The 230,686-nt window shown below is 72.6% G+C and carries 42 protein-coding genes and 5 pseudogenes (2 of these 47 running past the window's edge); 31 read left to right on the top strand and 16 right to left on the bottom strand.

The features are described from left to right. From G443_RS04445 to G443_RS24860, 23 genes and pseudogenes are all read left to right on the top strand, one after another. Positions 1-1,421: the end of a type I polyketide synthase gene (locus tag G443_RS04445; RefSeq protein ID WP_051314316.1), read on the top strand. It extends 11,422 nt beyond the left edge of the window; 1,421 of the gene's 12,843 nt are visible here — the last part of the coding sequence; the start codon falls outside the window, past its left edge; it ends in the stop codon at positions 1,419-1,421. Between the two features lie 46 nt (positions 1,422-1,467). Next, the gene (gene mhpA, locus G443_RS04440) at positions 1,468-3,075 is read left to right on the top strand and encodes a bifunctional 3-(3-hydroxy-phenyl)propionate/3-hydroxycinnamic acid hydroxylase MhpA (RefSeq protein WP_245588935.1); all 1,608 of its coding nucleotides are present in this window, start codon (positions 1,468-1,470) and stop codon (positions 3,073-3,075) included. A gap of 44 nt (positions 3,076-3,119) precedes the next feature. Beyond that, positions 3,120-4,010 (top strand): SAM-dependent methyltransferase, encoded by an 891-nt coding sequence (locus tag G443_RS04435; protein ID WP_026420361.1) that lies wholly within the window; start codon positions 3,120-3,122, stop codon positions 4,008-4,010. 148 nt (positions 4,011-4,158) lie between these two features. After that, complete coding sequence (locus tag G443_RS04430; protein ID WP_026420362.1) at positions 4,159-4,923, top strand: thioesterase II family protein; 765 nt, start codon at positions 4,159-4,161, stop codon at positions 4,921-4,923. A gap of 32 nt (positions 4,924-4,955) precedes the next feature. Next, positions 4,956-7,703: a helix-turn-helix transcriptional regulator gene (locus G443_RS04425; protein ID WP_026420363.1), complete on the top strand. Its 2,748-nt coding sequence runs from the start codon at positions 4,956-4,958 to the stop codon at positions 7,701-7,703. Positions 7,704-8,482: 779 nt separating this feature from the next. Next, a complete protein-coding gene (locus tag G443_RS04420; RefSeq protein ID WP_253860133.1) occupies positions 8,483-11,098 on the top strand; it encodes an ATP-binding protein in 2,616 nt (871 codons plus the stop codon). Next, positions 11,056-11,430: a helix-turn-helix domain-containing protein gene (locus tag G443_RS04415; RefSeq protein WP_253860132.1), complete on the top strand. Its 375-nt coding sequence runs from the start codon at positions 11,056-11,058 to the stop codon at positions 11,428-11,430. The genes G443_RS04420 and G443_RS04415 overlap by 43 nt, the downstream gene beginning before the upstream one ends. A 941-nt stretch (positions 11,431-12,371) precedes the next feature. Beyond that, positions 12,372-27,491 (top strand): type I polyketide synthase, encoded by a 15,120-nt coding sequence (locus tag G443_RS04410; RefSeq protein WP_253860131.1) that lies wholly within the window; start codon positions 12,372-12,374, stop codon positions 27,489-27,491. Positions 27,492-27,531: 40 nt separating this feature from the next. Continuing rightward, positions 27,532-40,869, top strand: a complete 13,338-nt coding sequence (locus G443_RS04405) for a type I polyketide synthase (RefSeq protein ID WP_051314059.1) — start codon at positions 27,532-27,534, stop codon at positions 40,867-40,869. A gap of 57 nt (positions 40,870-40,926) precedes the next feature. Next, a complete protein-coding gene (locus G443_RS04400; RefSeq protein ID WP_253860130.1) occupies positions 40,927-56,448 on the top strand; it encodes a type I polyketide synthase in 15,522 nt (5,173 codons plus the stop codon). Then, positions 56,442-57,713 (top strand): beta-ketoacyl reductase, encoded by a 1,272-nt coding sequence (locus G443_RS25965; protein WP_253860129.1) that lies wholly within the window; start codon positions 56,442-56,444, stop codon positions 57,711-57,713. The genes G443_RS04400 and G443_RS25965 overlap by 7 nt, the downstream gene beginning before the upstream one ends. Positions 57,714-57,741: 28 nt before the next feature. Next, entirely contained in the window at positions 57,742-81,759 is a 24,018-nt protein-coding gene (locus G443_RS04390) for a type I polyketide synthase (protein WP_253860128.1), read from the top strand. Between the two features lie 2 nt (positions 81,760-81,761). Beyond that, positions 81,762-96,692: a type I polyketide synthase gene (locus G443_RS04385; protein WP_253860292.1), complete on the top strand. Its 14,931-nt coding sequence runs from the start codon at positions 81,762-81,764 to the stop codon at positions 96,690-96,692. A gap of 257 nt (positions 96,693-96,949) precedes the next feature. Further along, a pseudogene (locus G443_RS04380) lies at positions 96,950-106,864 on the top strand (type I polyketide synthase); the annotation flags it as partial. Positions 106,865-106,870: 6 nt separating this feature from the next. Next, positions 106,871-121,120, top strand: a pseudogene (locus G443_RS04375) (type I polyketide synthase); the annotation flags it as partial. 135 nt (positions 121,121-121,255) lie between these two features. After that, a pseudogene (locus G443_RS25955) lies at positions 121,256-121,908 on the top strand (beta-ketoacyl synthase N-terminal-like domain-containing protein); the annotation flags it as partial. A gap of 78 nt (positions 121,909-121,986) precedes the next feature. Continuing rightward, positions 121,987-130,297 (top strand): annotated as a pseudogene (locus G443_RS04370) (type I polyketide synthase); the annotation flags it as partial. An 11-nt stretch (positions 130,298-130,308) separates the two neighbouring features. Next, on the top strand, positions 130,309-130,557 hold the full coding sequence (locus tag G443_RS26020) for a hypothetical protein (protein WP_504919248.1): 249 nt from the start codon (positions 130,309-130,311) through the stop codon (positions 130,555-130,557). A gap of 27 nt (positions 130,558-130,584) precedes the next feature. Continuing rightward, positions 130,585-151,194, top strand: a complete 20,610-nt coding sequence (locus tag G443_RS04365) for a type I polyketide synthase (protein ID WP_272500007.1) — start codon at positions 130,585-130,587, stop codon at positions 151,192-151,194. Positions 151,195-151,196: 2 nt separating this feature from the next. Beyond that, positions 151,197-161,975, top strand: a complete 10,779-nt coding sequence (locus tag G443_RS04360) for a type I polyketide synthase (RefSeq protein ID WP_026419201.1) — start codon at positions 151,197-151,199, stop codon at positions 161,973-161,975. A 35-nt stretch (positions 161,976-162,010) separates the two neighbouring features. Further along, complete coding sequence (locus G443_RS04355) at positions 162,011-166,912, top strand: type I polyketide synthase (RefSeq protein ID WP_253860124.1); 4,902 nt, start codon at positions 162,011-162,013, stop codon at positions 166,910-166,912. A 43-nt stretch (positions 166,913-166,955) separates the two neighbouring features. After that, positions 166,956-176,300 (top strand): type I polyketide synthase, encoded by a 9,345-nt coding sequence (locus G443_RS04350; RefSeq protein WP_372492947.1) that lies wholly within the window; start codon positions 166,956-166,958, stop codon positions 176,298-176,300. Positions 176,301-176,314: 14 nt separating this feature from the next. After that, positions 176,315-181,726, top strand: a pseudogene (locus G443_RS24860) (type I polyketide synthase); the annotation flags it as partial. A gap of 83 nt (positions 181,727-181,809) precedes the next feature. On the opposite strand, the gene G443_RS04330 reads toward G443_RS24860, so the two are convergent. Next, positions 181,810-182,268: an enediyne antibiotic chromoprotein gene (locus G443_RS04330; RefSeq protein WP_035275784.1), complete on the bottom strand. Its 459-nt coding sequence runs from the start codon at positions 182,266-182,268 to the stop codon at positions 181,810-181,812. A 366-nt stretch (positions 182,269-182,634) separates the two neighbouring features. Here G443_RS04330 and G443_RS04325 point away from each other — a divergent pair, with 366 nt between their 5' ends. The 3 genes from G443_RS04325 to G443_RS04315 are packed head-to-tail and all read left to right on the top strand — an operon-like array spanning position 182,635 to position 185,362. After that, complete coding sequence (locus tag G443_RS04325; protein ID WP_035291605.1) at positions 182,635-183,414, top strand: ABC transporter ATP-binding protein; 780 nt, start codon at positions 182,635-182,637, stop codon at positions 183,412-183,414. Next, positions 183,399-184,688: a hypothetical protein gene (locus G443_RS04320; protein WP_253860122.1), complete on the top strand. Its 1,290-nt coding sequence runs from the start codon at positions 183,399-183,401 to the stop codon at positions 184,686-184,688. Before G443_RS04325 ends, G443_RS04320 begins: the two co-directional genes overlap by 16 nt. Next, positions 184,685-185,362 carry a hypothetical protein gene (locus G443_RS04315; protein ID WP_253860121.1) on the top strand — a complete coding sequence of 226 codons (678 nt, stop codon included), beginning with the start codon at positions 184,685-184,687 and terminating at the stop codon, positions 185,360-185,362. The genes G443_RS04320 and G443_RS04315 overlap by 4 nt, the downstream gene beginning before the upstream one ends. Before the next feature lie 417 nt (positions 185,363-185,779). Here G443_RS04315 and G443_RS04310 read toward each other — a convergent pair whose 3' ends face one another. Both G443_RS04310 and G443_RS04305 read right to left on the bottom strand, forming a co-directional pair. Continuing rightward, positions 185,780-188,773 (bottom strand): non-ribosomal peptide synthetase, encoded by a 2,994-nt coding sequence (locus G443_RS04310; protein WP_035291608.1) that lies wholly within the window; start codon positions 188,771-188,773, stop codon positions 185,780-185,782. A gap of 30 nt (positions 188,774-188,803) precedes the next feature. Then, a complete protein-coding gene (locus G443_RS04305; protein ID WP_211256659.1) occupies positions 188,804-189,814 on the bottom strand; it encodes a TauD/TfdA family dioxygenase in 1,011 nt (336 codons plus the stop codon). A gap of 199 nt (positions 189,815-190,013) precedes the next feature. On the opposite strand from G443_RS04305, the gene G443_RS04300 reads away from it, so the two are divergent. Then, positions 190,014-190,697: an O-methyltransferase gene (locus G443_RS04300; RefSeq protein ID WP_026417934.1), complete on the top strand. Its 684-nt coding sequence runs from the start codon at positions 190,014-190,016 to the stop codon at positions 190,695-190,697. On the opposite strand, the gene G443_RS04295 is transcribed toward G443_RS04300, so the two are convergent. Genes G443_RS04295 through G443_RS04280 form a run of 4 tightly spaced genes read right to left on the bottom strand, consistent with a single transcriptional unit; the run spans position 190,684 to position 194,033 of the window. Next, on the bottom strand, positions 190,684-191,757 hold the full coding sequence (locus G443_RS04295; RefSeq protein ID WP_026417935.1) for an HAD-IIIC family phosphatase: 1,074 nt from the start codon (positions 191,755-191,757) through the stop codon (positions 190,684-190,686). The genes G443_RS04300 and G443_RS04295 overlap by 14 nt on opposite strands. A gap of 29 nt (positions 191,758-191,786) precedes the next feature. Continuing rightward, complete coding sequence (locus tag G443_RS04290; RefSeq protein ID WP_026417936.1) at positions 191,787-192,890, bottom strand: acyl-CoA dehydrogenase family protein; 1,104 nt, start codon at positions 192,888-192,890, stop codon at positions 191,787-191,789. Beyond that, complete coding sequence (locus G443_RS04285; RefSeq protein WP_026417937.1) at positions 192,883-193,167, bottom strand: acyl carrier protein; 285 nt, start codon at positions 193,165-193,167, stop codon at positions 192,883-192,885. The genes G443_RS04290 and G443_RS04285 overlap by 8 nt, the downstream gene beginning before the upstream one ends. Further along, the gene (locus tag G443_RS04280; RefSeq protein WP_026417938.1) at positions 193,164-194,033 is read right to left on the bottom strand and encodes a 3-hydroxyacyl-CoA dehydrogenase family protein; all 870 of its coding nucleotides are present in this window, start codon (positions 194,031-194,033) and stop codon (positions 193,164-193,166) included. Before G443_RS04280 ends, G443_RS04285 begins: the two co-directional genes overlap by 4 nt. 174 nt (positions 194,034-194,207) lie before the next feature. Between G443_RS04280 and G443_RS04275 the strand changes: the two genes are divergently transcribed. Together G443_RS04275 and G443_RS04270 are read left to right on the top strand one after the other, a co-directional pair. Then, positions 194,208-195,245: an ABC transporter ATP-binding protein gene (locus tag G443_RS04275; protein ID WP_026417939.1), complete on the top strand. Its 1,038-nt coding sequence runs from the start codon at positions 194,208-194,210 to the stop codon at positions 195,243-195,245. Continuing rightward, positions 195,242-196,078, top strand: a complete 837-nt coding sequence (locus G443_RS04270; RefSeq protein ID WP_081715295.1) for an ABC transporter permease — start codon at positions 195,242-195,244, stop codon at positions 196,076-196,078. The genes G443_RS04275 and G443_RS04270 overlap by 4 nt, the downstream gene beginning before the upstream one ends. A 675-nt stretch (positions 196,079-196,753) precedes the next feature. On the opposite strand, the gene G443_RS04265 is transcribed toward G443_RS04270, so the two are convergent. Both G443_RS04265 and G443_RS04260 read right to left on the bottom strand, forming a co-directional pair. Continuing rightward, entirely contained in the window at positions 196,754-197,611 is an 858-nt protein-coding gene (locus G443_RS04265; protein WP_026417941.1) for a CPBP family intramembrane glutamic endopeptidase, read from the bottom strand. Between the two features lie 44 nt (positions 197,612-197,655). After that, positions 197,656-198,573 carry an alpha/beta hydrolase family protein gene (locus G443_RS04260; protein ID WP_026417942.1) on the bottom strand — a complete coding sequence of 306 codons (918 nt, stop codon included), beginning with the start codon at positions 198,571-198,573 and terminating at the stop codon, positions 197,656-197,658. A gap of 65 nt (positions 198,574-198,638) precedes the next feature. Between G443_RS04260 and G443_RS04255 the strand changes: the two genes are divergently transcribed. Together G443_RS04255 and G443_RS04250 are read left to right on the top strand one after the other, a co-directional pair. Next, positions 198,639-199,169 carry a helix-turn-helix domain-containing protein gene (locus G443_RS04255; RefSeq protein WP_026417943.1) on the top strand — a complete coding sequence of 177 codons (531 nt, stop codon included), beginning with the start codon at positions 198,639-198,641 and terminating at the stop codon, positions 199,167-199,169. A gap of 1,731 nt (positions 199,170-200,900) precedes the next feature. Further along, the gene (locus tag G443_RS04250) at positions 200,901-202,661 is read left to right on the top strand and encodes a BTAD domain-containing putative transcriptional regulator (RefSeq protein ID WP_030106890.1); all 1,761 of its coding nucleotides are present in this window, start codon (positions 200,901-200,903) and stop codon (positions 202,659-202,661) included. A gap of 114 nt (positions 202,662-202,775) precedes the next feature. On the opposite strand, the gene G443_RS04245 is transcribed toward G443_RS04250, so the two are convergent. The 7 genes in view from G443_RS04245 to G443_RS04215 are tightly spaced (at most 6 nt apart) and all read right to left on the bottom strand, a layout consistent with a single transcriptional unit that may run on beyond the window. Continuing rightward, positions 202,776-203,666: a GHMP family kinase ATP-binding protein gene (locus tag G443_RS04245; RefSeq protein WP_030228529.1), complete on the bottom strand. Its 891-nt coding sequence runs from the start codon at positions 203,664-203,666 to the stop codon at positions 202,776-202,778. Then, positions 203,663-204,892: an ATP-grasp domain-containing protein gene (locus G443_RS04240; RefSeq protein WP_026417945.1), complete on the bottom strand. Its 1,230-nt coding sequence runs from the start codon at positions 204,890-204,892 to the stop codon at positions 203,663-203,665. Before G443_RS04240 ends, G443_RS04245 begins: the two co-directional genes overlap by 4 nt. Then, on the bottom strand, positions 204,882-206,339 hold the full coding sequence (locus G443_RS04235; protein WP_051313656.1) for an argininosuccinate lyase: 1,458 nt from the start codon (positions 206,337-206,339) through the stop codon (positions 204,882-204,884). The genes G443_RS04240 and G443_RS04235 overlap by 11 nt, the downstream gene beginning before the upstream one ends. Beyond that, entirely contained in the window at positions 206,336-207,388 is a 1,053-nt protein-coding gene (locus G443_RS04230) for a pyridoxal-phosphate dependent enzyme (protein ID WP_035291611.1), read from the bottom strand. The genes G443_RS04235 and G443_RS04230 overlap by 4 nt, the downstream gene beginning before the upstream one ends. Beyond that, complete coding sequence (panD, locus tag G443_RS04225) at positions 207,385-207,804, bottom strand: aspartate 1-decarboxylase (RefSeq protein ID WP_026417947.1); 420 nt, start codon at positions 207,802-207,804, stop codon at positions 207,385-207,387. The genes G443_RS04230 and panD overlap by 4 nt, the downstream gene beginning before the upstream one ends. A 6-nt stretch (positions 207,805-207,810) precedes the next feature. Next, the gene (locus G443_RS04220) at positions 207,811-223,554 is read right to left on the bottom strand and encodes a non-ribosomal peptide synthetase (protein WP_051313658.1); all 15,744 of its coding nucleotides are present in this window, start codon (positions 223,552-223,554) and stop codon (positions 207,811-207,813) included. Then, on the bottom strand, positions 223,551-230,686 hold the final stretch of the coding sequence (locus G443_RS04215) for a non-ribosomal peptide synthase/polyketide synthase (protein WP_051313660.1). It continues 20,425 nt past the right edge of the window; 7,136 of the gene's 27,561 nt are visible here — the last part of the coding sequence; its start codon lies off the right edge, out of view; its stop codon occupies positions 223,551-223,553. The genes G443_RS04220 and G443_RS04215 overlap by 4 nt, the downstream gene beginning before the upstream one ends.

Below are 230,686 nucleotides of genomic sequence, written 5' to 3'. Positions count from 1 at the left end.
CCCTGCCCGCCGCCGTGGCCACCGGCGAGGAACAACTGGCGCTGCGGGCGGGCCGAGCCTTCGTGCCCCGCCTCACCAGGGCCACGACCACCGGCCAGGGCCAGGCGTGGTCATCCCCACCCGGCGGGACGGTTCTGGTCACCGGCGGCACCGGTTCCCTCGGCGGGACCATCGCCCGACGTCTCGTCACCGACCACGGGGCCCGGCACCTCCTCCTGGTGTCACGGCGCGGCCCCTCCGCCGAGGGCGTCGACGCACTGGTCGCCGACCTCACCGCGCACGGCGCCGCCGTTCAGGTCGTGGCGTGCGACGTGGCCGACCGCGACGCGCTCGCGGCCGTGCTCGCGGCCGTGCCGGACGACCACCCCGTGACCGCCGTCGTTCACGCGGCCGGCGCGCTCGATGACGGCGTCCTGACCGCCCTCACCCCGGACCAGATCGACGCGGTGTTCCGACCGAAGGTCGACGCCGCGTGGCACCTGCACGAACTCACCAGGGAGATGGACCTGACCGCGTTCGTGCTGTGCTCCTCCGCGTCCGGCACGCTCGGTAGCGGTGGCCAGGCGGGGTACGCGGCGGCCAACGGCTTCCTCGATGGGCTCGCCGCCTGGCGCGCGGCGGCGGGTCTGCCCGCCACCTCGCTGGCCTGGGGGCTGCTGGCGGGCGCCGGGATGATCGGTGACCTCGCCTCCGCCGACCGCCTTCGTGGGGCCCGGGGCGGCATGCTGGTCCTCGGCCAGGACGAGGCGGCGGACCTGTTCGGAGTGGCCCTCGCCGGGCCCCGACCCGTCCTGGTGCCGGCGAGGTTGGACCTGGCGGAGTTGGCGGAGGTGCCGCCGCTCCTGCGTGACCTGGTCCGCCGGCCGAGGAGCACGGCGCGCAGGAACGGGACGAGCTCGGGCGCTCGGCCGCGGTCGTTCGACGCGATGTCCCCGGCGGACCGCGCCGAGGCGCTGGTGGACCTGGTCCGCTCCGAGTCGGCAGTCGTGCTGGGCCACGACCAGACCGACGCGATCGAGGCCGACCAGGCGTTCAGCGATCTGGGTTTCGACTCGCTCACCGCCATCGAGCTGCGCAACCGCCTGGTGCGGGCGACGACGGTCCAGCTGCCCGCCACGCTCGTCTTCGACTACCCGACCCCCGCCGCGCTCGCCCACCACGTGTGGGAGCGGCTCGGCCCGGCCGAGCAGGACAGGAGCAGCACCGGCATGTCGGTGCTGACCGACCTCGACCGGCTCGCCGAGTCCCTCCTGGCCGTCGAGGCGGGCACCGAGTTGCACGGTCAGGTGGGGGCGCGGCTGGAGGCCATCACCGCCAGCTGGCGGGCCACTGCCGCCGCGGCCGGTGACCCCACCGACCTGGGAGAGGCCACCGACGACGAGCTGTTCGGGATCATCGACAACGAACTGGGCCTCGCGTGAGCGGCGTCTGCCGGCGCCGCGACGGGCGAGGCGAGGAGGGAGCGACGTGCTGAGCGGGGACGCGACGCGGACGGACGTGCTGATCGTCGGCTACGGGCCGGTCGGCGAGGTGCTGGCGATCCTGCTCGCCCAGCGGGGACACGAGGTCACCGTGGTGGAGCGGTACCCGACGCCGTATCCGATGCCGAGAGCCGTGGCCTACGACGGGGAGGGCGCGCGGATCCTGGCGGCGGCGGGTGTCGCCGACGAACTCGACGGCATCCGCGAGCTCACCCGCGACTACACGTGGAACAACGCGGCGGGGGACACCCTCCTCCACCTGGAGCCCCCCGCGCTGGACCGCACCGGGTGGCCGGCCTCGACCTCGATGTACCAACCGGGGCTCGAACAGGTCCTCGCCGACCGGGGTGCGCGACTGCCGAACCTGACGGTGCTGCGGGCGCACGTCGCGGTGGACCTCGTGCTCGACGACGAGCGGGTCCTCGTGACCGCGCGGTCCGCCGAGGGAGGTGAACGGAGGATCTCCGCGAGCTGGGTGGTCGGCTGCGACGGCGCGAACAGCTTCGTTCGGGAGCACGTGAGCACCACGGTCGCGGACTTCGGTTTCTCCACCGACTGGCTGATCTGCGACGTCGTGCTGAACGAGCCGCGCGTGTTCAGCCCCAACAACCTCCAGATCTGCGATCCCGCCAGGCCGAGAACGGCGGTATCCGCCGGGCCGGGGCACCGCCGGTGGGAGTTCATGCGGGTTCCGGGGGAGACCCTGGACGATCTCGACCGGGAGGAGACCGTGTGGCGCCTGCTCGGGCTCTTCGACCTGACGCCGGAGAACGCGGCGCTGGACCGGTTCGCGGTCTACTCCACCCAGGCCCGCTGCGCGAACCGGTGGCGCTCGGGCCGTCTGCTCCTCGCGGGCGACGCCGCCCACGTCATGCCGCCGTTCATCGGCCAGGGCATGTGCTCCGGCTTCCGCGACGCCGCCAACCTCGCGTGGAAGCTCGGACTGGTCCTGTCCGGCCACGCCGGGGAGGCCCTGCTGGACTCCTACACGGTGGAGCGCCGCGCCCACGTGCGCGCCGCCATCGAAGCGTCGATCACGATGGGCAGGATCCTCTGCGAGACCGACCCGGCCGCGGCCGCGGGGCGCGACGCCTACCTCCTCGGCGCCCAGCGCAGGGGCAGGCCCGTGCAGGGCCCGCACCAGGGACTCGCCGACTCGCTCCGAGACGGATTCCTGCACCGCAACGACAGTGGTGTGGTCATTTCCCCCGCCGGGGAGCTGGTCCCGCAGGGCACGGTGGCGCGCGCCGCCGAGCGCGGTCCCTTCGACACCGTTGTCGGGACCGGTTTCGTCCTGCTCCTGGTCGACCGCCCCGAGGAGGTGCTCGACCACGAGGACATCGAGTTCCTCCACGACCTCGGGGTCCACATCGTCCAGGTCCTACCGGCCGGGACCCCGGCCGACCAGGCCGGCCAAGACGCCGTGGTCGACGTCGACGCCGTCTACCTGTCATACCTGGCCGAGACGGCCGCCGCGGCCGCGCTCGTCCGGCCCGACTTCTACCTGTTCGGCTCGGTGGGTGCCGCCGACGGCGTTTCCCGCCTCGTCCGGGACCTGCGCCGCCAGCTGGCCGCGCCGGCACCCGCGCGGTGACGTGCCGCACCGACCCATCCGCCGATTCGAGAGGCAGCGCTGACATGGCGGAAAGCGTCCGAGAACTGGGCAAGCTCCTGGCCAGCGTGGTCCCGCTGGACCCGGTGATGCGGGTTCGCCACCTGTACTCGCTCATCCCGGCCGACCTCGAGTTCGCCGGGAGATCGACCTCCTACATGAACTACGGGTACTGGGAGGACGGATGCGAGGACCTCGACCAGGCGGCCGAGGCGCTCGCGCGGCTCCTCGGGGAGCGGGCCGACATCCAGGCGGGCGACACCGTGCTCGACGTCGGGTTCGGCCACGGCGACCAGGACTTCCTGTGGTTGCGCGAACGCGAGCCCCGGCGGGTGCACGGCCTGAACATCACCCCCCACCACGTGGCCAGCGCCAGGGCCCGGGCGGAACGCGAGGGCGTACTGGACCGGCTGGACTTCCGCGAGGGGTCGGCCACCGACCTGCCCTACGCGGACGACACCTTCGACCGCGTCGTCGCGTTGGAGTGCGCCTTCCACTTCCGGCCGAGGACCGCGTTCCTCGCGGAGGCGTTCCGAGTCCTGCGCCCCGGTGGGACGCTGGCCGTCATCGACATCCTCCCGGTCGACCCGACGACACCCAGGTCAGCGCTGCGCTCACCGCAGTTCAGCTGGATCGCGACCACTCTCGACGACGCGAACTGGCACGGCGGTGAGGAGTACCTGGCCCGGCTCTCCGCCGCCGGGTACACCGACCTGTCCCTGGAGTCCATCCGGGACCGGGTGTACGAGCCCTACCGGGAGCACATGGTGCGCAGGCTCTCCGACGACGCGTTCGTCGACGCGCTCGCACCGGGGCAGCACGAGACGCTCACCCGGGTGTGGGAGGGGCAGGACCTGCTGAAGGAGGACCTGGAGCTGCTCGACTACGTGGTCGTCCTCGCGCGGAAACCCGGGTGAGCACGGGGTCCCACTAGGGTTCCACGATCGAACATAGGGGTTTGCCCGCGTTTGACCGACGGCTAGCGTCCAGTTGTCACAGCGCGGTTCGGTCCGATGCTCGAACGCAGGCCGGCCGCCGAGGCGACCACGGGGAGGCCGACGCGGGATGAGCGCCACTGGAATCGACGAGGGACTGTGGTTGCGCCGGTTCAAACCCGCTGATCCGGGAGCCGTCCGGCTGGTGTGCCTGCCGCACGCCGGCGGCTCGGCGAGTTTCTTCTTCCCGATGGCGACCGCGCTCTCCCCGGGGGTGGAGGTCGCGGCGGTGCAGTACCCGGGCCGGCAGGACCGCCGGCACGAACCCTGCGCCGGGAGCGTGCGCGAACTCGCGAACATGATCTTCGAGGTGCTCGGGCCGTCACTCACGAAGCCGACCGCCCTCTTCGGGCACAGCCTGGGAGCCAGCGTCGGCTTCGAGCTGGCACGGCTCATGACGGACGCCGACGCGCCCCCGGTCCACCTGTTCGCCTCCGGTCGCCGGGCTCCGTCGTCGCATCGCGACGAGAGCGTGCACAAGCTCGACGACGACGGCCTGCTCGCCGATGTCCGCGCGTTGAGCGGCACGGACGCCCGGATCCTCGGCGACGACGAACTGCTGCGGATGGCACTGCCGGCGATCCGGGGTGACTACCGCATCGCCGAGACCTACGCCTACACCCCGGGACCGCCGCTCAGCTGCCCGATCACGGTCCTCACCGGCGACGCCGACCAGAAGACGACCAGCGCGGAGGCCGAGGCGTGGGCCGAGCACACCACCGGTGATTTCGAGGTCAACACGTTCCAGGGAGGCCACTTCTTCCTCACCGCCCACCAGAAGACCATCCTGGCCAGGATGTCCGCCCGGCTCGCCGGCGCGAAGGCGGGGCGCTGAGGACGCAGCCGGAACGCGGACAGGGGGATGCGGTGAGGTTGGTCGAACGCGACGAGCAGCTCCGCTGCCTGAGCGACGTGCTGGCCGAGTCCGCCGCTGGACGGGGCGCGGTGGTGTCACTGGAGGCGCCGGCCTCCTGCGGCCGCACCGCGCTGCTGGACGCCTTCACCCGCCGTGCCCGTGAACACGGCGCCCTCGTGCTCACGGCCACCTGTTCGGCCACCGAACAGGACCTGCCGTTCGCGGCGCTGAGCCAGCTGCTGCACCACCCCCGGGTGCCGGGGGAACTCGCGGACCTGCCCGAGGTGGCGCTCCCCCCGGACGCGGTCACCCCGGAGCTGGCGCGGATCCTGCACGCCGTGTGGCGGGCGTTGCTGGTGCTGGCCACCGAACAACCGGTGGTACTGGCCGTCGACAACGTCGCCAGCGCGGACCAGGCGTCCCGGCTCTGCCTGCTGCACCTCGCGGCGAGGTTGGGATCGGCGCGGGTGCTGGTGGCGATCACCGACGACGTCGAACCGAGCCGGCGGCACCTGGGGTTCCGCGCGGAGCTGTCCCGGCACGCCCACTTCCGCAGGCTGCGGTTCGGCCCGCTCAGCAGAGGTGGGGTCGAGGCCCTGCTCACCGCCCGCTGGGACGAGTCCACGGTCGCGGACCGGATCGCCGAGGTCTTCCGGATCAGTGGCGGGAACCCCCTGCTGGTGCGGGCACTCGCCGACGACTACGAGGCGGCCGGTACCGCGCGGCGCGACGGCTACGGCCTCGCCGTGCTCAGCTGGCTGCACCGTGGGGAACCGGCGGCGACCGACGTGGTGCGGGGGCTCGCCGTGCTCGGCGAGGACACCTCGACAGCGGAGCTGGCCACCCTCCTCCGCGCTTCTCCCGACACCGTGGACCAGGCGCTGGGAGCCTTGACCACGGCCGGTCTCCTGGAGAAGGGACGCCTGCCGCACCCCGTCGCGCGGGACGCCGTGCTCGACGCGTTGCCCGCGGCGGACCGTGCCGAGCTGCACCGGCGGGCCGCCCGGGTTCGCCACGAACACGGCGGTCCGCTCTCCTCGGTGGCGGACCACCTCCTCGAGGCGGGACGGGGCCCAGCCCCGGACCAGGACGAGGAATGGGTGGTGGACGTCCTGCTGGACGCGGCCGACTCCGCGGCGGCCGAAGGAGATCTGGCGCGCGCGGTCGCCTGCCTCAGCCGAGCCCATGACGCGTGCCGCGACGACCACCGGCGGATCCTGGTCCTCGCTCGGCTCGCCGACGTGGAATGGCAGTCCAACCCGTTGACCACGGCCGCCACCTGCCTCACCCGACTCGTCGAGGGCGCGAGCTCCGGAGTGCTCGGTTCGCGGGAACAGCTCGTCGTCATCCGCTACCTGTTGTGGCACGGTCGGCACGATGAGGCGGACGAGGTGCTCGCCGAGGTTCGCGCCTCGGATGCCAACGGGGTGGACGGCCAGCTCGCGGACTTCGAGACCTGGTTGACCCTGGCCCACCCGAGGATGGCGCGCCGGCACCGTCCGGTGTCGGCGCCGCGTGACCGGCTGACCGAGGTGACGGCGGACGACCCGTGGCTGCGCGTGACTGCCGCCATGTCGGAGCTGGTGGCGGCCGGACGTTCCCGGGACGCCGCGGACAGCGCGGAACGATGCCTGTCCGGACTGCGCTTCCGGCAGCGGAGCTGCTGGTCCGAGGAGGCCGCCGCGCTCGCGCTGCAGATCCTCGCCGGCGTCGACCGGCTCGACACCGCTGCCCGCTGGTGCCACCGCCTCCTGGCAGAGGCGTCCGCCGACGCCGTCACGTGGCGGGCGACGATCACCTCCGCGCTCGCGGACATCGCGCTGCGCACCGGCGACCTCGTCGGTGCCGTCACCCACGGACGTGCCGCCCTCGCCCTGCTCCCTCCGAAAGCATGGGGTGTCACGGTCGGTGCACCGCTGAGCAGCATCGTGCTCGCGGCGACCCGGAAGGGCGAGTACGCGGTCGCCGCCGACCACGTCCGCCAACCAGTTCCCTCGGCCCTGTTCGAGAGTCGCCACGGGCCGCGCTACCTGTACGCGAGGGGCCACTACCACCTGGCGGTCAACCACGGTCACCGGGCACTCGCTGACTTCCTGTCATGCGGGGAACTGCTGCGAGGTTGGGGATTGGACCTGACCTCGATGGTGCCGTGGCGGACCAGCGCGGCCGAGGCGTGGTTGCACCTCGGCAACCACGACCAGGCCAGGCAGCTCGCCTACGAGCAGACCGCCCGGTCCGACGCGGGGAACCCCCGCACGCGGGCGTTGTCGCTGCGCATGCTCGCCGCGACCAGTCCTGCCGACCGACGACCGGAACTGCTCACCGAGGCACTGGAACTCCTCGAGCAGTGCGGCGACCGCTACGAGCAGGCGCAGGTGCTCACGGACCTCAGCCACGGCCACCACGTCCTCGGGGAGAACCGCCGTGCGCGCATGGTGTTCCGCCGGGCGTGGCACCTCGCGGAGGTCACCGGTGCGGCCCTGTTGTTGCAGAAGCTGCTCCGCGCCGACGAACATCCCGCGGTATCGCCCACGCCGCCGCCCCTGGCCACCCGTCGGTGTGCGGATACGACGGCGCTCACCGCTTCGGAACACCGGGTCGCCTCACTCGCGGTGCTCGGCTGTTCGAACCGGGAGATCGCGGCGAAACTGCACATCACGGTGAGTACGGTCGAACAGCACCTCACTCGCATATACCGGAAGTTGAATATCAAACGACGGAGGGACCTGCCCGTCGAGCTCGGGGTCGGAATCCTCTGAGTCGACATACCGGTTCGCGCTGAATATCACCATCGATTCGGTTGGTCTCGAACCTGACGTGCTCAGTACTTTTTCTGATGCGTCGGGTCGGTGCGTGTCGGCGTGGGGTTCCGGGGATCGTTTGCCCATCACTGGCGGAAACGTGGTTATGGGTGGTGTGAGCTCGTGATGGGGACGTTGGTGGTCGACTTCCGCGTAGTACGCGGATGTCTGATTCCTGTGCGGTGACTTTCGGTGATCGTCGTCCAGGGTGCTCCTTCCGGTGGTGCGCGACGGTAGGTGACCGGCCGGCTGTCCTCGGGTGACGACCGCTCGCTTCCGACGTGACCGTGGCTTCCTCCGGTGGCGGAGCGCGTTCGGCTGATCACCTCGAGTGCGGTGAATTCACCGATCGATGAATTCACCGGCTTGGGCTATCGGTATTTTGGGTGGCTTAGCGGGGGTCCTCCTGTTCGTGCCTGGTTCGATCGGGCTGATAACGATTGGGTGGCGGGCGGGTTTCCGAACGAACTCGACGAGCAACTGGTGATCAATGGATCACGCTCGGTAGTATTTGGTGGCCATTTGTTGCCCGGTGTTTGGCGGAAATAATTGCGGCTGCGAGGGCAGGGCGATATGGTTCGCCGCAGGGGAGGAACAAGTGTTCCTCAGCGTGCGGCAGGGATGTGCGACTGAGGGTTTGACGTGGCGACAGGCCCACGCGCGATGGGGCATCGCGCGGGGACGTTCGGAAACTGCTGCCTGTCGAACATCTTTCCCACTGGGGCGGATCAGGCGAGGTGCTTGTTGTGCTGGTCGAACGGCGGTTCGAGTTCGAGCTGCTAGAAGGGCTGTTCGCGGAGACGGCCGAGGGCCAGGGGCGGATAGCCCTGGTCGACGGTGTGGTCGCAAGCGGCAAGACGGAACTGCTGCGGACGTTCGCCGACCGACGCGCCGCGCACGGCGCGGTGGTCCTCAGCATGACGGGGGCACGCGGTCAGGGCGATCGACCCTTCGGTGGTATCCGCTCGCTCGTCGGGACCATGCGGGTGCCCGCGGCCCGGACGGCCTCGTTGCTGCGCCTGACAGCCGGGAAGCGGGCGGTCCTCGGTGACGAACCGCCTGAGGTCAGCACCTTCGACATCGCGCAGGACCTCCTCGAGCTCGTCCTCGAACTGTCGCGGAAGGACACGGTGCTCATCACCGTGGACGATGCGCAGCACGTGGACGCCCCGTCGATGGAGTGCGTCCTCCACCTCGCCAACCACACCCGCTCGGCCCGCATCATGCTGTTGGTCGCCGAGGCGGTCTACGACAGCTCGACCCATCCCGCCTACCGGATCGAGCTGATCCGCCAGGCGAACTTCCGCCGCGTGCGACTCGCTCCGTTGTCCTCCGACGGTGTGGCCGAGATCCTGGCGCGCCACATCGCCCCCGACATCGCCGACCGGCTCGCCCCCGCCTGCCACGCCATCACCGCTGGGAACCCGCTGTTGGTGCGCGCGCTGATCGAGGACCAACTGGACGCGCCCCAGCCGGTCCATACCTCCCCGGACACCCGTCCGGTCATCGGCGATGCCTTCCGGCAGGCCGTGTTGACCTGCCTCAGGCGCAGCGGGCCCGACGTGCTCGGCGTCGCCCGAGCGGTCGCCGTCCTCGGCGCCGACACGAGCGTGGGACGGGTGTGCGCGCTACTGCGCCAGCCGCGCGTCGACGTCGAACGCGTCCTCCAGACCCTGCGGCTCGTCGGGTGCTTGGAGGACAACGACTTCAAGGACCCGTTGTTCCGCCAGGCCGTGCTCGACTGCGTGACACCAGCCGAGCTGTCGGGACTGCACCGGTCGGCCGCCCGCGTCCTGCACGAGGACCAGGCCGGGACCGCCAACGTCGCCCAGCACCTGCTGGCCACCGACTGCGCACCGGACAGGTGGGCGGTGAGGCGGTTGCGGCAGGCCGCCGAGGACGCGTTGCGTTCGGACCAACCCGCCGCGGCGATCGGTTTCCTCGAGCGCGCGCTCCTCGGTTGCGGCGAGGGAACCACGAGCGCGGAGCTGCGTTTCGCGCTGCTGGGCGCCGAGTGGCGGGGCAACCCCGCGAACGCCGCCCGCCACCTCCCCCGACTGGTGGAGCACGAGCGCGCGGGAGAGCTGGACGTCAGCCACACGGTGCGCCTGCTGCGCTACCTGCTGTGGAGCGGACGACGCCAGGATGCGTCGGACGTGCTCAACCGGCTCGGTGACGAGTACCGCGCCAGTGCCGGCCACCTCGCCGACCCGCTGAAACACCTCGGGCTGTGGCTCGCGCACTCCCACCCGGAACCCGCCGCCCGCTGGGCGGAGGCGAGTGGGGAGACCTGCCTGGACTCGTCGCCGGCGAGCTGGCCCGCCATGGCCTCCGTGGTGCTGAACACGGTCCTCTCCGGCGACAGCGGGGGCACCTCCGTAGCCAACGCGGAACGGGTGCTGCGAGCCACCGTGCTCGGTGACCGCACCGTGGAAGCGGCCTGGTACGCGCTCCAGGCGATGATCTACTCCGACCAACTGGACACGGCACTGCGGTGGTGCGACACGCTGCTCGCCGAGTCGAAGGTGCGGGGCGCGACCTGGTGGGAGGCGATGTTCTCGGCATGCCGTGCCGAGATCGCGCTGCGCTACGGCGAACTGCCCCGGGCCGCGAGCTACGCGAACCGGGCGATCTGGGCCGTCGGGGTCGAGGGCTGGGGAGTCGGGATCGGCATGCCCCTCGGGGTGCTGGTGTCCGTGGGAAGCGTCGTGGGTGACCACGACGCCGTGCAGCACCACCTCCGGCAACCGGTCCCCGAGGAGATGTTCGGCACGGTGTTCGGCGTGACCTACCTCCGCGCCAGGGGGCGGTACTACCTCGCGAACGGGTGGTACGCCGCGGCGCTCAAGGACTTCCAACGCTGCGGCGAGCTCATGGCGAACTGGGGGTTCGAGGCCCCGGGCTGGCACCGTGGCGCACCGACGCCGCCGAGACCCACCTGCGACTCGGCAACGTCGCCAAAGCCCGGGCGCTGGCCGAGGAACAGCTCGGGCACAGCGGCCCCGCCAGTCCCAGGGTGCACGGGTCGGCCACCCGCATCGTCGCCGCCACCTCCGATGCCAGCAGCAGGTTGCGCCTGCTCAAGGACGCGGTGGAGCTGTTGCAGGCCAGCGGAGACCGGTTGGAACTGGCCCACACGCTCCTCGATCTCAGCAAGGCCCACCAGGCGCTCGGCCAGGCGGCCAAGGCTCGGATGGTGTCCCACCGCGCGGGCCGTCTCGTGCAGGCCTGCCGACTGGAGATGGCGCCGGTCCCCAGCGAGCGGAGTGACAGACCCACGACCACCAGCCACGCGCAGTCCGTGCCGACGGTGTCCAGGCCAGTGGCCCCCCGCTCCTCCGAGCAGGTCCTGATCGGGGCTCTCACCACCTCGGAACACCGTGTCGCGGCGCTCGCCTCGCTCGGCTTCACCAACCGTGAGATCTCCGGGAAGCTGCACATCACCGTGAGCACCGTCGAGCAACACCTGACGAAGATCTTCCGAAAGCTCAAGGTCACCAAACGAACGGACCTACCCGCCGACCTGCGGCTCGACGTGAACCCCGTCGGGAAGTCCGGGAACGAGTCGCTGTTGCCCAGGGACCGCGACACCGGGCGCCACGAGGCGGCCCGTTCGGCCTACCGGGACCGGGGGACGGTCGGTGCGAGCGGTCCGAGGACGGGAACGCACGACCGCTCCGCCTGACGTGGGCCAGCGGAGGACTCCCCGGACCCGGTCGTGACCGACCAGGGGGCACGTCGGCTCCGGTCCGGGCCGACGTCCCGAGCTCGTCTGGGCGGTCGCGCTCGACGTGGACCTCCGGCCGGGCCATACCGCGGCCTCCGCTCGCCGGGATCGACCAGTGGCTCGCGCTCGTGGTCAGCGGTGCGGGCCCGCCGTGCGGTCCCTCCGCCCGTCGATCCGCCGTCGCCGCCGGGCAACCGCTGTCCCCGTTCCTGAGCATCGCGACGGCGTGGCCGCCGTCGCGATGCGCACGTCCAGATCCGGGGACCCGGCGCACCGAGGGGATCGCTAACGCGTCGTTTCACGGGTCATTGTTCTCGGGTACCGTGATGAATCGGTTCCCTTTCATCCTCACCCGCCGACGCACCCGATCGAAAACGCCACGCGGGAATGCGGACCGGGAAAATCGGCGCCCCATTCCGAATTCGCGCGGCGCCGTCCCCGCACTGTGGGGACGGGCGTTTCCCGGTGGCCGCCGCCCGTGCCGTCGTGGTCCGCGCGCCGCCCGTCGACCTCGTACCCGAGCTCGGCATCCTCCTGATCGTCATCACGTCGTCGCTGGTAGTGGGGCTGCCCGCGGAGTGCTGGCGTCCTCGGACGCGCCGTCGGGCGCGGAGCCAGCGCGAGCAGCGGGAGCCGTGCGCGGGGTAGTGGGACGACAGGGGTGGGGGGTGTCCCCTTAGGGGTTGTTCGTCGGCAGTCCCCACCGTAGGTTTCCCGGTAAGTGGACAACCCGGTGTGCGACACCGGTCGATGTGCGGGAATTCGCGTGTTCGCGGTAGTCGCCTCGGTGTTTCCCAACTGTTCCGGAGGCCGCAGGTTGTTGCCCAATGGGAGGGGCGGGTCCGACCGTCGCGAGTGGTCGGTCCTCTCCTGTTGATCGCGGCGATGGGGTTGGGTTGATGGACAACGAAGAGAAGCTGCGCGACTACCTGAGACGCGTCACGACGGACCTCCGCAGAACACGGCAGCGCCTCCGCGACGTCGAGGACGGCGAGCGCGAACCCATCGCGATCGTCGGCATGAGCTGCCGCTACCCAGGCGCCGTGGCCAGCCCGGAGGACCTGTGGCGCCTCGTGGCCGCCGGCGGCGACGGAATCGGTCCCTTCCCGACGAACCGGGGGTGGGACCTCGAGCGCCTGTTCGGCGGCACCCGGGACGTGTTCGACGTCCAGGGGGGATTCCTCCACGACGCCGCCGAGTTCGACGCGGACTTCTTCGGTATCTCGCCGCGCGAGGCCCTGGCGGTGGACCCGCAGCAGCGGCTGCTGCTGGAAACCTCGTGGGAGACCTTCGAACGGGCCGGGATCGACCCGTTGACCCTCAAGGGCAGCCGGACCGGCGTCTTCGCCGGCCTGATGTACCACGACTACGGCACCGGCGCCGGCGACGTACCCGACGACGTGCGGGCGTTCGTCGGCGTCGGGAACTCGGGCAGCGTCCTCTCCGGCAGGGTCGCCTACACCTTCGGCTTCGAGGGACCGGCCGTCACCATCGACACCGCGTGCTCGTCCTCCCTCGTCGCCCTGCACTGGGCGTCCCGCGCGCTGCGCGCGGGGGAGTGCACCCTCGCCCTCGCCAGCGGCGTGACCGTCATGCCCAACACCACCGTGTTCACCGACTTCATCCGGCAACAGGGGCTCGCCAAGGACGGCCGTTGCAAGTCCTTCGCGGCGGCCGCCGACGGCACCGGTTGGTCGGAGGGAGTTGGGGTCCTGCTGCTGGAGCGGTTGTCCGACGCCCGGCGCAACGGCCACCAGGTACTCGCTGTCATCCGGGGTTCCGCCGTCAACCAGGACGGTGCCTCCAACGGGTTGACCGCCCCGAACGGGCCGTCGCAGCAGCGGGTCATCCGACAGGCACTGGCCCAGGCCGGCCTGGACACGGCCGATGTGGACGCCGTCGAGGCGCACGGTACCGGGACGACCCTCGGTGATCCCATCGAGGCGCAGGCGCTGCTCGACACCTACGGGAGGGAACGGCCGGACGACCGCCCGCTGTGGCTCGGCTCGGTCAAGTCGAACCTCGGGCACACCCAGGCCGCCGCGGGCATCGCCGGTGTCATCAAGATGGTGATGGCCATGCGGCATGGTGTCCTGCCGAAGACCCTCCACGTCGACGCCCCAACCGGTCAGGTGGACTGGACGAGCGGTGCCGTGCGCCTCCTGACCGAGCCCGTGCCGTGGTCACCCGGCACGGGGGTTCGACGGGCCGGCGTGTCCTCCTTCGGGGTCAGCGGTACGAACGCCCACGTCATCCTCGAGCATTCCCCGGACGAGACGGCCGTGGTCGAGCGGGCCGCCCCACCCGTCATCCCGTGGGTCCTCTCGGCCAGGACGGACGCCGCGCTGCGTGCCCAGGCCGCCACGCTGAGAGCCCACCTCGAGGGAGCGGCGGTCGAGGACGTGGACGTCGCCTGGACCCTGGCGACCAGCCGCGCCGCGCTGCGCGAGCGTGCCGTCGTGTTCGACGCCGCGGGCCTCGACGATCTCGGGACCGCCGTGCGGGGAACGGCGGCACGGGGGAAGACCGCGTTCCTGTTCTCCGGGCAGGGCTCCCAGCGACCAGGCATGGGCCAGGAACTGCACGCCGAGTACCCGGCCTTCGCGCTCGCCTTCGACGAGGTGTGCGCCGAACTGGAACGGCACACCGGCCACTCGGTCCGCGACATCGTGTTCGGCGGTGGGGAGCTGATCGACCGCACCGAGCACGCCCAGGCCGGGTTGTTCGCCGTCGAGGTGGCGCTGTTCCGGCTCCTGGAGTCCTGGGGACTCACACCCGACTACCTGCTCGGCCACTCCATCGGCGAGTTGGCGGCCGCCCACACCGCCGGGGTGTTGACCCTGCCCGACGCGTGCGCCCTGGTCGCGGCCAGGAGCAGGCTGATGGGCGCGCTGCCGGCGGGCGGCGCCATGGTGGCTCTGCGAGCCACCGAGGACGAGGTCCTGCCGCTGCTCACCGACCGGGTGTCGCTGGCCGCCGTGAACGGCCCCACCTCGGTGGTGCTGTCCGGTGACGAGGACGCCGTCGCCGGGGTGGTGGCGCGGTTCGACGGGCGCACGGCACGCCGCCTGCGCGTCAGCCACGCCTTCCACTCGGCCCGGATGGCGGACATGCTGGCCGAGTTCCGGACCGTCGCGGCCAGCCTCACCTTCCTCCAGCCCCGGACACCCGTCGTGTCCAACCTGACCGGCGAAGTGGTGTCGGAGGAGCTGCGCGACCCCGAGTACTGGGTGCGGCACGTGCGCGAGACCGTCCGGTTCGCCGACGGCATGGCCTGCCTCGCCAGGCGGAACGTGTCCACGTTCGTCGAACTCGGCCCTGACGCCGTGTTGACCGTGCTGGCCCAGGACTGCCTACCCGGCGACGACCTGGCGTTCGTGAACACGCTGCGCCGGAACTCCCCGGAGCCGCGTGCGGTCGTGGCCGCCGTCGCGGCCCTGCATGTGCGTGGCGTGCCAGTGAACTGGCCCGCCTTCTTCGCGGGGTCCGAAGCCCGCCTGGTCGACCTGCCGACCTACGCGTTCCAACGCCGCCACTACTGGCTGCGGCCGGCCGACGGCGCCCCGGGCGACCCCTCGTCGCTCGGCCTGGCGGCGGGTGGACACCCGTTGCTCGCCTCCGTGGTCCACCACGCCGACACCGGAGAAGCCCTGTTCACCGGTCGCGTGACCAGGGCGGAACACCCCTGGCTGGCGGACCACCATGTGGCGGACCAGCCGGTCCTGCCCGGAGCCGCGATGGTGGAACTCGCCCGGCACGTCGCGCAGCGGTTGGGGCACGGGACACCTGAGGAGTTGACGCTGGTCCGGCCGGTGGTGGTGCCGGACCGCGGCGACCTCCACCTCCAGGTCACCGCCACGGCGGAGGACGACGCCGGGAACCGGGCGATCAGCGTGTTCGTCCGCGCGCCGGGCGAGCAGGACGAGACCTGGGTCCGCCACGCGACCGGAGTCCTCGGTCGGGACCGGGTGCGGCCGACCACGGCGGACTGGTCGGTCGTCTGGCCGCCCCCGGGATCGGTGGAGATCCCGGTCGCTGACCACTACGCGCGACTCGCCGAGTCGGGGATGCACTACGGGCCGGCCTTCCGGGGGTTGCGAGCCGCGTGGCGCCGAGGGGACGAGGTCTTCGCCGAGGTCCGGATCGGGGAGGACCTGCCGGTCACCGGCTACGGGCTGCACCCCGTGCTGTTGGACACCGCCCTGCACGCGGTCCCACTCCTCGGCGAGGCCGAGCTGTCACTGCCGTTCTCCTGGTCCGAACTGGCGTTCCTCGACGGGGCCGGCGCCGAGCTGCGCGCGCTGCGGGTCCGGGTCTCCGCCACCGACACGGGCACCGGCGTCTCGGTTCGACTCGCGGACGCGACGGGCGCACCGGTCGCCACCGTCGACGCACTGGCCCTGCGCCCGATCTCGACCGGCCCGTTCGTGGAACCGAGCCGGAACTCCCTGTACGAAGTGGCCTGGGTGCCGGCGCCGGAATCCGGCGACGACACGACGCGCGACGCAGTCGTGGTCACCGTCGCCCCCGGCAGCGGCGCCGTCGCCGAGGACACCCACGGTGCGGTTTCCGAGGTCCTCGCCGTCCTGCGGAAGGTCCTCGTCGACGAGGACTCCCGTCTCGTCCTGGTCACCCGAGGCGCGGCGACAGGTGAGAACCTCCCGCACGCGGCAGTGTGGGGGCTGGTGCGTTCCGCGCAGTCGGAACACCCGGGCCGGATCGTGCTGGTCGACGCCGACGGAGACGTCGACGTGCCCGCCGTCCTGGCCGTGGGCGAGCCACAGATCGCCGTGCGCGGCGACGAACTGCTGGTACCACGCCTGGCGCGGGTGCCAGCCGCCCCCACCGGCCCCGACCTGGCGACGGACGGCACGGTGGTGGTGACCGGCGCGGGCGGGGCGCTGGGTGCCACGCTCGCGCGGCACCTGGCCGAACGGGGTGTGCGGAACCTGCTGCTGCTCGGCCGCCGTGGCCCGGACACACCAGGAGCGGCGGAACTCGTCGCCGAACTCGCCGAGTCACGGAGCCGTGCCCGCTTCGTCGCCTGCGACGTCGCCGACCGCGACAGCCTCGCCGCCGCCCTCGCCACCGTGCCAGAGGAACACCCGCTGACCGGCGTGGTGCACACCGCCGGTGTCCTCGACGACGGCCTGGTCGAGTCGCTCGACGCCGACCAGGTCACCAACGTCCTGCGGCCCAAGGTGGACGGGGCGTGGAACCTCCACGAACTGACCCGGGACCTGGACCTGGCACTGTTCGTGGTGTTCTCGTCGGCCGCGGGGACCCTGGGCTCGGCCGGACAGGCGAACTACGCGGCGGCCAACGCGTTCCTCGACGGGCTCGCCGCCCAGCGGAGGAGCTTGGGGCTGGTCGGCCAGTCGCTCGCGTGGGGTCCGTGGGCGGGCGAGGGCATGGCCGACACCCTCGCCCCCGCGGACCGCCAGCGGATGGCACGTGACGGGGTGCGCGCGCTGTCCCGGGCCGACGCGCTCGGTCTGTTCGACGCGGCACTCGGAACCGACCGCGCGGTGGTCCTCCCAGTGGATCTCGACCTGCCAGCGGTCCGCGCCCAGTCCGAGACCGCGCCGGTTCTGCGGGACCTGGTCGGTACCTCCCGCCCGCGACGGGCCGGCACCGGACCGGACCTGGTCGGACTACCCGAGGAGGAGCGGCCCCGGGTCGTCCTGGAGCTGGTCCGGGCACAGGTCGCCGTCGTGCTCGGGCATGGCTCGGGTGATGACGTGGCTCCCGACCAGACATTCTCGGATGCGGGGTTCGATTCGCTGACCGCGGTGGAGCTTCGGAACCGCCTCAACTCGGTGACCGGGCTGCGTCTGTCGGCCACCGTCGTGTTCGACTACCCGACCCCCGCCGAGCTGGCTGAGTTCGTACTGGCGGAGGTCCTCGGCCGGCAGTCCGTGGTCGTCGCGTCCGCTCCGATCGTGTCGGACGTGGACGAGCCCATCGCGATCGTCGGCATGAGTTGCCGGTACCCGGGGGGTGTGTCCACCCCGGACGAGCTGTGGGACCTCGTCGCCTCGGGGAGGGACGGCACGGGGCCGTTCCCCGCCGACCGTGGTTGGAACGTCGAGGGTTTCGGGGGTTTCCTGACCGGGGCCGCCGAGTTCGATCCGGCGTTCTTCGGGATCTCGCCGCGTGAGGCCCTGGCGATGGATCCGCAGCAGCGGCTGCTGCTGGAGGCCTCGTGGGAAGCCATCGAGAACGCCGGAGTCGACCCGCTCTCCCTGCGCGGGAGCGACACCGGGGTGTTCGCCGGGCTGATGTACCACGACTACGTCACCCACCTGGCCGGGCTGGCCGAGGTCGAGGGCTATGGCGGAACAGGTAACTCGGGCAGCGTCGCGTCTGGTCGGGTTGCTTACACGTTCGGGTTCGAAGGACCGGCCATGACGGTGGACACGGCGTGTTCCTCGTCGTTGGTGGCCCTGCACCTGGCTGCCCAGGCGTTGCGGTCCGGCGAGTGCTCGATGGCCCTGGCCGGGGGTGTGACCGTGATGGCGACGCCGGGGACGTTCGTGGAGTTCGAGCGTCAGGGCGGTCTCGCGGGTGACGGCCGGTGCAAGTCGTTCTCGGCCTCGGCGGACGGGACCGGGTGGTCCGAGGGTGTCGGTGTCCTGCTGGTGGAGAAGCTCTCGGATGCCCGCAGGCTGGGGCATCCGGTGTTGGCGGTGGTGCGGGGCACGGCGGTCAACCAGGACGGGGCGTCCAACGGGTTGACCGCGCCGAACGGTCCCTCGCAGCAGCGGGTGATCCGGCAGGCCCTGGCCAACGCCCGGGTGGCCCCGGAGCACGTTGACGTGGTGGAGGCGCACGGCACCGGGACGACGCTGGGTGATCCGATCGAGGCGCAGGCGTTGTTGGCGACGTATGGGCGGGATCGGGATCGGGCGTTGTTGTTGGGTTCGGTGAAGTCGAACCTGGGTCACACGCAGGCCGCCGCGGGGGTGGCGGGTGTGATCAAGATGGTGCAGGCGATGCGGCATGGGGTGGTGCCGGCGACGTTGCACGTGGATGAGCCCAGTCGTGAGGTGGATTGGGAATCGGGTGCGGTGGATCTGGTGCGGGAGCCGGTGTCCTGGCCGGAGACCGGTCGTGCCCGGCGGGCGGGGGTGTCCTCGTTCGGGATCAGTGGCACCAACGCCCATGTGATCCTCGAAGGAGTCGAACTCGGGGACGAGCCGGCTCCGGCGCAGGCCCTACCGGTGACCCCGTGGGTGGTCTCGGCCAAGTCCGAGCAGGCCCTGACCGCGCAGGTCGACAGGATCCGTGCCCACGTGGAGACCACTGGTTCGGATCCGGTGGACGTGGGCTACTCGCTGACCAGGAGGTCGGTGTTCGACCACCGGGCGGTTCTGGTCGGTGACGAGGTCATCCAGGGCAGTGCCGCCGCGGGTCGGTTGGCGGTGTTGTTCACCGGTCAGGGCTCGCAACGCCCCGGAATGGGCCGGGAACTGGCCGAGGCGTTCCCGGTGTTCGCCGAGGCCTTCGACGCGGTGTGCGCCGAACTCGACCGGCACCTCGACCGACCGATCCGTAACACCGTCTTCCACGGTGATGGTGATGCTGGGGTCCTGGATCGGACGGTGTACGCCCAGGCGGGGTTGTTCGCCCTGCAGGTGGCCCTGTTCCGGTTGATCGAGTCCTGGGGGGTGGTCCCGGACTCCCTGCTGGGTCATTCCATCGGGGAGCTGGCCGCGGCGCACGTGGCCGGGGTGTGGGACCTGCCCGATGCCGCTCGGGTGGTGGCGGCACGGGGCCGGTTGATGCAGGCCCTACCCGAGGGTGGGGCGATGGTGGCGGTGGAGGCCACCGAGGACGAGGTCATTCCCCTGTTGGTGGGGGCGGGGGTGTCGCTGGCGGCGGTGAACGGCCCGGCGGCGGTGGTGCTCTCCGGTGAGCGCTCGGCGGTGGCCGGGGTGGTGGACCGGTTGGGTGACCGCCGGGTGCGGTGGTTGCGGGTCAGCCATGCCTTCCACTCCGGGTTGATGGACCCGATGCTGGCGGAGTACCGGGCGGTGCTCTCCTCGGTGGTGTTCCGGGAGCCGGTGGTGCCGGTGGTGTCCACGGTGACCGGTGCACTGGCCGGGACTGGGTGGTGTGACCCGGAGTACTGGGTGCGGCAGGTCCGGGAGACCGTCCGGTTCGCCGAGGGCATGGCCGCGTTGGGCGGGGTGGGGGTGTCCCGGTTCCTGGAGTTGGGTCCGGACGGGGTGCTCTCGGCGATGGGGCAGGACTGCGCCCCCGAGGCCGTGTTCGTTCCGGTGTTGCGCCGGGACCGCCCCGAACCGGAGACGGTGGTGGGGGCGTTGGCGCGGGTGTTCGTGCGGGGCACGGACGTGAACTGGGCCGCCCTGTACCCGGGGGCTCGGCTGGCGGAGGTGCCGACGTACGCGTTCCAACGCCAGCGCTACTGGCCTGACGGCTCCGCCGCCTGGTCGGGTGACGTGTCAGCCGTGGGACTCCGGCCGGCGGAGCACCCCCTGCTCGGTGCGGCCGTGCGCGTCGCCCGGACCGACGAGTTCCTTTTCACCGGGCGGTTGTCCGAGGGTTCTCATCCGTGGTTGCGCGATCACGTGGTGTCGGGTTCGGTCCTGGTGCCGGGGACGGCGTTCGTGGAACTGGCGGTGCGGGCCGGCGAGCAGGTGGGGTGCGGCGTCGTCGACGAGCTGACGGTGGAGACGCCGTTGGTGCTACCCGAGCGGGGCGGTACCGCGGTGCAGGTGTCCGTCGCGGCGCCGGACGACGAGGGCCGACGGGCGTTCACCATCCACTCGGCCACGGTCGACGAGTGGGTGCCGCACGCGGCAGGCGTGCTCTCGGCGGGGGAGCCCGCCTCGGAGGACCTCACGGACTGGCCCCCCGCCGACGGCGTCGCCGTCGATGTCGCGGGCCTCTACGAACGCCTTGATGAGGTTGGTCTGTCCTACGGCCCGGTGTTCCGGGGCCTTCGGGCGGCCTGGCGCCGTGGCGAGGACGAGGTCCTCGTCGAGGTCGCCCTGCCCGACGGCGTACCCGTCGACGGGTACGGGGTGCACCCGGCGCTGCTGGACGCGGCCCTGCACGGGATCGCGCTCTTCGGTGACGAGACGGCGTCGTTGCCGTTCTCGTGGTCCGACGTGTCGGTGTTCGCTGTTGGTGCCACCGCCGCCCGGGTCCGGATCCTCCGGGAGGGGACCGGTTTCTCGCTGCTGATCGCTGACGGGTCAGGTCAGCCGGTGGCCGTGGTGGGCTCGTTGGCACTGCGCCCGGTCGCTCCCGTCACCGCCCACCGGGACGGGCTGTTCGGCGTGGACTGGGTTCCGGTCTCGGGGGCTGCCCTGACCGGGCCGCACGAGGTGCTCTGGTTGGAGCCCGGTGGCCAGGTCCGGGAACGCCTGGCCGAGGTCCTCGCCCTGGTGCAGGACACCGAGGACGAGCGGTCGTGGATCGTGGTGACCCGGGGTGCCACCGAGGGACGGGACCTGACCCAGGCCGCGGTGTGGGGACTGCTGCGGACCGCCCAGTCGGAACACCCCGGGCGGTTCGTCCTCGTCGACCTCGACGAGGACCGCACGGACCTGCCCGAACTCGTCGCCGAGGAACCCCAACTGGCCGTGCGGGACGGGCGCTTGGTGGCACCGAGGCTGGCTCGACTGGTTCCGGAACGGGCCGAACCACCGGTGGTGGATCCACGGGGCACGGTGCTGATCACCGGTGCCAGTGGTGCCCTGGGCACGGTCGTGGCCAGGCACCTGGTGGAACGGTACGGCGTGCGCCATCTGCTGTTGCTCAGCCGAGGTGGCTCCGGTGGTGCCGGGCTGGCCGAGTTCGACGTGGACGTGCGGGCGGTCGCGTGCGACGTGGCGGACCGCGAGGCGCTCGCTCGGGTGATCGCCGACAACACGGCGGAGCACCCCCTGGTGGGTGTCGTGCACGCGGCGGGAGTGCTCGATGACGGGGTGCTCTCGTCGTTGACCCCGGAGCGGTTCGATGCGGTGTTGCGTCCGAAGGTGGAGGGCGCGTGGAACCTGCATGAGGTGACCCGGGATCTGGACCTGGCGATGTTCGTGGTGTTCTCGTCGGTGGCCGGGGTGCTGGGTTCTCCTGGGCAGGGCAACTACGCGGCGGCGAACGCGTTCCTGGATGGCCTGGCCCAGTACCGGCGTGGCCTGGGTTTGGCGGGTCAGTCGTTGGCGTGGGGGCCGTGGGCCGAAGGTGGCATGGCCGACACCCTCTCCCACGTGGGAACCCGCCGCATCGCTGCCTCCGCGTTCCCTCCCATCACACCCGAGCACGGAGTCGAGCTCCTTGACCTCGCGTGGAGGACGGACCGACCCCTCGTCGTGCCGACACGCCTGGACGTTCGCGCCCTGCGTGACGGGCCTCCGCCGCTCCTGAGGGGCCTGGTCCGGTCCCAACGTCGTCGAGCGGTCGGGTCGGTACCCCTCGACGAGCTGACGGGCCTCACCCCGGACGAGCAGCATGAGCGGCTGCTGGAGCTGGTGCGCTCGCGAGTCGCGGCGGTCCTGGGGCACACCTCCGGTGATGCCGTGCGCGTCGACCAAGCGTTCAACGAGATGGGCTTCGACTCGTTGACCGCGGTCGAGTTGCGGAACCAGTTGAACGCGGCGACTGGTCTCCGGTTGCCGGCGACGTTGGTGTTCGACTACCCGACGCCGGCGGTGCTGGCGGAGTTCCTCCTCGCCCAAGTGGTGGATTCGAAGCCGGCGGGGGTGGAGGTCACGCCGACGGTGTCGTCGGTGGACGAGCCGATCGCGATCGTGGGGATGTCCTGCCGTTACCCGGGTGGGGTGTCCACTCCGGACGAGCTGTGGAACCTGCTGGTCGAGGGGGGCGACGGAGTCACGGGGTTTCCGAGCGACCGAGGATGGGACATCACCGGTCTCGGCGGGTTCCTCCCGGACGCCGGGGACTTCGATGCCGCCTTCTTCGGGATCTCGCCGCGTGAGGCCCTGGCGATGGATCCGCAGCAGCGGCTGCTGCTGGAGGCCTCGTGGGAGGCATTCGAGAACGCGGGTGTCGATCCGGGTTCGCTGCGGGGCAGCAGGACCGGAGTGTTCGCCGGCGTCATGTACCACGACTACGCCACCGGGGCCGGCGCCGTACCGGATGACGTCGAGGCGTTCCTCGGACTGGGGAACACGGGCAGCGTGTTGTCCGGTCGGGTCGCTTACACGTTCGGGTTCGAAGGACCGGCCATGACGGTGGACACGGCGTGTTCCTCGTCGTTGGTGGCCCTGCACCTGGCTGCCCAGGCGTTGCGGTCCGGCGAGTGCTCGATGGCGCTGGCCGGGGGTGTGACCGTGATGGCGACGCCGGGGACGTTCGTGGAGTTCGAGCGTCAGGGCGGTCTCGCGGGTGACGGCCGGTGCAAGTCGTTCTCGGCCTCGGCGGACGGGACCGGGTGGTCCGAGGGTGTCGGTGTCCTGCTGGTGGAGAAGCTCTCGGATGCCCGCAGGCTGGGGCATCCGGTGTTGGCGGTGGTGCGGGGCACGGCGGTCAACCAGGACGGGGCGTCCAACGGGTTGACCGCGCCGAACGGTCCCTCGCAGCAGCGGGTGATCCGGCAGGCCCTGGCCAACGCCCGGGTGGCCCCGGAGCACGTTGACGTGGTGGAGGCGCACGGTACCGGGACGACGCTGGGTGATCCGATCGAGGCGCAGGCGTTGTTGGCGACGTATGGGCGGGATCGGGATCGGGCGTTGTTGTTGGGTTCGGTGAAGTCGAACCTGGGTCACACGCAGGCCGCCGCGGGGGTGGCGGGTGTGATCAAGATGGTGCAGGCGATGCGGCATGGGGTGGTGCCGGCGACGTTGCACGTGGATGAGCCCAGTCGTGAGGTGGATTGGGAATCGGGTGCGGTGGATCTGGTGCGGGAGCCGGTGTCCTGGCCGGAGACCGGTCGTGCCCGGCGGGCGGGGGTGTCCTCGTTCGGGATCAGTGGCACCAACGCGCATGTGATCCTCGAAAGCCCGGAGATGGCAGAGGACGTCAAGGTCGAAGCCAGTGTGGTGCCCGCTCCGGTGGTGACCCCGTGGGTGGTCTCGGCCAAGTCCGAGCAGGCCCTGACCGCGCAGGTCGACAGGATCCGTACCCACGTGGAGACCACTGGTTCGGATCCGGTGGATGTGGGCTACTCGCTGGCCACCGGCCGAGCCGTGTTCGACCACCGGGCGATCGTCCTCGGTGACGAGGTCGTCCAGGGCAGTGCCGCCCCGGGGCGGTTGGCGGTGTTGTTCACCGGTCAGGGCTCGCAACGCCCCGGAATGGGCCGGGAACTGACCGAGGCGTTCCCGGTGTTCGCCGAGGCCTTCGACGCGGTGTGCGCCGAACTCGACCGGCACCTCGACCGCCCGATCCGTAACACCGTCTTCCACGACGGTGATGGTGGGGTCCTGGATCAGACGGTGTACGCCCAGGCGGGGTTGTTCGCCCTGCAGGTGGCCCTGTTCCGGTTGATCGAGTCCTGGGGGGTGGTCCCGGACTCCCTGCTGGGTCATTCCATCGGGGAGCTGGCCGCGGCGCACGTGGCCGGGGTGTGGGACCTGCCCGATGCCGCTCGGGTGGTGGCGGCACGGGGCCGGTTGATGCAGGCCCTACCCGAGGGCGGGGCGATGGTCGCGGTGGAGGCCACCGAGGACGAGATCATTCCCCTGTTGGTGGGGGCGGGGGTGTCGCTGGCGGCGGTGAACGGCCCGGCGGCGGTGGTGCTCTCCGGTGAGCGCTCGGCGGTGGCCGGGGTGGTGGACCGGTTGGGTGACCGTCGGGTGCGGTGGTTGCGGGTCAGCCACGCCTTCCACTCCGAGTTGATGGACCCGATGATGGCGGAGTACCGGGCGGTGCTCTCCTCGGTGGTGTTCCGGGAGCCGGTGGTGCCGGTGGTGTCCACGGTGACCGGTGCACTGGCCGGGACTGGGTGGTGTGACCCGGAGTACTGGGTACGGCAGGTCCGGGAGACCGTCCGGTTCGGTGCCGCCGTGGAGCGGACTCGGGAGTTGGGGGTGTCCCGGTTCCTGGAGTTGGGTCCGGACGGGGTGCTCTCGGCGATGGGGCAGGACTGCGCCCCCGAGGGTGTGTTCGTTCCGGTGTTGCGCCGGGACCGCCCCGAGCCGGAGACGGTGGTGGGGGCGTTGGCGCGGGTGTTCGTCCACGGGACCGAGGTCGACTGGGCCGGCTATTACGGGGGGTGTGGGGCACGTCGGGTTCCGCTGCCCACCTACGCCTTCCAACGGAAGCGCTACTGGCTCCGGTCCGGTGAGCCCGCCGGCGATCCCCGGCGGCTCGGCCTCGACGCCGGCGAGCACCCCCTCCTCGCGGCTCGGATCCACAGCGCGGACAACGACGAATGGCTCTTCACCGGCAGCCTCTCCACGACGGATCTCCCCTGGCTCACCGACCACAGCGTGCACGGCACGCCCCTGGTTCCCGGATCGGTCTTCGTCGACCTCGCACTGCACGTCGGACACCACACCAATCACCCGCGAGTCGAGGAGCTCACGCTCGAGGCCCCTCTCGTGGTCTCCGCCGACGCGGAGGCACGACTCCAGGTCGTGGTAGGCGAGGTCGACGACGGCGGGCGCCGGAGCGTGCGGATGTACTCCCGGTCGGGGCCCAGCGACGACTGGGTCCGGCACGCGAGCGGCACACTGGTCGCGGCGGTCGAACCGTCGGACACCCTCGGCGCCTGGCCGCCCGACGCGAACCCCGTGGACGTCGACGTCCTCTACGAGGACCTGGACGCCCTCGGCCTCTCCTACGGGCCCTCCTTCCAGGGACTCCGGGCCGCCTGGCGCGACGGTGGCACCGTCTACGCCGAGGTCCAACTCCCCAGCGATCTCGACGTCACCGGCTTCGGGCTCCACCCGGTTCTCCTCGACGCGGCTCTGCACGGCATGGCACTCGACAGCACCGGGGAGGCGGCGCTCCCCTTCTCCTGGTCCGGGGTCTCGCTGCTCGCCGAGGGAGCCACCGCCCTCCGGGTGCGGATCTCCCGGCAGGAGTCGGACACCACCCTGCTGCTCGCCGACGACACGGGCGCCACGGTGGCGGTGGTGTCGTCGCTGACCCTGCGCCCGGCGTCCCCGGAGCGACTCGGCGCCGGCGTCCCCTCGCCGTACTCCGTGGACTGGGTGGACGCGCCCCACCCCGGCGACCAACCAGGGAGGGTCGCCCTCCTCGGTGCGGACCACCTCGGGCTGACCGCCGCCCTCGCCGCCGCCGGCCTGGGGTTCGGGGAGTACGACTCCGTTGGTCCGCTCGCCGAGGACGCGCACGCGGGCGACGTGGTGCTCACCTGCGTCGCCTCCGGTTCCGACCCGGGATCCCCCGTGGCCGAGGTGTACGACCGGACCGGGGAGGTGCTCTCGCTGCTGCGGGCGTGGCTGGCCGACGAGCGCCTGGCCGCCACGCGCCTCGTGCTGGTGACGCGGGGCGCGACCGAGGGCCACGACCTCGCGCATGCCGCCGTCTGGGGTCTCGTCCGGTCGGCCCAGCTCGAACACCCAGGTCGGTTCACCCTCCTCGACCTCGACGCGACCGAGGAGTCCTCGGACACCGTCCCCGCCGCCCTGGCCACGGCCGGTCCCCAGGTCGCGGTCCGGACGGGCCGGGTCATCGTGCCCGTGCTCGCCCGTGCCGTGGTCGGTGCTCCCCCCTCGGGGCCTGATCCCGCGGGCACCGTGCTCGTCACCGGCGCCGGCGGCGCGCTCGGCGCCACCGTCGCCCGGCACCTCGTCACCCACCACGGGGTGCGGCAGCTCCTCCTCGCCGGTCGTCGCGGGGCGGACACCCCGGGAGCCGCCGATCTCGTCACCGAGCTCCGCGCGCTCGGTGCCCGAGCACGGTTCGTCGCCTGCGATGTGGCGCGACGGGAGCAGCTCGCCGCCGTGCTGGCCGACATACCCGATCACGCCCCACTGACCGGAGTCGTGCACGCCGCCGGCGCCCTCGACGACGGGGTCATCTCCGCACTGACACCCGAACGCCTGGCCACGGTGTTCCGCCCCAAGGTCGACGCCGCGTGGCACCTGCACGAACTGACCGAGCACCTCGACCTGTCGATGTTCGTGCTGTTCTCCTCGGCCGCCGGGACCCTCGGTTCACCGGGACAGGGCAACTACGCTTCGGCGAACGCGTTCCTCGACGCGCTCGCCAGGAAGCGGCGGGCCTCCGGGCTCGTCGGTTCGGCGCTGGCGTGGGGCCCGTGGGCCGGTAGCGGTATGGCCGGCCGGTTGACCGATGCCGAAGTCGCCAGGCTCGCCAGGGCCGGAACCCCGCCGATGACCGACGAGCAGGGGTTGGCGCTGTTCGACGCCGCGCTGCGCGCCGACGACGTGGTTCCGGTGCCGGTGCGGTTGGACCTGCCCGCACTGCGTGAGCGGGCGGCGCAGGGCGACCTCCCCCCACTGTTCGCCGGTCTCGTCCCGGACCGGAAGCGCCGGGCGGTGGCGTCCAGGGACACCGGGCGTGCCCTCACCGACCGGCTCACCGGACTCGGCGAGGCCGAGCGGGAACGTGTGCTGTTGAACCTGGTGCGCACCGAGACCGCCGCCGTCCTCGGACACCCCTCGCTGGAGGACGTGCCGCCGAACCGCCCGTTCAGCGAACTGGGGTTCGACTCGCTGACCGCCGTCGAGCTGCGAAACCGGCTCGACGCCGCCACCGGGCTCCGGCTCGCGACCGGCACGGTGTTCGACCACCCCAGTCCCGAGGCGCTCGCCACGCGACTGCTCACCGAGCTGGACCCGGGCACCGCCGCCGTCAGGTCCGCGTTCGCCGGGCTCGACCGGCTGGAGGAACTGTTCACGACGCTCACGCCGGCCGACGACGAACGAACCTCCCTCGCACGACGGCTCACGGCACTGGCGGCCCGGGTGTCCGGTGCGCCGGGGACGACCGGCATGCCGGTCAGCGAGGACCTCGGTGACCGGATCGGCGAGGCCAGCGACGACGAACTCTTCGAATTCATCGACAACAAGCTGGGTGGGCAGCGGCGATGACGGCACTGATCCCACGGGCGCAGCGGAGGGGGCACGCCTGATGGCGAACGAGGAGAAGCTGCGCGAGTACCTCAGGCGCGTCACGGTCGACCTCCACGAGACCAGCGAACGTCTGCGGGAACGCGAGGAACGCGACAACGAGCCGATCGCCATCGTCGCGATGAGCTGCCGCTACCCGGGCGGCGTCCACTCCCCGGACGACCTGTGGGACCTCGTCGTCGAAGGACGGGATGCCATCTCCGGGTTCCCCACCGACCGGGGGTGGCCCCTGGAGGAGGTACTGGACCCGACCGGGACCCGGTCCGGTGCCTCCCACACCACGGAGGGTGGCTTCCTCACGGGCGCGGGCGACTTCGACCCCGAACTGTTCCGCATCTCGCCCAGCGAGGCACTGGCCATGGACCCCCAGCAGCGGCTGCTGTTGGAGATGTCCTGGGAGGCCTTCGAACGCGCCGGCATCGACCCGCTCTCCGTTCGGGGGGAACCGGTCGCCGTGTTCACCGGCGTGATGTACCACAACCACGCCGCCACCCTCGGTGAGGTTCCCGAAGGGGTCGCGGCCCACCTGGGCACCGGGTCGGCCAGCAGCGTCCTGTCCGGGCGGGTGTCCTACGTCTTCGGTATCGAGGGACCGTCCGTCACCATCGACACCGCGTGTTCCTCCTCCCTGGTGGCCCTGCACCTCGCCACCCAGGCGCTGCGCGCGGGGGAGTGCACGATGGCTCTCGCCGGTGGCGTCACCGTGATGCCGACACCCGGTGCCTTCGTCGAGTACAGCAACCAGGGCGCCCTCGCCGCCGACGGGCGCTGCAAGCCCTTCGCCGCCGCCGCCGACGGGATGGGCTGGTCCGAGGGCGTTGGCGTACTGCTGCTCGAACGACTCGGCGACGCGGTCCGCAACGGGCACGAGGTGCTCGCCGTGGTGCGGGGTTCCTCGGTGAACTCCGACGGGGCCTCCAACGGGCTGACCGCGCCGAACGGGCCGTCGCAGCAACGGGTCATCCGGGCGGCGCTCGACGCGGCCGGCCTGGCGCCGTCACAAGTGGACGCGGTGGAGGCGCACGGGACCGGGACCGTGCTGGGCGACCCGATCGAGGCCGAGGCGCTGCTCGCCACCTACGGCCAGGGCCGGCGGGCCGACCGCCCCCTGTGGCTGGGCTCGGTGAAGTCCAACCTCGGGCACGCCCAGGCAGCGTCAGGCGTCGCCGGAGTGATCAAGATGGTGCAGGCCATCCGGCACGGGATCCTGCCGAGTTCGCTGCACGTCGACGCGCCCTCCCCGAGGATCGCGTGGGACTCCGGCCAGGTCGCCCTGCTCACCGAACGGCGGCCCTGGCCGGAGACCGGCGAAGCCAGGCGGGCCGGCGTCTCGTCGTTCGGCATGAGCGGGACGAACGCGCACGTCGTGCTGGAGGAGGCCGGGGGTACCGCCGAGGACGCGGTGAGCCCAGCGGACTCCCGGCACCACCTGCCCTCGGTGCCGTGGGTGCTGTCCGGCACCTCGCCTGACGCGGTGCGCGCCCAGGCCGCTCGCCTGCTGTCCCACCTGGACGAGCGCCCGGCGTCGGCTGTCGACATCGGCTACTCGCTCGCGACCACCCGCGCCGCGCTCGAACACCGGGCCGTCGTCGTGGCCGAGGACGACAGGGGCTTCCGCGCCGGACTCGCTGCCGTGGCCGAGGGGGACCCAGCTCGGACCGTCGTGCGGGGCACCGCGTCGGCCCGACCCAGCGTCGTCTTCGTCTTCCCCGGGCAGGGCACGCACTGGGTCGGGATGGCGGCCGGACTGCTGGACTCCTCGCCGACCTTCTCCGCCCGGTTCGCCGAGTGCGCCGCGGCGCTCGCCCCCCACGTGGACTGGGCCCCCGAGGACGTGCTCCGCCAGGCCCCCGGCGCGCCCGGGCTCGACCGCGTCGACGTCGTGCAACCCGTGCTGTGGGCCGTCATGGTGTCCCTCGCCGCCGTGTGGCGGTCCCACGGCGTCCACCCGGCGGCCGTGGTCGGGCACTCGCAGGGCGAGATCGCCGCGGCCTGCGTCGCCGGCGCGCTCAGCCTCTCCGACGGGGCCAGGGTCGTCGCGCTGCGCAGCCGGGCACTCGTGCCGCTGTCCGGGCACGGCGGCATGCTCGCGGTCGTCCAGTCCGCTGACTGGGTCGAGGAACGGCTCGAACCCTTCGGCGGACGGCTGTCGATCGCGGCCGTCAACGGTCCGAACTCGGTCGTCGTCTCCGGCGACCGCGACGCGCTCGACGAGCTCCAGGTCCTGCTGTCCAGGGCGCGGGTGATGCGCTGGGTGGTGCCCGGCGCCGACTTCGCCGCGCATTCCCGGCAGATCGAGTCACTCGCGGAGGAACTGTCCGACCTGCTGGACGGGGTGACCCCCCGCCCGTCCACCGTGCCCTTCTGCTCCACCCTCACCGGCGGCCACCTCGACGCCGCCCGGCTCGACGGCGACTACTGGTACCGGAACCTGCGCCACACGGTGGACTTCGAGTCGGCGGCCATGGCGCTGCTCGCCGACGGCCACCGGGTCTTCCTGGAGATCAGCCCGCACCCCGTGCTGGGCCTGAGCCTGCAGGAGATGTTCGGCGATCTCGGCGCGGTGGCGCTCGGAACCCTCCGGCGCGACGAGGACGACACGCGGCGGATGGTGCTGTCGCTCGCCGAGGCGCACGCCAACGGCGTCGCGATCGACTGGTCCACTGTCTTCGGCCCCACCGGCGCGCGCCGGACCGACCTGCCCACCTACGCGTTCCAACACCGCACGTACTGGCTGGCCTCCACCACGGGCCACCCGGGCGCCGGCGCCGGCGCCGGCCGCGCCTCGGTGCTCGACTCCTGGCGGTACCGCGACACCTGGCCGAGGACCGCCGAACCCGAACCTCGGGAGGGGACGGAACGGACGTGGCTGGTGGTCGTCCCGGCCACGGACGACGCACCGGATCTCGTGGAGGACTGCCTGACCGCGCTGGGCACCTCCGATTCGCGGGTGCTCAGGATCGGAATCGACGCCGACCGCCCGGCGATCAGCGGCGCCCTGCGCGAGGCCGTCGCTGACGCTGACGTCGCGGCCGTGCTCTCCTTGGTGGCGCTCGCCGGGGGAACCCGTGCCGAGCACGAGTCCGTTCCTCGCGGGCTGGCGGACACCCTCCTGCTCTCGCAGGCCCTCGCCGACGCCGGTCTGGACGCGCCGCTGTGGATCGCGACCAGCGGTGCCGTCTCCACCGGCCCGGCCGACCCGGTCCCACACCCGGAGCACGCGCTGCTGTGGGGCTTCGGGGGTGTGCTCGGCGCCGAACACCCGGAGCGGTGGGGCGGCCTCGTCGACCTGCCCGACCGGCTCGACGAGCACTCCGGGCGGCGGCTGCGCGGGGTGCTGACCGGTACCCACACCGAGAACCAGCTGGCCGTCCGCCCGGCCGGCCTCCACGCCAGGCGGTTGGTGCGGGCCCCGCTCGGGGACGCCCCTCCTCAGCGGACCTGGACGCCGCACGGCACCATCCTGATCACCGGCGGAACGGGTGCGCTCGGTTCGCACGTGGCTCGGTGGCTCGCCCGTTCCGGTGCCGAGCACCTGCTGCTCGTGAGCCGCCGGGGCCCGGAGGCACCTGGTGCCGCCGACCTCGTCGCGGAATTGGTTGACCTCGGCAGCCGGGTCACCCTGGTCGCCTGCGACGCGAGCGACCAGGCCGCGCTCGCCCGGGTTCTCGCGGATGTTCCCGACGAGTTCCCGCTCAGCGCGGTGATGCACACCGCCGCCCTGCTCGACGACGGCCTCGTGGACTCGCTCTCCGTCGACCAGCTGGAGCGAGTGCTGCGCGCCAAGGTCGTGTCGGCGCTCAACCTGCACGAGCTCACCCGCGACCTCGACCTGTCCGCCTTCGTCCTGTTCTCCTCCATCGGTGGCGTGTTCGGCGTGCCAGGCCAGGGCGGCTACGCCCCCGGCAACGCGTTCCTCGACGCGTTCGCGCGGCACCGCAGGGCGCTCGGGTTGCCGGCCACGTCCGTCGCGTGGGGCCACTGGGCCGGGGGCGGTATCGGAGCGGGTTCCGTCGAGGAGGGTTTCGCCCGGATCGGGCTCCGAGCGATGGACCCGGCGTTGACCGTCATCGCACTGCGACAGGCGCTGGAGCACGACGAGACCTCACTGGTGGTGGCCGACTGGCAGTGGGACAGGCTCACCAGCGCGAACACCGCGCCCAGCCCCCTCGTGCGCGAGCTGCCGGAGTTCGCGGGCGCGGCGTCGCGGGCGGAGCCGGTCGTGGCGGCCCGCGTCCGCGCGGCCACCGGTGCCGACCGACGGCGGGTGGTGCTCGACGCGGTCCGCGCCGAGGCCGCGGTGCTGCTCGGGCACGACTCGGCCGAGGACGTGCCGATGACCAGGTCGTTCCAGGACCTGGGGTTCACGTCCCTGACCTCGCTCGAACTCCGCAACCGGCTGGCCGAGGCGACCGGGCTCGCCCTCCCCGCGACGCTGGTGTTCGACCACCCGACGACCGGGGAGCTCGCCGATCACCTGCTCGCCGAGCTGGTCGGCGGCGCCCCGGCAGCGGATTCCGCGGACGCCTCGCGCCAGACCCCGGGTGCCAGCGACGACCCGGTCGTCATCGTGGGGATGAGCTGCCGGTTCCCGGGCGGCGTCACCAGCCCGGACGACCTGTGGCGGCTGGTCGTCGAGGGCACCGACGCCGTCACCGGGTTCCCCACCGACCGGGGCTGGGACCTGGACGAGCTCTACCACCCCGACCCAGGGCACCCCGGGACCTCCTACGTGGACAGGGGTGGTTTCCTGCACGACGCCGCCGAGTTCGATCCGCTCCCCTTCGGGATCTCGCCGCGTGAGGCCCTGGCCATGGACCCCCAGCAACGACTGCTGCTGGAGGCCTCCTGGGAGGCCCTCGAACGAGCGGGGATCGCGCCCGACTCGCTGCGCGGCAGCCGCACGGGAGTCTTCGCCGGCACCAACGGCCAGGACTACGGCCAGCTGTTGGTCGACGCCGGTGACTCGGTCGCCGGCTACATCGCCACCGGCAGCTCGGCCAGCGTGCTGTCCGGACGGGTCGCCTACACCTTCGGTTTCGAAGGGCCGGCGATGACCGTCGACACGGCCTGTTCCTCCTCGTTGGTCTCGATGCACCTCGCGGCCCAGGCCCTGCGGACGGGGGAGTGCTCGCTCGCCCTCGCCGGCGGTGTCACCGTCACCGCGACCCCGGGCGTCTTCATCGAGTTCAGCCGCCAGCGTGGACTGTCGCCGGACGGCCGGTGCAAGGCCTTCGCCGACGGGGCCGACGGCACCGGCTGGGGAGAGGGCGTCGGGGTCCTGGTCCTGGAACGGCTGTCCGACGCCCGCCGCAACGGTCACCCGGTCCTGGCCGTCGTGCGCGGCTCCGCCGTGAACTCCGACGGCGCCTCCAACGGGTTGACCGCGCCGAACGGCCCGTCGCAGCACCGCGTGATCCGGCAGGCCCTGGCCAACGCCGGGCTGTCCACCTCCGACGTCGACGTCGTCGAGGCCCACGGCACCGGCACCACACTGGGCGACCCGATCGAGGCGGGGGCGCTCGTCTCGACCTACGGTCGTGACCGCGACGAGGACCGGCCGCTGCTGATCGGCTCCGTCAAGTCCAACATCGGGCACACCCAGGCCGCCTCCGGGGCCGCCGGTGTCATCAAGATGGTCCTGGCCCTCCACCGCGGCCTCGTACCGAGGACCCTGCACGTCGAGGAACCCTCATCGCACGTCGACTGGACCGGCGTTTCCGTGGCGACCGAGAACGTCCCCTGGCCGGCGGTCGACCGGCCGCGCCGGGCGGGCATCTCCTCGTTCGGGATCAGCGGCACCAACGCGCACCTCGTCCTGGAACACGTCGAGGAGGACCGGGAACCCGAGCGTGAGGACACCACCCCACCCGCCGTCCTCCCCTGGGTGATCTCCGCGAAGTCGGCTCCCGCGCTCGACGCGCAGGCCGCCGCCCTGCTGGACCACGTGGACACCCGACCCGACCTCGACCCCGTGGACGTCGCGTGGTCGCTGGCCACCACCCGGGCCTCCCTCGACCACCGCGCGGCGGTGGTCGGCACCTCCCGGGACGAACTGCGGGCCGGGCTCGTCGCCCTGGTCGAGGGCGGCACCAGGTCGATCGCCGCCACCTCGGGAACCGCCCGGTTCGCCGTGCTGTTCCCCGGGCAGGGATCGCAGCGGCACGGGATGGGAAGGGGCCTCCACCAGGCGTACCCTCGGTTCGCGCAGGCGTTCGACGAGGTGTGCGCCCTGTTCGGGCCGCACCTGGCGGAGCCGCTGCGCGACGTCGTCTTCGGCCAGGGCACCCCGCTCGACGACACCGAGTACACCCAGGCCGGCCTGTTCGCCGTCGAGGTCGCCCTGTACCGGCTCGTCGAATCGTGGGGACTGGTCCCGGACTTCCTCCTCGGCCACTCGATCGGCGAGGTCACCGCCGCGCACGTCGCCGGGGTCCTCTCGCTCGCCGACGCCGTCACGCTCGTCGCCGCCCGCGGCCGGTTGATGGCGGCGCTCCCGCCCGGCGGCGCGATGGTCTCGGTTCGTGCCACCGAAACCGAGGTGCTGCCCCTACTGACCGAGGCGGTGTCGCTGGCCGCCGTGAACGGCCCCGACTCGGTCGTGCTCTCCGGTGACGAGGACGCGGTGCTCGCCGTCGCCGGCCACTTCGCCACCTCGAGGCGGCTCCGGGTGAGTCACGCGTTCCACTCGTCGAGGATGGACGCGGTGCTCGACGACTTCCGCGCCGTCGCGGAAGGGCTCACCTACCACGACCCGTCCCTCCCGATCGTGTCGAACCTGACCGGTCAACTCGTGACGAGCGAGGTGACCGACCCGGCCTACTGGGTCCGACACGTGCGCGAGGCCGTCCGGTTCCACCAGGGCATCCGATGCCTCCGCGCACTCGACGTGCGCACCTTCGTCGAGCTCGGGCCCACCGGGGTGCTCAGCGCGATGGGCCGGGACTGCCTGGCACCCGAGGACACCGCCGGGGTGGACTTCGTCCCGGCGCTGCGCGGCGAGCGCGCCGAAGCCAGGACCACGATCGAGGCACTGACGCGGCTGCACGCCCGAGGCGCGGCTCCCGACTGGGCGGCGTTCTTCTCCGGGGCGGGGGCGCGGCGGGTCGCGCTCCCGACCTACGCGTTCCAGCACGAGCGGTTCTGGCCACGAGCGGCCCCGACCCCCACCCCCACCGTCGACCGGTGGCGCTACCAGATCACCTGGCGACCGGTCCACCCGAGACCGGCACACCACCTCACCGGTACGTGGCTGGTGGTGCTACCACCGGACAGCACCGGCCACCCCGTGGTCGACGGGCTCGCGGCTCGCGGCGCCGAGCCCGTCGCGGTGCGCGGGACGCGGGGACTCGCGGCCGCGCTCGCCGAGCACCCGACACCCGGCGGAGTCCTCTCCCTGCTCGGCACCGAGGACGAACCGGACGTCGCCGAGACCCTGGACCTCGTGCGCTCACTCGCCGACGTGCCGACCCCGCTGTGGTGCCTCACCTCGGGCGCGGTGTCGACCAGCGTCGACGACCCGGTGCGCCACCCCCACCAGGCGCAGGTCTGGGGCCTCGGCCGGGTCGTCGGACTCGAGGCGCCGCGGGGCTGGGGCGGGCTGGTGGACCTGCCATCGCCACTCACCGAGGACGCGCTGGAACGGCTCTGCGCGGTACTGGCGGACGGCGGCGAGGACCAGCTCGCCATCCGAGCCGGCGGTGTGCTCGCCAGGCGCCTCACCCGGGACGGGACGGGAGACCCCGGGGAGTCGTGGTCGCCGCGGGGCACCGTCCTGATCACCGGGGGGACCGGCGCGCTCGGAGGGCACGTCGCCCGCTGGGCGGCACGCCACGGCGCGGCGCACCTGGTCCTGGTGAGCCGACGGGGCCCCGAGGCTCCCGGTGCGGAGGAACTCCGAGCGGACCTGACCGACCTGGGCGCCCGAGTGACCATCGCCGCCTGCGACGTCACCGACCACGCCGCGCTGGCCGAGCTCGTGTCGTCCCTCGACGACGTGCGGGCGGTCGTGCACGCCGCCGGCGTCGCGCACCTGACTCCGCTGCTCGACGTGACCCCAGCAGAGGTGGACGCCGTGTGCGCCGGGAAGGTCGCCGGTGCCGCCGCCCTGGACGCCGCGTTCGCCGAGACCCCACTCGACGCGTTCGTCCTGTTCTCCTCGATCTCCGGCGTCTGGGGCAGCGGCGGGCAGGCGGCCTACGCCGCCGCGAACGCCTACCTCGACGCCCTCGCCGCCGACCGGCGCGCCCGGGGACTGGTCGCCACGTCCATCTCCTGGGGACCCTGGGACAGCGGCATGACCGACGCCGACGTCGAGGAGCGCCTGCGGCGCAGGGGAGTCCGCGTCCTCGCCACCGAGGACGCGCTCGCCGCACTGCGGCGGGCGCTCGCCGAGGACGACACGACGGTCACCGTCGCCGACGTCGACTGGCACCGGTTCGTACCCACCTACACGGCGGCACGCCCCAGCCGGCTCTTCGAGGAGCTGGTCGACGCGGCACCCGCCGGCCCACCCCAGCCGGCGGGCACCACCCGGTTCGACGGGCTGACCCCGGCGGAACGGGCGGCGACCACCCTGGAACTGGTCCGCGCCGAGGCCGCCTCCGTGCTCGGACACCGCGACACCGCCGCCATCCACGCCGACACCGCGTTCCACGAGCTCGGGTTCGACTCGTTGACCGCCGTCGAACTACGGGACCGGCTGGCGGCCGAGACCGGGATCCGGCTCCCCGCCTCCCTCGTCTTCGACCACCCGGCTCCCGCGCTGCTCGCCGAGCACCTCCAGCGGGCGTTGACCGGCAGCACCCCCGAGGCGGTCACCCCTGCCGCCGAGACCCCGGTCGGTGAGGACGCCGTCGCCGTCATCGGCATGAGCTGCCGGCTGCCCGGAGGAGTCGACTCCCCAGCCGCGCTGTGGCGGCTCCTCGACACCGGGACCGACGCGGTGTCCGCGTTCCCCACCGACCGGGGCTGGGATCTCGGCTCCGACCACGGGTACACCCCGGCCGGCGGGTTCCTCCACGACGCCGGCGAGTTCGACGCGGAGTTCTTCGGGATCAGCCCGCGCGAGGCCCTGGCCATGGACCCGCAGCAGCGGCTGTTCCTGGAATCCTCCTGGGAGGCCATCGAGCGAGCCGGCATCGACCCCGGGACACTGCGCGGCAGCCGCACCGGCGTGTTCGCCGGCGCGGCCGCGCTCGGCTACGCCTCGGGAACGGACGGTGCCGCCGACGACGTGGCCGGCCACTTGTTGACCGGCAACGCCACCAGCGTGCTGTCCGGTCGGATCGCCTACACCTTCGGCTTCGAGGGACCGGCCGTCACACTCGACACGGCGTGCTCGTCGTCGTTGGTGGCCCTGCACCTCGCGGTGCGGGCGCTGCGCGGCGGCGAATGCACGATGGCGCTCGCCGGTGGCGTCGCCGTGATGGCCACCCCGGACACCTTCGCCGAGTTCGGCCGGCAGGGCGGCCTGGCCGCCGACGGTCGCTGCAAGTCCTTCGCCGCGTCCGCCGACGGCACCGGGTGGGCCGAGGGCGTCGCCGTCCTGCTCGTGCAGCGGCTGTCCGACGCGATCCGCGACGGGCACGAGGTGCTCGCCGTGGTGCGGGGTTCCGCGGTGAACTCCGACGGGGCGTCCAACGGGTTGACCGCGCCGAACGGCCCCTCTCAGCAGCGGGTGATCCGGCAGGCCCTGGCCAACGCCCGCCTGTCACCGGCCGACGTGGACGTGGTGGAGGCGCACGGCACGGGCACGGCCCTGGGCGATCCGATCGAGGCGCAGGCGCTGCTGGCGACCTACGGTCAGGACCGCCCCGAGGGCCGCCCCCTGTGGCTCGGCTCGCTGAAGTCCAACATCGGCCACACCCAGGCCGCCGCCGGCGTCGCTGGTGTCATCAAGATGATCACCGCCATGCGCCACGGCACCCTCCCGCGCACCCTGCACGTCACCGAGCCAACGCCGGCCGTGGACTGGGGGACGGGGGCGGTGTCACTGCTCACCGAGCCCCGTCCGTGGCCCGCCGACGGGCGCCCCCGCCGGGCGGCCGTGTCGGCCTTCGGCATCAGCGGAACCAACGCGCACACGATCATCGAGTCCCCGCCCGCCCGGGAGGAGACCCCGGCCGTCGCGGTGCCTGCCGCGCCGCTGCTGCTGTCCGCTCGCTCGGAGGGCGCCCTGCGGGCACAGGCCTCCCGCCTGCTCGCCTACTGGGACGAGAAGCCCGGTACTCCCGTCCAGGAGGTGGCGCACACCCTCGCGACCGGGCGCACCCGGTTCCCGTGCCGCGCGGCGGTCGACACCCGCGAGCCGGGTGACGTCCTCGCCGCGTTGCGCGCCCTGTCGGAGGGCACCGAGGCACCGGGCCTGACGACCGGCACCGCGGAAACCGGACCGACCGCGTTCCTCTTCTCCGGGCAGGGCTCCCAGCGGGCGGGCATGGGACGCGCCCTCCACGAGGCGTACCCCGTGTTCGCGGCGGCCTTCGACGCGGCCTGCCCGGTCCGGGACGTGGTGTTCGACGGCGGTGACCTGCTGGACCGCACCGAGTACACGCAGCTCGCCCTCTTCGGGATCGAGGTCGCGCTGTTCCGGCTCCTGGAGTCGTGGGGCGTCCGACCCGACTACGTGATGGGGCACTCGGTGGGCGAGCTGGCGGCCGCGCACGTCGCCGGCGTGCTGTCGCTGGAGGACGCGCTGACCCTGGTGACGGCTCGCGCGCGGCTGATGGGAGCCCTTCCCGCTGGCGGAGCGATGGTGTCGGTTCGGGCCACCGAGGCCGAGGTCGCGCCGCTGCTGGGGGAGGGGGTCTCACTCGCCGCCGTGAACGGTCCGGAGTCGGTGGTGCTCTCCGGCAGCGAGGCCGAGGTCATCGAGGCGGTCGCCCGCCTCGGGGACCGGAGGACCCGTCGCCTGCGGGTCAGCCACGCCTTCCACTCCGCGCGGATGGAGCCCGTGCTCGACGACCTCCGGGCCGTCGCGCGACGCCTGACCTACGCGCGACCCAGCATTCCCGTCGTGTCCACCCTGACCGGGCGGTTGGTCGACGACGAGCTCACCGACCCCTCGTACTGGGTTCGGCAGCTGCGCGACACCGTCCGTTTCGCCGACGGCATGGCCTGGCTCGACGAGCGCGGTGTCCGGAGCTTCGTCGAACTCGGCCCGGACACCGCCGATCCCTCCGCGCTCGCCGCCGCCGTCGCCAGGGCGCACGTGCGGGGCACGCCGGTCGACTGGCGCGGCTTCTTCTCCGGCTCGCCGCGTCGCGCCGACCTGCCCACCTACCCCTTCCAACGCGAACGGTTCTGGTTGGCCGCCACCCGCGAGGGGGGCACCGACGCCCGGTTCTGGTCCGCCGTGCGCCGGCGCGACCTGGCCGCCCTGGGCGGCCTCACCGCCGACCAGCCCCTTGGCGAGGCCCTGCCCGCGCTGATGGCATGGCACGAACGGAGCACCAGCCTGTCCGCGATCGACTCGTGGCGGTACCGGGTCGGGTGGCACGCGCTCCCCGACCACCCCACCGCCCGTCTCCACGGCACCTGGCTCGTGGTGTCCCGGGGCGTCGCCGACGCGTCGGTGCTCGCTGGCGGTCTCCGCGCGGGCGGCGCCCACGTGGTGGAGGTCGCTGATCCCGTCGCCGGCACCGGACACGCCGACATCGCGGGAGTGGTGGCGCTGCTCGACCACGGTGGGGACGCCGCGACGACCGTACTCAGCCTGGTCCGGGCCCTCGACGGTTCCGGGATCACCGCTCCGCTGTGGTGCCTCACCAGGGGCGCTGTCTCGGTCACGGCGGACGACGCGCCCTCGGCCCCCGACCAGGCGCAGGCCTGGGGCCTGGGCAGGGTCGCCGCACTCGACTGCCCCGGCCAGTGGGGCGGCCTGGTCGATCTGCCCGCCGCCCTGGACGACGCGGCCCTGGGACGGGTCGTGTCCGTCCTCGCCGACGGCGGTGAGGACCAGGTCGCCGTCCGCCAGTCGGGCACCTTCGCCCGGCGGATCGGCAGGGCCGCCGCCGGTCACGGACGACGGTGGCGGACCAGCGGCACCACCCTGATCTCCGGGGGCACCGGAGCACTGGGCAGGCGGGTCGCGCGGTGGGTCGCCGAGCGGGGAGCCGACCACGTGGTGCTGGTCAGCCGCCGGGGCGGCGACACGCCCGACGCGGAGACCATCCGCGCGGAACTCGCCGACACCGGCGTCCGCGTCACCTTCGCCGCCTGCGACGTCACCGACCGGCCACGGCTGGCCGACCTCCGCCGGGAGATCGAGGACGCCGGCGACCGCGTCCGGGTCGTCGTGCACGCCGCCGGCACCGGCCAGCTGACGCCGCTCACCAGGATGAGCGCGACGGAACTGGCCGACGTGCGTGACGGCAAGGTGCTGGGCGCGGAGAACCTCGACGCGGTGTTCGACGACACCACCCTCGACGCGTTCGTGCTGTTCTCCTCCATCTCCGGGATCTGGGGCAGCGGAGGCCAGGGCGCCTACGCGGCGGCGAACGCCGCGCTCGACGCGCTCGCCGAACAGCGCAGGACCGAGGGCCGCACCGCGACCTCGATCGCCTGGGGCCCGTGGGCCGAGGGCGGTATGTCCGGCGGCGCGGACGCCGAGGAGCACCTCGGGCGGCGAGGCCTGCCCCTGATGGCTCCGCACCGCGCGCTGCTCGCGTTGGAGGAGGCGCTCGCCGACGACGAGACGGCGATCGTCGTCGCCGACCTCGACTGGGCGCGGTTCGTGCCCGCCTACACGGCGCTGCGGCCCAGCAGGTTGTTCGACGAGGTACCCGAAGCGCGAGAGCGGGAGACCGCCGAGCCGGCGGTGTCCGACCGCGTCGGCGCGCTGCGCGCGGCGCTCACCGCCGCCACCCCCGCCGACCAGGACCGCATCCTGCTCGACCTGGTCCGAGCCGAGGCCGCCGCCGCGCTCGGGCACCGGAGCCAGGACGCCGTGCGGGCCCGCGCCGGCTTCGTCGAGCTCGGATTCGACTCGCTGACCGCCGTCGAGCTGCGCGACCGGATCACCGCGTCGACCGGTCTGCGGCTGCCCGCGACGCTCGTCTTCGACCACCCCAACGCCGCCGCGCTCGCCGCGCGACTGCGCACGGACCTGGCCCCCGCACCCTCCGGTGATGTCGCCGCCGAGGTCGACAGGCTGGAACGGGCGCTGGCCGCCCACGAACCCGGCCAGCTCGCCGAGGATCTCGGCAGGCGCCTGCGCGCGCTGGTGGACCGCTGGGTCGCCCCGCCAGCCACCCAGCCGGTGGCCGGCGAGTTCCAGGACGCATCACCAGAGGACATGTTCGAGATCATCCAGCGCGAGTTCGGGAAGTCCCCATGACACACACGCGCGAACACCCGAGGACGACGGTCCCCAACGACGAGGGGTGCGGTGGCCATGTCGACTGAGCAGGAGCTGCTCGACCACCTGAAGTGGATGACCACCGAGCTCCGGCAGACCCGGCAACGCCTGCACGAGGTGGAGGCCGCCGAGCACGAGCCAGTGGCGATCGTCGGGATGAGCTGCCGCTACCCGGGCGCCGACTCGCCGGCGGAGCTGTGGCGGCTCGTCGCCGACGGTGTCGACGCCGTCCGGGGTTTCCCCACCGACCGGGGCTGGGACCTCGACGGCCTGCACGACCCGGACCCGGACCGTCCCGGCACCTCCTACACCGACCAGGGCGGGTTCCTCGACCGGGTCGGTGAGTTCGACGCGGACTTCTTCGGCATCTCACCCCGCGAGGCCCTGGCGATGGACCCGCAGCAGCGGCTGCTGCTGGAGACGTCGTGGACCGCCCTCGAGGACGCCGGCATCGACCCGGACCGGCTCCGGGGCAGCAGGACGGGGGTCTTCGTCGGTTCGAACGCCCAGGACTACAGCGCGCTGCTCACGTCGGTGGCCGACGAGCTCGGCGGCCACCTCGCCACCGGCAGTGCCGCGAGCGTGATGTCCGGTCGGATCGCCTACACCTTCGGCTTCGAGGGCCCGGTGGCCACCGTGGACACCGCCTGCTCGTCCTCGCTGGTGGCGCTGCACTGGGCCTGCGAGGCACTGCGCAGGGGCGAGTGCACGACGGCGTTGGCCGGTGGCGTCGCCGTCATGTGCACCCCCGCGGCGTTCCTGGAGTTCAGCAGGCAGCGGGGGCTGGCAGTGGACGGCCGGTGCAAGGCGTTCGCCGACGGTGCCGACGGCACGGGCTGGGGCGAGGGCGTGGGGATGCTCGTCCTGCGCACGCTCTCCGACGCGCTCCGCGACGGCGACCGGGTACTGGCGGTCGTGCGGGGCAGCGCCATGAACTCCGACGGGGCGAGCAGCGGACTGACCGTGCCGAACGGTCCGTCACAGCAGCGGGTGATCCGGCAGGCCCTGGCCAACGCCCGCCTGTCACCGGCCGACGTGGACGTGGTGGAGGCGCACGGCACGGGCACGGCCCTGGGCGATCCGATCGAGGCGCAGGCGCTGCTGGCGACCTACGGTCAAAACCGCCCCGAGGACCGCCCCCTCTGGCTCGGCTCGCTGAAGTCCAACATCGGCCACACCGCGGCCGCGGCCGGGGTCGCCGGCGTGATCAAGGTGGTCCAGGCGATGCGGCACGGTGTGCTGCCCCGCACCCTGCACGCCGAGGTGGCCAACACCCGGGTCGACTGGTCGGCGGGCGCGGTGTCGCTTCTGACCGAGAGCGTCCCCTGGCCCGAGTCGGACCGACCGCGACGGGCGGCCGTGTCGTCCTTCGGGATGAGCGGCACCAACGCGCACGTCGTGCTGGAGGAACCGCCGGCCACGACCACGACCGCCGACGCGACGGCCCGGCCGCTGCCGGTGCACGCGTGGGTGCTCTCCGCCCGGTCCGAGGCCGCACTGGCCGAGCGGGCCGAGCTGCTGGCCGCCCACGTCGACGACCATGCCCCCGGCGACGTCGGGTTCTCCCTGGCGACCACCCGCTCCCACCTGGAGCACCGGGCCGTCGTCGTCGGCCGGGACGACGTGGCGTTGCTGCGCGGGCTGACCGCCGTGGCCGAGCGGACCCCCTCGGCCACCGCCGTCGTCGGAACCGCCCGCGAGGACGCGCCGCTGGCGTTCCTGTTCACCGGTCAGGGCTCCCAGCGCCCCGGGATGGGACGGGAACTGGCCGCCGCGTACCCGGTGTTCGCGGAGGCGTTCGACGCGGTGTGCGCGGAACTCGACCAGCACCTCGACCGCCCGGTGGCCGAGGTACTGGTCGACGGCGACGTGCTCGACCAGACCATCCACGCGCAGGCGGGGATCTTCGCGTTCGAGGTCGCGCTGCACCGGCTGCTGACCTCGTGGGGGGTACGCCCGCACTTCCTGCTCGGTCATTCGATCGGTGAGGTGGCGGCGGCGCACGTCGCGGGGGTCCTCGCGCTCGACGACGCGTGCGCCCTGGTCGCCGCGCGCGGCCGGTTGATGCAGGCCCTGCCGCCGGGCGGGGCCATGGTGTCCGTCCGGGCGACCGAGGCGGAGGTCCGGGAGCTGTTGGCCCCCGGGGTGTCGGTCGCCGCGGTCAACGGCCCGCGGTCCGTGGTGCTCTCCGGTGACGAGGACGCGGTCCTCGCGGTCGCCGACCGGCTCCGGGAACGGGGCAGCCGGACGAAGCGGCTCCGGGTGAGCCACGCCTTCCACTCCGGGCGGATGGAAGGGATGCTCGACGAGTTCCGCCGGGTCGTGCGGGGACTGCGCTACGAGGAGCCCGGAATCCCGATCGTGTCCAACCTGACGGGCACCGCGGTGTCCGCCGAGATGGCCGACCCCGACTACTGGGTTCGGCACGTCCGCGAGGCAGTCCGGTTCGCCGACGGCGTCCGGTGGCTGCTCGACCACGACGTCGTCGCGTTCCTCGAGGTGGGCCCGGACGGGGTGCTGACCGGGATGGGCCAGGAATGCGCGGGCGAGGCCGACGCGCTGTTCGTCCCGACCACCCGGGTCGACCGGGACGAACCGTCCACCCTGGTGACCGCGCTCGGAGCGCTGCACACCCTCGGTGTTCCCGTCGACTGGCGGGCCTTCCACACCGGAACGGGCACCCGCCGCGTCGACCTGCCCACCTACCCCTTCCAACGCACCCGGTTCTGGCCGGACGACGCCACCCTGCCCAGCGGCGACCTCGGACGGCTGGGTCTTTCCCCGGGTGGGCACCCGCTGCTCGCCGCGACCGTCGGGCTCGCGGGCAGCGACGAGTTCGCCTTCACCGGCACCCTGTCCACCGCGACGCACCCGTGGCTCGCCGACCACGTCGTCCGAGGCACCGTGCTCCTGCCGGGCACCGCGTTCCTCGACCTCGCCCTGCACGCCGGTGAGGTCGCCGGGTGCGAGGCGGTCGAGGAACTGACCCTGCGCGCCCCCCTGGCCCTGCCCGAACACGGCCGAGTCACGCTGCAACTGCTCGTGGGAGCGGCCGACGACGACGGCCGCCGGCCCATCACGATGCACTCCCGCCCCTCGGGCGAACCCGGTGAACCGTGGACCGAGCACGCGACCGGTGCCCTGGCACCCGACGTGACCGAGCCGCCGGCCGGCCAGGAGAGCTGGCCCCCGCCCGGCGCCACCCCCCTCGACCTCGACGACCTCTACGACCAGCTGGCGCCCCGGGGGTTCCACTACGGCCCGGTGTTCCGCGGCGCGCGCGCGGCCTGGCGACGCGGCGACGAGGTGTTCGCCGAGCTGGCACTGCCCCCCACCGGCACCGCCGGGTTCGGGCTGCACCCGGCGCTGCTCGACGCCGGCCTCCACGTGCTCGGCGTGAGCGGACTGCTGACCGGCGACGCCGAGGACGACCGCGGTCGGCTGCCGTTCTCGTGGGGCGGGGCCAGGTTGCGCACCACCGGCGCCACCACGGTCCGAGCACGGATCACCGTGGTCGGACGGGACGCCGTCGCGCTCCTGCTCACCGACACCGAGGGGCGTTCCGTCGCGGCCGTCGACTCGCTCGTCCTCCGCCCCGGCGCGGCGACCGCACCCCGGCACCCCGGCGTCCTGCTCCGCGCCGGGTGGCGGGCTCAGCCCGCGTCGACCGAGGAAGCTCCCCGGTACGCGGTGCTGGACCCCGACGGCGACCTCACCGCGCTGACCACCACCCCGGAGCTGGTCATCGCGCGGCTCGTGCCCGAGGACGACCCCGACCTGGCGGCCGCGGCCCGGGAGGCGGTGCGCCGGGCACTCCGACTCGTCCAGGACTGGCTGGCCGACGACCGGTTCTCCGACTCCAGGCTCGCGATCGTGACACGACGGGCCGTGAGCTGCGGGACCGACGACGAACCGGACCCCGCCGCGGCCGCGGTGTGGGGGCTGGTCCGCTCGGCCCAGTCGGAGCACCCCGGCCGGTTCGTCCTGCTGGACACCGACGACACCGACACGGCCAGCGTGGCCGCCGCCCTGCGGGGCGAGGCCCAGCAGGTCGCCGCGCGCGCGGGGACCACCTACGTGCCGCGCCTCGCCGAGGCGGACGACGTCGTCCTCACCCCACCCGCGCGGCGGGCCTGGCGGTTGGACACCGAGGGCGGCGGCACCCTCGACGGTCTGCGGCTCCTCCCCGTGCCCGACGCCAACCGGGCGCTGCGCCCAGGCGAGGTCCGGGTCGCCGTCCGGGCCGCCGGGCTGAACTTCCGCGACGTCCTGATCGCGCTCGACCTGTACCCCGGCCAGGCCACCATGGGCATCGAGGGCGCCGGCGTGGTCACCGAGGTCGGTCCGGACGTGCCGGGCCTCGCCGAGGGCGACCGTGTGTTGGGCCTGCTGACCGGCGGGTTCGGCCCGTTCGCCGTCACCGATCACCGGTTGGTGGCACCGATCCCGGACGGCTGGTCGTACGAGCGGGCCGCATCGGTGCCGATCGTGTTCCTCACCGCCTACCACGCGCTGGTGGACCTCGCCGAGCTGCGGCAAGGGGAGGCCGTCCTCGTGCACGCCGCCGCCGGCGGCGTGGGGATGGCCGCGACCCAGGTGGCGCGTCACCTGGGAGCGGAGGTGTTCGGCACCGCCAGCGACGGCAAGCGGGGGACGCTGCGCGACCTGGGGTTCGCGGAGGACCACCTCGCCTCGTCACGCACCCTCGGGTTCGAGGAGCGCTTCCGCGCGACCACCGGCGGACGCGGCGTGGACGTCGTGCTCGACGCGCTCGCCGGCCCGTTCGTCGACGCCTCCCTGCGCCTGCTGGCCCCCGGCGGGCGGTTCGTGGAGATGGGCAAGACCGACGTCCGCGACCCCCTCGCCGTGGCCGAGGCGTACGACGGCGTGCGGTACCAGGCGTTCGACGTGATCGACGCCGGGCCGGACCGCATCGCGGCCATGCTGTCCGAACTCCTCGCGCTCTTCGACCAGGGGAAGCTGACCCCGCTGCCCGTCACCACCTGGGACGTGCGCCGGGCACCGGAGGCCTTCCGCCACCTCAGCCAGGCACGGCACGTCGGCAAGGTGGTGCTCACCGTGCCACCCGCCCCGCACCCCGACGGCACCGCGCTCGTCACGGGCGGCACCGGCGCCCTCGGCACCGCGTTGGCCCGGCACCTGGTCGCCGCGCACCAGGTCCGGCACGTGGTCCTGGCCAGCCGGGGCGGCCGCGCCGACACCGACGGGGTCGTGGTCCCGCTCACCGATCTCGGCGCGACCGTCACCTCGGTGGCCTGCGACGTGGCCGACCCCGACGACGTCGCACGCCTCGTCTCGGACATCCCCCCGGAACACCCGCTGACCGTCGTCGTGCACGCGGCCGGGGTCCTCGACGACGCCGTCGTCGCCACACTCGACGACGACGCGCTCGACCGGGTGCTGCGCCCCAAGGTCGCGGGCGCCTGGCACCTGCACCAGGCAACGGAACACCTCGACCTGTCCGCCTTCGTGCTGTACTCGTCGACCGCCGGACTGCTCGGCGCCCCAGGCCAGGGCAACTACGCCGCCGCCAACGCGTTCCTCGACCGACTGGCCGAACTGCGGCGTGCCCGGGGGCTGCCGGCGGTGTCCCTCGCCTGGGGGCCGTGGGAGCCCACCACCGGCATGGCCACGGACCCGGCGCGGCTGGCCGGTACCGGGCTGCGTCCCCTCTCCGAGGAGACGGGACTCGCGTTGTTCGACGCCGCGGTGCGGCGCGACGACCCCGTCGTCGCGCCAGTGCGGTTGCACCTCGACCCGGCGGCCGGGCAACCGGTGCCGGATCCGCTGCGCGGCCTCGTGCGGGCCTCCCGCCGCCGTCCCGCCGTCCCGTCCACCCCGGACCGCCCGACCGGCGCCGGTCTCGCCGCACTGCCCGACACCGAACGGGCGCACGCGCTGCTCGAACTGGTGCGGGTCACCGTGGCCGCGGTCCTCGGACACGCCGACACCACCGCGATCCGACCGGACCGGGCGTTCTCCGACCTCGGTTTCGACTCCCTGACCTCAGTGGAACTGCGCAACCGCATCGCCGCGGCCACCGGTTCGCGGTTGCCCGCATCGCTGGTCTTCGACCACCCCACCCCGACCGCGCTCGCCGAACGGCTCGACACCGAACTCACCGGGCTCCGCGAGCGCACCGGTCCCGCCCCGGCGGTGACCCCCTCGGCCGAGCCGGTCGCGATCGTGGCGATGAGCTGCCGCTACCCGGGAGGCGTCACCGACCCCGACGGGCTGTGGGACCTCGTGGCCGCCGGCGGGGACGGCATCGCCGGATTCCCCACCGACCGGGGCTGGCACGAGAACGAGTCGGTGACCGCACAGGGCGGATTCCTGTACGACGTCCCCGACTTCGACGCCGAGTTCTTCAACATCTCGCCCCGCGAGGCGTTGGCGATGGACCCGCAGCAGCGGCTGCTCCTGGAGACGTCCTGGGAGACGTTCGAACGAGCCGGCATCGACCCGGCGCTGGTCCGGGGCGAACGGATCGGCGTCTTCACCGGAACCTCGTCGTCCGGGTACGCCTCAGCCCTCCGGGGGCTGCCGGACGCACCAGCCGGACATGTCCTCACCGGCACGGCGGCCAGCGTCGCCTCCGGCCGCGTCGCCTACACCTTCGGCCTGGAGGGGCCGGCGGTCTCGGTGGACACGGCGTGCTCCTCGTCGTTGGTGGCCCTGCACCTCGCGGTGCGCGCGTTGCGCGCCGGCGACTGCGTGATGGCACTCGCCGGTGGGGTGACCGTCATGGCGGAGTCCGGCATCTTCAGCGAGTTCAGCAGGCAGGGCGGCCTCGCCACCGACGGCCGCTGCCGGTCCTTCGCCGCTGACGCCGAGGGCACCGGCTGGTCGGAGGGGGCGGGTGTCCTGCTGCTGGAGCGGCTGTCCGACGCCCGCCGCAACAACCACCCGGTGCTCGCGCTGGTACGCGGCACGGCGGTCAACTCCGACGGCGCCTCCAACGGCCTGACCGCGCCGAACGGCCCCGCCCAGCAGGACGTCATCCGGCAGGCGCTGCGCGACGCCGGCGTGACGGCCGACCAGGTGGACGCCGTCGAGGCGCACGGCACGGGCACGGTCCTCGGTGACCCGATCGAGGCGCAGGCGCTGCTCGCCACCTACGGCGCCGACCGGTCGCCGGAACGACCGCTGTGGCTGGGATCGGTCAAGTCGAACATCGGCCACACCCAGGCCGCCGCCGGCGTCGCCGGGGTGATCAAGATGGTGCAGGCGTTGCGACGCGAGCAGCTGCCGCGCACCCTGCACGTCACCCAACCGTCCCCGCACGTCGACTGGAGCAGCGGCGCGCTGGCCCTGCTGACCGAACCCCGCCCGTGGCGGGACGACGGGGGGTCGCGGCTGGCGGGGGTGTCGTCCTTCGGGATCAGCGGCACCAACGCGCACGCCATCCTCGAAGGGGCGCCGCCCGCCGCCCAGGAACGGGACGAGGGACCGCGCGGGGCGGTGCCGCTGGTCCTGTCCGGCCGCACCGGACCCGCGCTGCTCGCGCAGGCCGACCGCCTGCGCGACCACCTGTCCCGCCACCCGGAGACGCGGCCGGTCGACCTCGCCCGCTCGCTCGCCGACGGCCGCGCCACCTTCAGCCACCGCGCGGTCCTGACCGGCGCCGACCTGCCCAGCCTGGTGACCGGCCTGACCGCGCTGGCGTCCGGCGCCCCGTCGCCGGACGTGGTCACGGGGATCGCCGAGGTACCGGGGCGGACCGTGTTCGTGTTCCCCGGACAGGGTTCGCAGTGGACTGGGATGGCGCTGGACCTGCTCGACAACTCGCCCGTGTTCGCGCGGCGGTTCGGCGAGTGCGCGGACGCGTTGACGGCCGTGGTGGACTGGTCACCCGTCGACGTGCTCCGGGGCGTACCCGGCGCGCCGTCCCTGGACCGGGTCGACGTGGTCCAGCCCGTGCTGTTCGCCGTGATGGTGTCGCTCGCCGCCCTGTGGCGCTCCGCCGGTGTCGAACCCGCCGCCGTCCTCGGCCACTCCCAGGGGGAGATCGCCGCCGCCTGCGTGGCCGGAGCACTCCCGCTCGACGACGCCGCGAGGGTCGTCGCGCTCCGCAGCCGCGCGCTCGCCGAGCTCGCGGGCCTCGGGGGCATGGTCGCGGTCTCCGCTCCGGTCGAGCGGGTCCGGCCACTGCTCGGCGCGGGCGGGGGAACGGCGGTGGCCGCCGTGAACGGCCCGTCCTCGGTGGTCGTCTCCGGCCCGCCCGCCGCGCTCGACGAGCTCGTGGAACGGCTGCGGGCCGACGGGGTCCGCGCCAGACGAGTAGCCGTGGACTACGCCTCGCACTCCCCGCAGGTGGAACTGATCCGGGACCGGCTGCGCGACGAACTCGCGGGGATCACACCGGTCACCGGCACGGTCCCGTTCTTCTCCACGGTCGAGGTCGACTGGGCCGACCCGGACTCCCTCGACGGCGAGTACTGGTACCGCAACCTGCGCCACACGGTGCGGTTCGAACACGCGACCCGGCGGCTGGCAGAGCAGGGCTACACGGTGTTCGTCGAGGTCAGCCCCCACCCGGTGCTGGCGATGGCAGTCCAGGAGACCACGGAGGACGCCGGCGTCACCGGCGCCATCGTCACCGGAACCCTCCGTCGCGACGAGGACGGCACCACCGCGTTCCTGCGCTCGGCCGCCGCGCTGCACGTCCTCGGCGTTCCCGTGGCGTGGCGGGAGGTCGTGCGCGGCGGAAGCCGGGTGGAGCTGCCGACCTACCCGTTCCAACGCGAACGGTACTGGCCCGACGGGGCGAGGACCTCCGGTGACGTCACCGCCGCCGGCCTCGACGAACCCGCGCACCCGCTGCTCGGCGCCGCGCTCCCCCTCGCGGAGGGGGACGGGTACCTGTTCACGTCCAGGCTGTCCCGGACGTCGACGTCCTGGCTGACCGACCACCGCGTCCTGGGCACCGTCCTGCTGCCGGGCACCGCGTTCGTGGAACTCGCGCTCCGCGCGGGGGACGCCACCGGCTGCGACCGCCTCGCCGAGCTGGTGCTCGAACAGCCGCTGGTCCTCCCGGCCCACGGCGGGGTCGCCGTCCAGCTGGTGGTCGGGGCACCGGACGCGACCGGCACCCGGTCCCTCGCGGTGCACTGCCGACCCGACGGTGCCGGGGAGGACGCGCCCTGGACGCGGCACGCCACCGGATCCCTCACCCGGGACGGTGCCCAACCGGACGTCGGCGGCTGGTCGGAGGGCACGCCCGTCGACCTCACCGGGACCTACCAGCGCCTCGCCGACCGCGGCTACGACTACGGCCCGGCCTTCCAGGGGCTGCGTGCCGCCTGGAGAACGGGGGACGAGGTCGTCGCCGAGGTGACCCTGCCCCCGGAGCTGGCCGGCGAGGCCACCGCGTACGGCCTGCACCCGGCGCTGCTCGACGCCGCGGTGCAGGCGAGCGGGCTCGGCGCGTTCTTCCCCGACGACGACCGGCCCAGGTTGCCGTTCGTGTGGCGGGGCGTCCGCCTGCACGCCTCCGGTGCGTCCGAGGTGCGGGTCCGGCTCTCCCCGGCCGGGGAGGACGCGGTCCGGATCGACCTCGCCGACCCGGCCGGCGCGCCCGTCGCCACCGTGGAGGCGATGGTGGCGCGACCCGCGCCCGACGCCCTGGAGGCCCCGGCCGCGGCCCGGCACGACGACCTGTTCCGGCTCGACTGGACGGTGCCGGCACTGACCCCCGCCGAGGGGCCGACCGTCGCCGTCGCCGAACCGGACGACGGCGCACTCGCCGCGTGGCTGGCCGAGGCCGGCGTCAGGACGGTCCGGGCGGACGAGTCCCCCGACCTCGTCGCCGTCGCCTGCCCCCCGGGTGAGGGGGCCGAGCCGCTCACCGCGCTGCTCCGGACCCTGCGGGACTGGCTGGTCCAGGACCGGCATCCCACGGCCCGGCTCGTGGTGGTGACCCGCCTGGCCGTGGCGGTGACCCCGGCGGACCGGGTGGACCTGGACCAGGCCCCGGTGTGGGGGATGCTGCGGTCCGCCCAGTCGGAGCACCCCGGTCGCTTCACCCTGGTGGACATCGACGACCTCGGGATGCCCGACGGGCTCCTGGCCTCGGCCCTCGGCCTCGACGAGCCGCAGTTCGCGGTGCGGGCCGGCACCGTGCTCGTTCCCCGGCTGGCCCGAGGCACGACACCCGCGTTGACACCACCGGTGGGCGAGCCGGCGTGGCGGCTGGCGACCACGGGGCCCGGCACGCTGGAGAACCTCGCCCTCGTCCCGTGCCCGGAGGCACTGGCACCGCTCGGCCCGGACGACGTGCGGGTCGCGGTGCGCGCGGCGGGCCTCAACTTCCGCGACGCGTTGACCGCGCTCGGGATGTACCCGGGTGAACCGGGGCCCCTCGGTTTCGAGGGCGCCGGCGTCGTGACCGAGGTCGGAACCGGCGTGGCAGGACTGGCACCGGGTGACCGGGTGCTCGGCATCTTCGCCGGGTCGTTCGGGCCGGTGGCGGTGACCCGCCGCCCACTGCTCGCCCCGATGCCCGCCGGGTGGTCCTTCGGGGAGGCCGCCTCCGTTCCGGTGGCGTTCCTGACCGCCTACCACGGCCTGGTCGACCTGGCGGGGCTGCGCGCCGGCGAGTCCGTGCTCGTCCACGCGGCCACCGGCGGTGTCGGGATGGCCGCCGTCCAGCTCGCCAGGCACCTCGGCGCGGACGTGTACGGCACCGCCAGCGAGGCCAAACAGGGCACCCTGCGGGCGATGGGCCTCCCCGACGACCACCGTGCCTCCTCCCGCACCCTCGAGTTCGAGCGGCGTTTCGGTGGCGGCGTCGACGTCGTGCTGAACTCGCTGGCCGGCGAGTACGTCGACGCCTCGCTGCGGCTGCTCGGCCCCGGTGGGCGCTTCGTCGAAATGGGCAAGACCGACGTGCGGGACGCCGAGGCGGTCGCCGAAGCGCACGACGGCGTGCGCTACCAGGCGTTCGAACTGATGTCCGCCGGGGACGACCGGATCCAGCGGATGCTCACCGACATCCTCACCCTCGCCGACCAGGGCGTGGTCCACCCCCTGCCGGTGACGGCCTGGGACGTCCGGCGGGCACCCGAGGCGTTCCGGTTCCTCAGCCAGGCCCGCCACACCGGGAAGGTCATCCTGACGGTGCCCGCGCCGCTCGACCCGGCGGGCACCGCGCTGATCACGGGCGCCACCGGCGTGCTGGGCGGCCTGGTGGCCCGTCACCTGGCGAACCAGCACGGGATCCGACGGTTCCTGCTGGTCAGCCGCGGTGGCGCCACCGCGCCCTCCGCGGGCGCCCTGGCCGATGACCTCGCGGAGCTGGGCGCGGAGGCGGTGTTCGCCGCGTGTGACGTCGCCGACCGCGACGCCCTCGCGGCCGTGCTCGCGGCCGTGCCAGCGGAACACCCGCTCACCGCCGTCGTGCACGCGGCGGGCGCGTTGGACGACGGTGTCCTCACGGAACTCACCCCCCAACGGCTGGCCGGGGTGCTGCGTCCCAAGATGACCTCGGCGCGGCACCTGCACGACCTCACCGCCGGGGACGACCTGGCGGCCTTCGTCCTGTTCTCCTCCGCCGCGGCCACCTTCGGTGGTCCGGGGCAGGCCAACTACGCGGCGGCCAACGCCTACCTCGACGCGCTCGCGCACCACCGGCGCACCGAGGGTCTCGTCGGGCAGTCGATCGGCTGGGGGTTGTGGGAGCACCGCAGCGGGCTGACCGCCGCGCTCGGTGACGGCGAGCTGACCCGCATGTCCCGGTCCGGCATGTCCCCGCTGCCCACCGAGGACGGTCTCGCGTTGCTCGACGCCGCCACCGGTTCGGCCGATCCCTTCCTGCTGGCCGCGCGCCTCGACTTCGGGCGGGACAGCACCGGGACCCGGGTGCCCCCGCTCCTGCGCGGACTGGTGCTGCCACCTCCGCGACCCGTCGCCTCGACCTCGGCACCGTCGGACATCGGTCTCGCCCACCAGCTGCGGGGGCTGCCCGTGGCCGACGCCGAGCGGTTCGTGCTCGATCTCGTCCGCGCTCACGCCGCCGCCGTCCTCGGCCACGCCACCTCGAGCGCCGTGACCGACTCGAGGGCCTTCCGCGAACTGGGCTTCGACTCCCTGACGGCGGTCGAACTGCGCAACCGGCTGGCCACGGCCACCGGCCTGCCGTTGCCCGCCACGCTCGTCTTCGACCATCCGAGCCCGGCGGCACTGGCCGCCTGGCTGCGTGCTCAGGCACTGGGCCAGATCGCCGACGACGCGCCGGTGCGCGCCTCCGCCGCCGGCGACGAACCCGTCGCGATCGTCGCCATGAGCTGCCGGTTCCCCGGCGGCGTCAGCGATCCGGACCAGCTGTGGCGGTTGTTGTTGGACGGGCGCGACGCCATCTCGGGGTTGCCGGGAGACCGCGGCTGGGACGTGGCCGCGCTGCACGACCCCGACCCCGACCACCACGGCACCTCCTACGTGGCCGCCGGCGGCTTCCTCGACGACGTGGCCGCGTTCGACCCGGAGCTGTTCGGGATCTCCCCCAGGGAGGCGCTGGCGATGGACCCGCAGCAGCGGCTGTTGTTGGAGACGTCGTGGGAGGTGTTCGAACGGGCTGGGATCGACCCGCTGTCGATGCGGGGCAGCCGGACCGGTGTCTACGCCGGAGCGGCGGCCTCCGGCTACGCGGCCCTCCTCGAGGGCATGGGCGACGAGGCCGAGGGCCACCTCGTGACGGGCACCGCCGGCAGCGTCGTCTCCGGTCGGGTCGCCTACACCTTCGGGCTGGAGGGGCCAGCCGTCACGGTCGACACGGCCTGCTCGTCCTCCCTGGTCGCGCTGCACCTCGCCGTCCAGGGGCTGCGGTTGGGGGAGTGCGACATGGCCCTGGCCGGGGGCGTGACCGTGATGGCCACCCCGGGGCCGTTCGTGGAGTTCAGCCGCCAACGCGGGCTGGCGGCAGACGGCAGGTGCAAGGCCTTCGCCGACACCGCCGACGGCTTCGGCATGGCGGAAGGCGTCGGAGTGCTCCTGGTGGAACGCCTGTCGGACGCCCGCCGGCACGGGCATCCCGTCCTCGCCGTGGTGCGGGGTTCCGCGATCAACCAGGACGGCGCGTCGAACGGGTTGACGGCGCCCAACGGCCCGTCCCAGCAACGCGTGATCAGGCAGGCACTGGCCAACGCCCGGCTCACGACGTCCGAGGTGGACGTCGTGGAGGCGCACGGCACCGGCACGACCCTCGGCGATCCGATCGAGGCGCAGGCCGTGCTCGCCACCTACGGCCAGGAGCGTGACCGCCCACTGCTGCTCGGTTCGGTGAAGTCGAACATCGGCCACACCCAGTCCGCCGCCGGGGTCGCGGGCGTGATCAAGATGGTGCAGGCCATGCGGTACGGCGTCCTCCCGCGCACCTTGCACGTCGACGAACCCTCGACCCACGTGGACTGGTCCGAGGGTTCCGTGTCGCTGTTGACCGACGCGGCGGAATGGCCCCCCGGGACCGGGCCGAGACGGGCCGCGGTGTCCTCCTTCGGGATCAGCGGCACCAACGCGCACGTGCTGGTGGAACGGCCCCGCGAGGAGGACGAGGCCCCCGGGACCGGGCCGCGTCCACCGACGTCGACGCCCCCCGTGCTCCACTGGCCCGTGTCCGGCCGCTCCCCGGCCGCTCTCACCGCCCAGGCGGGCCGGCTGCTCGACCTGGTGGACGGACCAGCCGACCCCGTCGACGTCGGCTGGTCCCTGGCCACCACACGAGCGGCGCTCGACCACCGGGCCGTGGTGCTCGGCACCGGTCCGGAGGAACTCCGCCGGGGCCTGGTGGCGCTCCGGGACGGCGCCGAGTCACCGCACCTGGTGCGGGACGTCGTCTCCGCCGGGGCGACCGGGTACCTGTTCTCCGGGCAGGGTTCCCAACGGGTCGGCATGGGACGCGCGCTGCACGAGGCGCACCCGGTGTTCGCCGAGGCCTTCGACGCGGTCTGCGCCGAACTGGACGGGCACCTCGACCGCCCGGTCGCGGAGGTCGTGTTCGCCGACGCGGAGGCGGTGCACCGGACCGAGTACGCGCAGGCCGGGCTGTTCGCCATCGAGGTCGCGCTGTTCCGGTTGCTCGAGTCGTGGGGGCTCCGACCGGACTTCGTCCTCGGCCACTCCGTCGGCGAACTGGCCGCCGCCCACGTGGCCGGTGTGCTGTCCCTCGCCGACGCGAGCGCCTTGGTGGCGGCACGTGGCCGGTTGATGGGGGCGTTGCCGCCCGGCGGGTCGATGGTGTCCGTGCGGGCCACCGAGGCCGAGGTGCTCCCACTCCTGGCCGAGGGGGTGTCGGTGGCCGCCGTGAACGGCCCGGAGTCGGTGGTGCTCTCCGGCGACGAGGACGCCGTCGCCGCCCTCGTGGACCGGTTGCCTGATCGGAAGTCCCGGCGCCTGCGGGTGAGCCACGCCTTCCACTCCGCGCGGATGGACCCGGTCCTCGACGAGTTCCGCGCCGTCGCGGAGCGGCTCACCTACACCGCGCCAAGCATCTCCTCGGTCTCGTCGGTGACCGGCGCGACTGTCGGGGACGAGTGGGCCGACCCCGGCTACTGGGTGCGGCAGGTCCGGGAGACCGTCCGGTTCGCCGACGGCATCCGGGTCCTGGCCGAGCACGGCGTCACCACCTTCCTGGAGTTGGGTCCGGACGGGGTGTTGAGCGCCGCCGGCCGGGACAACGTTCCGGGGGCCCCGGGCTCGATCACGTTCGTCCCGCTGCTTCGCGGGGACCGCGCGACCGACGAGGTCGGGTGCGTCGCCAACGCGGTGGCGCGCCTGCACACCCGGGGGGCGGCGCTCGACTGGGACGGGGTCCTCGCACCGGCCCGGCCCAGCCGGGTGGACCTGCCCACCTACGCGTTCCAACACCAGCGCTTCTGGCCCGAGGCCGCCGCCCCCGCGCGAGCGTCCTCACCGGGCTCCTGGCGATACCGGGTCGAGTGGCGGCCACTGGCGCCCCCGCCCCAGCCGGTGCTGACCGGGACGTGGCTCGTCGTGGCCACCGACCCGCCGGCGACGCTGCTCGACGCGCTCGCCCGCCGAGGTGCCGACGTGCGCGTGCTGCCCGACGGGGAGGTGTCGGCCGAGGACCTGCGGTCCGCGCTCGACGGCGCCGAACCGGCCGGCGTGCTCACCATGCCCTCGAGCCCCGCCGACGCCAACGACCCCGCCGTGGCCGCCGGGATCGTGGCGCTCGCACGAGCGGTCGACGAACTCGGGCTCCGCGCCCCCCTCTGGTGCGTCACCCGGGGGCGGTGCGGGTCGGACCCGACGACGGGCCACCCGACCCGGCCCAGGCGCAGGCCTGGGGCCTCGGGCGCGTGGTCGCGCTCGAACTCCCCCGCACCTGGGGCGGGTTGGTCGACGTGCCGCCCGGGGAGGACCTCGCGGAACCCGTCACCGAACTGCTGTGCGGGCTGCTCGCCGCGCCGGGCGGCGAGGACCAGATCGCGGTCCGGCGCGACGGAGCACACGGTAGGCGGCTCACCCGCGCGCCCCAGACCGGCACCACGGCCGCACCCTGGACACCCAGGGGCACGGTGCTGATCACCGGGGGCACGGGGGCACTGGGCGCGCACGTCGCACGGTGGCTCGTGGACCGCGGCGCCGAACACCTCGTGCTCACCAGCAGGAGCGGACCGCGGGCACCGGGAGCCTCGGACCTGCGGGCCGAACTGACCGCGTCCGGTGCCCGCGTCGACATCCTCGCCTGCGACCTCGGCGACCGCGACCAGGTGGCCGAGGTGGTCGCCGGACTGCGCGCCCAGGGCGACCCGGTGCGCGCGGTCGTGCACGCGGCCGGCGTCAACCTCGCCGGGGCGATCACCGACCTCGACCGAACGGCGCTGGATCGGGCACTGTCCGGCAAGGTGGCCGGTGCGCTCCACCTCGACGAGCTCCTCGACGACGACCTGGACGCGTTCGTCCTGTTCTCCTCGATCGCCGGGATCTGGGGAAGCGCCCGCCAAGGCGCCTACGCCGCCGCGAACGCCGCGCTCGACGCGCTCGCCCGGCGCCGGCGGGCCCTCGGCCGCCGCGCCACCGCCATCGCCTGGGGGTGGTGGGCGGGCGAGAACATGGCCTCGGGAGGCGGGGACCAACTGACCAGCCTCGGACTCACCCCGATGCCCCCCGGGGACGCCCTGGCGGCCCTGGGCGGGGCACTCGACCACGACGAGGACGAGCTGGTGGTCGTCGACGTGGACTGGCGGCGGTTCGTCCCCGCGTTCACCACGTTCCGGCCGAGTCCCCTGCTCGCCGACCTCACCGAGGCCCCCGCCGCCGACGCCACCGACTCCCCTCGATCCGAGGAGGAGTCGCGGACGCTCCGAACGCGGCTCGCCGAGCTCTCCGGCCTCGAACGGGACCAACTGCTGCTCGACCTGGTCCGCGAACGGGCCGCACTCGTGCTCGGCCTCGACGACCTCTCCTCCGTACGACCAGACCGCGCGTTCCGGGACCTGGGATTCGACTCCCTGACCGCGGTCGAACTGCGGGACCGCGTCACCACCGCGACCGGGCTACGGCTACCCGCGGCCCTGGTGTTCGACCACCCGACTCCGGCGGAGCTGGCCGCGCACCTGCGGGACCGCCTGCTGCCGCCCGTCAGCCCGGCCGACGAGGCGGCCCTGCGGGCCACGCTCGCGACCGTCCCGCTGGACCGGCTCCGCGCGGCGGGTGTGCTGGAGGCGCTGTTGGAGATCACCACCAGCGCGCCACCGACGGAACCCGCCGGGCGGGACGACGAGAACACGATCGACGACATGGACGCCGAAAGCCTCATCCACCTTGCGCTGGGAGAGAACGGCTGATGACCACCGACAAGGCATGGGGGAAGTGATGGCGGGCTCTGCGGACAGGACGCTGGAAGCGCTGCGGGCGTCGCTGAAGGAGGTCGACCGGCTGCGGCGGGAGAACACCAAGCTCGCCTCAGCCGCCAGGGAGCCCATCGCAATCATCGGCATGGGCTGCCGCTACCCGGGCGGCGTCACCGACCCCGACTCGCTGTGGGAACTCGTGGCCTCCGGGCGGGACGCCGTCGGTGGCTTCCCCACCGACCGGGGCTGGGACGTCGACGCGCTCTACCAGGCCGGCGGATCCCGCACCTACGAGGGCGGGTTCATCCAGGACGCGCCGTGCTTCGACGCCGGGTTCTTCGGCATCTCCCCGCGCGAGGCGATGTCCATGGACCCGCAGCAGCGACTGTTGCTGGAAGTCGCGTGGCAGGCGGTGGAGCACGCGGGCATCGACCCGGTGTCGTTGCGCGGAACCCCGACCGGGATGTTCGCCGGTGTCTCCCCTTCCGGCTACGAGGCCGCGCTGCGCGCCGCCACCGACGAGTTGGCCGGCTACTACCTGACCGGTACCGCGAACAGCGTCGTCTCCGGACGCGTCGCCTACACCCTGGGCCTTCAGGGTCCCGCCGTCACCGTGGACACCGCGTGCTCCTCGTCCCTGGTCTCCCTGCACCTGGCGGCGCAGGCCCTGCGCAACGGCGAGTGCTCCCTCGCGTTGGCCGGTGGCGTCGCCGTGTTGACGGATCCGACCGCGTTCGCCGAGTTCAGCCGCCAGGGCGGGCTCGCCGAGGACGGTCGATGCCGGTCCTTCGCCGCCTCGGCGAACGGAACCGGATGGGCTGAGGGCGTCGGCGTGCTCGTACTGGCACGGCTGTCCGACGCCGTGCGGGACGGGCACACCGTGCTCGCCGTCCTCCGAGGATCAGCGGTCAACCAGGACGGCGCGTCGAACGGGCTCACCGCGCCCAACGGCCCGGCCCAGCAACGCGTGATCGCCCAGGCGCTGGCGAACGCGGGCCTGACAGCGGACCAGGTGGACGCGGTCGAGGGCCACGGCACCGGAACCGTGCTCGGCGACCCCGTCGAGGCGCAGGCGCTGCTCGACACCTACGGCGCGGCCAGGCGGGACGGGCGTCCGCTCCTGCTCGGATCCATGAAGTCCAACATCGGCCACGCGCAGGCCGCCGCCGGCGTCGCCGGGGTGATCAAGGTGGTGCAGGCCATCCGCCACGGTGTCCTGCCGGCGACCCTGCACGTCGACGAGCCCACCCCGCACGTCGACTGGTCCGGCGGCGTCACGCTCGTGACCGAGGCGACGCCGTGGCCCTCCGGGGACGATCCACGTCGGGCAGGTGTCTCCGCGTTCGGGCTCAGCGGCACCAACGCGCACGTGATCGTCGAGCAGGCACCCGCCGCAACCCGACCGGAGCGGCGACGCGACACCGTCCCCCCGGTCCTGCCGTGGCTGGTGTCCGCCGCCTCGGACAGCGCCCTGGGCACCCAGGCCCGGCGGCTGCGAGCACACGTCGACCAGGCCGACCCCGTCGACGTCGCCTTCTCCCTCGCCACGGGACGAGCCGCGCTCGAACACCGGGCCGTCGTGCTCGGCCGGGACCACGCGGAGTTGCTGCGCGGACTCGAGGACCTCGCCACCGGCACGGCGTCGCCGAACGTGGTGCGGGCGACAGCCTCCTCCGGCCTGCTCGCGGTGTTGTTCTCCGGGCAGGGCTCCCAACGCGTCGGGATGGGGCGTGGCCTGTACGAGGCGTTCCCGAGCTACGCGTCCGCCTTCGACGCCGCGTGCGCGGAACTGGACCAGCACCTCGACCGGCCGCTCCGCGACGTCGTGTTCGGTGATCCCGCCGCGCTCGACCGGACCGGGTTCACCCAGCCCGGCCTCTTCGCCGTCGAGGTGGCGTTGTTCCGGCTGTTCCAGTCCTGGGGGGTGCGGCCCGACTTCCTGCTCGGCCACTCCGCGGGCGAGCTGACCGCCGCCCACGCGGCCGGGGTGCTGTCCCTCGCCGACGCCGCCACGCTCGTCGCCGCGCGCGCCAACCTGATGGCGGCGCTGCCCGGCGGTGGAGCGATGATCGCCGTGGAGGCCACCGAGGCCGAGGTGCTGCCCCTGATCGGCGAACGGATCGGTCTGGCCGCGGTCAACGGACCCACGTCGGTGGTCGTCTCCGGTGACGAGGACGAGGCCGAGGCGTTGGCCGAGGAGTTCCGGTCGCGCGGCCGCAGGGTGCGCAGGCTCGCCGTGAGCCACGCCTTCCACTCGCCCCGCATGGAACCGATGTTGGCCGAGTTCCGGCGCGTCGCGGAGGGACTGGCCTTCGCCGCACCGGAGATCCCGATCGTCTCCAACGTGACCGGCACCGTCCTGTCCGCCAGGGAGATCCGCGACCCCGACTACTGGGTCCGCCACGTCCGTTCGGCGGTGCGCTTCACCGACGGCATCCGGGTGCTGCGCGAGCGCGGTGCGGGAGTGTTCCTGGAACTGGGCCCCGGCGGTGCCCTGTGCGCGATGGCCCGCGAGTGCCTGCCCGGCACCGAGAACACGGTCGTGCCGGCGCTGCGGGATGACCGCGACGAGGTCGGCACCGCCGTGGAGGCGGTCGCCCGCGTCCACGCGAACGGTCCCAGACCGGACTGGTCCCTCTTCTTCACCGGGACCGGTGCCTCGCGCACCCCGCTGCCGGCCTACGAGTTCCAACGCGACCGCTACTGGCCCACGCCACGCGGCGGAGGTGAACCCTCCGCCGAGGACAGCCGGTTCTGGGACGCCGTCGAACGCCAGGACCCGGCCGCCCTGGCTGGTGGGGACGAGGACGTCGCCCCCCTCGCGGCTGCCCTGCCCGCACTGGCCGCGTGGCGCAAGCGGCATCGGGACACCGCCGCCGCCGACTCCTGGCGTTACCGGGTCACCTGGCGGCGCGGCGACGACCCGCGACGCCCCGAGCTCACCGGTACGTGGCTCGTCGCCCTCCCCGAAGGCGCGACCGACGACGAGCAGGCCACCCGCCTGGTCGCGGCCCTGCGCGAGCGCGGAGCCGAGGTCGTCACGGTCCACGCCATCCCGGACCGGGGCCAGTTCGCGGCACGACTGGCCGAGGTGTGCCCGGAGCCGGGCACCGTCACGACCGTGCTCTCCCTGCTCCCGCTCGACGAGCGCGAGCACCACGCCCACCCGGTCCTCACCTCGGGAATGGCGGACACCCCTGTCCTGATCCAGGCACTGGACGCCGCCGGCATCGCCGCCCCCGTGTGGACCGCCACGCGCGGCGCGGTGTCCGTGGGCCGTTCGGACCCGCTCACCAGCACCTCCCAAGCCGCCATCTGGGGCTTGGGCCGTGTCATGGGGCTCGAACAGCCCCGCCGCTGGGGTGGCCTGCTCGACCTCCCCTCGGACCTCGACGACCGCGCCGTCGACCGGCTCACCGCCCTGGTGACCGACGGAACGGAGGACCAGGTCGCCATCCGGTCGTCCGGCTGGTTCGCCCGGCGCCTCGTGCGGGACGTGCGCGGCCTGGCGTCGAACACCTGGCGCGCCGGGGGCACCGCGCTGATCACCGGTGGCACCGGCGCGCTCGGCGCGCACGTGGCCCGGTGGCTGGCCGGGGGAGGGGTGTCGCGGCTGGTGCTGACCAGCAGGCGAGGCCCGGCTGCTCCCGGCGTGGCGGAGCTCGTCGCCGAGCTGGAGGCCCTCGGAGCACGGGTGCGGGTCGTCGCCTGCGACGTCGCGGACCGGGCCGCGCTCGCCGAGGTCATCGAGGACATCGACGGGGACGGGCCGCCGCTGCGGACCGTCGTGCACGCCGCCGGTGTCGGTTCCGCCGCCGCCCTCACCGAGCTCAGCGGCGCGGAGTTCGCCGCGGAGATGTCCGCGAAGGCCGGCGGCGCCGCCCACCTCGACGACCTGCTCGGCGACCGGGAACTCGACGCGTTCGTGGTGTTCTCGTCCATCTCGGCCACCTGGGGCAGCGGCGGGCTCGGCGCCTACGCCGCGGCCAACGCCTACCTCGACGCCCTGGTGGAACAGCGGAGAGCACGGGGACGGGTCGGGACCTCCCTCGCCTGGGGCGCGTGGGCGGACGGCGGCATGGTCGACGAGGACGAGCGTGAGCACCTGAGGCTGCGCGGCATCCGAACCCTCGCACCGGAGCAGGCGATCACCGCCCTCCAGCGCGCGCTCGACCACGACGACACGACGGTCACCGTCGCCGACGTGGACTGGGAACGCTTCGTGCCCGTGTTCACCGCCGCGCGGCCGAGACCGCTGCTCACCGCGCTGCCCGAGGTCACGCGGATCCTCGAGTCCACCGGCCCCGGCACCCAACCCGGCCCCGGCCACGACGGCTCGGAGGCGGCGGCCGCTCTCCGCGCCGCCCTCGGCGGGCTTCCCGGCACCGAGCGCGTCGAACGGCTCACGACCGTGGTGCGCGCGGAGGCCGCGCTCGTCCTGGGACACGGGTCCCCTGACGCGGTACGCCCCGACCGGGCGTTCCGCGATCTCGGGTTCGACTCCCTGACGGCGGTGGAACTGCGCGACCGGTTGACAGCCGAGACGGGCGTGCGGCTCCAGGCGACCGTGGTGTTCGACCACCCGACGCCGACCGCCCTCGCCACCCTGGTCGACCAGAGGCTGTTCGGCACCGTCACCGCCTCACCGACGGTGGCGGACCCCGTCGCGGCGGACGAACCGATCGCGATCGTCGGAATGGCCTGCCGGTTCCCTGGCGGCGTCGCGAACCCGGACGACCTGTGGCAGCTGGTCTCCGAGGGCGGCGACGGCATCACCGAGTTCCCGGCTGACCGGGGTTGGGACATCTCCGCCCTCTACGACGCGGACCCCGAACGAACCGGAACCTCCTACGTCACCCGAGGTGGCTTCCTGCACCAGGCGGGCGACTTCGACCCCGAGTTCTTCGGCGTCAGCCCCCGGGAAGCCCTCGCCATGGATCCCCAGCAGCGGTTGCTGCTGGAAGTCTCCTGGGAAACCCTCGAACGCGCGGGGATCGAACCAGGGCGGCTGCGGGGCGACCAGGTCGGCGTCTTCGTCGGCGCCTCCCCGTCCGGGTACGGCGCCGGCGGGCAACCCGAGGACGGCACCGAGGGCCACCTGATGACCGGCACCGCCACGAGCGTGGTCTCGGGTCGCGTCGCCTACGCACTCGGGCTCGAGGGCCCCGCGGTCACCATCGACACCGCCTGCTCGTCGTCCCTGGTGGCCCTGCACCTCGCGGTGCGGGCGCTGCGCGCCGGCGAATGCACGATGGCGCTCGCCGGTGGCGTCGCCGTGATGGTCACCCCTGCCGCGTTCGTGGAGTTCAGCCGCCAGCGGGGACTCGCCGCCGACGGTCGCTGCAAGTCCTTCGCCGCGTCCGCCGACGGCACCGGGTGGTCCGAGGGCGTCGGCATGCTGCTCGTGCAGCGGCTGTCCGACGCGATCCGCGACGGGCACGAGGTGCTCGCCGTGGTGCGGGGTTCCGCGGTGAACTCCGACGGGGCGTCCAACGGGTTGACCGCGCCGAACGGCCCCTCTCAGCAGCGGGTGATCCGACAGGCCCTGGCCAGCGCCGGCCTGTCGGCCTCGGACGTCGACATGGTCGAGGCACATGGCACCGGGACCACCCTCGGCGACCCGATCGAGGCGCACGCCCTGCTGGCGACCTACGGGCAGCAGCGGCCCCCGGGCCGGCCGCTCTGGCTCGGTTCGCTGAAGTCCAACATCGGCCACACCGCGGCCTCCGCCGGCGTCGCCGGCGTCATCAAGACGGTCATGGCGATGCGGCACGGAGTGCTGCCCAGGACCCTGCACGTCGACGAGCCCACCCCGCACGTGGACTGGGAATCCGGCGCGGTCTCGCTGCTCACCGAGGCACGCCCCTGGACCACCGACGGAGCCCCGCGCCGTGCCGGGATCTCCGCTTTCGGCATCAGCGGCACCAACGCGCACACCATCCTCGAACAGGCGCCGGACACCGAGGTACCGGCGCCGCTGCCGAGGACCAGGCGCCTACCAGCGGACGCCGTGCCGTGGCTGCTCTCCGCCCACTCCGAGCGGGCGCTCGCCGCACAGGCACACCGCCTGCTCGACCACCTGACCGAGGACCCCGACCCCCTGAACCTGGCCTTCTCCCTCGCGACGACCCGCAGCGCCCTGGAGTTCCGCGCCGTCCTGTTCGGCCCGGACCCCCGGGAGGGACTGGCCGCTCTGGCCGAGGGGACCAGCGACGGCCTCACCGGTTCCCCCACGACCGGGAGGACCGCGTTCCTGCTGTCCGGGCAGGGCTCACAACGGCCCGGCATGGGCCGTGACCTGTACACGGCGTTCCCCGCGTACGCCGACGCCTTCGACGCGGTCTGCGCCGCGTTCGACCAGCGACTGGACCGGCCCCTCCGGGACGTGGTGTTCGACGGCGGCGACCTCCTCGACCAGACCGAGTACACCCAGGCCGGCCTGTTCGCCCTGGAGGTCGCCCTCCACCGGCTCGTCGAGTCCTGGGGAGCGGCACCCGACTACCTGCTCGGCCACTCGATCGGCGAGCTCGCTGCCGCCCACCTGGCCGGGGTGCTGTCCCTCGACGACGCGGTCACCCTCGTCGCCGCCCGCGGTCGCCTCATGGGCGCACTCCCACCCGGTGGAGCGATGGTCTCCCTCCGGGTACCCGAGGCCGAGGTGGCACCGCTGCTCGACGACCGGGTGTCGGTGGCCGCCGTGAACGGGCCCGACACGGTGGTCATCTCCGGCGATGAGGACGCGGTCCTCGCCGTCGCCCGCCGCTTCGAGGAGGCCGGCCGTGACGTGCGGCGCCTCCGCGTGAGCCACGCGTTCCACTCACCGCGCATGGACGACATGCTCGACGAGTTCCGTGCCGTCGCGGACACCCTGACCTACCACAGCCCCCGGATCCCCCTCGTCTCCAACCTGACCGGACGTCCGGTCACCGACGAGGTGCGGACCGCCGAGTACTGGGTCCGCCACGTCCGCGAGGCGGTGCGGTTCTCCGACGGGGTGTCCCACCTCGCCGAGCAGGGCGTCACCACCTTCCTGGAGCTGGGGCCGGACGGGGTGCTCTGCGCGCTCGGCGCCGGCAGCCTCCCCGGCGCCGACCTGGCGTTCGTGCCCGCGCTGCGCCGGGACCGCGACGAGACGCGCACCGCCGTGACGGCCCTGGCGCACCTGCACGTGCGGGGAGCCACCGTCGACTGGTCCGCGTTCTTCGACGGGACCGGGGCCCACTCCGTCAGCCTGCCCACCTACGCCTTCCAGCACCGCCGGTTCTGGCTCTCCGGCAGCCCCGCCCGGGACCTCGCCGGCGTGGGCATCCAGGACGGCGGCCACCCGCTGCTCGGCGCCGCCGTCACCCTGGCCGAGAGGGACGGCCTGGTCATGACGAGCAGCCTGTCCCTCGGTACGCACCCCTGGCTGGCCGACCACACCGTCCTCGGCTCCGTGCTGTTGCCGGGGACCGCGTTCGTCGACCTGGCGCTGCACGCCGGGGAACGGGCGGGCTGCGGGCTCGTGGAGGAACTGACCCTCGAGGCACCGCTCGTCCTGGAGGCCCAGGACGTCCTCCAACTCCAGGTCACCGTCGGTGTTCCCGCCACGGACGGCCGCCGTCAGGTCAGCGTCCACTCGCGACTCGACGAGGACAGCGACTGGACCCGGCACGCCAGCGGTTTCCTCACCAGCGACACCGTCACGGCCCGGGACACCCTGGAGACCTGGCCGCCCGAGGGCGCCGAGCCCGTCGACCTCGACGGCTTCTACCCGGGGCTCGCCGACATCGGCTACGACTACGGCCCGGCGTTCCAGGGCCTGCGCTCGATCTGGCGCCGGACCGACGGCGACGACGTCACCGTCTTCGCCGAGGTCCGGTTGCCCGACGAGATCGACGTCACCGGGTTCGGACTGCACCCGGCCCTGCTCGACGCGGCCCTGCACGGGATCGGGCTGTCCCACGGCACCGGCGAGGGCGCGGCCGGAATCCCCTTCTCCTGGTCCGACGTCGCGGTGTTCGCGGTGGGCGCCACCACGGCCCGGGTGCGGATCACCCGCACCGGAACGGCTTTCTCGCTGCTCCTCGCCGACGGGACCGGTCTGCCGGTCGCGTCCGTCGGATCGCTGGTGCTGCGCTCGGCGTCCGGACCGCGACCCACTCACCCCCGGGACGCGCTGCACACCACCGGCTGGGTACCCGTGACCCGTGTCGCCGACGATCCCGACCATGACGTGACGGTGCTGGAGCTCGACTCCCGCACGACCGACGTCGTCGCCGGCACCCACGACCAGGCCCGCGCCGCACTGGACCTGGTCCAGCGATGGGTGGCCGAGGAGACGGGCACCGCGCTGGTCGTCACCCGGGGAGCGACGGAGGGCCGCGACCTCGCCCAGGCCGCCGTGTGGGGACTGCTGCGCACGGTCCAGTCCGAACACCCCGGTCGCTTCGTGCTGGTGGACCTGGACGAGCACACCGAACTCGCCGAGGTCCAGGACACCGTCCTGGCCTCGGGTGAGCCGCAGGTGGCGGTCCGCGACGGCGCCGTCGCGGCACCCCGGCTCATCAGGACGTCCCCGTCAGAGGAGTCCGTCCCCACCCTCGACGGCACCGTGCTCGTCACCGGTGCCCGTGGCGCGCTCGGCACGCGAGTGGCCCGGCACCTCGTGGAGGAGCACGGCGTCCGACACCTGGTTCTGGTGAGCCGCCGAGGAGGCGAGACCACCGAGTTCGATGACCTCGACGCCCACATCCGGTCCGTCTCCTGCGACGTCACAGACCGCGACGCGCTCGCCCAGGTCCTGGCCGACATCCCGGCCGAACACCCGCTGGTGGGTGTCGTGCACGCGGCCGGTGTCCTCGACGACGGCGTCGCCGTGTCCCTGACCCCGGAGCGGCTGGCGGCCGTGCTGCGGCCGAAGGTGGACGGCGCGTGGCACCTGCACGAGCTGACCCGGGATCTGGACCTCTCGCTGTTCGCCCTGTTCTCCTCGGTCGCCGGCGTGCTCGGATCACCCGGTCAGGGGAGCTATGCGGCCGCGAACGCGTTCCTCGACGCGCTCGCCCAGCACCGCCGGGACCTCGGCCTGCCCGGCCGGTCGTTGGCATGGGGCCCGTGGGCGGAAGGCGGCATGACCGGTCGGCTGACCGAGACCGACCGGAGGCGGATGGAGCGGGCCGGGTTCCCACCGCTGCCCGCGGCCGACGGCCTGGCACTGTTCGACGCGGCCCTCCGGGTCGACTCCGCCGTCGTCGCACCCGTCCGGCTCGACCTGGCAGCGCTGCGGGTGCGTGCCGGCGCCGAGGACCTCCCCCCGGTGCTGCGCGGACTCGTGCGCGTCTCCCACCGTCGGACCGCCAGGTCCACGGCCGGTGACCAGGGACTGGTAGCCGAGCTCGCCAACCGCACCTACGACGACCAGCTGACCAGGGTCGTGGAACTCGTGCGCTCCCGGGTCGCCGTCGTACTGGGCCACGGCTCCGCCGCGGACGTGCGGGTCGACCAGGCCTTCACCGAGCTCGGATTCGACTCCCTGACCGCCGTGGAACTGCGGAACCGGCTGAACGGGGACGTCGGTCTCCGGCTGCCCGCGACCTTGGTCTTCGACTACCCGACACCGTTGTCCCTGGCGGAGCACGTGCTGGCCGAGGTGCTGGACCTCCGCCCGACGGAGGCGGAGGTCGCGCCCGCGCTGTCCGGGGTGGACGAGCCGATCGCGATCGTGGGCATGGCCTGCCGCTACCCGGGGGGCGTGTCGAACCCGGACGAGCTGTGGGACTTCGTGCGGAACGGCGGCGACGGGATCGCCGGTTTCCCGACGGACCGGGGCTGGGACATCGAGCGGCTGCTCGATGTCGCCCCACCCGACGCGGACTACGAGTTCAGCCTCGAGGGCGGGTTCCTCTACGAGGCGGGCGACTTCGATCCCGGGTTCTTCGGGATCTCGCCGCGTGAGGCCCTGGCGATGGACCCGCAGCAGCGGCTGCTGCTGGAGGCCTCGTGGGAGGCATTCGAGAACGCGGGTGTCGATCCGGGGTCGCTGCGGGGCAGCAGGACCGGTGTGTTCGCCGGCGTCATGTACCACGACTACGGCGCGGGCGTCGAGGGCGTGCCTGACGGTGTCGAGGCCTTCATGGGACTCGGTAACACCGGCAGCGTCCTGTCCGGACGGGTGGCTTACACCTTCGGTCTCGAGGGGCCGGCCGTGACGGTGGACACGGCGTGTTCCTCGTCGTTGGTGGCCCTGCACCTGGCTGCCCAGGCGTTGCGGTCGGGCGAGTGCACGATGGCGCTGGCCGGCGGTGTGACCGTGATGGCCAGCCCGGTGACCTTCGCGGAGTTCATCCGCCAACAGGGGCTGTCGGCGAACGGTCGGTGCAAGTCCTTCGCGCAGGCCGCGGATGGGACCGGGTGGTCCGAGGGTGTCGGTGTCCTGCTGGTGGAGAAGCTCTCGGATGCCCGCAGGCTGGGGCATCCGGTGTTGGCGGTGGTGCGGGGCACGGCGGTCAACCAGGACGGGGCGTCCAACGGGTTGACCGCGCCGAACGGTCCCTCGCAGCAGCGGGTGATCCGGCAGGCCTTGGCCAACGCCCGGGTCGCTCCGGAGCACGTTGACGTGGTGGAGGCGCACGGTACCGGGACGACGCTGGGTGATCCGATCGAGGCGCAGGCGTTGTTGGCGACGTATGGGCGGGATCGGGATCGGGCGTTGTTGTTGGGTTCGGTGAAGTCGAACCTGGGTCACACGCAGGCCGCCGCGGGGGTGGCGGGTGTGATCAAGATGGTGCAGGCGATGCGGCATGGGGTGGTGCCGGCGACGTTGCACGTGGATGAGCCCAGTCGTGAGGTGGATTGGGAATCGGGTGCGGTGGATCTGGTGCGGGAGCCGGTGTCCTGGCCGGAGACCGGTCGTGCCCGACGGGCGGGGGTGTCCTCGTTCGGGATCAGTGGCACCAACGCCCATGTGATCCTCGAGAGCCCGGACGCGATCGACATCGGTGCCGGTGAGGACACCGGTGCCGTGCGGGACTCCCTGAACGGCGGGGACCGGCCGAGGACCGCTCCGGCGGTGGTGCCGTGGGTGGTCTCGGCCAAGTCCGAGCAGGCCCTGACCGCGCAGGTCGACAGGATCCGTGCCCACGTGGAGACCACTGGTTCGGATCCGGTGGATGTGGGCTACTCGCTGACCAGGAGGTCGGTGTTCGAACACCGGGCGGTTCTGGTCGGCGAGGAGGTCGTCCAGGGCAGTGCCGCCGCGGGTCGGTTGGCGGTGTTGTTCACCGGTCAGGGCTCGCAACGCCCCGGTATGGGCCGGGAACTGGCCGAGGCGTTCCCGGTGTTCGCCGAGGCCTTCGACGCGGTGTGCGCCGAACTCGACCGGCACCTCGACCGCCCGATCCGCGACACCGTCTTCCACGACGGTGATGGTGGGGTCCTGGATCAGACGGTGTACGCCCAGGCGGGGTTGTTCGCCCTGCAGGTGGCCCTGTTCCGGTTGATCGAGTCCTGGGGGGTGGTCCCGGACTCCCTGCTGGGTCATTCCATCGGGGAGCTGGCCGCGGCGCACGTGGCCGGGGTGTGGGACCTGCCCGATGCCGCTCGGGTGGTGGCGGCACGGGGCCGGTTGATGCAGGCCCTACCCGAGGGTGGGGCGATGGTGGCGGTGGAGGCCACCGAGGACGAGGTCATTCCCCTGTTGGTGGGGGCGGGGGTGTCGCTGGCGGCGGTGAACGGCCCGACGGCGGTGGTGCTCTCCGGTGAGCGCTCGGCGGTGGCCGGGGTGGTGGACCGGTTGGGTGACCGCCGGGTGCGGTGGTTGCGGGTCAGTCATGCCTTCCACTCCGGGTTGATGGACCCGATGCTGGCGGAGTACCGGGCGGTGCTCTCCTCGGTGGTGTTCCGGGAGCCGGTGGTGCCGGTGGTGTCCACGGTGACCGGTGCACTGGCCGGGGCTGGGTGGTGTGACCCGGAGTACTGGGTGCGGCAGGTCCGGGAGACGGTCCGGTTCGCCGAGGGCATGGCCGCGCTGGGCGGGGTGGGGGTGTCCCGGTTCCTGGAGTTGGGTCCGGACGGGGTGCTCTCGGCGATGGGGCAGGACTGCGCCCCCGAGGGTGTGTTCGTTCCGGTGTTGCGCCGGGACCGCCCCGAACCGGAGACGGTGGTGGGGGCGTTGGCGCGGGTGTTCGTCCACGGGACCGAGGTCGACTGGGCCGGTTATTACGGGGGGTGTGGGGCACGTCGGGTTCCGCTGCCCACCTACGCCTTCCAACACGAACGCTACTGGCTTCGGTCCACCGGCCGAGCAGCCAGCGATCCCTCGTCCCTGGGACTCGACGCGGGCGCGCACCCGCTGCTCGGAGCCCTCGTCGGCTCGGCCCGGACTGACGAGTTCCTGTTCACCGGGAGCTTCTCCCGCGAGACGCACCCTTGGCTGACCGAACACGAGGTACTCGGCACCGCGCTGCTACCCGGCACCGCGTTCGTCGAACTCGCCCTCCACGCCGGGCAACGACTCGACTGCCCGATCCTCGAAGAGCTGACCCTGCACGCGCCCCTCGTCCTCCCGGTGCGCGGCACCGTCACCGTTCAGCTCGCCGCGGCGGCCGCGAACTCCGACGGTCGGCGCGCGGTGGACGTCTACTCGAGGACCGGGGACGACGAGTGGTCCCACCACGCCACCGGCACCCTGCGGCCAGGCACCGCCGTTTCCGGCCAGGCACTCGTGACCTGGCCGCCGACGGACGCGGAGCCGATCACCGTCGAGGATCTCTACGATCGACTCGCGGAGTGGGGACTGTCCTACGGGCCCACCTTCCGAGGGCTGGCCGCCGCCTGGAGCCAGGGCGACGAGGTCTACGCCGACGTCCGGCTGCCCGAGGGCGTCAGCGTCGACGGGTTCGGACTTCACCCCGCCCTGTGGGACGCCGCCCTGCACGGCATGGCCCTCACCGGGGGCAACGACACGGTCGCCTTGCCTTTCTCGTGGTCCGATGTGTCCCTGTCGGCGGTCGGCGCCAGCGCGCTCCGCGTTCGCATCACCCCGTCCACCCGTGGCACCTCGTTGACCCTGGCCGACGAGACCGGTCAGCCGGTCGCCGAGGTCGGTTCCCTCGCCGTACGACCCGTGACCGGGGAGGTCCCCAGCGCCAACGCCGGCAACGCGATGTTCGCCGTCGACTGGGAGGCGACCAGCCGGGCCGAGGTCGACCCCACCCTCCGGTGGGGCGCCTGGGGCGAACACGCCGAGGAAGCGCCCGACATCGTGACGCTCGTCGTCCAGGACACGGGACGCGACGTCGTCGCGAACACGCACACCGCCGTGCACGAGGTACTGGAAATCGTGCGGCAGTGGGTTTCGGACGAGCGGTACGCCGACGCCCGCCTCGTCGTCGTGACGCGAGGAGCGACTGACGGTGGCAGTCCCACCTCGGCCGCAGTCTGGGGACTGGTCAGGTCCGCGCAGTCCGAGTACCCGGGCCGCCTCGTCCTCGTCGATGCCGACGAGGACACGCCCAACCGCGCCCACCTCGAAGAAGCCGTCGCCACCGGGGAGCCGCAGGTCGCGGTCCGTTCCGGCGAACTGAGGGTGCCTCGCCTGGTACGGGTCTCCGCCACCCCGGCGGAGACCACCATCGACCCCGCAGGCACCGTGCTCGTCACCGGCGCCAGTGGCGCGCTGGGAGCGCGGGTGGCACGTCACCTGGTCGCCGAGCACGGCGTTCGGCACCTGCTCCTGGTCAGCCGTGGCGGCGGCGTCCCGACGGAGTTGTCCGACCTGGACGCCGACGTGCGCACCGCGGCGTGCGATGTCACCGACCGCGACGCGCTCGCCCGCGTGCTCACCGATGTTCCTCCGGAGCACCCGCTCGTCGGTGTCGTGCACGCGGCAGGTGTGCTGGACGACGGGGTCATCACGTCCCTCACCCCCGAACGGGTCGACACCGTGCTGAGCCCCAAGGTGGACGGCGCGTGGCACCTGCACGAGCTGACGAGGGAACTGGACCTCTCGCTGTTCGTGGTGTTCTCCTCGGTCGCCGGGGTGCTCGGTTCCCCCGGGCAGGGCAACTACGCGGCGGCGAACGCGTTCCTGGACGCCCTCGCCCAGCACCGGCGGGACCTCGGTCTGCCTGGTCAGTCGTTGGCGTGGGGACCGTGGGCCGAAGGCGGCATGCTCGGCACGCTCAGCGACGCTGACCTGCGCAGGATGGCCCGCACCGGCATCCCGGCGCTGGACGGCGACGAAGGCCTCGCCCTCTTCGACACCGCGCTGGGGCTGGACCACGCGGCGCTCGCACCCGTCCGGCTGGACCTGCCCGTGTGGCGGGAACGAGCCGCGACGGACGGGGTGCCGCCGCTGCTCCGGCGGCTGGTCCGCACCGCGCGTCGACAGGTCGCCAGTCGCGGTGACGAGCGCGGTGACTTGGCGGTGCGTCTCAGCGGCCTTCCGGACGAGGACAGGCGCGCGGTTGTGTTGACGCTCGTGCGAGCACAGGTCGCGGCCGTGCTGGGTCACCAGTCCGGTGACGACGTCGTGCCGCACCACGCCTTCAGCGACATCGGCTTCGATTCCCTGACCGCCGTGGAACTGCGGAACCGTCTGAACACGGCCACCGGTCTGCGGCTCCCGGCGACCCTGATCTTCGACTACCCGTCCCCTGACGTGCTCACCGATTTCGTCCTCGCGGAGGTGCTCGACCTGCGAGTGGATGCGCCCGAGGTCACGCCCGCGGTGGTGTCCGGACTCGACGAGCCGATCGCGATCGTGGCCATGTCCTGCCGTTACCCGGGGGGCGTGTCGAACCCGGACGAGCTGTGGGACTTCGTGCGGAACGGCGGCGACGGGATCTCCCCGTTCCCGACGGACCGGGGCTGGCGCCTCGACACGGTGTACGGAGGGGAAGGCGAGGACAGGTCAACGGTCCTCGAGGGTGGCTTCCTCCATGACGCCCCGTGGTTCGATCCGGGGTTCTTCGGGATCTCGCCGCGTGAGGCCTTGGCGATGGACCCGCAGCAGCGGCTGCTGCTGGAGGCCTCGTGGGAGGCATTCGAGAACGCGGGTGTCGATCCGGGGTCGCTGCGGGGCAGTAGGACCGGTGTGTTCGCCGGCGTCATGTACAACGACTACTCGGCCAAGGTCGCCGAGGTCCCCGATGGCGTTGAGGCCTTCCTCGGCATGGGGAACGCCGGCAGTGTGCTGTCCGGTCGGGTCGCTTACACGTTCGGGTTCGAGGGTCCGACGTTGACGGTGGACACGGCGTGTTCCTCGTCGTTGGTGGCCCTGCACCTGGCCGTGCAGGCCCTGCGGTCCGGGGAGTGCTCGATGGCCCTGGCCGGGGGTGTGACCGTGATGGCCACTCCGGCGACGTTCGCGGAGTTCAGCCGGCAGGGCGGGTTGTCCTTCGACGGTCGGTGCAAGTCCTTCGCACAGGCCGCGGACGGGACCGGGTGGTCCGAGGGCGTCGGTGTCCTGCTGGTGGAGAAGCTCTCGGATGCCCGCAGGCTGGGGCATCCGGTGTTGGCGGTGGTGCGGGGCACGGCGGTCAACCAGGACGGGGCGTCCAACGGGTTGACCGCGCCGAACGGTCCCTCGCAGCAGCGGGTGATCCGGCAGGCCCTGGCCAACGCCCGGGTGGCCCCGGAGCACGTTGATGTGGTGGAGGCACACGGCACCGGGACGACGCTGGGTGATCCGATCGAGGCGCAGGCGTTGTTGGCGACGTATGGGCGGGATCGGGATCGGGCGTTGTTGTTGGGTTCGGTGAAGTCGAACCTGGGTCACACGCAGGCCGCCGCGGGGGTGGCGGGTGTGATCAAGATGGTGCAGGCGATGCGGCATGGGGTGGTGCCGGCGACGTTGCACGTGGATGAGCCCAGTCGTGAGGTGGATTGGGAATCGGGTGCGGTGGATCTGGTGCGGGAGCCGGTGTCCTGGCCGGAGACCGGTCGTGCCCGGCGGGCGGGGGTGTCCTCGTTCGGGATCAGTGGCACCAACGCCCATGTGATCCTCGAAGGAGTCGAACTCGGGGACGAGCCGGCTCCGGCGCAGGCCCTACCGGTGACCCCGTGGGTGGTCTCGGCCAAGTCCGAGCAGGCCCTGACCGCGCAACTCGACCGGCTGCGCGCTCACCTCCAGAACACGGCGGATCCGGTGGACGTGGGCTACTCCCTGGCCACCGGCCGAGCCGTGTTCGACCACCGGGCGATCGTCCTCGGTGACGAGGTCGTCCAGGGCAGTGCCGCCCCGGGTCGGTTGGCGGTGTTGTTCACCGGTCAGGGCTCGCAACGCCCCGGAATGGGCCGGGAGCTGGCCGAGGCGTTCCCGGTGTTCGCCGAGGCCTTCGACGCGGCGTGCGCCGAACTCGACCGGCACCTCGACCGCCCGATCCGCGACACCGTCTTCCACGACGACGGTGATGGTGCTGGGGTTCTGGATCGGACGGTGTACGCCCAGGCGGGGTTGTTCGCCCTGCAGGTGGCCCTGTTCCGGTTGATCGAGTCCTGGGGGGTGGTCCCGGACTCCCTGCTGGGTCATTCCATCGGGGAGCTGGCCGCGGCGCACGTGGCCGGGGTGTGGGACCTGCCCGATGCCGCTCGGGTGGTGGCGGCACGGGGCCGGTTGATGCAGGCCCTACCCGAGGGTGGGGCGATGGTGGCGGTGGAGGCCACCGAGGACGAGGTCATCCCGTTGGTGGGGGCGGGGGTGTCGCTGGCGGCGGTGAACGGCCCGGCGGCGGTGGTGCTCTCCGGTGAGCGCTCGGCGGTGGCGGGGGTGGTGGACCGGTTGGGTGACCGTCGGGTGCGGTGGTTGCGGGTCAGTCACGCCTTCCACTCCGGGTTGATGGACCCGATGCTGGCGGAGTACCGGGCGGTGCTCTCCTCGGTGGTGTTCCGGGAGCCGGTGGTGCCGGTGGTGTCCACGGTGACCGGTGCACTGGCCGGGGCTGGGTGGTGTGACCCGGAGTACTGGGTGCGGCAGGTCCGGGAGACCGTCCGGTTCGGTGCCGCCGTGGAGCGGACTCGGGAGTTGGGGGTGTCCCGGTTCCTGGAGTTGGGTCCGGACGGGGTGCTTTCGGCGATGGGGCAGGACTGTGCCCCCGAGGCCGTGTTCGTTCCGGTGTTGCGCCGGGACCGCCCCGAGCCGGAGACGGTGGTGGGGGCGTTGGCGCGGGTGTTCGTCCACGGGACCGAGGTCGACTGGGCCGGTTATTACGGGGGGTGTGGGGCACGTCGGGTTCCGCTGCCCACCTACGCCTTCCAACGTGAGCATTTCTGGCTGAACTCCGTCACCGACGGCGTCGACGGCGCCGGATTCGGACTGCGGAGAGCCGAACATCCGATGCTCGGCGCCACGGCGTCGTTGGCTGACTCGAACGCCGAGGTGTACGGGGGGAGGCTCTCCCTCGACACGCATCCCTGGCTGGCTGAGCACACGGTGCTCGGAACCACTCTTGTGCCCGGCGCGGTCTTCGCCGACCTGGCCACCCATATCGCCGACCAGGTCGGCTGTGCCGGTGTGGAGGAGCTGACCCTCGAGGCCGGCCTCGTCCTGCCCGGACATGGCGCCGTCCAGCTCCAACTCGTGGTCGGTGACCAGGATGAACGCGGCAGCCGACCTCTCACGATCCACTCCAGGACCGGGGATGATGACTGGGTGCGGCACGCCACCGGTGTGCTCGCGGCGAGCACACCGGTGGTGACCGAGTCGTTGTCCGAGTGGCCGCCCACGGGAGCGACCCGGGTCGACGTCACGGATCTGTACGACCGGTTGGATGAGGCGGGCCTGTCCTACGGTCCGGTGTTCCAGGGGCTGCGTCGGGCCTGGCGTCTTGGTGAGGACGAGGTGTTCGCCGAGGTCGCCCTGCCGGTGGATGTCGCGGTCGACGGGTTCGGGGTGCACCCGGCCCTGTTGGACGCGGCCCTGCACGGTATCGGCCTGTTCGGTCAGGACACGGTGTCGCTGCCGTTCGCGTGGTCGGGTGTGTCGGTGTTCGCCGTCGGTGCGACCACGGCCCGGGTGCGGATCTCCCGTGCTGGTTCCGGGTTCTCGTTGCTGCTGGCCGATGGTGTCGGCCAGCCGGTGGCGGCGGTGGATTCCCTGGCGTTGCGCCCGGTCACGGCGGGACAGGTGTCGACGTCCCGAGCGGAGTCGCTGTACGGGATCGAGTGGGTCCCGGTGTCGGGTGAGGCCCTGACCGGTGACCACCAGGTCGTGTCGTTGCCGCCGGGTGGTGAGGTGCGGGAACGGTTGGCCGAGGCGCTGGCCCTGGTTCAGGACACCGACGACGATCGGGTGCGGGTCGTGGTGACCCGGGGTGCCACCGACGGTCGGGACCTGACCCAGGCCGCGGTGTGGGGACTGGTGCGCACGGCCCAGTCGGAGAACCCGGGCCGGTTCGTGCTGGTCGACCTCGACACCGACACCGACTCCGAGGGTGTGGAGCTTCCGGAGTTGGTGGCCGGAGAACCGCAGCTGGCCGTCCGTGACGGTCGGCTGGTGGCACCCCGGCTGGCCCGGGTGGCCCCGGAACCGGGGGAACCGCTCCCCGAGGGGGGCACGGTGTTGGTCACCGGTGCCAGTGGTGTGCTGGGCGGGTTGGTGGCCCGGCACCTGGTCGAGCGGTACGGGGTGCGGCACCTGGTGCTGCTCAGCCGCAGCGGCGGTGACGGTGGTGTGGGTGAGCTCGATGCCGAGGTCCGCACGGTGGCCTGTGACGTGGCCGATCGGGACGCGGTGGCTGAGGTGGTGGCCGGGATCGGGTCGGAGCATCCGTTGGTGGGTGTGGTGCACACCGCGGGGGTGCTCGATGACGCGATGGTGTCGTCGTTGACCCCGGAGCGGTTCGATGCGGTGTTGCGTCCGAAGGTGGAGGGCGCGTGGAACCTGCATGAGGTGACCCGGGATCTGGACCTGGCGATGTTCGTGGTGTTCTCGTCGGTGGCCGGGGTGCTGGGTTCTCCTGGGCAGGGCAATTACGCGGCGGCGAACGCGTTCCTGGATGGTCTGGCCCAGTACCGGCGTGGCCTGGGGTTGGCGGGTCAGTCGTTGGCGTGGGGGTTGTGGGCCGAGGGTGGGATGGCTGGGGATGCCCAGCGGATGGCCGGGGCGGGGTTCCCGGCGTTGACGGTGGAGCAGGGGCTGGCGTTGTTCGACGCGGCCTGGGGTGTGGACCGGTCTGTGGTGGTGCCGGTGGTGTTGGACCTGCCCCGGTTGCGGGTCCAGGTCGGGGCCGGGGGCGTGCCCCCGATGCTGCGGGGGCTGGTGCGGGCACCGGCACGGCGAGCCGTGGCTCGGGGTGGTTCTGGTCTGGTGGAGGAGCTGGACGGTCTGGCCGCGCGGGAGCGGGCCGGGTTCGTGCTCGAGTTGGTGCGTGGTCAGGTCGCGGCGGTGTTGCGGTACTCCTCGGCTGCTGAGGTGCCGGCCGAGCAGGCGTTCACTGATCTGGGTTTCGATTCGTTGACGGCGGTGGAGCTGCGGAACCGGTTGAACGCGGTGACGGGGTTGCGGTTGCCGGCGACCCTGGTGTTCGACTACCCGACCCCGGCGGTGTTGGCCGAGTTCGTGGTGGGTGAGTTGGTCGGGACTCGGGCTGCGGTGGAGACCGTGGTGGCCACGGGGGTCGGGACCGATGAGCCGATCGCGATCGTGGGGATGTCCTGCCGTTACCCGGGGGGCGTGTCGAACCCGGACGAGCTGTGGGACCTGGTGGTCAACGGCGGCGACGGGATCTCCCCGTTCCCCTCGGATCGGGGCTGGGACGTGTCATCCCTGTACGGCACCGCCGCGGGGGATGACGGCCATTCGAACACCCTCGAAGGCGGGTTCCTCTACGACGCGGGCAACTTCGACCCCGGGTTCTTCGGGATCTCGCCGCGTGAGGCCCTGGCGATGGACCCGCAGCAGCGGCTGCTGCTGGAGGCCTCGTGGGAGGCCTTCGAACACGCCGGCATTGATCCCACCGGTCTCAAGGGCAGCAGGACCGGTGTCTTCGCCGGTCTGATGTACCACGACTACCTGTCCGAGTCGAGCACGGTCCCCGATGGCGTTGAGGCCTTCCTCGGCATGGGGAACGCCGGCAGTGTGCTGTCCGGTCGGGTCGCTTACACGTTCGGGTTCGAGGGTCCGACGTTGACGGTGGACACGGCGTGTTCCTCGTCGTTGGTGGCCCTGCACCTGGCCGTGCAGGCCCTGCGGTCCGGGGAGTGCTCGATGGCCCTGGCCGGGGGTGTGACCGTGATGGCCACTCCGGCGACGTTCGCGGAGTTCAGCCGGCAGGGCGGGTTGTCCTTCGACGGTCGGTGCAAGTCCTTCGCGCAGGCCGCGGACGGGACCGGGTGGTCCGAGGGTGTCGGTGTCCTGTTGGTGGAGAAGCTCTCGGATGCCCGCAGGTTGGGGCATCCGGTGTTGGCGGTGGTGCGGGGCACGGCGGTCAACCAGGACGGGGCGTCCAACGGGTTGACCGCGCCGAACGGTCCCTCGCAGCAGCGGGTGATCCGGCAGGCCCTGGCCAACGCCCGGGTGGCCCCGGAGCACGTTGATGTGGTGGAGGCGCACGGTACCGGGACGACGCTGGGTGATCCGATCGAGGCGCAGGCGTTGTTGGCGACGTATGGGCGGGATCGGGATCGGGCGTTGTTGTTGGGTTCGGTGAAGTCGAACCTGGGTCACACGCAGGCCGCCGCGGGAGTGGCGGGTGTGATCAAGATGGTGCAGGCGATGCGGCATGGGGTGGTGCCGGCGACGTTGCACGTGGATGAGCCCAGTCGTGAGGTGGATTGGGAATCGGGTGCGGTGGATCTGGTGCGGGAGCCGGTGTCCTGGCCGGAGACCGGTCGTGCCCGGCGGGCGGGGGTGTCCTCGTTCGGGATCAGTGGCACTAACGCCCATGTGATCCTCGAGAGCCCGGACGCGATCGACATCGGTGCCGGTGAGGACACCGGTGCCGTGCGGGACTCCCTGAACGGCGGGGACCGGCCGAGGACCGCTCCGGTGGTGACCCCGTGGGTGGTCTCGGCCAAGTCCGAGCAGGCCCTGACCGCGCAGGTCGACAGGATCCGTGCCCACGTGGAGACCACTGGTGCGGATCCGGTGGATGTGGGCTACTCGCTGGCCACCGGCCGAGCCGTGTTCGACCACCGGGCGATCGTCCTCGGTGACGAGGTCGTCCAGGGCAGTGCCGCCGCGGGTCGGTTGGCGGTGTTGTTCACCGGTCAGGGCTCGCAACGCCCCGGAATGGGCCGGGAGCTGGCCGAGGCGTTCCCGGTGTTCGCCGAGGCCTTCGACGCGGTGTGCGCCGAACTCGACCGGCACCTCGACCGCCCGATCCGTAACACCGTCTTCCACGACGACGGTGATGGTGCTGGGGTCCTGGATCAGACGGTGTACGCCCAGGCGGGGTTGTTCGCCCTGCAGGTGGCCCTGTTCCGGTTGATCGAGTCCTGGGGGGTGGTCCCGGACTCCCTGCTGGGTCATTCCATCGGGGAGCTGGCCGCGGCGCACGTGGCCGGGGTGTGGGACCTGCCCGATGCCGCTCGGGTGGTGGCGGCACGGGGCCGGTTGATGCAGGCCCTACCCGAGGGTGGGGCGATGGTGGCGGTGGAGGCCACCGAGGACGAGGTCATCCCGTTGGTGGGGGCGGGGGTGTCGCTGGCGGCGGTGAACGGCCCGGCGGCGGTGGTGCTCTCCGGTGAGCGCTCGGCGGTGGCCGGGGTGGTGGACCGGTTGGGTGACCGTCGGGTGCGGTGGTTGCGGGTCAGCCATGCCTTCCACTCCGGGTTGATGGACCCGATGCTGGCGGAGTACCGGGCGGTGCTCTCCTCGGTGGTGTTCCGGGAGCCGGTGGTGCCGGTGGTGTCCACGGTGACCGGTGCACTGGCCGGGACTGGGTGGTGTGACCCGGAGTACTGGGTGCGGCAGGTCCGGGAGACGGTCCGGTTCGCCCAGGGCATGGCCGCGTTGGGCGGGGTGGGGGTGTCCCGGTTCCTGGAGTTGGGTCCGGACGGGGTGCTCTCGGCGATGGGGCAGGACTGCGCCCCCGAGGGTGTGTTCGTTCCGGTGTTGCGCCGGGACCGCCCCGAGCCGGAGACGGTGGTGGGGGCGTTGGCGCGGGTGTTCGTCCACGGGACCGAGGTCGACTGGGCCGGTTATTACGGGGGGTGTGGGGCACGTCGGGTTCCGCTGCCCACCTACGCCTTCCAACACGAACGCTACTGGCTCCAGCCCACCGGCCTCTCCGGTAACCCCGGGCGGCTGGGGCTCGAAGCGAGCGAACACCCCTTGCTCGGCGCGGTCCTCGGCCTCGCGGGTAGTGGTGATCTCGCGCTGACAGGCAGGGTGTCCCTCGACTCCTGGCCGTGGCTGGCCGACCACCAGGTACTCGGATCGGTGCTGGTTCCCGGAGCCGCGCTCGCGGATCTCGCGTTGTACGCGGGGCAACAGTCGGGTTGCCCGGTACTGGAGGAACTGACCCTGGAAGCACCGCTGGTACTCCGGGAGAACGAGAAGCCCACGGTCCAGATCGTGGTCGAGGCTGGAGAGGACAGCGGCCGCAGCACGATCAACATCCACTCCAGGACCGGGGATGATGACTGGGTGCGGCACGCCACCGGTGTGCTCGCGGCGAGCACACCGGTGGTGACCGAGTCGTTGTCCGAGTGGCCGCCCACGGGAGCGACCCGGGTTGACGTCACGGATCTGTACGACCGGTTGGATGAGGCGGGCCTGTCCTACGGTCCGGTGTTCCAGGGGCTGCGTCGGGCCTGGCGTCTTGGTGAGGACGAGGTGTTCGCCGAGGTCGCCCTGCCGGTGGATGTCGCGGTCGACGGGTTCGGGGTGCACCCGGCCCTGTTGGACGCGGCCCTGCACGGTATCGGCCTGTTCGGTCAGGACACGGTGTCGCTGCCGTTCGCGTGGTCGGGTGTGTCGGTGTTCGCCGTCGGTGCGACCACGGCCCGGGTGCGGATCTCCCGTGCTGGTTCCGGGTTCTCGTTGCTGCTGGCCGATGGTGTCGGCCAGCCGGTGGCGGCGGTGGATTCCCTGGCGTTGCGCCCGGTCACGGCGGGACAGGTGTCGACGTCCCGAGCGGAGTCGCTGTACGGGATCGAGTGGGTTCCGGTGTCGGGTGAGGCCCTGACCGGTGACCACCAGGTCGTGTCGTTGCCGCCGGGTGGTGAGGTGCGGGAACGGTTGGCCGAGGCGCTGGCCCTGGTGCAGGACACCGACGACGATCGGCTGCGGGTCGTGGTGACCCGGGGTGCCACCGACGGTCGGGACCTGACCCAGGCCGCGGTGTGGGGTCTGGTGCGCACGGCCCAGTCGGAGAACCCGGGCCGGTTCGTGCTGGTTGACCTCGACCCCGACACCGACTCCGAGGGTGTGGAGCTTCCGGAGTTGGTGGCCGGAGAACCGCAGCTGGCCGTCCGTGACGGTCGGCTGGTGGCACCCCGGCTGGCCCGGGTGGCCCCGGAACCGGGGGAACCGCTCCCCGAGGGGGGCACGGTGTTGGTCACCGGTGCCAGTGGTGTGCTGGGCGGGTTGGTGGCCCGGCACCTGGTCGAGCGGTACGGGGTGCGGCACCTGGTGCTGCTCAGCCGCAGCGGCGGTGACGGTGGTGTGGGTGAGCTCGATGCCGAGGTCCGCACGGTGGCCTGTGACGTGGCCGATCGGGACGCGGTGGCTGAGGTGGTGGCCGGGATCGGGTCGGAGCATCCGTTGGTGGGTGTGGTGCACACCGCGGGGGTGCTCGATGACGCGATGGTGTCGTCGTTGACCCCGGAGCGGTTCGATGCGGTGTTGCGTCCGAAGGTGGAGGGCGCGTGGAACCTGCATGAGGTGACCCGGGGTCTGGACCTGGCGATGTTCGTGGTGTTCTCGTCGGTGGCCGGGGTGCTGGGTTCTCCTGGGCAGGGCAATTACGCGGCGGCGAACGCGTTCCTGGATGGTCTGGCCCAGTACCGGCGTGGCCTGGGGTTGGCGGGTCAGTCGTTGGCGTGGGGGTTGTGGGCTGAGGGTGGGATGGCTGGGGATGCCCAGCGGATGGCCGGGCGGGGTTCCCGGCGTTGACGGTGGAGCAGGGGCTGGCGTTGTTCGACGCGGCCTGGGGTGTGGACCGGTCTGTGGTGGTGCCGGTGGTGTTGGACCTGCCCCGGTTGCGGGTCCAGGTCGGGGCCGGGGGCGTGCCCCCGATGCTGCGGGGGCTGGTGCGGGCACCGGCACGGCGGGCCGTCGCCGAATCCGGACCTGGGCTCGCCGCCCGGCTGGCAGGGCTGACCGCACCCGATCAGGTCGCCGTTGTGCTCGACCTGGTCCGTGACCAGGTTGCTGGCGTCCTCGGTCACGCATCGGGAGCGGCCGTCCAACCGCACCACGCCTTCAGCGATCTGGGTTTCGACTCGTTGACGGCGGTGGAGCTGCGGAACCGGTTGAACGCGGTGACGGGGTTGCGGTTGCCGGCGACCCTGGTGTTCGACTACCCGACCCCGGCGGTGTTGGCCGAGTTCGTGGTGGGTGAGTTGGTCGGGACTCGGGCTGCGGTGGAGACCGTGGTGGCCACGGGGGTCGGGACCGACGAGCCGATCGCGATCGTGGGGATGTCCTGCCGTTACCCGGGGGGCGTGTCGAACCCGGACGAACTGTGGGACCTGGTCGCGGCTGGCGGTGACGCCATCGGCCCCTTCCCCCAGGACAGGGGGTGGGGTGTCGACGGGTTCGGCGGGTTCCTCGCGGACGCCGCCGAGTTCGATCCGGCGTTCTTCGGGATCTCGCCGCGTGAGGCCTTGGCGATGGACCCGCAGCAGCGGCTGCTGCTGGAGGCCTCGTGGGAGGCCTTCGAAAGGGCTGGTGTCGACCCCACCGGTCTCAAGGGCAGCAGGACCGGTGTCTTCGCCGGTCTCATGTACCACGACTACGGCATCGACGTGGCCCAGATACCGGACGGTGTCGAAGCCTTCATGGGGATGGGCAACTCGGGCAGTGTGCTGTCCGGTCGGGTCGCTTACACGTTCGGGTTCGAGGGTCCGACGTTGACGGTGGACACGGCGTGTTCCTCGTCGTTGGTGGCCCTGCACCTGGCCGTGCAGGCCCTGCGGTCCGGGGAGTGCACGATGGCCCTGGCCGGGGGAGTGACCGTGATGGCCACTCCCGCGACCTTCGCCGAGTTCACCCGTCAGGGCGGTCTCGCGGGTGACGGCCGGTGCAAGTCGTTCTCGGCCTCGGCGGACGGGACCGGGTGGTCCGAGGGTGTCGGTGTCCTGTTGGTGGAGAAGCTCTCGGATGCCCGCAGGCTGGGGCATCCGGTGTTGGCGGTGGTGCGGGGCACGGCGGTCAACCAGGACGGGGCGTCCAACGGGTTGACCGCGCCGAACGGTCCCTCGCAGCAGCGGGTGATCCGGCAGGCCCTGGCCAACGCCCGGGTGGCCCCGGAGCACGTTGATGTGGTGGAGGCGCACGGTACCGGGACGACGCTGGGTGATCCGATCGAGGCGCAGGCGTTGTTGGCCACGTATGGGCGGGATCGGGATCGGGCGTTGTTGTTGGGTTCGGTGAAGTCGAACCTGGGTCACACGCAGGCCGCCGCGGGGGTGGCGGGTGTGATCAAGATGGTGCAGGCGATGCGGCATGGGGTGGTGCCGGCGACGTTGCACGTGGATGAGCCCAGTCGTGAGGTGGATTGGGAATCGGGTGCGGTGGATCTGGTGCGGGAGCCGGTGTCCTGGCCGGAGACCGGTCGTGCCCGACGGGCCGCTGTGTCCTCGTTCGGGATCAGCGGCACCAACGCCCACGTCATCATCGAGCAGTTCACCGGTGACGCTCCTCCCAACGAGGGCGAGCCCGTGATCACCACTCCCACGGTTCCCTGGGTCCTCTCCGGGAAGTCCCCGGCCGCGCTCACCGCGCAGGCGGCGCGTCTGCTGGGCCACCTCGAGGGGGAGGAGCACTTCGACCCTGGTGCTGTCGGGCACTCGCTGGCCCTCGGTCGGGCGCGGTTCGAACACCGCGCGGTCGTCGTCGCCAACGAGCTCACGGAGTTCCGGGCCGCGCTCGCCGCGCTCTCGGCCGGTGCGACGCACGACGCCGTCGTCACCGGTGCCGCGATGGTGTCGGAGGCCAACGCGGTGTTCGTCTTCCGGGACCGGCCGGAGGAGTGGCTGGCCACCACGTCGGACCTCCTGGCGGCCTCGCCGGTCTTCGCGACACGGTTCGACGAATGCGCCGCCGCGCTCGCGGAACACGCGGACTGGTCACTCCAGGACGTGTCGCGCTTCCGTGCCGACGCTCCCGAACCCACGCGCCCCGATGTCGCCCGTTCCGGCCAGTGGGCGGCCATGGTGTCGTTGGCCGAGGTGTGGCGTGCCTGTGGCGTCCGACCCGTCTCGGTCGCCGGCGATGGGGTGGGCGCGGTCGCCGCGGCGGTCGTCGCAGGCGGACTCGATCTGGCGGAAGCCGCCCGGCTCGTCGTGGCCGGGGAGAACGCCGTCAGCACCACCGGGTCGGACATCCCAGTCCACTCCCTGGACCAGGCCGTTGACGGCGTGCCGGTTCGGGTCGATCTGGGCCAGCGGCCGGAGTCGTTCTGGTTCGCCCTGGCCGAGGCGCACACCCGGGGCGTCGCGGTGGACTGGACCGCGGTGTTCACGGGTGAGGGACCCCGTGTCGTCGACCTGCCGACCTATGCCTTCCAACGGCAGCGCTACTGGTTGAAGGCGACCGGTGGCCGTGGCCAGGACGTGACGGCCGCGGGTCTGCGGGCTGTCGACCATCCGATGATCGTCTCCGAGGTCGGTCTGGCTGGCGGTGACGGTGTGGTGCTCACCGGTCTCCTGTCGGGTGAGACGCACCCCTGGATCGGCGAGCACACGATCTCCGGTTCCGCCCTGCTGCCGGGGACCGCGTTCGTCGAACTGGCCCTGGCCGCCGCGGAACGGGTCGGATACGCGCTTCTGGACGAGCTGACGATCGAGGCGCCATTGGTCCTTCCGGCGGGTACCGCCGTCACCGTGCAGGTCGCGGTGTCGGGGGAGGACGAGTCCGGCCGTCGCACGGTCGCGGTGTACTCGGCTCCGGCTGAGGGCGACGAGGACCTGTGGACCCGGCATGCCAGCGGCTCGCTGGCGCTGTCCGCCCGTGCTGTCACCGAGGAACTGTCGGTGTGGCCACCGGAAGGCGCGGCTCCGATCGAGGTCGAGGACTTGTACGAGAGCCTTGCCCGTGGCGGGTACGAGTACGGTCCGGTGTTCCAGGGGCTGCGTCGGGCCTGGCGTCTTGGTGAGGACGAGGTGTTCGCCGAGGTCGCCCTGCCGGTGGATGTCGCGGTCGACGGGTTCGGGGTGCACCCGGCCCTGTTGGACGCGGCCCTGCACGGTGTGGCGTTGTTCGATGGCGAAGGCGGGCTGCCGTTCGCGTGGTCGGGTGTGTCGGTGTTCGCCGTCGGTGCGACCACGGCCCGGGTGCGGATCTCCCGTGCTGGTTCCGGGTTCTCGTTGCTGGTGGCCGATGGTGTCGGCCAGCCGGTGGCGGCGGTGGATTCCCTGGTGTTGCGGCCGTTCGTGCCGGTGTCCGGGCGTCAGGACGGGCTGTACGGGATCGAGTGGGTCCCGGTGTCGGGTGAGGCCCTGACCGGTGACCACCAGGTCGTGTCGTTGCCGCCGGGTGGTGAGGTGCGGGAACGGTTGGCCGAGGCGCTGGCCCTGGTGCGGGACACCGACGACGATCGGGTGCGGGTCGTGGTGACCCGGGGTGCCACCGACGGTCGGGACCTGACCCAGGCCGCGGTGTGGGGTCTGGTGCGCACGGCCCAGTCGGAGAACCCGGGCCGGTTCGTGCTGGTTGACCTCGACCCCGACACCGACTCCGAGGGTGTGGAGCTTCCGGAGTTGGTGGCCGGAGAACCGCAGCTGGCCGTCCGTGACGGTCGGCTGCTGGCACCCCGGCTGGCCCGGGTGGCCCCGGAACCGGGGGAACCGCTCCCCGAGGGGGGCACGGTGTTGGTCACCGGTGCCAGTGGTGTGCTGGGCGGGTTGGTGGCCCGGCACCTGGTCGAGCGGTACGGGGTGCGGCACCTGGTGCTGCTCAGCCGCAGCGGCGGTGACGGTGGTGTGGGTGAGCTCGATGCCGAGGTCCGCACGGTGGCCTGTGACGTGGCCGATCGGGACGCGGTGGCTGAGGTGGTGGCCGGGATCGGGTCGGAGCATCCGTTGGTGGGTGTGGTGCACACCGCGGGGGTGCTCGATGACGCGATGGTGTCGTCGTTGACCCCGGAGCGGTTCGATGCGGTGTTGCGTCCGAAGGTGGAGGGCGCGTGGAACCTGCATGAGGTGACCCGGGGTCTGGACCTGGCGATGTTCGTGGTGTTCTCGTCGGTGGCCGGGGTGCTGGGTTCTCCTGGGCAGGGCAATTACGCGGCGGCGAACGCGTTCCTGGATGGTCTGGCCCAGTACCGGCGTGGCCTGGGGTTGGCGGGTCAGTCGTTGGCGTGGGGGTTGTGGGCTGAGGGTGGGATGGCTGGGGATGCCCAGCGGATGGCCGGGGCGGGGTTCCCGGCGTTGACGGTGGAGCAGGGGCTGGCGTTGTTCGACGCGGCCTGGGGTGTGGACCGGTCTGTGGTGGTGCCGGTGGTGTTGGACCTGCCCCGGTTGCGGGTCCAGGTCGGGGCCGGGGGCGTGCCCCCGATGCTGCGGGGGCTGGTGCGGGCACCGGCACGGCGGGCCGTCGCCGAATCCGGACCTGGGCTCGCCGCCCGGCTGGCAGGGCTGACCGCACCCGATCAGGTCGCCGTTGTGCTCGACCTGGTCCGTGACCAGGTCGCTGGCGTCCTCGGTCACGCATCGGGAGCGGCCGTCCAACCGCACCACGCCTTCAGCGATCTGGGTTTCGACTCGTTGACGGCGGTGGAGCTGCGGAACCGGTTGAACGCGGTGACGGGGTTGCGGTTGCCGGCGACCCTGGTGTTCGACTACCCGACGGCTACCGTCCTCGCCGAGCACATCCGGGCCGAGATCGCTGGGGACGCCGCCGCCGTGCTCCCGGCTCCCCCGGCGATCACTGCGGGCGAGTCCGACGACGACCTCATCGCGATCGTGGGCATGTCCTGCCGGTACCCGGGTGGAGTCGGTACCCCGGACGAGCTGTGGGATCTCCTCCGCGATGGCGGCGACGGGATCACCCCGCTCCCCGGCGACCGCGGCTGGGATCTGGACCGGTTGTTCGACCCGGACCCGGACAATCCGGGTACCAGTTACACCACCGAGGGTGGGTTCCTGCACGACGCCGCCGAGTTCGACCCGGGCTTCTTCGAGATCGGGCCTCGGGAGGCGATGGCCATGGACCCGCAGCAGCGGCTGCTGCTGGAGGCGTCCTGGCAGGCCGTCGAGTCGGCGGGGATCGACCCCACGTCGTTGCGGGGCAGCCAGACGGGGGTCTTCGCCGGCGTCATGTACCACGACTACGCCTCGCAGCTCGCGCTGTCGGCGGAACACGTCGAGGGGTACCTGGCCACCGGAACGGCCGGCAGCGTCGTCTCCGGGCGCGTCGCCTACACCTTCGGCCTGGAGGGGCCGACCGTCACCGTCGACACGGCGTGCTCGTCGTCCCTGGTCGCGTTGCACCTCGCCGCCCAGTCACTGCGACTGGGGGAGTGCACGATGGCTCTCGCCGGTGGGGCGACCGTGCTGTCGACCCCGGGCAGTTTCGTCGAGTTCAGCAGGCAGCGTGGCCTGGCTCCCGACGGCCGCTGCAAGTCCTTCGCGGCGGGTGCGGACGGCACGAGCTGGGGTGAGGGCGTCGGCATGCTCCTCGTGGAAAGGCTGTCCGACGCGCGGCGCAACGGTCATCCGGTTCTCGCCGTCCTGCGCGGTTCGGCTGTGAACTCCGATGGTGCGTCCAACGGGTTGACGGCGCCGAACGGTCCGTCGCAGCAGCGGGTGATCCGGCAGGCGTTGGCGAACGCGCGGTTGTCGGCGTCCGAGGTGGACGTGGTGGAGGCGCACGGGACGGGCACCGCGTTGGGTGACCCGATCGAGGCGCAGGCGTTGTTGGCGACCTACGGGCAGGACCGGCCGGCGGACCGGCCGTTGTGGCTGGGGTCGATCAAGTCGAACATCGGCCACACCCAGGCCGCCGCCGGCGTGGCCGGTGTCATCAAGATGGTGCAGGCCATGCGGCACGGCATGCTGCCCAGGACCCTGCACGTCGACGAGCCGACACCCCAGGTCGACTGGTCGACGGGGGCCGTGCGGCTGCTCACCGACCAGGTGCGGTGGCCGGAGGAGAACCGGCCGCGCCGTGCGGGGGTGTCGTCCTTCGGAATCAGCGGCACCAACGCCCACGTGATCCTCGAACAGGCTCCCACCAGCGGAACGACCGTGTTCCTCTTCTCCGGGCAGGGCTCGCAGCGGGCGGGCATGGGCCGGGAGCTGTACGAGGCGGAGCCGGTGTTCGCCGAGGCCTTCGACGAGGTGTGCGCCGAACTCGACCGGCACCTCGACCGGCCGCTGCGCGAGGTGGTGTTCGGCGATGCCGAGGCGCTCGACCGGACCGTGTACACGCAGGCGGGGTTGTTCGCGCTGGAAGTCGCCCTGTTCCGCCTGCTGGCCCACCGCGATCTCGCGCCCGACGTCCTCCTCGGCCACTCGATCGGCGAACTGGCCGCGGCGCACGTCGCGGGGGTGTGGGACCTGGCCGACGCAGCCCGCGTCGTCGCGGCCAGGGGGCGTCTGATGCAGGCGCTTCCTGAGGGCGGCGCGATGATCGCCCTGCGGGCCACTGAGGACGAGGTCACCCCACTGTTGGGTGAAGGTGTGTCCCTCGCGGCGGTCAACGGACCGAACTCGGTCGTCCTGTCCGGGGAGGAGAACGCCGTCGTCTCGGTGGTCGCGCGGTTCGACGGGAGGAAGTCAACCCGTCTGCGGGTCAGCCACGCTTTCCACTCCGCGCTGGTGGACGGCATGCTCGACGAGTTCCACGCTGTCGTCGCGAGCGTCACGGCGAGGACGCCGAGCATCCCGATCGCCTCGTCGGTCACCGGGTCCCTGGTGACGGACGAGATGCGCGACCCCGACTACTGGGTGCGCAACGCTCGGGAGACCGTCCGTTTCCGGGACGCGGTCCTGGCGACGGGCGCGACGAAGCTCGTCGAGGTGGGGCCGGGCGATGTCCTGACGGGGATGGCGCGGGCGTGCCTTCCCGGTCAGGTGGACGTCCTCACCCTCACCGACCTGTCGACGAGGTCCCTACCGGTGACCCCGTGGGTGGTCTCGGCCAAGTCCGAGCAGGCCCTGACCGCGCAGGTCGACAGGATCCGTACCCACGTGGAGACCACCGGTCCGGATCCGGTGGACGTGGGCTACTCCCTGGCCACCGGCCGAGCCGTGTTCGACCACCGGGCGATCGTCCTCGGTGACGAGGTCATCCAGGGCAGTGCCGCCCCGGGTCGGTTGGCGGTGTTGTTCACCGGTCAGGGCTCGCAACGCCCCGGAATGGGCCGGGAGCTGGCCGAGGCGTTCCCGGTGTTCGCCGAGGCCTTCGACGCGGTGTGCGCCGAACTCGACCGGCACCTCGACCGACCGATCCGTAACACCGTCTTCCACGACGATGATGGTGCTGGGGTCCTGGATCGGACGGTGTACGCCCAGGCGGGGTTGTTCGCCCTGCAGGTGGCCCTGTTCCGGTTGATCGAGTCCTGGGGGGTGGTCCCGGACTCCCTGCTGGGTCATTCCATCGGGGAGCTGGCCGCGGCGCACGTGGCCGGGGTGTGGGACCTGCCCGATGCCGCTCGGGTGGTGGCGGCACGGGGCCGGTTGATGCAGGCCCTACCCGAGGGTGGGGCGATGGTGGCGGTGGAGGCCACCGAGGACGAGGTCATCCCGTTGGTGGGGGCGGGGGTGTCGCTGGCGGCGGTGAACGGCCCGACGGCGGTGGTGCTCTCCGGTGAGCGCTCGGCGGTGGCCGGGGTGGTGGACCGGTTGGGTGACCGTCGGGTGCGGTGGTTGCGGGTCAGTCACGCCTTCCATTCCGGGTTGATGGACCCGATGCTGGCGGAGTACCGGGCGGTGCTCTCCTCGGTGGTGTTCCGGGAGCCGGTGGTGCCGGTGGTGTCCACGGTGACCGGTGCACTGGCCGGGACTGGGTGGTGTGACCCGGAGTACTGGGTGCGGCAGGTCCGGGAGACGGTCCGGTTCGCCCAGGGCATGGCCGCGCTGGACGGGGTGGGGGTGTCCCGGTTCCTGGAGTTGGGTCCGGACGGGGTGCTCTCGGCGATGGGGCAGGACTGCGCCCCCGACGCAGTGTTCGTTCCGGTGTTGCGCCGGGACCGCCCCGAACCGGAGACGGTGGTGGGGGCGTTGGCGCGGGTGTTCGTCCACGGGACCGAGGTCGACTGGGCCGGCTATTACGCGGGGTGTGGGGCACGTCGGGTTCCGCTGCCCACCTACGCCTTCCAACACGAACGCTACTGGCCGACGCCCGCCCCGCGTTCTCCCTGGCAGCGGACCGACACCGAGTCGCGGTTCTGGAACGCGGTGGACAGCGCTGATCTCAGCGGCCTCGCGGACACCCTCGACGTCCCCGACCAGGAAACCCTCAGCGCGGTGCTGCCGGTCCTGTCCTCGTGGCGGCGTCGGACCCTCGACCTGTCCACCGTCGACTCCTGGCGGTACCAGGTCACCTGGCGTCCCGTGCGCGGTACGGGACCGGTCCACCTCTCCGGAACCTGGCTCGTGATCGGTCCGGAGGAACACCCACTCGTCGCGACGATGACCACTGCCGGAGCGGACGTGGTCACCGTCGCCGATCTCGACGGGCCGCTGCCCACCAATCCGTCCGGCGTCCTGGCCCTGACCGCCACCGACGCCCGGACCACGACGGGTCTGCTCCGGGCGTTGGAGCTCGCCGGTGTGCACGCGCCACTGTGGTGCCTCACCGGGGGTGCGGTGTCCACCGGACGCTCCGACCCGCTGCGTGACGTGGGCCAGGCACAGGTGTGGGGGCTCGGTCGCGTCGCCGCTCTCGAGATGCCGACCCGCTGGGGCGGTCTCATCGACCTCCCGGAGACTCCTGACGAGCGAGCGTTCACCCGGGTGTGCGCGGTCCTCGCCGGGCTCGGTGAGGACCAGGTAGCAGTCCGTTCGTCCGGAGTGCTGGCCCGGCGAGTGGTACCCGCACCCGCCGGTGGAACCGGTAGCTGGGCACCGCGCGGCACGGTCCTCATTACCGGAGGAACCGGGGCACTGGGTGCGCACACGGCACGGTGGGCCGCCCGGAGTGGCGCCGATCGGGTCGTGTTGACCAGCCGGCGTGGCATGGCCAGCCCGGGAGCCGAGGAACTGTGCGCCGAACTCGGCGAACTGGGCGTGCCGGCGGTGGTCGCGGAGTGCGATGTCACCGACAGGGACGCGCTCGCTCGTCTCGCTGGCACGCTCAGTGACGTGCGGGTGATCGTGCACGCCGCTGGTGCGGCCCCGATGGGGTCCCTGGCCGAGCTGGACGCCGACGGGCTCTCCGAGGCGTTGTCCGCCAAGGTCGTCGGGGCCGGCAACCTGGCCGAAGTGTTCGACGGCGGCTCGCTCGACGCGTTCGTGCTCTTCTCCTCCATTGCCGGGGTGTGGGGCGGCGGAGGACAGGCCGCCTACTCGGCGGCGAACGCCGCACTCGACGCCATCGCCGAAGCGCGCAGGGCGGCCGGGCTGCCAGCCACGTCCATCGCCTGGGGGCCGTGGGCGGAAGGCGGCATGGCGGACGGCGGGGTCCAGGCCGAGCTGAACCGGCGGGGCCTCAACGCCCTGGCCCCGGAACGAGCCATCGCAGCCATGGAGTTGGCGCTGTCCCGTGACGAGACCCACCTCATCGTCGCCGACGTCGACTGGACCCGGTTCGCTCCGTCGTTCACCACCCTGCGACCCAGCACGCTGTTCGCCGACATCCCGGGCGCGGTCGCGCCAGAGCCCGAGGTCGCGACGACGGACAACGGGCTGCGTGACCGCCTGCGGTCGGTGGCCGGGACCGAACGCCACCAGCTGCTCGTCGAGCTGGTGCGGGCCGAGGCCGCCGCGGTGCTCGGTCACGCCACGGCAGACCCGGTTGACGCATCGACGGCCTTCAAGGAGATGGGATTCGACTCACTCGCGGCGGTCGAGCTGCGGGACCGGCTCACCAGGGGAACGGGCTTGTCCCTGCCGGCCACGATGATCTTCGACTACCCCGCTCCGGAACCACTGGCACGGTTCCTGCTGAGCGAGCTGCTGGGAGCGGTCGAGGAGCAGGTGGAGGAGGTCACCCCCGAAGGGGCGCCGGTGGTGGACGACCCGATCGTCATCGTCGGCATGAGCTGCCGTTTCCCCGGCGGAGCTTCCTCCCCAGAACTGCTCTGGGACCTGCTGGTCGACGGGCGGGACGCGATCACGGCGTCCCCGGAGAACAGGGGGTGGGACCCGGTGGCCTGGGGCACCTCGTCCGAGATCAGGGGCGGCTTCCTCGCTGACGCGGGGAACTTCGACCCGGGTTTCTTCGGCATCTCCCCTCGTGAGGCCCTGGCGATGGATCCGCAGCAGCGGCTGCTGCTGGAGGTGTCGTGGGAGGCGTTCGAACGTGCCGGCATCGACCCGGAGTCGTTGCGGGGGAGCAGGACCGGTGTCTTCGCCGGCACCAACGGCCAGGACTACGGTGCGTTGTTCTTCCAGTCGGCCGACGGTGACAGCGGCCAGGGTGGTACCGGGAACGCGGCGAGCGTGATGTCCGGGCGGCTGGCCTACACCTTCGGTCTGGAGGGTCCGGCGGTCACCGTCGACACGGCGTGCTCGTCCTCCCTGGTGGCACTGCACCTGGCCGCCCAGGCGCTGCGCGCGGGCGAGTGCTCGCTCGCGCTGGCCGGTGGTGTCACCGTGATGGCGACGCCTGGTGCGTTCGTCGAGTTCGGCAGGCAGGGAGCCCTCGCCGCGGACGGGCGGTGCAAGGCCTACTCCGACTCCGCCGACGGCACCACCTGGGGCGAGGGCGTTGGTGTCCTGGCTCTGGAGCGCCTCTCGGACGCCCGTCGCCACGGGCACCCCGTGCTCGCCGTGGTCCGGGGCTCCGCCGTGAACTCGGATGGGGCCTCGAACGGCCTGATGGCGCCGAACGGTCCATCCCAGCAGCGGGTGATCCGCCAGGCACTGGCCAACGCCGGACTGCGCGTCGACCAGGTCGACGTGGTCGAGGGGCACGGCACCGGGACCGCGTTGGGTGACCCGATCGAGGCGCAGGCGCTGCTCGCCACCTATGGCCAGGACCGGGAGCGCCCCCTGTTGCTGGGTTCGGTGAAGTCCAACATCGGCCACACCCAGGCCGCGGCGGGCGTCGCGGGCATCATCAAGATGGTGTTGGCACTGCGGCACGCGACCCTGCCCAGGACCCTGCACGCCGCGGAGCCGTCGTCCCACGTCAACTGGGACACCGGTGCGGTGACGCTGCTGACCGAACAGGCTGCCTGGCCGGAGACGGGGGAGCCGAGGCGTGCTGGGGTGTCCTCGTTCGGGATCAGTGGCACCAACGCCCACGTGATCCTGGAGTCGGCTCCGCCGGCGGTGGTCGAGGCGGAGACCGCGACCAGGGCGCTGCCGGTCGTGCCCTGGGTGCTCTCGGCGAAGTCCGCCAGGGCTCTCACGGCACAGGCCGACCGGCTGTCGTCGGGCGTGGGTGGTTCGGCATCCGACCCGGTGGACGTCGGGTACTCGCTGAGCCGACGGGCTCGGCACCCGCATCGGGCGGTCGTGCTCGACCCGTCGGCGCTGTCCGACCTGTCCGGTCCGTCGGTGGTGCGCGGGGTGGTCGCCCCGGGCAAGTCCGCGGTGTTGTTCACCGGTCAGGGCTCGCAACGCCCCGGAATGGGCCGGGAACTGGCCGAGGCGTTCCCGGTGTTCGCCGAGGCCTTCGACGCGGTGTGCGCCGAACTCGACCGGCACCTCGACCGCCCGATCCGTAACACCGTCTTCCACGACGACGGTGATGGTGCTGGGGTCCTGGATCGGACGGTGTACGCCCAGGCGGGGTTGTTCGCCCTGCAGGTGGCCCTGTTCCGGTTGATCGAGTCCTGGGGGGTGGTCCCGGACTCCCTGCTGGGTCATTCCATCGGGGAGCTGGCCGCGGCGCACGTGGCCGGGGTGTGGGACCTGCCCGATGCCGCTCGGGTGGTGGCGGCACGGGGCCGGTTGATGCAGGCCCTACCCGAGGGTGGGGCGATGGTGGCGGTGGAGGCCACCGAGGACGAGGTCATCCCGTTGGTGGGGGCGGGGGTGTCGCTGGCGGCGGTGAACGGCCCGGCGGCGGTGGTGCTCTCCGGTGAGCGCTCGGCGGTGGCCGGGGTGGTGGACCGGTTGGGTGACCGTCGGGTGCGGTGGTTGCGGGTCAGTCACGCCTTCCACTCCGAGTTGATGGACCCGATGCTGGCGGAGTTCCGGGCGGTGCTCGCCTCGGTGGTGTTCCGGGAGCCGGTGGTGCCGGTGGTGTCCACGGTGACCGGTGCACTGGCCGGGACTGGGTGGTGTGACCCGGAGTACTGGGTGCGGCAGGTCCGGGAGACCGTCCGGTTCGGTGCCGCCGTGGAGCGGACTCGGGAGTTGGGGGTGTCCCGGTTCCTGGAGTTGGGTCCGGACGGGGTGCTTTCGGCGATGGGGCAGGACTGTGCCCCCGAGGCCGTGTTCGTTCCGGTGTTGCGCCGGGACCGCCCCGAGCCGGAGACGGTGGTGGGGGCGTTGGCGTCGTTGTGGGTGACGGGCATGCCCGTGGACTGGGCCGCCTACCTCGCCGAGACGAACGCGCGCCTGGTGGACCTGCCCACCTACCCGTTCCAACGCGAACGCTACTGGCCCACCGCCGCGGTGGAATCTCCCACGAAGGGTGGCGGGACCACCTCCGAGGAGGACGTGCGGTTCTGGGAGGCCGTCGACCGTTCCGACCTGTCCGGCTTGGCCGACGGCCTGGACCTCGACGGCGACCAGCCGTTGCGTGAGGTGCTGCCGAAACTGTCGTCCTGGCGGCGGGAACACCGCGAACTGTCCGTCGTCGACGGGTGGCGGTACGGCGTGGACTGGCGGCAGGTGGATTTCGATGCCAGGAAGATCAGTGGTACGTGGGTGGTGGTCGGCACTCCCGAGCTCCTCACCCACCCGGTGGTCACCGGACTGGCCGAACGAGGTGCCCGGGTGGTCCCGGTCTCCGTGGGGGAGTCGGGGCTGGACCGGGCCGGGTTCACCCGGGAACTCGGTGCTGTCCTGGCCGAGCACCCCGAACCAGCCGGGATCCTGTCCCTGCTCGGGATGAGCGAGGACTGCCTGCCCGAACTCCCCGAGATCCCCACCGGACTGATCACCACCCTGGCCCTGGCCCAGGCCCTGCACGACACCGACTGGCCCAGCCCCGTGTGGTGCCTGACCACCGGAGCGGTCTCCACCGGCCCGTCCGACCCCCTCCACAGCCCCGTCCAGGCCCAGATCTGGGGCCTGGGCCGGGTCATCGGCCTGGAACAACCCGGCCGGTGGGGCGGCCTGATCGACCTGCCCCCCACCCTCGACGACCGGGCCTTGGACCGGATCAGCACGGTCCTGACCGGCACCGAGGACCAGATCGCCCTGCGTCCCACCGGGGTCCTGGCCCGCCGCCTGGTCCACGCACCCGCCACCCGGCCCGGTGCGGCACTGGCCCTGCGGGACACCATCCTGATCACCGGGGGCACCGGGGCGTTGGCCACGCACGTGGCCCGGTGGGCCACCAGCGCCGGTGTGGACCGGGTCGTGCTGGCCAGCCGTCGGGGCCCCTCCGCGCCCGGCGCGGTGGAGTTGCGGGAGGAACTGGCCGCCACCGGTGTGGACGTCGAGGTCCTCCGGTGCGACGTGACCGACCGGCAGGCCTTGGCCGAGTTGGTCTCGGAGGTGGACAGCGGGGGCAGCCCGGTGCGGGCGGTGGTCCACACCGCCGGGGTCGGGCAGTTGACCCCGTTGCCCGAGATCACCGGGGAGGAGTTCGTTCACGTCCTGCGGGCCAAGGTGCTGGGCGCGGCGAACCTGGACGCGGTGTTCGCTGGTCGGGAGTTGGACGCGTTCGTGTTGTTCTCCTCGATCGCCAGTATTTGGGGTAGTGGCGGTCAGGGTGCCTACGCGGCGGCGAACGCGTATCTGGATGCGGTGGCGGTGCGGCGTCGGCAGCGGGGGTTGGTGGCCACGGCGGTGGCGTGGGGTCCCTGGGCTGAGGGTGGGATGGCTGAGGGTGCTGCGGGGGAGCACCTGTTGCGGCATGGTCTGCCGGCGATGCCGGCGGAGTTGGCGGTGGTGGGGTTGCGGCAGGCGGTGGTCGAGGGTGACGTGGTGGTGGCGGTGGCGGAGGTGGAGTGGGAGCGGTTCGCTCCGGCGTACGCGGCGTCGCGGGTGTGGCCGTTGATCGGGGAGTTGCCGGTGGCGGTGGCGGCGTTGGAGCGGGTGGGTGGTGGTGAGCCGGATGAGGAGCAGTCGTCGGTGTTGCGGGCTCGTCTGGTGGGGATGGGGGTGGAGGAGCAGCGGCGGTTGTTGGTGGAGTTGGTGCGGTCGGAGGCGGCGGGGGTGTTGGGTCATGCCTCGGTGGAGGGGGTGGAGTCGGGGCAGGCGTTCCGGGAGATGGGTTTCGATTCGTTGACCGCGGTGGAGTTGCGGGGTCGGTTGACGGCGGTCACGGGGTTGTCCCTGCCGGCGACGTTGGTGTTCGACTACCCCACCCCCGAGGCCGTCGTCGAGTACCTCCGGCAGACCGACCTGGTGGCTGGTGGCGACGACACCGCCGGCCTGCTCGCCGAGTTGGACAAGCTGGAGGCCGGCCTGGCCGGCACCGCACCCGACGAGCTCACCCGGGCGAAGGTCGCGGTCCGGCTCCAGGCGTTCCTCGCCAAGTGGACCGGTGAGACACCGCAGGTCACCGGCCCCGGAGTGGTGGACCAGCTGGAGGATGCGTCCGACGACGAGATCCTGTCCTTCATCAACGACGAGCTGGGCCGCGCCACCTGAGCCCCGGTCCGGCCCCCTGCCCGACTGGGGGAGGGGGCCGGACATTAGGGGTGTTGCCCCACAGGGGCATCAAATAGCTTCGGAGAGGGTCGCGATAGGGGTTCGGTCCGGACGTTCCGGTACCGCGACGAGCATTTTGTCGTCGCGTTTCCCGGATTCATTGTCCGGCGGGTGTGTCCGGCAATCCCGCCTCTCGTGGGAAACCGCGATGAAGGTGCTGTCCTGGCTGACTCGGGTGGGGTTGAATGGCGAACGAAGAAACTCTGCGGGACTACCTGAAGTGGGTTTCCGCGGAACTGCACCAGACCCGGCAACGCGTGCGGGAGCTGGAGGCCGGTGACCGCGAGCCGATCGCGATCGTCGCGATGGCCTGCCGGTTCCCTGGCGGCGTCCGCACGCCAGAGGACCTGTGGCGGCTGGTGGTCGCCGGGACCGATGCGATCACCCCCTTCCCCCAGGACCGAGGGTGGACGGTTCCACCGGGACTCAGCACTTCCGGTGAAGGGGGCTTCCTCACCGACGTCGCCGATTTCGATGCCGCCTTCTTCGGGATCTCCCCGCGTGAGGCCGTCGCGATGGACCCGCAGCAGCGGCTGCTGCTCGAGGTTGCCTGGGAGACCCTGGAGCGCGCCGGCATCGACCCGGAGTCGCTGCGTGGCACCAACACGGGCGTGTTCACCGGCACCGCCAGCCAGGACTACGTTGGCGTGCTCCGGCAGGCCCCGGAGGGCTCGGAGGGGCACACGCTGACGGGCAACGCCGCCAGCATCGTCTCCGGCCGCATCGCCTACTCCCTCGGGCTGGAAGGCGCCGCCGTCTCCGTCGACACCGCGTGCTCCACCTCCCTCGTCGCGCTCCACCTCGCCGCCGCCGCGCTCCGGAAGGAGGAGTGCGGGCTCGCGCTCGCGGGCGGGGCGAGTGTGATGTCCACGCCCACCGCGTTCCTCGGATTCGACGACCAGGGTGGTCTCGCCGCCGACGGACGCTGCAAACCGTTCTCCGCGGCCGCCGACGGCACCTCCTGGGGCGAGGGCGCTGCGTTCGTCCTCCTCGAGCGGCTCGCGGACGCGCGGCGGAACGGCCATCCGGTGCTCGCCGTCCTCCGGGGGTCGGCGGTGAACTCCGACGGCGCGTCCAACGGGCTCACCGCGCCCAACGGCCCGGCGCAACAACGGGTGATCCTGCGGGCTCTCGCCGACGCCCGCCTCGCGCCGTCCGAGGTGGACGCGGTGGAGGCGCACGGCACCGGCACGGTCCTCGGCGATCCCATCGAGGCGCAGGCGCTGCTCGCCACCTACGGGCAGGACCGGGAGCGGCCGCTGCTGCTGGGTTCGGTGAAGTCCAACATCGGGCACACCCAGGCCGCCGCGGGGATGGCCGGGGTCATCAAGATGGTGCAGGCGATGCACCACGGCATGCTGCCGAGAACGCTGCACCTCGACACCCCGACCCCCCACGTCGACTGGAGCGCGGGCGCCGTCACGCTGCTGGGCGAGGAGACCACGTGGCCGGTGACGGGCAGACCGCGTCGCGTTGGCGTGTCCTCGTTCGGCATGAGCGGCACCAACGCCCATGTGATCCTCGAGCAGGCACCGGACGAGGAGCTCCCTGGCGGCACGGGTGGCATCCCGCCGGTGTCGCCATGGGTTCTCTCCGGGCGGAGCGCGGCGGCGTTGCGGGCCCAGGAGGAACGCCTCCTCGAGTTCGTCGCCGACACCGACGCCCGGCCGGTGGACATCGGCGCCGCGCTCACCACCAGGACGTCCTTCGAGCATCGTGCGGTGGTGTTCGACCGGGAGCAGCTCACCGGCCTGGGGTCGGGTGCGGTGCGGGGCAGCGCGTCCGCCGGGTTGACTGCGGTGTTGTTCACCGGTCAGGGCTCGCAACGCCCCGGAATGGGCCGGGAACTGGCCGAGGCGTTCCCGGTGTTCGCCGAGGCCTTCGACGCGGTGTGCGCCGAACTCGACCGGCACCTCGACCGCCCGATCCGCGACACCGTCTTCCACGACGACGATGGTGGGGTCCTGGATCAGACGGTGTACGCCCAGGCGGGGTTGTTCGCCCTGCAGGTGGCCCTGTTCCGGTTGATCGAGTCCTGGGGGGTGGTCCCGGACTCCCTGCTGGGTCATTCCATCGGGGAGCTGGCCGCGGCGCACGTGGCCGGGGTGTGGGACCTGCCCGATGCCGCTCGGGTGGTGGCGGCACGGGGCCGGTTGATGCAGGCCCTACCCGAGGGTGGGGCGATGGTGGCGGTGGAGGCCACCGAGGACGAGGTCATCCCGTTGGTGGGGGCGGGGGTGTCGCTGGCGGCGGTGAACGGCCCGACGGCGGTGGTGCTCTCCGGTGAGCGCTCGGCGGTGGCCGGGGTGGTGGACCGGTTGGGTGACCGTCGGGTGCGGTGGTTGCGGGTCAGCCATGCCTTCCATTCCGGGTTGATGGACCCGATGCTGGCGGAGTACCGGGCGGTGCTCTCCTCGGTGGTGTTCCGGGAGCCGGTGGTGCCGGTGGTGTCCACGGTGACCGGTGCACTGGCCGGGACTGGGTGGTGTGACCCGGAGTACTGGGTGCGGCAGGTCCGGGAGACGGTCCGGTTCGCCGAGGGCATGGCCGCGCTGGGCGGGGTGGGGGTGTCCCGGTTCCTGGAGTTGGGTCCGGACGGGGTGCTCTCGGCGATGGGGCAGGACTGCGCCCCCGAGGGTGTGTTCGTTCCGGTGTTGCGCCGGGACCGCCCCGAGCCGGAGACGGTGGTGGGGGCGTTGGCGTCGTTGTGGGTGACGGGCATGCCCGTGGACTGGGCCGCCTACTACGGGGGCTGCGGGGCACGTCGGGTCCCGCTGCCCACCTACGCCTTCCAACACCGGCGCTTCTGGCCCACCACATCGGACTCCGCCAGCACTCCGGACAGCGATCCCGTTGACGCCCGGTTCTGGGACGCCGTCGAACGCGAGGACCGGAGCGCGCTCGCCGACCTGCTCGCCGTCGAGGACACCACACCGATCGAGGCCGCGCTGCCCGCCCTGTCCTCGTGGCGCCGTCGTCGCCGGGTGGACGACACCATCGGGTCGTGGCGCTACCGGGAGGTCTGGCGGCCCATCGCCGTCGACACCGATCCGGTGTTGACCGGAACGTGGTGGATCGTCACCGGCCCGGAACAGTCCGGGGACCAGACGGCCGAAGCACTGGCAGGCGCCCTCACCCGGCGTGGCGCCACCGTCGTGCCACTCGTGGTCACCGGGACCGACTCCGCCCTCCTCGCGGCCCAGCTCGGTGACGCTCCACGGCCCGACGGAATCCTCTCCTTCCTCGCTCTCACGGCCGACGACGCCGTGCCCGTGCCCGCCGGACTCGCCGCCACCGACGCGCTGGTGAAGGCGGTCGGCAGGACCGCGCCCGTCTGGTGCCTCACCCGGGCGGCCGTGTCCGTGGGACGGTCGGACGAAGCACCCGTCCCAGCTCAAGCGATGACCTGGGGATACGGTCGCGTCGCCGGTGTCGAACTGGCCAGGACCTGGGGCGGCCTGATCGACCTGCCCCGGACCTGCGACGAACGCGCCCTCACCCGCGTCTGCGGGGTCCTCGGTGGCGCGGAGGACCAGGTGGCCGTGCGGACCTCGGGGGTGTTCGCGCGCAGGCTGGGACGCGCCGCCAGGCTGGACGGCCCGGGGGAGCCCTGGGCACCACGCGGCACCGTGCTGATCACGGGCGCCACCGGCGCCATCGGCGGCCACCTCGCCCGCTGGCTCGCCCGGGAGGGCGCCGACCACCTCGTCCTCACCAGCCGGCGCGGCGCTGACGCACCCGGAGCGGCGGACCTGGTCGAGGAACTCGCCGCGCTGGGCGCCCGCACCACCATCGCCACCTGCGACGTCGCCGATCGGGCCGCGCTCACCGACCTGCTCTCCGCTCTGCGCGGGGCCGGCGAGACGATCACCGCCGTCCTCCACACGGCGGGTGTCCGTCAGCTGACCACGATCGATGACACCGGCCCGGACGAGTTCGCCCGGATCGTCACCGGGAAGGTCCTCGGTGCCGCGAACCTGGACGCCGCCTTCGCCGACGACGACCTCGACGCTTTCATCCTCTTCTCGTCGATCTCCGCCGTCTGGGGAAGTGGCGGGCAGGGGGCCTACGCCGCCGGGGGTGCCTATCTGGACGCGCTCGCGGCCCGGCGGCGATCCGCGGGGCTCCCCGCCACCTCGGTCGCGTGGGGTGTGTGGGACGGCGGCGGGATGAGCGACGGGGAGGTCGGCGCGGCCCTGGGCAGGCGAGGCCTGTCCCCGATGTCCCCCGACCTGGCCGTCCAGGCACTCCGGCAGGTCGTCGCGCACCGGGAGACCACCGTGACCGTGGTGGACGTCGACTGGGAGCGGTTCGCCCCCGCCTTCACCGTCGCCCGGCCGAGCCCGCTGATCGGGGATCTCCCCGAGGTCCGCCACGTCCTCGACGTCGGCGAGATCGACACGAGCGGCACGTCACGGCTGCGGACGGAACTGGAAGGCCTGCCGGCGCGGGAACGCGCGGTCGCCGTGCTCGACCTGGTTCGAGCGGAGGCCGGTCGGGCCCTCGGTTACACCGATGCGGACGAACTGCCCGCCGACCGCGCGTTCCGCGACCTGGGTCTGGACTCGATCACCGCCGTCGACCTGCGCGACCGGGTCAGCGCCGCCACCGGTCTCCGCCTGCCCACGACCCTCGTCTTCGACCACCCCACGCCGGCGGCCGTGGCCCGCCACCTCCTCGCGGAGACCTTCGGCGCGGACACCGACGGTGCCGCCGAGGTTCCGGCCGGCGTGGTCGGCGGGACCGACGACCCCGTGGTGATCGTCGGCATGAGCTGCCGCTTCCCCGGAGGCGTGCGGTCCCCCGAACAGCTGTGGGAGATGCTGACCAGCGGGGGAGACGCGATCGGGGAGTTCCCGACCGACCGAGGGTGGGATGTCGACGGCCTGTTCGGACCCGACCCCGACGTCCCCGGCACCTCGTACAGCACGCGGGGCGGTTTCCTCGACGACGCCACCCGCTTCGACGCCGCCTTCTTCGGGATCTCCCCGCGCGAGGCCGTCGCCATGGACCCGCAACAGCGACTGCTCCTCGAACTCTCCTGGGAGGCCCTCGAACGGGCCGGCATCCCCCCGGGGAGCCTGCGGGGCAGCCGAACCGGCGTGTTCGTCGGGGCCTCCCCCCAGGGCTATGGCAACGGCGTCGCCGACCTGCCGGACGAGGTCGCCGGCTACCTCATGACCGGGACCGCGACAGCGGTCCTCTCCGGCCGTGTCGCTTACACGCTCGGCCTGGAAGGCCCGGCGTTGACCGTCGACACCGCCTGCTCGTCCTCCCTGGCCGCCCTGCACCTCGCCGCGCAGGCCCTCCGAGGGGGTGAGTGCGAGCGGGCACTGGTCGGCGGCGTCGCGGTCATGGCGACACCCGGGACGTTCGTCGAGTTCAGCCGGCAACGGGGCCTCGCCGCCGACGGCCGCTGCAAGGCATTCGCGGACAGCGCGGACGGCACCGGGTGGTCGGAGGGGGTCGGCGTGCTCGTCGTGGAACGCCTGTCCACCGCCCGCGCCCACCACCATGAGGTCCTCGCCGTGGTCCGGGGGTCCGCCATCAACTCCGACGGCGCGTCGAACGGGCTGAGCGCGCCGAACGGCCCCTCCCAGAGCAGGGTGATCCGGCAGGCCCTGGCAGCCGCCCAGCTCGAGGCGTCCCAGGTGGACGTCGTCGAGGGCCACGGAACCGGAACCACCCTCGGCGACCCGATCGAAGCGCAGGCACTGCTCGCGACCTATGGCCGGGACCGGCCCGCGGACCGGCCCCTGCGGCTGGGCTCGGTCAAGTCGAACCTCGGCCACACCCAGGCGGCGGCCGGGGTCGCCGGTGTCATCAAGATGGTGCTGGCGATGCGGCACGGTGTCCTGCCCCGCACCCTCCACGTCGACCAGCCGTCCACCCGGGTGGACTGGTCGAGCGGAGCGGTGTCCCTGCTCACCGACCAGGTCGACTGGCCGGACACCGACGAGCCCCGGCGTGCCGCGGTGTCCTCGTTCGGCGTGAGCGGTACGAACGTGCACACGGTGCTCGAACAGGCCCCCGCCTCACACCGGGCACCGTCCGGCGACGTGCGGCCGCCTGCCCTGACCCCGTGGCTGGTGTCCGGTCGCACCGCGAACGCGCTGCGCGCCCAGGCGGGTCGTCTCGCCGCCCACGTCAGCGAGGGGTCAGGACTGGACATCGCCTACTCCCTGGCCACCACCCGAACCCACCTCGAGCACCGTGCGGTGGTCCTCTCCGAGGACCACGGTGGGCAGGTCGCGGCGCTCGCCGCGCTCGCCGACGGCGCCCAACCCGCCGACGTGGTCCTCGGGACCCCGACGACCGGGGGAACGGCCTTCCTCTTCGCCGGCCAGGGAGCACAGCGCCCAGCGATGGGCCGGGAGCTGTACGACACCTACCCGGTGTTCGCCGACGCCTTCGACGAGGTGTGCGCCCACCTCGACCGGCACCTCGACCGGCCGCTCGCCGACATCGTCCTCACCGGGGAGGGCCTGGACCGGACGCGTCACACCCAGCCCGCCCTCTTCGCCGTCGAGGTGGCGCTGTTCCGCCTCCTCCACTCCTGGGGCGTCCGCCCGGACGTCCTCCTCGGGCATTCCGTCGGGGAGTTGGCCGCCGTCCACGTCGCCGGGGTGCTGTCCCTCAGCGACGCAGCCGCGCTTGTCGCGACCAGGGCACGGCTGATGGACGCCCTGCCCGAGGGCGGCGCGATGGTGTCGGTACGGGCCACCGAGGCCGAGGTGCGGCCCCTGCTGTCCGAGCACGTGTCGCTCGCCGCCGTCAACGGTCCCACCACCGTGGTGGTGTCCGGGGACGAGGAGGCCGTCGCCGCCGTCGCCGACCACTTCGCCACCCAGGGCCGCAGGACGAGGCGGCTGCCCGTCAGCCACGCGTTCCACTCGCCGAGGATGCGGCCGATGCTGGACGAGTACCGCGCGTTCGCCGCTGGTCTCCCCTTCGCGGCCCCGACCATCCCGATCATCTCCACGGTCACCGGAGCACCGGTCACCACTCGGGAACTGGCCGATCCCGACTACTGGGCGCGTCAGGTCTCCGACCCGGTCCGCTTCCTCGACGCCGTACTGGCCACGCGCGAGCGCGGGGTCACCATCCTCGTCGAACTCGGCCCGGACGGCACCCTCACCGGACTCGCCTCCCACTGCCTGCCGGACACCGAGGACCTGACCCTCGTGCCCACGCTCCGCCCGGAACGTGCCGAGCCCCGTACCGTGGTCACCGCCCTCGCCAACATCCACGCCGCCGGTGGAACGGTGGACTGGGCCGCGTACTACGCGAGGTCCGGAGCGACCCACGTCCCCCTGCCCACCTACGCCTTCGAACCCGGACGGTTCTGGCTGCGGAGCCAGGCCGGCCCGGCCGGCCCACCCGGGCTCGGGACCACCGGGCACCCGCTGCTCACCGGCGTCGTCGACGAGGCGCACGCGGACGCCGTGCTGTGCACCGGCTCCCTCTCCCTGGCCACCCACCCGTGGCTCGCCGACCACGCCGTCCTGGGGACCGTCGTCTTCCCCGGCGCGGGTTTCGTCGAACTGGCGCTCCAGGCCGGAGCCCAGGCCCGCTGCCCACGACTGGACGAGCTGACCATCGAGGCCCCACTCGTGCTGCCCGCCGAGGGAACGGTGCGGCTCCAGGTGCGGGCTGGCCCCCCTGACGAGACGGGAGCACGGCCCGTCACCATCCACGGCCGCGAGGACGACGACCAGCCCTGGACGCGGCACGCGGCCGGTACGCTCGCCCCCGCCAGCCCGCAACGCGGACGTGCCCTCGCGGAGTGGCCACCCACCGGGGCGACACCGGTCCCCGTTGACGGCTTCTACGACGCGCTCGTCGAGCTCGGCTACGGCTACGGACCGGTGTTCCAGGGACTTACCTCGGCCTGGACCCACGGCGGCGACGTCTACGCCGACGTGACCCTCCCGACCGAGGACGGCGGCGGTTTCGGTCTGCACCCGGCGCTGCTCGACTCGGCGCTGCACGGCATCGGCCTCGCCGACCCCGACGAGCCCACCTCCGGCCGCCTCCCCTTCGCCTGGAACGGTGTCACCCTGCACGCACCCGGCGCCAGCGCGCTCCGGGTGCGGATCAGCCGGGCGGTTGGCGACGCCGTCGCACTCACCCTCGCCGACGCGGCGGGCGGCCCGGTCGCCGAGATCGAGTCGTTGGTGCTGCGCCCGGTGACGGGCGCACAGCTCGGCGACGCCAGCCGGTCCCGGCAGGATTCGCTGTTCGTGCTGGACTGGACCGCGGTCGACGCGCCAGCCGAGGCCAACGCCGTCACCCTGCTCGGGTCCACCCTGCCCGACGCCGACCTGCCGAGGTGCGCCGAACTCGCCGACGTGGCCAGCGACGCGGGCAACTTCGCCGTCGTGACCCAGTTCGCCTCCGACGGCGACGTCCTCACCGCCACCCACGCCGTCACCAGCGCGGCCCTCGACTTCCTGCTCGCCTGGTTCGCCGATGACGGCTTCGACCGCACCCCGCTGGTCGTGCTGACACGGGGCGGTGTCGCCTCCGGTCCGGACGAGACGGTCACCGACCTCGCGCAGGCCGCGTTGTGGGGGCTCCTGCGGTCCGCCCAACTGGAGCACCCCGGCCGGCTCACCATCATCGACATCGACGACACCCCGGAATCGGTGGCGGCGCTCCCGCACGCCGTGGCCAGCGAGAACCCACAACTGGTGCTGCGCGGCGGCCAACTCCGGGCACCCGCGCTGAACCGGAAGCGCGGCTCGGGAGCCGAACCAGCACCGGTCGACCCGGGGGGAACCGTGCTCGTGACCGGGGGCAGCGGAGTACTCGCCCGGCTCGTGGCACGGCGCATGGTGGCGCGCGGCGCCCGGCACCTGGTGCTGGCCAGCCGCCAGGGGCCCGCCGCTCCCGGTGCCGAGGACCTGGCCGCCGAACTGGCCGACCTCGGGGCCGAGACCCGGTTCGTCGCGTGCGACGTCAGCGACCGGAACGAGGTCGCCAGCCTCCTCGCCGGTATCCGTGACGAGCACCCCCTGCGGGTCGTGGTGCACACGGCCGGTGTCCTCGACGACGGTGTCCTGTCCTCGTTGACACCGGGGCGGATCGGCACGGTGCTGGCACCCAAGGCGGACGCCGCCTGGCACCTCCACGAACTCACCCGGTCCCTGGACCTGTCCGCGTTCGTCCTCTTCTCCTCGACGGCCGCCACCTTCGGCAGCCCCGGTCAGGCCAACTACGCCGCCGCGAACGCGTTCCTCGACGCCCTCGCGCACCACCGTGCCGCCGCCGGGCTGCCCGCGCTGTCCCTCGGTTGGGGACCGTGGGCGGAGAGCGGCATGCTCGGCAACCTCGATGCCGGTGGTATCGCCCGTTTCGCCCGATCCGGTCTCGTCCCGCTGTCCACCGAGCAGGGCGCCGCCCTGTTCGACGCCGTCGACCAGGCGGACGGGCCAGCCGTGCTGGTGGCCCGTCCCGCGACCAGCGGGGCACAGGTCAGCATCGACCTGGTTCCCCCGCTGCTGCGCCCCCTGCTCCCGGTGTCCGCGCGGCCCCGCACCGAGGTCCCGGCGACCACGGCGTCGGAACTGCGGCTGCGGTTGTCCTCGGCCTCCGAGGAGGACCGCGACCGCATCACCTACTCCGTGGTCGTCGAGGCCGCCGCGGCGGTGCTCGGTCACTCCTCACCGGAGGCGATCGAGCGAGGGCGGGGTTTCCTCGACATCGGCTTCGACTCACTCACCGCCGTGGAGCTGCGCAACCGGCTCAACGCGGTCACGGGTCTGCGTCTACCCGCGACGCTGGTCTTCGACCACCCGACCCCGGAGGACCTCGCCGAGCACGTGCGGGACGAACTCGTCGAGAACACCTCCGTGTCGGCGCTCTGGCTGGTCGGGGAACTGGACAGGCTGGCGACGGCCTTCGCCGCGGTGCCGGAGGGCGACGACGACCGCGCCAGGGTCACCGAGCGGCTCCGGGGACTGCTGTCCAGCTGGACCGAGCAGGGACCCGCCGCCGAGGACCCCAGCGGACTCGCGGACGCCACGGCGGACCAGATCTTCGACCTGCTCGACGAGGAGCTCGGCGTCGCCGGGCCGCGCCCTGGCCCACCGACCACCTCCAAGGAGTGACGCCCCATGGCGAACGAGGAGAAGTTCCTCGACTACCTCAAGCGCGCCACCGCTGACCTGCGGGAGACCCGCAGGCGGTTGAGGGAGGTCGAGGACCGGGACGCCGAACCCATCGCCATCATCGGCATGAGCTGCCGATACCCCGGCGGGATCACCAGTCCCGAGGACCTGTGGCGCCTCGTCGCCAACGACGGCGACGGCATCGGGGACTTCCCCACCGACCGGAACTGGGACATCGACCGCTTCTTCGAGGCGGATCCCGACGAGGCCGGCGCCTCCTACGTGCGCGGGGGAGGTTTCCTCGACGGCGCCACCCGGTTCGACTCGAGCTTCTTCGGCATCTCCCCGCGCGAGGCGTTGGCGATGGACCCGCAGCAGCGAGTGCTGTTGGAGGCGTCCTGGGAGGTGTTCGAACGTGCGGGCATCACCCCCGCGTCGGTCCGGGGCAGCAGGACCGGTGTGTTCGCCGGCCTCATGTACCACGACTACCTGCCGCTGATCCAGTCCGTACCTGACGGCGTCGAGGGTTACCTCGGCACCGGGAACTCCGGGAGCGTCCTCTCCGGCCGCGTCGCGTACTACTTCGGCCTGGAGGGCCCGGCGGTCACCGTCGACACGGCGTGCTCGTCCTCCCTGGTCGCACTGCACCTCGCCGCGCAGGCGCTCCGCAGGGGCGAGTGCTCGATGGCGCTCGCCGGTGGCGTCACCGTCATGGCGACCCCCGGCACGTTCATCGACTTCAGCCGCCAGCGGGGTCTCGCCTTCGACGGCCGGTGCAAGTCGTTCGCCGCGTCCGCCGACGGAACCGGGTGGTCGGAGGGCGTGGGTGTCCTGCTGGTCATGCGCCTGTCGGACGCGCTGGAGCGGGGACACCGCGTCCTCGCGGTGGTGCGGGGCTCCGCGGTCAACTCGGACGGGGCCAGCAGCGGGCTGACCGCCCCCAACGGCCGGTCGCAACAGCGGGTGATCCGGCAGGCCCTGGCCAACGCCCGGGTCGCCCCGGAGCACGTCGACGTCGTGGAGGCGCACGGCACCGGGACCACCTTGGGCGATCCGATCGAGGCGCAGGCCCTGCTGGCGACCTACGGCCAGGACCGGGCGGAGGAACGCCCGTTGTGGTTGGGGTCGGTCAAGTCGAACATCGGCCACACCCAGGCCGCGGCCGGAGCGGCCGGGGTCATCAAGATGGTGATGGCGATGCGCCACGGCGTGTTGCCGAGGACCCTGCACGTCGACGAGCCGACCCCCGAGGTGGACTGGTCGGCGGGAGCGGTCTCGCTGTTGACCGAAGCGGTTCCGTGGCCGGAGGCGGACCGTCCCCGGCGGGCCGCCGTGTCCTCGTTCGGGATCAGTGGCACCAACGCCCACGTGATCATCGAACAGGCGCCACCGGTCTCCGAACCGGCGGAGCGGGTTGCGCCCTCGGTCGTGCCGTGGGTTCTGTCGGCGAAGTCCTCCGAGGCACTGGACGCCCAGGCTGTTCGGCTCGCCGCTCACCTCGACGACGTCACCGTCGACCCGCTCGACGTGGCCCACACCCTCGCGACGGCCAGGACGTCCTTCGAGCATCGTGCGGTGGTGTTCGACCGGGAGCAGCTCACCGGCCTGGGGTCGGGTGCGGTGCGGGGCAGCGCGTCCGCCGGGTTGACCGCGGTGTTGTTCACCGGTCAGGGCTCGCAACGCCCCGGAATGGGCCGGGAACTGGCCGAGGCGTTCCCGGTGTTCGCCGAGGCCTTCGACGCGGTGTGCGCCGAACTCGACCGGCACCTCGACCGCCCGATCCGCGACACCGTCTTCCACGACGACGGTGATGCTGGGGTTCTGGATCGGACGGTGTACGCCCAGGCGGGGTTGTTCGCCCTGCAGGTGGCCCTGTTCCGGTTGATCGAGTCCTGGGGGGTGGTCCCGGACTCCCTGCTGGGTCATTCCATCGGGGAGCTGGCCGCGGCGCACGTGGCCGGGGTGTGGGACCTGCCCGATGCCGCTCGGGTGGTGGCGGCACGGGGCCGGTTGATGCAGGCCCTACCCGAGGGTGGGGCGATGGTGGCGGTGGAGGCCACCGAGGACGAGATCATTCCCCTGTTGGTGGGGGCGGGGGTGTCGCTGGCGGCGGTGAACGGCCCGACGGCGGTGGTGCTCTCCGGTGAGCGCTCGGCGGTGGCCGGGGTGGTGGACCGGTTGGGTGACCGCCGGGTGCGGTGGTTGCGGGTCAGTCACGCCTTCCACTCCGGGTTGATGGACCCGATGATGGCGGAGTACCGGGCGGTGCTCTCCTCGGTGGTGTTCCGGGAGCCGGTGCTGCCGGTGGTGTCCACGGTGACCGGTGCACTGGCCGGGGCTGGGTGGTGTGACCCGGAGTACTGGGTGCGGCAGGTCCGGGAGACGGTCCGGTTCGCCGAGGGCATGGCCGCGTTGGGCGGGGTGGGGGTGTCCCGGTTCCTGGAGTTGGGTCCGGACGGGGTGCTCTCGGCGATGGGGCAGGACTGCGCCCCCGAGGGTGTGTTCGTTCCGGTGTTGCGCCGGGACCGCCCCGAGCCGGAGACGGTGGTGGGGGCGTTGGCGTCGTTGTGGGTGACGGGCATGCCCGTGGACTGGGCCGCCTACCTCGCCGAGACGAACGCGCGCCTGGTGGACCTGCCCACCTACGCCTTCCAACAGGAGCACTACTGGCCCGACACATCCACCGGCTGGTCTGGTGACGTGTCGGCGGTCGGACTGCGCTCGGCCGACCACCCGCTGCTGGGAACGGCTGTCGGGGTGGCGCGAACCGACGAGTTCCTGTTCACCGGACGGTTGTCGCTGGAGTCACAACCGTGGTTGGCCGGGCACGTGGTGGGCGGATCGGTTCTCGTCCCCGGGACGGCGTTCGTCGAACTGGTCCTGCGCGCCGGCGAGCAGGCCGGGTGCGGAGTGGTCGACGACCTGACCCTGGAAACCCCGCTCCTGCTGCCCGAACGGGGCGGAGTCGCCGTCCAGGTCTTCGTCGCCGCTCCCGACGAGGACGGCCACCGGGCCGTCACAGTGCACTCGTGTGCGGACGACGAGGAGTGGGTGCGGCACGCCTCCGGCGTCGTGGGTGCCGTCGTGCCCCCCGCACGGGCCCTCGACGTGTGGCCGCCCGAGAACGCGGCCAGCATCGACGTGGAGGAGCTGTACGACGGGCTCCAGGCGGCCGGGCTCGCGTACGGGCCCGAGTTCCGCGGTGTCCGGTCGCTGTGGCGGCGGGATGACGAGGTGTTCGCCGAGGTCGTACTCCCCGAAGGTCTCTCCGCCGACGGGTTCGGGGTGCACCCGGCCCTGTTGGACGCGGCCCTGCACGGTGTGGCGTTGTTCGATGGCGAAGGCGGGCTGCCGTTCGCGTGGTCGGGTGTGTCGGTGTTCGCCGTCGGTGCGACCACGGTCCGGGTGCGGATCTCCCGTGCTGGTTCCGGGTTCTCGTTGCTGGTGGCCGATGGTGTCGGCCAGCCGGTGGCGGCGGTGGATTCCCTGGCGTTGCGGCCGGTCACGGCGGGACAGGTGTCGACGTCCCGAGCGGAGTCGCTGTACGGGATCGAGTGGGTCCCGGTGTCGGGTGAGGCCCTGACCGGTGACCACCAGGTCGTGTCGTTGCCGCCGGGTGGTGAGGTGCGGGAACGGTTGGCCGAGGCGCTGGCCCTGGTTCAGGACACCGACGACGATCGGGTGCGGGTCATGGTGACCCGGGGTGCCACCGACGGTCGGGACCTGACCCAGGCCGCGGTGTGGGGACTGGTGCGCACGGCCCAGTCGGAGAACCCGGGCCGGTTCGTGCTGGTCGACCTCGACCCCGACACCGACAGCGATGGTGTGGAGCTTCCGGAGTTGGTGGCCGGAGAACCGCAGCTGGCCGTCCGTGACGGTCGGCTGCTGGCACCCCGGCTGGCCCGGGTGGCCCCGGAACCGGGGGAACCGCTCCCCGAGGGGGGCACGGTGTTGGTCACCGGTGCCAGTGGTGTGCTGGGCGGGTTGGTGGCCCGGCACCTGGTCGAGCGGTACGGGGTGCGGCACCTGGTGCTGCTCAGCCGCAGCGGCGGTGACAGTGGTGTGGGTGAGCTCGATGCCCAGGTCCGCACGGTGGCCTGTGACGTGGCCGATCGGGACGCGGTGGCTGAGGTGGTGGCCGGGATCGGGTCGGAGCATCCGTTGGTGGGTGTGGTGCACACCGCGGGGGTGCTCGATGACGCGATGGTGTCGTCGTTGACCCCGGAGCGGTTCGATGCGGTGTTGCGTCCGAAGGTGGAGGGCGCGTGGAACCTGCATGAGGTGACCCGGGATCTGGACCTGGCGATGTTCGTGGTGTTCTCGTCGGTGGCCGGGGTGCTGGGTTCTCCTGGGCAGGGCAATTACGCGGCGGCGAACGCGTTCCTGGATGGTCTGGCCCAGTACCGGCGTGGCCTGGGGTTGGCGGGTCAGTCGTTGGCGTGGGGGTTGTGGGCCGAGGGCGGGATGACCGCTGACAGTCGACGACTCGCACGTGCCGGCTATCCGCCGTTGACGGTGGAGCAGGGCCTGGCGTTGTTCGACGCCGCGCTGACGAGTGACCGTGCCGCCCTCGTCCCCGTGAACCTCGATCTCTCGGTGCTGCGGTCGCGTGCCGCGACCGAGGGAGTGCCTCCCCTGCTGCGCTCGCTGGTCAGGGTGGCGCGTCGCCGGATCGCCCGTGGAGACGCGGGCCTGGTGGGGAACCTGGGTGGTCTGAAGGCCGAAGACCGGGTCCGCGTGGTGCTCGACCAGGTGCGGGGCCAGGTGGCGGCGGTGCTTGGTCACACCTCCGGCGATGCCGTCCAACCGCGGCAGTCCTTCACCGATCTGGGTTTCGACTCGTTGACGGCGGTGGAGCTGCGGAACCGGTTGAACGCGGTGACGGGGTTGCGGTTGCCGGCGACCCTGGTGTTCGACTACCCGACCCCGGCCGACCTGGCCGAGTTCGTGCTCGACGAGCTGAACGGTTCAGCCTCGCTGGCTGTGGCGCCGGCCCCCACGGTGGTCGGGACCGACGAGCCGATCGCGATCGTGGGGATGTCCTGCCGTTACCCGGGTGGGGTGTCCAGTCCGGACGAGTTGTGGGACCTGGTCGCGGCCGGTGGGGACGCGATCGGTGCGTTCCCCACCGACCGGGGGTGGGGACTGGAGGGCGCGGGAGGTTTCCTCCACGACGCCGCCGAGTTCGACCCGGGGTTCTTCGGGATCTCGCCGCGTGAGGCCTTGGCGATGGACCCGCAGCAGCGGCTGTTGCTGGAGGCCTCGTGGGAGGCCATCGAGAACGCTGGTATTGATCCGGGGTCGCTGCGGGGCAGCAGGACCGGCGTGTTCGCGGGGTTGATGTACCACGATTACGTCACCCGGTTGCACGGTGTCGAGGACACCGAGGGGCACAGCGGGATCGGTAACTCGGGCAGTGTGGCCTCGGGTCGGGTCGCTTACACGTTCGGGTTCGAGGGTCCGACGTTGACGGTGGACACGGCGTGTTCCTCGTCGTTGGTGGCCCTGCACCTGGCCGTGCAGGCCCTGCGGTCCGGGGAGTGCTCGATGGCCCTGGCCGGGGGTGTGACCGTGATGGCCACTCCGGCGACGTTCGCGGAGTTCAGCCGGCAGGGCGGGTTGTCCTTCGACGGTCGGTGCAAGTCGTTCTCGGCCTCGGCGGATGGGACCGGGTGGTCCGAGGGTGTCGGTGTCCTGCTGGTGGAGAAGCTCTCGGATGCCCGCAGGCTGGGGCATCCGGTGTTGGCGGTGGTGCGGGGCACGGCGGTCAACCAGGACGGGGCGTCCAACGGGTTGACCGCGCCGAACGGTCCCTCGCAGCAGCGGGTGATCCGGCAGGCCCTGGCCAACGCCCGGGTGGCCCCGGAGCACGTTGACGTGGTGGAGGCGCACGGTACCGGGACGACGCTGGGTGATCCGATCGAGGCGCAGGCGTTGCTGGCGACGTATGGGCGGGATCGGGATCGGGCGTTGTTGTTGGGTTCGGTGAAGTCGAACCTGGGTCACACGCAGGCCGCCGCGGGGGTGGCGGGTGTGATCAAGATGGTGCAGGCGATGCGGCATGGGGTGGTGCCGGCGACGTTGCACGTGGATGAGCCCAGTCGTGAGGTGGATTGGGAATCGGGTGCGGTGGATCTGGTGCGGGAGCCGGTGTCCTGGCCGGAGACCGGTCGTCCCCGGCGGGCCGCTGTGTCCTCGTTCGGGATCAGTGGCACCAACGCCCATGTGATCCTCGAGAGCCCGGACGCGATCGACATCGGTGCCGGTGAGGACACCGGTGCCGTGCGGGACTCCCTGAACGGCGGGGACCGGCCGAGGACCGCTCCGGCGGTGGTGCCGTGGGTGGTCTCGGCCAAGTCCGAGCAGGCCCTGACCGCGCAGGTCGACAGGATCCGTACCCACGTGGGAACCGCCGGTCCGGATCCGGTGGATGTGGGCTACTCGCTGACCAGGAGGTCGGTGTTCGAACACCGGGCGGTTCTGGTCGGTGACGAGGTCATCCAGGGCAGTGCCGCCCCGGGTCGGTTGGCGGTGTTGTTCACCGGTCAGGGCTCGCAACGCCCCGGCATGGGCCGGGAACTGGCCGAGGCGTTCCCGGTGTTCGCCGAGGCCTTCGACGCGGTGTGCGCCGAACTCGACCGGCACCTCGACCGCCCGATCCGTAACACCGTCTTCCACGACGACGGTGATGCTGGGGTCCTGGATCGGACGGTGTACGCCCAGGCGGGGTTGTTCGCCCTGCAGGTGGCCCTGTTCCGGTTGATCGAGTCCTGGGGGGTGGTCCCGGACTCCCTGCTGGGTCATTCCATCGGGGAGCTGGCCGCGGCGCACGTGGCCGGGGTGTGGGACCTGCCCGATGCCGCTCGGGTGGTGGCGGCACGGGGCCGGTTGATGCAGGCCCTACCCGAGGGTGGGGCGATGGTCGCGGTGGAGGCCACCGAGGACGAGGTCATCCCGTTGGTGGGGGCGGGGGTGTCGCTGGCGGCGGTGAACGGCCCGACGGCGGTGGTGCTCTCCGGTGAGCGCTCGGCGGTGGCCGGGGTGGTGGACCGGTTGGGTGACCGCCGGGTGCGGTGGTTGCGGGTCAGCCATGCCTTCCACTCCGGGTTGATGGACCCGATGATGGCGGAGTACCGGGCGGTGCTCTCCTCGGTGGTGTTCCGGGAGCCGGTGCTGCCGGTGGTGTCCACGGTGACCGGTGCACTGGCCGGGACTGGGTGGTGTGACCCGGAGTACTGGGTGCGGCAGGTCCGGGAGACCGTCCGGTTCGGTGCCGCCGTGGAGCGGACTCGGGAGTTGGGGGTGTCCCGGTTCCTGGAGTTGGGTCCGGACGGGGTGCTTTCGGCGATGGGGCAGGACTGTGCCCCCGAGGGTGTGTTCGTTCCGGTGTTGCGCCGGGACCGCCCCGAGCCGGAGACGGTGGTGGGGGCGTTGGCGCGGGTGTTCGTCCACGGGACCGAGGTCGACTGGGCCGGCTATTACGGGGGGTGCGGGGCACGTCGGGTTCCGCTGCCCACCTACGCCTTCCAACACGAACGCTACTGGCCACGAGCAGGTCTTGGTACTGGTTTCGGCTCCCTCGGGCACTCAATGCTCGGTACCGGAGTGGTTCTCGCGGGTGACGAGGGCGTCATGCTGTCCGGTGTGCTCTCGGCGGCCGACCTGCCGTGGTTGTCGGAGCATGTGGTGCTCGGCTCCGTCATGGTGCCGGGAGCGGCGCTCGTCGAGGCGGTCCTCTTCGCTGGTGAGCGGGTCGGGTGTGACCTGCTGGACGAACTCACCCTCCAGGTTCCGTTGCTGCTGCCCGAGCATGGCGCGGTGACCGTCCAGGTGTTCGTGAGTGGACCCGACGACGAGGGGCGCCGCACGGTCACCGTGCACTCGCGAGCGGACGAGAACGGCGAATGGGCGCGGCACGCGACCGGGGTGTTGTCCACCGGTTCGCCCACCCCAGGTCAGGTACTCACGGTGTGGCCCCCGGAACGGGCCACCGAGGTCGACGTCACGGACCTGTACGACCGGTTGGATGAGGCGGGCCTGTCCTACGGTCCGGTGTTCCAGGGGCTGCGGCGGGCCTGGCGGCGTGGTGAGGACGAGGTGTTCGCCGAGGTCGCCCTGCCGGTGGATGTCGCGGTCGACGGGTTCGGGGTGCACCCGGCCCTGTTGGACGCGGCCCTGCACGGTATCGGCCTGCTCGGAGGCGAAGGCGGGTTGCCGTTCGCGTGGTCCGAGGTGTCGATCTCGGCAGTGGGAGCCTCGTCGCTGCGGGTGCGGATCTGCCGCGCCGGGTCCGGGTTCTCGTTGCTGCTGGCCGACGGGGCCGGCCAGCCAGTGGCGTCGATCGGTGCTCTCTCCCTGCGTGCCCCGTCGGTGGACCGGTCCACCACGTCACCGCACCGGAACGCGCTGTTCGGCGTGGACTGGGTCCCGGTGTCCGGTGAGGCCCTGACCGGTGACCACGAGGTCGTGCCGTTGGCGGCTGGTGGTGGGGTGCGGGAGCGGTTGGCCGAGGTGCTGGCCCTGGTGCGGGACACCGACGATGATCGGGTGCGGGTCGTGGTGACCCGGGGTGCCATCGATGGTCGGGACCTGACCCAGGCCGCGGTGTGGGGTCTGGTGCGCACGGCCCAGTCGGAGAACCCGGGCCGGTTCGTGCTGGTCGACCTCGACCCCGACACCGACCCTGACACCGAGGGTGTGGAGCTTCCGGAGTTGGTGGCGGGAGAGCCGCAGCTGGCCGTCCGTGGCGGGCGCCTGGTGGCACCCCGGCTGGCCCGGGTGGCCCCGGAACCGGGGGAACCGCTCCCCGAGGGGGGCACGGTGTTGGTCACCGGTGCCAGTGGTGTGCTGGGCGGGTTGGTGGCCCGGCACCTGGTCGAGCGGTACGGGGTGCGGCACCTGGTGCTGCTCAGCCGCAGCGGCGGTGACAGTGGTGTGGGTGAGCTCGATGCCGAGGTCCGCACGGTGGCCTGTGACGTGGCCGATCGGGACGCGGTGGCTGAGGTGGTGGCCGGGATCGGGTCGGAGCATCCGTTGGTGGGTGTGGTGCACACCGCGGGGGTGCTCGATGACGCGATGGTGTCGTCGTTGACCCCGGAGCGGTTCGATGCGGTGTTGCGTCCGAAGGTGGAGGGCGCGTGGAACCTGCATGAGGTGACCCGGGATCTGGACCTGGCGATGTTCGTGGTGTTCTCGTCGGTGGCCGGGGTGCTGGGTTCTCCTGGGCAGGGCAATTACGCGGCGGCGAACGCGTTCCTGGATGGTCTGGCCCAGTACCGGCGTGATCGGGGTCTGGCGGGTCAGTCGTTGGCGTGGGGGTTGTGGGCCGAGGGTGGGATGGCTGGGGATGCCCAGCGGATGGCCGGGGCGGGGTTCCCGCCGTTGACGGTGGAGCAGGGGCTGGCGTTGTTCGACGCGGCCTGGGGTGTGGACCGGTCTGTGGTGGTGCCGGTGGTGTTGGACCTGCCCCGGTTGCGGACGCGGGGTGTGCCGCCCATGTTGCGGGGTCTCGTGAGGACACCCACCCGGAGAGCCGCACCGGGTGACGCCGGACTGGTCGCCGAGCTCATGTCGCTGGGCTCGGACGAGCGGGTCGCGACCGTGTTGAACCTCGTCCGCACGCACGTTGTCGCGGTGCTCGGACACGCCACGAACGACGCCGTCCAGCCGCACCACGCGTTCACCGATCTGGGTTTCGACTCGTTGACGGCGGTGGAGCTGCGGAACCGGTTGAACGCGGTGACGGGGTTGCGGTTGCCGGCGACCCTGGTGTTCGACTACCCGACCCCGGCGGTGTTGGCCGAGTTCGTGGTGGGTGAGTTGGTCGGGACTCGGGCTGCGGTGGAGACCGTGGTGGCCACGGGGGTCGGGACCGACGAGCCGATCGCGATCGTGGGGATGTCCTGCCGTTACCCGGGGGGCGTGTCGAACCCGGACGAACTGTGGGACCTGGTCGCGGCTGGCGGTGACGCCATCGGCCCCTTCCCCCAGGACAGGGGGTGGGGTGTCGACGGGTTCGGCGGGTTCCTCGCGGACGCCGCCGAGTTCGATCCGGCGTTCTTCGGGATCTCGCCGCGTGAGGCCTTGGCGATGGACCCGCAGCAGCGGCTGCTGCTGGAGGCCTCGTGGGAGGTTTTCGAGAACGCCGGTATTGACCCGGGGACACTGCGGGGCAGCAGGACCGGTGTGTTCGCGGGGTTGATGTACCACGATTACGTCACCCGGTTGCACGGTGTCGAGGACACCGAGGGGCACAGCGGGATCGGCAACTCGGGCAGCGTGGCCTCGGGTCGGGTTGCTTACACGTTCGGGTTCGAGGGTCCGACGTTGACGGTGGACACGGCGTGTTCCTCGTCGTTGGTGGCCCTGCACCTGGCCGTGCAGGCCCTGCGCTCCGGTGAGTGCTCGATGGCCCTGGCCGGGGGTGTGACCGTGATGGCCACTCCGGCGACGTTCGCGGAGTTCAGCCGGCAGGGCGGGTTGTCCTTCGACGGTCGGTGCAAGTCGTTCTCGGCCTCGGCGGATGGGACCGGGTGGTCCGAGGGTGTCGGTGTCCTGCTGGTGGAGAAGCTCTCGGATGCCCGCAGGTTGGGGCATCCGGTGTTGGCGGTGGTGCGGGGTACGGCGGTCAACCAGGACGGGGCGTCCAACGGGTTGACCGCGCCGAACGGTCCCTCGCAGCAGCGGGTGATCCGGCAGGCGTTGGCCAACGCCCGGGTCGCTCCCGAGGACGTCGATGTGGTGGAGGCGCACGGTACCGGGACGACCTTGGGTGATCCGATCGAGGCGCAGGCGTTGTTGGCGACGTATGGGCGGGATCGGGATCGGGCGTTGTTGTTGGGTTCGGTGAAGTCGAACCTGGGTCACACGCAGGCCGCCGCGGGGGTGGCGGGTGTGATCAAGATGGTGCAGGCGATGCGGCATGGGGTGGTGCCGGCGACGTTGCACGTGGATGAGCCCAGTCGTGAGGTGGATTGGGAATCGGGTGCGGTGGATCTGGTGCGGGAGCCGGTGTCGTGGCCGGAGACCGGTCGTCCCCGGCGGGCGGGGGTGTCCTCGTTCGGGATCAGCGGCACCAACGCCCATGTGATCATCGAAAGCCCCGACACGGTGGACATCGGTGCCGGTGAGGACACCGGTGCCGTGCGGGACTCCGCGAATGGTGGGGACCGGCCGAAGTCCGCCCCGGTGGTGGTGCCGTGGGTGGTGTCGGCCAAGTCCGAGCAGGCCCTGACCGCGCAGGTCGACAGGATCCGTGCCCACGTGGACACCACTGGTCTGGACCCGGTGGACGTGGGCTACTCCCTGACCAGGAGGTCGGTGTTCGACCACCGTGCGGTCGTCATCGGCGATGAGGTCGTCCAGGGCAGCGCCGCTGCCGGTCAGCTGGCGGTGTTGTTCACCGGTCAGGGCTCGCAACGCCCCGGTATGGGCCGGGAGTTGCACGAGGCGTTCCCGGTGTTCGCTGAGGCCTTCGACGCGGTGTGCGCCGAACTCGACCGGCACCTCGACCGCCCGATCCGCGACACCGTCTTCCACGACGACGATGGTGCTGGGGTCCTGGATCAGACGGTGTACGCCCAGGCGGGGTTGTTCGCCCTGCAGGTGGGCCAGTTCCGGTTGGTGGAGTCCTGGGGAGTGGTCCCGGACTACCTGCTGGGTCATTCCATCGGGGAGCTGGCCGCGGCGCATGTCGCCGGGGTGTGGGACCTGGCCGATGCCGCCCGGGTGGTGGCGGCGCGGGGCCGGTTGATGCAGGCCCTACCCGAGGGTGGGGCGATGGTGGCGGTGGAGGCCACCGAGGACGAGATCCTCCCGTTGGTGGGGGCGGGGGTGTCCCTGGCGGCGGTGAACGGCCCGACGGCGGTGGTGCTCTCCGGAGACCAGACCGCCGTGGACGCCGTGGCCCAGGCGTGTGAGCGGGAGGGCCGCCGGGTGCGGCGGTTGCGGGTCAGCCACGCCTTCCATTCCGGGTTGATGGACCCGATGCTGGCGGAGTTCCGGGCGGTGCTCGCCTCGGTGGTGTTCCGGGAGCCGGTGCTGCCGGTGGTGTCCACGGTGACCGGTGAACTGGCCGGGGCTGGGTGGTGTGACCCGGAGTACTGGGTGCGGCAGGTCCGGGAGACGGTCCGGTTCGCCGAGGGCATGGCCGCGTTGGGTGGGGTGGGGGTGTCCCGGTTCCTGGAGTTGGGTCCGGACGGGGTGCTCTCGGCAATGGGGCAGGACTGCGCCCCCGAGGGTGTGTTCGTTCCGGTGTTGCGCCGGGACCGCCCCGAACCGGACACGGTGGTGGGGGCGTTGGCGCGGGTGTTCGTCCACGGGACGTCGGTGGACTGGGCCGGCTATTACGCGGGGTGCGGAGCACGCCGGGTCCCGCTGCCCACCTACGCCTTCCAACACGAACGCTACTGGCCAGAGGGAGCACTGGCGTCCGGTGACTCCTCGCCGGTCGACGCGGAGTTCTGGGACGCCGTCGAACGTGGGGACGTCTCCGCGCTCGCCGGCACCCTCGGCGGTGCCGAGGACACCTGGAACACGGTTCTCCCCACCCTGAGCGCCTGGCGGCGTGGCCGTCGTGAGCGGTCCACCCTCGATTCCTGGCGATACCGGGTCGTCTGGCGCCCCGTTGAGATCATCCCCGCCCACCAGGCCGGCCGATGGCTGGTGGTCATCCCCGCCACCAGGGTGGACGACCCACTGGTCACCGCCATCAACGGCGCACACGACGACACGGTCCGGCTCGTCCTCAACGGCGATGGGCTCGACCGCGCGAGCGTCTCCGCTCTCCTGGCCGGGCACACCGACGTCACCCGGGTCGTGTCGCTGCTCGCGTTCGACGAGGACCCCGTACCCGGTTCCCCCGCGGTCCCGATCGGGCTCGCGGCGACGGTGACGCTCGTTCAGGCGCTCGGCGACGCCGGCATCACCGCACCCCTGTGGTGCGTGACCACCGGCGCGGTGAGCATCGGATCCACCGACCCCCTGCGCAGCCCGTGGCAGGAGGCCCTGTGGGGGCTCGGCCGTGTCGTCGGCCTCGAACACCCCGACAGGTGGGGTGGGCTCGTCGACGTGCCGGAGGAGCTGACCAGCCGCGTCGCGGCACGGCTCACCTCGGTGCTGTCACACGGTGCCGGCGACGAGGACCAGCTCGCGGTGCGGTCGAGGGGCGTGTTCGCCCGCCGGCTGGCCCGTGCCCCGTTGGGGGACACCCCACCCGAGCGGGAGTGGACACCGACGGGAACCGCCCTCATCACCGGCGGCACCGGCGCGATCGGCGGTCACCTGGCCCGCTGGCTGGCGGCCACCGACGTCGAGCACGTGGTGCTGACCAGCCGGCGTGGCATCGACGCGCCCGGCGCGGCCGCGTTGCGCGACGAGCTGACCTCGACCGGCACCCGGGTCACCATCGCCGCCTGCGACGTGGCCGACCCGGCGGCCCTGGCGTCACTGGTCAGCGAGGTACGCGACGCCGGGGACACGATCACCGCCGTGTTCCACACCGCCGGCATCGAGCGGGCCGAGGTGATCGGGAACCTCGATGTCGCCTCCGTCGACGAGGTGTTCGCCGCGAAGGTGCTCGGGGCGCGGAACCTGGACCGGCTGTTCGGGGATGCGGAGCTGGACGCGTTCGTGCTGTTCTCCTCGAACGCGGCCACCTGGGGCAGCGGCGGCCAGGCCGCCTACTCCGCCGCCAACGCCTACCTCGACGGCCTCGCCCAGGAGCGTGTGGAGCGCGGTCTCCCCGCCACCTCCGTCGCCTACGGGGTGTGGGACGGCGGCGGGTTGTCCGTCGGCGACGCCGGCGAGCAGCTTCGGCGCCGCGGGCTGCCCGCGATGGCTCCGGAACTCGCGATCGCCGCGCTGCGGGAGGCGGTCTCCCACGGCGAGACCTCCCTCGCCGTCACCGATGTGGACTGGGAACGGTTCGTTCCCGCCTTCACATCCGCCCGTCCTCGCCCGCTCATCGCTGACCTGCCCGACGTGCGGCGGATCCTCGCGGCGCTGGAGCGGGCCGGCGCCGAGGCCGACCAGGCCGGGGCCGAGCTGAGGGGCCGGCTGACCGGGCTGTCCGTGGCGGAGCGGGAACGGTCACTCCAGGCCCTGGTTCGCACGGAGGCCGCCGCCGTGCTCGGGCATGGCGGCACCCGGTCTGTGCCGCTGGACCGGCCCTTCCGGGAACTCGGGTTCGACTCGCTGACGGCGGTCGAACTGCGGACCAGGCTCACCCGTGCGACGGGTCTCCAGTTGCCAGCGACCCTGATCTTCGACCACCCCAACCCGGTCGATCTCGCCGCCCAGCTCCACGCCGAACTGTTCGGGGCGGCGGACACGGGCCAGGCGCTCGCCCAGCGGGACTCCGCCGACCAGGACGACCCGATCGCCATCGTCTCGATGAGCTGCCGGTACCCGGGAGGGGTCCGCTCGCCCGAGGAACTGTGGGACCTCGTCGTCGGTGGTGTCGACGGCATCTCCGCGTTCCCGACCGACCGGGGTTGGGAGGGGCCGGCCTTCGGTGGGAACGGAACCCTCACCGGGCACGGGGGGTTCCTGTACGACGCGGGCGACTTCGACCCGTCGGTGTTCGGGATCTCCCCGCGCGAGGCGCTCGGCATGGACCCGCAGCAACGGCTCCTCCTCGAACTCACCTGGGAGACGTTCGAACGGGCTGGTATGAACCCGGCGGGCACCCGAGGGGCCGACATCGGTGTCTTCGTCGGTGCCGCGCCGTCCGGGTACGGCACCGCGCCGCACCAGCTGCCCGACGACGCGCAGGGACACCTGCTGACCGGTACGGCGAGCAGCGTCATGTCGGGCCGGGTGGCCTACGTGTTCGGCCTGGAGGGGCCCGCCGTCACCGTCGACACCGCGTGCTCGTCCTCGCTGGTGGCACTGCACTGGGCGATCCGGTCCGTGCGCTCGGGCGAGTGCTCGATGGCCCTGGCCGGGGGGTGACAGTGATGGCCACCCCGGGCACGTTCACCGAGTTCGGCAGGCAGGGGGGGCTCGCCGCCGACGGGCGCTGCAAGTCGTTCTCCGACGAGGCGGACGGCGCTGGTTGGTCCGAGGGGATCGGTCTGGTCCTGGTCGAGCGGTTGTCGGACGCCCGCCGGCACGGGCACGAGGTGCTGGCGTTGGTGCGGGGTTCCGCGGTCAACCAGGACGGGGCGTCCAACGGGTTGACGGCGCCGAACGGGCCGTCGCAGCGGAGGGTGATCCGGCAGGCCCTGGCCAACGCCGGCCTGTCCACCTCGGACGTCGACGTCGTCGAGGCGCACGGGACCGGAACGCGGCTCGGTGACCCCATCGAGGCCCAGGCCCTGCTCGCGACCTACGGCCAGGACCGGGACCGTCCCCTGTGGTTGGGGTCGGTCAAGTCCAACATCGGGCACACCCAGTCCGCGGCGGGCGTGGCCGGTGTGATCAAGATGGTGTTGGCCATGCGGCACGGGGTGCTGCCCAGGACCCTGCACGCCGACACCCCGACGTCCCACGTGGACTGGTCCGCCGGTGCGGTGTCCCTGCTGACCGAGAGCGTGGCGTGGCCGGAGACCGGCCAGGCCCGTCGTGCCGGTGTGTCCTCCTTCGGGATGAGCGGCACGAACGCGCACCTGATCCTCGAACAGCCGGAACCGGATCTCGGTCCGGTGGACGGGCGGGACGAGGCGCCGGCCGGGACCGCGGTGGCGTGGGTCCTGTCGGCCGCCTCGGAGCGGGCGCTGCGCGCCCAGGCCCGTCAACTGCTGCCCGCCGTCGGTGGACAGCGCGCCGTGGACGTGGGCTACTCGCTCGTGAGCACCCGAGCCGCGCTCGGGCACCGCGCGGCGATCGTCGGAGCGGACCAAGCCGAGCTGGTCTCGGGACTGTCCGCCCTCGCGGAAGGACGGGCCTCGGCGCAGGTGGTCTCGGCGACCGCTGAGAGCGGCGAGGTCCGGCCGGTGTTCGTGTTCCCCGGGCAGGGTGCCCAGTGGGTCGGGATGGGCAGGTCCCTGCTCACCGACTCACCGGCCTTCGCCGAGTCCATGACCCGCTGCGCCGAGGCCCTGGCCCCGTTCACCGACTTCGACCTGTTCGACGTCCTCGACGACCAGGACGCCCTGGACCGGGTCGAGATCGTCCAACCCGTGCTGTGGGCGGTGATGGTGTCCCTGGCCCAGCTGTGGCGCTCGGTCGGGGTGGAACCGGTCGCGGTCGTGGGCCATTCCCAGGGTGAGATCGCCGCGGCCGTGGTCGCCGGGGCCCTGTCGTTGTCGGACGGCGCCCGGGTGGTGGCCCTGCGCAGCAGGGCGTTGCGGGCGTTGGCCGGTGCCGGCGGGATGCTGTCGGTGGCCTGCTCGGCGGAGAGGGTGACGCCCTGGTTGGGGCGGGAGCTGTCGGTGGCGGCGATCAACGGTCCGGACTCGGTGGTGGTGTCGGGGACTCCGGAGGCGTTGGAGGCGTTGGTGTCGCGGTGTGAGGCCGAGGGGGTCCGGGCCCGGCGGGTGGCGGTGGACTACGCCTCGCACTCGGCTCAGGTGGACCGGTTGGAGGCCGAGCTGGCTGAGGTGCTGGCGGCGGTGGAGCCGGGGGTGTGCGAGGTGCCGTTGTACTCGACGGTGACCGGGGGTGTGGTGGAGGGTTCGGCGTTGGGCGCCGGGTACTGGTTCCGGAACCTGCGGTCGACGGTGGAGTTCGCGGGGGCGGTGTCCTCGGCGGTGGCGGACGGGCATGGGGTGTTCGTGGAGGTCAGTCCGCATCCGGTGTTGGTGGTGGGTGTGCAGGAGCACGAGGGTGTGGTGGCGGTGGAGACGTTGCGGCGGGGTGAGCGGGAGTCGGTGCGGTTCCTGCGGTCGGTGGCTCGGGCGCATGTGCACGGGGTGGGGGTGGACTGGTCGGCGGTGTTCTCCGGTGCCCGTGTGGTGGACCTGCCCACGTACGCCTTCCAACACCAACGCTTCTGGCCCGAGCCCATGTCCCTGCCCGAGGTGGCGCCCACCGAGGACTCCGACTTCTGGGAGGCGGTGGAACGCGCCGACACGGCCGCGCTGGTCGGCGCCCTCGACCTGGGAGGAGAGGCCTCGGCCGCGTGGGAGACCGTGCTCCCCGCCTTGGCGAACTGGCGACGGGAACGGGGCCGCCGGTCGGTCGTGGACTCCTGGCGCTACCGGGTCACGTGGAAACCGGTGGTGCCCGCCGGCGGGACGTCCCCGGTCCGGGCGCTGGTGCTGGTGCCCGCCTCCCTGGCCGGGGACCCGGTGGTGTCCTCGGTGGTGGCGGGGTTGCCACCGGCCGACACGGTGATCGTCGACGGCGCGGGTGACCGGGCGGATCTGGCGGAACGGTTCGCCGGCCACGCCGAGGTGGACGTGGTGGTGTCCCTGCTGGCCTGGGACGACGAACCGGTGGCGGAGTCGTCCGTGCCGGTGGGGTTGGCGGCGACGATGGTGGTGGCGCAGGCCCTGGAGGACGCCGCGGTGGAGGCGCCGTTGTGGGTCGTGACGCGGGGTGCGGTGGCGGTGGACACGTCGGAGGGCCTGCCGGGTGTGGCGCAGGCCGCGGTGTGGGGCCTGGGACGTGTGGTGGGTTTGGAGCACCCGAGGTCGTGGGGTGGCCTGGTGGACCTGCCGGCGGAACCCGGTGAGCGTGCCCTGGAGCGCCTGGTGGGTGTCCTGACCGGGGCCACCTCCCCGGAGGACCAGGTCGCGGTGCGCGACCGGGGGACCTTCGTCCGCCGCCTCGTTCGACACCCCGTTGGCCAGCGGGAACCGGTGCGGAAGTGGAACCCCCGCGGCACGGTGCTCGTCACCGGCGGCACCGGGTCGATCGGCGCGCACCTCACCCGGTGGCTCACCGAGCACGACGTCGACCACGTGGTCCTCGCCGGCCGGCGAGGACCTGACACGCCCGGCGTCACCGAGCTCCGCGAGGAACTCGCCGGGAACGGCACCCGCGTCACCCCCGTCACCTGCGACGTCACCGACCTCGCCTCGGTGGAGTCCCTGGTGCGGGAGCTCCGCGACAGCGGCGAAACCATCACCGCGGTGCTGCACGCCGCCGGCGTCAACCAGAACACACCGCTCGTCGACACCACCCTCGCCGAACTCGACCACGTCCTGCGCGCCAAGGTGCTCGGCGCGACGAACCTGGACCGGGTCTTCGGGGACGCGGAGCTGGACGCGTTCGTGCTGTTCTCCTCGAACGCCGCCACCTGGGGCAGCGGCGGCCAGGCCGCCTATTCGGCGGCGAACGCCCACCTCGACGCGCTCGCCGAGCGGCGCCGCGCGGCGGGCCGGCCCGCGACCTCGGTCGCCTGGGCCGGGTGGCGCGGCGACGGCATGTCCGGTGGTGAAGTGGGCACCCGGCTCGAACGGCGCGGTCTGCCCGCGATGGACCCGGACCTGGCCCTCATCGCGCTCCGCGAGGCGGTCGAGCACGACGAGACCTGCCTCGCCGTCGCCGACGTCGACTGGGAGCGGTTCGTCCCCGCGTTCACCCTTGCCCGGCCGCGCCCCCTGATCGAGGACATCCCGGAGGTGCGTCGTGTCCTGGCCGAGGGGGAGCGGGCCGAGGCGGAAGCGGGTGAGGGCGGTTCGGAACTCCGGCGTAAACTGCGCGACCTGCCCGCGGCCGAGCGCGAGCGGCTGCTGGTGGAGCTGGTGCGCGCCGAAGCGGCGGCCGTCCTGGGCCACCCGACGAGCGACGCCGTGCCCCCGAACCGAGCGTTGCGGGAACTGGGCTTCGACTCGCTCACGGCGGTCGACCTGCGCACCCGCCTCAGCGCCGCCACCGGGCTGAGGTTGCCGGCCACGATCGCGTTCGACCACCCGACGGCCACCGCGCTCGCCACCCGGCTCCACGGCGACCTGATGGGGGTCGAGCAGGACGCCCCGGTGCCGACACCACCCCTCATCGCCACCGACGATGACCCGATCGCGATCGTGGGCATGAGCTGTCGGTTCCCCGGTGGCGCGGCTTCGCCCGAGGAGCTGTGGACGCTGGTGTTCGACGGGGTGGACGCGGTTGGGGGCTTCCCGACGGAACGCGGCTGGGGCTCGGAGGTCTACCACGCCGACCGCGAACGGCAGGGCACCAGCTACACCAACCAGGGCGCGTTCCTCTACGACGCGGGTGACTTCGACCCGTCGCTGTTCGGGATCTCCCCGCGCGAGGCGCTCGGCATGGACCCGCAGCAACGGCTCCTGTTGGAGGCGACCTGGGAGGTCTTCGAGCGGGCCGGTATCGATCCGTCCACCATGCGAGGGACCCCCACGGGTGTCTTCACCGGTACCAACGGGCAGGACTACGCGACCGCGCTGATGCTCTCCCAGGACTCCGGAGCTGGCTTCGGCGTCACCAGCAACGCCGCGAGCGTGGTGTCCGGGCGGATCTCCTACACCTTCGGCCTGGAGGGCCCGGCGGTCACCGTGGACACCGGCTGTTCCTCGTCGCTCGTCGCGCTGCACCTCGCCATCCAGGCGCTGCGGCAGGGTGAGTGCACGATGGCCCTGGCCGGCGGTGTGACGGTCATGGCGACCCCGGCCGCGTTCATCGAGTTCAGCAGGCAACGCGGTCTCGCGGCCGACGGGCGCTGCAAGTCCTTCGCGGACGCGGCGGACGGCACCGCGTGGGGTGAGGGCGTCGGCATGCTGCTCGTCGAGCGGTTGTCGGACGCCCGCCGGCACGGGCACGAGGTGCTGGCGTTGGTGCGGGGTTCCGCGGTCAACCAGGACGGGGCGTCCAACGGGTTGACGGCGCCGAACGGGCCGTCACAGCGGAGGGTGATCCGGCAGGCCCTGGCCAACGCCGGCCTGTCCACCTCGGACGTCGACGTCGTCGAGGCGCACGGGACCGGAACGCGGCTCGGTGACCCCATCGAGGCCCAGGCCCTGCTGGAGACCTACGGCAGGGGACGTCCGCCGGAGCGGCCGCTGTGGCTGGGGTCCATCAAGTCCAACATCGGGCACACCCAGGCCGCCGCGGGTGTCGCGGGCATCATCAAGGTCGTCCAGGCCATGCGGCACGGGGTGCTGCCGAAGACCCTGCACGTCGACAGCCCCACGTCCCAGGTCGACTGGTCCACCGGAGCCGTGTCGCTGCTCACCGACCGGGTGGACTGGGCCGTGGACGGCAGGCCGAGGCGCGGCGCGGTCTCCTCCTTCGGGGTCAGCGGCACCAACGCGCACGTGGTGCTGGAGGAGGCGCCCGCCACCGGGACGGCACCCGCCGAGGTGGGGGCCGAACCTCCGGTGCGCGCCGACTCCGTCGCCTGGGTGTTGTCCGGGCGGACCGAGCGAGCGCTGCGCGCGCAGGCGGCCCGGCTGCGCACCTACCTCGCCGAACGTCCCGACGCGTCCACCGCCGACATCGGCCACTCGCTGGCCACCACCCGGGCGGCACTGGAGTACCGGGCCGCGGTCGTGGCCTCGGACCAGGACGAGTTCCGCGGCGCCCTGTCGGCGCTCGCGGAGGGCAGCCCTTCCGCCCAGGTCGTGACCGGGCTGGCCGAGAACGGGGACGTGCGGCCGGTGTTCGTGTTCCCCGGGCAGGGTGCCCAGTGGGTCGGGATGGGCAGGTCCCTGCTCACCGACTCACCGGCCTTCGCCGAGTCCATGACCCGCTGCGCCGAGGCCCTGGCCCCGTTCACCGACTTCGACCTGTTCGACGTCCTCGACGACCAGGACGCCCTGGACCGGGTCGAGATCGTCCAACCCGTGCTGTGGGCGGTGATGGTGTCCCTGGCCCAGCTGTGGCGCTCGGTCGGGGTGGAACCGGTCGCGGTCGTGGGCCATTCCCAGGGTGAGATCGCCGCGGCCGTGGTCGCCGGGGCCCTGTCGTTGTCGGATGGCGCCCGGGTGGTGGCCCTGCGCAGCAGGGCGTTGCGGGCGTTGGCCGGTGCCGGCGGGATGCTGTCGGTGGCCTGCTCGGCGGAGAGGGTGACGCCCTGGTTGGGGCGGGAGCTGTCGGTGGCGGCGATCAACGGTCCGGACTCGGTGGTGGTGTCGGGGACTCCGGAGGCGTTGGAGGCGTTGGTGTCGCGGTGTGAGGCCGAGGGGGTGCGGGCCCGGCGGGTGGCGGTGGACTACGCCTCGCACTCGGCTCAGGTGGACCGGTTGGAGGCCGAGCTGGCTGAGGTGCTGGCGGCGGTGGAGCCGGGGGTGTGCGAGGTGCCGTTGTACTCGACGGTGACCGGGGGTGTGGTGGAGGGTTCGGCGTTGGACGCCGGGTACTGGTTCCGGAACCTGCGGTCGACGGTGGAGTTCGCGGGGGCGGTGTCCTCGGCGGTGGCGGACGGGCATGGGGTGTTCGTGGAGGTCAGTCCGCATCCGGTGTTGGTGGTGGGTGTGCAGGAGCACGAGGGTGTGGTGGCGGTGGAGACGTTGCGGCGGGGTGAGCGGGAGTCGGTGCGGTTCCTGCGGTCGGTGGCTCGGGCGCATGTGCACGGGGTGGGGGTGGACTGGTCGGCGGTGTTCTCCGGTGCCCGTGTGGTGGACCTGCCCACGTACGCCTTCCAACACCAACGCTTCTGGCCGGAGGGCGACGGGCGGCGGGACGCCCAGGTGTCCGGCGCCGACTCCGACTTCTGGGAGGCGGTGGAACGCGCCGACACGGCCGCGCTCGTCGGCGCCCTCGACCTCGACGACGACGCGGAGGAGGCGCTCGGGGCCGTCCTCCCAGCGCTGTCCACCTGGCGTCGTCGCCGTGACACGCGGAGCGGGATGGACACCTGGCGGTACCGCGTCGAGTGGAAGCCGGTCACGATCGCGACCGCCGCCCCGTTGACCGGGGCCTGGGTGCTCGCGGTCCCCGCGGGCTTCGCGGACCAGGACCTCCTCGCCGCCTGCGCGACCACCCTGGCCGACCACGGCGCGACCCCCCGGGTGCTGTCGATCGACTCGAGCCGCGAGGATCCGCAGACCATCGCCGAGCGCCTGGAAGCCCTGCTCGACGACGGCCCCGAGGTGGCCGGCGTCCTGTCGCTGCTGTCGCTCGACGAGCAGCCGCACTCGATGCACACCCACCTGCCCGCCGGGCTGCTCGGCTGCCTGAACCTCGTGCAGGCCACGGTCGAGGCGGGCCTGGCCGCCCCCCTCTGGTTCGCCACCCGATCCGCCGTATCGATCTACGACGCCGACTTCCTCGCGAACCCGCAACAGGCCCAGACCTGGGGAATGGCCCGGGTGGCCGCACTGGAACTCCCCGAACGGTGGGGTGGCCTCGTGGACCTCCCCGAGGCGGTGGACCCGGCGGCGCTGGCACGACTCGCCGCCGTGGTCGCGCAGACCGGCGGCGAGGACCAGGTCGCGATCAGGAAGGGCGGCGTCTTCGCGAGCCGCCTGACCCCCGCCCCGCTCGGGGCGTCCAAACCAACGCGTGCGTGGAAACCGACCGGGACGGTCCTCGTCACCGGGGGCACGGGCGCGCTCGGAGGTCAGGTCGCCAGGTGGCTGGCCCGCAACGGCGCGGAGCACCTCGTGCTGGTGAGCCGCAGCGGCGGGGACGCCCCCGGGGTCGGCGACCTGGTCGACGAACTCACCGGACTGGGTAGCCGGGTCACCGTCGAGGCCTGTGACGTCGTCGACCGGGACAGCGTCGCCGACCTCGTCACCCGGCTCGACCGGGCGGGTGACCCGATCCGCGCCGTCATGCACACCGCCGGTCTCGGCGCCCTCGCACCCATCGCGAGCACCACGGTGCCCGAGTTCGGCTACGTCGCCACCGCCAAGGTCGCCGGCGCGCGGCACCTCGACGAACTCCTCGACCCGGAGCAGCTCGACGCGGTGGTGTACTTCTCCTCGATCGCGGCCGTCTGGGGTGTCGGCGACCACGGGGCCTACGCGGCCGCCAACGCCTACCTGGACGCACTCGCCAGGCAGCGCCGGTCGCAGGGCGTGCCCGTGCTGTCGGTGGCCTGGGGGCCGTGGGCGGCCGGCGGCATGGTTCGTGACGAGGAGACCGAGCAGCGGCTCCGCCGCCAGGGCGTCCCGCTGCTCGCACCGGAACAGGCCGTCCTCGCCCTCGGCCTGGCCCTGGACCACGACGACGCGCTGGTCGCGATCGCCGACGTCGAGTGGCCGCGCTTCGTCCCGATCTTCACCTCGGCGCGGTCGCGGCCGCTCATCGACGACATCCCGGAGGTGCGCCAGCTCGCCGAGGTCGACGCAGCGGAGGGCGTGGACGTGGCCGAGGCGCCCAGCGCGTTGCGGGCGGAACTGGCCGCGCTGCCCGACGGCGACCGCGAGCAGGTCGTGCTGAACCTCGTCCGGGCGCACGCCGCCGCCGTCCTCGACCACGCCTCGGCCGAGGAGATCGAGTCCGGCCGCGCGTTCCGCGAGGTCGGCTTCGACTCGGTCACGGCCGTCGAGCTGCGCAACCGGCTCAACGGCGCGACCGGGTTGAAGCTCCCCGCCACGCTCGTGTTCGACCACCCCACACCGACGGCGCTCGCCGCGTACCTCAAGGCGGAGGTCCTGCAGGAACAGGCGGCACCTGACCTGCCCGACACCGGCGAGTTCGACCGGCTGGAGGCCGCGCTCACCGAACGCGCACCCGACGACGTCGACCGCGTCCGGATCGTGATGCGGCTCGAGTCGCTGCTGTCCCGACTCGGAGCGACGCGTGGGCGGCCGGCGGCCGGTGCGGAGGTCGCGGAACAGCTCAGTTCCGCGACCAACGCCGAACTGTTCGACCTGATTGACAAGGACCTGGGGATCTCGTGACTCACCTCGGACTGGAGCGGCGTTTCCATGGCGGATGAACAGAAACTTCGCGATTACCTGACGCGCGTGGTCGCCGAGCTCCAGCAGACCCGTCAACGGCTGCGGGCCGCGTCGGAGAAGGCGCCGGAGTCCATCGCGATCGTCGCGATGAGCTGCCGCTACCCGGGGGGCGTCACCACCCCGGAGGAACTGTGGCGGCTGCTCTCCGACGGCACCGACGCGGTCTCCGGGTTCCCCGTCGACCGGGGGTGGGACCTCGAGGCGTTGTACGACCCCGAGCCGGGCAAGCCGGGCAAGACGTACGCGGTGGAAGGCGGTTTCCTCTACGACGCGACGGACTTCGACCCCGGCTTCTTCGGGATCTCCCCCCGCGAGGCCGTCGCGATGGATCCCCAGCAGCGGCTGCTGTTGGAGACATCCTGGGAGGCCTTCGAGCGCGCGGGTATCCCGATGGACGCGGTGCGTGGTAGCACGACCGGGGTCTTCGTCGGTGCCTCCACCCAGGGGTACGGCATGCCGGAGGGGGCGTCGGGCTCCGAGGGGCACGTCCTGACCGGCAACGTGACCTCCGTCCTCTCCGGGCGGATCGCCTACACCTTCGACCTGGACGGCCCCGCTGTCACCATCGATACGGCGTGCTCGTCCTCCCTCGTGGCACTGCACCTCGCCGCGCAGGCCCTGCGGGCTGGCGAGTGCGAGATGGCCCTCGCCGGCGGGGTCACCGTCATGGCGGGCCCGGGCGGCATCCTCGAGTTCGCGCGTCAGCGCGGTCTCGCCTCGGACGGCCGCTGCAAGGCCTACGCCGACGGTGCGGACGGCATGGGCATGGGTGAGGGCGCGGGTGTGGTGCTCGTCGAGCGGCTGTCCGACGCCGTGGCCAACGGCCACCCCGTCCTGGCCGTCCTGCGCGGCTCCGCGGTGAACTCCGACGGTGCGTCCAACGGGCTGACCGCGCCGAACGGTCCCTCACAGCAGCGGGTGATCCGCCAGGCCCTGGCCAACGCCCGGCTGAGCGTCGACCAGGTCGACGCCGTGGAGGGGCACGGCACCGGGACCGCGTTGGGTGACCCGATCGAGGCGCAGGCGCTGCTCGCCACCTACGGCAGGAACCGGGAACGCCCGCTGTGGCTGGGTTCGGTGAAGTCCAACATCGGCCACACCCAGGCCGCGGCGGGCATCGCCGGTGTCATGAAGATGGTGCTGGCGTTGCGCCACGGCACCCTGCCGAGAACCCTGCACGCCGAGACGCCCTCGTCCGAGGTGGACTGGACCGCGGGGTCGGTGTCCCTGCTCACCGACCCGGTCCCGTGGCCGGAGACGGGGGAGCCGAGGCGTGCTGGGGTGTCCTCGTTCGGGATCAGCGGCACCAACGCTCACGTGATCCTGGAGTCGGCTCCGCCGGCGGTGGTCGAGGCGGAGACCGCGACCAGGGCGCTGCCGGTCGTGCCCTGGGTGCTCTCGGCGAAGTCGGATGAGGCCCTGACCGCGCAGACCACCCGACTCGCCCAGCTCTGGGAGAGCTCGGATGCCGGGCAGCTCGACATCGGGGCGTCCCTCGCGACGACCCGGGCGGCGCTCAGCCACCGGGCGGTCGTGCTCGACCCGTCGGCGCTGTCCGACCTGTCCGGCCCGTCGGTGGTGCGCGGGGTGGTCGCCCCGGGCAAGTCCGCGGTGTTGTTCACCGGTCAGGGCTCGCAACGCCCCGGAATGGGCCGGGAGCTGGCCGAGGCGTTCCCGGTGTTCGCCGAGGCCTTCGACGCGGTGTGCGCCGAACTCGACCGGCACCTCGACCGACCGATCCGTAACACCGTCTTCCACGACGACGATGGTGCTGGGGTCCTGGATCAGACGGTGTACGCCCAGGCGGGGTTGTTCGCCCTGCAGGTGGCCCTGTTCCGGTTGATCGAGTCCTGGGGGGTGGTCCCGGACTCCCTGCTGGGTCATTCCATCGGGGAGCTGGCCGCGGCGCACGTGGCCGGGGTGTGGGACCTGCCCGATGCCGCTCGGGTGGTGGCGGCACGGGGCCGGTTGATGCAGGCCCTACCCGAGGGTGGGGCGATGGTGGCGGTGGAGGCCACCGAGGACGAGGTCATTCCCCTGTTGGTGGGGGCGGGGGTGTCGCTGGCGGCGGTGAACGGCCCGACGGCGGTGGTGCTCTCCGGTGAGCGCTCGGCGGTGGCCGGGGTGGTGGACCGGTTGGGTGACCGCCGGGTGCGGTGGTTGCGGGTCAGCCATGCCTTCCACTCCGAGTTGATGGACCCGATGCTGGCGGAGTACCGGGCGGTGCTCTCCTCGGTGGTGTTCCGGGAGCCGGTGCTGCCGGTGGTGTCCACGGTGACCGGTGCACTGGCCGGGACTGGGTGGTGTGACCCGGAGTACTGGGTACGGCAGGTCCGGGAGACCGTCCGGTTCGCCGAGGGCATGGCCGCGCTGGACGGGGTGGGGGTGTCCCGGTTCCTGGAGTTGGGTCCGGACGGGGTGCTCTCGGCGATGGGGCAGGACTGCGCCCCCGAGGGTGTGTTCGTTCCGGTGTTGCGCCGGGACCGCCCCGAACCGGAGACGGTGGTGGGGGCGTTGGCGTCGTTGTGGGTGACGGGCATGCCCGTGGACTGGGGTGCCTGTTTCGTGGGGACGGGTGCGGGGCGGGTGGACCTGCCGACCTACCCGTTCCAACGCGAACGCTACTGGCCGGTCGTCACCGCCCCGTCCGGCGAGACCGATGCCCGGCAGCTCACCGAGGAGGACGCGCGGTTCTGGGAGGCCGTCGACCGTTCCGACCTGTCCGGCTTGGCCGACGGCCTGGACCTCGACGGCGACCAGCCGTTGCGTGAGGTGCTGCCGAAACTGTCGTCCTGGCGGCGGGAACACCGCGAACTGTCCGTCGTCGACGGGTGGCGGTACGGCGTGGACTGGCGGCCGTTGAGCGTCAACACCCGATCCGAGCTGGCGGGCACCTGGCTGCTCATCGGCTCGTCGGATCAACTGGATCACCCGGTCGTGGCGGGGTTGGCCCGGCGCGGAGCCCGTTTCGTGCCACTGCTCGTGGGGGAGTCGGGGCTGGACCGGGCCGGGTTCACCCGGGAACTCGGTGCTGTCCTGGCCGAGCACCCCGAACCAGCCGGGATCCTGTCCCTGCTCGGCATGAGCGAGGACTGCCTGCCCGAACTCCCCGAGATCCCCACCGGACTGATCACCACCCTGGCCCTGGCCCAGGCCCTGCACGACATCGACTGGCCCAGCCCCGTGTGGTGCCTGACCACCGGAGCGGTCTCCACCGGCCCGTCCGACCCCCTCCACAGCCCCGTCCAGGCCCAGATCTGGGGCCTGGGCCGGGTCATCGGCCTGGAACAACCCGGCCGGTGGGGCGGCCTGATCGACCTGCCCCCCACCCTCGACGACCGGGCCTTGGACCGGATCAGCACGGTCCTGACCGGCACCGAGGACCAGATCGCCCTGCGTCCCACCGGGGTCCTGGCCCGCCGCCTGGTCCACGCGCCCGCCACCCGGCCCGGTGCGGCACTGGCCCTGCGGGACACCATCCTGATCACCGGGGGCACCGGGGCGTTGGCCACGCACGTGGCCCGGTGGGCCACCAGCGCCGGTGTGGACCGGGTCGTGCTGGCCAGCCGTCGGGGCCCCTCCGCGCCCGGCGCGGTGGAGTTGCGGGAGGAACTGGCCGCCACCGGTGTGGACGTCGAGGTCCTCCGGTGCGACGTGACCGACCGGCAGGCCTTGGCCGAGTTGGTCTCGGAGGTGGACAGCGGGGGCAGTCCGGTGCGGGCGGTGGTCCACACCGCCGGGGTCGGGCAGTTGACCCCGTTGCCCGAGATCACCGGGGAGGAGTTCGTTCACGTCCTGCGGGCCAAGGTGCTGGGCGCGGCGAACCTGGACGCGGTGTTCGCTGGTCGGGAGTTGGACGCGTTCGTGTTGTTCTCCTCGATCGCCAGTATTTGGGGTAGTGGCGGTCAGGGTGCCTACGCGGCGGCGAACGCGTATCTGGATGCGGTGGCGGTGCGGCGTCGGCAGCGGGGGTTGGTGGCCACGGCGGTGGCGTGGGGTCCCTGGGCTGAGGGTGGGATGGCTGAGGGTGCTGCGGGGGAGCACCTGTTGCGGCATGGTCTGCCGGCGATGCCGGCGGAGTTGGCGGTGGTGGGGTTGCGGCAGGCGGTGGTCGAGGGTGACGCGGTGGTGGCGGTGGCGGAGGTGGAGTGGGAGCGGTTCGCTCCGGCGTACGCGGCGTCGCGGGTGTGGCCGTTGATCGGGGAGTTGCCGGTGGCGGTGGCGGCGTTGGAGCGGGTGGGTGGTGGTGAGCCGGATGAGGAGCAGTCGTCGGTGTTGCGGGCTCGTCTGGTGGGGATGGGGGTGGAGGAGCAGCGGCGGTTGTTGGTGGAGTTGGTGCGGTCGGAGGCGGCGGGGGTGTTGGGTCATGCCTCGGTGGAGGGGGTGGAGTCGGGGCAGGCGTTCCGGGAGATGGGTTTCGATTCGTTGACCGCGGTGGAGTTGCGGGGTCGGTTGACGGCGGTCACGGGGTTGTCCCTGCCGGCGACGTTGGTGTTCGACTACCCCACCCCGGAGGTCCTTGCCCAGGGTCTTCGCGACATCGTGTTCGGCGCCGACCCGGTTGACGTCCCCGTCGCCCCGCCGCGTGACGCGGATGACGAGCCCATCGCGATCGTCGCCATGAGCTGTCGCTACCCCGGCGGGGTGTCCTCGCCGGAGGACCTGTGGCGGCTGGTGGCCGACGGGACGGACGCCGTCGGCGAGTTCCCGACCGACCGGGGCTGGGACGTCGAGCGCCTGTACGACGAGGACCCGGACCAGCCCGGCACGACGTACTGCCGGGAAGGCGGCTTCCTCGACGGCGCCACCCGGTTCGACCCCGACTTCTTCGGGATCTCCCCCCGCGAGGCGCTGGCGATGGACCCGCAGCAGCGGATCCTGCTGGAGGCCACCTGGGAGGTGTTCGAACGGGCCGGCATCGACCCCGTGACGGCGGACGGCAGCACCACCGGTGTGTTCGTGGGCACCAACGGTCAGGACTACCCGTCCCTCCTGGCGATGTCGCCGGACGCACTCGAGGGCTACCTCGGCACGGGAAACGCCGCGAGCGTCGTCTCCGGCCGCGTCTCCTACACCTTCGGTCTCCAGGGACCCGCCGTCACCGTCGACACCGCGTGCTCCTCGTCGCTGGTCGCGCTTCACCTCGCCGCGCGTGCCCTGCGGGCGGGGGAGTGTTCGATGGCGCTCGCCGGTGGTGTGACGGTGATGGCCACCCCGTCCACCTTCGTCGACTTCAGCCGGCAGCGCGGACTGGCACCCGACGGCCGGTGCAAGTCCTTCGGGGAAGCCGCCGACGGCACCGGCTGGGCTGAGGGGGTCGGCGTCCTGCTCGTCGAACGGCTCTCCGACGCGCGACGCCTCGGCCACCCGGTCCTCGCCGTGCTGCGCGGCTCGGCGGTGAACTCCGACGGAGCGTCCAACGGGCTGACCGCGCCGAACGGGCCCTCCCAGCAGCGGGTCATCCGCCAGGCACTGGCCGACGCGGGTCTGTCACCCACCCAGGTCGACGCGGTGGAGGCGCACGGCACCGGCACGGTCCTCGGCGATCCCATCGAGGCGCAGGCCGTGCTCGCCAGCTACGGTCAGGACCGGGACGAGGACCGTCCGTTGTGGCTGGGGTCGCTGAAGTCCAACATCGGGCACGCCCAGGCCGCGGCCGGTGTCGGTGGCGTCATCAAGATGGTGATGGCCATGCGGCACGGCATGCTGCCGAGGAGCCTCCACATCGACGCTCCCACCTCGCACGTCGACTGGTCGTCCGGTGCCGTCGCGCTGTTGACCGAGCAAGTCCCGTGGCCGGAGACCGGTGAGCCCCGTCGGGCCGCCGTGTCCGCGTTCGGCGTCAGTGGCACCAACGCGCACGTCATCGTGGAGTCGCCGCCCCGGGAAGCCGAGAAACCCCGAGCGGAGGCGCCAGCGCCTCCCGTCGTGCCCTGGCTGCTGTCGGCGAAGTCCCCGGCTGCCCTCGCCGACCAGGCACGTCGGCTGCTGGCCCACGTCCAGGACCAGGACCAGGAACCGGATCGGGTGGACGTGGCCTACTCCCTGGCGACCAGCCGGGCGGCCCTGCCGCACCGTGCGGTCGTCTTCGACGAGGCGGACCTCGCCGACCTGGACACCTCGCCGGGCGTGGTCCGCGGCGTCGCCTCCGACGGCAGGGTCGCGTTCCTCTTCTCCGGTCAGGGCGCCCAGCGCGCCACGATGGGACGTGGCCTGTTCGAGGCCTACCCGACGTACGCCGACGCCTTCGACGCGGTGTGCGCCGAACTCGACCGGCACCTCGACCGCCCCGTCCGGGACGTGGTGTTCGAGGGCGGGGACCTGATCGACCAGACGGTCCACGCCCAGGCCGGGTTGTTCGCCGTCGAGGTGGCCCTGTTCAGGCTCCTCGAATCGTGGGGTGTGACACCCGACCTCGTGCTCGGGCATTCGATCGGTGAGCTCGCGGCCGCCCACGTGGCCGGGGCGATGTCCCTCACCGACGCGGCCGAGCTGGTCGCGGCCCGGGGTGCCCTCATGCAGGCCCTGCCCGGTGGTGGCGCGATGGTGTCGCTGCGCGCCAGCGAGTCCGAAGTGGCCCCGCTGCTGTCCGATCGGGTCTCCCTGGCGGCCGTCAACGGGCCCGGGACCGTGGTGCTGTCCGGCGACGACGACGCCGTCGCCGACGTGGTGTCGAGGTTCCCCGACCGGAAGTCGACCCGCCTGCGGGTGAGCCACGCGTTCCACTCGGCCCACATGGACGGCATGCTCGACGACTTCCGCGCCGTGGCGGGTCGGCTCACCCTCACCGAGCCGACGATCCCGGTGGTGTCCACCCTCACCGGCGGCGTCGTCACCGACGAGCTGCGGGACCCGGAGCACTGGGTGCGCCAGGTCCGGGAACCGGTGCGGTTCGCCGAGGGCATGGCGACCCTGCGTGACCAGGCGGTGACGACCTTCCTGGAGCTCGGGCCGGACGGCGCCCTCGCGGCACTGGCCGGTGTGGACACCCCCGTGATCCCGTTGCTGCGCCGTGGGAGGGAGGAACCCCGCGCGGTCGTCACCGCACTCGCCGAACTGCACGTGCGCGGCGGCGCCGTGGACTGGGGCACGTTCTTCGCTGGCGTCGACGCCCGGCGGGTGGACCTGCCGACCTACGCCTTCCAACACGAACGGTTCTGGCCGGCCGGGACCGCGATCTGGGCCGGTGACGCCAGCGCGTTCGGACTCCGCTCCGCCGACCACGCGCTGCTCGGCGCCGCCATGACGCTGGCCGACTCCGACGGCCTCGTCCTCACGGGACGGCTGTCCACACGCTCCCACCCGTGGCTGGCCGACCACGTCGTACTCGGATCCGTCCTGCTCCCCGGGACGGCCTTCGTGGAGCTGGCCCTCCACGCCGGACAGCGGGTGGGGTGCGGTCTCCTCGAGGAACTGACCCTGCACGCCCCCCTTGTCCTCGACGAGCACGGCGGCGCCGCGGTCCAGGTGACCGTCGGCGCCCCTGACGGCGCCGGCCGCCGACCGGTCCGGGTGAGCTCCAGCGCCACCGACGACGAGGACCAGTGGCGGCAGCACGCGACCGGGGTGTTGGCACCCCTCGCCGCCCACGTCGCCGAGGGACTCCAGGAGTGGCCACCCGCCGGTGCCGAACCCGTCGACGTGGACGACTTCTACACCGGGCTCGCCGCGGCCGGGTTCGAGTACGGCCCGGCCTTCCGGGGGGTGCGCGCGGCGTGGCGTCGCGGCGACGGAGTCGACGCTCAGGTCTTCGCCGAGGTCGCCCTGCCCGAGGACGTCAGCGTCGAGCGCTTCGGGATCCACCCCGCGCTGCTGGACGCCGCCCTCCACCCGCTGTCCCTCGCGGGTTCCGGGCAGTGGGGCCTCCCGTTCGCGTGGTCGGGTGTGCGGCTGACCGCCGTTGGAGCCACCGCTGCCCGGGTCCGCATCACCCCCGGCGGCTCCGGGGTCTCGGTGACGGTCGCCGACGTCGCGGGTGAGCCGTTGGCCACGGTCGACTCCCTGGCGCTGCGGCCCCCGCAGGGGCAGCCGGAGCCCGCCGGTCCGACCGACGACGCGTTGCTCCGGGTGGCCTGGCCGCCGCTGCCCCTGCCGGACGGGGCCGCCGACAAGCGTGTCGTCGTGCTCGGGGACCCCGCCTGGCTCGCCCCGCTCGGCCTGCCGGCGCACGGCGGGCTCGCCGAGCTGACGACCGTGCCCGACGTCGTCGTGGTCACGGTCGAGGCGGCGGGCACCGACCAGGTGAGCGCCGTCCATGACAGCTCCCGTGCCCTGCTCCGACTGGTGCGGGAATGGTTGACCGACGACCGGTTCGCCGCCGCGCGGCTCGCCGTCGTCACCCGGGGCGGCGCCGGACCCGACGGCGCGTCGGACCTCGCCGGCGCCGCCGCCTGGGGGCTGCTCCGCTCAGCCCAGACGGAGAACCCGGGGCGGCTGGTCCTCGTCGACGTCGACACCCACCCAGCCACGCCCGCCTCGGTGATCGCCGCGCTGTCCACCGGGGAGCCGCAGGTCGCGGTGCGGGAGGGTGAAGCCCTCGTTCCCCGCCTGCGACGGGCGTCGACGACCGGGGCCCTCCGCGCTCCGGCCGCGACGCCGTGGCGCCTGGACACCACTGGGGCCGGCACCATCGACGCCCTGGCGTTGGTGCCGGTGCGGGAGGCCACCGAGCCACCCTCCGGGGGGATGGTGCGCGTCGGCGTCCGCGCTGCCGGTGTGAACTTCCGAGACGTGCTGATCGCGCTGGGCATGTACCCGGGCGACGCCACGATGGGCATCGAGGGCGCCGGCGTGGTCCTCGACGTGGGACCCGACGTCACCGGCCTGGCACCCGGCGACCGGGTGATGGGCCTGCTGACCGGAGGTTTCGGTCCGGTGGCCCTCACCGACCACCGCATGCTCGCCAGGATCCCCGACGGCTGGTCGTTCACCGACGCGGCTGCCACCCCGGTCGCCTTCATGACCGCCTACTACGCCCTCGTCGACCTCGCCGGGGTGCGGGCCGGGGAGCGGGTCCTCGTGCACGCCGCCGCCGGCGGCGTCGGCATGGCCGCCGTCCGACTCGCCCACCACCTCGGGGCGGAGGTGTTCGCCACCGCCAGCCCCGGGAAGTGGCCCGTCGTGCGGGAACTCGGGGTGGACGACGACCACCTGTCCTCCTCGCGCACCGTCGAGTTCGAGCGGAAGTTCCGCGACAACAGCGGCGGCGACGGCGTCGACGTGGTCCTCAACTCCCTGACGGGCGAGTTCCTCGACGCCTCGTTGCGGCTCCTCGCCGACGGCGGCCGGTTCGTCGAGATGGGCAAGACGGACCCGCGTGACCCGGACGGCGTCTCCTACCGCGCGTTCGACCTCGTCGAGGCCGGGCCGGAACGCATCGGCCAGCTGCTGGCGGAGGTGCTGGCGCTGTTCGAACGCGGCGCGCTGCGGCCCCTGCCCGTCAGGACCTGGGACGTCCGGCGCGCACCCGAGGCGTTCCGGTACCTCGCCAAGGCACGGCACGTCGGCAAGGTCGTCCTCACCGTGCCCGCGCCGGAGCCGCACCACGGAACCGTCCTCGTCACCGGCGCCACCGGCGCGCTCGGTGGGCTGGTCGCCCGCCACCTGGTCACCGAGCACCACGTGCCCAGCCTCCTGCTGGCCGGCCGTCGAGGCGCCGACGCCCCCGGCATGGCCGAGTTGGCGGACGAACTGCGCGCCACCGGAGCCCAGGTGACCCTCGCGGCCTGCGACGTCGCCGACCGGGACGCGCTCGCGGAGCTGCTCGCCGGGATCCCGGCCGAGCAGCCCCTGACCGGTGTCGTCCACGCCGCCGGCCTGCTCGACGACGGCGTGGTGACCGCCCTCACCCCGGACCGCCTCGACGCCGTGCTGCGGCCCAAGGTCGACGCCGCCTGGCACCTCCACGAACTCACGGCACACCTCGACCTGTCCCTGTTCGTCCTGTTCTCCTCCGTGGCTGGAGTGTTCGGCGCGCCCGGCCAGGCCAACTACGCCGCGGCCAACGCCGTGCTCGACGGCCTCGCCGAACTGCGCGGAGCACGGGGTCTCGTGGCGACCTCCGCTGCCTGGGGCCCGTGGAGCGCTGGCGGCGGCATGATGGGGGAGCTCGCCGACGGCGACTCCGGTCGGGTCGCCCGGTCCGGAATCGTGCCGCTGACCCGGGACCGCGGCCTCGCGCTCCTCGACGCGGCCGTCCTCGGCCCCCACCCCGCGGTCGTCCCCGTCGGACTGGACGTGCCCGCGCTGCGCGGCCGCGCCTCCTCCGGTGGCCTGCAACCAGTGCTGCACGAACTCGCCAGGGTCGACAGCCGTCGGCGAGCCGAGACCAGCGACGACTCGGCCCTGGCACGCCGGCTCACGGGACTGCCACCCGCCGAACGGGACCGCGCCGTCCTCGACCTGGTGCGCGGGCACGTCGCCGCCGTGCTCGGCCACCCGAGCCCCGAGGCGATCGACGTCACGCGGCCGTTCTCGGAACTGGGTTTCGACTCGCTCACCGCCGTCGAGCTGCGCAACCGGCTCGGCGCCGCCACCGGTGCCCGACTGCCGGCGACGCTGGTGTTCGACCACCCGACGCCGGCGGTGCTGGCCGGGTTCGTCCTCGCGGAACTGCTCGGCGCCGCTCCGGTGACCGACGAGGAGACCCCGGCGCCCGTCCACGTCGACGAGCCGATCGCGATCGTCGGCATGAGCTGCCGCTTCCCCGGCGGTGTCGAGTCCCCGGACGACCTGTGGCGCCTCGTGCTCGCCGGTCGCGACGCGGTCGGCCCGCTCCCCACCGACCGGGGCTGGCGGTTGGACCTCCCCGACGGGCTCGAGATCCCCGCGCTCCAGGGAGGGTTCCTCTCCGGAGCCGGGGACTTCGACGCCGGGTTCTTCGGCATCTCGCCGCGTGAGGCGTTGGCGATGGACCCCCAGCAGCGGTTGCTGCTGGAAGCCACCTGGGAAAGCCTGGAACACGCGGGCATCGGGCCGTCCGGACTGCGGGGAAGCCGCACGGGCGTCTTCGCCGGGACCGCGTACTCCTCGTACGGCTCGGGGATGATGAGCACCGAGCAGATGCGGGGCCACGCGCTCACCGGGACCGCGACCAGCGTCATCTCGGGGAGGATCGCCTACTCCTTCGGGTTCGAGGGCCCGGCGGTGTCGGTGGACACCGCCTGCTCGTCCTCGCTGGTGGCCCTGCACCTGGCGGCGCAGGCCCTGCGGGCGGGGGAGTGCACCCTCGCCCTGGCCGGCGGCGTCACCGTGATGACCAACGCCGGTGTCTACGCCGAGTTCGGAACGCAACAGGGACTCGCCCTCGACGGCCGGTGCAAGGCGTTCTCCGAGGCCGCGGACGGCACGGGCTGGGCCGAGGGCGCCGGGATGCTGGTGCTGGAAAGGCTGTCCGACGCGCGGCGCAACGGGCACCGCGTCCTGGCGGTGGTCCGCGGTTCGGCCGTGAACTCCGATGGTGCGTCCAACGGGTTGACGGCGCCGAACGGTCCGTCGCAGCAGCGGGTGATCCGGCAGGCGTTGGCGAACGCGCGGTTGTCGGCGTCCGAGGTGGACGTGGTGGAGGCGCACGGGACGGGCACCGCGTTGGGTGACCCGATCGAGGCGCAGGCGTTGTTGGCGACCTACGGGCAGGACCGGCCGGTGGACCGGCCGTTGTGGCTGGGGTCGATCAAGTCGAACATCGGCCACACCCAGGCCGCCGCGGGTGTCGCGGGGCTGGTCAAGATGGTCATGGCGCTCCGGCACGGGGTGCTGCCCAGGACCCTGCACGTCGACGAACCGTCGACGCGGGTCGACTGGGATGCCGGGGCGGTGTCGCTGCTCACCGAGCAGCGGACCTGGCCCGAGACCGGACGGCCCCGCCGGGCCGCTGTCTCGTCGTTCGGGATCAGCGGCACCAACGCCCACGTGCTCCTCGAGGCGTGGTCCGAGGACCCCGACCGGAGCGAGGCGGTGGCGCCGGCCCCGGTCGTGCCGTGGGTGCTCTCCGCCCGTTCGGCCGAGGCGCTGACCGCGCAGGCAGCTCGTCTCCTCACCCACGTGGAGGACAGCGGATCCGACCTCGTCGATGTCGGGTACTCCCTCGCCGCGACCAGGTCCGCGCTGCCGCACCGCGCGGTCGTCCTCGACAGGGCTGACCTCGAGGACCTGGCAACCGCGCCGAGGGCGGTCCGAGGAGTGGCCGAGCCCGGCAGGTTGGGCCTGCTGTTCTCCGGGCAGGGCGCCCAGCGCTCCGGGATGGGGCGCGGCCTGTACGAGGTGTACCCGACCTTCGCCGAGGCCTTCGACGCCACCTGCGCGGAGCTGGACAAGCACCTCGACCGCCCGCTCGCGCCGCTCGTGTTCGGCGGCGGACCGCTGCTCGACCAGACCGAGTACACCCAGGCAGGGCTGTTCGCCCTGGAGGTCGCGCTGTACCGGCTCGTCGAGTCGTGGGGCGTGACGGCGGACTTCCTGCTCGGCCACTCGGTCGGTGAGATCGCCGCCGCCCACGTCGCAGGCGTGTTCTCCCTCGCCGACGCCTGCCGCCTCGTCGCCACCCGGGGGCGGCTGATGGCGGTGTTGCCACCAGGTGGGGCGATGGTGTCCCTGGCGGCCACCGAGGACGAGGTCCGTCCCGCCCTGGACGACCGCGTCGCCATCGCCGCGGTCAACGCACCAGGGACCCTGGTGCTCTCCGGTGACGAGGACGCCGTGGACGAGGTGCTCACGCGCTTCGAGGGCCGCCGGAACCGCCGGCTCCGCGTCAGCCACGCCTTCCACTCGCCGCGCATGGACCCGGTGCTGGCCGAACTCCGGACGGTGGTGTCCGAACTGGCCTTCGCGGAGCCCCGCCTGCCGCTGGTGTCGACCGTGACGGGCCACGTCGCCGACACCGAGGTCCGGGACCCCGAGTACTGGGTCCGCCAGGTGCGGGAGACCGTCCGGTTCTCCGACGCCCTGCGAAGCCTCGACGACCTCGGGGTGACCACGTTCCTGGAACTCGGTCCCGACGGGGGGCTCGCGGCCCTCGGGACGGACACCCTGCCGGGCGCGGTGTTCGCGCCCGCCCTGCGCAGGGGCCGGGACGAACCGGAGACCCTCGTCACCGGGCTCGCCACGACCCACGTGCACGGCCGGGACGTGGACTGGGCCGCCTACTTCGCCGGTTCCGGAGCCCGGCGCACCGACCTGCCCACGTACGCCTTCCAACACGAACGCTACTGGCTGAGCGCGGCCGAGCACCCGGCCGGCGCGGTCACCTCGGCCGGCCTGGGCGACGTCGACCACCCGCTCCTCGGCGCGGACGTCGAACTCGCCGGCGCCGGCGAACGGGTGTTCACCGGGGTGCTGGCGGTCTCGGCGCACCCCTGGCTGGCCGACCACTCCGTCCACGGGGTGGCAGCGGTGCCCACGGCCCTGCTGGCGGACCTCCTGTTGCACGTCGGCCACCAGGTGGGCGCACCGAGGCTGGCGGACGTGACCGTGGAGCGACCCCTGGTGGTGCCGGAGTCCGGCTCCGTCCGGTTCCAACTCGCCGTGCGCGCCACCGGGGAGGACGGGGACCGAAGGGCCGAACTGCACTCGTACCGGAACGACGAGTGGGTGCGCCACGCCACCGCGACGCTCACCGGCGAGTCGGACACGCCCGAGGTGGCCCTGGCCGACTGGCCACCGCCCGGTGCGGTCCCCGTCAGCCTCGACGACCACTACGAACGTCTCGCCGACGTGGGCGTGGCCCACGGTCCGCTGTTCCGGGGACTGCGCGCGGCGTGGCGCCCGGCCGGCGACGAGACGACGGTCCTCGTCGAGGTCACCCTCCCCGAGGACACCCCGGTCGAGGGCTTCACCGTGCACCCCGCGTTGCTCGACGCCGCCGCGCAGGGCAGCCGCCTGCTCGGCGGTGACCTCGACGCGCTTCCCCTCGACTGGACCGGGGTCAGCGCCCACGCCGTGGGCGCCCGGGCGCTGCGGGTCCGGATCTCCCGGCGGGACCAGGGATTCTCCTTGTTCGCGGCCGACGACACCGGTCTGCCCGTGGTCACGGTGGACCAGGTCACCTCGGCCACGCCCGTCCCCGAGGAACTGCTCGCGGCCTCCCCCGCCGACGGCACCGGCGCGGCGCTCCACGAGGTCGGCTGGTCACCGCGGTCCGCGACCGACGGCGACGAGGACCTCGTGTGGGCGGTCCTGGGCGATGGCACGCCACTGCCCACGTCGGCCGCCGGACGTCACGCCGACCTGGCCGACCTCGCCGCGCGGGAGACCATCCCCGACGTGGTGGTCACCTCGGTCACCACGCCAGGGGCAGCCGTCGTCGGAGCGACCCACGACGCCGTCTCCGCGCTGCTGGGCACCCTGCGGGAGTGGCTGGCCGACGACCGCCTCCGCGCCGCGCGGCTGGTGGTGCTGACGCGGGGCGCGGTCGCGACGACACCGGAAGCCGACATCACCGACCTGCCCGCCGCCGCGGCGTGGGGCCTCGTCCGGTCGGCCCAGACCGAGAACCCCGGGCGCCTCGTGCTGGTCGACCTGGGTGTCGACGGTGACGCCGAACGGCTACCGGCCGTGCTCGCCTCCGGCGAACCGCAGGTCGCGATCCGGGACGGGCAGCTCCTCGTACCCAGGCTCGTCACCTCCACCGCCGAGTCGGTGGTACCGGAGACCCGGCACGGCACGGTCCTCGTCACCGGCGCCGGCGGCGCTCTCGCCACGCTCGTCGCCCGGCACCTGGCCATGTCAGGGGTGCCCAACCTGCTGCTCGTCAGCCGGCGGGGAACCTCGGCGCCCGGAACGGTGGAACTCCTCGCCGACCTGCGGGAGCTGGGCACCACGGCACAGGTCGTCGCCTGCGACGTCGCGGACCGCGACGCCCTCGCGGGCGCGCTCGAGCGGGTACCGGCCGAGCGGCCCCTCACCGGGGTCGTCCACACCGCCGGTGTGCTGGCCGACGGGATGCTGGCCTCGTTGGACGCCGAGCGGGTGAGCGCCGTGCTGCGCCCCAAGGTCGACGGCGCGTGGAACCTGCACGAGCTGACCCGTGACCTCGACCTGTCCCTGTTCACCGTGTTCTCCTCGGCCTCCGGGGTTCTCGGCGCGCTGGGCCAGGCCAACTACGCCGCGGCGAACGCGTTCCTCGACGGCCTCGCCCAGCACCGCAGGGCCAGCGGGCTCCCCGCCCGGTCCCTCGCCTGGGGGCCCTGGGCCGATGGGGGCATGGCGGGACGGCTCGCCGACGCCGAGGCCACCCGGATGGCCAGGGCCGGCCTGCCCCCGCTGTCCGTGGAGCAGGGCCTGGCCCTGCTCGACGCCGCGGCCACGGTGGACCGGGCCGCGCTGGTCCCGGCGAGGTTGGACCTGCCCGCCCTGCGGGCCCGGGCCGCCGTCGAACCCCTGCCGCCCCTGTTCGGTGAGCTGGTCCCGGTCGCCGCCGGCAGGAGACGCGCCGGAACGGCGAGCGGGTCGTCCCTGACCCGCCGTCTCGCGGCGACGCCGCAGGAGGAACGCGCCACCGTCGTCCTGGACCTGGTGCGCGACCAGGCCGCCGCCGTCCTCGGCCACGGAACCGCGCAGGCGGTCGAGGTCACCAGGGCGTTCGCGGAGATGGGATTCGACTCGCTCACCGCCGTCGAGTTCCGCAACCGCCTCGACGCCGCGACCGGTGCGCGACTGCCGGCGACACTGGTGTTCGACTACCCGACCCCGGTGGCCCTGGCCGAGTTCCTGCTCGCGGAACTGCTCGGCACCACGCCGCGGGCGGCCGACGACACCCCGGTGCCGGCCCGGCCCGACGAACCGATCGCCATCATCGGCATGAGCTGCCGGTTCCCCGGAGGGGTCTCCTCACCGGAGGAGTTCTGGCGGTTGCTCACCGAGGGGACGGACGCCATCGGACCGTTCCCCGGCGACCGGGGATGGGACCTCGGCCGTCTCCACGCGGACGACGGCCCCGGCACCAGCCCGGTCCGGGAAGGCGGCTTCCTCTACGACGCCCCGGAGTTCGACGCCGGGTTCTTCGGCATCTCGCCGCGCGAGGCCCTGGCGATGGACCCCCAGCAGCGGTTGCTGCTGGAAGCCACCTGGGAGAGCCTCGAACACGCCGGGATCGATCCGGCGGGCCTGCGGGGCAGCCGCACCGGTGTCTTCGCCGGCACCAACGGTCAGGACTACGTCGGCCTGGTGCTCGGCTCGTCCGACAGCGGCGAAGGCCACCTCGCGACCGGCAACAACGCCAGCATCATCTCGGGGAGAGTCGCCTACTCCTTCGGGTTCGAGGGCCCGGCGGTGTCGGTGGACACCGCCTGCTCGTCCTCGCTGGTGGCCCTGCACCTGGCGGCGCAGGCCCTGCGGGCGGGGGAGTGCACCCTCGCCCTGGCCGGCGGCGTCACCGTCATGTCCACGCCGGGCGCGTTCCTCGAACTCGGCGCGCAGGGCGCGTTGTCCGCCGACGGCCGGTGCAAGGCGTTCGGTGAGGGCGCCGACGGCGCCGGCTGGTCGGAGGGAGTCGGGATGCTCCTCGTGGAACGCCTCTCCGACGCCCGACGCCACGGCCGCCGGGTGTTGGCGGTGTTGCGGGGTTCCGCCGTGAACCAGGACGGTGCCTCCAACGGGCTCACCGCCCCGAACGGGCCCTCCCAACAACGGGTGATCCGGCACGCCCTCGCCAACGCGGGTCTGGCCACGCGCGACGTCGACGTCGTCGAGGCGCACGGGACCGGCACCGCGCTCGGTGACCCGATCGAGGCGCAGGCGGTGCTCGCCACCTACGGGCAGGACCGGGAGCGGCCGCTGCTGCTGGGTTCGGTGAAGTCCAACATCGGGCACACCCAGGCCGCGGCGGGCGTCGCCGGCGTGATGAAGATGGTGCTCGCCCTCCAGCACGGAGCGCTGCCCAGGACACTGCACGCCGACCCGCGGTCCTCGCGGGTGGACTGGTCGGCCGGCGACGTCGACCTGCTCACCGAGCAGGTCCCGTGGCCGGACACCGCTCGGCCCCGCCGGGCCGCCGTCTCCGCGTTCGGGCTGAGCGGCACCAACGCGCACGCCATCCTCGAACAGGCCCCGGACCTCCCGGAGGCGCCGGTCGCGGGAACCCCGGCCGTCACCGCCACCCACGTGCCGCTCGTGTTCTCCGGCCGGACCCGGGACACCGTCACCGCACAGGCCAGGCGGCTCCGGTCCTACCTGCGCGATCACGAGGACATCCCCCTCGCCGCCCTCGGCCACGCCCTCTCAGCGGGGCGGGCGAGGCTGGACCACCGGGCGGGCGTGGTGGTCGCGAACCGGTCCGAGGCCCTCGCCGCGCTCGACCGGGTGATCGACGGGGGGAAGGCACCCGGCATCGTCCGGGGCCGGACCGTTCCGGCGCCCAGGCCGGTGTTCGTCTTCCCCGGCCAGGGATCGCAGTGGATGGGCATGGCCGCCGATCTGCTGGCCTCGTCCCCGGTGTTCCGCGCGGAGGTCCAGGCCTGCTCGGACGCGTTGGCCGAACACCTCGGCTGGTCGGTGCTGGACGTGCTCTCCTCGGGCGGCACCGACGAGGACGGGGCCGGTGAAGATCGGGTGGACCGGACACAACCCGTGCTGTTCACCGTGATGGTGGCCCTGGCTCGGCTCTGGCGCGCGCACGGGGTGGAACCGGCCGCCGTCATCGGCCATTCCCAGGGGGAGATCGCCGCCGCCTGCGTGAGCGGTGCCCTGTCCCTGGCGGACGCGGCGAAGGTGGTCGCGCTCCGCAGCGCCGCGTTGGTCGCCCTGTCCGGACGCGGCGGGATGATGTCGGTGTGGGAGACCGCCGACGCCGTCCGCGACCGGATCGCGCCGTGGGCGGACCGGCTGTCGGTCGCCGCCGTCAACGGGCCCCGGTTGGTCGTCGTCACTGGCGAACCTGGCGCGCTGGACGAGCTGGCCGAGGCGTGCGCCGCCGACGACGTCCGGACCAGGCGCATCGCCGTCGACTACGCCTCGCACTCCCCGCAGGTGGACGAGATCGAGAGCGAACTGGTGAGCGCCCTGGCCGGGATCAGCCCCGGCCCGGGGCGAGTGCCCTGCTACTCCACGCTCACCGGCCAGCGGCTCGACACCAGCGGCATGGACGCCGGCTACTGGTACCGCAACCTGCGGTCCTCCGTCGAGTTCCAGGCCGCGGTGCGGTCAGCGCTCGACGACGGGCACGGGGTGTTCGTCGAGGTCAGCCCGCACCCGGTGTTGACCGTCGGCCTGGGTGAGGTGTTCGCCGACGCCGAGGTCGACGCGGTCGCCGTCGGCACCCTGCGCCGGGGTGAGGGTGGTCAACACCGGTTCCTCACCTCCCTCGTCGAGGCGTACGCGCACGGTGTCGACCTCGACTGGTCGTCGGTGTTCGGTGGGCAGGACGCCCGGGTCGCGTGGGCACTGGACGTGCCGACCTACGCGTTCCAACGCGCCCGGTACTGGCCCACCCCCACCGCCACCCCGACCGATGGGGAGGCCGCGCTCGACTCGCCGTTCTGGACGGCCGTCGAGAACGCGGACCTCAGCGGCCTCGCGAGCACCCTCGAGCTCGCCGACGAGTCCGCCCAGGCCTCGCTCGGCGCGGTGCTGCCCGCGCTGACCGCCTGGCACCGGGCGCGCGGTGAGCGGTCCACCCTGGACTCCTGGCGGTACCGGCCCGACTGGCAGCCGATCTCGCCGGCCTCCGACGGACGGTTGACCGGGACGTGGCTCCTCGTCGTCCCCGGCGCCAGGGCGAACGACGAACTCGTCGACCTCACCGGCCGGGCACTGCGCGACCACGGTGCCCTGGTGGAGGAGGTGTCCGTCGGTGCCACCGACCTCGACCGGGCCCACCTCGCGCGACGGCTGCGCGCCCTCGACGAACCGCCCGAGGGGATCGTGTCGCTCCTCGCGCTCGACGAGGAACCGCTGCCGGACGCCCCGGAGGCCCCCTTCGGAGTGGCCGCCACGCTGGTACTGCTCCAGGCGCTCGGTGAGGCCGGGCTGACCGCCCGCGCGTGGTCCCTCACCCAGGGGGCCGTGTCGACGGGCGCCTCGGAACCCGCTCCCCGCCCGGCGCAGGCCGCCGTGTGGGGTCTGGGCCGGGTGGCCGCCCTGGAGAACCCCGACCGCTGGGGCGGTCTCGTGGACCTCCCGCCGGCCCCGGACGAGCGGGCGGGAACCCGGTTGGCGGCGCTGCTCGCCGAATCGGCCGGGGAGGACCAGCTGGCCGTCCGACCGGTCGGTGTGCTCGCGCGCAGGTTGCGCCGGGCACCGGGCGGCGGCGCGGCGGGCTGGGAACCGACCGGGAAGGTCCTCGTCACCGGGGGCACCGGCGCGATCGGGGGCCGGGTGGCCCGGTGGCTGGCCGAGCACGGCGCCACGCACCTGGTGCTGCTCAGCCGGCGGGGCGAATCCGCGCCGGGCGCAGCCGAACTGCGCGACGCCCTCGTCGCCACGGGGGCACGGGTCACCTTCCTCGCCACCGACGTCGGCGACCTGGACGCCCTGACTGCGGCGGTACGCGGCGCGGACGACGGGGAACCGGTGCGGGCCGTGGTGCACGCCGCCGGAACCCTGGACAACGGGCTGCTCGACACGCTCGGCACCGAACGGTTCTCGGCCGCCCTGCGCGCCAAACTGCTGGGCGCCCGGAACCTGCACGAGGCGTGCGACGGACTCGACCTCGACGCCTTCGTGCTGTTCTCGGCGTTCGCCGGTGTCGTGGGCGGAACCGGCCAGGGGCCCTACGCGGCGGCCAACGCGTACCTCGACGCGCTCGCCGAGCGACGACGGACCGCTGGTCTGCCCGCGACGTCGGTCGCCTGGGGCACCTGGGCCGAGGACGGTGCCGAGGAGGATCCGCAGGTGGCGTGGCTCCGTCGGCGCGGCCTGCCCGCCCTGCCCGCCTCGACAGCGCTCACCGCCCTGTCCAGGGCAGTCGCCCAGGCCGAGCCGCCGCTGCTGGTCGCCGACGTCGACTGGCGGCTGTTCGCCCCGGCGTTCACCGCCGCCCGGCCCAGCAAGCTGATCGCCGAGCTCCCCGAGGTCGCCGCGGTGGACGCGGGCCGGGGCGACACCGGCGGCGACCCGGACCAGGCCGAGGCGTTGACCAGCAGGCTGTCCGGGCTGTCCGACGTCGACGCCGAGCGGGTCCTGCTCGACGTGGTCCGCACCGAGGCCGCCGGCGTCCTGGGTTACACCGGTGTGGACGAGGTCGAACCCCAACGGCCCTTCCGCGATGTCGGGTTCGAGTCGCTCACCGCGGTGGAGCTGCGCGACCAACTGACCGCGAGGACCGGGGTCCGGCTCCCCGCCACGCTGGTGTTCGACCACCCGACACCAGTGGCACTCGCCGGTTTCCTCCGCACCCAGCTCGTCGGCGGAGCGGAGGAGGCACCGGCGTCGGTCTTCGACGAGTTGGACCGGTTGGAGGCCAGCCTCGCCGCGTTCACCGACGACCGGACGGCCCGTGGCCGGGTGACGGCGCGACTGCGCGGGCTGCTGGCCGCCTGGGACGAGGCGGACGGCGAGGAGAAGCAGACGGTGGCGGGACGGCTCGGTTCTGCGACGGCAGACGAAGTCCTGGCGTTTATCGACAACGAACTCGGAGCGTCCTGATCATGGCCGACGACCAGAGAATCCTCGACTACCTCAAGCGCGTCACCGCCGACCTCCACCAGGCGCGGCAGCGATTGCGCGAGTTCGAGAGCGGCGAGCACGAGCCGATCGCCATCGTGTCGATGAGCTGCCGCTACCCCGGCGGGGTCCGCTCGCCGGAGGACCTGTGGCGCCTGGTCGCCGGGGGGACCGACGCGATCTCGGCCTTCCCCGACGACCGAGGCTGGGAGGTCGGGCCGCCGCCCACCGGGAACACCGCCGAAACCGCCGCCGCCGGCCCGCCGCCGGCCCAGGGCGGGTTCCTCGACGGGGTGGCGGACTTCGACGCGGGCCTCTTCGGGACGAGTCCCCGCGAGGCGCTCGCGATGGACCCGCAGCAGCGCCTGCTGCTGGAAACCTCCTGGGAGGCCTTCGAACGGGCCGGTGTCGACCCCACGTCGCTGCGGGGCCAGCGCGTCGGGGTGTTCGCCGGGGCCAGCAGCCAGGAGTACGCGATGCTCCTGCGACAGGCCCAGGAGGACGTCGAGGGGTACACGCTCACCGGAACCACCAGCAGCGTCATCTCCGGGCGCGTCGCGTACACCTTCGGCCTGGAGGGCCCCGCCGTCACCGTCGACACGGCCTGCTCGTCGTCGCTGGTCGCGATCCACCTGGCCGCGCACGCGCTGCGGCAGCGAGAGTGCTCCCTCGCCCTGGCCGGCGGCGTGACCGTGATGGCCACCCCCGGGATCTTCTCCGAGTTCGACAGGCAGGGCGGCCTGTCCTTCGACGGCCGCTGCAAGGCGTTCGCCGCCAGCGCCGACGGAACCGGCTGGTCGGAGGGGGCCGGTCTGCTGCTGCTGGAGCGGCTGTCGGACGCCCGGCGCCACGGGCACCCCGTGCTCGCGGTCCTGCGCGGTTCCTCCGTCAACTCCGACGGCGCGTCCAACGGGCTGACCGCGCCCAACGGGCCGTCCCAGCAACGGGTCATCCGGCAGGCACTGGCCAACGCCGGGCTCTCGGCCAGGCAGGTGGACGTGGTCGAGGCGCACGGGACCGGCACGGTCCTCGGTGACCCGATCGAGGCGCAGGCGGTGCTCGCCACCTACGGGCAGGACCGGGAGCGGCCGCTGCTGCTGGGTTCGGTGAAGTCCAACCTCGGGCACACCCAGGCGGCGGCCGGCGTCGCTGGCGTGATGAAGATGGTGCTGGCCATCCACCACGGCACGGTGCCCCGCAGCCTGCACATCGACGAACCAACCCCGCACGTGGACTGGACGGCCGGGGCGGTGGAGCTGCTGACCGAGCAGGTGCCCTGGCCGGACACCGGCGCCCCGAGACGCGCCGGGATCTCCTCCTTCGGGGTCAGCGGCACCAACGCCCACACCATCATCGAGCAGGCCCCGGCCCAGGAACCGGCGACCGGCGCCGAGACCACCGCGTCGACCCCGGTGCTGCCCTGGGTGCTCGGGGCCAGGACCGAACAGGCACTCGTCGCCCGGGCCCGAGATCTGCTGGCCACCACCGCCGACGGAACCCGACCGCTGGACGTCGCGTACTCGCTGGCCACCGGTCGCTCCGCGCTCGAACACCGCGCCGTCGTGCTCGGAACCGGAGGAACCGAGCTGCGAAACGGGCTCCACGCACTGGCCGAGGGGGCCGAAGCACCGGCGGTGGTACGCGGCGCGACCTTCGAGGGCACCCGGCTCGCGGTGCTGTTCTCCGGCCAGGGCTCGCAGTGGGCGGGCATGGGCGCCGCCCTGCACGCCACGTACCCGACGTTCGCCGCGGCCTTCGACACGGTCCGCGGCGAGCTGGACCAGCACCTCGACCGGCCGCTGGACGACATCGTGTTCGGGGACGGGGACCTGCTCGACGACACCGCCCACACCCAGGTGGGGCTGTTCGCGCTGGAGGTCGCCCTGTACCGGCTGCTGGAGTCGTGGGGGGTGACCCCGGACCTCCTCGCCGGGCACTCGGTCGGCGAGATCACCGCCGCCCACGTCGCCGGGGTGCTGTCGCTCCCCGACGCCTGCGCCCTCGTGGCCGCCCGCGGACGGTTGATGGGACGCCTCCCGGCAGGCGGCGCGATGGTGTCGATCGGCGCACCCGAGGCCGAGGTCCGCCCGCTGCTCACGGCGGAGGTGGACATCGCCGCCGTCAACGGACCCGCCTCCGTGGTGATCTCCGGTGACGAGGACGCCGTCACCGCCGTCGAACGGCACTTCCAGGACCGGGGGACCCGGACCAGGAGACTGCGGGTCAGCCACGCCTTCCACTCCGCCCACATGGACGCCATGCTCGACGAGTACCGGCTCCTGCTGCGGGACATCACCTTCGCCGAACCGACCACCACCGTCGTGTCCACCGTGACCGGTCAGGTCGTCTCCGACGAGTTCGGCGACATCGACCACTGGGTCCGGCAGGTGCGGGAACCGGTGCGGTTCGCCGACGGGATCCGTGCCCTCCACGACCAGGGAGCGACGACGTTCCTCGAGGTCGGCCCCGGGGGGACCCTGACCGCCGCCGCCCGCGAATGCCTGCCCCCGGACGTGACCCGCTGCGTGCCCACCCTCCGGAAGGACCGCCCGGAACCGGCCGCCGTCGTCGCGGCGCTGGCCGAACTGCACGTCAGCGGCCACCCGGTGGACTGGGAAGGGTTCTTCGACGGTACCGGCGCCCGACGGGCGGACCTGCCCACCTACCCCTTCCAACGCCGGCGGTACTGGCCGGAGCTGACCGGGGCGTGGACCGGGGACGTCACCGCCTTCGGTCTCGGACCGGCTGAGCACCCCCTGCTCGGCGCCGAAGTCAGCCTCGCCGAGGGCGACGGGGTGCTCTTCACCGGTCGGCTCTCCGCCCGAACGCACCCGTGGCTGACCGAGCACAGGATCCTCGGGTCGGCGCTCCTGCCGGGAACCGCGTTCGTCGAACTGGCGGTCCGCGCCGGCGACCAGGTGGGATGCCCGCACGTCGCGGAGTTGACCCTCCAGGTGCCGCTGGTCATCCCGGAACGGGGCGGGGTCTCGATCCAGCTCGCCGTCGGTCAGGCCGACGACACCGGGGCCCGGCTGGTGAACCTGTACTCGCGGCAGGACGACGACCCCACCGACGCCCCCTGGACCCGCAACGCCACGGGTGCGCTCACCCCGGACGCGCCGCCGCGCCCCGACTGGTCGGTGTTCGAGACCTGGCCCCCCAGCGACGCGGTCGCCCTACCACTGGACGGCTTCTACGAGGACCTGGCCCGGTTCCGGTACGACTACGGCGGTCCGTTCCAGGGGCTGCGCGCGGTGTGGCGGCGCGGCGACGACGTGTTCGCCGAGGTCGCCCTGCCCGAGGAGCACGCGGCGCGGGCCGCGGACTTCGGTCTGCACCCCGCGCTGTTCGACGCCGCCATGCACGCCATGGCGATGAAGGACGTCGACGACGCCGGCGAGATCGGCGGCTCGCCCCTGCCGTTCTCCTGGAACGGTGTCACCCTGCACGCCGGCGGAGCCCAGACCCTGCGGGTCCGGTTGTCCCCGGCGGGCGGCGACGGAGTCGCCGTCGCGCTCGCCGATGAGACCGGCGCCCCGGTCGCCTCGGTCGAGACCCTCGTGCGACGCGCGGTCTCCGCCGACGCGGTGGGTGCCGGCCGAGGCCGGCACCACGATTCCCTGTTCCGCGTCACCTGGCCGGCCCTCACCGACGGGGACACCCTGGCGCTGGACCACCGCGCCCTCATCGGGTCCACCGACCTCGACCTGCCCGTCGCGGCACGGTACGCCGACCTCGCCGCGCTCGCCGCCGCCGTCGACTCCGGCGCGCGACTCCCGGACGCCGTACTGGCGGTGTTCACCTCGCCACCGGGGACGGACACCGCCGACTCGGCCCGCGGTGCCGCCACCGCCGCGCTGGCCCTGGTCCAGGAGTTCCTCGCCGAGGAGCGCTTCGACGCGTCCCGACTGGTGATCGTCACCAGGGGAGCGCTCGCCACCGCGCAGGACGACCCGATCACCGATCTCGCGCCGTCGACCGTGTGGGGCCTGGTTCGTTCGGCGCAGTCGGAGAGCCCGGAACGGCTGGTCCTCGTCGACATCGACGGCACGGCCGCGTCACTGGCCGCCCTGCCCGCCGCCCTCGGGTCCGGCGAGGCGCAGCTCGCCATCCGCGACGGCGCCCCCAGGGTGCCCCGCCTCGCCAGGGTCCGCGACGAACCGGCGGAGGACCTGCCCGAACTCGGGTGGGACGGCACGGTGCTGATGACCGGTGCCACCGGCGCCCTGGGCCAGGTGTTCGCCCGGCACCTCGTCGCGGAGCGCGGCGTGCGCCGGCTGCTGCTGGTCAGCAGGCGCGGCGCCCGGGCCGAGGGAATGGCGGAACTGCGGGAGGAACTGTCCGCCCTCGGCGCGACCGTGACCTTCGGCGCCTGCGACGTGTCGGACCGGGACCGGCTGGCCTCCGTACTCGCGGGGATCCCCGCTGATCACCCGTTGACCGCCGTGGTGCACGCGGCCAGCGTGTCCGACGACGGTGTCATCGCCTCGCTGGACGCTGATCGCGTCGAATGGGTGCTGCGCCCCAAAGTCGACGGCGCGCTGGCACTGCACGACCTGACCCGCGATCTCCACCTGTCCGCCTTCGTGCTCTTCTCCTCGGTGGCCGCCGTCTTCGGCGGCCCGGGCCAGGGCAACTACGCCGCCGCCAACTTCTTCCTCGATTCCCTGGCCCAGCACCGCAGGCAGCAGGGCCTGCCCGCCACCTCGCTGGCCTGGGGGATGTGGGCGGAACGCAGCGGGATGGCGGGGCAGCTGCACGACCACCACGTGGACAGGATCGGCCGTGGAGGCCTTCTCGCGATGTCCGCCGAGGAGGGCAGCGAGCTGTTCGACGCCGCGTACGCGGTGGACGAGGCGTTGGTCGTGCCCGCCCGGCTCGACCTGGCGGCGCTGCGGGCGACCGCGGCGACCGGAGGTGTCACCCCGTTGCTGCGCGGGCTCGTGCGGGCGCCGGCGCGTCCGGTCGCGGGAACCGCCTCGCTCGGCGAACGCCTCGCCGGGCTTGACCCATCGGACCGCACCGCCGTCGTCCTCGAGCTCGTCCGAGGCCAGGCGGCGTTCGTCCTCGGTCACGAGTCACCGGCCGAGATCGAGCCCCAGCAGGCCTTCACCGACCTCGGGTTCGACTCCCTGACCGCGATCGAGTTGCGCAACCGGCTCAACGGCGCCACGGGGCTCCGGCTGCCGGCGACGCTCGTCTTCGACCACCCGACACCGGCGGCGCTGGCGGAGTTCCTCGTCGTCGAGGCGGCCGGCGTGCCCGTGCTCGCCGCGCCCGTCGCGACCAGGACCCGGGACGACGAACCGATCGCCATCATCGGCATGGGCTGCCACCTGCCCGGCGGCGTGCTGTCCCCCGAGGACCTGTGGCGGCTGGTGTCCGACGGGGTCGACGCGATCGACGAGGTACCCGCCGAACGCGGCTGGGGCGTGGAGGGCCTCAACGGCGGCTTCCTCGCCGCTCCCGGGGACTTCGACCCCGCGTTCTTCGGCATCTCACCTCGGGAGGCCACCGCGACGGACCCGCAGCAGCGGCTCCTGCTCCAACTGAGCTGGGAGGCGATCGAACGGGCCGGCATCGACCCCGCCACCCTGCGCGGCTCCCGGACCGGGGTGTTCGCCGGGGCCAGCGGACTGGACTACGCGGGGCTGCTGCAACAGGCTGCCGACGGCAACGAGGGCTACATCCTCACCGGCACCGCGGCGAGTGTGATCTCCGGACGCATCGCCTACACGTTCGGGCTTGAGGGGCCCACGCTCACCGTCGACACCGCCTGCTCCTCGTCGCTGGTCGCCCTGCACCTGGCGGCGCGGGCACTGCGGGAGGGCGAGTGCTCGCTCGCCCTGGTCGGCGGGGTGCTCGTCATGGCCACCCCCACCGGTTTCGCCGGCCTCTCCGGCCAGGGCGGTTTCGCCGCCGACGGCCGCTGCAAGTCGTTCTCCGAGTCGGCGGACGGCACCGGGTGGAGCGAGGGCGCCGGAATGCTGCTCGTCGAGCGGCTCTCCGACGCCCGGCGGAACGGGCACCCGATCCTCGCCGTCGTCCGAGGCACCGCCGTGAACTCCGACGGCGCCTCCAACGGCCTGACCGCGCCCAACGGCCCGTCCCAACAGCGGGTCATCCGGGAGGCACTGGCCGATGCCGGCCTCAACCCCTCCCAGGTGGACGCGGTGGAGGCGCACGGGACCGGGACGGTGCTGGGAGACCCGATCGAGGCCCAGGCGGTGCTCGCCACCTACGGGCAGGACCGGTCCGCCGACCGGCCGGTGTACCTCGGTTCGATCAAATCGAACATCGGCCACGCCCAGGCCGCCGCCGGCGTCGCCGGTGTGATCAAGATGGTGTTGGCCCTGCGGCACGGGGTGCTGCCGAGGAGCCTGCACGCCGAGACGCCCACCACCAAGGTGGACTGGTCCGCCGGGGCCGTCGCGCTGCTGGACCGCCAGACACCGTGGCCCGAGACCGGACAGCCGAGGCGGGCCGCCGTGTCCTCCTTCGGCATCAGCGGCACCAACGCCCACGTGGTACTCGAACAGGCCCCGGTGGACACCTCCGAGCGGCAGCGCCACGACGGCGCTGGGCCCGTCCCCCTCGTGCTGTCCGCCCGCACCGCCGAAGCGTTGAGAGCCCAGGCCGACCGGCTGCGCGAGCACCTGCGGACCCTGGGGGACATCCCCCTCACCGACCTCGGGTTCTCGCTCGCCACGAGGCGGACCCGCTTCGAGCACCGGGGAGCCGTCGTCGCTGAGGACTGGGAGAGCCTGGCGCGCGGCCTGGACATCCTCGCGGAGGGCGGCCAGGGGACGAACACGGTCGTCGGCCACGCCAGGGCGACGGTCGAACCGGTCTTCGTCTTCCCCGGTCAGGGCTCGCAGTGGAGGGAGATGGCCGCGGCCCTGCTGGAGGCGTCCCCGCACTTCCGCGCCCAGGCCGAGGCCTGCGCCGAGGCACTGGCCCGGTACGTGGACTGGTCCGTGCTCGCCGTGCTGCGGGCCGAGCCGGACGCCCCGCCGCTGGAACGCATCGATGTGGTCCAGCCCGCGCTGTTCACCACCATGGTGTCGCTCGCGGCCCTGTGGCGTGCCCACGGCGTCGAGCCGGGTGCCGTCGTCGGCACGAGCCAGGGGGAGATCGCCGCTGCCTACGTCGCCGGCGGGTTGAGCCTCGACGACGCGGCCCGCGTGGTCGCCCGGCGCAGCCGCCTACTGCTCAACCGCCTCGTCGGCAGGGGCGGGCTGGTCTCGCTCGCCCTGCCGGTGGGGGAGGCGGAGGGATTGCTCGCCGAGTGGGGTGACCGACTGGCCATCGCGGGCTTCAACGGGCCGGCCCTGCTCACCATCGCCGGCGACGGTGAGTCCCTGGACGAGCTGGTGCGCCAGTGCGAGGAGCGGGGCATCCGCGCACGGCACGTCGCCGACGCTCCCACCCACTGCGCCTTCGTGGACGAGCTGCGCACGGAGCTGCTGGACGAACTGGGACAGGTGCGCCCCACCGCCGGCGACATCCCGTTCTTCTCCACCACCAGCGGGCGGTTCGTCGGCACCGAGGCACTCGATACGGACTACTGGTTCGACAACACCCGCGAGCCGGTGCGCTACGAGCAGGCCACGCGGGCGTTGCTGGAGCAGGGACACCGGGTGTTCGTCGAGATCAGCCCCCACCCGGTGATGACCATGCCCACCGAGCAGACCATCGTCGACGCCGGCGCCGACGCGGTGGTGACCGGCACGCTGCGGCGGGGGGACGGCGGTCTCCGCCGGTTCCTGACGTCCCTCGCGACCGCCCACGCCCACGGAGTGGCCGTCGACTGGGGCACCACGTTCACCGAGCACGACGCGCGACCCGTCGACCTGCCCACCTACGCGTTCCAGAACCAGCGGTACTGGCTGCCGATCCCCACCACCTCCACCGGCGACATGGCCGGTATCGGGCTCGGCGCCACCGAACACCCGATGCTGGCCGCCGGCGTCCCACTCGCCGACAGCGACGGTTTCCTGTTCACCGGCCGACTCGCGCGACGCACCCATCCCTGGCTCGCCCAGCACGGCGTGCTCGGAACCGTCCTCGTACCCGGAACGGGCTTCGTGGAGATGGCGTTGCGGGCGGGCCGCCAGCTCGGCTGCGACGTGCTGGAGGAGTTGACCCTCGAGGCGCCGCTGACCCTCTCCGAACGTGGGGCCGCCCAGATCCAGCTCGCCGTCGACGCACAGGACGAGACCGGGCGGCGCACCTTCACCGTCCACTCGCGTTCGGCCGACGCCGAGTACGAGCAGGCGTGGCTGCGGCACGCCAGTGGCGTGCTCCGCGTCCAGCAGTCGACCGAGCCCGCCGGAGGCGGCGAGCTCACCGCCTGGCCACCGCCGGGAGCGCGGAGCATCGAGATCGACGACGCCTACGACAACGCGGAGAAGCTCGGCTACGACTACGGACCGCTGTTCCGGGGCCTGCGCGCCGCGTGGGTACGCGGCGACGAGGTGTTCGCGGAGGTCGCCCTCCCCGAGGACGGGCGGGCCGACGTCGCCGACTTCGGCCTGCACCCGGCCCTGTTCGACTCAGCGCTCCAGGCCACCGGGCTGGACGAGTTCCGCGCCGGACGGGCCACCGGGGACGACGACGGCAAACCCCGCATGCCCTTCGCGTGGCGGGGGGTGACGTTGCACGCGCTCGGCGCGACCGAACTGCGGGTGCGCCTCACCCCCTCCGGCCCGAACGGCGTCGCGTTCCGCATCGCCGACACGACCGGTGCCCCGGTGGCCACCGTCGACTCCCTGGTGCTGCGCCCAGTGGAACCGGAGCAGCTCAGGGCGGCGGGCAACGGCCAACGCGAGTCACTGTTCCAACTGGAGTGGACCGGGGTCGCGGTGTCGGCCGAGGCCGTGCCCGGCCAACGGTGGACGGTGCTCGGAGCGGACCCGCACCTGCTCGACACGACGGGGACGCGGGTCGGCGGGGTACGAGTGGACGGCTACCCGGACCTGGCCACCCTCGCCTCAGCCTTGGACGGGGGCACGCCCGCCCCCGACGTCGTGATCGCCGCGTTCGGCGGTTCCGGTGTCGACGTGACAACGACGGCGCACCGGCTCGTCGGCCAGGCACTCGACCTGCTGCGGGAATGGGTCGCCGACGAGCGGTTCTCCACTACGCGGCTCGTCGTCCTGACCAGCGGCGCCCTGGCGACACGGCGGGCGGAGGACGTCCAGGACCTCGCCGCCGCCCCCCTCTGGGGGCTCCTCCGCGCCGCCCAGTCCGAGGAACCGGGCCGGTTCACCCTCCTCGACGTGGATGACACCGAGGCGTCCTGGGCGGTCGTCCCGGCCGCGATCCAGTCGGTGGAACCGCAGCTCGCGGTCCGCGGAGGACTCGTGCTCGCACCACGGATCACCGGCACCCCACCCCCCTCGGAGGCCCCGTCCGATCGTGGCCTCGACCCGGACGGCACGGTCCTGATCACCGGGGGCACGGGAATGCTGGGTCGGCTGTTCGCGCGGCACCTCGCGGAGCGGCACGGTGTACGCCACCTGCTGCTGCTCAGCAGGCAGGGCCCCGACGCGCCCGGAACGGACGACCTCGCCGCCGAACTGGCGCGGCTGGGGGCCACCACCACCATCGTGGCCTGCGACGCCTCGGTCCACGATGACCTCGCGGCGGCGGTCGCCGCGATCCCGGCCGAGCACCCGCTGACCGCGGTGGTGCACGCCGCCGGCGTGCTCGACGACGGCATGCTGAGCTCGCTGACCCCCGAACGGGTGGAGCGGGTGATGCGGCCGAAGCTCGACGCCGCGGCGCACCTGCACGAGCTGACCAAGAACCTGCCGTTGGCCGCCTTCGTCCTGTTCTCCTCCGCTGCGGCCACCTTCGGCAGTTCCGGTCAGGCGGGTTACGCGGCCGCGAACGCGTTCCTCGACGCGCTCGCCCAACACCGCGACGCCAACAACCTCGCGGCGACCTCGCTGGCCTGGGGTTTCTGGGAGGAGCTCGGCGGCATGACCGAGCACCTCAGCGACACCGACGTCCGGCGCATGAGTGGGACCGGGGTCATCGGCCTGTCGCACGAGCAGGGCATCGCGCTGTTCGACCTCGCCGCCGCGCTCGACGAACCCGTGCTGCTGCCGATGCGGCTGGACTTCGGCGCGCTCCGCTCGCAGGCTGCGGCGGGCGGGGTGCCGCCGCTGATGCGCAGGCTCGTGCGGGTACCGGTGCCCCGGGCCGCCGAGGGGGGAGCCGTCCCGTCCTCCGGGGCACTCGCGCACACGCTGGCCGGCCTCTCCGAGCAGGAACGCGACCGCGTCGTGCTGGAGATGGTGCGCACCCTCGCCGCGTCGGTCCTCGGGCACTCCTCCGCCGAGGCGGTCGGACCGGACGAGTCGTTCAAGACGCTCGGGTTCGACTCGCTCATCGCGGTGGACCTGCGCAACCGGTTGAACACCGCCACCGGCCTGAGGCTGCCGCCGACCACCGTGTTCGACTACCCGACGCCGGCCCAGCTGGCCGCCTACCTGCGCGCGGAGATCGTGCCCGAGGAGGCGGCGGACACCGTGTCGCCGGTGTTCGCCGAGATCGACCGGCTCGAGGCCCTGCTCGCCGACATCGGCACCGACCACGGTGAGCGCACGAGGATCACCCTGCGGTTGCACGACGTGCTGGCCAGGTGGGGGGAGGACCGAGGGCCAGCCGAGGGCTCCGCCCCCGCGGCGGACCTGGACGAGGCCACCGACGACGAGATCTTCGAACTGCTCGGCAAGGAGTTCGGCATCTCGTGAACCAGCGGATGCGAGCGAACGGAAGTGGGAACGCCATGGTTCAGGACGAGAAGCTGCGCTACTTCCTCAGGCGGGCGACCGAGGAGCTCCAGGAGACCCGGGACCGGCAGCGCGCCGCCGAGGAACGGGCGAGGGAGCCGATCGCGATCACCGCGATGAGCTGTCGGTTCCCCGGCGGGGTCAGCACCCCCGAGCAGTTGTGGGAGCTGGTGGTGGCCGGGGTCGACGCCCTGTCCCCGTTCCCCACCGACCGCAACTGGACCCTCGACGGCCTCTTCGTCCGCCGGGAGGAGGAACCGTCGCGGGGATACGCGTTGGAAGGGGGTTTCGTCCACGACATGCCGCTGTTCGACCCGGAGTTCTTCGGGATCTCCCCGCGTGAGGCACTGGCGATGGACCCGCAACAGCGGCTGCTGCTGGAAGCCTCCTGGGAAGCTGTCGAACGGGCCGGGATCGACATGACCACCCTGCGCGGATCACGCACGGGTGTCTTCGTCGGAACCTCCGCCGAGGGGTACGGCTCCAGCATGTACCCGCCGGAGGGGACCGAGATCTACATCGGCACGGGCACCACCCCCAGCGTCACCTCGGGCCGCATCGCCTACACCTTCGGACTGAACGGGCCCGCGATCACGATCGACACGGCGTGCTCCTCGTCGCTCGTCGCGCTGCACCTGGCCTGCCAGTCGCTGCGCAGGGACGAGTGCTCACTCGCACTGGTGGGCGCCGCGACGCTGATGTCGAGTCCCGGAGCGTTCACCGAGTTCAGCAGGCAGGGCGGCCTGTCCAGCAGCGGCCGCTGCAAGGCGTTCTCCTCGGACGCCGACGGAACCGGCTGGGGCGAGGGACTTGGTGTCCTGCTCGTCGAACGGCTGTCCGACGCGCGGCGCAACGGCCACCCCGTGCTGGCGGTGATCCGGGGCTCGGCGATCAACCAGGACGGCGCGTCCAACGGGCTCACCGCCCCCAACGGGCCCGCGCAGCAGCAGGTCATCCGGGACGCCCTGGCCAACGCCCGGCTGTCCCCCACCCAGGTCGACCTCGTCGAGGCACACGGCACGGGCACCGTCCTGGGCGACCCGATCGAGGCCCAGGCGCTCATGGCCGCCTACGGGCAGGGACGTGAGCGGCCGCTGTGGCTGGGCTCGGTGAAGTCGAACATCGGCCACACCCAGTCCGCGGCGGGAATGGCCGGGCTGATCAAACTCGTGATGGCGATCCGGCACGCCACGCTCCCACCGACGCTGCACGTGGAGAACCCCTCCGAGTACGTGGACTGGAACTCGGGAGCGATGGCCCTGGTCACGCGACCAGCACCGTGGCCGGAGACCGGTCGTCCCCGCCGGGGCGGGGTGTCCTCGTTCGGGGTGAGCGGCACCAACGCGCACGTTCTGGTCGAACAGGCCCCGGAGGACGAGCCCCACGCCGAAGGGGCGGAGACGCGGCCGGTCGCCCTGTCCTGCCCGCTGGTGCCCGTACCGGTGTCGGGCGCCTCGGCCGAGGCACTGCGAGCGCAGAGCGCACGCCTGCGCGCGCACGTGTCGGCACACCCTGACGTCAGGCTCGTCGACCTCGCGCACTCCCTCGCCCACCGGACGTCCTTCAGCGACCGGGCCGTGCTCCTCGCGGACGGCGTCCCCCGGCTGGACGAACTGCTCGGCACCCTCACGAGCGGGCAGGACTCCGCGGACATCGTGTCGGGTGTGGCGGGTTCGCCGGTCCGGCCGGTGTTCGTGTTCCCCGGGCAGGGCGCCCAGTGGGTCGGGATGGGCCGGGGACTGCTCACCAGCTCCCCGGTGTTCGCCGACTCGATGAACCGGTGCGCCGAGGCACTGGCGCCCTTCACCGACTTCGACCTGTTCGAGGTCCTCGACGACGAGGACGCCCTGGCCCGGGTCGAGGTCGTGCAACCGGTGCTGTGGGCGGTGATGGTGTCGCTGGCCGAGGTGTGGCGGGCGGTCGGTGTGCACCCGGTCGCGGTGATCGGGCACTCCCAGGGTGAGATCGCCGCGGCGGTCGTGGCCGGGGCGTTGTCGCTGTCGGACGGGGCCCGGGTGGTGGCGTTGCGCAGCAGGGCGTTGCGGGCGTTGGCCGGTGCCGGGGGCATGGTCTCGGTGCCGTTGCCGGTGGAGGAGGTCGCTTCCCGGTTGGGGCCGGGACTGTCGGTGGCGGCGGTCAACGGGCCGGAGTCGGTGGTGGTCTCGGGGGCGGCCGAGGCGGTGGAGGAGTGGTTGGCCCGCTGTGAGCGTGAGGGGGTGCGGGCGCGTCGGGTGGCGGTGGACTACGCCTCGCATTCGGCGCAGGTGGACCAGTTGGAGTCGGAGTTGGTGGAGGTGTTGGCCGGGGTGCGGCCGGAGTCCTCGCGGGTGCCGTTCTACTCGACGGTGACGGGGGGTGTGTTCGACACGGTGGGGTTGGATGGCCGGTACTGGTTCCGGAACCTGCGTTCCACGGTGGAGTTCTCGGCGGCGGTGCGGGCGTCGGTGGTGGATGGGCATGGGGTGTTCGTGGAGGTCAGTCCGCATCCGGTGTTGGCGATGGGTGTGCAGGAGCACGACGGGGTTGTCGTGGTGGAGACGGTGCGGCGGGGGGAGGAGGAGGCGTCCCGGTTCCTCCGGTCGGTGGCTCGGGCGCATGTGTGCGGGGTGCGGGTGGACTGGTCGGCGGTGTTCTCCGGGGGTGGCAGGACCGACCTGCCCACCTACGCCTTCCAGCGGCGCAGGTTCTGGATCACCGACGAGACCCCGGCCGTGGTCCCGGCGGTCGCCCCGACCGAACAGGCCGAGGCGGACACCCGTTTCTGGGCGGCCGTCGACGAGGGAGACCCCGGCGCGCTCGCCGGCGTCCTGGGCGCCGACGAGGACAACGCCGAGGCACTCGCCAGGGTGCTGCCCCTGCTCGCGTCCTGGCGCGGCCGTGCCCACCAGCAGTCCGCCGTGGACGAACTCCGCTACGAGGTCACCTGGCGGGCGAGCACCGCACCCGCCGCCGCGCCCCTGGGCGGCACGTGGCTGCTGGTCATCCCCGACACGGTGTCGGAGCACGCCGTGGTCACCGGCTGCGCGGCCGCGCTCACCGGCGCCGGGGCCCGCGTGGTCCCGCTCGTCGTCGGTGACGGGGACCTGGAACGTGAACGCCTGGCCGACCGCATCGACGCGGCGCGGACCGCGGGCGACGGCGCGGCTCCCGAGGAATTCGCCGGCGTCCTGTCACTGCTCGCCCTCCACGACGCACCACACCCGGAACACCCCGCGGTCCCCCGGGGCTTCGCCGGCACCGTCGCACTGCTGGGCGCGCTCGGGCCGGCCGGGGTCGACGCACCACTGTGGTGCGTCACACGCGGGGCCGTCTCGGTCGGGGACACCGAACTCCTCACCAACCCGGCCCAGGCCACCACCTGGGGCCTTGGCCGCGTGGCTGCCCTGGAACACCCCGACCGATGGGGCGGCCTCATCGACCTCCCCCAGGCCCTCGACGACCGGACGACCACCCTGCTCGCGGTGGCGCTGAGCGGAGCTGGTGACGAGGACCAGCTCGCCGTCCGCCAGTCCGGCGTGTTCGTCCGCCGGCTCGTCAGGCGTCCGCTCGGAACGGCCCCCGGGCGCCGCGAGTGGCGCCCGGCCGGCACCGTGCTCGTCACCGGCGGCACCGGAGCCCTGGGCGGGCAGGTCGCGCGCTGGCTGGCCCGCGCCGGCGCACCGCACATCCTGCTGGCGAGCAGGCGGGGCCCCGACGCTCCCGGGGCCGACGGGCTCCGCGCCGAACTCCATGAACTCGGTGCCGAGGCCACCATCGCCGCCTGCGACGTCGGCGACCGGGACGCGCTCGCCGCGCTGCTCGCCGAGATCCCCGAGGACCAGCCGCTGACCGCCGTCGTGCACACGGCCGCCGCTCTCGACGACGGCCTGATCGACTCCCTCGACCCGGCCCAGCTCGGCCGAGCGCTCCACGCCAAGGCCACCGCCGCCTGGAACCTGCACGAGCTGACCAGGGACGTCGACCTCGACGCGTTCGTGCTGTTCTCGTCCTTCGGTGGCATCGTCGGTACCCCGGGGCAGGGCAACTACGCCCCCGGCAACGCCTACCTCGACGCGCTCGCGCTGCACCGACGCGCGCACGGGCTCCCGGCCACCGCCATCGCCTGGGGCGCCTGGGGCGGGGGAGGCCTCGCCGACGGACCGTTCGGGGAGACCCTCAACCGGCATGGGCTCCGGGCGATGGAACCGGAGCTGGCGACCGCCGCCCTCCACCAGGCCGTCGAACACGACGAAACCTGCGTGCTGGTCGCCGACATCGACTGGGAGCGGTTCTTCGTCGCGTTCACCGCGACGCGGAACAGCCCGTTGCTCGGTGACCTCCCGGACGTGCGGCGGATCGCCCTCGCCGGCGTCGGACCGGCCGGTCCGGGCGGGCGGGAACCCGTCGAGCTCGCGCAGACCCTCGCGGGGTTGTCCGAGACCGAGCAACACTCGCTGCTGCTGGAGGTGGTGCGCGAACAGGTCGCCGCCGTGCTCGGGTTCACCGGACCGGAAGCGGTCGTGGTGAAACGGGCGTTCCAGGAGATGGGGCTTGACTCGGTCACCGCGGTGGAACTCCGCAACCGCCTCGGTGGCAGGACCGGCCTGAAACTGCCGGTGACCATGGCCTTCGACTACCCGCACGCCGAACGGCTCGCCGAGTTCCTCCGCGAGCGGATCACCCGCGACGGCGACGCCGCCACCGCTGCCGCGCTGGAGGGCCTTGACCGGATCGAGGCCGCGATGGTCTCGGCGGCTCCCGAGGGACCCGGCCGGGCCCGGGTGGTGCACCGGATGCGGGCGCTGATCGCGGCGCTGTCCGAAGAGCACGACGAGACCGACCAGGTCAGCGAGCGGATCGAGTCCGCCTCCGACGAGGAGATGTTCCAGCTCCTCGGCAGGAAGTTCGGCATCTCCTGACCAGCCGACCACGTGACACCAAGACCCGTGACGAGATAGGGCGTTGAACATGTCGAACGAGGACAAGCTCCGGTACTTCCTCAAGAAGGTCAGTACCGAGCTCGACGCGGCGCAGGGGCGGGTCCGAGAGCTGGAGGCACGGGACCACGAGCCGATCGCCGTGGTCGGCGTCGGCTGCCGGTTCCCCGGTGGCGTGCGATCGGCCGACGAGCTGTGGGGGCTGGTCGACACGGGTACCGACGCGATCGCCGCGTTCCCGTCCGACCGGGGGTGGGACCTCGACCGGATCTTCGGGCCGGGGCTCGCCGAGGGAAGCTACCGGGCCGAGGGGGGGTTCCTGCACGACGCGGCCGACTTCGACGCCGAGTTCTTCGGGATCTCCCCCCGCGAGGCCCTCGCCACCGACCCGCAGCAGAGGTTGCTGCTGGAGACAGCCTGGGAGACGTTCGAACACGCCGGCATCGACCCCGACTCCCTGCGCGGCAGCAGGACCGGTGTGTTCGTCGGCACCAACGGACAGGATTACCCGGCGTTGTTGATGGGCTCCGACGCCGGGCTCGAAGGCTACTTCGGCACCGGTGGCGCCGCGGCGGTCGTGTCCGGCCGCATCGCCTACACCTTCGGGCTCGAGGGCCCGACGTTGACCGTGGACACGGCCTGCTCGTCGTCGCTCGTGGCACTGCACCTCGCGGCACGGGCGCTCCGACGCGGCGACTGCGCGCTGGCACTCGCCGGCGGTGTGACCGTGATGGCGACACCGGGCATGTTCGCCGGGTTCAGCCAACAGCAGGGGCTGTTGGCCTCGGACGGGCGCTGCAAGTCCTTCGCCGCCTCCGCCGACGGCACCGGGTTCTCCGAAGGCGTCGGACTGGTGATGGTCGAACGGCTCTCGGACGCCCTGCGCAACGGCCACCAGGTGCTCGCCCTCGTCCGAGGGTCGGCCATCAACTCCGACGGCGCCTCCAACGGGCTCACCGCGCCGAACGGGCCCGCCCAGCAGCGGGTGATCTGGCAGGCACTCGCGGATGCCGGCCTGTCCCTGTCCGACGTGGACGCCGTGGAGGCGCACGGCACCGGCACCGTGCTCGGGGACCCGATCGAGGCGCAGGCACTGCTCGCCACGTACGGCCAGGACCGGGACCCCGACCAGCCGCTGCTGCTCGGCTCGATCAAGTCGAACATCGGGCACACGCAGGCCGCGTCCGGGATCGCCGGTGTGATCAAGATGGTCATGGCCCTGCGGCACGGTGTGCTGCCACGAACGCTCCACGTCGAGGAGCCCACCGCGAAGGTCGAGTGGGACAGCGGCGCGGTGTCACTGCTGACCGAACGCCTCGACTGGCCCGAGCGCGGCCACCCGCGCCGGGCCGGGGTGTCCTCGTTCGGCATCAGCGGCACCAACGCGCACGTGGTGCTGGAACAGGCTCCCGAGCGGCCCGCCCCCGTCGGCACGAGGACACCCGCCGTGTCGGGCACCGCCGTGGCGTGGGTGGTGTCGGCCAGGTCCGAACGGGCCCTGCGCCACCAGGCCGGCCGACTGCGGTCCTTCCTGGACCGGCACCCCGCGCTCGACCCGGTCGACGTGGGACGCTCCCTCAGCACCACCCGCGCCGTGCTGGAACACCGTGCCGCCGTGGTCGCCGCCGACCGCGCCGAGTTGCTGGCCGGCCTGTCGGCGCTCTCCGAGGGCGGCGTGGCACCGAGCCTCGTGTCGGGTGTGGCGGGTTCGCCGGTCCGGCCGGTGTTCGTGTTCCCCGGGCAGGGCGCCCAGTGGGTCGGGATGGGCCGGGGACTGCTCACCAGCTCCCCGGTGTTCGCCGACTCGATGAACCGGTGCGCCGAGGCACTGGCGCCCTTCACCGACTTCGACCTGTTCGAGGTCCTCGGCGACGAGGACGCCCTGGCCCGGGTCGAGGTCGTGCAACCGGTGCTGTGGGCGGTGATGGTGTCGCTGGCCGAGGTGTGGCGGGCGGTCGGTGTGCACCCGGTCGCGGTGATCGGGCACTCCCAGGGTGAGATCGCCGCGGCGGTCGTGGCCGGGGCGTTGTCGCTGTCGGACGGGGCCCGGGTGGTGGCGTTGCGCAGCAGGGCGTTGCGGGCGTTGGCCGGTGCCGGGGGCATGGTCTCGGTGCCGTTGCCGGTGGAGGAGGTCGCTTCCCGGTTGGGGCCGGGACTGTCGGTGGCGGCGGTCAACGGGCCGGAGTCGGTGGTGGTCTCGGGGGCGGCCGAGGCGGTGGAGGAGTGGTTGGCCCGCTGTGAGCGTGAGGGGGTGCGGGCGCGTCGGGTGGCGGTGGACTACGCCTCGCATTCGGCGCAGGTGGACCAGTTGGAGTCGGAGTTGGTGGAGGTGTTGGCCGGGGTGCGGCCGGAGTCCTCGCGGGTGCCGTTCTACTCGACGGTGACGGGGGGTGTGTTCGACACGGTGGGGTTGGATGGCCGGTACTGGTTCCGGAACCTGCGTTCCACGGTGGAGTTCTCGGCGGCGGTGCGGGCGTCGGTGGTGGATGGGCATGGGGTGTTCGTGGAGGTCAGTCCGCATCCGGTGTTGGCGATGGGTGTGCAGGAGCACGACGGGGTTGTCGTGGTGGAGACGGTGCGGCGGGGGGAGGAGGAGGCGTCCCGGTTCCTCCGGTCGGTGGCTCGGGCGCATGTGTGCGGGGTGCGGGTGGACTGGTCGGCGGTGTTCTCCGGGGGTGGCAGGACCGACCTGCCCACCTACGCCTTCCAGCGGCGCAGGTTCTGGCCCGACACCCCGGCATTGACCGGGCCCACCGCCCCGGAGGACACCGAGTTCTGGGAGGCCGTCGATCGTGCCGACAGCGCCGCCCTGGTCGGTGCCCTGGATCTCGAGGCCGGGACCGAGGCGGCGCTGGACGCGGTACTACCCGCCTTGGCCGCCTGGCGACGGGGCCGCCGCCAGCGGTCGGTGGTGGATTCCTGGCGGTACCGGGTGACGTGGAAGCCGGTGGTGCCCACGAGCGGAGGTCGGGTTGGCGGGCCACTGCTGGTCGTCGTGCCCGCCGGTAGGACACGGGACCCGGTGGTGGTGGCGACGCTGGCCGCGGTGCCGGACGCGGTGACCTTGGCGGTCGAGGAGGAGGGCACGGACCGGGCCGCGTTGGCGGCGGCGGTCGCCGAGCGCGTCGGGGCGGACGACGTGGCCGGGGTGGTGTCGCTGTTGGCCTTGGAGGAGGCGCCGGCCTCGGCGGGATCCGGCGTGTCGGTGGGGTTGGTCGGCACCGTGGCGTTGGCGCAGGCCCTGGGGGACGCGGGCGTGGTCGCGCCGTTGTGGGTGGTCACGGCTGGCGCGGTGGCCGTGGGCGGTTCCGAGGGGGCGGCGGTCAGCCCGGCGCAGGCGGCGGTGTGGGGGTTGGGCCGGGTGGTGGGCCTCGAACATCCCGAACGATGGGGTGGCCTCATCGACCTGCCCACCGCACCCGACGACCGCGCGGTCTCCCAGCTGCGGTCGCTGCTCGCCGGCGGCGGAACCGACGACGAGTTCGCTGTCCGCCCGGCCGGTGCCCTCACCCGCCGTCTCGTGCGCGGTGCCGGCGGGAACCGGCACCGGACCTGGAGGCCCACCGGAACCGTGCTGGTCACGGGCGGCACGGGAGCGCTCGGCGGTCACGTAGCACGCTGGCTCGCCGAGAGCGGGGCGGACCACCTGGTCCTGCTCAGCCGCAGCGGCCCGAACGCGGCCGGCGCCGAGGACCTCGCCGAGGAACTGGCCGAGCGGGGGACCACCGTCACCTTCGCCGCCTGCGACGCGGCCGACAGGGCCGCCCTGGACGAGGTACTCGCCGACATCCCCCGGGACCACCCGCTCACCGCGGTGGTGCACACCGCCGGAGTGCTCGCCGACGGCGTGCTCGACGCGATGGAACCAGCGAGGCTCGCGGACGTGTTCCGACCGAAGGTCGACGCGGCCGTCGCGCTCCACGAGGCGACCCGGCACCTCGACCTGGCCGCCTTCGTGCTCTTCTCCTCGCTCGCGGGCACCCTGGGCAACGCCGGCCAGGGCAACTACGCGGCCGCGAACGCGGCGCTCGACGCGCTCGCCACCCGACGACACGCCCAAGGCCTGCCCGCCACCTCGATCGCCTGGGGCATGTGGGACGGCGCCGGACTCGCCAGCACCCCGGAGGTCACCGCCCGCATGCGTCGTGGCGGCACGATCGCCATGCCCCCGGACCTCGCCGTCGCCGCGATGCACGCGGCCGTCGAGGAGAGCGGCGCGAACCTCGTCCTCGCCGACCTCGACTGGTCAAGGTTCGGCCCTGGCCTCCTGCTCTCCGGGCGTGGTGGTGCCATCGCGGACCTGCCGGAGGTCCGGGCCCTCGCCGAGAACGAACCCGGAGCTGGGCCGCTCGCGACTTCGGCCGACACCGTGGCCGGCGCGTCCCCGGCCGAGCGGGAGAAGCTCCTGCTGGACCTCGTCAGGACGACCGCGGCCGCCGTGCTCGGGCACCAGTCGGCCGAGCGGGTACCCACCGGTCGCGCCTTCCGCGACCTCGGCTTCGACTCGCTCACCGCGGTGGAGCTGCGCAACCTCCTCGGCGCGAGCACCGGGCTGCGCCTGCCCGCCACCCTGGTCTTCGACTACCCGACACCCGAGGAACTGGCCCGCCACCTGGGGCGGGAGCTCGGTGGCGGCGCCGTCACACCCGAAGCGGCCCCCGTCGCGTCCGCCACCGACGAACCCCTCGCCATCGTCGGCATGAGCTGCCGCTTCCCGGGTGGGGTCCGATCACCCCGGCAGTTCTGGGACCTGCTGATGGCCGGTACCGACGCCATCACCGGCCTGCCCACCGACCGGGGGTGGGACATCGACGCGATCTTCGCCGACGTGCCCCCCGAGGTGCGGGTCAGCGCCGGCGGGTTCCTCGACGACGTGGGGAACTTCGACCCGGGCTTCTTCGGGATCTCCCCCCGCGAGGCCCTCGCGATGGACCCGCAGCAGCGCCTGCTGCTGGAGACATCCTGGGAGGCGTTCGAGAACGCCGGGATCGACCCCGCTTCGACGCGCGGGAGCAGCACCGGCGTCTTCGTCGGCACCAACGGACAGGACTACCTGGGCCTGATGATGGGCTCCGCGCCGCACCTCCAGGGCTACGTGGCCACCGGGAGCGGTGCGAGCGTGCTCTCCGGACGGCTGTCCTACACCTTCGGGTTCGAGGGGCCGGCCGTCACCGTCGACACCGCCTGCTCCTCCTCGCTGGTAGCCCTGCACCTCGCCGGCCAGGCCCTGCGCCAGGGCGAGTGCGCGATGGCGCTCGCCGCCGGCGTGACCGTCATGTCCACGCCAGGGGTGTTCGTCGGGTTCAGCCAGCAGGGGGTGCAGGCCTCGGACGGCCGCTGCAAGGCGTTCTCCGACTCCGCCGACGGCACCGGCTGGGCCGAGGGCATCGGCGTGCTGGTACTCGAACGTCTCTCCGACGCGCGGCGCAACGGGCACGAGGTCCTCGCCGTCGTGCGGGGCTCCGCCGTCAACTCCGACGGCGCCTCCAACGGCCTCACGGCCCCCAACGGCCCGTCGCAGCAGCGGGTGATCCGGCAGGCACTCGCCAACGCCGGCCTGACCGCCCCTGAGGTCGACGCCGTGGAGGCGCACGGCACCGGAACGGCGTTGGGCGACCCCATCGAGGCGCAGGCGTTGCTGGCGACCTACGGGCGCGACCGGGACCGGCCGCTGTGGTTGGGATCGGTGAAGTCGAACATCGGCCACACCCAGGCCGCGGCGGGGATCGCCGGGGTGATGAAGATGGTGCTCGCCCTGCGCCACGGTGCGCTGCCCCGGACACTGCACGCCGAGGTGCCCTCCTCCAAGGTGGACTGGACGACGGGCGCGGTGGCGCTGCTGGCGGAGGCGACACCCTGGCCCGAGACCGGCCAGCCCCGCCGGGCGGGGGTGTCCTCGTTCGGGATCAGCGGCACCAACGCCCACCTCATCCTCGAGGGGGTGCCAACCGAGGACCGGGACCACCCCACCGGCCCTCCACGCCCCACCCCGTGGGTGCTCTCGGCACGCGGTGACGCCGCCCTCCACCGGCAGGTGGAGCGGCTGCGCGCGCACCACCACGCTGAGACGCCCACCCCGCTCGACGTCGGGCACACGCTCGCCGGGCGAACGGCGTTCGAGCACCGCGCCGTCGTCCTCGACCCGACCCGCCCCATCGACCTCCACTCGACGGGAACGATCAGGGGGGTCACCGGCGACCGGGCGACGGCCTTCCTGTTCTCCGGCCAGGGATCGCAGCGCCCGGGCATGGGTCGAGACCTGTACGACACCTTCCCGGCCTTCGCCGAGGCCTTCGACCTCGTGTGCGCCGAAGTCGACCAGTGGCTGCCCGGTCCCCTCCGGGAGGTGGTGCTCGGCGAGGGCGACCTGCTCGACCGCACCGACTACACCCAGGCGGGCCTGTTCGCGCTGGAAGTGGCGCTCTACCGCCTCCTTGAGTCCTGGGGGGTCACCCCGGACTTCCTGGCCGGTCACTCCGTCGGCGAACTCGCAGCCGCGCACGTCGCCGGTGTGCTGACGCTGCCGGACGCGGCCCGGCTGGTCGGCGCGCGGGGAACCCTGATGGCGGCCCTGCCCCCCGGGGGCGCGATGGTCTCGGTGCGGGCACCCGAGGAGGAGGTGACGCCCAGGTTGGGAGGGCGGGTCACGCTCGCCGCCGTGAACGGCCCACGGTCGGTCGTGATCTCCGGTGACGAAGCCGAGGTCCTGCGCCTGGCGGAGGCATTCGCCGCCGAGGGACTGCGGACGAAGCGGTTGTCCGTCGACCGCGCGTTCCACTCGCCTCTCGTGGACCCGATGCTCGACGAGTTCCGTGCCGTGATCGCGGGACTGTCGTTCCTACCACCGACCATCCCGATCGTCTCCACCGTGACCGGCGAGCTCGCCGACGCGCACGAACTCGCCGACCCCGAGTACTGGGTGCGGCAGGTCCGGCGGCCGGTGCGGTTCGCCGACGCCGTCACCACCCTGCAGTCCCGCGGCGCCGAGGTGTTCCTGGGACTCGGCCCGGACGGCGCGCTCACCGCACTCGCCAGCGACTGCGTCACGAACCAGGGGGCCACCTTCGTCCCGGTGTCGCGCAGGGAACGAGCTGAACCGGAAACCCTCGTGGCGGCCCTGGCGGAACTGTGGGTGCGGGGCACGACCGTCGACTGGCCCGCGTACTACGCCGGAGCGGGCGGGACCCGTGTCGAACTGCCGCCCTACCCGTTCGAACCCGAGCTGTACTGGCCGGAGACGAGCAGTGCGCCCGTCAACCGGCAGGCGGCCGAGCCGGCGGAGGACGCGGCGTTCTGGGACGCCCTCGAGCGGGCCGACCTGTCCGACATCCCAGGGCTCGACGAGGACCAGCCACTCAGGGCCGCGCTCCCGTCGCTCTCCGCCTGGCGCCGCAGGCGACGCGACCTGTTGAGGGCCGACGACTGGCGGTACCGAGTGGCGTGGCGTCCGTTCACCGAGGACACCACCGCTCTCACCGGCACCTGGCTGGTCGTCGTCCCACCCACCGGAGTGGACACGGGGCTGCTGGCCACGCTCGAGGAGGCGCTGACCGCCAGGGGCGCGGACGCGGTGACCATCGCCGCCGGCGACCTCGACGGCCACCTGACCGCACCGGTCGCCGGGATCGTCTCGTTGCTCGCCCTCGACGAGGAGCCGGACGACGTCCACCCCGTCGTCCCCGCCGGCCTGGCCGCGACCGTGGCGCTGGTGCGCGCCCTCGCCGCTGGCGGCCACACCCCGCCGGTGTGGATGGTGACCACCGGGGCGACGGCGGTCGACCCGAGCGACACCGTGCGACCAACACAGGCACTGAGCTGGGGCCTGGGGATGTCGCTGGCCCTGGAACACCCCGAGCTGTGGGGTGGCCTCGTCGACCTCCCCGCCAGGCCCGACGAGGGCGCCGCCACGCGCCTGGCCAACCTGGTCGGGCAGGGCGAGGACCAGCTGGCCGTGCGCCCCGCCGGAACGCGGGTGCGTCGCCTGGTCCGCGCCCCGGCCGAACCCGGGGGCCCGGACACGTGGCGGCCCGGGGGAACAGCGCTGATCACCGGGGGCGTTGGCGCGCTCGGCGCCCATGTCGCCCGATCGCTCGCCGAGGGAGGCGTCGAACACCTCGTGCTGCTGTCCCGGCGGGGCACGGACACCCCCGGCGCCCCGGAGCTGACCGAGGAACTGACCGCCCTCGGCGCGCGGGTCACCGTCGCCGCGTGCGACGTCGCCGACCGCGAGTCGATCACCGCCCTGGTGACCGGGCTCCGCGCGCGGGGGGAACGGATCACGACCGTGGTGCACGCCGCCGGGGTGGTCGGACAGCGCCCCCTGCTGGCCTGCGACGTCTCCGACATCGCCGGGATCCTCGCCGCGAAGGTCGCGGGGGCGCGGCACCTCGACGAACTGTTCACCGACACCCCACCGGACGCCTTCGTGCTGTTCTCCTCCGCCGCCGGGGTGTGGGGCGGCGCCGGGCAGGCCGCCTACGCCGCGGGGAACGCCTTCCTCGACGCGCTCGCCGCTGACCGACGGACCCGCGGGCTGCCGGGCACGTCCGTCGCCTGGGGCGGCTGGGCCGGTGGGGGCATGTCCGAGGGAGCCGCCGAGCAGCTCCTCGCCAGGCGTGGCCTTCCCGCCATGCCCGTCGCACCCGCCGTGGCGGCGCTCGCCCAGGCCGTCGCGCGGAACGAGACGGCCCTGACCGTGGTGGACGTCGACTGGTCCCGGTTCGCCCCCGCGTTCGCCATCGCCAGATCCCGCCCCCTGCTCGCCGAGATCGTCGAGCCCACCACCACCGGCGACGAGCAGCACCCCGAGACGACCAGCGCCGGCGGAGCGGCACTGCGGGACCGGCTGACCGCCGCGGGCACGGCCGAGCGCACCCGAATCCTGCTCGACGTGGTCCGTGCGGAGGCCGCGGTGGTGCTCGGCCACCCGGACGCCGCCGCCGTCGGGGCGGACCGGGCGTTCCGCGAGTTGGGTTTCGACTCGGTCATGGCGGTCGAGTTCCGCGACCGGCTCACCGCGGCGACCGGTCTGAGGCTGGAGGCCACCGTCATCTTCGACGAGCCATCGCCCGAGGAGCTCGCCGCCCGACTGCTGGACGAGCTGTTCGACACCGGCGGACCGGACGACCCGGTCGACCCGGCGGGGGCCCCGGACGACGACGAGGTACGGGCCATCCTGACCTCCCTGCCCGTCCGGCGGATCCGAGAAGCGGGCCTGTTGGACGCGCTGCTGCGGCTGCGCGACGAGCGCGCACCGGAACCGACCGGCGGGGACGACCAGACCGACGCGATCAGGACGATGGACGTGGCCGACCTGGTCCGGATGGCCATGCGGCCCGAGGAGGCCGACCGGCCGGGGGGGAGCGACTGATGTCGGACGGCACCGAGCAGGTGGTCGAGGCACTGCGATCATCGCTCATCGAGAACGACCGCCTGCGCAAGCAGAACCAGCGGCTCCGGTCTGCGTGGACCGAGCCCGTCGCCGTGGTCGGGATGAGTTGCCGGTACCCCGGGGGAGCCCAGTCCCCGGAGGACCTGTGGCGGCTGGTCCTGGACGGCACCGACGCGATCACCCCCTACCCGGCCGGCCGGGGCTGGGAGACGTGGTTCGGCGGCCAGGACGTACCCCCGCACGGGGGTTTCCTGCACGACGCCGACCTCTTCGATCCTTCCGTCTTCGGGATCTCGCCACGCGAGGCGGTGGTGATGGACCCCCAACAGCGCCTGTTGCTGGAGGCGTCCTGGGAGGTGTTCGAACGCGCCGGGATCGACCCGCGTTCCCAACGGGAGAGCAGGACCGGGGTGTACGTGGGCGCGTCGCCCTCCGGCTACAGCGCGGCCACGGTCGGCACCGGTGACAGCGACGGATTCGTCGTCACCGGCACCGCCAACAGCGTCCTCGCCGGGCGGATCTCCTACTGCCTCGGCCTCGTCGGCCCGGCGATGACCATCGACACCGCGTGCTCGTCGTCCCTGGTGGCACTGCACGTCGCCGCCCAGGGCCTGCGTCGCGGCGAGTGCTCCCTCGCCATCGCGGGTGGCGTCACCGTGATGGCCAACCCGGCGGCGTTCGTCGAGTTCGGCAGGCAGGGCGGGCTCGCGGCCGACGGCCGCTGCAAGTCCTTCGCCGAATCCGCCGACGGCACCGGGTGGAGCGAGGGCGTCGGCCTCGTCCTGCTGGAGCGGCTGTCCGAGGCGCGACGCAACGGCCACCAGGTCCTGGCCGTGATCCGCGGCTCCTCGGTGAACTCCGACGGCGCCTCCAACGGTCTGACAGCACCGAACGGTCCATCCCAACGCCGCGTCATCCGGCAGGCGCTCGCGGACGCGGGACTCGCCCCCGCCGAGGTCGACGTCGTCGAGGCCCATGGGACCGGCACCTCGCTCGGCGACCCCATCGAGGCGCGGGCGCTGCTGGCCACCTACGGCGCCGAACGCACCGAACCGCTGTGGCTCGGCTCGATCAAATCGAACATCGGCCACACCCAGGCCGCGGCGGGCGTCGCGGGCGTCATCAAGATGATCCAGGCGCTACGGCACGCCGTGCTCCCGAGGACCCTGCACGTCGACTCCCCATCATCGACCGTCGACTGGTCCACGGGTGCCGTCCGGCTGCTCACCACCCAACGGGACTGGCCGGCGACGAGCCGGCCGAGGAGAGCCGCGGTCTCCGCGTTCGGCATGAGCGGTACCAACGCGCACCTGGTGCTGGAGCAGGCACCCGAGCCGGCTCAGCCGGCCCACCAACCGGACACCGACCCCGTCGTCGCTGGTCCCGCCGTGCCCTGGCTGCTCTCCGGACGGACACCGGCCGCCCTCCGGGCGCAGGCGAACCGGCTGCGTTCCTGGGTCAGCGACCGCCCCGAACTGGCCGTGGAGGACGTCGGGTGGTCGCTCGCCCACACCCGCGCCGCGCTGGAACACCGGGCCGCCGTGGTGGCCGAGGACCGGGAGGCGCTGCTGTCGGGGTTGGCGGCGATCGCGGAGGGCCGGCCCGAACCGGGCGTCGTCGCCGCCGCGGCCGGCGAACGGGGACGACCAGTCTTCGTGTTCCCCGGGCAGGGCGCGCAGTGGTCGGGCATGGCAGCCGGGTTGCTGGCCCGCTCGCCCGCCTTCGCCGACGAGCTGAGGGCCTGCGACCGGGCGCTCGCCCCGTGGGTGGACTGGTCGGTGACCGACGTCATCGGGCAGGTGCCCGGCGCCCCCGAGCTCGATCGGGTCGACGTCGTGCAGCCCGCCCTGTGGGCGGTGATGGTGTCGCTCTCCGGCCTGTGGCGGGCCTGCGGGGTCGAGCCCGCCGCCGTGCTCGGGCACTCGCAGGGCGAGATCGCCGCCGCCTGCGTGGCGGGCGCGCTGTCCCTGTCCGACGGCGCCCAGGTGGTGGCGCTGCGCAGCCGCGCGCTGCTGGCGCTGGCCGGGCAGGGTGGGATGGTGTCGCTGCCCGAAGCGGAACCCCGCGCCAGGGAGCGCATCAGCCCTTGGTCCGATCGCCTCGGGATCGCGGCGGTCAACGGGCCCCGGCACGTCGTCGTCTCCGGGGACAGCGGGGCGGTGGACGAGCTCCTCGCCGCCTGCGAGGCCGAGGGGGTTCGCGCGAAGCGGATCCCGGTCGACTACGCCTCCCACTCGCACCACGTCGAGGGCCTGCGCGCGGAGATCGTGGACTCCCTCAGCGGGATCACGCCCACCTCATCCGCCGTCCCCTTCTACTCCTCGGTCACCGGCGGCCGCATCGACACCGTGGAACTGGATGCGGCTTACTGGTACCGGAGCCTGCGGTCCACCGTCGACTTCGACGGGGGAGCGCGCGCGGCGCTCGTCGACAGGCACCCCCGGTTCGTCGAGGTCAGTCCGCACCCGGTGCTCGCGATGAGCCTGGCGGACATCATCGAGGACGTGGGGAGCACCGCCACCACGCACCCGACCCTCCGCCGGGGGGACGACGACACCGGTCGGTTCACCCAGTCCCTCGCGCACGCGCACGTGCACGGCGCGGACGTGGACTGGAGCGGGATCCTCGCCGGCGCCCGCCGCGTCGACCTGCCCACGTACGCCTTCCGACGCCAGCGGTTCTGGTCCGAACAGGTCGCACTCGAAGCGCCCCCGGCGGCCGAGGAGGATGCCACGGCCGGTACCGCGCTCTGGGCCGCCGTCGAATCGGGCGACCCGGCCGCGGTGACCGAGGAGCTCGACGTGCCCTCCGAGGAGGACGATGCCGTTCGGCGGCTCCTGCCCCACCTCGCCGCCTACCGCGACCGCGACCGCCGCCGCGCCCGCGTCGACCGCTACCGGCACCGGATCGACTGGGCACCCTCGCTCGACGTCCGCCCGGACCAGGTGACCGGCACCTGGCTGGTGGTGTCGCCGGACACCGGCGACCGGGTCCGCGAGGTGCTGCGCGCCCACGGAGCGGCGGTCCGGGCCACCCAGCCGGAACGGGTCGTCGACGAACTCGCCGCATCGGATCACCTCACGGGAGTGGTCCTCGTGGGCGGCGCGGTGCGGGACCTGGTCGAGACGCTGCGGGCCCTGATCGAGTCGGGCACGGAGGTGCCGCTCTGGTGTGTCACGCGCGGTGCGGTCGAGGCCGCGCCCGGCGACCCGGCACCCGGCGGCGAGGCCGCGCTCTGGGGGGTCGGGATCGTCGCGGCCCTGGAACACCCGGACCGGTGGGGTGGGCTGATCGACGTCCCGGTGGCCCCCACCCCGGAATCCGACGCTCGGCTCGTCAGCGTGCTGGCGGAGCCCAACGGCGAGGACCAGCTCGCGGTCCGCGCCCAGGGGGTGTTCGCGCGACGGCTCGTGCCCGCGGCCCTCGGCGCCCGTCGCGCCAGCACCTCATGGCGGACCACCGGCACGGTCCTGGTCACCGGTGACATCGCCACGCGTGGCCCGTCGGTCGCGCGCTGGCTCACCGAGCGGGGTGCCGAACACGTCGTCCTCCTGCGCCGGACCACGGCGACGACCGGGCAGCTGGCGGCGACGGTCGACGTCGGGGCCGGCCCCGTTCCGACGGGCGCCCCGGTGACCGTGCTCGACGTCCCAGCCGACCCCGGGGCGCTCCTCACCCGGCTCCGCGACCAGGGGCACGCGGTGTCCGGGGCCGTTCACCTGACCACCACTTCCGACCCGGGCAGCCCCCTGGCGAACACCAGCGGCGAGGTGGTGGACGCGGCCGTGCGTGAGGAGGTGGACCTGGCGACGGCCCTCGACGTCGTCCTCGACGCACCCGAGACGACCTTCGTGGTCCTCACCTCGACCGCGGCGACCTGGGGGAGCGGTGGTTTCGCCGCGCAGGCCGCTGCCGGAGCCAGCCTCGACGCCCTCATCCGACGCCGCAGGTCCAGGGGACTGGCTGGTACGGCGCTCGCGGGACTGCCGTGGGAGGACGGCGGCGAGCGCTCCACCGCGCTGAGAACCCAGCTGGAACGGCGCGGGCTGCGGATGCCGGCACCGGACGCGGCGCTGGACGCGCTGGGTCACGCCCTGGACAACGACGACACGAGCGTCGCGGTGGCGGACGTGGACTGGGACCGGTTCGCGGCCTCCTTCACCTCCGTGCGGCAGAGCCCGCTGCTCCTCGACCTGGTCGACCCCGCCGACGCCCGGGAGGAACGACCTGCTCGTGGCGACGCGGGGGCCGAACACGCGGAGCTCACGGGGCGGCTCGCTGGTGCCACCCCCGCCGAACGGCACCGGGTGTTGCTCGAGCTGGTCCGCGAGCACGTCGCGGCCGTCCTCGGGCACCCCTCAGCCGACGCGGTCGACCCGGAGCGCGCTTTCCTGGAGCAGGGCTTCGACTCGTTGACCGCGGTCGAGCTGCGCGACGGTCTCCGCGCCGCCGTCGGCACCGCCCTGTCCGCGACGCTGCTGTTCGACCACCCGAGCCCCACCGCCCTCGCACGGCACCTCACGACCCTCGTCACCACCGACGGGGACGCGGAGCCGGTCGCCGAGGCCACCGCGCCGGTCTCGGACGGCATCCTCGGCGCCCTGTTCCAGCACAGCATGACCAGCGGCCGGCCGGACACCTACTCGAAACTGCTGCTGGAACTCGCCACCTATCGGCCGACCTACCGCGATCCGGCCGAACTGGCCGGTCCGCCGAGCATCATGCGCCTCGCGGAAGGGGGGACCCGCCCGAGCCTCGTCTGCTGCTGCACGGTGGCGATGGGATCGGGGTTCCACGAGTACGCCCGCCTCGCGGCCGGCTTCCGGGGTGACCGGGACGTCTACGCCCTGCAACATCCCGGGTTCGCGCCGGGCCAGCTGATGCCCGACACGTTCGACGTGCTGATCCGGACGCACGTCGAGACGGTGCTCGACACCCTCGGGCCGGCACCGTTCGTCCTCGCCGGTCACTCCGCCGGCGCGATGATGGCCAACTCGCTGGCCGCGGCGCTGGCCGAGCGGGGTCGGCCCCCGGTGGCGCTCGTGCTCCTCGACAGCTACCCGGTCGGTAGCCCGGTACTGGCCAAGTGGTTGCCGGAACTGTTCAGCGGCATGGCCGCGCCGGACGGTGCCTACACCCCGATGGACGACCACCGCATCACCGCCTGGGCCGGCTACATCCCCCTGCTCGACGACTGGCAGGCGGCCGACATTCCCGTGCCGACCCTGCTCGCCAGAGCGGACACACCACTCGGCGAGTGGGCCGACGACGGTTCGTGGCGTTCGTCGTGGGAGTTTCCCCACTCCGAGATCGACGTGCCTGGCGACCATTTCAGTATGCTCGGCACGCATGCCCCCCAGGTCGCCTCCGGAATTCGGCACTGGCTTTCCGAGCGGGGCTGGTGAGGGGGTGAACGGTGGTGCGGAATGACTTCCCGGTACGGGGAGGAACACCGTCGCGGCGCGACCCGCGTCCTTCGCGGTGCGGATCAGTCGAAGGAGATCGGTGCGCTCGCGAACAACAGACCCTCAGTCTGGGCGACACCCACGTGGCAACCGCCGTCGAAGGTCCCGCAGTCGATCGTCATCGTTTCGCCGGTCACGAGGTCGAGACCCTCGAAAGTGGAGGTAACGGTCAGCGGCGTGCTGGCGGCGCCGTCCTCGTCGAGGGACACCGTCGGAGCGTCGTCCACCCGGCAGAGGATGTCCCCGGTCTCGACATCACCACCGCACTGGGTCACGCTGACGGTCTCACCAGGGGTGAAACCGCTCACCTCGACGTCGACCTCGCCGCTGGCCGGCAGACCCGTGGCCGGCGCGACGGTGACGGCCGGCTCCGCCGCGACGGCGTCGTCGGACGCGAGGGCCGTACCGGCGAAGGGCAGGCCAAGCGCCGCGACCGCCGTCGCGACGCCCACGACCCGCCCGCTCCTGCTCGTGGAACGCATGTCGGTACCTCATTCCTGGGTGGACGCCAGATATTCCGAACACGGGGTGCGCGGATTTCCGCCAGCCGGGAGGAAAACGGCGGCGGAATCAGGGGAACTCGGTTCGGGTTCGGGTGTCTGGCGTTCGGTTTATTCTTCACCGGGTTCCGGTTGGGCACGTTAGCAATGCACCGGTTCGCGGTCAACAGAAGTGATTTCGGGAATGTTGTAGGGGGTGGTGCAGGGGTATTCGCCGAGTTCTTGCGGGGTTTTTGGTGCGTGGTGGTGCTGATTGCTCCCCCGCGCGGTCGTCCGATCACGGTTCGATAGGATGTGCGCGCGGCGACTGCCGCGGAAAGGGGGCCAGTTGTGCCGAATCCAGAATCCGTGCAAGTCCCCGCGGTAGCGGACTCCGCGACGGCGGCGCTCAGGATCGACGAGCTGCGCAAGGATTTCGGCGCGAAGGCGGCGGTGGACGGCGTGTCGCTCGTCGTGCCGGCGGGCAGTTTCTTCGGCCTCGTCGGCCCCAACGGCGCCGGAAAGACCACGCTGTTGTCGATGGCCGTCGGGCTGCTCCGCCCGGACGCCGGCAGCGTCACGCTCTTCGGCTCGGATGTCTGGGCGGATCCCGTCGCGGCCAAGGAGGTACTCGGGGTGCTCCCCGACGGCCTCGCCCTCCCGGAACGGCTGACCGGCGGCGAGCTGCTGGCGTTCGCGGGCAGCATCCGCGGTATGGCGCCGGAGGTGGTGTCCGAGCGATCCGCGGAGTTGCTGTCGGTGTTGGAACTCGACCGGGACGAGCGGACGCTCGTGATCGACTACTCCACGGGTATGCGCAAGAAGATCGGCCTCGCCGTCGCGCTGCTGCACCGACCCCGCCTGCTCGTGCTGGACGAGCCCCTGGAGGCCGTGGACCCGGTGTCGGCGGCCACGGTCAAGGCCATCCTGCGCAGGTTCGTCGACTCCGGTGGGTCCGTGTTGTTCTCCAGCCATGTCATGGCCGTCGTCGAGCAGTTGTGCGACCACGTCGCCGTGCTCTCGGCCGGGCGGGTGCTCTCCGCGGGTCCCATGTCCGAAGTCGGAGCGGGCGGCCTGGAGCAGCGGTTCATGGAGTTGGTCGGCGGAGAGGACACGGGAGCGGAGGGGTTGCGGTGGTTGGCGACCTGATCCGGCTGAAACTGACCCTGCTGCGCCGCTCCCTGTCCGGACAACGGGCCGCCCAGCTCGTCCTCGGCGCGCTCGTGGGTCTCCTCGCCGCCGTTGGCACCATCTGGATCGCGGGGATCACGGCTCCCGTCGCATCGGTTTCCGGTGACCTGCTCGGCGCGGCGCTCGCCGTCTGGTTCTTCGGGTGGGCCTTCGGACCGATCCTGTTCGGCAGCGGCGGAACGGAACTCCGGCCGGACCAACTCTCGTTGTTCCCGATCCGGCCACGCGTGCTCACCGTGGGCCTGGTCAGCGCCGGGGCGGTCGGCGTCGGCCCGATCGTGACGCTGGTGGCGTTGGTCGCGCTCGTGGTCCACGGCGCCGGAAGCGGTGTCGTCCCCGCCCTGGTCGCCGTGCCGGGGCTCCTGCTCACGCTCGTGCTCGTGGTCCTGGTGTCGAAGGTGATCGTCACCGGCCGCGGGCAGGTGGTGCGTTCGCAGCTCGGGGCGGCGCTGTCGGGACTGTTCACCGGTGTGCTGATGGCGGCGGGCGGTACCGTCTGGGCGATCGCGCCGGCGCTCGGCAACGCCTTCACCAGCGGCTTCCCCGCGGGCTTCTCCGTCACGGTGCACGCCCTGCCGTCGGGATGGGCGCTGACCGCGGTGGACGCGGCTGGGCGCGGGGACTGGGCGCTCGTCATGGCCGGTCTCGGTGGGCTCCTCGTCGCGGATCTCCTGCTGGTGGCCGCGCTGGCCTCGTTGCTCGGCAGGCAACTCACCTCGGGCCGCGCCCAGGGCCGGCGGACTCGCAGGGTCACCCCGTCGAAGCCGGGGCCGCTCGACCGGTGGACCGGGCGGGTGCCGGGTGTGGCGGCGAAGGAACTGCGCACCTGGTTCCGGGACGTCACGAGGACGAACTTCCTGTACTTCGCGCTCTTCTACGGCCTCCTCCAGACGGTGACCCCACTGGTGATCGGTGCTGACGTGCTGCTGCCGTGGACCGGGGTGATCGTGGCCGTCTGGGTCGCGGCGGTGAGCGCCAACATGTACGCGTCGGACGGCACCGCGTTGTGGCTGACGATGGTGACACCCCGGGGTGAGCGCGCCGACGTGCGTGGCCGGCAACTGGCCTGGCTCGTCATCGTCGCGCCGATCGCGCTGGTGCTGACCGTCGTCTTCACGGCGGTGTCAGGGTTGTCGTGGGCCTGGCCGTGGGCGCTGGCCCTCACCGCGAGCGTGTTGGGTGCCGGTGCGGGGCCGTCGTGCTCGTGGCGGTGCTGTTCCCGGTACCCATGACCGACCCCCGACAGCGGGGGAGCGGCGCCTGGGACAACCGGATCGACTTCGTGCAGGTCCTCGCGGTGCTCGGGTTGATGGCGCTCTCGACCCTGCCGACCTTCGGCACGCTGTGGATCGCCTCCGCCGTCGACTCGTCGGCGCTCAGTTGGCTGGCCGTGCTCGTCGGCGTCGCCACCGGCGCGCTGTACACCTGGGGTCTCGGTGGCCTCGCGCACCGGCGGCTCGCCGGTGGTGGGGCAGGCCTGCTCCAGCTGATGCGGTCCGGACATCGGATCGCGACCGCCAGGCCCGCGGCCCCAGCCAGTGGTCAGTCCCCTGCCGACGGTCGGCCCCAGGCCAGCGGCGCCGGCTGGCCGACCGTCGCGCTGGTGGCCTGCTTCGTGCTGTGCTGGATTCCACTGCTGCCGCAGGGCGTGGTGCCGATGATCCTCAAACTCGTGGGTTCCGACGTGCGGTCGTGGTTCCTCGCGCTATGGATGCCGGATCACCTCCAGTGGCCCGTGATCATCGGCATGATGGTGCTCGGCCTGGGCATCCTCGCCACCGGATTCGTCATCGCCGCCAAGTACGACATCCGTCCTCCGAGCCGGCGGGGCGGCACGCCAGGGCTCGGGGCCCAGGTCCGCTCCGACCTGGAGGAACAGCAACGGCGCATGAGGAGCGGGGTCTGAGGGACCCGGCGCACCGCGACCCCGGGCCGGGTGTCGAGCCGTTCGGCGCTCGGCCCGTCGCGGTCGGTGGCACCAGCTGACCCCGCACCGACCGGTGAGGCGAACCGACGAACCGGCACGCGCGTGCCCAGCCACGAGATCCTGTCCACAGGTGGGCAGGGTGCCACCGCTCGTTCCGGTCCGCGCCGAGCGAGGTGAGCCGGCGGGTCGAGTTGGTTGGCCTGATCCAGGCGCGCACCGCGACGTGCCCCGGGAGACGCCGCGCCGCGGCCAACCTCGTCGAGCACCAACCAGGACGCGCACCGGTCCGGGAATCCGAGCGGTCGGGGACGAACGCGGCAGACGATCGGGCACCAGTCATGGTCGCTCGCGCACCGGGCCCGGCGGTCGCGCGGCTGGCCGGGTTGCGGATCCGGATCAGACCGGGGTGTGGCGACTCCGCCGTACCAGTTCGGACACCCACGACAGGGTCGGGCGGCGGACGATGGTGGGCAGGTGCGACATGAACTCCTGCTCCTGGTCCTTCCCGACCACCTCGCGGGACACGGTCGCCAACATCGCCAACAGCGCCGCGGAGTCGCCCCCGAGCCGGTGGAAGTCCGCGTCGCCAGCGATGCGGTCCGCCGGAACGGCCAAGGTCGTGCTCCAGATGGTGGCGACGGCCTCCTCGACCTCGTCGCGGCGTTCCCCATCGGACGGCTCACCGGCCGCCCCGGTGAACGGGTCCGGCAGCCGGGAGACGTCCACCTTCCCGTTACCGGTGCGGGGGATCTCCCGTACCACCGAGATCACCGAGGGCACCATGTACCTGGGCAGCAGGGCGCGCACGTGCTCGGTGAGCGCGTCGACGTCCACCTCACCGCCACCTCCGGGCACGACGTAGGCGCACAGGGTCCTGTCCTCGCCCCGCGCCCTGCCGACCGCGAACGCCCGCGTCACGGACGGGTGCTCCTCGAGCGCCCTGGCCACCTCCGCCGGCTCGATGCGGTAACCATTGATCTTCAGCTGCTCGTCGTCGCGGCCCGCCGACTCCAGGACGCCGGAGGGCAACATCCGTGCCAGGTCCCCGCTGCGGTACGCGCGGGTGCCGTCGGCCAGGGTCACGAACCGCTCGCGGTCGAGGTCCGGCCGACCCCGGTAACCGCGCGCGAGCTGGGCGCCGGACAGGTACATCTCACCGACCTCACCGGGTTCGACGAACCGGCGGTCGGCGTCGAGCAGGTGGATCCGGGTGTTGTCCGTGGGGACCCCGATCGGGACCGAGACGGCCCCACCGTCCCGATCCGGGTCGAAGGTCCACGTCATGCAGCCGACCGTGGTCTCGGTCGGGCCGTACTCGTTGAAGATCCGGCACCCTTCCCCGAACGTCTCCTGCGCGCGGCGCGCCACCGGACCCCGGAGCAGCTCACCACCGGCGATGACGGTGCGGAAGCCGGTCGGGCGCAGCCCGAGCCGACCGATGAGGTCCAGGTGCGTCGGGGTCAGCTTGAGGGCCGTCGCACCGAGGTTCTCCAGCACGTCGCGCAGCACCAGGTGGTCCAGCTCGTCAGGAACCAACGCGACGGAGCCGCCGGCGAGCACCGGGAGGAAGATCGCGGTGTTCGAGAGGTCGAAGGCGAGGGAGGAGAACAGGGGGAACCTCGTGTCCGGACCGACCTCGTAGATCCGGGTTGCCCAGCTGACGAAGGTGCTCAGCGCTCGGTGCTGGATCTCCACGCCCTTGGGGCGCCCGGTCGATCCGGAGGTGTAGATGACGTAGGCGAGGTCGTCCGGAGCGACCGGCGCCGCCGGCACCCGACGACCCGAGGCGGCGACGTCCTCGAGGACCACCGCCGCGCACTCGCCCGGAATAGCCGTGCGCCCGGCGTGTTCCCGTTCAGCCAGGCAGGTGGTGACGCCGGCGTCGGTGACGAGGTCGGCGAGCCGCGCGTCCGGCTGGCCGGGGTCCAGGGGCAGGTAGGCCGCACCCGCCTTGAGGATGCCCCAGATCCCGGCCATCGCGGCCACGGTGCGCCCGGCGAGCAGACCCACCAGGGCATCGGGGCCCAAGCCCCGGTCCACCAGTTCGGCGGCGACGGCGTCCGAGCGACGGTCGAGTTCCGCGTAGCTGATCTCACCCTCAGGGCCGGTCAGGACCACCGAGTCCGGCGTGCGGGCCACCTGGGCGCGGAACTGCTCGACGACCGTTCCCTCCCTGGCCAACGGTCGATCGGTGTCGTTGCCCGCCCACGTCCGGTTCCTCCCGGGCGACAACACGTCCGCGAGGACGTCGAGCAGTTCCTCCGCCCGCCGCGCCGTTCCGGGCGAGTCGTGCCAGCCGATCGTGATCTCCGTCCGCCCGCCGCACTCGACGAAGTTCAGTTCCGGTGGACCGATCGGGCCGGAGCTGGGCAACGGGTACAGGGTGGTCGCGTGGAACGTGTCGGTGCTCAGCTCGGCCAGGTCGATCCTGCCCAGGTGCGAGAGCATCGCCAGCGCCGGGTAGCGGTTGCTCCTGGCCGAGAAGCCGTCCAACGCCGCGATCCGCGGCCGCGCTGTCTCCAGCGGCACCCGGCTCAGGGACGGGTCAACGCCAGAGAGGAGGTCCACGTTCCCCGCGAGCAGGGTGAGCAGCCGCTCGTGCGCCGTGTGCCAGTCGTCCTCGGCCGACGCCTCGTAGAGCAGGTTGGTGATCAGGTTCCCGGTCGACCGGATGTCCGGGGCGTGCCTGCGCAGGTCCACCGGCACCATGAACCGGCCGACCGGACGCCCCACGTACCGGGTGAGGGCGGACGCGATCTTGGCCACCAGGGCGGGGTGCGCGCCGTCCACCGTGCGGCGCCGCCAGAACAGGCCGGTGCGGTGCGGGGGAGCGGCACCCAACGCCGAGGGCCACTCCAGGTCGGAGACGAGCGCCGTACCCGACGGTGGAGGGGCACCGGCGATGACGTCGGCCTCGGTCAGTTCCGAACTCGCACCGCGTGGCCGCTCACCGCGCAGCACACGGAAGACGTCCTCCACCCACACCAGCACGCCCTTGCCGTCGAGCGCGGCGTGGTCGGCGCGGAACACGACCGTGGTCGGTGACCCGGTGAGCAGCAGCACCTCGCACGGCGGTCCCGTCTCGGGCATCCGGTCGTGCAGCACCGGCATCCCGGTGAAGGCGGTCCTGTCGAGCCGGCTCCCGTCAACGACCCGCAGCGGGGGAGCCACGCCGCTGTCCACCCAGGTCCGGCCCTCGCGGACGAGGCGTGTACCGGGACACGCCTCGGACGCGGCCTCGACAGCCTCGGCCAGCCGGTCCGGGTCGATCGTCCCGGTCCCCTCCACGAAGACCTGGATGATCCCGGCGACCGCGTCGGGGTACAACAGGAACCAGGTGTCCATCGGGGCGACCGGCCTGGTGTACACGTCGCCATCCCAGCCCGTCATGGGCAACCCTTCGTTCGACGGAGCATCAGCTCAGCGGTCGGTGCCGGTGATGACGTGCCCACCGCCCCGCCGCAGCGGGCGCGAACGGCGGAAGTCGAGGTGGACGAACACCCGCTGCAACCAGCGGTCCGCGCCGTCGTAGCGCGGCTCGAACGCGGTCCGCCCGTGCAGGACGAGGCGGTTGTCGGCGAACGCGAGATCACCCGGCTCCAGGGTCAACGTGCGGCACACCGAGTCCAGTGCCTTCCGCAACGAGGACATCGCGGCGGCCGCCACCTCGTCACCCGGAACCGTCGCGTGGAAGTCGACCTTGATGCTCGGGTCCTCGGGGCTACCGGTGAGGATCCCGTGCGGTTCGTCCGCGCCGGGCGGCAGGTCGAACGACGGTGGGGCGGCGGTCACGTACCTCGGCTCGTGCAGCACCGACCGCACCTCGTCGGACAGCAGCGGAAGCGCGTTGCGCACGGACGACAGGCGCAGACCGGCGACCCGGTCGTGGTCGTTGCGCAGGCACATCAGGCCCACGTAGTCCGGACGGTGCTCGTGGAAGGCGTTCTCGACGTGCATCGACAACACGACCGACCCCGCGTTGCCCTGGAACTCCTCCATGCCGTGCACCGGGACGACGTCCTGCACGAGCGCGCCAGCCTTCTCCTTGTCGAACGCGACCAGCTCGCCCATGGCCATCGCCACCAGGACGAGCGCGGAAGCCGGCACGCTGGCCTCGCGCTGCACCGATCCGGCGACCGTCGGGGTGGGCGGGAGCGTGGTCTCATCCACCGGAAGGCCACGCAGCAGCAGGAAGGCTTCCGGACCCGAGTCCCACGTGAAGCGGCGCAGCGACGACGCCAGCCGTGGTGGAAGCTGGCAGCACAGCTCCCGCGCGGTGGCGAGCCAGTTCGGGTCGTCAACCTCCCGGGAACCGTCGGCGGCGAGCGACGACGCCAGTTCGGTGAGGTCCGCGCGTTCCGCATCGGACAGAGTCAACACGGACTCGCCGCCGAGGACGTCCGTCACGTTGGTCTTCATGTACGACCCCATCCATGCGCGGCACCTGCCGGGCGAACTGATGATGCGGACCGAGTCTGCGCACGAGCCCTGGCCGCCACAACCCCTGTTGGTGGCGGAGAACCCCTGTCCCGTCGCGTTCCGAGTGGGGGCAGTGGACTCGCGCGGGGCCGCCAGTCGGAGGATTCCCGGAATCGGGTGCGATAACGCGTGGCTACCCTATTATCGCCTGGTGGCGAATCAGCTCGAATTCACGGCGGAACTGTCCGACTACGTGCGGACCGTGTCGTTGCGCGAGGACCAGGTCCTCCGTGAACTGCGGGAGGAGACCGCGCAGTACCCGGCCGGGCGGGCCATGCAGGTACTCGCGGAGGAAGGCCAGTTCCTCGCGATGCTGGTCGGCCTGTGCGAGGCGCGGACCGTGCTCGAGATCGGCACCTTCACCGGGTACAGCACCCTGTGCATGGCGCGGGCCCTACCGGCCGGAGGTCGGGTCGTCACCTGCGACATCAGCGACAAGTGGCCCGCCATCGGAGCGGAGTTCTGGCGGCGCGCGGGGGTGCTCGACCGCATCGACCCGCGGGTGGGCGACGCCGCGGACACCCTCACCGCCCTGCTCGCCGAACTGGGGCCGGACAGCGTCGACCTCGCCTTCATCGACGCGGACAAGACCAACTACCTGACCTACTACGAGCGGACGCTCCCCCTGGTCAGGCCGGGCGGGTTGATCGTCGTCGACAACACCCTCCTGTCCGGGCAGGTCATCGACGCCGCTGCCACGTCCCCCGAGGTCCAAGCGATCCGCGAGTTCAACGCGTTCCTGCGGGACGACGACCGGGTCGAACTGTCGATGCTGATGATGGCGGACGGGATCACCCTCGCGCGCAGGAAGTCGACCGGGGTCAGCGCCCGCTGAGGTCGGGCGCGGTGAGTCGCATCGTCGTCGGCGGGTCGGTGCGTCCGGGGAGGAGGTGCAGCGTCGTGATGTCGTCCTCCGGCGCGATCGCCGCGAGGCAGGCGCAGTCTTCCTCCTCGAAGCCGGCGAACCGGTAGGCGATCTCCATCATGCGGTTCCGACTCGTGCGGCGGAAGTCGGCGACCAGGTGGACGCCCGCCCTGGCGGCCTGGTCGGACAACCAGTTCAGGATGGCGGTGCCGGCTCCGAAGGACACGACCCGGCACGAGGTCGCGAGGAGCCTGAGCCGCCACACCCCCGCGTCGGTGCGCAGCAGCAGCACGCCGACCGCTCCGTGCGGACCGAAACGGTCGCTCATGGTGGTCACGAGCACCTCGTGGTCCGGTGAGTCGAGCAGCTCGCGCAGCGTGGCGTCCGAGTAGTGCACCCCGGTCGCGTTCATCTGGCTGGTGCGCAGCGTCAGCTCCTCCACCCGCGTCAGCTCCGCCGCCGTTGCCCGCCCGATGCGCATCTCCAGTTCGAGCGACCGCAGGAACTCCTCGTCCGGGCCCTCGAACGTCTCCCGCTCGGCCACGCGCCGCAGCCCCGCCTGGTACATCTGCCGCCTGCGTCGCGCGTCGACCGTCACCACCTCCGGGGAGAACTCGGGGAGTTCGAGGAGCGTCATCACCTGGTCGGCCGAGTAGCACCGCACCTCGGGGAGGTGGTACGACACTTCCGCCCGTTCAGTGGGCTGGTCGTCGACGAACGCGATGGTGCCGTGCGCGAAGGACAACGCGTCGGCGATGGCGCGGATCGAACCGGACTTGGCCGACCACCCGATCATCGGGTGCACGAAGTACTCGGCGACACCGAGTTCCTCCAGCCGCCGCCATGCGTGGTCGTGGTCGTTCTTGCTCGCGACGGACTGGAGGATGCCACGTTCGTCCAGGGTGCTGATCACCGTCCGCACCGCCTGGGCCAGCCGCACCTCGTCGTCCTCCAGCAGGGTCCCCTGCCACAGCGTGTTGTCCAGATCCCAGACCAGGCACTTGACCAGGGGCGTCCGCTCCTGCGACACGAGTCCTCCCACACCCTTCCCCGGCGGGCTCACGCCACCGTCGCGACGGCGTGCTCCGCCAGGATCAACTGGCAGATCTCGGTGCTGCCCTCGATGATCTCCATCAACTTGGCGTCCCGGTACGCCCTGGCCACCACGTGCCCGTGCGCCGCACCAGCCGAGGCGAGCACCTGCGTCGCCGTCGCGGCACCCCGTGCCGCGTGCCCGGCCGCGACGTGCTTGGCCAGCACGACCGCGGTGACGAGATCAGGGGACCGCGCGTCCCACAGGTCGCTCGCGTGCTCGCACGCCCGCGTGGCGACCTGCTCCGACACCAGCAACTCGGCGAGGTGCCGTGCCACCAGCTGGTGTCGCGCGAGTGGCTTGCCGAACTGCTCCCGGGTCCGGGCGTGGGTCACCGCCGCGTTCAGGCAGGCTCTGAGGATGCCGACACAACCCCACGCGACCGAGATCCGGCCGTAGGCCAGCGCCGTCGTGGCGAGCAGCGACAGACCCGTTCCGCCGAGCACGGCCGACGCCGGCAACCGGACCGAGGAGAACCGCACGTTCGCGTGCCCGGCCGCCCGGCAACCCAGGGGATCCGGGATCCGCTCGACGGTGACACCGGGCGTCGCGGTGGGCACCACGACCACGACGACGTCGTCCTCAGACCTGGCGAAGACGACCAACAGGTCGGCGTAGCACGCACCCGTCACCCACATCTTCTCGCCGTCGAGGACGACCACGTCGTCCTCGACGCGCACGCTCGTCGTCATCGCGGAAAGATCGCTGCCCGCGTCAGGTTCGCTGAAGCCGACCGCCGCCAGTTCGCCCGAGGTCAGCCGTGGCAGGTACGCCGCCCGCTGGTCCTGGTCACCCAGCCGTCGCACCGTCCACGCCGCCATCCCCTGCGAGGTCATGATGCTGCGCAGCGAACCGCAGAGGCTGCCGACGTACGCGGTGAACTCGCCGCTGTCCCTGCTGCCGGCACCGAGCCCACCGTAGGAGCCGGGCACCTCGGCGCACAGCAGACCCCGTCCGCCGAGGTCCCGGAGAAGGTCCTCCGGCAACCGCCCCGCGGCGTCCCACGCGTCGGCGCGGTCGGCCACGAGCGTGCCGACCAGGTCCCGCGCGCTCGTCAGGGCGTCAGGCACCGCCCGTCACGCCCTGGGCCTCGCGCAGGCGGAGCACGAGTTCCGCCATCGCCCGCACGGTGCGGAAGTTGACCTGCTTGAGGTCGCCGCCGACGATCGTGACGTCGTACGCCTCCTCGAGGTGCACCACCAGCTGCATGGCGAACATCGAGGACACGGCACCGGTCGCGAAGAGGTCCTGGTCCTCGGTGACCGCGGACTTGGTCCGCTCCTCGAGGAACGTGAGCAGCTCGGCCACCACGGTCCGCTCGGTCACCTCCGCGTGGTCAGCCATCATGACAGAGCCCTTCCGTAGTCGTAGAAGCCACGGCCCGTCTTACGGCCGAGGTTCCCCTCACGTACCTTCGCCAACAGGAGCTCGCACGGGCGGGCGCTCTCGTCGCCCGTGCGCTCGTGCAGCACCACGAGGGAGTCCACCAGGTTGTCGATCCCGATCAGGTCGGCGGTCCGCAGCGGTCCGACCGGGTGGCCGAGACATCCCCGCATCAACTCGTCGACGTCCTCGACGGTCGCGGTGCCCTCGCCGACGACGCGGGCCGCCGCGTTGATCATGGGATGCAGCAACCGGCTCGTGACGAAGCCGGGCGCGTCCCGGACCACGATGACCCGCCGAGCCATGGCCTCCAGCAGAGCGGTGGCCCGCGCCATCGTGCTCTCGGCGGTCCGGGGCCCTCGGATCATCTCGACGGTGTTGATCAGGTAGGCCGGGTTCATGAAGTGGGTACCGACCAGATCCGCCGGCCGAGGCACCCAGTCGGCCATCTCGTCGATCGGGATTCCCGACGTCGTGGAGATCAACGGGGTCCCCTCGGGGACCGCGGCGGCGATCTCCCCGAGTGCCTTCGCCTTCATCTCCGGGATCTCCGTGGTCGCCTCGACCACCGCCGTCGCGTCCGAGCACTCGGCGCCCACCGACGAGGTGGTGACCAGCTCCCCTTCGGCGCGGTCCTCGGGGAGGGTGCCCATCAGCCGGGCGTGCCGCACCTTGCCCAACACCTCCGCGCGCGCACGAGCGAGGGCGTCCGCATCCACGTCCACCAGCACGACGGGCACGCCGTGACCGACCGCCATCGCGGTGATACCGGTGCCCATCACGCCCGCACCGAGCACAGTGAGGCGATGCGGTGAGCCTTCAGTCGTCACCGAACCTCCACAGGGGTGTTCCCGGACTCCACAACGACGCTCGAACGCTAGGTCGGTCCACGCACGACCGGCAACCCCTGGGCGTTCCCCGCGCCCCCTAGTGGTCGAAGACTGCGGTACCGCGACGGCTGTAGGGGTGTTGCCCCGTTGACCGCACCCCCGACGATGTGCCGCATGAGCGACGCCGTGGTGGTCAGCGAACTCGTCAAGCGGTATGTGCCCAGCATGCCGGCCGCGGTCGACGGACTGAGTTTCTCGGTTCGCCGGGGTGAGGTGTTCGGACTGCTCGGACCCAACGGCGCCGGGAAGACCACGACGATCGGTGTGCTCACCACCCGGGTCGTGGCCACGTCCGGACAAGCCATCGTGGCGGGGAGGGACGTGACGACGGACGCGAGGAAGGCCCGCAGGGCACTTGCCGTCGTCCCGCAGCACAACAACCTCGACCGCTCCCTCGACGTGCGGCAGAACCTGCTCTACCACGCGGCGTACCACGGCGTGAGCCGCGCGGTCCGCAAACAGCGAGCGGAGGAGATCCTGGAGCGCGTCGGCCTCCGGGACCGCGCCACGGCGAAGGCAGAGGAGCTGTCCGGTGGCCAGGCCCAGCGGGTGATGATCGCGCGGGCCCTGATGCACGAACCCGAGGTGCTGTTCCTCGACGAGCCGACCAGTGGCCTCGACCCCCAGGCCCGCGTCTTCGTGCACGACGAGATCGTCAGGTTCCGGGAGGAGGGCGTGACCGTCGTGATCACCACGCACGACATGGAGGAGGCCACCAAGCTGTGCGACCGGGTCGGCATCGTCGACCACGGGAAGATGCTCAAGATCGACCCTCCGGCGGCGATGACGAGCGCGTTGCCGGGAAGCGCGACCCTGACGGTGACGATCAACGCGGACGAGAGCCAGGCGGACGCCGTCGTGACGGCGCTGTCCGAGCTGGACAACGTCGAACGGGTGGAGAAGATCAGCGCCGGCATGCCGGCACCGCCGCCGGGAATCCCGCTTCCGCCGTGGCTCCCGGTCCCCGCCCCCACCGCCGGCGGTGCCAACGGAACCCAGTTCCGGTTGTACACCTCGGTGGACTCCTCGGTGGTCGTGCCGATCATGCTCAAGGTCCTCGCGGGGATCGGCTGCGACATCACGGATCTCTCCGTGAGCAAGCCGAGCCTGGAGGACGTGTTTCTTTACCTCACCGGACGGGAGCTCCGATGACCGCCATCGACGTGCCGCCGCAGGCACCACAGTCACCGCGGCGCGACCGCGCCGAGCTGGGCACGGCGCTGCGCGTGTTCGGCGCACTGCTGAGCAGGGACTTCTACGTCACGGGCAAGGACCTCTCGGGGTTCCTGGTCAAGACCCTGCTCCAGCCGTTCCTGATGTTGTTCATCTTCGGCAAGGTCCTCGCTGACCTCGGCTTCATCGCCCCGGGCTTCGCCCAGCTGTTGTTCCCCGGTGTCATCGCGCTGAACGGGTTCCTCGGCGCGCTCCAGGCGACGGCCATGCCGATGGTCATGGACTTCTCGTTCACCAAGGAGATCGAGGACCGACTGCTCGCGCCGGTGTCGATGAGCGTCGTCGCGCTGGAGAAGGTCGTCTTCGGCGCGCTGCGCGGACTGATGTCCGGTGTCGTGATGATCCCGATCGGGTTCCTGATCCTGGACGGCGTGTCCTGGGATCCCGCTGGCCTGCTCCCCGCCTTCCTGATGCTGGTGATGTGCTCCCTCGCGGCGGCGGGCGTGGGCATGGTGATGGGCACCTTCGTCCCCCCAGCCAAGATCGACATCGTGTTCACCGCGACGTTGACCCCGCTGATGTTCACCGGCGCGACGCAGTTCCCGTGGCACGGGCTCGCGCACCTGCCGTGGTTCCAGTTCGTGTGCGCCCTCAACCCCCTGACCTACGCGAGCGAGGGCATGCGGGACGTCCTGCTGGACAACTCGGTGCAGACGATCCCGTACTGGCTGTGCTCGGTGGCGCTGGTCGGGATGACCGCGGTCTTCGTGGTCCTGGGCACCATCGGTTTCAAGCGCCGCGCGGTGTCCTGACCCTCGTGCCGGTGCGACGTGGGCGAGGGGGATGACCGACCCCTCACCCGCGCTCCGGGACGGCATCCAGGCCGGGCGCGGCTGGGCGGCCTCCTCGCAGGCCGCCCGCACCACCGCCCACTACTGGCGGAGGGGCACCTCGACGGGCGGAGCGGCTGCCCGATCCCACCGGTGGCGTGATCACCGTCCTGGGCCAGCGGACGGCGTGCCCGTGGTCGTCCGGGCGGATCACCTGGGGGATGCGGGGCGGGGTGTGCAGAGGACGTTCGATCTCCACGGAGGAGACACGGGTCACCTCCGCGAGAGCGGCGAGGAACTGCTCGGGACCCCGCGTCAGCCAGGGGGATCGTCGTCACCGACCGGGGGCGTGCCATGCGTGTCGGGCGGGTGGGGAGCGGGGCCGGGCGCCCGTAGCGACAACCCGGCGCCGACGCGTGACCGGCGTGCCGCCCGTGACGGACGTCGTCGGGCCGGCTCCGCCAGGAGGCGTTGGCGGGAACGCGTTCGGGGCAGCGCCTCGCGACCAGACCCGCGGCGTCCCGGTGCGCGCCTGGTCGTCGACGACGTGCCGTGGTGGTCGCTCCGAAGCCAGCCCGCGACGCGTGACCGGAGCCGGCCCGCAGTCCCGCGCGGGACCAGTCGTACCGCCCGGGCCGCCCGGCCCCGCGGTGGGGCTCAGACGCGCTCGACGACGCGCGGCGCGCCGCTGTCACCCGTGTGCCGCCGTTGTCCCACCGCACGGATCGGGGCGAGCAGCAGGGCGGTGACGGTGAGCGCCTGGATGCCCATGATCATGGCCTGGGTGACGGGGTGCTGGACGTTGAGCAGGACCATCGTCGCGTTGACCGCGAAGTGCGCCGCCACCGAGCCGACGACGCCGGCGCGTTCGTAGGCGCAGCAGCAGAGCATGGCCATCGGAATGGAGCTGACGGCGAAGAGCACGCCGCTGGGAGTCATGAGACCGAGCTGGTGTTGGACAGTCCCGGCGATGAAGAACAGCGGCAGGTGCCACACGGCCCAGACGGCGCCCAACACCAGGCCCACCTGGAAACGGCTCATCGACGCGCGCATCCTCGGGTACGCGGTGCCGCGCCAGCCCGGCTCCTCGGCCAGCGGTCCGGAGATCACCATCATGACGAGGAACAGCACGGGCCCCTGGGCGCTCATCATCTCCAACCCGGAGTCGAAGCTCGGCGTCGGCCCGTCACCCGCGCCAGCCAGGAACGCGCCAGCCAGCACGGTCGCCGAGGCCAATGCCAGGAGGACGGGAACCCAGACCAGCAGGGGGATCCGGAACCGCGCAGCGTGTTCCGGGACGGCCTCCCGCCGCCGTCCTCGGCGGATGCGGATCACGAGCGCCGCGATCGAGGGCCCGAACGCTCCGAACAGGTGGGGCAGGACAGCGGGCGGGTTCACCGCGGGCCCGCCCATCGCGATCGCCACGCCCCAGGACGCCCAGCTGACGACGAAGGAGATCGCCATGAACAGGACGAGGTCGTTGCGGTACGGGCTGGTAGATGGTGACGTGGACATGCCAGGTACTCCTCGTGTCGAGTGCGGGGTGTGGGAAGCGGCGGTCAGGCGCCGGGGACGGCGTCGAGCTGGCGCCCGAGCCAGGTGGTGACCAGCGCGAGCAGCTCGGGATCGACCGGTTGCCGCAGCAGCCGCCGGTAGGAGCGCAGGGTGTGGCGGCCGGGGTCACGGCGCAGGACGTGCGTGAGGTCGGGCACGCGGTGGGTCTCGGCTCCGCCCGGCACCAGCCCAGCGATGGTGGCCAGGTCGGCTGGGTCGACCTGGATGTCCTTGTCACCGGTGACGGCCAGGACGTGGGCCTTCGCGGCGGCGAGGTCGTCGCGCGTGTCGTGGACGAGCATCTCGCGCATCCACCGGGCGTTGACCGGGATCCCCGCGAGGCGCGCCACGTCCGTGTCGGTCCGCCGGAGACGGTCGAGGACGCGGTCGCCCACCGCCGCGAGCGGGCGCCGCAGCAGGCGGAGGGGTGCGGGCAGACCGCCGAAGATCGAGCCGGCCTGCCAACGCATGGCCTCCTCTCCCAGGCGGGCGTAACCGGCCAGCAGCACCACGGCCCGCACGTCCCCGTGGGCCGCGAGGGACATGGCGTGCAGGGCGCCCTCGCTGTGCCCGAGGGCTCCGACGGCGTCGGCGCGGACGGCGGGGTGCGCGGCCAGCGCCCGCACCGCGGCCTCGGCGTCCCGGCGGTTGCCGGTGAACCCAGCGGCCTGCCAGACGCCGGGCGTGGCGCCGGCGCCACGCCGGTCGTAGCGGAGCGTCCCCATCCCCTCGGCGGCGAGTGCCGAGGCCAGGGCTGGGCCGAGGTTCGTCGGCAGCTTCGGGGTGTTGCCGTCGCGGTCCAGCGGACCGGAACCGTGCAACAGCAGGACGGCGGGGTGCGGCCCGGGCCCGGCGGGCAGTGTCAGCGTGCCGGCCAGGGGAGTCCCGTCATCCGCGGTGACCGTCATGTCGAGGTCGGGCAACGTTCCACTCCATCTCACATTGTTCTCAGCGGCGAGAACGTTATCAGATGTGAGACCATCAGCTCATGGCAACCGCGGATCTTCTCCTCCACCCCGTCCGGCTGCGCATCCTGCAGACCCTGTTGGGGGCCGGCGAGCTGACCACCGGACAGCTCCGTGACCGGCTACCCGACATCCCGGCGGCGACCATGTACCGGCACGTCGCGGCCCTGGCCCAGGCCGAGATACTGGAGGTGGTGCGGGAGAGGCCCGTGCGCGGCACCGTCGAACGCAGCTACCGGGTCCGCCAGGACCGGGCCCTCGTCGACGACGACGCCCGCGGCACCATGACCAAGGACGACCACCGCCGAGCGTTCACCGTCTTCAGTGGAGCGATGCTGGCGGACTTCGACCGGTACCTCTCCCGTGACGACACCGAACCCGCCCGGGACAACCTGCTCTACCGCCAGGGCGTCGTCTGGGTCACCGACGAGGAGTTCGCCGAACTCGTCGAGGAGATCGAGGCCGCCGTCGAACGTCGCACCCGCACCGCTCCCGGTGACGGCCGCGCCCGCCACATCATCAGCCTCGGACTGGTCCCCGACAGACCAGTGTGACCTCGCGGCCCGACCCGCCGCCCCCAGCCGGACGGCAACGGCCGTTGGCGTCGCCGTGTCGCGCGGGAATTCCCGCCAGGGTGCCCCGCGTGGGCGGGTAGTCGCTGAGCGGCTTCGAAGCGGGTGCGCCGCGGTTCGCCCACGGGGCCCGACGAACCAGGAGGAGCTGGCCGGACCGGCGCTGGCCTTGATCGCGATTCGTGGACGCGCACCTCCCGGTCGGTGGGCGAGCGACGGTCTGGCTGGGCGAGACCGGGCGGAGTGGGCGGATGGCGGAACTGGTCCCACGAGGGAGCGGTCAGCTGGGGCACCACGGTGGGAGGGGGCTCGACGCCGGGGGTCCCGCTACCGGGACGGAGTCAACGGGTTCCCGACGTGGTCACGAGGGACCGGGTGCGATGGTGACCCGGTACACCGGGACGAGTTGGGCGTCGTCGAGGCGGAGGGTGACGTCCTTCGGACGTGGGTGTCGCCCAGTCTGACTCGCGGCAGCAGCCGGTGGGTGCCGGCGAAGGCGTTTGCGTCGAGGTCGACGCGGTAGGTGGCTGCTCGTCGCGGTGGCCCGCCCAGGTGTTGCGGGGGTGCTGGCCCGGTGGCCGGCGCGAGCGCCTGGACCCTTCGACTCCTCCGGGCAGGCCACCAGCCCCCTGGGCAACCCGGGCGCGCTTGGCGCTCGTGCGGCGTGGCTGGGTGGGAGACGTGGTGCCGGTAGGTCGCTCGGCGGAGCGGGGGCGCCAACACCACCCGTTGGGCCATGACCGTCCGCAGGTGGAGGGCGGCTGGAATGAGCCTCAGGAGAGACCAGTGCCGGGTATTGATGAACACGGAAAGTAACGGGCTGATAGCTCCGGGGGGCTAACGGTGCCTCTTAAGGAGAAGTGGGGTGTACCCCAGCGATAAGTTAAGTGTTCGGATGGTTAAGGACAAGCCCCCAAAAGTGTGAAATGCTAGTGTGAAGCGTGGGCTGATCGCCGAGTGCGACGATCCCGAACGCCTGCGTCCGGTGCCCACTGTTCCGGGTCGGCGCGCAAATGGGTGCCGGCAATCATCGGCGGCCGTGGTGTGCGCGTCGCGCGGGAAAGGGAACGTGGGTGGTTCGGAGGGAGCGGAGCTGCGGAGTGGTCCTGGATTGGGGAAATCGCTCACGGCGTGGTCGACGAATGGTTTCAGGTCGGCCGGGCCCCACATCCCTTGGTGGCGGGCGAGTACCCGCTCGGACGGCCGGCGGGAGTTGGAATGTGGGCGGTCCTCCCGGCGAAGGTCGTGCGCACCGGTCCGCCGGTCGGCCGCCGCGGAGTGGGACGGGGCACGGTGTTGACGGCGCTCATCGGCGGCGACGAGCCGCGAGGGCGGCCAGGCTGCGGGGCGGGCGTGGAAGGGAATGCGCCCTGGCCTCGAAGTGGCTGGGACGGGCACGCCGCATCGTACTGCGGGAATCCGGGACACGGTCCGTGTCCTGCTGGGTACCGTCGGTACTCGGAAAGCGGTGTGAGGTGTTGGAGCATGTTCGCCGGGCGGGGAAGTCGCGCGGACAGGTGTCCCGGCTTCGTGTCACCCGCGCTCGCGCATCACCTCCGAATGGGAGGGCGGTTCGGAGCCGGCGCTCGTGGGTCCGCCGTTCGCCTTTCCGTGAGCTGGATGATGGGACCCAATTGTCCACTCGTCGAAATACGGAAGTCACGTTCAATAGTTCGTGCTCTTCCAGCGAACACGGATCTGTGGGGGGTTGCGTTGTCTTCCGGCCTGTCGTTCGACGTCCTCGGGCCATTGCGGGCGAAGTTCCGGGGGAAGGACCTCCACCCGGGACCAGCACGGCAGAGCGCCCTCCTCGGTGTCCTGCTCTCCCGCCCGAACGTCACGATGTCGTCCGACGAGCTGTTGGGAGCGGTGTGGGGTGAGGCGATCCCGAGTAGCGCGAGCAAGGTGATCCCCACCTACATCTACCGGTTGCGCAGGGTGCTGGCTGGCGCCGCGGTCATCGAACGGCGGCGCCCCGGCTACACCCTGCGGATCGACCCGGACACGGTGGATGCCGTCCGTTTCGCCAGGGCGGCGGCTCCCCGGAGCACGGACCAGGTCGGATACGGCCAGGTCGCCGACGCCCTTGCGCTCTGGCGGGGCGAACCGTTCGACGGACTGCCAGGCCCGCTGCTGGCCCAGGATCGCGTTCGACTCCACCAGCTGCGGTTGGGCCTGTTGATGCGGCGGGCGGGACTGGACATCGCCGCGGGTGACCACCCAAGCGCGGTGCTCGACCTGACGGAGATACGAGAACGGCATCCGCTGCACGAGCAGGCCGCCTGCCTGCTGATGGCGGCGCTGTACCGGAGTGGCCGACAGGCCGAGTCCCTGATGGTCTACTCCAGCATGCGACTGAGGCTCCTCGACGAATTGGGCATGGAACCCGGTGAGGAACTCTTCGCGGCGCACCAAGCCGTCCTGAACCGCGACGAGCGGGCGATTGACCGCATCACGGAGCGCTTCGCTCCCGCGGCGACCGCCACGGGCCGGGTGGAGGTGTTGCGTTCCAACCTCCCCGCCGAAACCGGCTCCCTCGAGGGGCGGAACGAGGAACTCGACCGTGTCCTCAAGGTGATGTCCGGCGCGCGGGAGCGGCGACAGGTGGTGGCGATCGACGGTATGCCCGGCGTCGGCAAGACCGCTTTCGCCCTGCGGCTGGCGCACACCATCGCGGCTGACTACCCCGACGGTCAGTACTATCTCGACCTCCGAGGTCACGGCCCATCCCCCCTGTCCACCGCCGACTCGGTGCGTTCCCTGCTCGCGAGCATGGGGGTGGCGGCGGAGGATGGGCTCGACCGGGACGAGTACCAGGCCGCCGTGCTGCGCGCGAGGATGGCGAACCGCAGGATCCTCGTCGTCCTCGACGACGTGGTGTCCAGCGAGCGAATTCTGCCGCTGCTCCCCTCGTCAACCGGGTCCACGTTGATCACGGTCAGCAGGAACAAGCTGCTGGCGCTCCCCGCGACGCACACCTGCTCGCTTCCCGCCCTCTCCGACAGTGCCGCGAGATCACTGCTCGCGGGCCTGGTCGGAGCCGAGCGGCTCGACGCTGAGGCCACGGCGACCGCCCAGCTGATCCAGGCGTGCGCGGGTCACCCACTGGCTCTGACACTCGCCGCGAACAGACTGCGTCACCGACCCGTGCTGCGGATCTCCGTGCTCGCCCGACAACTGGCCAGTCGGGACACGAATTCGGTCCTGCGGGCGGAGTCGGTCAGCCTGCTCACCGTGGTGTCCTCGTCGATAGCGAGGTTGGAGGAGAGCGAACGCACCGTACTGGCGGCCCTCGCTGCCACGGGAACCGTCACGACCCCCTCCTCACTGGCCAGCCGGGTCGCTCGCGCGCGGGACGAGGTCGAGGCGTCACTTGACCTGCTGGTCGACGCCAACCTGGTCGCGCAGGTTGAGGACGAACGGTTCCTCCTGCACCCGGTAATCGGTCGTTGCGTGTCCTCGGGAGCGGTGTGACGCTCCAAGCCCCCTGCCGTGCGCCCCGGGGGACGCGGACAGCACCGGGAGGATCCGTCGCCCGACCGGGGTCCTTCGCGCCGGCGCCGTACCTCCTGCGCCGGACCGGGCGTGTCAGCTGGACGACCGGAGCGAGCGGAAGGAGACGGGACTGCCCGCGCACAGCGGTTCCGACCGTCGCAGCGCACGCCACTTCTCGGTGAAGTCCGGGTCGGACTCGTCGAGCATGACGCCGATCATCGTGCCGCTGTGCGCCACGACGACTCCCAGCCCTCCAACCTCGGCGCAGGCCGAACGCATCTGCTCGAAAGTCCGCTTGGGACGCAGCCGCTGGTTCAGTTCCGCGCTCCGCGTGCTGATGGAACCCACCTCCTTCAGGTCCCCTCGTCGCATCGCCACGCGCAGCCGGTCGAGCAGCATGGCGTATTCCCGCTGGTCCGAGGCGGAATAGGGCTTGGGCAGTTGGTTGAAGGCCACCGTGTCCACCTGGCCTCCCTCGTCGATCGCGACGATAGTGGCCGGTGGGAGTTGTCCCAGTCGCCCCCGCAGTCGCGCGGACCGGTGGTGGTAGGCCACGACGTCCCGGTACAGCACTCCGTCGGTCGGCTCGATCCTGCGGAGGAATGCCTCCACCTCCCTCGTGGACAACCGAGTTCCCAGCGCTCGGCCGACGGCCCGCGCTGTCGCCACGAGGTCAGCTGACGAGCTGGCCAAGCCCTTGCCCTCCGGAAGGTCGCTGCCGATGACCAGCAGGCCACGCGGAGGGAGACCGGCGGCCGCCAGGACGAGGCCCGCCATCCGCGCCGACTTCCACTTGCCAGCGGGCTGGACCGCGAGCTCGTCGTGGTCGCCGAGCGAGAACGTCGCGGTCGAACGCTGTCCGATCGGCAGGGTCACGAGGAAGTCCCCGTCCCTCTCGGGAAGGACACCCTGGAGGAGCTCCCCGAACGTGCCATAGGCCGCGCCGACACCGGTCCTGGTCGTGGTGGAACGGTCGGCGGTCATCGACGTGGCTCCCGCGGACCGGCCTCGACGCTGACGCGGAGGTGCGCGAGGGCCGCGTCGGCCAGGGCGCCCGAATCGCCGCCAGCCGCTGTCGTGGCGATGACGTACCCGAGGCGGTCACGGAACGAACGGGTGAGCTGGATCTCGTCCCCCGGGGCGACCGTGACCACCGCCGACTCGACCCCCTGACTAGCCGCGGCCTCCCGCTGCCCGATCACCGAGGTGACCACGCCACCCGTTCGTGCCCGCAGGAAGCGTATGGAGGCACTGGACGCCGAGCGGTCAACCGTGGGGAGGGACAGGGCGGCGGCCTTCGCGACCACCCAGTCCACCAGGTCCACCCCGCAGGCGTGCCGGACCAGTGTGGGGATCATGCCGCCAGCCAGGCGGGGGTTGACCTCGATGATGACCGGGCCGTCCTCGGACATGCGGATCTCGGTGTGGCTGGCCGACCACCCGAGTCCGAGTGCCGACCCCGCCGCCAGCGCGCATCGTCGCAGTTCGGCCGCCCATTCCGGGGGAACTGGAGCTGGTACGTCGTGCCCGAGTTCGACGAAGTGGGGATGCGGGCCCACATGTTTGCCCACCACCGCCACGACGTTCCCGTCGAATGTCTCCACGGAGAACTCCGGTCCCCGCACGTATCGCTCGACCAGGATCGGTGTCCGCGCGCCGGTGCCGAACAGTGCGCGAGCGTGGCGGGCCACCTCGGAGTTGGTCCGGCAGAGGCGTACGCCAACGGACCCCGACCCGGTGCTCGGCTTCACCACGACGGGAAGGGCGAGGTCCGTGGCCGCCAGCGAGGCGGAGTCGACATCGGTGGCGACGCGGAAGTCGGGGACGGGGACACCGGCCTCGGTGAGCGCGGCGCGCTGGTGGTGCTTGTGCCGACACCGGGCGATCGCCTCGGGATCCCCGGAGGGGAGCGAGAGGGCGGCGGCGACGGCGGTGGCAGTACCGATGAAGTACTCCGAGCTGGAGGTGACACCGGCCAGGCCCTGTTCGTCCCGCATCGTCCGGCACGCGGCGAGCACCTCGTCAGGTTCACTGGTTCGGACGACGCGCACGTCGATGTGGTCCCGCCGCAGGTAGGGATACCGTGAAGGATCGGCGGTCAGGACCACCGGGCGCAGACCCCTGGCCCGCGCCGCTGACGCGAACAGCCGCCCCGAGCCGGTGGTGTTGCTCTCGACCAGGGCGAAGGCCCGGCCCTTCTCAACTGACATGTGCGGATCCCGCCCCCATGACCCTTTCGACGGCCGAGGCCAGTTCCGCCTCGGCCGCCTTGATCCGAGCTCTCCAGTCACGCCGCCAGGCGGCATGCCGCGACAGGTCGTCCCGGGCCGAGGTGAACGCGTCGGCGAAGGCTCCGGGGCCGCCTCCGTACCGGTGGTCGCGCACGCTGTCCTCCAGCCGGGGAGCGGCGGCCGGGGTCGATCCCGGGACCTCGACGTGGGACAGCTCGTCGGCTCCCTGGTCGATCGCTTTCCGCACCGACGTGCCCACCGCACGGTGCGCCTTCCGGAACGGGACCCCGGTCAGGACCAGCTGGTTGGCCATCGCGGTCGCGGTGACGAAACCGCTCCGTGCCCGCTGGCTCATCGCAGGGGGTGCTGGCTGAGCGCCACTGACCAACACCTGGGACAACAGGACGGTGTCCCGTACCGAGGCGAGAGCCGGCCAGGCCGTGCCCACCGCCTCGGTCCCCACCTCGATGGTGTTCGTGAACGGTGTCGACTTCGTCATGGAGGCGGCAGCCGTCCACGCACCGATGACGGTTCCCGCGCCCGCCTTCACGTGTTCCAGCAGGAAGGCGTTGCGTTTCTGGGGCATCGCCGAGCTGCCACCGACGAGCCGGTCGGGAAAGTGGAGGAAGCCGAACTCCGAGGTGCTCCACAACTGGAGGTCCGTGGCCAGCCGGCTCAGCAGGACCGCGGCCCCGCACAGGGACGACAGCGTCCGGAGCACGGTATCGCGACTCGCGATCGTGTCCAGCGCGTGCAGGGGCGGGCTGTCGAAGCCGAGCAACGTCGACGTGCGGGCGGGGTCGATGTCCAGGTCGCTGCCCGCGACCGACCCGGCTCCCAGCGGACAGCGGCGAAGCTCGTCCGAGGCGTGGACCACCGCGTCGCACTCCCGGCCGAGTGCCAACGCGACACCCAGCAGGTAGTAGCCGTACGTGATCGGCATCGCGGGCTGGAAGTGGGTGTACACCGGCATCACCGTTCGGCTGTGCGCCCTCGCCCTGGCCAGCAGCACGGCGCGCAACCGAGCGAGCTCGTCGAGCAGGTCGAGCACCTCGCCCCGCAGCCGCATCGCGGTGGTCGTGGCCTTCATGTCGTTGCGGGACCTGGCGGTGTGCAGGGCTCCGCCGACCTCCTCACCCAACCGGGAGATCAGTGCGTCCTCGTACATCAGGTACAGGCCTCGGGGCACTGGTCGATCCAGGAGGGAGGCGAAGTCCTCATCCCTCAGCTCCCTGATCTCCCGCAGCAGCGCCCCGGCGGTGGCTCGGTCGAGCATCTCCCGCTCGGCGAGCATCGTGACGTGAGCGAGGTCGACGCTGGTGTTCAACCGGAGTTCGGACCGGACCGCCTCCGAGGTGCTCCCGCCGAACACCACCCGGCGGGTCCGGGGCCACAACCCCGCCCGCAACCTCCCGGTGTCGCTCATACCGCACTCCCAGCCGGTGTGCTCGACACTCCGAGGACATCGGTGTAGGACCGGCGTGCCCAGGGGAACCAGCTCCACACCGAGGTGGGTGTGGTGGGGTCGGTGGTGCGTTCCGGTGCGGTGGACGCGGTCGCGAGATCGATGCCACGCCGCGCCAGCCAGCCGTCCTCGTACACCGTGTCCAGGTATCGGTACCCCTCGTCGGGCAGCAGCACCACGGTCAAGTCGCCCGGGTTGCGGGCGCTCCACCATCGGGCCACGTGGTAGGCGGCTCCGCTGGTCGGCCCCTGGAACAACGCGTGCGACCGGTGCAGGTGCCTGGTCGCGGCGTACGCCTCAGTCTCTCCGCACCAGTGCACCTCGTCGAACACACGGTGGTCCACGTTGGTGGGGAGGACGCTGTTGCCCAGGCCACGCAGGGACCGGGGTCCGTCGGGCTGGCCGAACAGCAGACTCCCGTGGGTGTCGACCCCGACGGCCTTGGTGGCCGGAGACGTGGTCCGCAACGCCCCGACCGTTCCACAGATCGAACCACCCGAGCCGACTGGGCCCACCACACAGCCGATCTCACCGAACGCGCGCTCCAGTTGTTCCGCGACCCGCGCGTATGAGCCCGGGTTGTCGGGGTTGTCGTACTGGTTCGGGCAGAAGGTGTCCGGGAGGCTGGCACGGATCTCGGCCACCCTCCGCAACCGCGCCGCCTGGAACCCGCCGATGGGGTCGGGCCGTTCGCGGATGTCCACGGTGGCACCGAGATCGGTCAGGCGCCGGACCAGACGTGGGTCGACCACCGGATCAGTGACGAGGATCAGGTCCCGCCCGAGGAGCGCGGCCTGCATCGCCAGTGCGAGCCCGAAGGTGCCCGAGGTCGTCTCGACGATCGTGCTGCGTGGGCCGAGTTCGCCCGAGAGCGCGGCCCTGCGCAGGATGTGCCGCGCGGGCACGAGCTTCATCAGGGTGAACACGCAGCCGTAGAGATCCTTGCCGAGCCGGACCAGTCTCGGTAGTTCCGAGGCGGCGGTGATCTCGTCGAACGCGTCCGAGGTCATGCCGCACCCCCGTCCGGTGTCGCCCCGTGGACGGTTCCCGGAAGCGGCTCGGCCGGGTCGACGCCCTGCCGGACGACGCGGTTCCGTTCGTCCACGAACACCACCGACGGTACGAACCGGCGTGCTTCCTCCGCGGGCATCCGCGCGTAGGCGATGATGATGACGAGGTCACCAGGGCTGATGAGCCGTGCGGCCGCTCCGTTGATCCCGACGGTACCGCTACCCGCGGGACCCTCGATGACGTAGGTCGACAACCGCGCGCCGTTGTCGATGTCGACGACGTCCACCTTCTGCCCCGGCAGGATGCCAGCCGCGGCGATGAGGTCGGCGTCGAGCGTCAGCGAACCCACGTAGTGCAGATCCGCTCGCGTCACGGTCGCACGGTGGATCTTGGCCTGCAGCATCTCCAGGTCCATCGGACCTCACTCTCCTCGTGACGGGTCGTTCGTGCGGTGGCACCGGTCGATCTCGGCCGCCAGGATGGGACCGATCTCGGCCAGGGAGTCCGGACGCATCAGTCCGGTGTGCGGAGCGGCGACCGGGAAGACGCGGAGTTCTCCCTCCACGAAGGACTTCCAGGCCGTGGCGTTGGCCGACGGGCCCTCCGCGTCCGACGCGGTGATGACCAGCGCGTCGCACGCCACCACCTCGTGTCGAGCCTCGACGCCGAGCCGGCTGTGGTGCAGGGTGTTCTCCACCAGCGCCCGCACCTCGCTCTCGTCGAGGCCGGCGAGCGCCGTGTTGTGCTCCCGCAACGCGGTCACCACGTTCTCGTGGGTCAGCGGGCCGCCGGGATGCTCGATGTCGAACAGTTCGAGCATCCCCCGGTACATCAGGTCCAGGTGCTCCTCGGAGACCACCCGGTCCGGCTTCCCCGTGTCGGCTGGATCGGGCGGGTAGGCGTCCAACAGGACGAGGAGCGCGGTGCCCTCACCGCGCCTGGCCAGCTCGCTCGCCATGATCTGCGCGAGCTGCCCGCCGAAGGACCAGCCCAGCACGTGGTACGGGCCGTGCGGCTGCACCTCGCGGATCCGGTCCACGTACTCCCTGGCGAGTTCCTCGGCCGACTCGTGACGACGACCGGTCATCCCTGGTGCCTGGAGTCCGTAGACCGGGATGGCGGAGTCGAGGTGGGGGAGCAGCGCCGCGTAGGGCCAGCTCATACCCGACGCCGGGTGCACGCAGAACAACGGCGGTCGGTCACCGGTGGGCCGCAACGGCAGGAGCACGTCCATCGCTTCCCGCTTGTCGCCCACCCCCAGCCGGTGCGCCAGCGCGGCCACGGACGGCGCCTCGAACACCGCGCGCACCGGAAGCTCCCGTCCGAGCACCGCCCGCACCCGGTTGACGAGCCGCGTGGCCAGCAGCGAGTGCCCACCCAGTTCGAAGAAGCCACGGTCGACCGGCACCACCGGCACACCGAGCACCTCGGCGAACAGCGAGCTGAGCACCTCCTCGTGCGGGGTCGAGGGAGGCCTGCCCACCGTCGCCGTCACCTCGGGAGCCGGCAGCGACGAACGGTCGACCTTGCCGTTGGGCGTCGTGGGCAGCGCCGGCAGGAGCACCACGGCGGACGGGACGAGGTAGTCGGGCAGCCGCTCGGCGAGCCACCCACGCAGGGCGGACGGCGTCGCATCCAGGTGGGTCACCACGTAGGCGACCAACCGCCGGTCGCCCCGGTCGTCAGTGCGGACGACCACGACCGCCCGTTCCACCGCCGGGTGCGCCGTGAGGACGGTCTCGACCTCGGCCGGTTCAACGCGGAACCCACGGAGTTTGACCTGCTCGTCGACACGCCCGAGGAACTCCAGGGCACCACCGGCGTTTCGTCGGACCAGATCACCCGTGCGGTACATGCGGCCGCCGGGCGGGCCGAACGGGTCGGCCACGAACCGTTCGGCGGTCAGTCCCGGGCGACCCAGATACCCCCGCGCCACCTGGGGACCGCTGAGGTAGAGCTCACCGGCCACCCGGGACGGGACCGGGCTCAGCCGGTCGTCCAGGACGCGGGCACCGGTGCCCGCCAACGGCGCCCCGATCGGCGGCGCCGCCTCCACCGGTTCCTCCACGAGAGCGGAGGTGGCCCAGATCGTGGCCTCGGTCGGGCCGTAGACGTTCGTCAGCGACGAGGCCCGGCCAGCCAGGTCACCCGCCAGCCCGGCGGGTAACGCCTCCCCGCCAGCCAGGACACGCACCTCGGTCAGGTCCGCCGTACCGTCGATGAGCAGCTCGGACAACAGGGTGGGAGTCGCCTGCACGACCGTGACACCGCCCTGGGCGATCAGCCGCCCGACAGCGGCGGGGTCGCCAGCCTCGACGTCGGGGACCATCACCACCCGCGCGCCGTTGGCCAGGGGGAGGAACAGTTCCAGGGCGGAGATGTCGAACCCGACCGTGGTGACCGCCAGCACCCGGTCCGCCGGCGACAACCGGGCGACACCGTCCATCGCGGTGAGGAAGGTGTCCAGGGCGCCCCGCGTGACCTGGACGCCCTTCGGTTGGCCCGTCGACCCGGAGGTGTGGATCACGTAGGCCAGGGTGTCGGTGTGCACCTCGACCGCCGGGCGGGTCTCGGGCATCCGGTCGAGATCCGCCGCCCGCAGCTCCGCCTCGTCCAACGTCACCACGGGCCGTGCGCCACGGAGTACCTGTTCCAGCCGGAGCGCTGGTTGACGTGGATCCAGCGGCAGGTACGCGGCGCCAACCTTCAGCACCGCCAGCAGGGCCACCACCAGGTCCACCGAGCGTGGTAGCAGCACGGCGACCAGGGACTCGGGTGCGGCGCCGCGAATCCGCAACCAGTGCGCGAGCCGGTTCGCCGCACGGTCGAGCTGGTGATAGGACAGGTGTTGGTCGCCGCACACCACGGCACGCGCCCGTGGTGCGCGACGTACCTGGTCCTCCAAACGGGCGAGCAGCCCCACCGGTGGCACCACCTGCGGGAGGGGTGACACCGGGTCCGTCGCGTCCGCCACAAGGTCCACGATGCGCGCACGACTCAACCTGGCATCGGGATCGGTGAGCACGGCGCGCAACAGCCTGTCCCACTGCCCCACCAACTCCCGCACCGTGTCGCGGTCGAAGAGGTCCGTGGCGTACTCGACGAGCACCGCGATGCCCCCGGGATTCCCTGACGCGTCGTGCGACTCCGAGAGGTGGACCGAGAGGTCGACCCGGGAACCGCCCGTGCCCACGGGATGCGCGCTGACATCGACCCCGGCCAGGGTGACGTTGGACGCGGGGGTGTTCTGCAGGGCGAGCATGACCTGGAACAGCGGGTGGTGAGCGGGGGAGCGGACGGGATTGAGCGCCTCGACGAGGTACTCGAACGGCAGGTCCTGGTGGGCGTAGGCCTCCAGGCCGCGCGTGCGTACCTGGTCGACCAGTTCGGTGAACGTCGGATCCCCGCTGGTGTCCGTTCGCAACACCAGGGTGTTCACGAAGAACCCGACGAGCTCGTCGAGCGCCTCGTCCGTGCGGCCGGCTACCGGGCTGCCGATCGGGATGTCGTGACCCGCCCCGAGCTTGCTGAGCAACGCGGACAGCGCGGCCTGCATCACCATGAAGACCGTGGCCCCCGAGGCGCGGGCCAACGCCACCACACCGGCGTGGACGTCGGAGCCGAAGGTCGACTCGAAGGTCGCTCCCCGATACGACGCGACGGCGGGCCTGGGCCGGTCCGTGGGCAGGTCGAGCAGCGCGGGCAGGCCGGCCAGCCGGTCCGTCCAGTACCGCAGCTGTCCGCTCACCAGACTGCCGGGATCGGACTCCTCACCCAGGAGGTCCCGTTGCCACAGCGCGTAGTCCGCGTACTGCACCGGGAGGGGGCGCCAGGCGGGGGGCGACCCGGCGCGCCGCGCACCATAGGCCGTGCCCAGGTCGGCAACCAACCTGCCCGTCGACCAGCCGTCGCCGGCGATGTGGTGGGTCACCAACAGCAGGACGTGGTCCTCGGCGCCCAGGCGGAACAGCCGGGCACGGAGGGGAACCTGGTGTTCGAGTTCGAAGCCCCTGTCGACCTCCTCCGCGATCGCCGCCGCCAGTTCCTCCTCGGTCGCCGTGCGGAACTCCCAGTCGGTCGCGGTCGCAGCCGGGTCGAGGATCAACTGCCTCGCCCCGTCCTCGGTGTCGGGGAACACCGTGCGCAGCGACTCGTGCCGGACCAGGAGGTCCCGGACCGCGGCGTGGAGGGCGTCGGCGTCGAGCTCACCGTGGAAGCGGAGGGCGATCGGCACCGCGTAGGTCCCGGACGGCCCCTCGAGCTTGTGCAGGAACCACAGCCGGCGTTGGGCGAACGACAGCGGCACCGAGTCCGGGCGTTCCGCCGGCACCAGCGGCGGGCGGGTCACCCGGGTAGCGTCGAGCGCGCGAGCCAGGCCCGCGGGTGTGGGAGCGTCGAACAACAGACGGATGGGCAGCTCCACGCCGAGAGTGGACCGAACCCGGCTGATCAGCCTGGTCGCCAGCAGCGAGTGCCCGCCCATCGCGAAGAAGTCGTCATCGACACCGACCACGGGAACGGCGAGTACCTCGGCGAACAGGCCGCACAGCACCTCCTGGTCCGGTGTGCGGAATCCACCCCGACGCCCACCGCTCGCCGCGACCGAGGGAGCGGGAAGCGCCGCGAGATCGAGCTTGCCGTTGGCCGTCAGCGGGATCTCCCGGAGGGGGACCAGCGCGGCTGGCACGCTGGGCGCGGGTAGGCGCTGCTCGAGGGCGGCCTGAGCCGAGGCCAGCACGGTGGGTACTCGGCGTCCCGCCGCCGGGTCGTTGACCAGCGGAGCCCCGTCGCTGGCCGGGCGGAGGAGACCGGTGACGGCCGTGGCGTCGAGGGAGGTGGGGGACAGCACGACGTCGAACAGGTTCGGGCCGGCGGCCGACCAGGTGGGTAGGACGAGGAACCCGAGCTCGCCGCCTCGGCCGACCAGGTCCTCGGGGTCCACGGCGGTGGTGGTGCCGGTTCCGAACTCCTCGGCCAGACGGGCGTTGGGGATGCCACTGATGCGCAACGGTCCGTCCAGGGCGGTCGGTAGGTCCTGCACGCTCCGCACCTGCCCGCCCCACCGCAGCTCCGGAGCACCGGTCAGGTCGAGGGTCCGCACCGGTTCCTTGTGCAGGACGACCTCGTAGCGGTGACGGGTGAGTTCGTTGTGGTGCGTGCCCCGCTTCAACCGGATGTCCAGACCTCCGACCCTGTCGGTGAAGTCAGCGAAGAAGGCCGGCGAGACCAGCAGTTCCTTCTCCAGGAGCTGGGCGCGGTCCAACTCGCCGGCGACAGGCGGCCGACCGGTGCGGTGCCGGAACACCGCCCCGGCCAGTTCCCCGTACGTGTCCAGGTTGCGGACGTCTCCCACGATGACCCTGCCCCCGGGGGCGAGGAGGTCGAGCAGCCCGTCGAGCACCCTGGTCAGGTAGGCCCCGCTCGGGAAGTACTGCACCACCGAGTTCAGGACGACCGTGTCGAAGAACCCGTGCGGCAGTCCGTCGAACTCGTCGGCGGCCTGCCGGCGCAGCACCACGCGGTCGCCGAGACCAGCGGCCTCGACGTGCGCGCGCAGCCGGTCCACGACGGGAGCGGACAGGTCGGTGCCCCAGTACGCCTCGCAGCCACCGGCCAACTGGGAGAGCAGCAGCCCGGTCCCCACACCTACTTCCAACACCCGGCGGGGGTGCTCCTGCCGGATTCGTTCGACGGCCGAGGCCCGCCACTCCCGCATCTCGGCGAGCGGGATGGGCCGGCCGGAGTAGGAACTGGTCCAGCCGACGAAGTCCTCCCCGAACGTTTTCGCGTCGGAGCCCGAGGAGACGGAGTCGTGCACCGTTCGCCACTCGGCGATCTGCTCGACCTCGGCGTCCGCCCCTTCGGGCGCACCCCGTTCCTGATCCCTGGAGGTGTCGATGACCAGGTATCCGACCAGGTTGCGCTCTCCGGTGATGTCCTCCCGGGCGACGACCACCGCTCGGGAGACGTGGGGGTGCGCGGTCAGCACGGCTTCCGCCTCGCCGGGCTCGACCCGGTGCCCTCGAATCTTGACCTGCGCGTCGGTCCTGCCCAGGAAGTCCAGTTCGCCGTCCGGGTTCCATCGGACGAGGTCTCCGGTCCGGTAGACCCTGGACCCGTCCGGGCCCGCGACGAAGCGGGAGGCCGTCAGCGCCGGTCTGCCCAGGTATCCCCGGGAGACCTGCGCTCCCCCGACGTACAACTCACCGGGGACTCCGGGGGGCACCGGCCGCAGCCGATCGTCCAGCACGATCAGGGTGGTGCCATCCACGGGCCCACCGATCGGCACGATGTTCCCCCGCGCCGCTCCGGTCGCGTCGGCGGAGGCGACCTGGACCGTCGTCTCCGTCGGGCCGTAGAAGTTGACGACGCGACAGTTCCAGGCCGTGCTGGTCGCCTTCGCCAACGCCGCCGGTAGCGGCTCCCCGCCCGAGTGGAGTCGGGTCAGGCTGTGCCCTTCGGTCGGGGCGGGTAGCGCGGCGAGCAGCGAGGGGACGAACTGCGCGACGGTCACCCGGTGTCGCGCCATCAGTGCCACGAGGCGCCGCGGGTCGTGCACGTCCTCGTCCGTGGCGACGCACACGGCGGCTCCCGAGACCAGGGGCAGCCACATCTCCCAGACGGAGGCGTCGAACGCGGGTGACGTGCGCTGCAGGACCACGTCACCGGGTCCGACCGGATGCGCCCTCCGGAGCCAGTCGAGTTGCGCGGCCAGGTTGCGGTGTTCGACGACGACGCCCTTGGGTGTCCCCGTCGACCCCGACGTGGTGATCACATATGCCGCCTGGTCGGCGCGGATCTCCTGGCGGTGCCGCTCACCCCCGCCCTCTGCCCACGTGATGTCGTCGAGGTCGATGACCAGCCACGGCGCGTCCCCCGCCGTGGGAGGATCCTGGCCGACCAGGGCCACCACACCCGCGTCGACCATCGTCTCCCTCCGCCGCTCCTCGGGGTCGGACGGGTTCAACGGCAGGTAGGCGGCACCCGTGCGGAGGACGGCCAGCAGCGTGACCAGCAGCTCCGCCGAGCGGGGCAGCAGGACCGCGACCACCCTTTCCGGGCCGGCGCCGTGGCCGGCCAGCACCCGGGCCAGCCGCGAAGCCCGCGCGTCCAGCTCGCCGTAGCTCATCCCGACCCCGTCGCCGACCACGGCGGTCGCCTCCGGGGTCCGACACGCCTGGTCGGCGAGGAGGTCCGTGACCAGCGGGGGACTGGGCGACAGCGGAGCGCCCTCGCCCAGTGCCACCACCGCACGGTGCTCGTCGGGGGTCAGGATCTCCACCGCCCCGATCGGAAGCCCGGGATCGGTCACCACCGCCCGCAACACCCGCTCCCACCGGCGCACCAGCAGCTGGACGGTCTCCGTCTCGAACAGGTCGGTGGCGAACTCCACCACCCCGCCGAGACCGCGCGGTACCCCCGCATCGTCGTGGCCTTCGGTCAGGGAGAACAGCAGGTCGTACCTGGCGGTTCCAGTGGCCGCCAGGTGCGGGCGCACGTCGAGGTCCGGCAACCCGAAACGGGCGGCGGGTGCGTTCTGCAGGGTGAGGGCGACCTGGAACAGCGGGTGGTGCGCCGTCGTCCGCCGCGGGTTGAGAACCTCCACCAGGTGCTCGAAGGGCACGTCCTGGTGCGCGTAGGCGGCCAGCGCCGTCTCCCGGACACGGTCGAGCAGCATGGCGAAGGTGGGGTCGCCGCTGGTGTCGGTGCGCAGCACCAGCGTGTTGACGAAGAACCCGACGAGGTCGTCCAGCGCCTCGTCGGTGCGTCCGGCGATACCGCTGCCCAGCGGGATGTCGTGACCGGCGCCGAGCCGGGTGAACAGCGTCGCCAACGCCGCTTGGAGGACCATGAACACCGTCGCCCCGGCCCGCTGGGCGAGCGCGGCCAGTCCTCGGTGCAGCTCGGCGTCGAGGACGAATGCCAGGTGGTCGCCCCGGTAGGAGGCGGTGGCCGGTCGCGGACGGTCGGTGGGCAGGTCCAGCTGGTCGGGTATCCCAGCCAACTGGGCCGTCCAGTACGCGACCTGCTCGGCGAACCGGCTTGACGGGTCGTCCTCGTCCCCGAGCAGCTCCCGCTGCCACAACGTGTAGTCGGAGTACTGCACGGGAAGTGGGTCCCAGTCCGGGGACCGCCCCTGCCGCCGGGCCGAGTAGGCCGCGACGACGTCGGCGGACAGCGGCCCCAGGGACCAACCGTCTCCGGCGATGTGGTGCAGCAGCACCAACAGGACCGCCTCGTCCGGTCCCAGCAGGTAGAGGGCCGCGCGGAGCGGTGGTTCGCAGGCGAGGTCGAACGGGACACGCGCGGCCTCGGTCAGGACACGGTCCAGGTCGGTCTCCTCCACCTCCTGGACCCGCCACGGGATGTTCGTCGAACTGGTCGGGAGGACGTGTTGCCTCGCTTCGCCGTCGGCCTCCGGGAAGACCGTGCGCAGCGTCTCGTGCCGTGCGGCGAGGTCCTCGATCGCGGCTCGCAGCGCCTCCGGGTCCAGCGGCCCGCTCAGGCGCAGCGCCATCGGCATCGTGTAGGTGGGGGAAGGCCCTTCGAGCCGGTAGAGGAACCACAACCTGCGCTGCGCGAATGACAGCGGTACGACCTCCCCCCGGTCGAGGGGGCGGAGCGGCGGCCGGGCGGGTGCACCGTCGTCGACGTGTTCCGCCAGCGCGGCGGGGGTGCCGCGTTCGAAGATCCGGCGGATCGGCACCTCCCGTCCGGTGACCGCGCGGACACGGCTGACGAGTCGGGTCGCCAGCAGGGAATGGCCACCCAACGCGAAGAAGTCGTCATCCACACCTACTCGAGGGATGTCGAGCACCTCGGCGAACAGGCGGCACAACACACGCTCGGCCTCGGTGCTGGGCTCGCGCCCGGTGGCCAGCAGACCGAAGTCGGGCCGGGGTAGGGCCAGCCGGTCGAGCTTCCCGTTCGTGGTCAACGGAAGCTCGTCGAGCACCACGAAGGCGGCGGGCACCATGTAGTCGGGTAGCCAGGACCGCAACCTGGTGCGCAGGACGTCGTTGAGCTCCTTGAGCCGGCGGGTACGCGCGGGGCTGTTGGTGTGCGTCGTGATCGGTTCGGCCGTGGTCGCCCCGGCCCCGGCCAGGGCGTACAGGGCGACGGGTTCCGGACCACCGAGGGGCAGGAAGGCCACGTCGAGGCTGTCCAGCCGATCGGCCGACCAGGTCGTCACCGCACGCATCCCTCGGTCCGCCGCCATCTGGTGCAGGTCCTCTGGGTCGACCCCGGTGTTCCGTACCCGCGTTGCTCGAGCGGCGCGCCGGACACCGGAACCCGACCTCAGTTCCCGCAGCGCGTCGAGCTCACCGAGGACTCGGCGGTTGGGCGCTCCCAGGACGACCACGCCGTGCTGGTGCGTGTCCAGGACGGCGGTGAGGTCGGTGACGGCCTCCCACTCCAGACGGGGAAGGTCCTCGACCTCGGTCACCGGCCCCGTGCTCAACAGGACCTCGTAGCGGTAGCGGGACAGTTCGTTGTCGAACCGGCCGCGCTTCAGGCGGATGTCGACCCCGGTGATCCTGGGCGAGGTCCGAGCGAACTCGGTGAAGAAGCCAGGAGCCACGAGGAGTTCCTCCTCCGCCGCCACCCGCCGCTCCACCGCGGCCCGCACCTCGCCCGCGGTGGCGTCCTCCGCCGCCTCGTGGAGTGCCACCCCGGTCTGGAGGGCACGCAGCAGCCGGAGATCCCGGACGTCACCGAGGAGGACGGACCCGCCCGGGGCCAGCAGACCGAGAGCGGTGTTGAGGACATCGACCAGGTACTGGGCGTGCGGGAAGTACTGCGCCACCGAGTTGATCACCACGACGTCGAAGTACGCCGGGGGGAGGTCCGTGCCGTCGGTGGCGTCCCGGACGAGGAGTCGCACCACGTCGGCCAGATCCGGGTCGCCAGCCACCCGGCGCTGGAGGTCCGCCACGGCCGATGCGGAGAAGTCGGTGCCCCAGTAGCTCTCGCACGCGGAGGCGAGTTGGGAGAGCAGCAGGCCGTTCCCGACACCGATCTCCAGGACGCGCCTGGGCGCCAGCGAGCGCACCCGGTCGACCGCGGCCGCCCGCCAGGCCAGCATGTCCTCGACCGCCAGGGGCGTTCCGTCGTAACTGCTGCGCCAGACGGCGAAGCCTTCCCAGAAGGCGCCGTCGGCGATCTGGTCCTGGTAGAGCGCGTCGTAGAGCTGCTGCCAGGACTGGACCTGGCGGCCCTCCTCCACCTCGTCACGCCCGGCCGACCACTCGTGGTCCGGTACGACGTAGCCGACGAGCTTGTGGTCGTCGCCGTGCGCGCGAACCAGGGCGGTCGCCTCCCGGACCCCGGGCTGGCTGGTCAGGGCCGCCTCGATCTCACCGAGCTCGACCCGGAACCCACGGACCTTGACCTGGTCATCGGCGCGTCCGACGAACTCCAGGCCCCCGCCGGGCAGCCACCGAACGAGGTCGCTGGTGCGGTACATCCTGGCACCCGGCCCGGAGAACGGGTCGGCCACGAACCGTTCGGCCGTGAGCCCGCGCCGCCCCAGGTACCCCCGGCCCAGGCCGGCACCGGCGATGTACAACTCACCGACCACCCCTGGGGGAACCAGCCGCAACGCGGGGTCGAGGACGTACATGCGCACGCCGGGGATCTGGGTACCGACCTGGGGTGGACGGTCGAAGCTCGCCACGGGCCCCAGGGTGCTCCACACGGTGGTCTCGGTGGGCCCGTAGAGGTTCACGACCTCCCGACCCACCTCGCGCATGCGGCGGGCGAGATCCGCGGACAACGCCTCCCCGCCCACCAACAGCCGGACACCCCGGAGCCCGTCGGGTGCGTTGGCGAGCATCGTGCGGTAGAGCGAGGGGGTCGCCTGGAAGGTGGTGGCCCCGCTGTCGGCGAGCAACTCCGACAGGGCGACCGGGTTCCTGGCCGCGTCGGTCGTGGCGATGACGACGCACGCGCCATGCATGAGCGGGAGGTGGACGTCGACGGCGACGATGTCGAACGCGACCGTCGCCGCGGCCACGACCCGGTCCCGTGCCCCGAGGCGGAAACGTTCCCCGAACCCGGTGAGGAAGTTCGCGAAACCGCCGTAGGTGATCAGCACGCCCTTGGGTTTCCCGGTCGATCCGGAGGTGTAGATGATGTACACGGCGTGCCTGGCGTCGATCGCGGCCGCTCGGTCCTGACCGGACAGGTTGGTCGCCGGCCGCGCGGCGAGTTCCCGCTCCGTCTCCTCCGCACCCAGCACGACTGGCTGGGTGCCCCGTGCGGAGGAGGGCAGACCACGGAGCCCCTCCTCCGTGGTCACGACGACGACCGGGCTGGCGTCCTCGACGAGGAACGAGAGCCGGTCGACCGGGTGGCTGAGGTCCAGCGGGAGATAGGTGCCGCCCGCCTTCATCACCGCCAGCATCGCGGCGACCATGTCGGCCGATCGTGGCAGGGCGAGAGCGACGACGTCGTCCGCTCCAACCCCCCGCGCCACCAGCAGGCGTGCGAGGCGATTGGCCCGCTCGTTCAGGTACCGGTAGGTCGTCGTACGCCCCTCGGCGATGACCGCGACGGCGTTCGGCGTCCTGGCCGCCTGGCGTTCGACGTGTTCGTGCGGCCAGGGCTCGTGCCCGGCCACCGGGTCGGTGTGGGGGTTGCGGCCCAGGACCAGTCCATCGCGTTCGTCGAGGCTCAGGAACTCCACGGCACCGACACGCGTGGACGGGGCGTCGGCGACGACCCGCAGGAACCGGCTGTACCACTCGCCGATCCGTCGCACCGTGTCGGCGTCGAACAGGTCAGCCGCGTACTCGAGGAGGACGACCAACCCTTCCTGGTCGGGCGTGCCCTTCCCGGTGACGCTCCCGTCCATGACCGTCACGAACAGGTCGAACTTGGAGGTGCGGGCCTCCAACCCGTACAGGGACGCGTCCAGGTCGCCGAGCCGCATGACCGGCGCCTCCACGTTCTGGAGCGCGAACATCACCTGGAACAGGGCGTTCCCGCCCAGCGAACGGGTCGGGTTCAGCGCCTCGACCAGGTACTCGAACGGCAGGTCCTGGTGCGCGTAGGCATCGAGGTCGGCCGTGCGCACCCTACCAAGCAACTCGCTGAACGTCGGGTCCCCCGACGTGTCGACCCGTAGGACGAGGGTGTTCACGAAGAATCCGACGAGGTCGTCCACGGCGTCGTCCGTGCGTCCGGCGAGCGGGGTCCCCAACGGGATGTCCGTGCCCGCTCCCAGCCGGGTGAGCAGGGCGGAGAAGGCCGCGTGGAGCACCATGAACAGCGTGCTCTGGTGATCGGCCGCGACCGTCCGGAGCGCCCGGTGGACCTCGGCGTCGAGCGGCACGGTGACCGCTCCACCCCGGTAGCTGGCCGTGGCCGGACGCGGCCGGTCGACGGGCAGGTCCAGCTGGGCGGGCGCCCCGTCGAGGGTCTCCCTCCAGTACCGCAACTGCCGGGCGGCCAGGCTGCCCTCATCGGCGACCTCACCCAGCAGGGTCCGCTGCCACAGCGCGTAGTCCGCGTACTGCGCGGGTAGCGGGGCCCACCCCGGCGCGGCTCCCCGACGCCGGGCGCGGTAGGCGGTGTCGAGGTCCCGCAGCAGCGGGGCGAGGGACGAGCCGTCCCCGGCGATGTGGTGCATCACCACGACCAGTACGTGCTCGAATGCCCTCTCCTCGCCGGAGGGCCCGACCGTGAACAGCCACGCGCGTAGTGGGGGCTCACTGACCAGGTCGAACGGGTAACCGAGGACTTCGTGGACGGCGTCGTTCAACTCCTCCCCGCGCACCTCCACGGCGGTGAGCGGGATCTGGGCCTCCTCGGCCGTCAGGATCCGCTGGTAGGGCTCCCCGTCCCGGTCGGGGAACACGGTGCGAAGGCTCTCATGCCGACCGATGACGTCGGCCCACGCGCGCGACAGGGCCTCCCGGTCGACTTCCCCCCGAAGGGTGAGCGCCAACGGACTGTTGTAAGTCGAGGAGGGTCCCTCAAGCTTGGTCAGGAACCACAGCCTGCGTTGGGCGAAGGACAAGGGCACCGGGTCGGGGCGTTCGGTGGCGAGCAACCTCGGCCGCGCCGCCCCACCCGCGAGCAGGTGACGGGCCAGCGCCGCGGGGGTGGGCGAGGCGAACAGCGCCCGGATCGGCAGTTCGACACCGGTGACCGAACGAACGCGACTCGCCAGCCGGGTGGCCAGCAGCGAATGTCCCCCCAGGGCGAAGAAGTCGTCGTCCACCCCCACCCCGTCGACACCGAGCACCTCACCGAAGAGCCCGCTGAGCACTTCCTCCTGAGGCGTGGACGGTGGGCGTCGAGCGCCGCCCCCAGCGACCCGGACGGGTGCGGGCAGGGCCGACTGGTCGAGCTTTCCCGTCGGACCGAGCGGGAGGCTGTCGAGGACGACCACGTCGGCGGGCACCAGGTGGTCGGGAACCCGCTCCGCGGCGAGTCGTCGCAGTTCGTCGGGGTTCACCGCGCCGGTCACGTAGGCGACCAGCCTCGGGTCCGCCGGCCGGTCCCGCCGCACCACCACCGCCGCCCGAAGTACACCGGGCAGCCCCGCCAGCAGGGTCTCGGTCTCGGCGGGTTCCACGCGGAAACCCCGGATCTTGACCTGGTCGTCGGCCCGCCCCACGAACCGCAGACCGCCTCCGGGGAGGCGGCGAGCCAGGTCACCGGTGCGGTACATCCGAGATCCGGGAGGCCCGGCGGGTTCCGGCACGAACCGTTGACCGGTCAGCCCAGGGCGCCCCAGATAGCCACGGGCGACGCCGTCGCCCGCCAGGTACAGCTCACCGGTGACGCCGGGAGGGACAGCACGCAACCGGTGGTCGAGCACGTGGGCGCGCATGTTGGCGATCGGCGTTCCGATCGGTACGGGCCAGCCGCCGTCGGGCTCACCGGTGGTCGCGCACACCGTCGTCTCGGTGGGCCCGTAGGCGTTGTGGACGCGCCGACCCCTCGACCACCGGGCGACCAGGTCGGCGGAGGCGGTCTCGCCACCCATCACCAGCGTCATCCCCGGGGGGACCGCGTCGACGGGGACGGTCTCCACCGTGGAGACGGGCAGCTGGACGTGGCTGATCCGTTGGGCGGTGAGCACCTCCGCCAGTTCCTCGCCCGCGACCTGGTCGGCGTCTGGTAGCACGAGGGTCGCGCCGGCTGCCAACGCCGTGCACACGTCTCCGAAAGCGACGTCGAACCCGGGCGACACCGCCTGCAGCAGGCGACTGCCCACCCCCACGCCGAACCGTTCGGCCTGCGTCCTGGCCAGGGACGCGAGCCCCCCACCCGTCACCACCACCCCCTTGGGGGCGCCGGTGGAGCCGGAGGTGTAGATCACGTAGGCAGCGTTCGCCGCCACGGCCGTCGCCGGGGGCGGACCATCCGGGCACCGGCGGCGTTCCTCCGCGACCTGGTCGTCGTCGAGCAGGACAACGCGGGGGTCATCCGCCAGGTCCCCCGCCGAGGCCGCGTCGGAGAGCACCAGCGCGGGACGGGCGTCCTCGAGCACGTACCTGATGCGTGGCGACGGGTGCCTCGGGTCGAGGGGAAGGTGGGCCGCTCCCGCCCTGAGCAAGGCCAAGGTCACGACCACCGACTCCACCGACCTGGGGAGCAGCACACCGACCACGGTCTCCGGGCCAACACCCCGCCCGACCAACCACCGGGCGAGGCGGTTGGCGTCCCGTTCCAGCTCCCCGTAGGACAGGGTCGTCGCACCCCGCACCAGCGCCGGCGCTGACGGGTCGCGCTCGGCCCGCTCAGCCACCATGTCCGACACCGTGCCCCGCCGGTCATCGGTGGTCTCGTTGACGGCACGGATCTCGGCCAGCTCGGCCTGGTCGAGCAGCACCGGATCAGCGATCGACAGGTCGGGGTCGGTGAGCAGCGCGTCGAGCAGTCGCCGCCACCGGGTCAGCACACCACGCACCCCGGCCTCGTCGAACAGGTCGGTGGCGAACTCCACCGACCCGGTCAGCCCGGCCGGTCGTCCCGCGTCGTCCGTCGTCTCGGCCAGGTTGATGGCGAGGTCCACCCGCGCGGTCGCCGTGGAGAGCGGTGCCGCCGTGATGTCCACCCCAGGCAACTCGGCGCTCGTCACCGGCAGGTTCTGCAGCGCCAACGTCACCTGGAACACGGGGTGGTGCGCCATGGACCGCACCGGGTTGAGCACCTCGACGAGCTGCTCGAAGGGCACGTCCTGGTGCTCGAACGCCTCCACCGCGCGGGCCCGGACCTGGCCGACCAGCTCCCGGAACGACGGGTCGCCGGAGGTGTCGGTGCGCAGCACGAGGGTGTTGACGAAGAAGCCGACCAGCTCGCGCAGTGCGTCGTCGGTGCGGCCAGCGATCGGCGCGCCGAGGACGATGTCCGTCCCCGCACCGAGGCGGGTGAGCAGGGCGGCCATGCTGGCCTGCAACACCATGAACACCGTGGCCCCGGACTCCCGTGCCAGCGTGGCGAGCCCGTGGTGCAGCGTGGCGTCGAGGGCGAACGACAGCGTCGCGCCCTGGTGCGTCGCCGTCGCCGGACGGGGCCGGTCGGTCGGGAGTTCCAGCACGGCCGGGGCCCCGGCGAGCCGGTCGACCCAGTACCGGACCTGTTCGGAGTAGACGCTCCCCGGGTCGTCCTCGTCGCCGAGGAGTTCCCGTTGCCACAGCGTGTAGTCCGCGTACTGCACCGGCAGGGCCGGGAGTTCGGGTGCCCGGCCCCGCAGTCTGGCCTGGTACGCGGTGAGCAGGTCCCCGGTGAGCGGACCAAGCGACCAGCCGTCGGCGGCGATGTGGTGCACCAGCAGGAGCAGCAGGTGCTCGTCCTCGCCGACCTCGAAGAGGGTGGCGCGGATCGGGATCTCGTCGGCGAGGTCGAAGTGATGCCGCCCCGCCTCCTCCGCCGCCGCCACCAGTTCGGTCGGCTCCACCCGTCGGGTGGCCCAGGACGGGATGGTCCCCGGGGGGAGGATGCGTTGCCGTGGTTCCCCGTCGACCTCCGGGAACACCGTGCGCAGCGCCTCGTGGCGGTCGACCACGTCGCACAGCGCGGCGCGCAGTGCGTCCGGGGCGATGTGGCCGGAGAGCCGCAGGGCGAGCGGCATGTTGTAGCCGGCAGAGGGCCCTTCCAACCGGTCGAGGAACCACAGCCTGCGCTGTGCGTAGGACAGGGGGATCACTGGGCCTCCTCCGGCCTCGGGCGGGGCCGGAGCGCCGGCCTACGACGGGGCGGATCCGCGAGCCGCGCGGCCATGCCCGCGGCGGTCGGGGCCGAGAACAGTGCCTGAATGGCCAGCTCTCGGCCCAGTACGGTCCGAATCCTGCTGATCAGGGTCGTGGCCAACAACGAGTGGCCACCCAGGACGAAGAAGTCGTCGTCGACGCCGACCACGTCGAGCCCCAGCACCTCTGACATCAGACCGCAGAGCACCTTCTCCTCCTCGGTCTCCGGCGGTCGGCCACCCGTGGCGGTCGTGCTCCTCGGCGCGGGCAGTCGCCCTCTGTCGACCTTCCCGTTGGGTGTCAACGGGATCGTCGGGAGCATCTGGACCGAGGCCGGGATCAGGTGTTCGGGTAGCCGGTCGGCCAGGTAACCGCGTAGCTCACCGGCGACCCGAGTGATCCGCCGCGCCCTGGCGGGGTCGTTGACCAGGGGTACGTCGAGGGCGGGAACGTGCACCCCCGTGTAGGCGGAAGCCTCGCCGGGGAGCAGGACGACGTCGAAGTGGTCCGGGCGCGTCGTGTTCCACGTGAGCAGCGGTGTCAGCCCCGACCGTTCGGCCCGGACGGCCACCAGTTCCGGGTCCATCGCGGACCGCGAGGTCTGGCCGGACTCCCCGAGCAGCCGCACGTTGGGCATGCCTGTGATCCGCAGCGGGCCCCCGTGCGCACGTGGGAGGTCAGCCAGGTCGGTCACGTCCCGCCCCCACACCACCTCGGGGGCCGCAGCCAGGTCCACGGCGTCCACCGGCTGACCGTGCAGCACCACCTCGTACCGGTGCCTGGTCAGTTCGTTGTGGTGCGCACCGCGTTTGAGACGGATGTCCACCGCGGCGCGGTCCGCGAACCGGGCGAAGAACTCCGGCGCGATCACCAACTCCTTCTCGCCCATCACCGCCTGCTCCACCGCCACCGGGACCTCCGGTGCCGACGCGGGTAGCCCGGTCCTCGTGGTGTGGATCGCGGTGCGCAGGGCACGCAGCGTGGCGAGGTTCCGCACGTCGCCCACGACGATCCGTCCACCGGGTGCCAGCAACTCGAAGGCGCCGTCGAGCACGTGACGGAGGTAGTCCTCGTCGGGGAAGTACTGGACCACCGAGTTCAGGACGATGGTGTCGAAGAACCCGGTGGGAAGCCCCTCGGTGTCGTCCGCTGCCTGGCACCGCAACACCACCCGGTCGTCGAGCCCGGCGTCGGCGACTCGCTCCGACAACCGGTGCACCGCGGGAGCGGAGAAGTCGGTGCCCCAGTACTCCTCGCAGTGCGGGGCCACCTCGGCCAGGACCAGGCCGGAACCGACCCCGATCTCCAGGACCCGGCGGGGCCGCAGCCCGAGGATCCGGTCCACGGCGGCGGACCGCCACTCCCGCATCTGGTCCAGCGGAATGGTCTTACCCGTGTAGGAGTCGTCCCAGCCCGCGAAGTCCTCGCCGAGGGCGGGGTCGCCCTGCGCGGAGTAGACGGAGTCGTAGGTCTCCCGCCACTCCTCGACCGCGTCGCCGAGTCGCCCGCTTTCCAGGTCCACCGCGTCGGCTGGCGTGACGTACCCGGCCAGTCTCGGATCTCCCGGGCGGTCCTCGCGGATCACGACGACGGCCTGCCCCACGTGCGGGTGGGTGCGCAGGGCGGCCTCGACCTCGCCCGGTTCGACCCGGAACCCGCGGAGCTTGACCTGGTCGTCGGCTCGCCCCAGGAACTCCAGCTCCCCGGCCGAGGTCCACCGCACCACGTCGCCCGTGCGGTACATGCGGCCACCGGCCCCCCCGAAGGGGTGGGCCACGAATCGGCTGGCGGTCAATCCGGGGCGGTGCAGGTAACCTCGTGCCAGCAGATCGCCGGCCACGTACAGCTCACCAGGAACACCCGGGGGGACCAGGCGCAGCCGCTCGTCGAGGACGTGGACGCGGTTCCCCGCGAACGGGGAACCGATGGGTGCCGTCCTATCGCCCAGCGGGCCGCTCACGGTGGCGCAGACCGTCGTCTCCGTCGGTCCGTAGGCGTTGACCAGCAGGCGTCCCAGTGCCCACCGCTGGGCCAGATCGGTCGGCAGCGCCTCACCCGCCACGACGATCACCGCCAGGTCCGGCATGGCCCCTTCGGGAACCGTCGCCAGCACCGACGGTGGAACCGTCAGGTGCGTGATCCGGTTCGAGGTGAGGACACGGGACAGCTCCTCGCCGCTGAGCTGTTCGTCGCGGGCCACGACCAGTGTCGCACCGGAAGCCAGCGCCATGACCAGCTCCCACACCGAGGCGTCGAAGCTGGGTGAGGCGAACTGGAGCACGCGGTGGCCGGGCCCGACCCCCAGCCCGTCGCGGTGCGCCGTGACCAGGCTGGCGAAGCCGCGGTGCGAGACCACGACGCCCTTCGGGGTTCCCGACGACCCCGAGGTGTAGATGACGTAGGCCGCGTCATCAGGGTGAGGGGAGTGCCCGGGTGCCGAATCCGGCCAGGCCGCCACCTCCTCCTCGGAGGGCAGGTGGTCGAGGACGAGCACCGGACGGGCGTCGGCGACCATGAACGCCAACCGGTCCTCCGGGTAGGCCGGGTCCATCGGGAGGAACGCCGCTCCCGCCTTGACCACCGCGACGGCCGCCACCACCGATTCCCAGGACCGGGGGAGCCGCAGGCCCACGAGGTCACCCCGCCGCACACCGCGCTCCCGCAACCATCGAGCCACCCGATTGGTCCGCGCGTCCAGCTCGCGGTAGGACAGCACTCTCGACCCGCCGCTCGAGATCGCGACGGCATCGGGGGTCCGCTCGACGTGAACGCCGATCAGATCGGTGAGCACGACGGGTTCCACGCCCAGTTCGGGGCGGTTCCACTCCGTCAACAGTCTCGTCCGGTCCCCCGAACTGGTCAGCTCCACCTCGCTGACCGGGATGTCCGGGTCGGCCAGGACCCCTGTGAGCAGGCGACTCCACCGGTCCACCAGGGCGACGATGGTGGCCTCGTCGTACAGGTCGGTCGCGTACTCCACGAACCCCTCGATCCCCGACCCGCCAGTGCCGTCGACACCTGGTCGTTCGGTCAACGAGACGAACAGGTCGAACCGGGAGGTCCCGGTCTCCGCCGTCTCCGCCGTCAACCTGAGCCCGGTGAAACCCACATCCGACGCGGGGGCGTTCTGCAACACCACCGCCACCTGGAACAACGGGTGGTGGGCTGGGGAGCGCTCCGGGTTCAGCACCTCCACGACGTGTTCGAACGGCACATCCTGGTGTGCGAACGCGCCCAGGCTCCGTTCCCGTACCCGGCCGACCAGTTCGCGGAAGGAAGGGTCACCGGACAGGTCCGCGCGGAGCACCAGCGTGTTGACGAAGAACCCGACCGCGTCGTCCAGCGCCACGTCCGACCGGCCGGCGACACCACTGCCCAGTGGGATATCGGTGCCCGCGCCAGACCGGGACAACAGTGCGGCGAGACTCGCCTGCACCACCATGAACAGCGTCGCGCCACACCGCTCCGCCAGCGAGCCCAACGCCCGGTGGTGGTCAACGTCGAACTCGAAGTACCGGCGGGATCCTCGGAACGAGGCGGTGGCCGGACGAGGCCGGTCGGGGGGCAGGGTGGTGAGATCAGGCAAATCCGCCAGTTCGGAACGCCAGTAGTCGATCTGCTTCGAGTAGAGGCTGTCCGGGCTCCCCGGGTCCCCCAGCAGCTCCCGCTGCCAGAGCGTGTAGTCCACGTACTGCACCGCCAGTGGCGTCCAGGACGGGGCGCGACCGGCACGACGCGCCGTGTAGGCGTCGGCCAGGTTCTCGGTCATCGGCGCCATCGACCAGCCGTCACCCGCGATGTGGTGGACTACCAGGACCAGTACGTGTTCGTCCTCGGCCAACCTGAACAGCGCCGCGCGCACCGGCGGCTCGGTGGCCAGGTCGACGCACCGCTCCGCTTCCCGTGAGACCACCTCGGCGAGCTCGCCCTCCGACACGTCCCGCTCCGTCCAGTGCGGACGGGTCGTTCCCGCCGGGAGCACCAGTTGGTGCGGGGCCCCATCAACCTCGGGGAAGACCGTGCGAAGCGCCTCGTGCCGATCGATGACGTCACCGAGAGCTGAGCGGAGGGCGTGCCGGTCCAGCTCACCCGACAACCGGAGCGCCATCGGCATGTTGTAGGCCGGTGAACCGCCGTCCATCCTGTGCACGAACCAGAGTCGCTGTTGCGCGAAGGACAGGGGTACGACGTCCGGACGAGCAACTGGGCGCAGCGGCGGGCGTGCCGCCCCCGCCGAGCCCAACCGCCCGGCGAGGCCCCGCACCGTGGGCGCTTCGAACAGCGCCCGGACGGGGAGTTCCACGCCCAGGACCGCGCGGACCCGGCTCACCAGGCGGGTCGCCAACAGCGAGTGCCCGCCCAACGCGAAGAAGTCGTCGGTCACCGCGACGGCACTCGCCCCGAGGACCTCGGCGAACAGGTCGCACAGGACCGCCTCGACCGGGGAGGAGGTCCCGCCGTCACCGGCTGTTCCCGGCTCTGAGGGGACCGGCAGCTTCCGGCGGTCGACCTTGCCGTTGGCGGTCAAGGGGACCGCGTCGATCAGCAGGACCGTCGAGGGCACCATGACGTCGGGGAGGCGCCGGGCGAGGAAGTCCCGGAGCTCCCCGCCCAGCCGGCCCCGGTCGGACCGCGCCGAGGGGTCGTTCGCCAGCGGTGCGCCCGTGCTCTTGGCCGCTCGGTGGAGGCCGACCGTCGCGGCGGCCGCGTTCCCGCGGTGCAACACGGCATCGAACGACTCCGGGTCCGCCGACCAGGTGGTGAGGACGGTGATCCCGTGCCGCTCGCCCCAGGTGGCGATCTCCTCCGGATCCACACCGGCCCGCACCCGCTCGCCTCGTTCGGTGACCAGGCGCGCGTTCGGGATCCCGGTGACCCGGACCGGGATCGCCACCGTGCCCAACGCGGGCACGGCGCCCACGTCCTCCCAGGCCAGCTCAGGTACCCCAGCCAACCGCAGCACGTCCTCCGGCTGCTTGTGCAGCACCACCTCGTACCGGTGCCTGGTCAGCTCGTTGTGGTGTCCGCCCCGCTTGAGCCGCACCTCAACCGCCATGTCCGCCCCGTCGAAGCGGTGGAAGAAGGCCGGTGCGAGCATCAGTTCCCTGTCAGCGGACACCGCGCGGTCCAGCGCGGCGCTGTCCGCCCGTACGCCGGCTCGGCGCAGGTGCACCGCCGAGTGCAGTGCTCGGGCCGTGTCCAGGTTCCGCACGTCACCCAGCACGACCCTCCCGCCCGGTGCCAGCAGCCGGATGGCCCGCTCGACCACCCTGACCAGGTAGGTGGCATCGGGGAAGTACTGCGCGACCGAGTTGAGCACGATGGTGTCGAAGTGGTCGGTGGGCAGGCCGTCCACCACGTCGGCGGCCTGGTGGCGGAGGACGACCCGGTCGTGGAGACCGGCCGAGGTGACCTCGGCGGTGAGGCGTTCGATGACGGCGCCGGAGAAGTCGGTGCCCCAGTACTCGTCGCAGTCGGGGGCGAGGCGGGAGAGCAGGAGACCCGTGCCGACGCCGACCTCCAGGATGCGGCGTGGGTGGTGGGATCGGATGAGGGAGACGATGGCGTCGCGCCATTCCCGCATCTCCGGTAGGGGGATCGGCGCCCCGGAGTAGGAGCTGTCCCACCCGGTGAAGTCCTCCCCGAACGCGCCCTCGGCCGGTCGGGAGTAGATCGAGTCGTAGGTCTGACGCCACTCCTCCACCAGCTCCGCGTCGGAGCCCTCCGCCGTGGCCTCCGCCGGGACCACGTACCCGACGAGGCGGTCGCCGAACACGCCCACCACGGCCTGGTCCACCCGCGGGTGCAGGCGTAGCGCCGCTTCGACCTCGCCCGGCTCGACCCGGTGGCCGCGCAGCTTGACCTGGTCGTCGGCGCGACCGAGGAATTCCAGTTCGCCCGCCGTGTTCCACCGCACGACGTCGCCGGTCCGGTACATCCGGGAGCCGGCCGGCCCGAAGGGGTTGGCCACGAAACGGCCGGCCGTGACGCCGGCCCGCGCGAGGTAACCGAGTGCCAACGGATCGCCCGCCACGTAGAGCTCCGCGGCGTCGCCCGGGGCGACAGGCCGCAGCCGGTCGTCCAACACGTACGCCCTGGTGTTGGGCATCGGGGAACCGATGGGCGCCGACCCTCCGGTCAACGGGCGGCTCATCGTCGCGCAGACCGTCGTCTCCGTGGGGCCGTAGGCGTTGATCAGTCGGCGACCCGGCGCCCACAGCCGGACCAGGTCCGAGGGCATCGCCTCACCAGCGACGACCACGGTGCGCAGTTCCGGCAAGTTCGCGGGGGAGAGCGTCGCCAGGACCGAGGGCGGCAGGGTGGCGTGGCTGACGCGCCCCTCCACCAGAGCGGTGGTCAGGGAGTCGCCGACCAGAGTCCCCTCCCCGGCCACGACCAACGTCGCGCCAGTGCCCAGCGCCATGACCAGCTCCCACACCGAGGCGTCGAAGCTGGGGGAGGCGAACTGCAGCACCCGCCCCCCGGGCCCGATGTCCAGCTCCTCGCGGTGTGCGAGCGCGAGGCCGGAGAGCCCGAGGTGGGAGACCACCACGCCCTTGGGAGCACCCGACGAGCCCGACGTGTAGATGACGTAGGCGGCGCCGGCCGGATCCACCACGACCTCCGGTCGACTGGCCGGCAGGTGGGACCGGTCACGGGCCAGGACCGCCTCGTCGACGACGAGCACCGGCCGCGCGTCGGCGACCATGAGGTCCAACCGGTCCCGCGGGTAGGTGGGGTCCAACGGCAGGAACGCGGCCCCCGACCTGGACACCGCGAGCACGGCCACCACCAGATCGACGGAGCGCGGCAGCCGCAGCCCGACCACCGAGCCGGCGCCCACGCCCTGCTCACCCAGCCATCGCGCCAACCGGTTGGCGCGGGCGTCCAATTCCGCGTAGGTGAGGTGGACCTCCGCCGAGGCAACGGCGATCGCCGAGCCGTCGCGGTCGACGTGCTCTCCGATCAACTCTCCCAACGGGAGGTGGCGGACATCCCGACCGGAGTCGTTCCACTCCAGCAGGACTCGACCGCGTTCGACGTCACCGACGAGGTCCAGCCGCTGGACCGGCAGGTCGAGATCACCGG

Source organism: Actinoalloteichus caeruleus DSM 43889, assembly GCF_000429185.2.
Lineage (GTDB): Bacteria > Actinomycetota > Actinomycetes > Mycobacteriales > Pseudonocardiaceae > Actinoalloteichus_B > Actinoalloteichus_B caeruleus.
Note: the sequence above shows the minus strand (reverse complement) of the source record. Positions and strands in the feature narration are given on the sequence as shown.

Bases quoted from the DNA above. Each gene is read 5' to 3' on its own strand.
- G443_RS04410 (WP_253860131.1), top strand. From the start codon at position 12,372: ATGGACAACGAAGAGAAGCTGCGCGACTACCTGAGACGCGTCACGACG.
- panD (WP_026417947.1), bottom strand. From the start codon at position 207,804: ATGGACCTGGAGATGCTGCAGGCCAAGATCCACCGTGCGACCGTGACG.
- G443_RS04435 (WP_026420361.1), top strand. From the start codon at position 3,120: ATGGCGGAAAGCGTCCGAGAACTGGGCAAGCTCCTGGCCAGCGTGGTC.
- G443_RS04265 (WP_026417941.1), bottom strand. From the start codon at position 197,611: ATGTCCACGTCACCATCTACCAGCCCGTACCGCAACGACCTCGTCCTG.
- G443_RS04355 (WP_253860124.1), top strand. From the start codon at position 162,011: ATGGTTCAGGACGAGAAGCTGCGCTACTTCCTCAGGCGGGCGACCGAG.
- G443_RS04310 (WP_035291608.1), bottom strand. From the start codon at position 188,773: ATGACGGGCTGGGATGGCGACGTGTACACCAGGCCGGTCGCCCCGATG.
- G443_RS04365 (WP_272500007.1), top strand. From the start codon at position 130,585: ATGGCGGATGAACAGAAACTTCGCGATTACCTGACGCGCGTGGTCGCC.
- G443_RS04270 (WP_081715295.1), top strand. From the start codon at position 195,242: ATGACCGCCATCGACGTGCCGCCGCAGGCACCACAGTCACCGCGGCGC.
- G443_RS04235 (WP_051313656.1), bottom strand. From the start codon at position 206,339: ATGAGCGACACCGGGAGGTTGCGGGCGGGGTTGTGGCCCCGGACCCGC.
- G443_RS04360 (WP_026419201.1), top strand. From the start codon at position 151,197: ATGGCCGACGACCAGAGAATCCTCGACTACCTCAAGCGCGTCACCGCC.
- G443_RS04430 (WP_026420362.1), top strand. From the start codon at position 4,159: ATGAGCGCCACTGGAATCGACGAGGGACTGTGGTTGCGCCGGTTCAAA.
- G443_RS04230 (WP_035291611.1), bottom strand. From the start codon at position 207,388: ATGACCTCGGACGCGTTCGACGAGATCACCGCCGCCTCGGAACTACCG.
- G443_RS04285 (WP_026417937.1), bottom strand. From the start codon at position 193,167: ATGATGGCTGACCACGCGGAGGTGACCGAGCGGACCGTGGTGGCCGAG.
- G443_RS04240 (WP_026417945.1), bottom strand. From the start codon at position 204,892: ATGTCAGTTGAGAAGGGCCGGGCCTTCGCCCTGGTCGAGAGCAACACC.
- G443_RS04255 (WP_026417943.1), top strand. From the start codon at position 198,639: ATGGCAACCGCGGATCTTCTCCTCCACCCCGTCCGGCTGCGCATCCTG.
- G443_RS04400 (WP_253860130.1), top strand. From the start codon at position 40,927: ATGTCGACTGAGCAGGAGCTGCTCGACCACCTGAAGTGGATGACCACC.
- G443_RS04305 (WP_211256659.1), bottom strand. From the start codon at position 189,814: ATGGGGTCGTACATGAAGACCAACGTGACGGACGTCCTCGGCGGCGAG.
- G443_RS04245 (WP_030228529.1), bottom strand. From the start codon at position 203,666: ATGACCGCCGACCGTTCCACCACGACCAGGACCGGTGTCGGCGCGGCC.
- G443_RS04405 (WP_051314059.1), top strand. From the start codon at position 27,532: ATGGCGAACGAGGAGAAGCTGCGCGAGTACCTCAGGCGCGTCACGGTC.
- G443_RS04390 (WP_253860128.1), top strand. From the start codon at position 57,742: ATGGCGGGCTCTGCGGACAGGACGCTGGAAGCGCTGCGGGCGTCGCTG.
- G443_RS04330 (WP_035275784.1), bottom strand. From the start codon at position 182,268: ATGCGTTCCACGAGCAGGAGCGGGCGGGTCGTGGGCGTCGCGACGGCG.
- G443_RS04315 (WP_253860121.1), top strand. From the start codon at position 184,685: ATGACCGACCCCCGACAGCGGGGGAGCGGCGCCTGGGACAACCGGATC.
- G443_RS04275 (WP_026417939.1), top strand. From the start codon at position 194,208: ATGAGCGACGCCGTGGTGGTCAGCGAACTCGTCAAGCGGTATGTGCCC.